At 41.2% G+C, this 230,686-nt stretch carries 193 protein-coding genes, 4 tRNA genes, 2 rRNA genes, 2 pseudogenes and 1 riboswitch (2 of these 202 running past the window's edge); of the genes and pseudogenes, 125 read left to right on the forward strand and 76 right to left on the reverse strand.

Annotated elements, in window-relative coordinates:
- From PESP_RS00650 to PESP_RS00665, 3 genes are all read left to right on the forward strand, one after another.
- Nucleotides 1-1,972 (forward strand): 23S ribosomal RNA (locus PESP_RS00650); it begins 915 nt to the left of the window's first position.
- A gap of 143 nt (nucleotides 1,973-2,115) precedes the next feature.
- Nucleotides 2,116-2,230: ribosomal RNA gene (rrf, locus tag PESP_RS00655) — 5S ribosomal RNA — on the forward strand.
- A gap of 693 nt (nucleotides 2,231-2,923) precedes the next feature.
- Nucleotides 2,924-3,580: an NAD(P)H-dependent oxidoreductase gene (locus tag PESP_RS00665; RefSeq protein WP_089346323.1), complete on the forward strand. Its 657-nt coding sequence runs from the start codon at nucleotides 2,924-2,926 to the stop codon at nucleotides 3,578-3,580.
- Nucleotides 3,581-3,629: 49 nt separating this feature from the next.
- On the opposite strand, the gene PESP_RS00670 is transcribed toward PESP_RS00665, so the two are convergent.
- From PESP_RS00670 to uvrD, 3 genes are read right to left on the reverse strand one after another with little or no spacing between them, the layout of a single operon-like run.
- Entirely contained in the window at nucleotides 3,630-4,490 is an 861-nt protein-coding gene (locus tag PESP_RS00670) for a chemotaxis protein (protein WP_089346324.1), read from the reverse strand.
- Nucleotides 4,491-4,548: 58 nt separating this feature from the next.
- Nucleotides 4,549-6,612: a tRNA(Met) cytidine acetyltransferase TmcA domain-containing protein gene (locus PESP_RS00675; RefSeq protein WP_089346325.1), complete on the reverse strand. Its 2,064-nt coding sequence runs from the start codon at nucleotides 6,610-6,612 to the stop codon at nucleotides 4,549-4,551.
- Entirely contained in the window at nucleotides 6,590-8,755 is a 2,166-nt protein-coding gene (gene uvrD, locus PESP_RS00680; protein WP_089346326.1) for a DNA helicase II, read from the reverse strand. Before uvrD ends, PESP_RS00675 begins: the two co-directional genes overlap by 23 nt.
- A gap of 312 nt (nucleotides 8,756-9,067) precedes the next feature.
- Between uvrD and PESP_RS00685 the strand changes: the two genes are divergently transcribed.
- The 6 genes from PESP_RS00685 (at nucleotide 9,068) to PESP_RS00710 (ending at nucleotide 13,481) form a co-directional block, all read left to right on the forward strand.
- Complete coding sequence (locus PESP_RS00685) at nucleotides 9,068-9,292, forward strand: hypothetical protein (RefSeq protein ID WP_024031970.1); 225 nt, start codon at nucleotides 9,068-9,070, stop codon at nucleotides 9,290-9,292.
- Nucleotides 9,293-9,403: 111 nt separating this feature from the next.
- Nucleotides 9,404-9,772: a YacL family protein gene (locus tag PESP_RS00690; RefSeq protein WP_089346327.1), complete on the forward strand. Its 369-nt coding sequence runs from the start codon at nucleotides 9,404-9,406 to the stop codon at nucleotides 9,770-9,772.
- 52 nt (nucleotides 9,773-9,824) lie between these two features.
- Nucleotides 9,825-10,280, forward strand: coding sequence for a dUTP diphosphatase (dut, locus tag PESP_RS00695; RefSeq protein ID WP_089346328.1), 456 nt, complete (start codon nucleotides 9,825-9,827; stop codon nucleotides 10,278-10,280).
- Between the two features lie 64 nt (nucleotides 10,281-10,344).
- On the forward strand, nucleotides 10,345-12,195 hold the full coding sequence (locus PESP_RS00700; RefSeq protein WP_089346329.1) for an NUDIX hydrolase: 1,851 nt from the start codon (nucleotides 10,345-10,347) through the stop codon (nucleotides 12,193-12,195).
- Nucleotides 12,192-12,917 (forward strand): hypothetical protein, encoded by a 726-nt coding sequence (locus PESP_RS00705; protein WP_089346330.1) that lies wholly within the window; start codon nucleotides 12,192-12,194, stop codon nucleotides 12,915-12,917. Before PESP_RS00700 ends, PESP_RS00705 begins: the two co-directional genes overlap by 4 nt.
- Nucleotides 12,918-13,481: a dCTP deaminase gene (locus PESP_RS00710; protein ID WP_089346331.1), complete on the forward strand. Its 564-nt coding sequence runs from the start codon at nucleotides 12,918-12,920 to the stop codon at nucleotides 13,479-13,481.
- On the opposite strand, the gene yrfG is transcribed toward PESP_RS00710, so the two are convergent.
- The gene (gene yrfG, locus PESP_RS00715; RefSeq protein ID WP_089346332.1) at nucleotides 13,478-14,125 is read right to left on the reverse strand and encodes a GMP/IMP nucleotidase; all 648 of its coding nucleotides are present in this window, start codon (nucleotides 14,123-14,125) and stop codon (nucleotides 13,478-13,480) included. The genes PESP_RS00710 and yrfG overlap by 4 nt on opposite strands.
- 62 nt (nucleotides 14,126-14,187) lie before the next feature.
- On the opposite strand from yrfG, the gene nudE reads away from it, so the two are divergent.
- The 8 genes and pseudogenes from nudE to PESP_RS00755 all read left to right on the forward strand — a co-directional run bounded on the left by nudE (nucleotide 14,188) and on the right by PESP_RS00755 (nucleotide 18,607).
- Entirely contained in the window at nucleotides 14,188-14,760 is a 573-nt protein-coding gene (nudE, locus tag PESP_RS00720) for an ADP compounds hydrolase NudE (protein ID WP_058549551.1), read from the forward strand.
- The gene (gene cysQ / locus PESP_RS00725) at nucleotides 14,753-15,544 is read left to right on the forward strand and encodes a 3'(2'),5'-bisphosphate nucleotidase CysQ (RefSeq protein ID WP_089346333.1); all 792 of its coding nucleotides are present in this window, start codon (nucleotides 14,753-14,755) and stop codon (nucleotides 15,542-15,544) included. The genes nudE and cysQ (PESP_RS00725) overlap by 8 nt, the downstream gene beginning before the upstream one ends.
- Before the next feature lie 148 nt (nucleotides 15,545-15,692).
- Nucleotides 15,693-15,769 (forward strand) — tRNA-Met (locus tag PESP_RS00730).
- 83 nt (nucleotides 15,770-15,852) lie between these two features.
- Nucleotides 15,853-15,929 (forward strand) — tRNA-Met (locus PESP_RS00735).
- Between the two features lie 182 nt (nucleotides 15,930-16,111).
- A tRNA-Met gene (locus PESP_RS00740) sits at nucleotides 16,112-16,188 on the forward strand.
- Between the two features lie 371 nt (nucleotides 16,189-16,559).
- Nucleotides 16,560-17,174 (forward strand): trimeric intracellular cation channel family protein, encoded by a 615-nt coding sequence (locus tag PESP_RS00745; protein WP_089346334.1) that lies wholly within the window; start codon nucleotides 16,560-16,562, stop codon nucleotides 17,172-17,174.
- A 34-nt stretch (nucleotides 17,175-17,208) separates the two neighbouring features.
- Nucleotides 17,209-17,856 (forward strand): annotated as a pseudogene (locus PESP_RS00750) (magnesium chelatase domain-containing protein); the annotation flags it as partial.
- A gap of 52 nt (nucleotides 17,857-17,908) precedes the next feature.
- Complete coding sequence (locus PESP_RS00755) at nucleotides 17,909-18,607, forward strand: endonuclease (RefSeq protein ID WP_089346335.1); 699 nt, start codon at nucleotides 17,909-17,911, stop codon at nucleotides 18,605-18,607.
- A 264-nt stretch (nucleotides 18,608-18,871) separates the two neighbouring features.
- Here the strand turns inward: PESP_RS00755 and PESP_RS00760 are convergent, their stop codons facing one another.
- Entirely contained in the window at nucleotides 18,872-19,750 is an 879-nt protein-coding gene (locus PESP_RS00760) for a hypothetical protein (protein WP_089346336.1), read from the reverse strand.
- A 105-nt stretch (nucleotides 19,751-19,855) separates the two neighbouring features.
- A complete protein-coding gene (locus PESP_RS00765) occupies nucleotides 19,856-20,422 on the reverse strand; it encodes a recombinase family protein (RefSeq protein WP_089346337.1) in 567 nt (188 codons plus the stop codon).
- A 292-nt stretch (nucleotides 20,423-20,714) separates the two neighbouring features.
- On the opposite strand from PESP_RS00765, the gene PESP_RS00770 reads away from it, so the two are divergent.
- Entirely contained in the window at nucleotides 20,715-21,080 is a 366-nt protein-coding gene (locus tag PESP_RS00770; RefSeq protein WP_089346338.1) for a hypothetical protein, read from the forward strand.
- A 174-nt stretch (nucleotides 21,081-21,254) separates the two neighbouring features.
- Here PESP_RS00770 and PESP_RS00775 read toward each other — a convergent pair whose 3' ends face one another.
- Together PESP_RS00775 and PESP_RS00780 are read right to left on the reverse strand one after the other, a co-directional pair.
- Nucleotides 21,255-21,668, reverse strand: a complete 414-nt coding sequence (locus PESP_RS00775) for a peptidoglycan-binding domain-containing protein (protein ID WP_089346339.1) — start codon at nucleotides 21,666-21,668, stop codon at nucleotides 21,255-21,257.
- Nucleotides 21,669-21,810: 142 nt separating this feature from the next.
- Nucleotides 21,811-23,343 carry a recombinase family protein gene (locus tag PESP_RS00780; RefSeq protein ID WP_125939500.1) on the reverse strand — a complete coding sequence of 511 codons (1,533 nt, stop codon included), beginning with the start codon at nucleotides 23,341-23,343 and terminating at the stop codon, nucleotides 21,811-21,813.
- Between the two features lie 41 nt (nucleotides 23,344-23,384).
- Here PESP_RS00780 and PESP_RS00785 point away from each other — a divergent pair.
- A pseudogene (locus PESP_RS00785) lies at nucleotides 23,385-24,260 on the forward strand (YifB family Mg chelatase-like AAA ATPase); the annotation flags it as partial.
- 48 nt (nucleotides 24,261-24,308) lie between these two features.
- Here PESP_RS00785 and PESP_RS00790 read toward each other — a convergent pair.
- Together PESP_RS00790 and PESP_RS00795 are read right to left on the reverse strand one after the other, a co-directional pair.
- Nucleotides 24,309-25,013: a response regulator transcription factor gene (locus PESP_RS00790; protein WP_089346341.1), complete on the reverse strand. Its 705-nt coding sequence runs from the start codon at nucleotides 25,011-25,013 to the stop codon at nucleotides 24,309-24,311.
- A gap of 181 nt (nucleotides 25,014-25,194) precedes the next feature.
- Complete coding sequence (locus PESP_RS00795) at nucleotides 25,195-27,690, reverse strand: alpha/beta hydrolase family protein (RefSeq protein WP_089346342.1); 2,496 nt, start codon at nucleotides 27,688-27,690, stop codon at nucleotides 25,195-25,197.
- A gap of 240 nt (nucleotides 27,691-27,930) precedes the next feature.
- Here PESP_RS00795 and PESP_RS00800 point away from each other — a divergent pair, with 240 nt between their 5' ends.
- Nucleotides 27,931-29,007: a CNNM domain-containing protein gene (locus PESP_RS00800; RefSeq protein ID WP_089346343.1), complete on the forward strand. Its 1,077-nt coding sequence runs from the start codon at nucleotides 27,931-27,933 to the stop codon at nucleotides 29,005-29,007.
- A 41-nt stretch (nucleotides 29,008-29,048) separates the two neighbouring features.
- Here PESP_RS00800 and PESP_RS00805 read toward each other — a convergent pair whose 3' ends face one another.
- Nucleotides 29,049-30,266 (reverse strand): EAL domain-containing response regulator, encoded by a 1,218-nt coding sequence (locus PESP_RS00805; RefSeq protein ID WP_089346344.1) that lies wholly within the window; start codon nucleotides 30,264-30,266, stop codon nucleotides 29,049-29,051.
- A gap of 183 nt (nucleotides 30,267-30,449) precedes the next feature.
- Here PESP_RS00805 and PESP_RS00810 point away from each other — a divergent pair, with 183 nt between their 5' ends.
- Nucleotides 30,450-31,466 carry a metalloprotease gene (locus PESP_RS00810; protein WP_089346345.1) on the forward strand — a complete coding sequence of 339 codons (1,017 nt, stop codon included), beginning with the start codon at nucleotides 30,450-30,452 and terminating at the stop codon, nucleotides 31,464-31,466.
- A 43-nt stretch (nucleotides 31,467-31,509) separates the two neighbouring features.
- On the opposite strand, the gene PESP_RS00815 is transcribed toward PESP_RS00810, so the two are convergent.
- Complete coding sequence (locus PESP_RS00815) at nucleotides 31,510-32,820, reverse strand: short-chain fatty acid transporter (protein WP_089346346.1); 1,311 nt, start codon at nucleotides 32,818-32,820, stop codon at nucleotides 31,510-31,512.
- 226 nt (nucleotides 32,821-33,046) lie between these two features.
- Here PESP_RS00815 and PESP_RS00820 point away from each other — a divergent pair, with 226 nt between their 5' ends.
- A complete protein-coding gene (locus PESP_RS00820) occupies nucleotides 33,047-34,114 on the forward strand; it encodes a potassium channel family protein (RefSeq protein ID WP_089346347.1) in 1,068 nt (355 codons plus the stop codon).
- Nucleotides 34,114-34,311 carry a PLDc N-terminal domain-containing protein gene (locus tag PESP_RS00825; protein WP_089346348.1) on the forward strand — a complete coding sequence of 66 codons (198 nt, stop codon included), beginning with the start codon at nucleotides 34,114-34,116 and terminating at the stop codon, nucleotides 34,309-34,311. Before PESP_RS00820 ends, PESP_RS00825 begins: the two co-directional genes overlap by 1 nt.
- Nucleotide 34,312: 1 nt before the next feature.
- On the opposite strand, the gene PESP_RS00830 is transcribed toward PESP_RS00825, so the two are convergent.
- Nucleotides 34,313-35,344 carry a cytosolic protein gene (locus tag PESP_RS00830; protein WP_089346349.1) on the reverse strand — a complete coding sequence of 344 codons (1,032 nt, stop codon included), beginning with the start codon at nucleotides 35,342-35,344 and terminating at the stop codon, nucleotides 34,313-34,315.
- A gap of 89 nt (nucleotides 35,345-35,433) precedes the next feature.
- Nucleotides 35,434-35,892 (reverse strand): EVE domain-containing protein, encoded by a 459-nt coding sequence (locus tag PESP_RS00835; protein WP_089346350.1) that lies wholly within the window; start codon nucleotides 35,890-35,892, stop codon nucleotides 35,434-35,436.
- 79 nt (nucleotides 35,893-35,971) lie between these two features.
- Here PESP_RS00835 and tesB point away from each other — a divergent pair, with 79 nt between their 5' ends.
- Nucleotides 35,972-36,829 (forward strand): acyl-CoA thioesterase II, encoded by an 858-nt coding sequence (gene tesB / locus PESP_RS00840; RefSeq protein WP_089346351.1) that lies wholly within the window; start codon nucleotides 35,972-35,974, stop codon nucleotides 36,827-36,829.
- A gap of 127 nt (nucleotides 36,830-36,956) precedes the next feature.
- Here the strand turns inward: tesB and plsB are convergent, their stop codons facing one another.
- On the reverse strand, nucleotides 36,957-39,395 hold the full coding sequence (gene plsB, locus PESP_RS00845) for a glycerol-3-phosphate 1-O-acyltransferase PlsB (RefSeq protein ID WP_089346352.1): 2,439 nt from the start codon (nucleotides 39,393-39,395) through the stop codon (nucleotides 36,957-36,959).
- A 415-nt stretch (nucleotides 39,396-39,810) separates the two neighbouring features.
- On the opposite strand from plsB, the gene rpsJ reads away from it, so the two are divergent.
- The 11 genes from rpsJ to rpsQ are packed head-to-tail and all read left to right on the forward strand — an operon-like array spanning nucleotide 39,811 to nucleotide 44,776.
- A complete protein-coding gene (rpsJ, locus tag PESP_RS00850) occupies nucleotides 39,811-40,122 on the forward strand; it encodes a 30S ribosomal protein S10 (protein WP_002957900.1) in 312 nt (103 codons plus the stop codon).
- Nucleotides 40,123-40,149: 27 nt separating this feature from the next.
- Nucleotides 40,150-40,785, forward strand: a complete 636-nt coding sequence (gene rplC / locus PESP_RS00855; protein WP_089346353.1) for a 50S ribosomal protein L3 — start codon at nucleotides 40,150-40,152, stop codon at nucleotides 40,783-40,785.
- Between the two features lie 17 nt (nucleotides 40,786-40,802).
- Nucleotides 40,803-41,408 (forward strand): 50S ribosomal protein L4, encoded by a 606-nt coding sequence (gene rplD, locus PESP_RS00860; protein WP_004588686.1) that lies wholly within the window; start codon nucleotides 40,803-40,805, stop codon nucleotides 41,406-41,408.
- Entirely contained in the window at nucleotides 41,405-41,707 is a 303-nt protein-coding gene (rplW, locus tag PESP_RS00865) for a 50S ribosomal protein L23 (RefSeq protein WP_004588687.1), read from the forward strand. The genes rplD and rplW overlap by 4 nt, the downstream gene beginning before the upstream one ends.
- A 17-nt stretch (nucleotides 41,708-41,724) precedes the next feature.
- Nucleotides 41,725-42,549, forward strand: a complete 825-nt coding sequence (rplB, locus tag PESP_RS00870) for a 50S ribosomal protein L2 (RefSeq protein WP_089346354.1) — start codon at nucleotides 41,725-41,727, stop codon at nucleotides 42,547-42,549.
- 15 nt (nucleotides 42,550-42,564) lie between these two features.
- On the forward strand, nucleotides 42,565-42,843 hold the full coding sequence (rpsS, locus tag PESP_RS00875; protein ID WP_004588689.1) for a 30S ribosomal protein S19: 279 nt from the start codon (nucleotides 42,565-42,567) through the stop codon (nucleotides 42,841-42,843).
- A 13-nt stretch (nucleotides 42,844-42,856) separates the two neighbouring features.
- A complete protein-coding gene (gene rplV, locus PESP_RS00880) occupies nucleotides 42,857-43,189 on the forward strand; it encodes a 50S ribosomal protein L22 (protein ID WP_087532558.1) in 333 nt (110 codons plus the stop codon).
- A gap of 11 nt (nucleotides 43,190-43,200) precedes the next feature.
- Nucleotides 43,201-43,902, forward strand: coding sequence for a 30S ribosomal protein S3 (gene rpsC / locus PESP_RS00885; RefSeq protein ID WP_004588691.1), 702 nt, complete (start codon nucleotides 43,201-43,203; stop codon nucleotides 43,900-43,902).
- 12 nt (nucleotides 43,903-43,914) lie between these two features.
- Nucleotides 43,915-44,328 (forward strand): 50S ribosomal protein L16, encoded by a 414-nt coding sequence (rplP, locus tag PESP_RS00890; RefSeq protein WP_002957890.1) that lies wholly within the window; start codon nucleotides 43,915-43,917, stop codon nucleotides 44,326-44,328.
- On the forward strand, nucleotides 44,328-44,519 hold the full coding sequence (gene rpmC, locus PESP_RS00895) for a 50S ribosomal protein L29 (protein WP_004588692.1): 192 nt from the start codon (nucleotides 44,328-44,330) through the stop codon (nucleotides 44,517-44,519). Before rplP ends, rpmC begins: the two co-directional genes overlap by 1 nt.
- Complete coding sequence (gene rpsQ, locus PESP_RS00900) at nucleotides 44,519-44,776, forward strand: 30S ribosomal protein S17 (protein WP_006791355.1); 258 nt, start codon at nucleotides 44,519-44,521, stop codon at nucleotides 44,774-44,776. Before rpmC ends, rpsQ begins: the two co-directional genes overlap by 1 nt.
- Nucleotides 44,777-45,017: 241 nt before the next feature.
- On the opposite strand, the gene PESP_RS00905 is transcribed toward rpsQ, so the two are convergent.
- Nucleotides 45,018-45,470, reverse strand: a complete 453-nt coding sequence (locus tag PESP_RS00905; RefSeq protein ID WP_089346355.1) for a hypothetical protein — start codon at nucleotides 45,468-45,470, stop codon at nucleotides 45,018-45,020.
- Between the two features lie 194 nt (nucleotides 45,471-45,664).
- Here PESP_RS00905 and PESP_RS00910 point away from each other — a divergent pair, with 194 nt between their 5' ends.
- Together PESP_RS00910 and PESP_RS00915 are read left to right on the forward strand one after the other, a co-directional pair.
- Complete coding sequence (locus PESP_RS00910; RefSeq protein ID WP_174694365.1) at nucleotides 45,665-45,820, forward strand: hypothetical protein; 156 nt, start codon at nucleotides 45,665-45,667, stop codon at nucleotides 45,818-45,820.
- Nucleotides 45,821-45,922: 102 nt separating this feature from the next.
- A complete protein-coding gene (locus PESP_RS00915; protein ID WP_089346356.1) occupies nucleotides 45,923-46,540 on the forward strand; it encodes a hypothetical protein in 618 nt (205 codons plus the stop codon).
- An 8-nt stretch (nucleotides 46,541-46,548) separates the two neighbouring features.
- Here PESP_RS00915 and PESP_RS00920 read toward each other — a convergent pair whose 3' ends face one another.
- The gene (locus PESP_RS00920) at nucleotides 46,549-48,180 is read right to left on the reverse strand and encodes an endonuclease (RefSeq protein WP_089346357.1); all 1,632 of its coding nucleotides are present in this window, start codon (nucleotides 48,178-48,180) and stop codon (nucleotides 46,549-46,551) included.
- 305 nt (nucleotides 48,181-48,485) lie between these two features.
- On the opposite strand from PESP_RS00920, the gene PESP_RS00925 reads away from it, so the two are divergent.
- From PESP_RS00925 to PESP_RS00940, 4 genes are all read left to right on the forward strand, one after another.
- On the forward strand, nucleotides 48,486-50,297 hold the full coding sequence (locus PESP_RS00925) for an assimilatory sulfite reductase (NADPH) flavoprotein subunit (RefSeq protein ID WP_089346358.1): 1,812 nt from the start codon (nucleotides 48,486-48,488) through the stop codon (nucleotides 50,295-50,297).
- A gap of 60 nt (nucleotides 50,298-50,357) precedes the next feature.
- Nucleotides 50,358-52,055 carry an assimilatory sulfite reductase (NADPH) hemoprotein subunit gene (gene cysI / locus PESP_RS00930; RefSeq protein WP_089346359.1) on the forward strand — a complete coding sequence of 566 codons (1,698 nt, stop codon included), beginning with the start codon at nucleotides 50,358-50,360 and terminating at the stop codon, nucleotides 52,053-52,055.
- Nucleotides 52,056-52,097: 42 nt separating this feature from the next.
- Nucleotides 52,098-52,838 (forward strand): phosphoadenylyl-sulfate reductase, encoded by a 741-nt coding sequence (locus PESP_RS00935; RefSeq protein ID WP_089346360.1) that lies wholly within the window; start codon nucleotides 52,098-52,100, stop codon nucleotides 52,836-52,838.
- Nucleotides 52,839-52,964: 126 nt separating this feature from the next.
- A complete protein-coding gene (locus PESP_RS00940) occupies nucleotides 52,965-53,507 on the forward strand; it encodes a DUF4124 domain-containing protein (RefSeq protein WP_089346361.1) in 543 nt (180 codons plus the stop codon).
- Between the two features lie 210 nt (nucleotides 53,508-53,717).
- Here PESP_RS00940 and acnA read toward each other — a convergent pair whose 3' ends face one another.
- The 3 genes from acnA to PESP_RS00955 all read right to left on the reverse strand — a co-directional run bounded on the left by acnA (nucleotide 53,718) and on the right by PESP_RS00955 (nucleotide 57,597).
- Complete coding sequence (gene acnA, locus PESP_RS00945; RefSeq protein ID WP_089346362.1) at nucleotides 53,718-56,459, reverse strand: aconitate hydratase AcnA; 2,742 nt, start codon at nucleotides 56,457-56,459, stop codon at nucleotides 53,718-53,720.
- Between the two features lie 219 nt (nucleotides 56,460-56,678).
- On the reverse strand, nucleotides 56,679-57,107 hold the full coding sequence (locus tag PESP_RS00950) for a hypothetical protein (protein WP_089346363.1): 429 nt from the start codon (nucleotides 57,105-57,107) through the stop codon (nucleotides 56,679-56,681).
- A 106-nt stretch (nucleotides 57,108-57,213) separates the two neighbouring features.
- Complete coding sequence (locus tag PESP_RS00955) at nucleotides 57,214-57,597, reverse strand: RNA-binding S4 domain-containing protein (RefSeq protein ID WP_089349062.1); 384 nt, start codon at nucleotides 57,595-57,597, stop codon at nucleotides 57,214-57,216.
- A gap of 269 nt (nucleotides 57,598-57,866) precedes the next feature.
- On the opposite strand from PESP_RS00955, the gene PESP_RS00960 reads away from it, so the two are divergent.
- Together PESP_RS00960 and PESP_RS00965 are read left to right on the forward strand one after the other, a co-directional pair.
- Nucleotides 57,867-58,154, forward strand: coding sequence for a hypothetical protein (locus PESP_RS00960; protein WP_089346364.1), 288 nt, complete (start codon nucleotides 57,867-57,869; stop codon nucleotides 58,152-58,154).
- Nucleotides 58,155-58,210: 56 nt separating this feature from the next.
- Complete coding sequence (locus tag PESP_RS00965; protein WP_089346365.1) at nucleotides 58,211-58,876, forward strand: hypothetical protein; 666 nt, start codon at nucleotides 58,211-58,213, stop codon at nucleotides 58,874-58,876.
- 1 nt (nucleotide 58,877) lies between these two features.
- On the opposite strand, the gene PESP_RS00970 is transcribed toward PESP_RS00965, so the two are convergent.
- The 5 genes from PESP_RS00970 to glnA form a co-directional block, all read right to left on the reverse strand.
- Nucleotides 58,878-59,336 carry a cyclic nucleotide-binding domain-containing protein gene (locus PESP_RS00970; RefSeq protein ID WP_089346366.1) on the reverse strand — a complete coding sequence of 153 codons (459 nt, stop codon included), beginning with the start codon at nucleotides 59,334-59,336 and terminating at the stop codon, nucleotides 58,878-58,880.
- A 28-nt stretch (nucleotides 59,337-59,364) separates the two neighbouring features.
- Nucleotides 59,365-60,750, reverse strand: coding sequence for a nitrogen regulation protein NR(I) (glnG, locus tag PESP_RS00975; RefSeq protein ID WP_089346367.1), 1,386 nt, complete (start codon nucleotides 60,748-60,750; stop codon nucleotides 59,365-59,367).
- Nucleotides 60,751-60,765: 15 nt separating this feature from the next.
- Nucleotides 60,766-61,836, reverse strand: coding sequence for a nitrogen regulation protein NR(II) (gene glnL, locus PESP_RS00980; RefSeq protein ID WP_089346368.1), 1,071 nt, complete (start codon nucleotides 61,834-61,836; stop codon nucleotides 60,766-60,768).
- A 94-nt stretch (nucleotides 61,837-61,930) separates the two neighbouring features.
- Nucleotides 61,931-62,437: a DUF4124 domain-containing protein gene (locus PESP_RS00985; RefSeq protein WP_089349063.1), complete on the reverse strand. Its 507-nt coding sequence runs from the start codon at nucleotides 62,435-62,437 to the stop codon at nucleotides 61,931-61,933.
- Between the two features lie 132 nt (nucleotides 62,438-62,569).
- Entirely contained in the window at nucleotides 62,570-63,976 is a 1,407-nt protein-coding gene (gene glnA, locus PESP_RS00990; protein WP_089346369.1) for a glutamate--ammonia ligase, read from the reverse strand.
- A 506-nt stretch (nucleotides 63,977-64,482) separates the two neighbouring features.
- On the opposite strand from glnA, the gene typA reads away from it, so the two are divergent.
- Complete coding sequence (typA, locus tag PESP_RS00995) at nucleotides 64,483-66,306, forward strand: translational GTPase TypA (RefSeq protein ID WP_089346370.1); 1,824 nt, start codon at nucleotides 64,483-64,485, stop codon at nucleotides 66,304-66,306.
- Between the two features lie 307 nt (nucleotides 66,307-66,613).
- Here the strand turns inward: typA and PESP_RS01000 are convergent, their stop codons facing one another.
- From PESP_RS01000 to PESP_RS01010, 3 genes are all read right to left on the reverse strand, one after another.
- Nucleotides 66,614-67,345: a CBM9 family sugar-binding protein gene (locus PESP_RS01000; protein WP_089346371.1), complete on the reverse strand. Its 732-nt coding sequence runs from the start codon at nucleotides 67,343-67,345 to the stop codon at nucleotides 66,614-66,616.
- A 67-nt stretch (nucleotides 67,346-67,412) separates the two neighbouring features.
- Entirely contained in the window at nucleotides 67,413-68,504 is a 1,092-nt protein-coding gene (locus PESP_RS01005) for an MBL fold metallo-hydrolase (protein WP_089346372.1), read from the reverse strand.
- A gap of 131 nt (nucleotides 68,505-68,635) precedes the next feature.
- Entirely contained in the window at nucleotides 68,636-69,292 is a 657-nt protein-coding gene (locus tag PESP_RS01010; RefSeq protein ID WP_089346373.1) for a DUF2959 domain-containing protein, read from the reverse strand.
- Between the two features lie 85 nt (nucleotides 69,293-69,377).
- Between PESP_RS01010 and PESP_RS01015 the strand changes: the two genes are divergently transcribed.
- A complete protein-coding gene (locus PESP_RS01015; RefSeq protein ID WP_089346374.1) occupies nucleotides 69,378-70,280 on the forward strand; it encodes a virulence factor BrkB family protein in 903 nt (300 codons plus the stop codon).
- A complete protein-coding gene (gene dtd / locus PESP_RS01020) occupies nucleotides 70,281-70,718 on the forward strand; it encodes a D-aminoacyl-tRNA deacylase (RefSeq protein ID WP_089346375.1) in 438 nt (145 codons plus the stop codon).
- On the opposite strand, the gene PESP_RS01025 is transcribed toward dtd, so the two are convergent.
- The gene (locus tag PESP_RS01025) at nucleotides 70,715-71,428 is read right to left on the reverse strand and encodes a spermidine synthase (RefSeq protein ID WP_089349064.1); all 714 of its coding nucleotides are present in this window, start codon (nucleotides 71,426-71,428) and stop codon (nucleotides 70,715-70,717) included. The genes dtd and PESP_RS01025 overlap by 4 nt on opposite strands.
- 310 nt (nucleotides 71,429-71,738) lie before the next feature.
- Between PESP_RS01025 and PESP_RS01030 the strand changes: the two genes are divergently transcribed.
- Entirely contained in the window at nucleotides 71,739-72,632 is an 894-nt protein-coding gene (locus tag PESP_RS01030; protein ID WP_089346376.1) for a bifunctional GNAT family N-acetyltransferase/hotdog fold thioesterase, read from the forward strand.
- A gap of 65 nt (nucleotides 72,633-72,697) precedes the next feature.
- Here PESP_RS01030 and PESP_RS01035 read toward each other — a convergent pair whose 3' ends face one another.
- From PESP_RS01035 to dapA, 5 genes are all read right to left on the reverse strand, one after another.
- Complete coding sequence (locus tag PESP_RS01035; protein ID WP_089346377.1) at nucleotides 72,698-73,732, reverse strand: phospholipase A; 1,035 nt, start codon at nucleotides 73,730-73,732, stop codon at nucleotides 72,698-72,700.
- 210 nt (nucleotides 73,733-73,942) lie between these two features.
- Nucleotides 73,943-75,064, reverse strand: a complete 1,122-nt coding sequence (locus tag PESP_RS01040; protein WP_089346378.1) for a succinylglutamate desuccinylase/aspartoacylase family protein — start codon at nucleotides 75,062-75,064, stop codon at nucleotides 73,943-73,945.
- Nucleotides 75,065-75,069: 5 nt separating this feature from the next.
- Nucleotides 75,070-76,275, reverse strand: coding sequence for a PLP-dependent decarboxylase (locus PESP_RS01045; RefSeq protein ID WP_089346379.1), 1,206 nt, complete (start codon nucleotides 76,273-76,275; stop codon nucleotides 75,070-75,072).
- Entirely contained in the window at nucleotides 76,275-77,015 is a 741-nt protein-coding gene (locus PESP_RS01050; RefSeq protein ID WP_089346380.1) for a 2,3,4,5-tetrahydropyridine-2,6-dicarboxylate N-succinyltransferase, read from the reverse strand. Before PESP_RS01050 ends, PESP_RS01045 begins: the two co-directional genes overlap by 1 nt.
- 15 nt (nucleotides 77,016-77,030) lie before the next feature.
- Nucleotides 77,031-77,915: a 4-hydroxy-tetrahydrodipicolinate synthase gene (gene dapA, locus PESP_RS01055; protein ID WP_089346381.1), complete on the reverse strand. Its 885-nt coding sequence runs from the start codon at nucleotides 77,913-77,915 to the stop codon at nucleotides 77,031-77,033.
- Nucleotides 77,916-78,043: 128 nt separating this feature from the next.
- Nucleotides 78,044-78,240: riboswitch (Lysine riboswitch) on the reverse strand.
- A 191-nt stretch (nucleotides 78,241-78,431) separates the two neighbouring features.
- Here dapA and PESP_RS01060 point away from each other — a divergent pair.
- The 3 genes from PESP_RS01060 (at nucleotide 78,432) to PESP_RS01070 (ending at nucleotide 81,935) form a co-directional block, all read left to right on the forward strand.
- Nucleotides 78,432-79,136: a DNA-3-methyladenine glycosylase I gene (locus PESP_RS01060; protein WP_089346382.1), complete on the forward strand. Its 705-nt coding sequence runs from the start codon at nucleotides 78,432-78,434 to the stop codon at nucleotides 79,134-79,136.
- Nucleotides 79,137-79,138: 2 nt separating this feature from the next.
- Nucleotides 79,139-80,545, forward strand: coding sequence for a protein adenylyltransferase SelO (locus tag PESP_RS01065; protein ID WP_089346383.1), 1,407 nt, complete (start codon nucleotides 79,139-79,141; stop codon nucleotides 80,543-80,545).
- Between the two features lie 334 nt (nucleotides 80,546-80,879).
- Nucleotides 80,880-81,935 carry an OmpA family protein gene (locus PESP_RS01070; protein WP_089346384.1) on the forward strand — a complete coding sequence of 352 codons (1,056 nt, stop codon included), beginning with the start codon at nucleotides 80,880-80,882 and terminating at the stop codon, nucleotides 81,933-81,935.
- 47 nt (nucleotides 81,936-81,982) lie between these two features.
- Here PESP_RS01070 and PESP_RS01075 read toward each other — a convergent pair whose 3' ends face one another.
- Nucleotides 81,983-83,308: an IS4 family transposase gene (locus PESP_RS01075; RefSeq protein WP_089346385.1), complete on the reverse strand. Its 1,326-nt coding sequence runs from the start codon at nucleotides 83,306-83,308 to the stop codon at nucleotides 81,983-81,985.
- Nucleotides 83,309-83,684: 376 nt separating this feature from the next.
- Between PESP_RS01075 and acnB the strand changes: the two genes are divergently transcribed.
- The 4 genes from acnB (at nucleotide 83,685) to PESP_RS01095 (ending at nucleotide 92,792) form a co-directional block, all read left to right on the forward strand.
- Nucleotides 83,685-86,282, forward strand: a complete 2,598-nt coding sequence (gene acnB, locus PESP_RS01080; protein WP_089346386.1) for a bifunctional aconitate hydratase 2/2-methylisocitrate dehydratase — start codon at nucleotides 83,685-83,687, stop codon at nucleotides 86,280-86,282.
- Between the two features lie 233 nt (nucleotides 86,283-86,515).
- The gene (locus PESP_RS01085; protein ID WP_089346387.1) at nucleotides 86,516-90,694 is read left to right on the forward strand and encodes a PKD domain-containing protein; all 4,179 of its coding nucleotides are present in this window, start codon (nucleotides 86,516-86,518) and stop codon (nucleotides 90,692-90,694) included.
- 220 nt (nucleotides 90,695-90,914) lie between these two features.
- Complete coding sequence (locus PESP_RS01090; protein WP_089346388.1) at nucleotides 90,915-91,547, forward strand: 2OG-Fe dioxygenase family protein; 633 nt, start codon at nucleotides 90,915-90,917, stop codon at nucleotides 91,545-91,547.
- Between the two features lie 9 nt (nucleotides 91,548-91,556).
- Nucleotides 91,557-92,792: a cysteine desulfurase-like protein gene (locus PESP_RS01095; RefSeq protein WP_089346389.1), complete on the forward strand. Its 1,236-nt coding sequence runs from the start codon at nucleotides 91,557-91,559 to the stop codon at nucleotides 92,790-92,792.
- 74 nt (nucleotides 92,793-92,866) lie between these two features.
- On the opposite strand, the gene PESP_RS01100 is transcribed toward PESP_RS01095, so the two are convergent.
- Nucleotides 92,867-93,571 carry a 2OG-Fe(II) oxygenase gene (locus PESP_RS01100; RefSeq protein WP_089346390.1) on the reverse strand — a complete coding sequence of 235 codons (705 nt, stop codon included), beginning with the start codon at nucleotides 93,569-93,571 and terminating at the stop codon, nucleotides 92,867-92,869.
- Nucleotides 93,572-93,606: 35 nt separating this feature from the next.
- Here PESP_RS01100 and PESP_RS01105 point away from each other — a divergent pair, with 35 nt between their 5' ends.
- From PESP_RS01105 to PESP_RS01135, 7 genes are all read left to right on the forward strand, one after another.
- The gene (locus PESP_RS01105) at nucleotides 93,607-93,996 is read left to right on the forward strand and encodes an acyl-CoA thioesterase (protein ID WP_089346391.1); all 390 of its coding nucleotides are present in this window, start codon (nucleotides 93,607-93,609) and stop codon (nucleotides 93,994-93,996) included.
- A 195-nt stretch (nucleotides 93,997-94,191) separates the two neighbouring features.
- A complete protein-coding gene (locus PESP_RS01110; RefSeq protein WP_089346392.1) occupies nucleotides 94,192-95,166 on the forward strand; it encodes an aldose epimerase family protein in 975 nt (324 codons plus the stop codon).
- A gap of 186 nt (nucleotides 95,167-95,352) precedes the next feature.
- Complete coding sequence (locus PESP_RS01115; RefSeq protein ID WP_089346393.1) at nucleotides 95,353-98,097, forward strand: TonB-dependent receptor; 2,745 nt, start codon at nucleotides 95,353-95,355, stop codon at nucleotides 98,095-98,097.
- A 194-nt stretch (nucleotides 98,098-98,291) separates the two neighbouring features.
- Complete coding sequence (locus PESP_RS01120; protein WP_089346394.1) at nucleotides 98,292-99,818, forward strand: tryptophan halogenase family protein; 1,527 nt, start codon at nucleotides 98,292-98,294, stop codon at nucleotides 99,816-99,818.
- A 12-nt stretch (nucleotides 99,819-99,830) separates the two neighbouring features.
- A complete protein-coding gene (locus tag PESP_RS01125) occupies nucleotides 99,831-100,592 on the forward strand; it encodes a SapC family protein (protein ID WP_089346395.1) in 762 nt (253 codons plus the stop codon).
- Between the two features lie 81 nt (nucleotides 100,593-100,673).
- Entirely contained in the window at nucleotides 100,674-102,152 is a 1,479-nt protein-coding gene (locus tag PESP_RS01130; protein ID WP_089346396.1) for an SLC5 family protein, read from the forward strand.
- A 470-nt stretch (nucleotides 102,153-102,622) separates the two neighbouring features.
- Nucleotides 102,623-104,755 carry an alpha-galactosidase gene (locus tag PESP_RS01135; RefSeq protein ID WP_089346397.1) on the forward strand — a complete coding sequence of 711 codons (2,133 nt, stop codon included), beginning with the start codon at nucleotides 102,623-102,625 and terminating at the stop codon, nucleotides 104,753-104,755.
- A gap of 62 nt (nucleotides 104,756-104,817) precedes the next feature.
- On the opposite strand, the gene PESP_RS01140 is transcribed toward PESP_RS01135, so the two are convergent.
- The gene (locus PESP_RS01140; RefSeq protein ID WP_089346398.1) at nucleotides 104,818-105,519 is read right to left on the reverse strand and encodes a FadR/GntR family transcriptional regulator; all 702 of its coding nucleotides are present in this window, start codon (nucleotides 105,517-105,519) and stop codon (nucleotides 104,818-104,820) included.
- Nucleotides 105,520-105,693: 174 nt separating this feature from the next.
- Between PESP_RS01140 and PESP_RS01145 the strand changes: the two genes are divergently transcribed.
- On the forward strand, nucleotides 105,694-106,452 hold the full coding sequence (locus PESP_RS01145; RefSeq protein WP_089346399.1) for an SDR family NAD(P)-dependent oxidoreductase: 759 nt from the start codon (nucleotides 105,694-105,696) through the stop codon (nucleotides 106,450-106,452).
- Between the two features lies 1 nt (nucleotide 106,453).
- Nucleotides 106,454-107,398: a 2-dehydro-3-deoxygalactonokinase gene (locus tag PESP_RS01150; protein ID WP_089349065.1), complete on the forward strand. Its 945-nt coding sequence runs from the start codon at nucleotides 106,454-106,456 to the stop codon at nucleotides 107,396-107,398.
- A gap of 235 nt (nucleotides 107,399-107,633) precedes the next feature.
- Here PESP_RS01150 and glpD read toward each other — a convergent pair whose 3' ends face one another.
- The 7 genes from glpD to galE form a co-directional block, all read right to left on the reverse strand.
- Nucleotides 107,634-109,139, reverse strand: coding sequence for a glycerol-3-phosphate dehydrogenase (gene glpD, locus PESP_RS01155; protein WP_089346400.1), 1,506 nt, complete (start codon nucleotides 109,137-109,139; stop codon nucleotides 107,634-107,636).
- 180 nt (nucleotides 109,140-109,319) lie between these two features.
- Nucleotides 109,320-110,840, reverse strand: coding sequence for a glycerol kinase GlpK (gene glpK, locus PESP_RS01160; protein WP_089346401.1), 1,521 nt, complete (start codon nucleotides 110,838-110,840; stop codon nucleotides 109,320-109,322).
- Nucleotides 110,841-111,048: 208 nt separating this feature from the next.
- Nucleotides 111,049-112,377: an alpha/beta hydrolase family protein gene (locus PESP_RS01165; RefSeq protein ID WP_089346402.1), complete on the reverse strand. Its 1,329-nt coding sequence runs from the start codon at nucleotides 112,375-112,377 to the stop codon at nucleotides 111,049-111,051.
- Between the two features lie 30 nt (nucleotides 112,378-112,407).
- Nucleotides 112,408-113,409, reverse strand: coding sequence for a Gfo/Idh/MocA family protein (locus PESP_RS01170; RefSeq protein ID WP_089346403.1), 1,002 nt, complete (start codon nucleotides 113,407-113,409; stop codon nucleotides 112,408-112,410).
- 19 nt (nucleotides 113,410-113,428) lie between these two features.
- Nucleotides 113,429-114,577, reverse strand: a complete 1,149-nt coding sequence (gene galK / locus PESP_RS01175) for a galactokinase (protein ID WP_089346404.1) — start codon at nucleotides 114,575-114,577, stop codon at nucleotides 113,429-113,431.
- A complete protein-coding gene (locus tag PESP_RS01180) occupies nucleotides 114,567-115,631 on the reverse strand; it encodes a UDP-glucose--hexose-1-phosphate uridylyltransferase (protein ID WP_089346405.1) in 1,065 nt (354 codons plus the stop codon). The genes galK and PESP_RS01180 overlap by 11 nt, the downstream gene beginning before the upstream one ends.
- A 1-nt stretch (nucleotide 115,632) precedes the next feature.
- Nucleotides 115,633-116,646, reverse strand: a complete 1,014-nt coding sequence (galE, locus tag PESP_RS01185; protein ID WP_089346406.1) for a UDP-glucose 4-epimerase GalE — start codon at nucleotides 116,644-116,646, stop codon at nucleotides 115,633-115,635.
- Nucleotides 116,647-116,989: 343 nt separating this feature from the next.
- Between galE and PESP_RS01190 the strand changes: the two genes are divergently transcribed.
- Nucleotides 116,990-117,820, forward strand: a complete 831-nt coding sequence (locus tag PESP_RS01190; protein ID WP_089346407.1) for an SDR family NAD(P)-dependent oxidoreductase — start codon at nucleotides 116,990-116,992, stop codon at nucleotides 117,818-117,820.
- Nucleotides 117,820-118,173 (forward strand): putative quinol monooxygenase, encoded by a 354-nt coding sequence (locus PESP_RS01195; RefSeq protein ID WP_089346408.1) that lies wholly within the window; start codon nucleotides 117,820-117,822, stop codon nucleotides 118,171-118,173. Before PESP_RS01190 ends, PESP_RS01195 begins: the two co-directional genes overlap by 1 nt.
- Nucleotides 118,174-118,250: 77 nt before the next feature.
- Here PESP_RS01195 and PESP_RS01200 read toward each other — a convergent pair whose 3' ends face one another.
- The gene (locus tag PESP_RS01200) at nucleotides 118,251-118,493 is read right to left on the reverse strand and encodes an HP1242/YdcH family protein (RefSeq protein ID WP_089346409.1); all 243 of its coding nucleotides are present in this window, start codon (nucleotides 118,491-118,493) and stop codon (nucleotides 118,251-118,253) included.
- 146 nt (nucleotides 118,494-118,639) lie between these two features.
- Nucleotides 118,640-119,533, reverse strand: a complete 894-nt coding sequence (locus tag PESP_RS01205) for a LysR family transcriptional regulator (RefSeq protein WP_089346410.1) — start codon at nucleotides 119,531-119,533, stop codon at nucleotides 118,640-118,642.
- 125 nt (nucleotides 119,534-119,658) lie between these two features.
- Here PESP_RS01205 and PESP_RS01210 point away from each other — a divergent pair, with 125 nt between their 5' ends.
- From PESP_RS01210 to speD, 10 genes are all read left to right on the forward strand, one after another.
- Nucleotides 119,659-120,648, forward strand: coding sequence for a zinc-dependent alcohol dehydrogenase family protein (locus PESP_RS01210; RefSeq protein ID WP_089346411.1), 990 nt, complete (start codon nucleotides 119,659-119,661; stop codon nucleotides 120,646-120,648).
- Between the two features lie 202 nt (nucleotides 120,649-120,850).
- Nucleotides 120,851-123,127 carry a putative bifunctional diguanylate cyclase/phosphodiesterase gene (locus PESP_RS01215; RefSeq protein ID WP_089346412.1) on the forward strand — a complete coding sequence of 759 codons (2,277 nt, stop codon included), beginning with the start codon at nucleotides 120,851-120,853 and terminating at the stop codon, nucleotides 123,125-123,127.
- 126 nt (nucleotides 123,128-123,253) lie between these two features.
- The gene (locus tag PESP_RS01220; protein ID WP_089346413.1) at nucleotides 123,254-123,835 is read left to right on the forward strand and encodes an anthranilate synthase component II; all 582 of its coding nucleotides are present in this window, start codon (nucleotides 123,254-123,256) and stop codon (nucleotides 123,833-123,835) included.
- A 46-nt stretch (nucleotides 123,836-123,881) separates the two neighbouring features.
- Entirely contained in the window at nucleotides 123,882-125,042 is a 1,161-nt protein-coding gene (locus tag PESP_RS01225) for an HDOD domain-containing protein (RefSeq protein WP_089346414.1), read from the forward strand.
- Between the two features lie 444 nt (nucleotides 125,043-125,486).
- A complete protein-coding gene (locus PESP_RS01230) occupies nucleotides 125,487-126,692 on the forward strand; it encodes an aspartate aminotransferase family protein (protein WP_089346415.1) in 1,206 nt (401 codons plus the stop codon).
- An 84-nt stretch (nucleotides 126,693-126,776) separates the two neighbouring features.
- Nucleotides 126,777-127,793, forward strand: a complete 1,017-nt coding sequence (gene astA, locus PESP_RS01235) for an arginine N-succinyltransferase (protein ID WP_089346416.1) — start codon at nucleotides 126,777-126,779, stop codon at nucleotides 127,791-127,793.
- Between the two features lie 16 nt (nucleotides 127,794-127,809).
- Entirely contained in the window at nucleotides 127,810-129,279 is a 1,470-nt protein-coding gene (astD, locus tag PESP_RS01240) for a succinylglutamate-semialdehyde dehydrogenase (protein ID WP_089346417.1), read from the forward strand.
- A 140-nt stretch (nucleotides 129,280-129,419) separates the two neighbouring features.
- Complete coding sequence (locus PESP_RS01245) at nucleotides 129,420-129,767, forward strand: DUF3802 family protein (RefSeq protein WP_089346418.1); 348 nt, start codon at nucleotides 129,420-129,422, stop codon at nucleotides 129,765-129,767.
- Between the two features lie 150 nt (nucleotides 129,768-129,917).
- Nucleotides 129,918-130,331 (forward strand): OsmC family protein, encoded by a 414-nt coding sequence (locus PESP_RS01250; protein ID WP_089346419.1) that lies wholly within the window; start codon nucleotides 129,918-129,920, stop codon nucleotides 130,329-130,331.
- An 88-nt stretch (nucleotides 130,332-130,419) separates the two neighbouring features.
- A complete protein-coding gene (speD, locus tag PESP_RS01255; RefSeq protein WP_089346420.1) occupies nucleotides 130,420-131,232 on the forward strand; it encodes an adenosylmethionine decarboxylase in 813 nt (270 codons plus the stop codon).
- A 76-nt stretch (nucleotides 131,233-131,308) separates the two neighbouring features.
- Here speD and PESP_RS01260 read toward each other — a convergent pair whose 3' ends face one another.
- Complete coding sequence (locus PESP_RS01260; protein ID WP_089346421.1) at nucleotides 131,309-132,580, reverse strand: aromatic amino acid transport family protein; 1,272 nt, start codon at nucleotides 132,578-132,580, stop codon at nucleotides 131,309-131,311.
- A 425-nt stretch (nucleotides 132,581-133,005) separates the two neighbouring features.
- On the opposite strand from PESP_RS01260, the gene PESP_RS01265 reads away from it, so the two are divergent.
- Together PESP_RS01265 and PESP_RS01270 are read left to right on the forward strand one after the other, a co-directional pair.
- Nucleotides 133,006-133,803, forward strand: coding sequence for an alpha/beta fold hydrolase (locus tag PESP_RS01265; protein WP_089349066.1), 798 nt, complete (start codon nucleotides 133,006-133,008; stop codon nucleotides 133,801-133,803).
- A gap of 375 nt (nucleotides 133,804-134,178) precedes the next feature.
- Nucleotides 134,179-134,871: an abortive infection system antitoxin AbiGi family protein gene (locus PESP_RS01270; RefSeq protein ID WP_214631490.1), complete on the forward strand. Its 693-nt coding sequence runs from the start codon at nucleotides 134,179-134,181 to the stop codon at nucleotides 134,869-134,871.
- Nucleotides 134,872-134,999: 128 nt separating this feature from the next.
- On the opposite strand, the gene cysQ (PESP_RS01275) is transcribed toward PESP_RS01270, so the two are convergent.
- From cysQ (PESP_RS01275) to cysG, 6 genes are read right to left on the reverse strand one after another with little or no spacing between them, the layout of a single operon-like run.
- A complete protein-coding gene (gene cysQ, locus PESP_RS01275; RefSeq protein WP_089346423.1) occupies nucleotides 135,000-135,770 on the reverse strand; it encodes a 3'(2'),5'-bisphosphate nucleotidase CysQ in 771 nt (256 codons plus the stop codon).
- A 5-nt stretch (nucleotides 135,771-135,775) separates the two neighbouring features.
- The gene (gene cysC, locus PESP_RS01280; protein ID WP_089346424.1) at nucleotides 135,776-136,372 is read right to left on the reverse strand and encodes an adenylyl-sulfate kinase; all 597 of its coding nucleotides are present in this window, start codon (nucleotides 136,370-136,372) and stop codon (nucleotides 135,776-135,778) included.
- A gap of 29 nt (nucleotides 136,373-136,401) precedes the next feature.
- Nucleotides 136,402-138,126 carry an SLC13 family permease gene (locus PESP_RS01285; protein WP_089346425.1) on the reverse strand — a complete coding sequence of 575 codons (1,725 nt, stop codon included), beginning with the start codon at nucleotides 138,124-138,126 and terminating at the stop codon, nucleotides 136,402-136,404.
- Between the two features lie 31 nt (nucleotides 138,127-138,157).
- Nucleotides 138,158-139,582: a sulfate adenylyltransferase subunit CysN gene (gene cysN / locus PESP_RS01290; protein ID WP_089346426.1), complete on the reverse strand. Its 1,425-nt coding sequence runs from the start codon at nucleotides 139,580-139,582 to the stop codon at nucleotides 138,158-138,160.
- On the reverse strand, nucleotides 139,582-140,481 hold the full coding sequence (gene cysD / locus PESP_RS01295; protein ID WP_089346427.1) for a sulfate adenylyltransferase subunit CysD: 900 nt from the start codon (nucleotides 140,479-140,481) through the stop codon (nucleotides 139,582-139,584). The genes cysN and cysD overlap by 1 nt, the downstream gene beginning before the upstream one ends.
- A 48-nt stretch (nucleotides 140,482-140,529) precedes the next feature.
- Nucleotides 140,530-141,957, reverse strand: coding sequence for a siroheme synthase CysG (cysG, locus tag PESP_RS01300; RefSeq protein ID WP_089346428.1), 1,428 nt, complete (start codon nucleotides 141,955-141,957; stop codon nucleotides 140,530-140,532).
- A 281-nt stretch (nucleotides 141,958-142,238) separates the two neighbouring features.
- Between cysG and deoC the strand changes: the two genes are divergently transcribed.
- The 20 genes from deoC (at nucleotide 142,239) to PESP_RS01400 (ending at nucleotide 168,122) form a co-directional block, all read left to right on the forward strand.
- Nucleotides 142,239-142,982, forward strand: a complete 744-nt coding sequence (gene deoC, locus PESP_RS01305; RefSeq protein WP_089346429.1) for a deoxyribose-phosphate aldolase — start codon at nucleotides 142,239-142,241, stop codon at nucleotides 142,980-142,982.
- Nucleotides 142,983-142,995: 13 nt separating this feature from the next.
- Nucleotides 142,996-143,844 (forward strand): SPFH domain-containing protein, encoded by an 849-nt coding sequence (locus PESP_RS01310; RefSeq protein ID WP_164504399.1) that lies wholly within the window; start codon nucleotides 142,996-142,998, stop codon nucleotides 143,842-143,844.
- Between the two features lie 106 nt (nucleotides 143,845-143,950).
- Nucleotides 143,951-144,027, forward strand: a tRNA-Trp gene (locus PESP_RS01315).
- 132 nt (nucleotides 144,028-144,159) lie between these two features.
- Complete coding sequence (secE, locus tag PESP_RS01320) at nucleotides 144,160-144,537, forward strand: preprotein translocase subunit SecE (protein ID WP_004588203.1); 378 nt, start codon at nucleotides 144,160-144,162, stop codon at nucleotides 144,535-144,537.
- 4 nt (nucleotides 144,538-144,541) lie between these two features.
- Entirely contained in the window at nucleotides 144,542-145,099 is a 558-nt protein-coding gene (gene nusG, locus PESP_RS01325; protein ID WP_024032045.1) for a transcription termination/antitermination protein NusG, read from the forward strand.
- 213 nt (nucleotides 145,100-145,312) lie between these two features.
- Nucleotides 145,313-145,741, forward strand: a complete 429-nt coding sequence (gene rplK / locus PESP_RS01330) for a 50S ribosomal protein L11 (protein WP_004588205.1) — start codon at nucleotides 145,313-145,315, stop codon at nucleotides 145,739-145,741.
- Between the two features lie 3 nt (nucleotides 145,742-145,744).
- Nucleotides 145,745-146,449 carry a 50S ribosomal protein L1 gene (rplA, locus tag PESP_RS01335; protein ID WP_089346430.1) on the forward strand — a complete coding sequence of 235 codons (705 nt, stop codon included), beginning with the start codon at nucleotides 145,745-145,747 and terminating at the stop codon, nucleotides 146,447-146,449.
- 323 nt (nucleotides 146,450-146,772) lie between these two features.
- On the forward strand, nucleotides 146,773-147,267 hold the full coding sequence (gene rplJ, locus PESP_RS01340) for a 50S ribosomal protein L10 (protein WP_089346431.1): 495 nt from the start codon (nucleotides 146,773-146,775) through the stop codon (nucleotides 147,265-147,267).
- A 76-nt stretch (nucleotides 147,268-147,343) separates the two neighbouring features.
- Nucleotides 147,344-147,706 carry a 50S ribosomal protein L7/L12 gene (rplL, locus tag PESP_RS01345; RefSeq protein ID WP_089346432.1) on the forward strand — a complete coding sequence of 121 codons (363 nt, stop codon included), beginning with the start codon at nucleotides 147,344-147,346 and terminating at the stop codon, nucleotides 147,704-147,706.
- 272 nt (nucleotides 147,707-147,978) lie between these two features.
- Nucleotides 147,979-152,004 carry a DNA-directed RNA polymerase subunit beta gene (gene rpoB, locus PESP_RS01350; protein ID WP_089346433.1) on the forward strand — a complete coding sequence of 1,342 codons (4,026 nt, stop codon included), beginning with the start codon at nucleotides 147,979-147,981 and terminating at the stop codon, nucleotides 152,002-152,004.
- Between the two features lie 104 nt (nucleotides 152,005-152,108).
- Nucleotides 152,109-156,281: a DNA-directed RNA polymerase subunit beta' gene (rpoC, locus tag PESP_RS01355; RefSeq protein ID WP_089346434.1), complete on the forward strand. Its 4,173-nt coding sequence runs from the start codon at nucleotides 152,109-152,111 to the stop codon at nucleotides 156,279-156,281.
- Nucleotides 156,282-156,474: 193 nt separating this feature from the next.
- Nucleotides 156,475-156,849, forward strand: a complete 375-nt coding sequence (rpsL, locus tag PESP_RS01360) for a 30S ribosomal protein S12 (protein WP_002958885.1) — start codon at nucleotides 156,475-156,477, stop codon at nucleotides 156,847-156,849.
- Between the two features lie 97 nt (nucleotides 156,850-156,946).
- Nucleotides 156,947-157,417, forward strand: coding sequence for a 30S ribosomal protein S7 (rpsG, locus tag PESP_RS01365; protein ID WP_010392135.1), 471 nt, complete (start codon nucleotides 156,947-156,949; stop codon nucleotides 157,415-157,417).
- Between the two features lie 27 nt (nucleotides 157,418-157,444).
- Nucleotides 157,445-159,559 (forward strand): elongation factor G, encoded by a 2,115-nt coding sequence (gene fusA / locus PESP_RS01370; protein WP_089346435.1) that lies wholly within the window; start codon nucleotides 157,445-157,447, stop codon nucleotides 159,557-159,559.
- A 62-nt stretch (nucleotides 159,560-159,621) separates the two neighbouring features.
- Nucleotides 159,622-160,806, forward strand: coding sequence for an elongation factor Tu (gene tuf / locus PESP_RS01375; protein ID WP_004589660.1), 1,185 nt, complete (start codon nucleotides 159,622-159,624; stop codon nucleotides 160,804-160,806).
- A 323-nt stretch (nucleotides 160,807-161,129) separates the two neighbouring features.
- Nucleotides 161,130-161,930: a VOC family protein gene (locus PESP_RS01380; RefSeq protein WP_089346436.1), complete on the forward strand. Its 801-nt coding sequence runs from the start codon at nucleotides 161,130-161,132 to the stop codon at nucleotides 161,928-161,930.
- A gap of 120 nt (nucleotides 161,931-162,050) precedes the next feature.
- Nucleotides 162,051-162,416 carry a hypothetical protein gene (locus PESP_RS01385; RefSeq protein ID WP_089349068.1) on the forward strand — a complete coding sequence of 122 codons (366 nt, stop codon included), beginning with the start codon at nucleotides 162,051-162,053 and terminating at the stop codon, nucleotides 162,414-162,416.
- On the forward strand, nucleotides 162,413-164,746 hold the full coding sequence (locus PESP_RS01390) for a fatty acid cis/trans isomerase (protein WP_089346437.1): 2,334 nt from the start codon (nucleotides 162,413-162,415) through the stop codon (nucleotides 164,744-164,746). The genes PESP_RS01385 and PESP_RS01390 overlap by 4 nt, the downstream gene beginning before the upstream one ends.
- A gap of 158 nt (nucleotides 164,747-164,904) precedes the next feature.
- Complete coding sequence (locus PESP_RS01395; protein WP_089346438.1) at nucleotides 164,905-166,632, forward strand: response regulator; 1,728 nt, start codon at nucleotides 164,905-164,907, stop codon at nucleotides 166,630-166,632.
- A 77-nt stretch (nucleotides 166,633-166,709) separates the two neighbouring features.
- Complete coding sequence (locus PESP_RS01400; protein ID WP_089346439.1) at nucleotides 166,710-168,122, forward strand: ATP-binding cassette domain-containing protein; 1,413 nt, start codon at nucleotides 166,710-166,712, stop codon at nucleotides 168,120-168,122.
- Nucleotides 168,123-168,172: 50 nt separating this feature from the next.
- Here the strand turns inward: PESP_RS01400 and PESP_RS01405 are convergent, their stop codons facing one another.
- Complete coding sequence (locus PESP_RS01405) at nucleotides 168,173-169,051, reverse strand: TraB/GumN family protein (RefSeq protein ID WP_089346440.1); 879 nt, start codon at nucleotides 169,049-169,051, stop codon at nucleotides 168,173-168,175.
- Between the two features lie 638 nt (nucleotides 169,052-169,689).
- Between PESP_RS01405 and ilvG the strand changes: the two genes are divergently transcribed.
- From ilvG to PESP_RS01445, 8 genes are all read left to right on the forward strand, one after another.
- Nucleotides 169,690-171,339: an acetolactate synthase 2 catalytic subunit gene (ilvG, locus tag PESP_RS01410; protein WP_089346441.1), complete on the forward strand. Its 1,650-nt coding sequence runs from the start codon at nucleotides 169,690-169,692 to the stop codon at nucleotides 171,337-171,339.
- Nucleotides 171,336-171,578 carry an acetolactate synthase 2 small subunit gene (gene ilvM / locus PESP_RS01415; RefSeq protein ID WP_006793049.1) on the forward strand — a complete coding sequence of 81 codons (243 nt, stop codon included), beginning with the start codon at nucleotides 171,336-171,338 and terminating at the stop codon, nucleotides 171,576-171,578. The genes ilvG and ilvM overlap by 4 nt, the downstream gene beginning before the upstream one ends.
- 99 nt (nucleotides 171,579-171,677) lie before the next feature.
- Nucleotides 171,678-173,534 carry a dihydroxy-acid dehydratase gene (gene ilvD / locus PESP_RS01420; protein ID WP_089346442.1) on the forward strand — a complete coding sequence of 619 codons (1,857 nt, stop codon included), beginning with the start codon at nucleotides 171,678-171,680 and terminating at the stop codon, nucleotides 173,532-173,534.
- 2 nt (nucleotides 173,535-173,536) lie between these two features.
- On the forward strand, nucleotides 173,537-175,090 hold the full coding sequence (gene ilvA, locus PESP_RS01425) for a threonine ammonia-lyase, biosynthetic (protein WP_089346443.1): 1,554 nt from the start codon (nucleotides 173,537-173,539) through the stop codon (nucleotides 175,088-175,090).
- A 90-nt stretch (nucleotides 175,091-175,180) separates the two neighbouring features.
- Nucleotides 175,181-176,218, forward strand: a complete 1,038-nt coding sequence (locus PESP_RS01430) for an ABC transporter substrate-binding protein (protein WP_089346444.1) — start codon at nucleotides 175,181-175,183, stop codon at nucleotides 176,216-176,218.
- 62 nt (nucleotides 176,219-176,280) lie between these two features.
- The gene (locus tag PESP_RS01435; RefSeq protein ID WP_089346445.1) at nucleotides 176,281-177,456 is read left to right on the forward strand and encodes a methyltransferase; all 1,176 of its coding nucleotides are present in this window, start codon (nucleotides 176,281-176,283) and stop codon (nucleotides 177,454-177,456) included.
- Between the two features lie 62 nt (nucleotides 177,457-177,518).
- Nucleotides 177,519-178,178 carry a carbonate dehydratase gene (gene can / locus PESP_RS01440; protein WP_089346446.1) on the forward strand — a complete coding sequence of 220 codons (660 nt, stop codon included), beginning with the start codon at nucleotides 177,519-177,521 and terminating at the stop codon, nucleotides 178,176-178,178.
- Between the two features lie 7 nt (nucleotides 178,179-178,185).
- On the forward strand, nucleotides 178,186-178,833 hold the full coding sequence (locus tag PESP_RS01445) for a Rossmann-fold NAD(P)-binding domain-containing protein (protein WP_089346447.1): 648 nt from the start codon (nucleotides 178,186-178,188) through the stop codon (nucleotides 178,831-178,833).
- Between the two features lie 50 nt (nucleotides 178,834-178,883).
- On the opposite strand, the gene ubiK is transcribed toward PESP_RS01445, so the two are convergent.
- Entirely contained in the window at nucleotides 178,884-179,147 is a 264-nt protein-coding gene (gene ubiK / locus PESP_RS01450; protein WP_089346448.1) for a ubiquinone biosynthesis accessory factor UbiK, read from the reverse strand.
- A 161-nt stretch (nucleotides 179,148-179,308) separates the two neighbouring features.
- Between ubiK and rep the strand changes: the two genes are divergently transcribed.
- On the forward strand, nucleotides 179,309-181,327 hold the full coding sequence (gene rep / locus PESP_RS01455) for a DNA helicase Rep (RefSeq protein WP_089346449.1): 2,019 nt from the start codon (nucleotides 179,309-179,311) through the stop codon (nucleotides 181,325-181,327).
- Between the two features lie 20 nt (nucleotides 181,328-181,347).
- On the opposite strand, the gene PESP_RS01460 is transcribed toward rep, so the two are convergent.
- The 3 genes from PESP_RS01460 to elbB all read right to left on the reverse strand — a co-directional run bounded on the left by PESP_RS01460 (nucleotide 181,348) and on the right by elbB (nucleotide 185,348).
- On the reverse strand, nucleotides 181,348-183,912 hold the full coding sequence (locus PESP_RS01460) for a bifunctional diguanylate cyclase/phosphodiesterase (protein ID WP_089346450.1): 2,565 nt from the start codon (nucleotides 183,910-183,912) through the stop codon (nucleotides 181,348-181,350).
- A gap of 187 nt (nucleotides 183,913-184,099) precedes the next feature.
- The gene (locus PESP_RS01465; protein WP_089346451.1) at nucleotides 184,100-184,495 is read right to left on the reverse strand and encodes a c-type cytochrome; all 396 of its coding nucleotides are present in this window, start codon (nucleotides 184,493-184,495) and stop codon (nucleotides 184,100-184,102) included.
- A 205-nt stretch (nucleotides 184,496-184,700) separates the two neighbouring features.
- Nucleotides 184,701-185,348 (reverse strand): isoprenoid biosynthesis glyoxalase ElbB, encoded by a 648-nt coding sequence (gene elbB / locus PESP_RS01470; protein ID WP_089346452.1) that lies wholly within the window; start codon nucleotides 185,346-185,348, stop codon nucleotides 184,701-184,703.
- Nucleotides 185,349-185,872: 524 nt separating this feature from the next.
- Here elbB and polA point away from each other — a divergent pair.
- The 3 genes from polA to PESP_RS01485 all read left to right on the forward strand — a co-directional run bounded on the left by polA (nucleotide 185,873) and on the right by PESP_RS01485 (nucleotide 190,129).
- A complete protein-coding gene (gene polA, locus PESP_RS01475) occupies nucleotides 185,873-188,602 on the forward strand; it encodes a DNA polymerase I (protein WP_089346453.1) in 2,730 nt (909 codons plus the stop codon).
- A gap of 424 nt (nucleotides 188,603-189,026) precedes the next feature.
- On the forward strand, nucleotides 189,027-189,614 hold the full coding sequence (locus PESP_RS01480; protein ID WP_089346454.1) for a YceI family protein: 588 nt from the start codon (nucleotides 189,027-189,029) through the stop codon (nucleotides 189,612-189,614).
- The gene (locus tag PESP_RS01485; protein WP_089346455.1) at nucleotides 189,611-190,129 is read left to right on the forward strand and encodes a DUF1285 domain-containing protein; all 519 of its coding nucleotides are present in this window, start codon (nucleotides 189,611-189,613) and stop codon (nucleotides 190,127-190,129) included. Before PESP_RS01480 ends, PESP_RS01485 begins: the two co-directional genes overlap by 4 nt.
- Before the next feature lie 10 nt (nucleotides 190,130-190,139).
- Here PESP_RS01485 and yihA read toward each other — a convergent pair whose 3' ends face one another.
- Nucleotides 190,140-190,793, reverse strand: coding sequence for a ribosome biogenesis GTP-binding protein YihA/YsxC (yihA, locus tag PESP_RS01490; protein WP_089346456.1), 654 nt, complete (start codon nucleotides 190,791-190,793; stop codon nucleotides 190,140-190,142).
- A 280-nt stretch (nucleotides 190,794-191,073) separates the two neighbouring features.
- On the opposite strand from yihA, the gene PESP_RS01495 reads away from it, so the two are divergent.
- The 3 genes from PESP_RS01495 to PESP_RS01505 all read left to right on the forward strand — a co-directional run bounded on the left by PESP_RS01495 (nucleotide 191,074) and on the right by PESP_RS01505 (nucleotide 193,574).
- Nucleotides 191,074-191,706 (forward strand): c-type cytochrome, encoded by a 633-nt coding sequence (locus PESP_RS01495; protein WP_089346457.1) that lies wholly within the window; start codon nucleotides 191,074-191,076, stop codon nucleotides 191,704-191,706.
- 740 nt (nucleotides 191,707-192,446) lie between these two features.
- Nucleotides 192,447-193,046, forward strand: a complete 600-nt coding sequence (yihI, locus tag PESP_RS01500) for a Der GTPase-activating protein YihI (protein WP_089346458.1) — start codon at nucleotides 192,447-192,449, stop codon at nucleotides 193,044-193,046.
- Nucleotides 193,047-193,058: 12 nt separating this feature from the next.
- Entirely contained in the window at nucleotides 193,059-193,574 is a 516-nt protein-coding gene (locus PESP_RS01505) for a DUF2489 domain-containing protein (RefSeq protein WP_089346459.1), read from the forward strand.
- Nucleotides 193,575-193,643: 69 nt separating this feature from the next.
- On the opposite strand, the gene hemN is transcribed toward PESP_RS01505, so the two are convergent.
- A complete protein-coding gene (gene hemN, locus PESP_RS01510; protein WP_089346460.1) occupies nucleotides 193,644-195,017 on the reverse strand; it encodes an oxygen-independent coproporphyrinogen III oxidase in 1,374 nt (457 codons plus the stop codon).
- A 105-nt stretch (nucleotides 195,018-195,122) separates the two neighbouring features.
- Nucleotides 195,123-195,656: a ribosome biogenesis factor YjgA gene (gene yjgA, locus PESP_RS01515; protein WP_089346461.1), complete on the reverse strand. Its 534-nt coding sequence runs from the start codon at nucleotides 195,654-195,656 to the stop codon at nucleotides 195,123-195,125.
- Nucleotides 195,657-195,800: 144 nt separating this feature from the next.
- Here yjgA and pmbA point away from each other — a divergent pair, with 144 nt between their 5' ends.
- The 3 genes from pmbA to PESP_RS01530 all read left to right on the forward strand — a co-directional run bounded on the left by pmbA (nucleotide 195,801) and on the right by PESP_RS01530 (nucleotide 200,040).
- On the forward strand, nucleotides 195,801-197,150 hold the full coding sequence (gene pmbA, locus PESP_RS01520) for a metalloprotease PmbA (protein WP_089346462.1): 1,350 nt from the start codon (nucleotides 195,801-195,803) through the stop codon (nucleotides 197,148-197,150).
- 82 nt (nucleotides 197,151-197,232) lie between these two features.
- Complete coding sequence (locus PESP_RS01525; RefSeq protein WP_089346463.1) at nucleotides 197,233-197,715, forward strand: DciA family protein; 483 nt, start codon at nucleotides 197,233-197,235, stop codon at nucleotides 197,713-197,715.
- Nucleotides 197,716-197,964: 249 nt separating this feature from the next.
- Nucleotides 197,965-200,040, forward strand: a complete 2,076-nt coding sequence (locus PESP_RS01530; protein WP_089346464.1) for a M13 family metallopeptidase — start codon at nucleotides 197,965-197,967, stop codon at nucleotides 200,038-200,040.
- A gap of 100 nt (nucleotides 200,041-200,140) precedes the next feature.
- On the opposite strand, the gene PESP_RS01535 is transcribed toward PESP_RS01530, so the two are convergent.
- The 4 genes from PESP_RS01535 to PESP_RS01550 form a co-directional block, all read right to left on the reverse strand.
- Nucleotides 200,141-201,208 (reverse strand): phosphotransferase enzyme family protein, encoded by a 1,068-nt coding sequence (locus PESP_RS01535; protein ID WP_089346465.1) that lies wholly within the window; start codon nucleotides 201,206-201,208, stop codon nucleotides 200,141-200,143.
- A gap of 5 nt (nucleotides 201,209-201,213) precedes the next feature.
- Entirely contained in the window at nucleotides 201,214-201,612 is a 399-nt protein-coding gene (mutT, locus tag PESP_RS01540; protein WP_089346466.1) for an 8-oxo-dGTP diphosphatase MutT, read from the reverse strand.
- Between the two features lie 60 nt (nucleotides 201,613-201,672).
- Nucleotides 201,673-204,381 carry a preprotein translocase subunit SecA gene (gene secA / locus PESP_RS01545; protein ID WP_089346467.1) on the reverse strand — a complete coding sequence of 903 codons (2,709 nt, stop codon included), beginning with the start codon at nucleotides 204,379-204,381 and terminating at the stop codon, nucleotides 201,673-201,675.
- Nucleotides 204,382-204,964: 583 nt separating this feature from the next.
- Entirely contained in the window at nucleotides 204,965-206,992 is a 2,028-nt protein-coding gene (locus tag PESP_RS01550) for a methyl-accepting chemotaxis protein (RefSeq protein ID WP_089346468.1), read from the reverse strand.
- Nucleotides 206,993-207,109: 117 nt separating this feature from the next.
- On the opposite strand from PESP_RS01550, the gene PESP_RS01555 reads away from it, so the two are divergent.
- On the forward strand, nucleotides 207,110-207,880 hold the full coding sequence (locus PESP_RS01555; protein ID WP_089349069.1) for a Rossmann-fold NAD(P)-binding domain-containing protein: 771 nt from the start codon (nucleotides 207,110-207,112) through the stop codon (nucleotides 207,878-207,880).
- On the opposite strand, the gene hutH is transcribed toward PESP_RS01555, so the two are convergent.
- From hutH to hutC, 3 genes are all read right to left on the reverse strand, one after another.
- Nucleotides 207,877-209,412 (reverse strand): histidine ammonia-lyase, encoded by a 1,536-nt coding sequence (gene hutH, locus PESP_RS01560; RefSeq protein ID WP_089346469.1) that lies wholly within the window; start codon nucleotides 209,410-209,412, stop codon nucleotides 207,877-207,879. The genes PESP_RS01555 and hutH overlap by 4 nt on opposite strands.
- 2 nt (nucleotides 209,413-209,414) lie before the next feature.
- Complete coding sequence (gene hutU, locus PESP_RS01565) at nucleotides 209,415-211,088, reverse strand: urocanate hydratase (protein ID WP_089346470.1); 1,674 nt, start codon at nucleotides 211,086-211,088, stop codon at nucleotides 209,415-209,417.
- Between the two features lie 112 nt (nucleotides 211,089-211,200).
- Nucleotides 211,201-211,908, reverse strand: a complete 708-nt coding sequence (gene hutC / locus PESP_RS01570) for a histidine utilization transcriptional repressor HutC (protein WP_089346471.1) — start codon at nucleotides 211,906-211,908, stop codon at nucleotides 211,201-211,203.
- A gap of 111 nt (nucleotides 211,909-212,019) precedes the next feature.
- Here hutC and hutI point away from each other — a divergent pair, with 111 nt between their 5' ends.
- A complete protein-coding gene (gene hutI, locus PESP_RS01575) occupies nucleotides 212,020-213,267 on the forward strand; it encodes an imidazolonepropionase (RefSeq protein ID WP_089346472.1) in 1,248 nt (415 codons plus the stop codon).
- Nucleotides 213,268-213,390: 123 nt separating this feature from the next.
- Complete coding sequence (locus tag PESP_RS01580; protein WP_089349070.1) at nucleotides 213,391-215,055, forward strand: bifunctional diguanylate cyclase/phosphodiesterase; 1,665 nt, start codon at nucleotides 213,391-213,393, stop codon at nucleotides 215,053-215,055.
- Here the strand turns inward: PESP_RS01580 and PESP_RS01585 are convergent, their stop codons facing one another.
- On the reverse strand, nucleotides 215,056-216,102 hold the full coding sequence (locus PESP_RS01585) for a formimidoylglutamase (protein ID WP_089346473.1): 1,047 nt from the start codon (nucleotides 216,100-216,102) through the stop codon (nucleotides 215,056-215,058).
- Nucleotides 216,103-216,181: 79 nt separating this feature from the next.
- Nucleotides 216,182-216,679, reverse strand: a complete 498-nt coding sequence (gene rraA / locus PESP_RS01590) for a ribonuclease E activity regulator RraA (protein WP_004589330.1) — start codon at nucleotides 216,677-216,679, stop codon at nucleotides 216,182-216,184.
- A gap of 202 nt (nucleotides 216,680-216,881) precedes the next feature.
- Between rraA and PESP_RS01595 the strand changes: the two genes are divergently transcribed.
- From PESP_RS01595 to PESP_RS01605, 3 genes are all read left to right on the forward strand, one after another.
- Nucleotides 216,882-217,421: a phosphatase PAP2 family protein gene (locus PESP_RS01595; RefSeq protein WP_089346474.1), complete on the forward strand. Its 540-nt coding sequence runs from the start codon at nucleotides 216,882-216,884 to the stop codon at nucleotides 217,419-217,421.
- Complete coding sequence (locus PESP_RS01600; RefSeq protein WP_089346475.1) at nucleotides 217,418-218,455, forward strand: MJ1255/VC2487 family glycosyltransferase; 1,038 nt, start codon at nucleotides 217,418-217,420, stop codon at nucleotides 218,453-218,455. Before PESP_RS01595 ends, PESP_RS01600 begins: the two co-directional genes overlap by 4 nt.
- An 86-nt stretch (nucleotides 218,456-218,541) precedes the next feature.
- Complete coding sequence (locus tag PESP_RS01605) at nucleotides 218,542-220,422, forward strand: methyl-accepting chemotaxis protein (RefSeq protein ID WP_089346476.1); 1,881 nt, start codon at nucleotides 218,542-218,544, stop codon at nucleotides 220,420-220,422.
- Between the two features lie 26 nt (nucleotides 220,423-220,448).
- Here PESP_RS01605 and PESP_RS01610 read toward each other — a convergent pair whose 3' ends face one another.
- From PESP_RS01610 to priA, 5 genes are all read right to left on the reverse strand, one after another.
- On the reverse strand, nucleotides 220,449-220,823 hold the full coding sequence (locus PESP_RS01610) for a gamma-butyrobetaine hydroxylase family protein (RefSeq protein ID WP_089346477.1): 375 nt from the start codon (nucleotides 220,821-220,823) through the stop codon (nucleotides 220,449-220,451).
- A 62-nt stretch (nucleotides 220,824-220,885) separates the two neighbouring features.
- Complete coding sequence (gene hslU / locus PESP_RS01615; protein WP_089346478.1) at nucleotides 220,886-222,214, reverse strand: ATP-dependent protease ATPase subunit HslU; 1,329 nt, start codon at nucleotides 222,212-222,214, stop codon at nucleotides 220,886-220,888.
- A gap of 11 nt (nucleotides 222,215-222,225) precedes the next feature.
- A complete protein-coding gene (gene hslV, locus PESP_RS01620; RefSeq protein WP_089346479.1) occupies nucleotides 222,226-222,744 on the reverse strand; it encodes an ATP-dependent protease subunit HslV in 519 nt (172 codons plus the stop codon).
- Nucleotides 222,745-222,823: 79 nt separating this feature from the next.
- Entirely contained in the window at nucleotides 222,824-223,351 is a 528-nt protein-coding gene (locus PESP_RS01625) for an SPOR domain-containing protein (RefSeq protein WP_089346480.1), read from the reverse strand.
- 11 nt (nucleotides 223,352-223,362) lie between these two features.
- Nucleotides 223,363-225,549: a primosomal protein N' gene (gene priA / locus PESP_RS01630; RefSeq protein ID WP_089346481.1), complete on the reverse strand. Its 2,187-nt coding sequence runs from the start codon at nucleotides 225,547-225,549 to the stop codon at nucleotides 223,363-223,365.
- Nucleotides 225,550-225,779: 230 nt separating this feature from the next.
- On the opposite strand from priA, the gene rpmE reads away from it, so the two are divergent.
- A complete protein-coding gene (gene rpmE, locus PESP_RS01635; protein ID WP_008115018.1) occupies nucleotides 225,780-225,995 on the forward strand; it encodes a 50S ribosomal protein L31 in 216 nt (71 codons plus the stop codon).
- 521 nt (nucleotides 225,996-226,516) lie between these two features.
- Complete coding sequence (locus tag PESP_RS01640) at nucleotides 226,517-227,758, forward strand: malic enzyme-like NAD(P)-binding protein (protein ID WP_089346482.1); 1,242 nt, start codon at nucleotides 226,517-226,519, stop codon at nucleotides 227,756-227,758.
- 80 nt (nucleotides 227,759-227,838) lie between these two features.
- Here PESP_RS01640 and metJ read toward each other — a convergent pair whose 3' ends face one another.
- Nucleotides 227,839-228,159 carry a met regulon transcriptional regulator MetJ gene (metJ, locus tag PESP_RS01645; protein ID WP_002958371.1) on the reverse strand — a complete coding sequence of 107 codons (321 nt, stop codon included), beginning with the start codon at nucleotides 228,157-228,159 and terminating at the stop codon, nucleotides 227,839-227,841.
- Between the two features lie 199 nt (nucleotides 228,160-228,358).
- Here metJ and metB point away from each other — a divergent pair, with 199 nt between their 5' ends.
- On the forward strand, nucleotides 228,359-229,609 hold the full coding sequence (metB, locus tag PESP_RS01650; RefSeq protein WP_089346483.1) for a cystathionine gamma-synthase: 1,251 nt from the start codon (nucleotides 228,359-228,361) through the stop codon (nucleotides 229,607-229,609).
- A gap of 5 nt (nucleotides 229,610-229,614) precedes the next feature.
- Nucleotides 229,615-230,686: the 5' end (the start) of a bifunctional aspartate kinase/homoserine dehydrogenase II gene (gene metL, locus PESP_RS01655; protein ID WP_089349071.1), read on the forward strand. It continues 1,274 nt past the right edge of the window; 1,072 of the gene's 2,346 nt are visible here — the first part of the coding sequence; the start codon lies at nucleotides 229,615-229,617; the stop codon falls past the right edge of the window.

Genomic DNA, 230,686 nt, shown 5'->3' on the forward strand with positions numbered 1-230,686 from the left:
AATATCCGGGAGACACACGGCGGGTGCTAACGTCCGTCGTGAAGAGGGAAACAACCCAGACCGCCAGCTAAGGTCCCAAAGTCATAGTTAAGTGGGAAACGATGTGGAAAGGCCCAGACAGCCAGGAGGTTGGCTTAGAAGCAGCCATCCTTTAAAGAAAGCGTAATAGCTCACTGGTCGAGTCGGTCTGCGCGGAAGATGTAACGGGGCTAAACTATGCACCGAAGCTGCGGATTCATCTTAGGATGAGTGGTAGGGGAGCGTTCTGTAAGCGGTTGAAGGTGTACCGGGAGGTATGCTGGACGTATCAGAAGTGCGAATGCTGACATGAGTAACGATAATGCGGGTGAAAAACCCGCACGCCGGAAGACCAAGGGTTCCTATCCCATGTTAATCAGGGTAGGGTAAGTCGACCCCTAAGGCGAGGCCGAAAGGCGTAGTCGATGGGAAACGGATTAATATTTCCGTACTTGGTATAATTGCGATGGGGGGACGGAGAAGGCTAAGCAAGCATGGCGATGGTTGTCCATGTGAAAGTGAGTAGGCTAGCGACTTAGGTAAATCCGGGTTGCTGTTAGGCTGAGACACGAGACGAGCACCCAAGGGTGTGAAGTTGCTGATGCCATACTTCCAGGAAAAGCCTCTAAGCTTCAGATTATACCGAATCGTACCCCAAACCGACACAGGTGGTCAGGTAGAGAATACTAAGGCGCTTGAGAGAACTCGGGTGAAGGAACTAGGCAAAATCGTACCGTAACTTCGGGAGAAGGTACGCTCCTATCTGTGATGAGACTTGCTCTCTAAGCGGACGGGAGCCGCAGTGACCAGGTGGCTGGGACTGTTTATTAAAAACACAGCACTGTGCAAAATCGCAAGATGACGTATACGGTGTGACACCTGCCCGGTGCCGGAAGGTTAATTGATGGGGTTATCCTTAGGGAGAAGCTCTTGATCGAAGCCCCGGTAAACGGCGGCCGTAACTATAACGGTCCTAAGGTAGCGAAATTCCTTGTCGGGTAAGTTCCGACCTGCACGAATGGTGTAACCATGGCCACGCTGTCTCCACCCGAGACTCAGTGAAATTGAAATCGCAGTGAAGATGCTGTGTACCCGCGGCTAGACGGAAAGACCCCGTGAACCTTTACTACAGCTTGGCACTGAACATTGAACCTACATGTGTAGGATAGGTGGGAGACTTTGAAGCAGCGACGCTAGTTGTTGTGGAGTCGTCCTTGAAATACCACCCTTGTAGTTTTGATGTTCTAACGTTGGCCCCTGAATCGGGGTTACGGACAGTGCCTGGTGGGTAGTTTGACTGGGGCGGTCTCCTCCCAAAGAGTAACGGAGGAGCACGAAGGTTGGCTAAGTACGGTCGGACATCGTACGGTTAGTGTAATGGTAGAAGCCAGCTTAACTGCGAGACAGACACGTCGAGCAGGTACGAAAGTAGGTCATAGTGATCCGGTGGTTCTGAATGGAAGGGCCATCGCTCAACGGATAAAAGGTACTCCGGGGATAACAGGCTGATACCGCCCAAGAGTTCATATCGACGGCGGTGTTTGGCACCTCGATGTCGGCTCATCACATCCTGGGGCTGAAGTCGGTCCCAAGGGTATGGCTGTTCGCCATTTAAAGTGGTACGCGAGCTGGGTTTAGAACGTCGTGAGACAGTTCGGTCCCTATCTGCCGTGGGCGTTTGAGAATTGAGAGGGGTTGCTCCTAGTACGAGAGGACCGGAGTGAACGAACCGCTGGTGTTCGGGTTGTCATGCCAATGGCATTGCCCGGTAGCTACGTTCGGAACTGATAAGCGCTGAAAGCATCTAAGCGCGAAGCAGGCCTCGAGATGATTTCTCACTAGACTTTTAAAGTCTCTGAAGGGCCGTTGAAGACTACAACGTTGATAGGCAAGATGTGGAAGTGGTGTGAGCCATTAAGCTAACTTGTACTAATTACCCGTGAGGCTTAACCATACAACGCCAAACGCGTTTTGTGACAGAAACAAGCGACAGAAGTTAATAGCTAGAGTAGATATTACTTAGAAAGACTTAAAAAATATTATCAGATATTTTCCAGATTTAGTTGGTACGTGAAAACGGACTGACGCCCTAATTTGCTTGGTAACCATAGCGTTTTGGACCCACCTGACCCCATGCCGAACTCAGTAGTGAAACGAAACAGCGCCGATGATAGTGTAGCATTTGCTATGTGAAAGTAGGACATTGCCAGGCTCCAAATAAGAGAAACCCGTTACAGCAATGTGACGGGTTTTTTGCTGTCTGGGATTTAATAAACAGCCAAGACCCCGTGCCAAACTCAGTAGCGAAACAAAACAGCTCGAAGGCGAGCCCCGACCAATGATAGTGTAGCATTTGCTATGTGAAAGTAGGACATTGCCAGGCTCCAAATACGAGAAAGCCGCTTCAGAAATGAAGCGGCTTTTTTACGTCTTAAGAAAAGTAAAATTCAGCATTTTCTTCTCTAAAGCGCAGCGTCTCCTAAGCGAAGCGCCTCTTTGTGAACAGTGTTTTAGCTATCAAATGCATTGGCGGATGATAGTGAAGCATTTCACTGTGACCCTCCACCGCTGTGGGCACTACGACAGCACACCGACTCAAAATATAAAAAAACAAAACCAGTAGTAACTTATAAATCAATATTAAATAAGTTCGATTTAATGGCTTTGGTTGAAAAGCGCACCGACCCCGACGCTAAAAAATCACACTAAGATCACTCATTATCGCAGTCGGCCATTAAAGTGCTAATCGCTGCAGTCTGATCAATTATTTGAGAGAAATGGCTTTACCTATTATCAAATTTTTTTAGAAAGTCTTTTAAGGATTTTGCTGATTATCAATTGATAATAAAAGCTATACACTTGCTCCATCTTGTATTTACATACTTACATTACGACGGAGAAGAGCATGTCTCATCAAATCATTAAAGACTTACATAATCGTTATACTGCTAAGAAATATGATTCAGCAAAACGTATTTCATCAGAGGATCTGGAAGTAATTAAAGAAGCTATTCGTCTGTCTGCTTCTTCTATTAACTCTCAGCCTTGGAAGTTTGTTCTAGTAGAAAGTGAAGAAGGTAAGCAACGTTTACACGATACATTTGCAAACAAGCATCAGTTTAACCAGTTACACGCTAAAGAGGCATCTCATACGCTTTTACTTGCCTATGACCCACAATACACTAAAGACAAGTTCTCTAAGCGTGTAGATGTAGAAGTAAGCTCGGGCCACCTGCCAGCAGAAATGCGCGATAACTTTATGGGCGCATATGCATTTGCAGAAATGAACACAGATGAAAATGGCTATAACGGTAGCTGGACCAAGGCGCAGGTTTATTTAGCGCTTGGTAACATTATGCATACTCTAGCGCGCTTAAATATTGCCTCTACACCTATGGAAGGTGTTGATCCTGAACTGATTGGTGAAAAGTTTAGCGAAGAGCTTGATGGCCACATTTGTGAAGTGGCACTTGCTATGGGTTACCCAGTTGCTGAAGAAGATTGGAACTATGGTAAACCTAAAGCACGTTTAGCAGTTGAAGATATTATTGCTACTGTATAATGAGTTACTATGAATTAATTAGCCGAGCTTGTGCTCGGCTTTTTTGTTTTTAAAATAGGCCATATGCTTGGGTTTCTTCGCTGCTGTGATCGCTGCTGTGATCGCTTAAGTGGTCGGGTCTAAAAATTGCACTTGGATCAATTAGCACACTGTGTTTTTCAGCTAGTTTTATTAGCCCGCGCATCATTCCCTTTGTTTGCGGGTCTATATCAAAACCTACCTCAGTTAACTTATCGAGTGGTTTAATGTCTTCTTTTTTATAATCTATGTTGTCTTCAACTTTATCAACCAGCAGTCCAACATGTGGGTTTAAACCATCTTTGGTAGTAAAAACAATGATAGGCTTATAGTCGAGTGTGATTTGCTCTTTTGCTGATTCAAACAAGCGTAGTAATTGCATTAGGCTATTGCGCTTAATACTCGCTAAATATTTTATCGCTTGCTTATGTTCTTGGTTATTATGAGCATTAACTGCTTGGTTGCTTACATTTATAAGCTCTTTAGTAGGGCTATCAAACTTATCTATAATGTTTTTTAAATCGGCATTATCAGTTTTAAATTCTTTATAAAACACGGTAAAGCTATGTAGCTGAGCTTCGTCGTTGTTTATGGTGCCACTTTCTATATTGATGTTTTTTTCTAAATTGTTAAACCAACCGTTTAGTGTGTCTTGCGACTTTCTTAGTTCCGCAAGAGCTAACTTATTACTTTGCTCAGTAGAGCTGCCATTTAAAATAACACCTAAATCAAATACTGGCGTGGGGGTTTCCATGTAATCTTTTACACCAATAAAGCTCTTATTGTTATTGGGTAGTGTGGTGAGATTATTATCAAAGCGTTCAGTGAGTAATATATCGAGAATTTTAAGTGAAATTGTTTTACATCCCACCTGAAAGTTAATGAATTCCATACCTTTATCTTTAATTGCCCTGTTATGCCTTAAGGATAGAACAAATTAAATAAATAGCTTAAAGAGTGTGCTCTTTTTTAATAAGCGATTTAACTGCTTGTTTGAACTGCTGCTCTAAAGCTTTTTTTCCACCAAGATCATATTCAGCTATTAGCTGCTCTGTATTATGATTTTGCAAAACCATTTGTATTAATAGATGCTTATCTTTTTTTACTAGGTTATTTAAGTATGAAGGTGAGTGATTAAGCAAATACCAAATTTTTGGTGCTGCGCTAAAGCGACTTAAGTTATTGAGTAAACTTATTGGCTGAATATGTGGCGTTACTTCATCAGTGCAATGATCAATTAGCTCTGCTACTAACTCAACATTAAGCAGCCTAAAGTAGGTTAATAACCCATAAAATAAATCATGTTTAAATTGTTGCTTTAAGCTTTGTAAATTAGCTGATTGCCCTGATAAATATTTAACAACTAAAGCGGAGTGCTCTGCTGTGCTTTTATCTCGCTGATAACCAAGTTTAACTACACCAAACCCTTGTGATTGCCAAAAGCGTAAAAGCGTTGCGGTAGCGCCAAAACTTGCCCCTAAATATCGACATGTTGGCGTTAACTGTAACTGGCAATAATTCAGTAACGCTTTTCCTGTGCCTTGGTTATGTAAGTTAGGAGCAACGGCTATGCGTATAACCCGAGCACTTGGCTTTGTTAAGTAACAGGTTTTACTCGTTAATTGCCCGAGCGTTTGCGCCATTAAGTGGCCTTGTGGGCGGCGGTCACCACTAATTATTTTTTCGGCTAATTCAGCGTCTAGGCCGCCTTCTATGGCAACTAAACATACGGCAACAACACAAGAATTGCAGGTACTTATAAATAACTTTTGTGAAGGGGCATCAAGTAATTGGCGTAAATCATTAACGCTGCTTTGGTAGTGAGCCAGCGCAAGCAGTGCCACAGTTTGCTGAAGTAGTGTTTCATCGTTAATTAGTTGCTGTTGAGTAACTTCTAAGTGCTCAATACATGCATTTACATTAGCTAATTCATTATATTGAGCATCAAGAGCTAAAAGAGTACGAATGTGTTGCTCAAGCGGGTCGCCTTTAGCAAAGCGTAATGGCTCATTAAGTGTAATAACTTTTGCTGCTTTGTAAGTGGCTTTAATATGTTTAGTAAAGCGAATAGTGTAGCCTCTACCATTCCCTTCGTAGCCTACCAACGTGCTTGCAAATACAATACGGGGATAGTGCTCGAGCATTTTTAATAATAGCGGTACAGGAATAGCTGCAGCCTCATCTACAAGTAATAAATCACATTGTGGAAGCTGGCTAATAAGCGCATCGGGCGCCATATATTGTAGATTAGCTAATTGTTTTTGTTTACTGTTGTATTCAACTTGTAATGTTTTAGCTAAATGTTTAAAGGTGCTATGGGTTGCGCTAAATTGGGTGGTACACACGATAATATTTTTATTTGGCAGTGCGGCAGCTGCAAGCCCAAGCGCAGCAGATTTACCACGCCCTCTATCAGCGTTTATTAATAAAGGCCGGTTGGCACGTCCAGTTGCTACTTTAGTTATTTGCTCAACACAATGTTGCTGAGGTAAATAATCAATATTGTTAGTAATACCGCTTTTTAGTTCACTTTGCTTAAATGCAGTTTGCTGATCAAAATGCAGTGCAGGAAGAGTATGAATTAGCTGAGCAAAGCGTAAATTAAAATAGCTTTGCTGATTACTGTGCCCGTGAGATTGCACGCTTTTAAGAGCAGGATCTTGCCATGTAGTTAAGCTTGCTAGCGTTGGTAGTAATAAAAATAAAACGCCACCTGCTTTTACTGTACCGGCAAGTGCCGCAAGCTTATCAGGGTAAATACCACTAAAACCATCGTAAACAGCATGCGGGAATTCTTGACCTAATAACTGATGGGTATGTTCGGGCCAGCTTGCGCTTATAAGCTCAGAGCTTTTGGAAAGTACTTTAACACTATATGAGCTTGTTAAAGTACTTAGTAATTCATAACACCAGTTAGAGTCGCCAGTAATAAGGACTAACTGGCGATGCTTTGCGCCAGTTAGTTGTTGTGTTAATTGCTCAACACTGTGCTTATACAGCTTGAAGTCGTGCATACGCGGTTACTAGCCATTTACTGCCAAGGTCATCAAAGTTTACCTGCACTCGTGATTGCGCGCCGCTACCTTCGTAATTAAGTACAGTCCCTATACCAAACTTAGCGTGTAGTACGCGCTGGCCTAAGTTAAAGCCACTTTCTTCAAATACAGCATGGCTGACTGATGCACTAAAACGCCCCGCAGCAGGCGGGCGCGACACTTGCGTTTTAATACGAATTTCTTCAACGCAGTCTTCTGGTATTTCACGTAAAAAGCGTGAAGGGCTGTGGTATTTTTCTTGCCCGTATAAACGACGGCTTTCGGCGTGGCTAATATATAATTTATCCATTGCGCGGGTCATGCCTACGTAACAAAGGCGGCGCTCTTCTTCTAAGCGGCCAGACTCTTCATTACTTTGCTGCGAAGGGAACATGCCCTCTTCAACACCCACCATAAACACAAGTGGAAACTCTAAGCCTTTGGCTGAGTGAAGCGTCATCATTTGCACCGCGTCTTCGTGCTCATCGGCTTGGCCTTCACCAGATTCAAGCGATGTATAAGCTAAAAACCCTTGTAGTGGCGAACTAAACTCTTCTTCCTCAGGGAGCTCGTACTGATCGCAGGCACTGATAAGCTCTTCTAAGTTTTCTACGCGGGCACGGCCTTTTTCGCCTTTTTCAGCTTGGTACATAGCCATAAGGCCAGAGGTTTGAATAGCGTATTTAGCTTGCTCGTGCAATGTAAGGTCGCTAATTTTGTCTTCTATGTGCTCAACCAGCTCTACAAATTTAGATACTGCACCTGCGGCGCGGCCAGATAAGTGTTGTTGTTCAACAATAGCTTTAGCTGCGTACCAAAGCGGGAGTGACTCAGCACGTGCGCAGTCGCGTATATGACTTAATGTTTTATCACCAATACCACGGGCAGGGGTGTTAATAACACGCTCAAATGCAGCGTCGTCTTGGCGATTACCTACTAAGCGTAAGTACGATAGTGCATCTTTAATTTCTTGACGCTCGAAGAATCGCATACCACCGTAAATACGGTACTTTAAGCCTTCTTGTAGCATGGCTTCTTCGAGTACACGAGATTGCGCGTTGCTACGGTATAAAATGGCGGCGTCTTGCAACGCATTACCGGCATTTAACCAGCTACGTAATTTACTGCTTACAAAGCGGGCTTCGTCTAATTCGTTAAACGCAGCATAAATAGAAATAGGTTCGCCTTCATTACCATCGGTCCATAAGCTTTTACCCATGCGCTCTGAGTTGTTTTTTATAAGCGCATTAGATGCTTTTAGAATAGTCGCGGTTGAGCGGTAGTTTTGCTCAAGGCGAATAGTTTCGGCGTCAAAGTCAGTTAAAAAGCGTTTTATATTTTCTATTTTAGCGCCGCGCCAGCCATAAATACTTTGGTCGTCGTCGCCCACAATCATAATGCTTTGTGTATCGCCTGCGAGCAGCTTTAACCATGCGTATTGAATGGTATTGGTATCTTGAAACTCGTCTACCAGCATGTGCGCAAAGCGCTGTTGGTAATGGCGAAGCAGTGTAGGGTTATTTTTGAGCACCTCATAGCTACGCAATAGTATTTCAGCAAAATCGACTAAACCCGCGCGGTCACACGCTTCTTGATACGCGGCATATACACGCAGCATCATTTGTTCGTTTATATCGTAGGCTTGAATATCTTTAGGGCGAAGTGCTTCGTCTTTTTTAGCGCTTATGTACCAGCCAAATTGTTTAGCTGGCCACTTTTTATCATCAATATTCATTGATTTTAATAAGCGCTTGATCATTCTTAGCTGATCGTCAGAATCTAATATTTGAAAGGCTTCTGGCAGGTTGGCTTCTCGGTGATGAGCGCGCAAAATACGGTGCGATAAGCCATGGAAAGTACCAATCCACATACCACCGACCGGTGCTTTTAAGGTCTCTTCTACTCGCGTGCGCATTTCTTTAGCTGCTTTATTGGTAAAAGTAACCGCAAAAATACTATAAGCAGAGGCCTGCTCAACCTGCATTAACCACGCAATACGATGAACCAGCACTCGTGTTTTACCAGACCCAGCACCTGCTAATACCAGCATGTTTTGTAGTGGGGCTGCAACGGCATCGCGTTGTTTGTCATTTAAGCCATCGAGTAATTCAGAAACGTCCATCGTTACGCCTTTTCAATCAATAATGAGAGCAGTATAACAGGTGTTTTTGTTAGGCTAAATAAAATACTGTTTTTATGAACAGCTATTCTAAAAATAACCCCTTAAACCAATTAGCTGGCTAGTTTTTAGCGTCTATAAATAACTAAATTTAAAAATAAAAATAATCAAATTGACCTATATTTAGTAAAAAATACTAAAGCATTTATTTAGTGTTAATTTAACTACCTGATTTTTAAGCTTTAATAAATTGGCATAAAGTGTGATAGTAAGTAAATAACTAAAATTTAAAATTAATTAACTACAGAGGTGAGTATGTCAGGACAAGGTTCAGGCGGTAATGTTATTGCAGCACTATGTAATATATTTTTTCCCGGTTTAGGTCAATTAGTACAAGGGCGTATTTTAGCTGCTTTACTATTTGCTATTTTCTTTTTTGGTGGTGCCGCACTGTGGTTTTTAGTTGTGCCAGGGATTATTGCCGCCATAGTATACGTTTGGGCAATAATTGACGCCGCGAGATACCGCTCCAGAGATTAGTGATTATAAAATAAGTAATAGCGCCCATTGGCGCTATTTTGCTTTTTAGAGTCGGCGTTTAAGCTAATTTACGGGTATAATCGCGCTATTAGTGTTTAATAAGTAACAGTTATGGAATATCAATTTATACGTGACCCTATTAGTGGGCTGCGCATTAAAATAAGCAGCGAACACGCAATAATTGGCCGTTGGCTAAATGAAGAGATTGGCAAAGACAAAGTGGCTATGGTGCAAGCACTTATTACCTCGGTAAAAACAAGCTACGAGCCAGTTACTCTAAAAGGCCAAGAAATAGATTTAATACTCTCTAAAGATGAAGCCTTATTTGAAGCGCATGCGCTGCATCAAGACAGCGAAGATTTAGTTGCCTACCAAGATGATGATTTAATGCTTGAAGAAAATGGTCTAGTGAGTGGTTGTGGCTTTGAAGATTTTGTTGACCTGATCAACTCATGGCATGAGTTTTCGGCTGGTCGTTAAGTTATATTATCTGTATTATTTTTATAAATTTATTTAGAGTAGAAAGTTTAAAATGAAAAAAGTTGAATTAAAAATTGTAAATCCTAAAGTTGGTACTGAAATTCCTATGCCTGAGTATGCTACAGATGGCTCAGCAGCGATTGATCTTAGAGCTTGTATCGATGATGCGTTACGACTTTCACCAGGCGAAACTAAACTAATACCTACTGGTATTGCTTTAAATATGCAGGACACTGGAATGGCTGCGACTATTTTACCACGCTCTGGTTTGGGTCATAAACATGGGATTGTACTGGGTAATTTAGTCGGATTAATTGACTCAGACTATCAAGGTGAGTTATTCATTTCAGTATGGAATAGGGGTAATGATGAATTTGCAATAAACTCTGGTGATAGAATTGCTCAATTGATGTTTATACCAGTACTTAAAGCTGATTTTGTACTTGTCGATGAGTTTGAAGCAACTGAGCGTGGAACTGGCGGCTTTGGCCATACTGGCGTGAAGTAGCTTTCTTAGATAGATGGCGTGTATATCCACGCCACATAGCAACTTAGTTAAAAGGATTTACTAAATGATGCAACATATTATTGCAGTAATTTCAGCAGTCTTAATTTGGTTAGTGTTTTATATTTTCAATAAAGATATTGCTATTGGAGCTTTAGGAAGTATTGCAGGTTTTATAATTGTTGAGCTTTATCTTTTTATGCGAAAAAATGACATCGATCTTACATTTCTTGGCCTGAGAAGGTTACTTTATGTATTTAAGAAGAGAAAAATAATAAAAAAATCTATTAATTACGACTCTTTGGCTGATTATACCTTTTGGTTAAAAGAGGAGTTTGTTTTTCCGCTATCCTCCTTTAATAAAAAAATAGATAAAACTGTAATTCAAAAGCTTTCAAGTTTCGAAGCCGCAATATTTATTTTACTTGTTAATGATAACCACAATTGTATAGATTGCAGCTACCTTACTTCAGAAGATTTTAAGGAGCTTTTTACTAAAGCTCTAAAAGAGCCCTTTTATAAAAGGTTAATTCTCAAAGAATCTCTGTCGCAAATTATTAAGCCAGCTGATTTAGAAAAACTACTTATCAAGTTTGAAGAGCAATTAGCTGTAGATTGCGATTTAAGTAATGAAAATATTGATAATGATCTTTTTAAAGAAAAAGTTAAAGAGTTGTGCGCCATGGGTGGAGAAATGACAATATCAATTTTCTCAACCACCTCTCAACTATCCCACGATATATTAAAAGATTTAAAAGCCTATCAAACAAGTTCCACTAAAGTTGATATAGATTTCTATCTTTGCAGTCCAAATGTTAAAACAGACTCAGCAATTTTGGAATTAATGAAGGAGTACGAAGTCCCTGTTGGTGCTTTACCATTTCAATTTGTAAAGGTTCGCAATAAAAAAGCACATGTAGAAATGGATATTACCCGTCGTGTATTTAGAGTGTTGCGTTCTTTTCAAGACATTAAGGATAATCAAGAGAGTTACTGTAAAACGTCGGTTTATTTATATAAAAAAAGCTACCCCGGGTGCAAAATTCGCCTAATAGAAAACAAGTTTGTTGAATTACAACCTGGTCCATTAAAGTTTGCTAATAATTTATATCGATTTCGTATCGCGAGCACTGATTCAGAAATAATACATACTCTTAGTAATGCTGTTAAAAACTTTAAAGGTGGTAATGAAGTTCAATGTATTGAATTATTAAACCAGCCAATAGAGCAGGCTGAAAAGCAGGCATTATTAGAATTAGCAGAATGGCTAATATCAAGGGGCATAAAAACAGATGATTTATTTAATTATGCAACAGATGTTCATGCATCTAGTGGTGATCAAGAAACTCGTACTAGGCTAAAATTTTTACAAAACAGAATAGGAACTGCTTATAAGGCTATATCTAATTTGAGTGATTCTATAAATGAAGAACTTTATGCAGAAGAAAACTTTGAACAATTGACGGGTACAGGTATTAGGGAAGTTAAAATAAACAATAAAATTAAACATATAACAGTCGCTGCTATTTTTACTAATAATAATAAAATTCTCCTAATTGAAAAAGCCAAAGAATTTTACCAAGGAAAGTATAGTCTTGTTGCAGGGCATGTTGAGTATCAAGATAATACGCTTGCTGATGCTGTTGAGAGAGAGGTCAATGAAGAGATAGGGTTGGGCATAAGTAGCTTAAGTTATATTTTTCATATTGATGACTTAACAGACAAATGTGGTCACGGTGGTGATCTACATGATTGGCATGTTTTTAATTCTTATGAAATCATAGATGAGAATAGTTTAAAACTTGGTGCCGAAGTTAAAAGTATTAAATGGGTTTCTTTGAATGAACTTCAAAAAATGAAAGAAGAATTAACTGACGGTGCTTGCAAGATTTTTAATGCCATGGGTTGGTTGAAATGAAAACTGTTGTTATAAGACTAACTGGCGGTGGTGCTATTTCTGAAGCTAGTACCGAAATTGATGTGCCATGGTGGGGGTATAGAAATATGCATATCACTCCTGATGTGTTCAAAGATTTACCAGTGATTATTGCAAACAACCCATCAACAAAGTTCATATTTGTTTGCGGTGGCATAGGAGCTTTTCTTTTTACTGATTTAGTTAAAAACCTAGCTATGGATAGTTATGTAGATGAAGTTGGGAAAGGCATAATTTCGATATTAAATGGTATCGCAATATCATATTTAAACTCATTTTCTATAAACGTTTATCCAAATGAAGTACCTGTCAATGAAATAGAAAAATACTTGTTTACAACGGATGCTAGATGCTTTTTTATTAAGCCTGATTCAGGTTGTGTTAGCAGTGATTCACTTGCTGCAGAAGCCGCTTTTTTAACTAAAGCAGACCTTCTGTTATATGTAAAAAAAGGTGCCCCTCAATATCATGTTGGTTTCGATAAACCAACAATCATAAATCGCTGGTCATTAGATGATATAGAGCTTAAATCTCTTACTTTATATGAAGATCAAAATAAGCATTATGTGCTTGATTATCAGGCATGCTCCATACTCAAATCCAATTCTAACGAAACTTATATTATTCCTCCTGAAATTATTAAAGAGATCAATACGAGCTTTTTTCCTGGTAGTAACTCAGAATTAGTAACAAGGGTCTATTAAATGGTATTAAGTTCCGAAAGCATAAAAAAAGAACTAATTGAAGGTAAGCTTGTCATTGAGGGTTTTAAAGAAAGCTCATTCAGACCTGCAAGCTATTTACTTAGGCTAAGTGACCACATACTTTTAATGGAACAGCACGATAGAGAAATTGATACTAAATCTACAGATACGAAATCTTTTTTTAAAGCGATACAAATTCCAATTGAAGGGTATGTATTAAAACCAGGTGATTTTATATTGGGGGCTTCTGTTGAGTCTTTGAGTTTACCTAGTTTTTTGTGCGGAGAGCTAAGTCAGCTATCCTGCTACGCTAGAGTGGGGCTGAACATTAACTTTAGCGCTAATTATGTTGCACCTACATTTGGTCACAATAACCCATCATCTATTACCTTCGAGATAAAAAATGAATCTTGTAACGATATTCGCATATATCCCAGAGTGAATTTTTGTCACATACGTTTTATACAAACTGATTTGGATGTTAAAAGTTCATATAATGGAATATATAGTGGCCATAAAGAAGCTAAGGCAGCTGACTTTAGTACAAAGCCAGCGAAGGGTTAAATAAGCTTACGGTAGTCGGTAACGTTTAAGTAATCGGCTATTACATTATGTGGTTGCTTACTGTCTGGGTTAGCAACCGCAAGTAAATGCTCGATGCCGTATTCTCTAGCGGCATTTAACACCGGCACACTGTCATCAACAAACAGGGTACGTTGTTTATTAAAGCCTAAGTCTTTTTGTACTTGATGCCACAAACTTTGCTGCTCTTTACTCACTCCGTATTGGTGAGTCGACACCACACCATCTAAATAATTGTCTATGGCGGTGTGTTCAAATTTGAGCATGACGTTTTCAGGGTGGGCGTTAGTTAACAATATTAGCTCTTTACCCGCTTTTTTCAGCTCAGTTAAAAAGTGAGGTACATCTTCACGCACTTGTATTAAATGCTGTGTTTGGCGCTTTAATTCCATAATGGGCAAATTAAGTTGCTCTTCCCAATAGTCTAAGCAATACCATTGTATTTGCCCGCTTACCGCTTGATAGCGTTTGTGCATATCGGCTTTCGCTTCATCAAGGGTTATATTGCGAGTGAGTGCAAGTTGCTCAGGAACAACATTAAGCCAAAAATGACTATCGAAATGTAAATCGAGTAATGTTCCGTCCATATCGAGTAAAACGGTATCGATTTTTGACCAATTTAGCATGGGCTTTTCCTTGTGAAAAGTTTATGATTAAGCACAACTGCCATGATAGCAAAATAACGCCAATGACACAGAAAAAGCACCCAACTCCACCGCAAATTATCAGCAATGATGTCGTCGCTAAAAGCCGCCTATTCACTGTTGAATCGTTAGAACTTAAATTCTCTAATAACGAAGAGCGCCAGTACGAGCGTATTCGCGGCGGTGGCCGAGGTGCAGTGATGATTGTGCCTATTACTGCCGATAACGAAATGCTACTAGTGCGAGAGTATTGCGCTGGTACAAACGACTATCAGTTAGGGTTTCCGAAGGGGTTAATAGATCCGGGCGAAACCCCACAGCAAGCAGCAAATCGAGAGCTTAAAGAAGAAGTGGGCTTTGGCGCTGAGTTTTTTGAGCCGCTTAAAGTGGTGTCTATGGCGCCAAGTTATTTTAATGCCACTATGCATATTTTGTTTGCCAAGCAGCTATATCCGCAAACGTTGCCTGGTGATGAGCCAGAGCCGTTAGTGGTTGTTAAGTGGCCATTAACTGATTGGCAGTCATTATTAGAGCAAGAAGATTTTACCGAAGCTCGCAGTGTTGCCGCTTTGCTATTATTAAATAAATACCTAGCGTCTGGAGCTGCGAATGAATAAATTATTAGAGCCATGTATAGCGCTTGCACAAAGTGCAGGTGATGTAATTATGGCTATTTATAAAAAAGATGATATTGGCCAACAAGAAAAGTCTGACAGTACCCCAGTTACAAAAGCTGACCTGGCTTCTAATGATGTTTTGGTAGCTGGCCTGCAGGCACTTGCACCCGACATTCCAATTATGTCAGAAGAAACGCCTATTCCGGCCCTAGCTGACAGACAAAACTGGCAGCGGTATTGGTTACTTGATCCTATGGATGGCACTGGCGAGTTTATTTTAGAAAGTGGTGACTTTGCCGTAAATATTGCGCTTATTGAAAACAACCACCCTGTGCTGGGGGTTATTCATTGGCCAGCCAAAGGTATTACTTACTTTGCTACTGCAAATAACGGTGCGTTTAAGCGTGAAAATGGCAGCGATACTAAAATGTCGGTAGCAACACCCGATAACTTAACGCTTGCCGTAAGCCGCAGACAAAAAATTGAGGCTGTGAGTCAGTATTTAAATACTCAGTTTGCCACCATCGCCGTTGGCTCGTGTTCGTTAAAAGCGTGTATTGTTGCAGAGGGCAAAGCCGATTGCTTTTTAAGAATTGGTCCAACAGGTGAGTGGGATACTGGGGCTTCTCAAGTAATTGTAGAGGAAGCGGGCGGTTGTATAACCGATGCTGAGTTTAACCCTCTTACTTACAACCAGCGCGAGAGCACAGAAAATCCAGACTTTATTGTTATGGGACACCCTGACTGGGAGTTTCAAAAAATGATAAGCCCGCATCAAAGGTAGCTATTTAAAGAGTGGTTTGGTTGGTTTTTGTTCGGTTGAACGCAATTAACTAGTTAAAGCCTTGCAATATAAGTTTATTCCTATATTATAGCGCTCTCTTCGAAACAGGCTCGTGATTAACACGAAACTATTTCAAAGAAATTACAGGCGCGGGATGGAGCAGCCTGGTAGCTCGTCGGGCTCATAACCCGAAGGTCGTCGGTTCAAATCCGGCTCCCGCAACCAATTTCCTATAGAGGATTGAGGTTACTGTAAAACTCTAACTTAAGAGATTAAATTAAGTAGTCGATAGACTTAAAATATACAGGCGCGGGATGGAGCAGCCTGGTAGCTCGTCGGGCTCATAACCCGAAGGTCGTCGGTTCAAATCCGGCTCCCGCAACCAATTTCTTCTAGAGGATTGAGGTTACTGTAGAATGTTAGTTAAGGAAAAGCTTGTCGGTCTCAGCTCTTCATTAGCCAGCAAAGGTCGTCGGTTCAAATCCGGCTCCCGCAACCAATTTCCTTTAGGGAGTTGGCAGCCACGTTGTAATGTAAGCAACGCTAAATAAGTATACATATTTCAGGCGCGGGATGGAGCAGCCTGGTAGCTCGTCGGGCTCATAACCCGAAGGTCGTCGGTTCAAATCCGGCTCCCGCAACCACTGAAATAAAATGTTAGAATGAATCGACACTCTATATGAGTGTTTTTTTATGTCTAAAATTCAGCGCAATGGATAGCTCGTCGGTCTCAGCTTTCCATTAGCCAGCAAAGGTCGTCTTCACTGCGTTAGGCATTCACCTTTCATAAGCTCAGGCTCCCGCAACCACTGAAATAATAAGTTTTATTAAATCGACACGCCTAAAGCGTTTTTTTATGCCTAAAATTTATGTTTATTTCCTCATTAAACACTCTCAGGTTTATACCCCCAAGCAATATTCTATAAATGTTATAAACTTCTCTAAAAAAGCGTTATTACTTAAAACTTTATATTGTTTGTGTTAAAACAACACAAATATTTTTAGGCTGTTACACATGACTGAACTGTACCATTGGTTTGATTTAATAGGCATTGCTGTGTTTGCTATTACGGGCACTTTAGTTGCGCACGAAAAGAAAATGGATGGCTTTGGTGTTGTGGTATTGGCAACTGTCACAGCGATTGGTGGTGGGACAGTTCGCGATGTTATTTTGGATGTTCCCGTGTTTTGGCTTCATGACCAAAGTTACTTTTATGCCATTTTAGCCGCAGTCTTGATCACTACTCGACTTATTAATAAGCAAAAATCGATTCCGCATTACACTTTGCAAATTGCTGATGCGTTCGGCTTAGCTTTTTTTGCCGTTATGGGTACTCAAAAAGCATTGCTGGCGGGTATGCCGCATATGACTGCGATTATAATGGGGGTTATCACGGGGTGCTTTGGCGGTATGATCCGCGATGTGCTTGCGCGCGAAATTCCTATGCTGTTAAAAGGCGAGCTATATGCTATTACCTGTATAGCGGGCGGTATTGTTTATACGCTTGGAATTTATTTTGAAATAGCAACCGAACTTGCCATGGTTTTAGCGATGTTAACCACTTTATTGCTACGTATTGCCGCTATTAAATGGCAAATTACAGTACACGTTTTTAATTATTCTGACTAAACTGGTGTAATCACACCATTTTCTAGGATAAGGAATGTCGTTAGCTCGCATATATTCTCGTGCTCAAGTGGGCATAAATGCTCCAGAAGTGATTGTAGAAGTTCACCTAGGGAATGGTTTACCAGCTTTTCATATTGTAGGGCTCCCTGAGGCCTCAGTTAAAGAATCTAAAGACAGAGTGCGCAGTGCACTTGAGAACTCTCAATTTGGTTTTCCCGATCAACGCATAACCGTAAATTTAGCCCCTGCCGATTTACCTAAAGATGGTGGCCGGTTTGATTTAGCCATTGCGGTAGGTATTTTAGTGGCCTCTGGCCAGGTTGTTTGCCCTGATATTCATAAGTACGAATTTTACGGTGAGCTTGCACTTAATGGTGAGGTACGTGGCGTTAACGCTATTTTGCCCTCGGTACTTGCTGCAAAAGAGCAAGACCGCTGTTGTTTTTTACCTTTTGCGAACGACAGCCTAGCGAGTTTAGTAAATGGTGTTAAACGCAAAGCGGTTAATTCATTACAAGAAGTGTGGGGTGATTTACTCAATCAGCAGCCTTTACCTTTAAATATTGAATACCCAGATTGCGCGCAGTCTCCTGACTTTTTACTCGATTTAAGTGATGTTAAAGGCCAGCCTGGCGCCAAGCGGGTATTAGAAATTGCCGCCGCTGGAGGCCATAATTTACTTAACTGCATGTCCTAATAGACCCATAAATTAATGTAACCCTCAGAGGCCTCTAATGAAGCTTATTTGTCTTTTATTCTTTACAGCTTTCGCGTGTTTAACTCATGCGGGTGGTATCCCAAGCTCATGGTCTAAAGCTAAGCAAATAGTCAGAGATAAGGTGTATTTTGACCATAAGATAACTAAGTATTGTGGCTGTTCTTATGAGCCTAAAGGAGTTAGTGGGGGAGTTATTGATACTACCTCATGTGGTTACAATGGTTCTGGAATGAAGTATCAAAATGCTATAAATGTTCTTGATTGGGAGCATGTTGTGCCTGCCTCTTTGACACCAGCTAAGGAAATGAATTGTTGGGTTAATGGTAGTCGTAGTATATGCGAAAGGACTTCTAAAGAGGCTAAGGCTATCATTTTTGACCTTCATAACCTCGTGCCTTCAATAGGGCAAACTAATCGAATCAGGTCTAACTCAAGGTATGGGATTATCGAAGGGGAAGAGCAAAGGCTGGGTTTATGTGATTTTGAATGGTCTAAAGGTATTACTGAACCGTCGGAACGAATTCGAGGTGAATTGGCTAGAGTGTGGTTGTATATGAGTTATAGACACAACGTCGTTATGCCTGAAGGTGAGCGCCTAATGTTTCTTAGGTGGTCTCTTAGTGACCCACCTGATGAGTGGGAATATACTAGGAATGCTAGGATTAAGGAGCTTCAAGGTAACTCTAATATATTCATCGATATGTTTAAATATTAGTTTAGTTGAGCAGTAAATCGTGACGAGTGGCGTTAATAACCTAGCGAGCATTCATTAGATAAGTGATTACTTAGTGTTTGTTCGTGTTAGCTGTTAACACCTGAAGAGGCATCTTATACAACACTATACGAGTTTATACCGTAAGCTTATCGAGCATAAGTTTGAATATAATCATGTTTACTGCATGGTCTAAAAACCCCTACAGACCTTATATATAAAGACCTGCAGAGGAGTTCTTATGTATAACTATAGGATAGGGCTGAGCTAGAACGCAGCGATTTCCTTCTCTAGTTGCTTTCTAGTTTCTTTCGCCATTTTGACTCGCTCATGAGGTAATGTGAAGTCATACTCAATCATTGAGTTGTCACATTGAGTGCCATGCTGAGCCAGTTCTTTAAGAGCTAACGTACCACCAACCTTAAAAAATGTGTCATAGACTCCATTGGCTAGGCGTTCTATGGTTTGTGGCGGGTGATTTGCAATTGTTTGAGTTACAGGGTATCCAAGCCTCTTTAACTCTTTAGAAAGTGTCGTTGATATATTTACCCCACTAGATGTGAACTCTGTTAAAGCTCCTCCTTTTTTTTGAGGTATTAAGCAAAACTCAGCAGCTAGTAAAGGTAAGTCGTAACGCTCACGACATATGTCTTTAAAGTTACTGTCAGTTATGTTTTCACCTTTAAGTACGGACTGTTTAGAGGTAAATGGGAAGGGAAGGTTTGAATGCTCTCTGTTGAGTTTTGCAGGTGCAATCATTAGATTAGAGTAAGTGAGTTTACCTACAAGTTCTCCTTCCCCTTTGATTGGGTCGATATGGCATAGGTGGTAATCGTAGGTTTTAGTAACCTCTTGACCATCACTTTTAAATCCGCATGCTTGACGGTAGAATTTCCATAGGTGGAGTAGTGCTCTTAGCTCATTTGTATCACTAGGTATTGAGTTAGTGCATTGGCGCTGGAAGGCTCTTCGTAGCCACTGACCAAAAGAGCTGCTAAAGAATTTATAGTCTATAGTCTTGGAATGGCAGTCTTGGCATATCTTTATGGTAGAGCGGCGTTGCTTACCTGTAATTGGGTTGGTTGTGAGGGCTTTTACCCTGCGTTTACCGCACTCTTTACAAGTAACAACCTGTTGTTTTGACATTAATATGATTCCTTAATTGTCTTTATGTTTGATGCACAAATGAATTAGCGAACGATTCAAACTTACGTATCGCTGTGCTGACATGGTGGTTTTTGAGGAAATGAGCTATTTGCTATTCTTAGACTCTTTTATAATGCGACTTACTGAGCTTACTGCAATATTGTGCTTTGAGGCTGTTTTACGTACTGAAAGGCCGTTGTTGATGTCTCTCATTATCTCTTGTCTATCTATGCTCGCGCTACGACCTTTATAAAGACCTTTCTGCTTTGCTGCTTCAATACCTTCACGCTGTCGCTCTAATATGAGTTCACGTTCAAATTGAGCGACTGCACCCAGCATGGTAAGCATTAAGTTATTTATTGAGTTCTCACCATCAGCGGAAAAGGTTAAGTTTTCCTTTATAAACCTGATGCTTACACCTTTTTCTTTTAGGTTTTCAACAATCTCTAAGAGGTCTTTCGTGTTGCGAGCTAGTCTATCCATAGAGTGAACAACAACTACGTCACCCTCACGAACATGCTCTAGCATAGCGTTAAGTTGAGGGCGCTCAGTGCTCTTTGCTGAGGCTTTCTCAATAAATTCCTTGTCATAGCTTACATTCACAAGTTGTCTGTCAGTGGATTGCTGAGAGGACGAGACACGAATATATGCGACTGTTTGATGCTTACTCATTATGAGTGTGTTCCTTTATAAGTCTAAGACCCATAAATGATATCGTACCGATAATTATAAATCAACTTTAATGAGAACGGTTTTATGCTCTTTTGAGTGTATTCATTTAGTATACCTTTATAGGTACGTTATATAAGTGAGTTGGGGAGTTAAGCAGTAGCGGATTGAGCGAAAAAGCTGAGATATATAAAATTAGTCTAACTTTGTTATTAAACTCACTACTTCAACATTCATTTACAAATCAATAGGTTATATGTATATTGCTGTGGATTGTATTTAAGGAATTATAGTTATGACTAAATCAGAAAAAGCGCAAAAGATTAAATCTTACCTTTGTAGTGGTGACGATAAGTGGCTCTCATATGATTCAACCTTAAAGGGTTGTATCGGTTTTAAAGTTGATGGGTTAGCAAGGGTAATTAAAATCTCCTCATATTCTTCTGTAACTAGCGGGTACGAAGAGATAGCTAGAGAGGTTAAGAATGCAGGCTTAGACCATGGGCGATGCTTGGAAATCGTTGAGAATTACCTCAGAGTAGCACGAGAGCGTCAGGAGTCGTTTGACCAATTTAGGAGGGAGCTTGGTGAGGTTATTGAAGAGAAAATTCAGCAGCGTGTTGATGAGGCTTTACAAGGGCAGCGAGAGAGCGGTTGTTGAATATCAATATAAAAATACTTAGCGATTTAGTCTAAAAATCAAACTTTTCAAAACAACGTTTTGTTCAAAAAGCATGGTACGACGCAATCGCTAAGCCTATCTAGTACCCCGACACCTCCCCCCTTTGTGGTTGAGTTAGTTTAATAAATTCCGCTTTACTTAACCTACCCAATACTAATTATTTGCTTTAACTAGTTTCATCAATAAGCGATGTGTCGCAAACCCATCGATGAATAGGTTGTTATCGGCTTGAAACTTTTTAATAGCTGAAATTGTATCTCTCCCAAGAATACCATCGACTTTCCCAGCCTTATAACCCAGCGCATTTAGTTGAACTTGAATACCGTAAACTAGACCATCTATTTCTTTATTTTTTTCAGCTGGCAAATAATGTGTAGTTTTGCTTTTTGATGAATAAACTTTGCTTTGAGGTTTGTAGCTTGATGCCTTAGAAGTCCCGTGGCAATGATACCCAGCCTTTTTACTGTTATGACAACCAGATGCGTTTGTTCTCCCACTAGTCGCGTGTGCAGATTGAACTGAAAGGTAGCTGAAACTTATTAGTAGTAAGATAGTCCATTTCTTCATGTGAATTCCTTGTAATTTAAAATTAAATCCTGTGGTGCATTATACTAATCTAGGCTGCGGTTAACATCGACTTATAAGGTTAATACTAGGTTGCTTATCAGCGGATTGCCATAGATAAAAACTCTCGTAAATGCATAGGTGACTAAGTATCTACCTTAAAACTCACCCCATTACCTGAAGTCCATACCTCAGTAACCTCATCATATCTTAAATGAATATCATCACCATCTCTCACTAAGATATCAATAGACTTCTTCTGAGGGGATAGAACTATAGTCTTTAGTTGTCTCTTTAGGTGCTGGTGGAGCTTTAGTCGTTCAGATTGCTCGTTTATGTTCCCTGTGAGTTCAGTAAGGTCTAAAGGCTCATCATTTACAGCCTTAGCTGCTTGTATGTTGGCTAGTTCTCGACTTACCTCACTAATGCGACTTTCTTTATTACGAATAGCCTTACTAATGTATGTGCTAAAACCATTCTCATCGATGTCTTGAAGTAGTTCATCTATTTGCTTTTGTAGTGTTATTAATTCACCTTCTAGACTCATGGTCTTAGCGGTGTCCTCAGGCTTTTTGGCATAAGGTGTAAGCAGGTTTTGTAGTGCTATTAGGATAACCCATTGGGTGTAGTAATAACGGTGACTGGTGTACTTACAGCCCCCACCATATCTCGCGAGGCTACACACTAAGTAGTAACCACCTTTGGGTGAACTCCCTTTATTAACAAATTGAACAGATGAGCCACACTCGCATGATATAAAACCCGAGAAGATGTTCCTTGTTAAACCCTTTTTAATTGAACCTGTGCTACCTATTTTTCTGCTTTTAATGCCTGCTTGGGATTTATACCATAAGTTCTCATCTATTATGGCAGGGTAATAGTCTTTGATGACCTCTCCTGTAGGTTCACGTTTACCTAAAGAGTTGTTTATGTGGGGGTGGTATTCACCAAGGGCAGTACGACCATTGAGTATTTTAGTCAGATAAGATGGGTGCCATTTGCTTGCTCTAGAGCCAATAGGAAGAATGCCCTCATCATTTAACTTTCTGACAATAGCAGCTTTTCCGTAACCCTCAGCTGACAGTAGGAATATATACTTAACTACAACAGCTTTTTCCATTGAGATTAGTATATCTTTTTTATCATCACTGTAATGTAACCAAGCGGGTAGAGGTGACCCCATTAACTCTGAGGCAGCTCTTTTCTGTTTCTTGTGCCACGCATCGCCTACACGTTTACTCTTTGTAGCAGACTCCTCATGAGCGCGACTCATGGATACAAGCGATATCATAAGGGCTTGCATATTCATCTCACCCTTTTTATACACTTGTCTATCCATTAGCGTGACGACAGTTATACCGAGGTCAACAATAGTCATAAGGAGCATAAGTGAGGTTTCAACAGGTTGGCGACTCATGCGGTCAAAGCTTTCAATGAGTAAGTAGCTACCTTGCTCTATAGCACCCTCTTTTACTGCCTCTATAAACTTACCTAGCTCGCCATCTGAGGAGTTCTTACCTTTATAGCCACTAACACCTAAGTCTCTAAATGAGAGACTCTGAAGGGCTAATCCATTAATATTAGCGTACTCTTCTGCGTTTTCTAGTTGGCGTTTAAGACTTCTTCCTTCGATTTGTCCTTTGGTACTGAAGCGAATGTAACTGTATGCTTTATTCATAAATCTTGATTTTCTGCAGTTGAATACTGATGGGTCTATTAGGATATTATAAACTTTTTTTAGGGCCACCTGGAACGGGTAAATCAATGCTTGCTCAGCGAATGGCCACTATTATGCCAACCATGTCGGACGATGAAGCAATATCAACCGCTGCTCTTTACTCTATTATTGGTCAATCTATCGATTTAAATAATTGGCGTCAACGGCCGTTTCGTAATCCACATCATACCTGTTCTGCGGTTGCTTTAGTGGGTGGCTCTTCAAACCCTAAACCGGGTGAGATTTCTTTGGCGCACAACGGTGTTCTGTTTCTTGATGAACTACCAGAGTTTGAACGTAAGGTATTAGATTCATTAAGAGAGCCAATGGAAACAGGCTCTGTGGTTATTTCCCGTGCGGCTAGGCAAATGGAGTTTCCGGCACAGTTTCAACTAATAGCAGCTCTGAATCCGAGTCCTACGGGGTGCCACAATGATAAGCGAGCAACGCCTGACCAAGTAATGCGGTATTTATCGCGAGTATCTGGGCCTTTTATTGACCGTATAGATTTACAAATAGAACTACCACGCCTTACAAGTGTAGAGTTACAAAGTACTCAACCAGAAGAAAGCAGTGCTCAAGTGAGATCCCGAGTAGAGGCAGCGTACAATCTTCAGCTTAAACGCCAAGGTAAAGTCAATGCGCGTTTAAATAATAAAGAAATGAATATGCATTGCACCCTTGCTCCTGCTGAGTTGCAGTTTTTGGCCAGAGCAAGTGAGAAGCTCTCGTTATCGCCGCGCTCGTACCACAGGGTTATTAAAGTTGCGCGCACTATCAGCGATTTAAAAGGGGCAGAGCACATTAGCTTAGAAGAGCTAAAAGAGGCGCTAAATTACCGCGCTTTTGAGCGGCTATTAGCGCAGTTAGCTAAGTAACTGCGTGAGAAATATTTAGTATAAAGCTTTAGGTTACAGTCTAACTTTCTAGATAGAGAGCATGTAACCTTTACCGCGTACGGTAACAATACGTTTTTGATCTTTTTCATCGTATAGCTTTTTACGCAACCGACCAATTAAAACATCAACAGTGCGATCGTTTGGGCTCCAGTCGGGCTGGCCTATTTCTTCTGATATTTTTTCACGCGAGGTGGCTTTGCCTGCATTGCTAATTAAGCAAATCAGTACTTTATGCTCGGCTTCGGTTAAACGTGACTCAACACCTGCTGAGGTAATAAGTGTGCGGTTATCAGGGTGTAACTTAAAGTCGGCGTATTCTATAAACTCTTCACTTTCGTCATCATCTTGGGTTACGGCTATGCGTTTGTAAAGCGCGCGCATACGTAGTTCAAGTTCGAGTAGGTCGACGGGTTTACAAATGTAGTCATCAGCACCTTGCGCTAGGCCAGCAATACGATCTGCTTGAGAATCGCGGCTTGATAAAACTATGACACCAATATCAGTAAGGGTATTGAGCTCTTTGGCAAGCTGTAGGCCATCACGTTTAGGTAATACAATATCAATAATGGCAAGCGAAATAGCACTGCGCAGGTTAGCCCGTTGCCTAACAATGTTAAGGGCATCGGCACCTGTTGAATCAATGTCTATCGAAAACTCGGTATCTGTAAAGTGATTTTGGATGCGTTTAACGAGTAGCTCGTCGTCTTCAACCAATAAAACGTTAATTGCCATAGGACTTATTTTTGTATATTTATAGCTCTGTATGGTAGCACCATTAACTAAATGCTGAGAAGAGGGGTTTATAAGTTTTAGGTAACTTAATATTTCAATTTCATGAAGGTTTTAGCATGAGGATTAAATTAGCACCTTTAAACTAATTATAAGGTGCTAATTATTTGAAATAACTTATAAATTAGTCTTGAGAGTACATAGAATCCCACCACTGTGGCTCATTTTTTAATTGTTTATCAAAATAAGCGAGCATGGTGTTCCACCAGTCAAAGCGTTTGTCACGAGCAAATATTTGATGGTTTGCGCCTTTGTATTCAATAAGCTCTACGTCTTTGTTTAGTAGTTTTAAAGCTGTATACATGGTTAAGCTTTCACCAACAGGTACGTTTGTGTCGCTATCGCCATGTAAAAGTAGCAATGGCGTTGTTACCTTATCAGCATGAAATACAGGGCTATGATCGCTGTAAAGTTTAGCGTTATTCCATGGGAAGCTATTTTTAGAGGCTTCGCCTGAGTATAAGTAACCCCACCAACCTTCGCCCCAATATGAGGTTAAGTTAGAAATACCCGCATGCGCAATTGATGCACTGAACATGTCGGTTTTTGTTGCCAGCAGCATGGTCATAAAGCCACCATAAGAGGCGCCTAAATTACCTACTTTTTTGCTATCAACAAAATCGTACTTTTTCAAAAAGGCTTGGGTGCCTTGCATTATATCGCTGGCAGTATAATCGCCCCATGCATTAACGTGTTGTGCAGAGAACTTTTGCCCAAAGCCTGTAGCGCCAGTTGGTTGTACAACATACACAACATAACCATTTGCAGCCCATAAATTAAATGGGTAACGACCGGTAAAACCACGTGTAACTGGCGATGTACCGCCATAATAATAAACTAGTGCGGGATGTTTTTTAGTTTTATCTAGGTTGCTCGGAATATAAACACGGCCGCTTATTTCTACGCCATCTTGATTTGTAAGATTAAACTCCTCAAGTGTAGGGATTTGCGTATTAGCGTAAGCAAGTGGCTTTGAATCCCAAAGAAGCTCTGCTTTGTTTTTACTTACATTTAGCTGTTTTAACTGTTGTGGGGTTGAGGCGGTTGTACCACTGAGTAAAACCTGGGTATTTCTATCATGCGAATAGCTAAATTGCTCAACAATATCTAGGCCTGTATTGAGCTTTTTAAAGCGTTGCTTGCTTAAATCAAATAAATACAGAGGTTGAGTATCTTGCTCGGTAACTTTTATAAGTGCATCGCCATTATCAAGCACGTTAAGTTGGCCTATTGACGGGTCAAACTGCTTACTGAGCGCTTTAACGTTTTTACCGTTGTCGGATAATAAATACAACTGGCCGTCGTAGTTATTGGCAAGCATGTCCTTAGGTAGTGCTCGGCCTGCGCCATTTTTGAAGTCGGGGCCTGCAACAACGTAGACATCTTTATTAGTGTATTTTGCGTGATTAAAGGTTTTAAATTTACCAAAAGAGGTAAGCTTGTTTGAGTTTAAATCAAGCTCAACAAGCTCTGTTTCTGGGTGAGTTGATGCTTGCATTGCCATTATTTGGCGGCTCATTAGTAGCTTGCCACGGCTACTGTTAGTATCTTCAAAGCTATGCGAGATTGGGCCTTGGCTTAGCGCTTTAGTTAAACCACTTTTGGTATCTAACATATATAACTGGCTTACATTACGTGCATACGACCACCTGTCTTGCAGGCCTTTATAATGCTTAGTTAAGCTGTTGTGATCGTCAGGCGATTTTGACCAGCTAAAAATAAGGCTGCTATTGTTATAAAAGTTAAAGTTACTAGTACCTTCAAGCTCAGAGGCAAGGGTTTTAATGGTTAAGTTTTTTCGGTTTAATTGCTTAAGCTCGTTACCTAACATGTATACCAAAAATTGGTTGTCGGGGCTCCAAATTAGGTTGCTAGGTTGCTGCCCTTCAAATCTGTAAAGCGTTTGTTTATCGTTATTTTTAAGCTCAGTCACTACATTGGCTTGGTTAGCTGTTTTGCTTGAATAAGTACGTGTACTAGTGATGTATTGTTTAGCATCGGGTGCAAGTGAAAGGGCGCTTAGTGTTGGCGCATCAAACAGCTGTTTTGCTGTTAAGCGCTGCGTAGCTGAGGTATTAATTGTAATTTTGTCAGTATCAGCTTTAGGCTCAAAATCTAGCGTGACTTGTTTCCAGTTCGCTACTTGTTGAACCACAATAATTACATTATGGGAGCCATTAGCTAGGGCTAGTTTATAAGTGTGCTCGTCGCCTGTTTGCAACTCTGAGTTTATAAAAAGCTGAGCGTTTTCTACCCCTTTTATGCTTAGCGTACCCTTGCTAAAACGGGTTACATCAATATTAAACCTAAGTGCTTGTAAGCCCCCTAAAGTAAGTGCATTAATTTTATTAAATGGCTGCCAACTTTGCTTTTTACCAAATACTGACACGCTATTGGCACTGCTTTGCAGTTGGGGCAGCACGTTATTTATAATGGCCTGGCCGTGCGGCGTTTGAAAAGGCTTTACTTGCATGTTTTCACCAAGCGGACCAATAAATTCTATATTTGATTTATCAAGTGGGGCAGCAATGGCTGTAAAACTCAAACCACTTAGCGTAAGTATGGTGGCAGCGTGTTTTAATAATTTATTTTGTGTTGACCGAGGTGAGCTAAATCTCATGTTTGTGCCTATTATTGATAGGGTCTGTGACCTTTCAGGATTAAGATTTGTTGTATCTAGGGCCTTTTAAATTGCACCACGCAGCTTTTAACCTACGCGAGCTAGATAGCAACGCCCGTGCTCAGCACCGAGTCTTTATCCATATATACAGGCAATAAAAAAGTACATTGCCCCTAGTTATTTGGCCAAATATAGCATGTATTGTTACCATGCCCATATTTTCAACTCATTGGAGAAAAAGTGACGTTACTGATTGTGTACATGGTTGCTGCCATTGTTATTTCTTTTTTGTGTTCAGTTATGGAGGCGGTGCTGTTAAGTATTTCGCCAAGTTACGTGGCACTGTTACGTAAAAACCAGCCAGAACTTGCTAAACAGCTAGAAAAGCTTAAAAACAATGTAGATCAACCGCTTGCTGCCATATTAACCCTTAACACTGTGGCTCATACTGCGGGTGCTGCTGGGGTAGGAGCGCAAGCTGCAGTGGTATTTTCAGATGCGGCAGTAGGGATTGCATCAGCAGTAATGACATTGTTGGTACTGGTACTTTCAGAAATTATTCCTAAAACCTTAGGTGCTAACTATTGGCGTGCCTTAACGCCTAGCGTGACTTATTCATTACGTTTTTTAGTTATATCGTTAAAGCCGTTTGTATGGTTGGCGCAAAAGCTTACTAATTTAATGGGCGCAAAACATGACGAGGCTTTTTATATTCGCCAAGAAATAGAAGCCATGGCCGATATAGGCACTGAGTCGGGAGCTATTCATCAAGATGAGTCTGAAATTATTCGTAATTTACTGCATTTTAGGCATGCTAAATTATGCGATTTAATGACCCCGCGTACCGTGTTGTATAAAGTGCATAAAGGTTTAACCGTAGATCAGTACATGAGTGAGCATGGGTCGTCTTCGTTTTCGCGAGTGCTTGTATTTGATAAAGACGCCGATGATATTATTGGCTTTGTACATAAAAACGATATTATGTTGGCTTATCACCGCCTTGGCACCGACTATAAAATTAGCAAATTAGTAAAGCCTATTCACACGGTACCAGAAGGGCATAACGTATCTTCTTTATTACAAACCTTGCTTAAGCAATGCACTCACATATGTTTAATTGTGGATGAGTACGGTGATGTGCAAGGCATAGTAACCTTAGAAGACATGATAGAAGCATTAATGGGCTTAGAAATAGTGGATGAGCGCGACCAATCTACAAATATGCAAATGCTCGCAAAGCAACGCTGGCGCCAACGTTTAGCTAATAGCGAGCATATTGTCAGCGAAGACGATGAGCACACCCAAGATAAAAGCTAAGCTTAGCGCTTTTAATCATTTAGGCATTTTTAGCGCTTATTTTAGCGCTTAATAGTGCCACCAGTGGTATTAACCCAATTATGTGCCCAGTCTATAAACTCGTTTTTAGCTTTTGGGCAGGTGAACAAAAAGCCTTGCATGGCTAAATTAGTGCGGTAATTTTTTAAATACAATGATTCTTCAGCACGTTCTACACCTTCGGCAACTAGGGCTAGCTGCTCTTGCGAAGCAATATCAACGAGCGAGCTCACCACAACTTGTGAGAATTGGTCTGTTTCAATATTGCTAATAAGCGTTCTGTCTATTTTTATTTCGGTAAAAGGAAGGCGCTTCAGCTGGTTCATATTAGTAAAGCCCACACCAAAGTCATCGAGTGAAATACCAAAGCCATGCATTCTCAATCTGTTTAGCGTTTCTAGCTGAGAAAGACTAGACAGTGCGTGTTGCTCTGTTATTTCTAAAATAATATCGCTAGGCGAAAGCTCATTTAATTGCAAAATAAGCATAAGCTTATTGGGGCAGCTTAAGTCATCTAATTGTGTGGGTGATAAGTTAAACGCGAGCTTTAATTTTGGATCAATACTTTCTCGCATGGCTTTTAAATCGCTGGTGGCTTGCTCAAATAATGTAAAGGTAAGCTGATTTATTAATCCTAAATGCTCAGATAAAGTAATAAAACGGTTTGGGGCAATAACCTCATTTGTATCCGTTTTTATTATACGAGCAAGCACTTCAATGCTTTCTATTTCGCTGGTTTGCGAATTTATTTTTGGCTGATAGTAAGGGATAACTTCATTTTTTTTAATCGCTTCACGTAGCTCTGCTTCAGCAATTGGGGTATGCGAGTTGTCGTGATGCACAGCTAAATGCTCAGCTTTTTGTAAAACCGTTTTAACTTGGTTTAGTTGTACAGGTTTGGCTAAGTTAGCAACTAAATGAATATTACTATGGCGGGCTAAATTAGCGGCTAAATTAATAACTTTATGATCCATCTCAGAAATTATTACCACCGCACCTTTAAAGTTAAGCTCGCCGAGCTTTCTTATAAATTCCATGCCGTCCATTTCAGGCATATTAAGGTCGGTAAAAATAATATCGTAAAAATTTATGTCAGCGGTAACCTTAGTTAATGCCTGTTGTGCACTTAAGCACTTGGTAATATTTTGTGATACGGCAAGCTCATTTAAAATAGCTTCCATGACTATTAAAATAGCTTTTGAGTCATCCACAACTAAAATATTTGGTTCCGAAATTGACATGCTCTATCCTTGTAACTGCTTAGTATATTAGTACTGTAAAAATAGCTTCTAATCATTCTTTTGTCAGCTTTGTTTTTTATTATTTTTTTATACCTACAACGCTTTTGTTATATGACTTTTGCGTAATTCGTGTTTTTTAAATTCAACGGTATACTAGCGCCATTGTTTTAATTGGTTTTAGTCATGATAAAAATCGAACTTATGCTCGCCGAGCAGCCATTAACGTTAATGGTAAGTGGGCAAAAAATAGTACAAATATTCCATAATCAACAAGCAATAACATTTGAAAATCCAAAGGATAACTATGTTGAATTTGCTTTAAACAACCAGCGAATAGGTATAGATAGCTCGCAGATTCAGGAGCAATCACTTTCGTTGTTTGTTGATGATGTATTTGCTACTCAACTCGCTTTACCTGCACCGGTAAATAACACACCCAAAAAAGGCTTTTTAGGGTTAGCTGCACTGGGTTTTAAGTTATTTAAAAGTGCAAAAGTAATAAAGGTGGCGCTGGCAGGTGCATCGGTTGCTGGCTATGCGTGGCTATTTAGCATTGAATTTGCTCTGATGCTTATTGCGTGTTTAGTAGTGCATGAATATGGGCACGTAAGAGCCATGAAATACTTTGGCATAAAAACCAAAGGTATTTACCTTATTCCCTTTGTAGGCGGGCTTGCTGTAAGCGACGATAAAATAACAACGCGCTGGCAAGATGTGGTTATATCACTAATGGGCCCTGCATTTGGCTTATTCACCTCTGTGCTGGGGGTGGTTTTGTATTACGCCACTGAAATGGACATATTTGCAGGTGTTGCGGTATTAAGCGCACTACTTAATTTATTTAACCTACTGCCCATTTTACCGCTTGATGGCGGGCATGTATTAAAAAGTATTAGCTTTTCAATGCGCTCTTGGGTCGGTTTGAGTGTGTGTTTACTAGGTGTGTTATTTGGCTTATGGCTGAGCTACACATTTGGTTTGATGTTACTGGTATTCTTTTTATTTGTGGGCGCACTGGAAATTGTATTTGAATGGCGTGGCCGACATTACTCGCATTTATTGCCGCTTGATAAATACGGCCAAGGCTTTTCAGCCGCTATGTACGCTATTGTAGTTGCAGGCCACGTGGCTGTGATGATGCACTTTGCAGACTCTGACAATCCAATACTTAGTTTGCCGATGACGATTTTATCGAGCTAATGATTGTGCGCGCAGTTAATTTTTAACTGCGCGCAAAGCTTCATTAATAAAAGCTCAATACCAGCGATATAAATACACCCGTTACAAATAACTGCACTACACAAAAACCCATGATATCTTTTGCTTTTAAACCTGCTATTGCCAATACAGGTAGCGCCCAAAAGGGTTGAATTAAATTGGTCCACGCATCGCCCCACGCAACAGCCATAGCAACGCGAGATATATCGGCGCCCAGCTCTTGCGCTGCGGGTATAACAATAGGTGCTTGTACTGCCCATTGCCCGCCGCCAGAAGGTACAAACATATTAACGAGTCCCGCACTTATAAAGCTAAAAAATGGCAGGCTATCGGCATCTGCTACGGCAATAAAACCACGCGATATTTGCTGCGCTAAACCGCTATCGACCATAACGGCCATAATACCTGCATAAAACGGAAATTGAATAACAATGCCTGCGCCGCTAGGAATTGCTTGGTGCAAGCTATTAAGTAAGTTATGCGGTGTTTGGTGTAAGGTAATGGCTAAAAACAAAAACACCGCAATAACGCTATTAAGGTTTAGGCTACCGCCTGCAAATATAAAGTAATACGCCAAATAAAAAAGGCCGAGCAAGCCAATTGCAATGCCAAGCAGTTTACTGTGTTCTAAATGTTGAGCCGGGCGGGTTATGTTTTCATTATGAGTGGGGGATTCTTTTATTAGCGCTGGGTCTACATACACGCTGTTTTTATCACTGGGTAGCATATAGCGGTTAACCAGCGGCATAATAATAAATAAGCCAATTAATATTGCTATGTTAAAACCAGCAAACAGGGTTTGCTCGGTACTAATAATACCAATGCTACTTTGTGAAAAGTGCCCCTCGGTAGCAATGGTGAGCGGAATAGAGCCCGCTAACCCGCCATGCCATACTACAAAACCCGAGTAGGCACTGGCTACTAACAATCTGTAATCAACCTGTGTTTGCTTAGCAATGGCTTTAGCAAATAAAGCGCCAATCACTAAGCCAAACCCCCAATTTAACCAGCTTGCTAATAACGAAATAAACGTGACTAAAATAATGGCTTTTGGCGCAGTATTGGCAAGCGTAGCTAGTTTTTCTAATAGTTTATTTATAGGCGGTGTACTTGCCAGCATATAGCCGGTAATAAGCACTAACAGCATTTGCATGGCAAAGCTCAGTAGGTTCCAAAAACCACTCCCCCATGCGTTAATAACTTCAATACTGGTTGAGGTGGTAAATAGGCTAGCGCCTAGTAAGGTAATAATGCTAAGCAATATTACAAATATAAAGGGGTCGGGTAAGTAGCGCTCTACTAATTTAGTAAATGGTGTGGCAATTTTATTTAGCATAATGTGTCTGTGTGTTTTTTATTCTTAATATAATTAATCATGCTCTTAGCTGATTAGCAAACCCGCATTTAGTCTTATATTGGTTGGGGCGGTTTATCTATAAAGTTGAGCGAATTTTAACCCTAGAAGGCTAACCGGTCCTACTTAAAAGCTTAAACGTTGCTTAAAAGCATGGCTTACAGTAACGTACTGTTTATAGATAATTTACTAACAAAGATTTTGTATTATGCCGGTAATATTTAAAAGGCTAGCGCTACTTGTTCGAGCTCATATTGATCAGTTGAGTTGGCAGGCAGTAGCACTTGCAATAATTGCGCACATGTTACTTACATGGGGGTTGCTATTTATTGCAAATGAGCAAGCGCTTACATCGTTTACTACCTTTTTTTACTACTACACAGTAACAACTTCAACCGTGGGTTATGGCGACTTTAGCCCAACTAGTGAGCTTGGACGCTGGGTTGTGGCATTAATACAAATTCCGTTTGGTTTAGCTTTATTTGGCGTTCTGTTAGGAAAAACAGGGCAAACAGTAACTTACTTAATTAGGCGCGCTATGACTGGTGATAAAAACTTTGCTCACAGTAACAACCACATCATTATTTTTGGTTGGCACGATACTCGTACAAAAAAAATGATTGATTATATTCTTGCCGATACCAAGCGCACCGACCGCCGTATTTTATTGGCGGTTACTGAGCAAATGGAGCACCCGTTTTTAACTAACGAAAACGTCGATTTTGCCCGCCTTACCAGCTTTACTGACCTAGATGAGTTAGAGCGTGTTGCAATAAACCGTGCAGATAAAGTAATTATTGATGGACAAGACGACGACCAAACATTTACAACGGCGCTGCGTATTAGCCGTTTAGTTAAAAAAGAGTGCCATATAAGCGCTCACTTTTTAGATGAAACCAAAGTAGATATGCTGCTTGAGCATTGCCAAAATGTAGAGTGTAGCAGTGCTAAATCGGCAGAGATATTAGTACGTTCAATGCAAGACCCAGGCTCAAGCAGAGTACAAGAAGAACTGCTTTCTACCCTACATGGCGATACTCAGTTTAGCCTAGCGATACCTGATGGTTGTAGAGATATGGAATTTGGCACTTTATTTCATCATTTTAAGCATGACTACGATGCAATTTTATTAGGCGTAGCGCATAACTTAAGTGCACAAAATATGGATTTAAACCCGCCGCTTGATTACAAAGTAAGTGAAGGCGATATACTGCACTATATTGCCCTTGAGCGTGTTTTAACCAGCGAAGTGGATTGGCAGAGCTTAGCTAAATAATGAACGAAGTTGTATTTTTACTTATAGTTTTAAGCGCTTATATTTTACCTGTTGTTATTGTGGTAAATAGTAAGCGCACCCAAGGCCACGAAAAAAACGGCTGGTTAATTGGCGTTATTGTATTTTCGTGGTTGGGGCTGGTTATGTATTTTACTATTGTGCCCAAGCACGGCCACAAAAAGAAAAAACGTAAGTAGCTTACTCTAGCTGCTTAAGCTTATGCTCAACAAGTGGGTCATCTGGTACTATTTGTTGGGCAACTTCTAATAATTGAATTGCATCATTAGGGTGTTCATCTTGGTGTTTAAGCGCTACATCAATGAGTGGCTGAATATCTATTTTTGCTTGGTGCTCCTGCACATGCTCTTCTTTTTCATCCGCTAAAATTTTATGAGCTGTGCTCAATAGCGCCAGCCGATGCGCGGAGTAAGCATTCGCTTTATTTAAACTTTGGTAATACTCTTCTTTTAAACGCAGGGTTTTAGTTTGCAGGCGAAACTGCGCAATATCAATTTGCTGGTGGCGGATAAAATCAACGGCCACTTGTTTGTAAAATCCAAACTTAGTTAGGTAGCTGGCATGAGTGCCGTGGCCCATACCAAATACGCGCAAATGGGTAAGCTGTGGGTAACGCTTAGCATGTAAGCGGTCTATTTTATTGGTTGGGTCATAAATTATGTAACCCTTAGCATGGCCTAAATCAAGATCGTTATACTCACTTTGCCAATCAAATTGTTGGGCCAGTTCTGTGCTTGAGCGATTATCCCACGGCACTATTTTAGTGTTTTTGCTACTCACTGGGTGAAAAAACAAAACCTGATCGAGCTTTAATAATTTAGCAAATGCACCCACAGCAAAACCACCGCGGCTTAAGCCATACCCTAAGCGGCATTTAAATGGTTCAAGTAACGTTGCTAGCTGCTCTAAAAAGAAAATTAAATTACGGCTTCTAAACCAATTACTTTTTCCTAAATGCTGAAATGAAATTACATTAACGTTTTGTTTTTGCGCTAAATGGAAGCCCCAGGGGGCAAAGTCATCGGTTAGATCTTGTTCTTGAACATTGGTACCTGCGGGGGAAAAAGTAAAAAGCAGGGGTTTATTTAAATCAACAAATTCGTATTTTACATACACATCGCCGAGTAAGTCGCCACCACACATAGGTAGCTTAGTTTGTTGTTCATCACGACAAAGCGTTAACCATTCATCTAACCAATACAGTAATTTCATTAATCCCCCAATTATATCTCGGCGGGGATCGTATCAAACCCGGCTAAAAGAGGTCAAACATGGCCTAGTTGCTACTTAGGAAAATGTACTTAATTGCTCATTGCTATTATTTCATCCCAATCATTTTTAGTTACCGGCATAACTGAAAGGCGACCTGCTTTTTTAAGTGCGAGTTCGGTAATCGCATTATTAGCTTTTATACTTTTTAAGCTCACTAGTTGTTTTAAATGGCGTAAATAAGTTACCTCTACTACAAACCAGCGTGGTTTATCATTAGTGGCTTTGGCATCGTAATAATCGCTACTTAACTCAAATTGGGTTGGGTCTGGGTAGGCTTCTTTTGTAACTGTGGCTATGCCTACAACACCAACGTGCTTGCAGCTTGAATGGTAAACCATTACTTGGTCACCTAGCTTTATATCATCACGAATAAAATTGCGAGCTTGGTAGTTACGTACCCCTTCCCAGAGTGTGGTTTGCTGTGGCGCATTTTTTAAATCATCAATCGAAAAAGCGTCGGGCTCAGTTTTAAATAACCAATAATTCATGGTGTTACTCATTTAGTTAGATTTACATACATGTATTGTATAGTATCATTAACTTATCTGGGGATTGAGAGTACAGCAAATGAGCCAAGTATTAGATGATTTACTATCGTTATTGTCACTTGAAGAAATTGAACAAGGTTTATATCGCGGCCAAAGCCAAGATTTAGGGTTTAGGGCGGTGTTTGGTGGTCAAGTTATGGGGCAGGCGTTATCTGCTGCAAAAGAAACGCTACCAAAAGGACGTGTTGTTCATTCATTGCATTCTTACTTTTTACGCCCTGGCGACGCTGCAAAACCGATAGTTTACGATGTAGAAACTATACGCGATGGTAAAAGCTTTAGTACCCGACGCGTAAGTGCTATTCAGTACGGTAAACCTATTTTTTATATGACCGCATCTTTTCAGGGTGAAGAAGAGGGCTTATCGCATCAGGCAACTATGCCAAATGTGCCGCCACCTGAGGAACTGCGCTCGTCACTTGAGTTTTACCAAGAAAACGCTCATCACATACCCGAGGCTATTCGTAATAAATTTATTCGCGAAATGCCGATTGAAATGCGCCCGGTTACGTTTCATAACCCGTTTAAACCAGAGGTTATTGAACCAGTAAAACATATTTGGATCAAAGCTAACGGTGAAATGCCAGATGATCAGCGCATTCATAATTACCTATTAGCGTATGCCTCTGACTTTGAGTTTTTGCCAACCGCATTACAGCCTCACGGCGTATCGTTTATGCAGCCAAATATGCAAGTAGCAACGATTGACCATGCTATGTGGTTTCATCGCCCATTTAGAATGAATGATTGGATTTTATATACCATTGATAGCCCAAGTGCTAGCTCAGGCCGAGGTTTGGTGAGAGGCCAGTTTTTTGACCGAGAAGGCAATTTAGTTGCATCAACTATTCAAGAAGGGGTTATGCGCCAGCGTTAAGTAAATAACTCTATTTACTATTATATAAAGTATTTCGTAAGCGCTTGGGTTAAATAGCTAAGCTTACAAAAAAGCCTCAATATTTTGAATATTGAGGCTTTTTAATGGTATTTAATTAATGTTTAGCTTAGTTACATTGATCTTGCACTATGTCGCTAACCGACTGCCATATACGAGCAGGTAATAAGGTTTTTAAGTGCATGTATATTTCGCACAGCTGCGTACTGCCGTGAATACCATTTTCACCATTGGTAATTAACAGTTCACCACGTAAATTATCAATAAAGCTTACCAAAACCTTTTTATCAAAAAACTCAGGTGTTTTAATGCCATGCAAAGTACCTAAGCGGTTTGCCAGTACTTGGCTTTCTCGCTCAAGCTCAGCCTTTTCAATACCGTTACTGGTTTGAATAAAGCCCACAACAATGGCATAACGTTGCAAAGTAAAGCTCAGTGCTCTACCTAGCATTTCAAGTTTAGCTAAAGAGTCGTTAGTGTTCGTAACATGAATAGTATCGCCATCAAGCTCTATTAAGTTTTGATCGCTAAAGTTGGCCAAAATACGCGTAATGTAGTTTTCATCAAGAGGCTGTAAATACCACTCTTTGGCAAATAAAGGGTAAAAAGCCGACACTAACTTTTGGCATTGCTCAACGGTACTACTATGTTGTTTAAATAAGTGTAAAGCTATTAAGCTTGGTACAGAAAACAAGTGCAAAATATTGTTGCGGTAGTAGTTAAATAAGGTTTTTTCTTTCTCGTTAATAGCAATAATTTCACCGAACTCATCGCTAATTACATCAAACTTATTGAGTTTTATAGCGTGCGTTAATAGCTGCTCAGGTGTTTCATCTGGGGCGGTTACTTTATCGCTGTAGCTCGCATCACGCTGTAAGCGTAAGTAGAAATCAAGTTGCGCTAAAAGTTTAGGTTTACTTAACGCGTGCTTGTCATTAACAAGCAAAATCATAGCTAGTAAATTTACTGCATTAAGTGCTGCTGCATTATTAATTTTAACCATTACTTGATCGGCAAGGGCGGCTACTTGTGGGCCTAACCATTGTGGCTTTTGCACATCAGTTGGGTGTACAGCATCGCGCCAATCTGGCTGATTGTCGTTGAGGTATTGGTTTATCGATATTGGGTCACCAAAATTTAAGTAACCACGGCCGTAGTTTTTAAGGTTTTTAATGGCTTTAAAAATACCAAAAATAGACTCACCTTTTTTATCTTTACCGGCAAGTTCTTTTAAGTAGGTATTAATTTCCATCACATGCTCGTAACCAATATATACCGGCACTATAGATACAGGGCGGTCTATACCTCGTAGCATGGCTTGTAAAGTCATGGCGAGCATACCGGTTTTTGGTGGTAGTAATCGGCCTGTGCGACTGCGTCCACCTTCGGTATAAAACTTAACTGAGTAACCTTTAATAAATAACTGGCTTAAGTACTCTTTAAATACCGCTGAATATAGCTTATTACCGGCAAACGAGCGGCGTATAAAAAACGCACCTGAGCGGCGAAAAATTCCACCGGCCGGGAAAAAGTTAAGGTTAATACCTGCGGCAATATGCGGCGGCACCAAGCCTTGGTGGTAAATTGCATAGGTAAGGAGTAAGTAATCCATGTGGCTTCGGTGGCACGGCATATAAATAATTTCGTGGCCTTTATTAGTTAGCTCATGAATTTGCTCGGTGTACTTTATATCTATACCGTTGTAGAGCTTAGTCCACAACCACGTTAAAATTCTGTCACCTACGCGGATCATGGCCTCTGAATAATTAGCGGCAATTTCATCAAGTAACTTAAGTGCGTTTTGGCGTGCTTCTGTTTGGCTTATGCCTTTAGATTTAGCTTCATCTTGAATGGCTTTTTTGATTGTTGGTGAAGCCAGTAATGAGTTAAATAACTGCTCACGAGATGGCATTTTAGGGCCAGTAGCCGCAAGTTTTTGGCGCTTAAAGTGTACACGAGCAACACGTAATAGCTTTTGTGGTAATTCGTTTACGTCGGCTTTTTCGTTCACGATGAGTGATAAATCGAGTGGTTGGCTAAAGCGAATAAAGTTGTCGCGGCCAGAAAACAACACCACAAAAAACTTTCTAAACCAGCTAGGGGTAAGAGAGTGTGTTATTAAAGTTCGAATACCTGGTTTTTCTTTACCTGGGTCGCGCCCCCATAAAATAGTAACCGGCACTACTTGCACATTTTTTTGGCCGCTATTTAATAAATGTTCAACAATTTGCTTACCCTGCGACAAGGCTGCAGTAGGTTTTGCAGTATCGCCAAATAATGGCGGTGGGTTTTTAATACCAATAAAGCGTTCTAGTTCTTGGTTACCTAAAACCTGATACTCGCTTGGGTTTGGTAAACCATGCTTTTTACACACATTAGTGAGTGCCGCTAAATCAAAACGCGAATTTAAACGTACTATATAAAAAGTTGGATGTTCAGGGTTAAGGTCATATTGTTCTATTGGGCTTTGTGGAAGTACCTTACTTCTTACTAATACACGACTTACGCAGCTAGTAAGAAAATTCAAACAATAATTTAATAAACGCATCGACTCACCATATTGAGAGTATTAAAAGCAAAATTAGCGCATAGGATACCATAATATCTGTAAAATCCTGTAATTTGCGCAACCGATTAAATACTAAGCGTATGACTTTAGTTGGGCTTTGCAGTTCAATTATAGCTATAAATAAAGTATTGCCTGTTATTTAGGCATTGCCCAGCACTTAATTATTTTGCAATTAGTTGTTGCATTTATCACCAACATCACTATAATACGCAGGCTTTCAAAATTCCCCCGGGAACTTGAAAGGATAAATTAAGCTTGGATTTCAAGCTAATAAACAGGAGTTCCGATTTGGAACTCATCGTAGATATAAATCAACAACCGGCATCTTAATTATTAAGATTGTTTCGGTCGTTTTTTTATGCTCTTTAAATGCTCTTTATATTGAGGTTTAAGAATGTCAAATCAACGCATTCGTATTCGCCTAAAAGCTTTTGACCACCGTTTGATTGACCAATCAACGGCGGAAATCGTGGAAACTGCGAAACGCACTGGCGCACAAGTACGTGGTCCAATTCCACTACCTACACGCTTTGAACGTTTTACTGTACTTACATCACCGCACGTTAATAAAGACGCGCGTGATCAGTACGAGATCCGCACCCATAAACGTCTGATCGACATCGTAGAACCAACTGACAAGACTGTAGACGCTCTAATGCGTTTAGACCTTGCTGCTGGTGTTGATGTTCAAATCAGCCTGGGTTAATCGAAAGATTAGAGAGGTTATAGGAAAATGGCATTAGGTCTAGTCGGTCGTAAAGTGGGTATGACACGTATCTTCACTGAAGATGGTGTATCTATCCCTGTGACAGTTATTGAAGCGACTCCTAACCGCATTGCTCAGATCAAATCTGACGCAACAGACGGTTATAACGCGCTTCAAGTAACCGCAGGCACTAAAAAAGCAAGCCGTGTAAACAAAGCAGCAGCGGGTCATTTCGCTAAAGCTGGTGTTGAAGCGGGTCGCGGTCTGTGGGAATTCCGCCTAAATGGTGGTGAAGGCGATTTTGAAGTAGGCGCAGAGCTTACTGTTGAATTATTCAACGAAATCAACAAAGTTGACGTAACCGGTACTTCTAAAGGTAAAGGTTTCCAAGGTGGTGTTAAGCGCTGGAATTTCAGCATGCAAGACGCTACACATGGTAACTCTCTATCTCACCGTGCTCCTGGTTCAATCGGTCAAAACCAATCACCTGGTAAGGTGTTTAAAGGTAAGAAAATGGCCGGTCAAATGGGTAATGAGCAAGTAACAACTCAGAACCTTGAACTAGTTCGCGTTGACGCTGAGCGTAATTTGCTTTTAGTTAAAGGTGCAGTACCTGGCGCTATCGGCGGTGACGTTATCGTTAAACCAGCTGTTAAAGCATAAGTCCTGGAGATTTAGTGATGGAATTAGCAATTAAAGACGCTTCTGGCGCTCTTGAAGTTTCTGAAGCTACTTTTGGACGTGAGTTTAACGAAGCATTAGTACATCAAGTAGTTGTTGCATACGCAGCAGGTGCTCGTCAAGGTACTCGTGCTCAGAAGACACGTTCTGAAGTAAGCGGTGGTGGTAAAAAACCATGGGCTCAAAAAGGTACTGGCCGTGCACGTGCTGGTACAATCCGTAGTCCAATTTGGCGTTCAGGTGGCGTTAGCTTCGCAGCTAAACCACAAGACCACAGCCAAAAAGTAAACCGTAAAATGTACCGCGGTGCGATCAAAAGCATCTTATCTGAATTAGTTCGTCAAGAGCGTTTAATCGTTGTTGAAAGCTTTGGTTTAGAAGCACCAAAAACTAAAGAACTAGTTTCTAAGCTTAAAGAACTTGAGCTTAAAGATGTTCTTATCGTGACTGAAGAAGTAGATGAAAATCTTTTCTTATCGGCACGTAACCTGTACAAGGTTGACACACGTGATGTAGCTGGTATCGACCCTGTAAGCTTAATTGCTTTCGATAAGGTACTAATTACAGCTGCTGCTGTTAAGCAACTTGAGGAGGCGCTAGCATGATCCGTGAAGAACGTCTTTTAAAAGTGATCCTTGCTCCACACATCTCTGAAAAAAGCACAATTGCTGCTGAAGAAAACAACACGATTGTTTTTAAAGTAACAAATGACGCAACTAAAGCTGAAATTAAAGCGGCAGTTGAGAAGCTTTTTGAAGTAGAAGTAACTGGTGTTCGCACACTTAACGTTAAGGGTAAAACAAAACGTACTGGCATGCGTTTCGGTCGTCGTAGCGACTGGAAGAAAGCTTACGTTACTCTTAAAGAAGGTAGCGAGCTGGACTTTGTCGGCGGCGCCGAGTAATAAGGGGAGTTAGAATTATGGCACTTCAAAAGTGTAAGCCAACTTCTGCGGGTCGTCGTCACCTAGTTAAAGTGGTTAACCCAGATTTACATAAGGGTAAACCTTACGCTCCACTTTTAGAGAAAAACTCTAAATCTGGTGGTCGTAATAACAACGGTCGTATTACGGTTCGTCACATTGGTGGTGGTCATAAGCATCATTACCGTGTAATCGATTTTAAACGTACTAAAGATGGCATTCCAGCCACTGTTGAGCGTTTAGAATATGATCCAAATCGTAGCGCAAACATCGCTCTTGTATTATATGCAGACGGTGAGCGTCGTTACATTATCGCACCTAAAGGCTTAAAAGCTGGTGATGCAATCCAGTCTGGTGTTGATGCACCAATCAAACCTGGTAATGCATTACCTATGCGCAATATGCCTGTAGGTTCGACTGTTCACAACGTAGAATTAAAACCAGGTAAAGGTGCTCAAATCGCACGTTCTGCTGGTGCATACGTTCAAATCCTTGCTCGTGATGGTCAATATGTAACATTACGTCTTCGTTCAGGCGAAGTTCGTAAAGTACAATCTGATTGTCGTGCGACGCTAGGTGAAGTAGGCAATGCTGAGCATATGCTTCGTTCACTTGGTAAAGCAGGTGCAAATCGCTGGCGTGGTATTCGTCCGACAGTTCGTGGTGTTGCCATGAACCCGGTTGATCACCCACACGGTGGTGGTGAAGGTCGTACATCTGGTGGTCGTCATCCTGTGTCTCCATGGGGTAAACCGACTAAAGGTGCGAAGACGCGTAAGAACAAGCGTACGGATAAATTTATAGTACGTCGTCGTACTAAGTAATATTGAGGAATAGCCATGCCACGCTCTCTCAAGAAGGGTCCTTTTATAGACCTACACTTGCTGAAGAAGGTAGAGAAAGCTTTGGAAAGCGGTGAAAAGAAGCCAATTAAAACTTGGAGCCGTCGTTCAATGATCATACCTAACATGATCGGATTGACCATTGCTGTCCATAATGGTCGCCAGCACGTGCCAGTTTTCGTTTCTGACGAAATGATTGGTCACAAACTAGGTGAATTTGCACCAACTCGCACTTACCGTGGCCATGCTGCGGATAAGAAAGCGAAGAAACGATAAGAGGGGAAGATAAATGCAAGCATTAGCTAAACATAAATTCGCCTCTGGTTCGGCGCAAAAAGCTCGTCTAGTTGCAGACCAAATTCGTGGACTACCTGTAGACCGCGCATTAGAAATCCTGGCGTACAGCCCTAAAAAAGCGGCTGTATTAGTTAAGAAAGTACTTGAGTCTGCTATTGCTAACGCAGAGCATAACGAAGGTGCTGACATTGATGAGCTTCGCGTAAGCACGATTTTTGTGGACGATGGTCCAACAATGAAACGTATTATGCCACGTGCTAAAGGACGCGCAGACCGCATCCTTAAGCGTACAAGCCACATCACTGTTGTGGTTTCAGATAGCTAGGAGTATAAGTAATGGGACAAAAAGTTCATCCTACTGGTATTCGCCTAGGTATATCTAAACCTTGGGTTTCTACCTGGTACGCGAGTTCAAAAGATTTCTCTGATCAGCTTTTTGGCGATCACAAAGTACGTACTTTCCTTACAAAGGAATTAAAAGCGGCTTCTGTGTCTAAAATCGTTATTGAGCGCCCAGCTAAATCTATCCGTGTAACAATTCATACGGCTCGTCCGGGTGTTGTTATCGGTAAAAAAGGCGAAGACGTAGAAAAATTACGTCAAGCGGTAACTAAGATTGCTGGTGTACCTGCTCAGATTAATATTTCTGAAGTACGTAAACCAGAACTTGATGCACAACTAGTAGCAGACGGCATTGCCTCTCAACTAGAGCGTCGTGTTATGTTCCGTCGCGCTATGAAGCGTTCGGTACAAAATGCAATGCGCATCGGTTCTAAAGGGATCAAAGTTGAAGTTAGCGGTCGTCTTGGCGGCGCAGAAATCGCACGTTCAGAATGGTATCGTGAAGGTCGTGTACCTCTACATACTCTTCGTGCTGATATCGACTACGCAACTTCTGAAGCCTTAACCACTTATGGTATCATTGGTGTTAAAGTTTGGATCTTCAAAGGCGAAGTTATTGGTGGTTTACCACTAGTACAAGAGCAAGAGAAGCCAGCTAAACGCGCACCAAAGAAAGCCAAGAAAAGTGCTAAGTAGAGGTAGCGAGTAATGTTACAGCCAAAACGTACAAAATTCCGTAAAATGCACAAAGGCCGCAACCGCGGTTTAGCGCAAAACGGTAACAAAGTAAGCTTCGGTACTTTCGGTTTGAAAGCTACTGGTCGTGGCCGCATGACTGCTCGTCAAATCGAAGCAGCTCGTCGTGCTATGACGCGTCACGTGAAACGTCAAGGTAAAATCTGGATCCGTGTCTTCCCTGACAAGCCGATCACAGAAAAACCTCTTGAAGTTCGTATGGGTAAAGGTAAAGGTTCTGTTGAATATTGGGTTGCTGAAATTCAGCCTGGTAAAGTACTTTACGAAATGGAAGGTGTTTCTGAAGAGCTTGCTCGTGAAGCGTTTGACCTTGCAGCTCGTAAACTGCCATTCAAAACAACTTTCGTAACTCGGACGGTAATGTGATGAAAGCAAGCGAACTAAAAGACAAAAGCGTAGAAGAGCTTAATGCTGAACTTCTAGGACTTCTTCGTGAGCAGTTTAACCTGCGCATGCAAGCAAGCACTGGTCAGTTAGCTCAGACACACACGCTAAGAACAGTACGTCGCGATATCGCGCGTGTAAAAACAATTATTAACCAGAAGGCAGGTCAATAATGAGCGATAAAATTCGTACTCTTCAAGGCCGTGTAGTAAGCGACAAGATGGAAAAATCTTTCACTATCGCTATCGCACGTTACGTGAAGCACCCAATCTATGGGAAATTCATTAAACGTACAACTAAGCTACACGTACATGACGAAAACAACACAGCAAAAGCGGGTGACGTAGTTACTATCCGTGAATGTGCACCAATTTCTAAGAATAAATCTTGGACTTTAGTAGACGTTGTTTCTAGTCCAAAACAAGCTTAATTTTTAATTAAGTTAGTTTTGTAAAAAAAGCCCTGGCATTAGCCGGGGCTTTTTGTTTGCGTTTAAAAAAGCTGTAAGTTTGAAGCTTTCAGTCCTCAGCTGCTCGCAGTGAAGTGAAGCGCCGTAGCTTGGGTTGAGACTTACAAAAACTTAAAAGGAAGAAAGCTGTGAATAAATATAAAAAATAGAACTTTCTTATAAAAGCTACACCCACTGATTTGCATCTACTTTGATTCAACAATTAATCTAAGTAAAAACCAAATTCGTTTCTTATCCTTTGTAAATCACCTTCCACGCTAATTCTCATTTCTTCAAGAGTTAAAGTTTCCTCAACAGCACCTTTAATCGTGAGACCTTTTTCCCTTTTTTTGTATTCAGCAGTTATTTTAGCCAAATTTTTTTGACCTTTATTAGCTATATCAACTACTGAATTTATTCTCTCAAAGTAGCTATCATCAACATCAAGTGTTGATGACTTTACCTTTGCGAAGTGAGCTTCTTGTATTACATCATTCCATAGAGAGTTTATTTGCGCAGATGTAATTCTTATGACCCTTTTGTATTCAATTAGTTGGATTTTTATCGCATGTTGGCGCATCCGCCAGGCAATTCCCGCACTAATAATGGAAACAATCATACTGATTATAGGAATGGCTGACGGTAGTAAATTTGTCAATAAAGAGGGTGTACTCATTAATTATTTCACTTTTAATAAATATATATTTTGAGTTCTAAATTGAGCTTACCACAGTTTAAAATTGATATATTCACAAAAATTTTATCAGCTACTCTCACTAAAATAGTTAATTTTTATCTAGCTATTTTAGTGAGAGTAGCTAGAAGCTAAAAGAGCAGATTGATGGCAAGTGGGAATCTATTTCTTCATTTATGCCACAGATCCCAAACGGTCAAACAGTGTATTTAAGCCGTACTTTTACAGACAAGGTTTGGCTTATTAAAATTACCGGTAAACGATACGAGTCGTTAGAGTTAGGAGAGCAAGCACTGAGTAATACAAGTTGGCAAATACACTTACTTACCTAAAGGCAGTGCACTAGTTTATCGCAATAAAAGTTTCATATTACTTATCTGGTAAATAAAAATAAGCGGGTTAGTATGCTCCAATAAAGGTACATGGAGTGTAGTATGGCTAAGCAGTCAGTTTTAATTATCGGTAATGGCCCTGTAGAAAAAGACTTTAGTGAAACATTAAACAGCTTTGATAGAGTAGTGCGGTTTAATATGTGCGCGAATATGCCTAAGCTTTTAGGCCATAAATGCACAGATTTATGGTTAGTGAGTAAAGGTAAGCAGGGCATAAAGTTTACTGCTGCATTTCCTGCAGTTGATATATATAGAGTGCAAAATGTCATGATCACCGACCCACAACCTAATCGGTTTATGCAATCTTTTTACAGGTTAATTAAACGCAAAGGGAGTATTGATCATGGTGATGAAATTACGCTTAAATACAGCACGTATGCAAATGTAGAGCGAATTACACATAAAGCAAAAGAAGCTTTGCTAAAGCGTTTATATACTTTTGGTAAACCCGTTTTTAGGGCTAAAGCCCCTAGCTCTGGTATGTTAGCGATAGAATACTTTTTACAGCAACAAGCTCAGGTTTATATTGTCGGTTTTGGGTTTAAAGGCTGGAAACGTCACCCGTGGAATTTAGAAAAACGGTATGTAGAGTCACTTATTAAGCAGCATAAAATACAGTTACTAAAAGCCCCAGCATGCGCTGGGGCTAAAGTATTATAAGCGGTTTGCTACCAAATCATCTCTACAAATTCAGGGTGGTCAATATATGGGTTACGATTCCCTTGAAACTCATAAGCGGCTTGGTTGCGGTCAAGCTCCATTTGGCTAACAGGGTCGCCGTTATGCCAGTTAAGTAGCATAGCTACAACCCAGCTCTCAAACACTTGATTGCTTGATCCATTAAGGACTGCATTACTTGCAGTTGTGTTATTTTGCCACGAGCCTATTACGTTTTCGTAGCGAGTTGCCATGTAAAAGTACGCGCGTGCAAAGTCACCTTTAAACTCATTAATTGGCTCAAAAACAGTGCCTGAGTAGTTTAATGCGCTTGTTGCTGTGCCTACTTTGCTTCCGTTAGTTGATGTAAATGATGCACTGGCTACTTCACCAAATGGGTAGTTACTGCGTTTTGAATTTACATAGCCATCGGTAGCGTAGATGTGGTGAACGTCTGAGTTCATAGGCTCGTTTGTACCACCAAACCAACTTTTTGGAAATGAATGTTCGCGATTGTAGCAATCAGCTTCGCTGTTATAAGTACCACACTGATCGCTTACCGCGGTATATGTGTAGCTATCGCTACCATTTGGCTTTTCGCTGTACATATCGAGTATGCTGTTATCGTTTTCATAGTAGTTATCGCGAGCTGATGAATCGTAAAAATTCCAAATTGCCGAGTACCCTTGCGAACTGTGGTTTTTAATAATGTTATAAAGCTCAGTTTTTAACGCATAGCCAGATAAACCCTGGGTGGTCACATAGTAACCTGTTGGTGTCGGGTTAGTACCGCCACCGGTATCACCACCAGAACCATCGCCTAGCTCAAACGTGGTGCTATCAGTACTGTTAAAGCTTGCACCGCTTGCAAGCTCTGTAGAGCCATAAGTTAGGCTATAGCTACCATTGCCAACATTACAGCACATACCATCGCCGTAGCTGTCACTTACAACAAGTGTATATGCGCCATCAGTTAAGCATAGTTGTTCATTGTATTGCGTGTTTGATGCATAACCACTGCCGTTTGCAACACTGCTGCCTTGGCTGTTATTAACCGCCCAGCTGGTTTCGTTCCCGTAGTTATCGGTATTCAGTGTTAAAGTAAGGCTATTGTCGTTACAGGTAGTTGAAGCGCCGCCATCGGTATTAGGTAAAAAGTTATCTACGTAAACGGTTTCATTGCCATCAAAGCCGCTCATATCGTAAAAACGTAAACCCACATTAATTGTTTTGTTACTGCTTGGCGTATAGCTGTGGCTAATAGTTTGCCATTGATTAGTTTGTGCTTGGTTTGAGTAGCCTTGATAGCCGTCTACATACAAGCGTGCTCGTATATTTCCTTCGGTGTGATAAACATCCACAGCAAAGTCATACGTTTTACCTGCCTCTACGCTAACTTGCTGTAGTAAATCTGTATTGCTTTGCGAGCCTGTAGTTACATTAACAGCTGCTGCGCTACTTCCGCTTTTAACTGTACTGGTTGAGCGCGCTAAGCTAATGCCGCTATCAATCGTAGTCCAAGAATCTGGGCTATTACCAGACCACTGCTCAAAGCCGCCATTAGTTACATTTGCAAGTGTAGGTACTGTTGTAAATAACAGAGCTGCACTAAGTATTTTAATTTTATATGTCCCGTGTGACATGGTTGTTCCTTTTTAGTACATTGAGTGAATAACATACACTATCTGTGCAAGGTTACAAATTTGTTAAATATAAAATTAATAAAATGACAATAATTAGGCTTTAAGCTGTTTTTGAAGGTCTTTATATAAATTAATAACTAAATGGAATAACAAAGCAGATTCTATTCTTTTTTTATCACTGCATAGCCCGTTATCCTGCACACTAATAAAACCTCAGCAGAGTTACTCTCGGTGAGGTAAAACTCATTTTGAACAGCGCATAATATGGGCTGTATGTAATTTTCAGGGTTATGGGGAACAGATTCATGTTGTTAGGTCAACTTAACGCAGCGGCAAGCCCGCTATCGCAAGAGCAAGTACAAAAGCTGCAAGGCTTAGTGGCAGAACTTAATCCAATTCAGCAAGCATGGGTAAGTGGCTACTTAGCTGCGAATGCTAATTCTGCTGCTCTTGGTGGGCAAGCGCCAACGACAGCTGCAAGCGATGCTGCACCGCTTACTATTTTATATGGTTCGCAAACCGGTAATGCTAAAGGTGTAGCCACTAAGCTTAAAGAGCAAGCTGAATCGCGCGGTTTGGCTGTAAAACTTGTGAGCATGTCTGACTATAAACCTACGGCCCTGAAAAAAGAAAAGTTTTTAACTGTTGTGGTATCAACTTATGGCGAAGGTGAGCCACCAGAAGATGCAGAAACCCTATATGAATTTTTAACTACTAAAAAAGCACCTAAGCTTGATGGTGTTAAAGTTGCTGTACTGGGCTTGGGTGATTCTAGCTATGAGTTTTTCTGCCAAACAGCAAAAGACTTTGAAGAGCGCCTAAACAAACTAGGAGCCGAAACTATTTTCCAACGTGCTGACCTAGATGTTGATTACGATGACGAAGCGGCTACGTGGATCACTGGTGCGCTAGATGCGTTTGAACCTGATTTAAAAGCACAGCAAGACGCAGCAGGCGGGCAAGTTGTTGCTATGCCATTTGGTGCACCCACAGCAGCGGCTAGCCAGTACACTAAGCAAAACCCATTTGAGGCAGAGCTTGTAACAGTACAAAAAATTACAGGGCGCGACTCTACTAAAGATGTACGCCACGTAGAAATTTCTCTTGAAGGCTCAGACATTACATATACACCGGGCGATTCATTAGGTGTTTACTTTTTAAATGACGAAGTGCGTGTAGATGAGCTACTAGCACACACACAAATCGATTCAAGCAGTACAGTAAAAGTAGGTGACGAATCACTATCAATTCGTGAAGCGTTAATCGAAAAACTTGAGCTTACGCAATCATACCCAGGTTTTGTAGAAAAGTACGCAACCGCTACAGGCACCCCAGAGCTGCTTAAACTTGTTGAAGATAAAGCCGCTATGCGTGAGTACATTGAGCCTCGCCAAATTTTTGATGTGGTTGCACAAAACCCAGCAAAACTCGAAGCGCAAACATTAGTAGATTGCCTACGTAAACTACAGGCGCGTTTATACTCTATAGCCTCTAGCCAAAGCGAAGTGGAAGAAGAAGTACATTTAACAATTGGCTTAGTTGAATTTGAAGCGTTTGGCAGCGAACACTTAGGTGGTTGTTCTGGTTATTTAGCTCGTCGTGCTGAAGAAGGCTGTAAAGTAAAAGTATTTAGTGAGCACAACGATAACTTCCGTTTACCAACAGACGACAATACACCAGTGATTATGGTTGGCCCTGGTACTGGTATTGCGCCGTTCCGCGCCTTTTTACAAGAGCGTGACTCGCGTGAAGCACAAGGTAAAAACTGGCTGTTTTTTGGTAATCCACACTTTACTCAAGACTTCTTATATCAAGTAGAAATGCAAGGGTATTTAAAGTCGGGATTACTGAGCAAAATAGACGTTGCATTTAGCCGCGATCAAGCCGAAAAAGTATACGTACAAGATAAGCTACGCAAAAACTCAAAAGAGATATTTGAGTGGCTAGAAGCCGGTGCTCATTTTTATGTATGTGGCGATGCAAACCGCATGGCAAAAGATGTACACAATGCATTAGTTGATATCATCAGCGAAAACACCGGTAAAAGCTATGAAGACGCAGAGCAGTATTTAAAAGACCTACGTAGCGCAAACCGCTATCAGAAAGACGTGTACTAATCACGTTTCTTATTTTACTAACAGCTAGCAGCCGTCACTGTAACAAATTTAGGATTTAAAATGAGCGAACAAGATAAAAACGTAAAACTTTCTGATAACGAGCGTTTGAAAAGAGAAAGTAACTTTTTACGTGGCACCATAGAACAAGACTTAAAAGATGAAATTACCGGTGGCTTTACAGCCGATAACTTTCAGCTAATTCGTTTTCACGGTATGTACCAGCAAGATGACCGTGATATACGTCCTGAGCGTGCAAAGCAAAAATTAGAGCCATTACACAATGTAATGCTACGTGCCCGTATGCCAGGCGGTATTATTAAGCCTGAGCAATGGCTAGCAATTGATAAATTTGCCGATGAAAAAACAAGCTATGGCAGCATTCGTTTAACTACGCGTCAAACGTTTCAATTTCATGGTGTATTAAAGCCAAATATTAAAGGCATGCACCAAATGCTTAACAGCGTAGGGATTGACTCTATTGCTACAGCAGGTGATGTAAATCGTAACGTACTGTGTACTACCAACCCTGTTGAGTCTGAGCTACACCAAGAAGCTTACGAGTGGGCTGCAAAAATTTCTGAGCATTTACTACCTAAAACGAAAGCGTACGCTGAAATTTGGTTAAATGGCGAAAAGGCAGAAACAACAGAAGAGCCAATTTTAGGTTCTAACTATTTACCGCGTAAGTTTAAAACCACGGTTACCATTCCGCCTAACAACGAAGTAGATGTACACGCAAACGACTTAAATTTTGTAGCTATTGCAGAAAATGGCAAGCTTGTTGGTTTTAACGTACTTGTTGGTGGTGGCCTAGCTATGACCCACGGCGATACGGCGACGTATCCGCGTAAGGCCGATGACTTTGGTTTTATTAGCCTAGAAGACACGCTAAAAATTGCAGAGCACGTTGTATCTGTACAGCGCGATTGGGGTAACCGTTCAAACCGTAAAAATGCAAAAACTAAATACACACTAGACCGCGTGGGTACTGATGTATTTAAAGCAGAAGTAGAAAAACGCGCAGGCGTTAACTTTGCGCCAAGCCGCCCGTACGAGTTTACTCATCGAGGGGATCGTATTGGTTGGGTAGAGGGCATTGATGGTAAGCACCACTTAACGCTATTTATTCAAAGTGGCCGTATTTTAGATTACCCAGATAAGCCACTTAAAACAGGTTGTCGTAAAATTGCCGAGGTTCACCAAGGTGACATGCGCATGACGGCAAACCAAAACTTAATTATTGCCGGTGTACCTGCCGATCAAAAGGCGGTTATTGAAGAAATTGCTCGCAACCACGGTTTAATTGACGACAAAGACACAGAGCAGCGCAAAAACTCAATGGCTTGTGTGGCACTACCAACATGTCCGCTGGCTATGGCTGAAGCTGAGCGTTACTTACCAAGCTTAATTGAAAAAACCGAAGCGCTACTTGCTAAGCATGGCATACCTGATGACAGCATTATTATGCGCGTTGTAGGCTGCCCTAATGGCTGTGGTCGCGCAATGCTTGCAGAAGCCGGTTTAGTCGGTAAAGGCCCTGGTAAATACAACGTTTACTTAGGTGGTAACTTAGAAGGTACGCGCATTCCTAAATTGTACCTAGAAAACGTAGGTGAAGATGTTTACCTAGACGCGTTCGATAAGCTAATTGGCCAGTGGGCAAGTGAGCGAAACGACGGTGAATGTTTTGGTGACTTTGTTATTCGCAAAGGCATTGTTACTGAAGTAAAAGTATCAGTAACCGATTTTCACGCTTAATTAAATACCCGTGCTAAGCGCGGGTGAGGTTTAAAATTGACCATGAGTGAATTTAAAAACATATTACAGCTTGATAAACAAAGCCAAGCGGCTTTGCTTAGCGATGCAAACGGCATACTTGCACCTATGAGTGCTAAGCAGCGTGTTGCATGGGCGTTAGAAAACTTACCCGACACCGCTTTTTTATCATCAAGCTTTGGTATTCAAGCAGCGGTTATGCTGCATTTAGTGACATCTCAGCGTCCTGATATTCCAGTTGTATTAACCGACACCGGTTATTTATTTCCAGAAACCTATCAGTTTATTGAGCAAATGACAGAGCGGCTTTCACTAAACTTACAGGTATATAAAGCAAACCTTAGCCCTGCATGGCAGGAGGCTAAATACGGTAAGTTATGGGAACAAGGCGAAGATGGAATTAAGCAATATAATCAGCTTAATAAAGTAGAGCCAATGACTCGTGCTTTAAAAGAAATTGAAGCAGGTACATGGTTTAGTGGCTTACGTCGCGATCAATCTTCTACCCGCGCAGATAAGCAGTTTGTAGAAATAAGCCGTGGTACGGTAAAAGTGTACCCGATTATTGAGTGGTCAAACCGTGATGTATATCAATACCTTACTAAGCATGACTTACCTTACCACCCGTTATGGGAGCAAGGCTATGTGTCGATGGGTGATGTGCATACTACGCGTAAGTTAGAGCCAGGTATGAGCGAAGAAGAAACTCGCTTTTTTGGTTTAAATCGCGAATGCGGATTACATATTGACGGTGATGGCATTTAAAATTAATGCCAATACATGTACATTTTAAACGCAACTTAGGTTGCGTTTTTATTGCAAAAAAATTGCCTGATTAAGTATTTTTTATTAGACTTGCGTTTCAAGGATTCATTTTTAAGCAGGAACGCTATGAAATACTTCACCTACTTGGCAATATCGGTCATGATCATTGCTGTTATCTCTTTGTTTTATATTAAAAAGCCTGATGGTCAAACATGGCTCTCGGCCTCATCAATTAGTAACGAATCTCAGCAAATTAAAGAAAAAATGGTCGCGCTTTCTACAAATACACTCGACCAAGCAGTACAAGGCGCTAAGCAAGCAGGCAATCAAATTGTTAGCAGTGTCAGTAACAATTCCCACGTTGTAAAATCAAGCGGAAAAATTTATAAGTGGCAGGATGAAGATGGCCAATGGCATTTTTCAGATACGCCTAATGCCGATGGTAAAAGTATTGAGGTGACGTTAGATGCGCGCGATGTAACTGTAGTTGCCGCAGAAGACACATCAATTTTAAGTAGCAATACTAATACTGCTAAAAAAACCATTCAACCAGCAACACCTACCGTTTATAACGCAGAGTCTATTCAAAAATTATTCGAAGATGCCGAAAAAGCTAAGCAAAAACTAGAGCAGCGCAGTAAAGAAATGCAAAATATAAGCGGCTACTAGGGCTGTTTAGCGGTTAACGTTTTGGAATTTAGCGTTGTTTAATAAGCTCTCGTTAATCGCAGTTTGGGCATATCTAGTGGCTTAATAACCGCTTTTCGCTATTTTAATGGCTTAAAAACGTATAAAAAATAACAGCGAGCTAAAGATTTGGTTTTACGCATAAAAAAAGCCTAGCAAACACGCTAGGCTTTTAAAATTTAAAGCACCTGCTTAGTCAAGCATATTACGCAGTACGTATTGTAAAATACCGCCGTGTTTGTAGTAATCCCACTCTTTAGGTGTGTCAATTCGTACATCGGCACTAAAGCTTACTTTTTTACCTTCAGCATTTGTGGCAATAATACTTACTTCGTTGGTTTTGTCGTACAAGCCTTCAATATCAAACTGCTCTTGCCCGGTTAAACCTAACGATTCATGGCTTTCACCTTCTTTAAATTGCAGTGGTAGAACACCCATGCCAATCAAGTTAGAGCGGTGAATACGTTCGTAGCTTTGTGCAACAACGGCTTTAACTCCCAAAAGGAGCGAGCCTTTTGCAGCCCAGTCACGAGAAGAACCAGTACCGTATTCTTTACCAGCTAAAATAACCAACGGGGTATTATTTTTCTCATACTCCATGGCAGCATCGTAAATACTTGCTAATTTATCGTCTGGTTGAGTACGGGTAACGCCACCCTCTGTACCTGGTGCTAGTAGGTTTTTAAGCCTTACATTGGCAAATGTGCCGCGCATCATTACTTCATGGTTACCACGGCGTGAGCCGTACGAATTAAACTGTGCTTTTTCAACGCCGTTTTCTTGCAGGTAAATACCCGCTGGGGCATCGGCTTTAATCGCGCCTGCTGGCGAAATGTGGTCGGTTGTAACCGAGTCGCCAAGTTTTGCTAAACAGCGTGCGCCCTCAATTGTAGGAATGCCCGGAGGCTCTACACTCATACCATCAAAAAATGGTGCTTTTTTAATATAGGTAGATTCATCATTCCAATCGTATAGCTTGCCATCAGGAATTTGAATTTTTTGCCAACGGCTATCGCCTTCATATACATTGGCATAGCTTTTTTCGAACATTTCTCTGGTTACCGTTTTTTGTACTAGTTCGCTGACCTCGCTTACACTTGGCCAAATATTTTTAAGGTAAATGTCGTTACCGTTTTCATCTTGTGCCAAAGGCTCGTTATAAACATCTATATCGGTGCGACCGGCAATGGCATAGGCAACTACAAGAGGAGGAGAGGCTAAAAAGTTCATTTTAACATCTTGATGTATACGCCCTTCAAAGTTACGGTTACCCGATAAAATTGAGCTTACAACAAGCTTATGCTTTTGAATAGCATCAGATATTTCTGTCGCTAGTGGGCCCGAGTTACCAATACAGGTTGTACAACCATAACCTACCAAGTTAAAGCCCAGTGCTTCTAGGTCATCCATTAAGTCTGCTTTTTCAAGGTAGTCAGTCACTACCTGAGAGCCCGGCGCAAGTGATGTTTTAACCCAAGGTTTTACATTAATACCGAGTTGTTTAGCTTTTTTAGCAACCAAGCCAGCGGCTAAAATTACGCTTGGGTTTGAAGTGTTTGTACAGCTAGTAATTGCGGCAATAACACAGGCACCATCGTTAAGTTCAAACTCTTGGCCTTTAAACTTCACTTTAGCTGCGCCCATAAATTGCGCTTCGTCTACTGGCTCATCAGGGTTAGTGGTAGGGCCTTCACTTTCAATGCGAGCTTGCTCCTCATCGCTTTTATCACGACGCGCCATACGCTCATCCTGAAAACCTCGTAAGTGCTGTGTAATTACATCACCGGCTTTATCTAGGGTAATTCTGTCTTGTGGACGCTTAGGGCCAGCAAGGCTTGGTACAACGTCATCTAGTTTAAGCTCAAGCGTGTCGGTGTAATGTGCTTCATCGCCTTCATTGCGCCATAAACCTTGATGCTTTGCATAGTCTTCAATAAGTTTAAGTTGATCTTCGTCGCGGTTTGTTAAACGCAGGTAATTAATGGTTTCATCATCAATTGGGAAAATACCGCAGGTTGCACCGTATTCTGGTGCCATGTTGGCAATAGTCGCTCTGTCGGCTAGCGGTAAATCGGCTAAGCCATCACCATAAAATTCTACAAACTTACCTACAACGCCATGGTTACGTAGCATTTCGGTAACGGTAAGCACTAAGTCAGTTGCGGTGGTACCTTCTGGAAGGCGGCCATTAAGCTTAAAGCCAACAACTTGTGGGATCAGTAAACTAATAGGCTGACCAAGCATGGCGGCTTCAGCTTCAATACCGCCAACACCCCAGCCAAGTACACCTAAGCCATTAATCATGGTCGTGTGCGAATCTGTACCTACTAGCGTATCTGGGTAGGCGATTGATTTGCCATTTTTACTATCGTTAAATACAACACGCGCTAAAAACTCTAAATTTACTTGATGCACAATACCAGTTGCTGGTGGCACAACTTTTAGGTTATCAAAAGCTGTTTGCCCCCAACGTAAAAATTCGTAGCGTTCTTTATTTCGCTCGTATTCTAGCTTGGCATTTAAATCAAATGCGCCATCATCACCGTAGCCATCAACTTGTACCGAATGGTCTATTACGAGTTCGGCCGGTGACAGTGGGTTTATTTTTGCAGGATCTCCGCCGAGCTTTTCCATTGCATCACGCATGGCGGCTAAATCAACAATGGCAGGTACGCCGGTAAAATCTTGCATTACTACACGTGCTGGCGTAAATGCAACTTCGGCAGAAGGTTTAGCTTTAGGGTCCCAGTCGAGCAGGGCCTGAATATCTTGTTCTTTAATATTTACGCCATCTTCGTTGCGCAATAGGTTTTCTAGTAATATTTTCAGAGAAAAGGGCAATCGCTTTGCTTGGTCGCCTAATCCTTTAAGTGAGTGAATATGGTACTGTTCGCCATTAATCGTTAGTTGTTGTTGGGTGTCGAAACTATTCATTTTTTGCCCCTTCGATAGTTAGGATTATGTCCTTGAAAAAATAACGTCTATATTTGCCTATGGATTGCAAAGTACATACCAGTGATAACAAAATCGGTAAATAACACTAAAAAGCTAGTTAAGCTGTGTGTGTTTTTTAGACAGTTATAAGTATAGAGGTGCTACCTAAAATTGTTTTTTCAAGTAGCCAAATAAATAGATTTAAATTGCAGGATAAGATTAATGCAGCCAGCCATGTTCTTTACTTTTAATACTTAAATATAAAAGTAAAAAGGCAATAATAATTACTAAAATAGGCATAAATACGGCGCTTACCCCTAGCATTTTAATACTGTTAATAACAATAAAGTTATAAAACTGCTGAATAAATATAGCCACTAACGAGAGCGCAAAAGTAGGTATTGCAAGTGCTTTTTTAGCGAGTAAAAGTGCACAGCCAATGGCGCCAGCAAACACCGCAACAGCAAATGCAATCGTTGACCATAAAGGGATATTAGAATACGCAGCTTGTTGATCTAAAGGTAGTTTACTTATCATTTCGGGGGTCATCATCATTTGCATTGCAAATGCCATAACACCTAATAAATTCCATACAAGTGCTGCCCACAGGGCAGGTTTAAACCAATTAGGAGGGGTTGATGTTGTCATAATATTACCTTGTTATTGTTATAATTTACGAGGTAATTAAAGAGCAAAAAGGCTAACTGTTCAAGCTAGCCTAATAATATATTAAAGATGAAAAAGTATTTATAAATTAACCAAATGAAATAGGGCGGCGTCCTGTTTTTTCATCAACCTTTGGTTTTTTGGTGCGTTTTCTTTTGTTTTTTGCCGGTTGTAACGCTTCAGCTTTGCTGGCTTTTTCTGGCTGTGGTTGAGCCGTTGGAGCAGGTCGCTCTGCTGGTGTAGCATCTTCACTTAAAGTAAGTTGAAACAGCTCATCGTCAAACTCAAGTACATCACCACTGTATAATTTTTTCCGTTTTATTGTACATATTTCATGGTTAACACCTACATAGCCTTGCGCTATTAGGTTTTTAGCTTGCCCGCCACCTTCAACTAAATCGAGTACTTTTAGTAATTTACAAAGCTCAATAGGCTCTTCTTCTAATTCAATCTCTATGTATTCTTCTGACATGATTATCTCTGTTGGTGGCGCATAAGCAGCTAGTATAAAGGCTTGCATGAGTTTTTGCACCTAAGCAAAGTAGGCTGATTGACAAATAATACCTACAAATATAAAACTTTATTTTTGCTTTAAAAAAACTGCAGCATTTAAGGCGTATGCTTTTTCAAAAATATGGTGTGCTATTTGCTATTGCTTTGGCAAATAAAAAATCGTACCTAAAACATGGTAACTCTTTAATCGTTTTAATTGTTTAGGTCTGCATATAATTGGAGTAGTAAATGGGCGTAAGATTAGCAATGAAAAAAGAGCTAATGGGCTTAGAAGATTCAGATATGTTGACAGCAGATGATGTAAGAACTCACCTTGCTAATTCAGTAAAAAAGCAAAAAGAGAAAGATGAACGTGGTTTTTCAGTTATTTCTAAGTTTAACGACACTCATAGCCGTTTAGTTAGTGGCGATACAATGCGTAAAACAAAGCTGGAATTTGAACGCCATCGTTTATTTAATGAAGTACTTTATACCCGACAAAGCGTTGATGCATGGTTAGATAGTCAAACAAATTAAATTGCTATCAATAGTTACTCCTACTAGACTTTTTTTTGTAATCAAAGGGAGTAACTATGAAAAATGGAATTTTAATTTGTGTGTTGGTACTTTTATTAGCTGCGTGCCAACAACCAACTGTTTATGTTTTTAGCGAAAACTTACAAGAGGAGCAGCGCAAACAGCTAGACGCTGCACTAAATACACAAAACCTTCCCTATGAATACGTAGAGCTAGCGATCCCATCGGGTTTTGGTGAAGCCACATTGCTTTTATCAAGTGATAAAATTTACCAAAAAGAGACAGAGCAGCTAGCTACTATTATGCAGGGGCTAGGTTACGAGCCACAAGTTAACTATACAACACGATCAAATCATTTTTATGGCGATGGCAATATAGGCTTTTATTTAAAAAATGCAGATAGCAATAGCCAATTTGTTATGCCTAAGCAGCTAAGAACAACCCAATGCAGCGACGATAAATACAATGATTTAGTGGTCAAATTTGTAAATGAGCATGTTGATTTTACGCTACCCAGTGGTGCAGTAGTGAGACTGAAGTGGGAGTATTTATATGGCTATGTTGTTATTTATTATAAATCCTACTCGCAAACATACAGCCACTCACAGCCATTGGTAAATACACCCTTTGGGGCTAAACCATCCGATACTTACACATTTACGGCACACGTAAATAATCCCGGTTGGCTTGATTGCTCATTGCAGATTGTTTATGTGGATTGATTTAACCGTGGGTTTCTATGTGCTCACTAAGTTTAGCAATGCGTAAGCTCATGCCTTCTATAATTCGGTCTTTAATTTTTTCGCAAATAACATTGGGTAAACGTGTAAGCGCCTCTGGTGTAATAGCAAGTACTATAGTGTCGGCTTTAGCGCGAGCGCTGGTACTACGCTCGCGGTTATTAATAAATGCGCCTTCGCCAATAAACTCACCGGGTTCTATGGTGCCAAGCTCAAGTAAGTGATTGTGCTTAAAAACAAGTAGCGCGCCGCTTAATACAATATAAAGGCGCTTGTCGTTATCGTATTGTTTAAATAAAAATTGATGTTGGTTTACTAAATATAGCAACCCAAACGACTCAAGCAGTACCTGGCGTTCAGCTAAGGTGAACTCCTTAAAAAAGTGTAACCTGTTAACTATTTCCATTTGCTTAAATAATGGAATGTGCTCGATTAATTTCATTTAAAAGCCAGTGAATAACGACCAAGTGTTAACTAATATTGCGCTCTTTTAGTTTACGGGTCAACGTGTTGCGCCCCCAGCCAATTTTTATTGCAGCTTCTTGTTTATGGCCTGAGCAATTAGCTAATGCAGTTTTAATTAGGCGTGTTTCAAGCTGGGCTTGAATATCGGGCCAAATATTTTCTTTGCCTTGTTTAAGCTCGTGATTAAGCCATTGTTGAAATGAATCTAACCAATCACCTTCTTGCTGAATGGGGGTTGCATCAATAATTTCAGGCGGTAAGTCTTGCTCGCTTACAAGCTCTCCTGGCGCCATTACGGTTAACCAGCGGCAGGTGTTTTCAAGCTGGCGCACATTACCAGGCCAGCCAAATAGGCGTAACTGGTCAGTTGCTTTAGGGCTAAGTACTTTGCTTTCTACCTGCAGGTCTTTGGCACTTTTATGTAGAAAATGCTGTGCTAGGCGTTCAATGTCTTCAGTGCGTTCGCGAAGGGCAGGTAGGCGCAAGCGCACCACATTTAAACGGTGAAATAAATCATCCCTAAATTTACCCTGCTTTACTAAGTCTTCGAGGTTTTGGTGTGTGGCAGCAATAATACGTACATCTACTTTTATACTTTGGTGCCCGCCTACGCGGTAAAATTCGCCATCGGCCAGTACGCGTAATAAACGTGTTTGCACATCCAGCGGCATGTCACCAATTTCATCTAAAAATAGGGTACCGCCATTTGCTTGCTCAAAACGACCTTTACGTACGCTATCGGCACCAGTAAATGCGCCTTTTTCATGGCCAAATAATTCAGACTCAACCAGCTCTTTAGGAATTGCGGCCATATTAAGGGCAATAAATTGGTTTTCTTTACGTGGGCTGTGATTATGTAAAGCACTTGCAACGAGCTCTTTACCGGTCCCTGATTCACCATTAATAAGTACACTCATACTTGATGCCGAAAGCTTACCTATGGCTCTAAATACTTCCTGCATGGCAGGGGCTTCGCCAATAATATGGGCGCTTTTAGGCGGTACTTGTTTACGTTTGGTTTTTTTAGTTGAGTTTGCTCTGCAGGCACTTTCGATAAGGGCAACGGCTTCGTTTAAATCAAACGGCTTGGCTAAGTACTCAAATGCGCCTTTTTGAAATGCGTTAACCGCTGAATCTAAATCTGAGTGGGCAGTCATTATAATGACCGGCAGCCCCGGATTTTGCTCAGCTATGAGTTCAAGCAATGCCATACCGTCCATGCCTGGCATTCGTACATCAGACACCAACACGGTTGGCTGGCTAAATTTTAGTGCGCTTAGAACATCTTGCGCATTAGCAAAGCTTTCTGCTTCAAACCCTGCGCGTGTGAGCGCTTTTTCCAATACAAAGCGAATTGATGCGTCATCATCTACAAGCCAAACTGTTTTCATGCCAACTCCAAAACATTAATCTGCAAAAGGCAGATAGATATTAAATTCAGTATGGCCAGGCCAGCTATCGCAGTCTATATAACCGTCGTGCTGATCTATAAGCGTTTGTGCAATTGAAAGTCCAAGCCCTGAGCCACCTTCTTTATTGGTGATCATTGGGTAGAACAGTGTTTCGCGAACGCTTGGGTCTATGCCTGGTCCATTATCAGAAACCTGGATCAACAAGGCTTTTTTAGGGGCTTTACCTGGGCGACGATATTGATGGTTTATACGGGTTTTTATTTTTATTTCACCGCCATCAACTAGCGCCTGTTGAGCATTACGTACTATGTTAAGTACAACTTGCTGAACTTTGCCTTGGTCAATAAATACATCTGGAATACTTGGGTCGTAATCTTTAACAAGGCGTATGTTTTTGCAATTATCTAATGTGCTTAACTTAACTACCGACTCAAGCGTTTGGTGTATATTGCCATACGACTTTTGCGGAAGCTGATTAGGGCCTAGTAGCCTATCAACTAACTCTCGTAGCCTGTCTGCTTGCTCAATGATTAGCTCAGCGCATTGATCCCTTTCTTGTTGATCTACCTCATACTGCAATAACTGCGCCGCTCCGCGGATTCCGCCTAAAGGATTTTTAATTTCGTGGGCAAGGCCTCTAATTAAATTTCGTGCGGCTTGATATTGGTGCATTTGATTAGACGCTTTATCGTGCTTAATTTCTTCATCGGTTTTGCGGCACTCTAATAAAATATAACGCTCGTTTTCAAATTTTATTTGTCTTGAAGTAACCGCTATTTTTGCATGGCGAGAATCGATGAACACCACGTCAGCTCTATGCTGGCTGCAATCTACGCCATCTACAAGCGAGTACTGAGCAATGCGCTCTAAATCAACAGAGTGGTAGTTAAATAAGCTATTAAAGGGTTGTCCAATAATACGTTTTTTGCCTAAACCGAGTAGCTCACTGGTGCTGGTATTTGCGTAAACAAGCGTAAAGCTTTGATCGAGTAACATGACCGATGTTGTTTGATTTTGCCATATGGCATTAAGAAGTTCAGGGCTGAAATTTTGATTGTTTGGCATGTATGCACCACTTTAGTGCGTTAATATTTGCAAGCAAGTTTTAATCAGTAAATACTGCTGCGCTAATTTTATTATCTGAGACATTGCGCTTAGTTTATTCCTTCCTTTGCATTATAAAGGTGCTAGGTTGGCTTATGGCAATAGCTTGATTTTGTTTATTATAAAGTTTGAGATACAAAGTATGAGCGCCACTTTCTACATCTCTTATGGCAAAAGTCGATAAATCATCAGCAGGGCCATAAGGTTTTCCATCTATAAACAGTTGTATCGTAAAACCTACTTCAAAGCGAGGGGTGATCCTACTGGTTACGTACACAGAACCGGTATTCTCGCGAATGATTTGGTTATGGGTAGGTGACGAAATCATAATTTGAAACGTATTGGGGTGTGTTGGCGGTGGTGAATCAGGGGTGTGGCTGCCGGCTTCAGACATGGTTAGATCTTGGCTGCTTAGCTTTATTTCTGTCGCGCCATTATGTGGCGTATCTGAGAACACTAATACACCATTTTTGTCTTTCCAAGCATAAATTTTTTTATTGCCTGCGTAACTATAAATGCTTAATCCTAAAGCAATAAATAGTATAAAAATCCTGTAATTCACTTTGCTGCCCTGCATGTTTAACAATTACATAACTTTAGTGGAGATTACCCTAATTTACCATAAAAAAAAGCCCGCTTAGCGGGCTTGAGAACACACATTTATTATCTTATCGATAATTTGTTCTACAGCAAATTAAACGCTGTAGTACATTTCAAACTCAACTGGGTGAGTTGTCATGTTAAGCTTTTCTACTTCTTGAGATTTAAGTGCAATGTATGCATCGATTAAATCGTCAGTAAATACGCCACCTTGTGTTAAGAACTCACGGTCTGCGCTAAGTGCAGATAGTGCTTCGTCTAGTGAAGATGCAACTTGTGGAATTTCTGCTGCTTCTTCTGCCGGTAGGTCGTATAAATCTTTATCCATTGCATCGCCAGGGTGGATCTTGTTTTTAATACCGTCAAGGCCAGCCATAAGCATTGCTGAGAAAGCAAGGTATGGGTTAGCTGTTGGATCCGGGAAGCGTACTTCGATACGACGACCTTTTTCTGATGGTACAACTGGGATACGAATTGATGCAGAGCGGTTACGCGCAGAGTATGCAAGCATTACTGGCGCTTCAAAACCTGGTACTAAACGTTTGTACGAGTTAGTAGATGCGTTTGCAAAAGCGTTAATTGCTTTAGCGTGCTTAATAATACCGCCAATGTAGTAAAGCGCTTCTTCAGAAAGACCGCCGTACTTGTCACCAGCAAATAAGTTAACACCGTCTTTAGCTAAAGACTGGTGACAGTGCATGCCAGAGCCGTTATCGCCAACGATTGGCTTAGGCATAAACGTTGCTGTTTTTCCGTAAAGGTGAGCCATGTTATGAATAACATATTTCATCTCTTGGATTTCATCTGCTTTTAATACCATTGTATTAAAGCGAGTAGCGATTTCGTTTTGACCCGCTGTTGCTACTTCGTGGTGATGCGCTTCTACTACTTGACCTAGTTCTTCAAGCACTAAACACGTAGCTGAACGCCAATCTTGCGAAGAATCAACTGGTGAACATGGGAAGTAACCGCCTTTAACACCTGGGCGATGACCTGTGTTGCCACCTTCGTAATCTTTATCTGAGTTCCATGCAGCTTCTACAGAATCAATTTTGTACATAGAACCTGACATATCTGACTTGTATTTAACGTCGTCAAATAGGAAGAATTCTGGCTCTGGGCCAAATAAAACTGTATCGGCTATACCGGTAGATTTCATGTAATCTTCAGCGCGTTTAGCAACTGAACGAGGGTCACGCTCGTAACCTTGAAGTGTAGAAGGCTCTACAACGTCACAACGTACAATTAGTGTGGCTTCTTCTGTGAAAGGGTCAAGTTTAACTGACTCAGCCACTGGCATAAGTACCATGTCTGATTCGTTAATGCCTTTCCAACCTGCAATTGAAGAGCCGTCGAACATTTTACCGTCTTCAAAAAAATCTTCATCAACTTGGTGATGAGGAATAGAAACATGTTGCTCTTTACCTCGTGTATCAGTAAAGCGTAAATCAATGAACTTAACGTCATTTTCTTTAATAAAATCTAAAACCGATTGTGACATGTGTCCTCCAACTGTTGGGTTTTATTATTGCTGCATTAAATGCTTTGGTTTTTAGTAAGCTGATTTTATGCCATTATTTTAACTTGTTGTTTATAAAGTTAAAAAATGTATATGCACAAAATTGGCAAAGCGCTTGGCACTATTTTGGTGCGTAAAATATCCATGCTGGTGCAAAGTTTACATGGCTTATTTTGTGCGTATTTTAATCGCTAAAATTAGCATAACTTAAATGCTAAATTGTGCCAAAGATATCAAGGAATTAACTAAAAGAGGGGTTTTTAATCAAATAACTGAAATTTATTTCATATAAATGTCATATAAAAAACAGATACTTAGTAAAAGTATTAAGAAAGTTTTCAAAATTGTATTGGATAAACTTTCATCCATGTCATTAATGAGGGATAATATGCGCCCTTTTAAATCCTATGCTTGGACATCTCGTGAAAACGCAGATGAGTGCGTAGATCTTGCAGGATCAATGAGAATAAACTTCTCTGAGTAAAAATATGAGCATCGAACAGTTAAGAAATATAGCGATTATCGCGCACGTTGACCACGGTAAAACAACTCTGGTTGACAAACTACTTGAGCAATCAGGTACATTAGAAACACGCGGCGGTAACGAAGAGCGTGTGATGGACTCAAACGACATTGAGAAAGAACGTGGTATTACCATTTTAGCTAAAAACACAGCTATCTCTTGGAAAGACTACCATATCAATATCGTAGATACCCCGGGACACGCCGATTTCGGTGGTGAAGTTGAACGCGTACTTTCGATGGCTGACTCAGTATTACTACTTGTTGATGCTCAAGAAGGTCCAATGCCGCAAACGCGTTTCGTTACGCAAAAAGCATTCGCGCAAGGCTTAAAGCCAATCGTAGTTATCAATAAAATTGATAAGCCAGGTGCACGTCCTGATTGGGTAATGGATCAAATCTTTGATTTATTCGACAACCTAGGTGCAACTGACGAACAGTTAGACTTTAAAGTAATCTACGCTTCAGCTATCAACGGTTGGGCTACATTAGATTTAGACGAGCCGTCTGACAACATGGAACCTATGTTCCAAATGATCGTTGACGAAGTATCACCACCGGATGCAGATCCTGAAGGTGACTTCCAAATGCAAATCTCTCAGCTTGATTACAACTCTTATAAAGGTGTAATCGGTATCGGTCGTATCAAACGCGGTTCTGTTGCGCCTAACCAACAAGTTACTATCATTAGTGCAGATGGCACTAGCCGTAACGGTAAAATTGGTGCAGTACAAAGCTACCTAGGTCTTGAGCGTATCGAAACAGAACGTGGTTATGCTGGTAACATTGTAACTGTAACAGGTCTTGGTGAGCTTAAGATTTCAGATACTGTTTGTTGTCCTAACAACGTTGAAGCATTACCACCACTAAGTGTTGATGAGCCAACAGTAACGATGACGTTCTCTGTAAATAACTCTCCTTTCTGTGGTAAAGAAGGTAAGTTTGTAACGTCACGTAACATCCGTGAGCGTTTAGACAAAGAATTAGTACACAACGTTGCACTTCGTGTTGCAGATACTGATAACCCAGATAGCTTCCGCGTATCGGGTCGTGGTGAATTACACCTTGGTATCTTAATCGAAAACATGCGTCGTGAAGGTTACGAGCTAGCTGTATCTCGTCCAGAAGTAATCTTACGCACTGTTGATGGCGTATTAGAAGAACCGTACGAAACACTAACAATTGACTGTGAAGAAGAGCACCAAGGTTCTATCATGGAGCAAATTGGTCTTCGTAAAGGTGAACTTACTGATATGGCACCAGATGGTAAAGGCCGTATGCGTTTAGACTTTATGATCCCAAGCCGTGGCTTAATCGGTTTCCAAACTGAGTTCATGACACTTACTTCAGGTTCTGGTTTACTTTACCACTCGTTCGATCACTACGGTCCGCACAAAGGTGGCGAGCTAGGTGTTCGTAAGAACGGTGTAATGATTGCAAATGCAACAGGTAAAGCACTTACTAACGCATTATTCAACTTACAAGAGCGTGGTAAATTATTCATCGGTCACGGTGTTGAAGTTTACGAAGGTATGGTTATCGGTATTCATAGCCGCGATAACGACCTTACAGTTAACGCACTTAAAGGTAAGCAACTTACTAACGTTCGTGCATCTGGTACAGATGAAGCACAAACACTTACGCCACCATTGAACTACACACTTGAGCAAGCGCTTGAGTTCATCGATGATGACGAGTTAGTAGAAGTAACACCTGAGAACATTCGTATTCGTAAGCGTCACTTAACTGAAAGTGAGCGTAAACGTGCGGGTCGTGCTCCTAAATCATAATCTATTAATTTAGAATAATGATTTTAAAAGCCGCTGTATTGCAAAATACAGCGGCTTTTTTGTGGCTTAAAACAAGAGCTGTCAGTTTTACGATTGTGCTCATATCTCTAAAAGAGCAGCGCCTCTTATCCTCTTTGTGAGTAATTTACTTAAAGATTTTTTGCACAAAGAGAAGGGAGTGAGCAGTAAAAGAGTCAGAGCTGGAACAATCGATAATGCAAAACATCTGTAATTGTTGCTAGGGAATTTTTTCGTTGGGTTTCGCTACGCTCAACCCAACCTATGTTATCAATTATTTTATTAATGGTTACTTACTTTTTGGTAGCAAAGTGATTTTTCCAAATACGTCTGCGTCTATAAAGCCACGATTTCTGTCGCCGTTTACTGGCTGGACTTCGTGTGAACCCATAAAGTGTTCGCGCACGTCACTGCCATCGTTATCACAATACGCTAGCATAAAGCCAATAACTTGGTTTTCGCTCAGTGTAATAGGTGTGTTTACAGCGCCTTCTTTGTAATTGTTAGGGTAGAGCTTTATGGCTACTTCCCATGTGATGTTGTAAGGCGCTTTAGTGTTTCGTATCCAGTTACTTACTAAGTGTTCGGTATATAAATGTGCTTTTTTATCAGGGCCGTAATCGGCGGCTTGGTTATCAAGGCCAATATGATAGGCCAAAGCAGTATGGTTAAACTGGTGAATTCCGCCTGAGGCGTCGCTATCTATAAATATTTCTAGTGCATCGTCATCCCAATATTTTTCGGTTGGGTCTGGGTGCGTATCAATTAACACATCATCCACAATGTCGGCTTGAAGGTATAAATAATTTTTATCCCATAATAAACGATAGCGGCCTTTAAAATCGTCCTCTGATGAAGGCAGTGTACCATCCATTAAATGAGGCATATCGTGCCATGTTGCTTTATCCCATGTGCTTTCAGATACGCCATCAACAGTAATAGGTGTAGAGGTATGAACTACATCAATGGCCATTACCGGTGCACTTAATAAAAAACTTATAGCTAACGCTTGTTTTATCATTAATATCTCAGTTTTATTATAAATTTATAGTAACGTGTCACTAATCCTAAAGTAGTTAAGTCATTAGTTACAGTGAAATACTTTCGCCTTCGTTAAGAATATATAGCGGCGTTTTAGCATTCATTTCATCAACCATATGCAATAAGCGCAGTAATGCAGAATGGCTAGTATGGTCGCCCATTTTCCAACTTGAGTTGCCATAGCCCCACGGTATCATTACTTTGCAGTTAAGATCTTGCGAAGCGTTAAGTGCATCCTCTGGTGTTGTGTGCACATAGCGATACCAAGTAGCGCTCTCTTCGCTGTAATAGGAGGCTATGGGCATTAGGCATATATCTATATCGCCATATTTTTGCTGAATATCTGTAAAGTGCTTTGAGTAACCTGTATCGCCTGCAAAAAATAAGGTTTTGCCGTTTTGCTCCAGTAGCCAGCCGTTCCAGAGGTCTTTATCGTTATCTTCATAAATAAAAGGTACCATTACTCGGCTACTAAAGTGATGAGCAGGTAAGGCATGAATAGCTAAATCGCTAATATTTGTTTTTGCGTACCACGCCATTTCACTAATGTTAAACCCGCCAGTAGGGAAATTGTCGGCCATACCCAATGGTGTTAAATAGCGAGGCTTATTACCGAGTTCTTCAATATCTGCTTTATTAAAATGATCGTAATGAATATGCGAGTAAATCACTGTACTTAAGTTTTTAAGCTCGTTTGGTGTTAGCCAATCGCCCGGCTGCCTGTAAAACCCAGAGGCTAGCCTAAAGGCTAAATCAACAGGTGAGTCGAATTGCTCTTTGACAGGGTCAAACAGCACATGCTGTCCGTTAGGCGTGCGAACCATAAACCCAGCGTGACCAAGCCAACGCACAGTAAAGCCTGTATTTAAATTAACAGGCTTTTGATCATCAATAAATTGGCAGTTTTCGCTCTCTTTTTCGCACAGTAATTTAGGGCTTGGTGGGTAGCAGTTGGTTTCGCAGGTGGTTGGGTACGTTTTTTTACCTGGGTAGAGGTTATGGTAGCGCCCTTTACGCTCGCCATCTTGATGTAGCGGGGTAATGGTATTTTCCCCTGCAATCACTTCAATGTTGTTAGCTGTTTGGCAAGCGCTGAGCAGTGTGGATGCAAGTATTAGGGTAATAGCTTTGTGCTTCATTTTTATTGTTCTAGTTATTTTTTTACTAAAGTATAACAACAGCAGCGCATTAGCATATAGTTCAAAGGTAACAAAAAGTTACATTAAAAAAGCCTGCAATTTAGCAGGCTTAGTAAACAGGTTTATAATGATTAGCCAACGCTATTCATTTGCTCAATAAACTTGTTCGAATCGGCAATCGATTTATTCATGTCATTCATGAGTACTTGAATGTCGCGTTTAAGGTTAGTGAATTCACCTTTAATTGCCGCTACCGCTTGTGCGTTTAAGTTATGCTTTAAGTACAGTACGTTATCTTGTAAAGATGATAATACCGGCTCCATTTTGCTCTCGGCGCTGCGCATAGAGCGAAGCAACTGACTAAATTGGCGCTGTGTTGCAGCTAGCTTTTTGCTGCTTTCGCGTTTAAGTGAGGCACTTTTATATTGCTCTAACTCATCGCTCCACTCATCAAAAAGTGCTTCGGCTACGTCTTCTACTTTATTAATGTTGCTTGATACTTCGTTAGCCGCGGCTAAGCTCGACTCGTAATCGTCGTTAAGTTGGTTGTAGGCATCTTGTAACTCGCCCCCATCAAAATTAATTAAGGTTGTTAGGCGCTCAAGTGCTGATTGAAATTCTTCTTGCGACTCTTCTTGTGAGTCTTTGGTTTCTTCTACGCGGTCAATAAGAATGTCGCGCTTGTGTACACCTACTTTTTCCATTGCAGAATAATAAGCAGACTGACAACCCGACAAAGTAAGCGTAATGGCCAGTATTGAGGCGCTAAGTAATGTTTGTTTTTTCATTTGGATCCCTATTTACCAGTAAGTGCTGTAAATTGTGGTGCTGATTGTTATCATAATCAAAACTCGATTAGCACAAGTCAATTGTATGAATGATAAGCTCTCCCTTTATAAACAGCAAGCTATCTCCTTTTTGAAGCAGCAGCCAAGCTGGTGGATGCAATACGTTAACCGTTGTATTGACGATCAAATAACGGTAAATGCAGGCTACCTTGCTTACGTTACTTTGCTTTCGTTAGTGCCGCTAATAGCTGTAGGTGTGGCTATATTTTCTGCCTTTCCTGGGTTTGAGTCGACCCGCATAGCCATAGAAAGCTTTTTGTTTACTAACTTTGTGCCTACCTCGTCAGATGTGATTAAAGAGCATATAAGCTCCTTTGCAGGTAATGCCAACCAAATGACTGCGGTAGGTATTGGCTTTTTAGCAGCTATAGCCTTGCTGCTGATACGAAATGTTGATGCCACGCTTAATCGCATTTGGCGAATTAAGAAAAAACGCCCAATGATGATCTCTTTTGCAGTGTATTGGATGGTATTAAGCCTAGGCCCCGTACTACTTGGCGCAAGTATTGGTGTTACCTCCTATATTGTGTCGTTGGTTTCGTTTGCCGATCAGGGTATTCCTGGGTTTAGCGGCTTTTTGTTAAAGCTGGTGCCTTATGGTTTTTCAATGGTTGGCTTTTTAATGTTATATACCTTAGTGCCTAATACGCCTGTCTCTATTAGGGCTGCGATACCCGGCGCACTTTTTGCGGCTGTTTTATTTGAGCTGACTAAAAAAGGCTTTGCGCTTTATATAAGTCATTTTCCTTCGTACGAAGTGATTTATGGTGCTGTTGCGACCATACCTATTTTATTTGTGTGGGTGTATTTATCGTGGGTGGTGGTGTTATTAGGGGCTGAATTTACCGCCTGTATCAGCCCTAATCATGTGCCGCAAACACCAGAAATAGAGATAGACGATGAGCTAAAAACCGAGGAAACTAATTAAATGCAAGGGTTAATACAGCGTGTAAAACACGCAAAAGTAGAAGTTAATAACCAAGTTATTGGCCAAATAGAGCAGGGTATATTACTGCTTTTAGGTGTAGAAAAACCGGATGATGAGCAAGCAGCCGATAAGCTACTGCATAAGGTAAGTAATTACCGTATTTTTACCGACGAAAACGACAAAATGAACTTAAGCCTAAAAGATATTGGCGGTGAGTTATTAGTGGTGTCGCAATTTACTTTAGCGGCTAATACCAAAAAAGGCATGCGCCCAAGCTTTTCATCAGCAGCAACGCCAAGCCAGGCTAACGAGCTTTACGAGTACTTTGTAACGCAAGCTAAAGCGCTGGGTATTAGCGTGGCAACCGGTGAGTTTGGCGCCGATATGCAAGTGAGCCTGTGTAACGATGGACCTGTTACCTTTAACTTATCGGTTTAATTATCAGATTTAGTAACAATAACGATATGATTAACAAAGCCCGCTACTTTATGCGGGCTTACTTTTACCCCAAATACATTTAGCAATAACTGCTGCAATTGGATTAACTGCGACTCATGCTGCGATAAAAAGTTAATAAATAGCGTGCCACCAGCGTTGAGCGCATCATATATTTTTTGATAAAACGCGTGTTCAAACAAAAATCGTGGCGCGTCTAACTGGCTAAATAAATCAAGAATAATCCAGTCATTGTTATGTGCTTTTTTAAGTACATTTTGCGCGTCATCGCATACCACATTAGCTTGCTTTTCTATGGCAAAAAAATCGCTATAGCAGGCGATAATATCAGCGTTTTTTTCAACTGATGTTATTTGAATATGTGGATAGGTATGTTGTAAGTAATTACGTATGGCACCGCCGCCAAGGCCAAGCTCTAGTACACGCTTTGGCGCTGCTAAGGTTTGCCATTGTTTAGCCAAATAGGTTAAATGTGGAAATAGCAGGCGCTGAGGATTGTTAAGCTCTATTACCGATTGCAAAGTATCGTTAATCAGTAGCCAGCGTAGCTGTCCATACTGGCGAACCTGTATGTGATCGCCTGCGTATTTGTGCCAGTAAACAAGCTCACCAATAGCTTGGCTGCGGCTAATAAAGTGGCCAGTAATTACACCTGTTGAAGGGGCTATAAAGTCGCTCATAACATTTAGCATAAACCACATGGTGCTCTGGGTAAAATATAACTAAAATTGTAGTTAAGCCAAATTATTTAACCTAGTTAACGCTTAAAGTAGTGTTAAAGGTGGATTGAGTGTTCACACTTTAAATGAGTTATTTTACGCTCGCTTACCAAAGTCGTATTGGCAGTGTTTAAAAGATGGAGTATGGTATTTGCCATAATAATCCCAACCAACTTAATCTTTAATTTTTTAGTTTTTAATAACCAGAGTGTGGGTTAAAGAGTTATTCAGTTGGATTACATGCCGTAGCCTTTATTTTTACGGCAAAACAACAGGAGTATATATGTTTCAGGTAACTACACCGCAAAGCAGCGAAGACTGGCAAGCGTATTATCAATTACGCTGGGAAGTATTACGCGCCCCTTGGAATGAGCCGCGTGGCTCTGAACAAGACGATATGGAACAAGATTCTGAGCATCGCTTTATAAAAAATAAAGAAGGCGATGTATTGGGGGTTGCCCGTTTGCACTTTAATAACCATGAACAAGCGCAAGTGCGTTACATGGCCGTGGCTGAAGGTAACAGAAACCAACATATTGGTAGCCGTTTATTGCATGAGCTTGAAAAAATAGCATGGACTCAAAACGCAGGTGAACTGGTATTATTTGCTCGTGAGCGTGCACTTGAGTTTTATAAGCGTCACGGCTACGAGCTAAAAGAAAAAGCACATTTAGCGTATGGCGATGTACAACACTTCAAAATGGTAAAACAAAAACCAAGCGAGCCAGGCTGGTTTCGCCACCCTGATTGGACCCAAGTACTGCAAAATATTTGGCGTGAATCAATCCCAATTAGCGATGCAATGGGCATTAAAGTAGAAAGCTACACAGATTGGCAGTTTACAACGCGTGCTGATTTAGACGCTAATTTAAACCTACACAATACAATGTTTGCAGGTTCTATTTATAGTTTAGCAACCTTAACCGGTTGGGGGGCCACGTATTTAGCGTTAAAAGAGGCAGGGCTTGAAGGCAATATAGTGCTAGCTGATGCCAATATTAAATATTTAAAACCGCTAAATACCGACCCGCGCGGTTGTGTTGATATACATACCTGTAAAGGCAAATTAAGTGATTTAGAAACAAATGGTAAAGCAAGCTATATAGTGCCGGTAACCATTTTTGATGGCGACGATGTAGTGGCTGAATTTGAAGGGGTGTTTGCCGTTAAGAAATAATGGGCAATGCTTCACTAAAAAAGCCAAGCATTGTAATTAATGCTTGGCTTTTTTATGCGCTGATTTTATAACAAATCAGTTAATAATATACCTACACCTATACGCTCAATATCGGCGTTGTAATCAATCAGGCTTTCACCGTAGCCGTTAAAGTACTGAGCGTAACCACGTAAGCGCCCCCAGAGTGGGAATGACCAATCAAGTTGAATAGCACCACGATTATCTGAATTGAAGTTATTACGTGTCATAAAGCTAAACTCATGATCGTGAAAACGGTACGCGCCGCTAAATTCAAAGTAACCCATGTATTTATAAATATCAGGGTTGTCATCGCCATCGGCTTCTAATGGGTCTTCTTTTTCATCTTCAGCAATGCGGTACCAAGGCTTAAAGCTAAACACAAAGCCTTCATTTTCCCAAATGAAATCGGCGTAAATACGGTTCCACGAACGAGAGTTAGGTTGGCTTCGGCCATTAGACTGGTGTGAAATACCCAGTGCAATTGCCATTTCATCGCCCCAAAGTACGTTCTCTTGATCTAGGTAATTTACCCAAAATATTTCTGGCTCGTAATTGGTTTCACGAAACGGAGATGAAATCTCTGAATTATAAATTTGCCAATATGACTGCAGTGTAAAACCAAAAAAGATGGCTTGATCGTCATCAGCAAAATCATCGTAAAGCGGCACTTTAATAGACAGCTGATATTTGGCTTCTAGGTTATCAAGTGGTTCGCCATTTTCTTCATCTGTTAGCTCGTCAAAGCCATCAAATGGGCGATCGTTTGGATGCGATACATACGACAGCGGCAAAATGTAGTTACGTTTATGTGGCGTAATTACGTTGCGATTCTTTTTGCTTACTTCTTCGCGGGCTTTTCGTTTATCAAGTGCGGTTAGTTGTTTGTTTTCCTCAAGCGCTGAACATTTTTTACGAAGATCGTCTAGGGTTTGCTTTCCATCGCCGCCAATGACTTCGTTTAAAATACATTGCTTAACAAGCTCTATATCGTTGTCTTGTTCGTTTTCTTTTACCTCTTCTTGGGCAAAAGAGGGGGTACTAAGTAAAGCCGTGAGTGCAATCCAATAACGCCAGCTCATTGTTTATTCCTTTGAGGGTAGGGTAGATTTATAAATTATAACGTGTTTTTACATATGTAACGGTGAACTTTCACTGAATTTACACTTATTTCATTACTCTACGTTTACACTATTATCACAGATCAAAAAAAAGCGGCATAAAGCCGCTTTTTTAGTAAGTTAAGTAACTTACTCTCACGCAATGAGAAGGGGGAGCTACAACAATATGTGTTATAGCTCAAATACGTTGGTAAAAAACTTATAAAGCTCAGTACCTTGGTTTACGCTTGCCGAGGCAAAATGCAAAATAGCGATAGCATCGCAATCGAGGCTAAGCGTTTGTAATGGTTGCTCACTCAAGTAGCGCTCCATACGCAAAACATGTGCAATAGGCTCGCCTGCTTTAATATGTCCACCTAGTGGGGCTACATATTCAACCATGCCGCCAATAGGGGCGTAGTAAGCAAAGTAGTCATCTAAATGGCATGCGTAGCGGGTTATATTGCTTGGCTTATGTGGTGCGTCTTCTAATACATTTTTGTGATTCAAATAGCTTAATATGCTATTTGCATCGTTAAGTGCTTCTGTTAAATCTATTTTTTCTTGGCTACCTAGCTCAACCGTAAAGGCTTCTACTTGTACGTTAAAGTCCCTGCCTTGTGCGCCAAGTGCATCACTTAGGTGCCACCATGGGCAAAAGCTTGCTTCATCCATGGCGCCATCAAAGTCGCTTGGGATAAGCAGTACATGTTCAATGTTAAAATAACGGGCGCTGTCGGTTGCATACGTTGGGCAATATAAGTGCTTGCTTGAAATAGGCCCTGTGTGTAAATCAAGGACTATGTCGGCTTGGTGCGCAAGCTTTTGTAGATTAAGCGCAATACGTTTACCCGTATTAAGTAAATAAGCTGGGCCGTTAAGTTTGGTGTCTATTTCATCAATCAGGGCTTGTTTAAAGTTATTTTTTAAAGCGGCATCGTCGTACTGGCTATGATCTTTGGCAAACTGGGTCACTAAATTATTGTTGTAGTGATACATGCGGTTCCAGTTAGTGCCAGTAATCGGGTCGAATCGTCCAAGGGTAAATTCCCCTGATTTTTGATTGCAGCCAATAGGGTTAGCATAAGGTACTAAGGTAATGTCGCCTTTTAGATTGAGCTGTTTTAATTGCTCTAACAGCTGAAAAATAACCGCGTTACCTTGTACTTCAGCGCCGTGCATGTTTGCTTGAATATAAACGCTTGGCCCGCTGCCATTGCCTTTTAAGCGGTACACAGGAATAGTGAGTGGTAAGCCGTTTGCCACTTCTCCTACTACAATGTTCTCTTGGCTGATTGGTGTTGTTATGCTCATGTTTATTACCTTAAATAGTGGCTGGCATCTTCGGCTTGGCGTACGCAGGTGAGCTCACCATTTTGTAAAACGTATTCTGCTGCCAGCTCATGGCATAAAAAATACGGCATGCTTTCGGTAAAACCATAGGCGCCACATTGGCTAAATACCAGCCAGTCTTGCTCGTTTAAATCGCTTGGTAGGGTGTGCTCGCCTAAGCAATCAAGGGCCGTACATAACGGGCCATATAGGCTCATTGCCTGTTTTGGTGCAGTTGATTCACGCAATAACGCCGCAGGAAAATCTTGGCTTGTAACAGCAGGGCGTAATAAGTGGTTAATGCCACCGGTTAAAATAACTTGCTGTTGGCCGTAGTTTTGTTTGCACTCGACTACGGGGTTGGCGTAGTGGCCGCATTCGCCTACAGCGTAGCGACCAAGCTCCATCCATAACTCATCTACACCCGCGTCATGTTTTATTTTGGCAAGCGCGGCTATAAGGCCATCCCATTCAAGTGTTGCATCGCTTGATGTATAAGGGATACCTAAACCGCCCCCTAAATCTAAAATTTTCAGGTTTATATTTAAGTTATTAGCAAGGGCTGTAAGCGGTGCAATCATTTGCGACCACAGCTCGCTTAGCTTTTGTGTGCTAAGCATGTTGCCCCACTGAAAAATATGTAGGCCGTCAAAGCTAAGGGCTGAGTAATCGGCGGTATTCAGTGCTTGCCACTCATCGCAGCCAAGCCCAAACGGAGTTAGGCTGTCGCCGCCTAGTGGGTTTTTTTCACCTTCTGGCCAGCGTAGTTGCACACGCAATAAAACTTGCAGCTGCGTATTTTGCAGCTGCGCTTGTTGGTTTAACCAACGTACTTGATTGAGGCTTTCGGCAACAAATATGCGCACACCGCGCTCAATAAAGTGTTTAATTTGTTTAGGGCTCTTTGCAGGCCCTGTGTTGAGCACGCGCTGCGAACTAATACCTTGTGCAAGTACTTGTTCAAGTTCACCTTTACTTGCTACGTCAAAGTTAAAGCCTGCGCTATCTAAGCTTTGAATAACCTTAGAAAGCGGATTCGCTTTTACTGCATACCAAAGTTTTACATCGGTTTGCGCAACTAAACGCGTAAGGTGTGCGTTTAGTTTATCTAAGTCGTAAACAAAAAAAGGGGTATCAAGTTGCTGTGTAAGCGTATTAACAGCGGTTTTGATTGGCGTGCTCAAAAAGCTCATTATCGTAAAACCTCTTCTAGCAATAATGATGCATCGCTTTGTTCGTCGCGGTATTTAACAATTAGCGCGCACGACATGCTTAAGCCTTGCTCACGTGCCCATTCGTTAGACGCCGGGCGAGAGCCAGGTATTACAATTGCGTATTCTGGGATTGGCTCGCCTTTATCAAGCTGACGCTCATTAACGCAGTCGTATACCGGAATGGTTGCAGATAAACGTACGCCAGGTGCCAGCACTGCGCCTTTTTTAATAACTACGCCTTCAACAATCACACAACCTGCGCCAATAAAGGCATCGTCTTCAACTACTACTGGGCTTGCACCAATTGGCTCAAGTACACCGCCAAGTTGAACGGCTGCGCTCAAATGTACGTTTTTACCTACTTGCGCACACGAGCCTACTAATGCGTGGCTATCAACCATAGTGCCTTCGTCGATGTATGCGCCAATGTTTACGTACGCTGGTGGCATAATAATAGTGCCTTTAGCTACGTATGCACCACGGCGAACACTTGAACCGCCTGGTACCATACGCACGCCATCGTCAGTACTAAACTCTTGTGGTGCAAGGTTGTGTTTATCTACAAAACCACCTGCAAACTCAGTGTTAGTGCCATTTTTAAAGGCTTCTAAAATGCCTTGTTTTACTTCTACGTTAGCTTCCCATTGGCCGCTTTCGTTTTGTGATGCTGCGCGTACTGCGCCCGATTCTAAATTATTTAGTAGTTCTAACCAGCTCATTATAAAAACCTGTATTTAATGCCAAGATAAAATGGTGTCGTTTGCAGTGGTAATGCAATCGGTTTGCGTTAACTCAAGGTGTGTTAAAGGTGGGCGCAGCAACGGGCTACTTAAGCGGCCTTGTTGGTGCATTAACACTTTAACGGGAATAGGGTTTGCTACAGTAAAAAGGCTATTAATAGCGCGAGTCCACTGAGCAAATAAATTGGGGTGTTGGCCACTTAGGCTGCGTTTTACAAACTCGTGCGTTTGTTTTGGCCACGCGTTTGCCGCAACCGATACTAAGCCTTTTGCGCCAGCTTGCGCGAAATAGGGCATAAGTGCATCGTCGCCGCTGTATAGTGCTAAATTAGGCGCGGCTTGTCGGTATGCTTCAAATTGGGTGATGTTGCCACTGGCTTCTTTTAACGCCCAAAGCTTTGGATGCGCCTGTAAATTTTCGATGGTTTGCACCGGAATACTTACACCGCTTCTGCCTGGTACGTTGTATAACATACATGGGTGCGCGCTTTCGTTTAATAAGCTTTCGTACCAATGAGTTTGACCTACAGCGCCTGGTTTTGCATAAAGCGGCGAGCCTAGTAAATAACTGTGAATAGGTAATTGGTTACAGTAGCTAACCCATTCTTTTTGTTGGGCTAAATTACTACCGCCCACAGCAACCATAAGCGGCACACTGGGCTTTAATTGGCACACGTGCTCAACAATGGCTTGTTGCTCTTTAAGTGTAAGCGCTAAGCCTTCACCTGTACTACCAAGTAGCAAAATACCGTTTTGCGCAGCTTCTTGTTCACTAACGAGAGTTGTGAGTGTGTCGTAGTCAACATTACCTTGTTGATCAAACGGCGTTACAAGCGCTGTCCACAGTGCGTAGTCGTCTAAATTGAAGTTGTTGATCATCTCTTACGAACCTATAAGGTGTTCGAGATATTAAAGGGGCTTTATGATGTGAGCCTCATTAACGTCGTTCGAACAGTATTCGAAGAGCGAATGGGCTTAAAATAATAGGGCGCACGGCCTTATTATTTAAGACCAGAAGCTCTCCACCAAACTAATAAGCTGCTTTAAAGCTGCTATTGGTGACAGTCGCTAGGATTCAACCTAGTCGCCCGAAGTAATTGCTTCGCAAAAGCGTTTACCTCTCGGCGGTATTCCCCTGGCGTATGCTCACTGGAGTTTGCGCTCCTAACATACGCTACCTGAATAACGCACCTCTTCTAGCCCTTTGTATTTTGTTTTAACGCTAAGGCTTTAACAAAATACAATTTAAATAGGGTAATTGCGGCGATTAAAACATTTTAGCCGTCTAGGTGTCAAGCTGCTAAATATAGATTAGCTCATCGAAAATAGCGGTGGTTACGTATTGGCTGCTTTTCTCGTACACTAACCCTATGAGCAGCGAGGTATTTAATAAGTATGGAAAAATTTAGTGATATTTATAAGCGAGCGGTAGAGCGAAAAGGCTCTGAAAAAATGCTTAAGTTATTACTCGCAAAACCTTTATCTAAAAAAGCGTTAAGCACGTTAAGTGACGACGATTGGCTTGAAGAATTTACCCGAAAAGTTTTTCAAAGTGGCTTTTATTGGTCAGTAATAAACAGCAAATGGCCGGGCTTTAGAGAGGTCTTTTGGGAATTCAGCGTTGATAAGTTATTAATGATGCCGCCCGATATGCTAGAGCAAAAAGCAACGGATGATCGCATTATTCGTAATTATAAAAAAGTGAAAACGATTCCTGAAAATGCCTACATGATCCACGAAATAGCACAGGAACACGGCAGTTTTAGCAAGTTTATTGCTCAGTGGCCAACAGATAATATTATCGGTTTGTGGGCACATTTAAAAAAACACGGCGCTCGTTTAGGTGGAAATACTGGCCCCTATGCCTTAAGAGCGCTAGGTAAGGATACATTTTTACTTTCGCGCGATGTAGAAAGTTACCTAAGAGCGCATAAAATAATTGATGGCGGGCTGCAAACTAAAAAATCACTCACTGCTGCGCAGGCATTTTTTAATGAAATGCAAAAGCAAAGTGGTTTAAGCATGCAAGAGTTAAGTTTAATTGTGGCCTACGGGGTGGGTGACAATCGCGTAGGTATAAGCCAACAAGCAGAGGATTAATGATGAAACTAGTGCCAAGATACACAGACATAGCAGATAACTTCGCAATAGAGGATCAACCCTCAAGTGTTGCTACCCCGCAATTGCTGCTGTGGAACGCATCGTTAGCTAAGCAGTTTAATATAGATATTGAGCCGCAACTGCGTGCTAGTACCTTTGCAGGCAATGAACCACAGCAAATAAAGGCGGTAGCGCTTGGTTATTCTGGGCACCAGTTTGGGCACTTTTCACCACGCTTGGGTGATGGGCGAGCACATTTGCTCGGTGCTATAAGTGACGATAAAAACCAGCTATGGGATATTCAATTAAAAGGCTCAGGCGCTACGCCTTATTCTAGAGGAGGCGATGGGCGGTGTGCACTAGGTCCTGCTATTCGCGAATATATTATGAGCGAAGCAATGCATGGCTTAGGTATTAAAACCACGCGTTGCTTGGCTGTGGTTGGCACCGGCGAAGCTGTATATCGTAATCCGCCGCAACCTGGCGCAATTGTTACTCGCCTAGCAAGTAGTCATATTCGAGTTGGCTCATTTCAATATTTAGCAACCCAAGGGGATACTGAGGGGCTTAAAAAGCTTGCCGATACAGCCATTGAGCGCCATTACCCTGAAATTAACACAACCGGGCCTGAGCGTTACATAGCCTTTTTAGATGCGGTGATAAAAAGCCAATTAGACTTAATAATTAGCTGGATGAGAGTCGGATTTATTCATGGTGTGATGAACACCGACAACACGCTAGTAAGTGGTGAAACCATCGATTATGGCCCGTGTGCGATGATGAATGTATTTGATTTTGATACCGTATTTAGCTCTATTGATAAACAAGGACGTTATGCATTTGGTAATCAACCAAACATAGCGAGCTGGAACTGCGCTCGTTTAGCTGAGAGTTTAATAGCGCTCATTAATGATGACGACGAGCAAGCCGTAAACTTAATGACGCCCATAATCAGCCAGTTCTCAACGCTTTTTAACGAGCAGTACAATCAAATGTGGGCGCAAAAATTAGGTTTAGCGGGTCAGAATGAAGACGATGTGGAACTTGTCAGTAAGTTACTCCTGTTATTTCAAGAGCATAAACTTGACTATACTAATACCTTTGATGCGTTAACCGAATCCCTTAATGGTGATGAGCTACCAGAGGAATTAACGCAGTGGGCAAACGCGTGGCAAAAAAGGTGCGATGAAAATAGCTATAACGTAATGCGAGCTGCCAACCCACGGGCTATACCGCGTAATCACATCGTTGAAGAAATACTTGCGCAATATAATCAACATGGCGAAAGCGAGCTGTTAAGCGACTTCTTAACGGTAATGAGTAATCCATATGATAAAACACCTAACTTAACCCGCTTTCAAGAGGCTGGCTTAAATGACCCGCGCTATCAGACTTTTTGCGGTACTTAAGTATTGTAATAAATTGTAAGTTTTTGATTATAAATGGTCATTTTTATAAATTAGAGTGTACAATGATTGAGCAGTTACAAGCGTGGTGATATTCTTCGCGTTCATAAAAAGTAACTATTTATAAATTAACATAAATTATTAATTGCTGATTAGGTAAAAATTTTTACTTAACCTACAATTGTTGGTTGGAATGCCTGTAGATCGTTGAAAAAATTTATAATCTTTATTTTTCGTTAAGTATCGATTAACAAAAGCTCGGGTAGTGTGTACAAAACTGGTTGAGCTAGTATCGATTAGCTACAATTTTTTAAGTTGTTAAAATGGGAAGAAAACAATGAAATTAAAATCACTTACAATTGCAATTGCGTTAGCTGCAACTAGCGCGTCTACATTCGCTGCCGACAAAGAAGAAGGCTTCTACATTGGCGCATTTGGCGACTACTATGATGCATCATGGGAAAACATGCGTGCTCAAGCTGGCCTTGACGTAAACGAGTCAACTGGCTGGGGTGTTGAAGCAGGTTACCGTTTCAGTGATTACTGGAGTGCACGTCTTGAGTATGCAGACATGGACTTTAACGCATTTGATAAAGCTGCTGGCAACCGTAATAACATTGACGGCGAGCGTTACGGTATTGATGCACTTTACCACCTTGACGGCGGTCCTTTCTACGGTCTATTTGGTATTAAAGAAATGGACGTAGTAGATGACAACACATTCTTAAATGCAGGTGTTGGTTACCAACACTTCATTACTGATGGCTTATTTGTAAATGCTGAAACAGCTGTATACCAAGGTTTAGACCGTGGTTACACAGATGTAGGTGCTAAAATTGGTATTAACTACTTATTTGGCCAAAACTCTATGCCAGCAGAACCAGTACAACCAGCACCTACAGTTGTAGAAGTGCCTGTACAACCTCAAGATAGCGACAACGACAACATCTTAGATGCTGATGATCAATGTCCAAATACTCCAATGGAAGATGCTGTAGACGGTACAGGTTGTACTTTATACGAAGACCGTGAAGTAACAACTAGCTTACTCGTTACTTTCCCGCATGATTCAGCAGAAGTTGGTTCCCAGTACTTTACTGATATCGCTTCAGTATCTGAGTTCTTAAAAGAGCACACAGATACAACTGTACTACTTGAAGGTCATGCTTCAGCGGTAGGTAATGCTAACTACAACAAGATGCTTTCTAAAAAGCGTGCTGATGATGTAGCACAAGAGCTAATTAAAGACGGTATTGATGAAGAGCGTATTACAACAGTTGGTCTTGGTGAAGAGCGTCTTAAAAACACAGCTAACACTAAAGCAGCTCACGCAGAAAACCGTCGTGTAGAAGCGCATGTAAAATCTATTGAGCGTGTAAAAGTTAAGCGTTAATAGTTAATTACTAAATTTAAAAAGCCCAGCCTAGTGCTTAATGCCAGTCAGTTAACAACTGACTGGCGTTTTTTATTGGAATACTTACTGGGCTTTGGTTTCACACACCTTGGATACGCTCTCTCTCGTTTTATCGGTAAAATATGATGTTCAACTTGTGCTTGTAGTTGCTCAATAGATTTTGGGATACGTCCCGCATTCTCTATAAACATCGTGTGAATTAAGTTAATAATACTGATTGCGCACGTCGTAAAACTCAGGTGCTTGGCATAAAGTCCCGGCTTTTTCTGCGCCATTTTTACCATCTGATACCTGAGTAAGTTATAGCTAAGCATTATGCCCCATAGCTCTTGCGCTATCATATCTGGCTTTTTACTGCGTAACGTGAAGTGACTATTTAATAAGGTTTGTTTCATTTCTCGATAGCCAAGTTCTATTTCCCATCGGTCGCTGTATAAGTCAACGATTTCAGCCTTGGGAAAACGCATTGGGTCGCTCAATGACGTCAGAATATTTACTTCTTTCCCTTTAATTGTTTTCGTTACCAGCCTTACTTCAATGTCCATAGGTAAGTCTGCAAACTTTTTTCTCGCTTGCGCTGTTGTTTTTAGTTTGATGAGTTTGTCTTGACGTCCTAAAGAGCGAACGACTTCGTACTGGGTTCCTTTTCTCATGGGTTGGAGCCAATGGCGGTTTTTTCCTGCATGATGCCAGCGATTTAGTAAGCCCAAAGAATAAAAGCCTCTGTCAAATAACGTGAGTGAATTATCGGGTGTTACTTCGATTAAGTCTTCTGCAAGTACCATTTCGCTTGAGCGGCAGCTATCAAAGGCACTCCCCAATAATAAATGGCTAGTCAGCTCCATTAGGCATACCATACGAACTTGAGGAAAGGCCGTATCACCGTGCTGGTTTTTCCAAGCAGAAAATTCTTGATGATTTTCCTGGGTATCAGGTGTGCGCCAAATAACGCCATCAACGCCTAAGAGAGATAACCCGCACCATGTGGGATGGTTAGCATCCTTATTCCACATTTTTTGACTTTGTTCAAAGACTTCTTTCACTGCACCAGCGCCAAGGCGTTGTCTTGCTTGTACGACAGCACTAGGCGCAACAAGCTCTTTTTTACCGGGTAATGCTAAACCCAATTTACTGACAATGCTCCAGAGTGGGTCTTCACGATAAAGTGACATACAAATTACAGTCCAAACAGCCATTTCAACAGGCAGCCTTCTTCGTCTTATAGTCGCGACACCGGCTGTTTCAGCACATTGTTTGATAAAATCAGAGCATAAAAAATCACTCAGTTGACCTAAGCCTTCTGAGTTAGGGGCATAGCCATTGGCAAGAGAAAGTGCGGTAGTGAGTTGCAAAAGAAAAGACTCCTGAATAAATTCAGGAGTCTTTATATACTAGCCAGAAGATCGGTCAATGGATCATTAAATATTTCTTAACTGATCGGCATTAAGCCTAGTGCTGGGTTTTTTTATGCCTGAAATAAACCAATTTAATTTGCAAGACGGGCTTAAACAAGAATGATTATTACTTAACAAGCATTCATGAGAATAGATTTTACGCCAACCACTATTCATAACATTTATAGTCGGTATAATCAGTTGCTTAACTGGATGGATTTTCATCTATAAATAAAAGCTTTATAATCACGCGTTAGAATACTATAAGTATTGGGTAACTTTTTTGCGCATGAGGCGCTACCGAATACTTTCACGTCACCAAGAGGGCAATATTGTGCTACAAGAATATCGTAAACACGTAGAAGAACGTGCCGCGTTAGGTATCGTACCAGCGCCATTAGATGCTCAGCAAACGGCTGATCTTATTGAACTAATTAAAACTCCACCGGCAGGTGAAGAAGAGTTCATCCTAGATTTATTAATCAACCGCGTACCACCAGGTGTTGATGATGCAGCTTACATTAAAGCAGGCTTTTTAGCGGCAGTTGCTAAAAGCGAAGCACAATCTCCATTATTATCTAAAGAAAAAGCAGCAGAATTATTAGGTACAATGTTAGGTGGCTACAATATCGCCCCAATGATTGAGCTACTTGATGACGAAGCGCTTGCACCTATCGCAGTTAAAGGTCTTTCTAACACGCTATTAATGTTTGATGCATTTTATGACGTAGAAGAAAAATCAAAAGCGGGTAATGAGCACGCTAAAAAAATTATTCAGTCTTGGGCAGACGCAGAATGGTTTACTAACAAACCAGCTGTTGCTGAAAAAATTTCAGTAACTGTATTTAAAGTAACTGGCGAAACAAACACCGATGACTTATCTCCTGCACCAGATGCATGGTCACGTCCTGATATCCCACTTCATGCTTTAGCAATGCTAAAAAATGAGCGTGACGGTATTGTTCCTGACAAAGCGGGTGAAGTAGGTCCAATCACTAAACTTGAAGAGTTAAAAACTCAAGGTTTACCACTTGCTTACGTAGGTGATGTTGTTGGTACAGGTTCTTCTCGTAAATCTGCAACTAACTCTGTGCTTTGGTTTATGGGCGACGATATCCCATTTGTACCAAATAAGCGCGTTGGTGGTGTATGTTTAGGTAACAAAATTGCGCCTATCTTCTTCAACACAATGGAAGATTCGGGTGCATTACCAATCGAATTAAATGTTGATGAGTTCAACATGGGTGATCAAATTGATATTTACCCATACGAAGGTGTTGTTAAGCGTCACGGTACTGATGACGTTATCTCTACTTTTGAACTTAAGTCAGACGTAATTTTAGATGAAGTACGTGCCGGTGGCCGTATTCCTCTAATCATTGGTCGTGGTTTAACAGACAAAGCACGTACATCTTTAGGCTTAGGCGCTACTGACGTATTTAAAGTACCAGCAGTAACTGAAGTTTCTGATAAAGGCTTTACACTAGCGCAAAAAATGGTTGGTAAAGCATGTAACGTAGCCGGTATTCGCCCAGGCCAATACTGTGAGCCTAAAATGACCACTGTAGGTTCGCAAGATACTACAGGTCCTATGACTCGTGATGAGCTTAAAGATTTAGCATGTTTAGGTTTCTCTGCAGATTTAACAATGCAGTCTTTCTGTCATACCTCTGCTTACCCTAAACCAATTGATGTAAACACTCACCATACGCTTCCTGATTTCATCATGAACCGTGGCGGTGTTTCACTTCGCCCAGGCGACGGTGTAATTCACTCATGGTTAAACCGTATGTTATTACCAGATACTGTAGGTACTGGTGGTGACTCACATACTCGTTTCCCATTAGGTATTTCGTTCCCAGCGGGTTCAGGTGCAGTAGCATTCGCAGCAGCAACAGGTGTTATGCCTCTCGATATGCCTGAGTCTATTTTGGTTCGCTTTAAAGGTGAAATGCAACCAGGTATCACTTTACGTGACCTAGTACACGCAATCCCTTACTACGGTATTAAGCAAGGCTTATTAACAGTAGAGAAAAAAGGCAAAATCAACGAGTTCTCTGGTCGCGTACTAGAAATTGAAGGTGTTGAGCACTTAACTGTTGAGCAAGCATTTGAATTATCAGATGCATCAGCAGAGCGTTCAGCAGCAGGTTGTACTGTTAAGCTTTCTAAAGAGTCAATCAGCGAATACCTTGAGTCTAACATTGTTATGCTTAAGTGGATGATCTCTGAAGGTTACGGCGATGTACGTACTATCGAGCGTCGTATTACTGCAATGCAAGAATGGTTAGCTAACCCAGAACTTATGGAAGCTGACGCTGACGCAGAATATAAACACGTTGTAGAAATTGACCTAGCAGAGATTAAAGAGCCAATCCTTTGTGCTCCAAATGACCCTGATGATGCACGTTTACTTTCTGATGTTACTGGCGAGAAAATTGATGAAGTATTCATCGGTTCTTGTATGACAAACATTGGTCACTTCCGTGCTGCTGGTAAATTACTCGATGGCTTTACAGGTCGTATCCCAACACAGCTTTGGGTTGCTCCACCAACTAAGATGGATAAAGACCAACTAACTGACGAAGGTTACTACGGTATCTTTGGTCGCATTGGTGCACGTATCGAAACGCCAGGTTGTTCGCTATGTATGGGTAACCAAGCGCGTGTTGCTGATAAAGCAACCGTTGTTTCTACCTCTACACGTAACTTCCCTAACCGTTTAGGTAATGGCGCAAACGTATTCTTAGCATCAGCAGAGCTTGCAGCAATTGCTGCTATTTTAGGTAAATTACCTACGCCAGCTGAGTACCAAGAATACGCTAACAAGATCAATGCAACGGCTGCAGATACATACCGTTACTTGAACTTCCACCGTATGCCTCAGTACACTAAAAAAGCAGACAACGTAATTATTCAGCAAGCTGTATAATTTAAATCTGTTTAAAAAAACCCGCTAAAGCGGGTTTTTTATTGGCTAAAATAAATTTTAATACTTTCAGCAGCTAAGCTTGAAAAATCGATAATTGGCATAATAATCAGTAAATAAAGTTGAAAATTAACAAAAAATGAACAATTATATGTGGCAATAACATTTGTAAATGGTTGAGGGAGCAATCAACAAGTATTTTCTTGCTCCGCATTAAATAACTATCGGAGCACATAATGGAAAATAAAAGTAACTACCGATTAAAACTAATAGCGAGTACTGTGAGTGCGTGTTTTTTAGTATCTGGCTGTAGTTTTGATAAAGATGAGGATAGCGACGAAACTGTAAACTTAGCCCCCTCTGTAGCAATTTCTGGCCAAGGCGAAATACAAGAAAAAACCAGCTTTTCACTTACTGCCAGCGCTTCAGACTCAGACGGGCAAATAGCCAATTATTATTGGCAGCATGACTCCACTTTAAACCTCAGCGCACAAAACCCAAACTCAAATGAAATCACTTATCTCTCACCCGACATTACAGAAGATGTAACCGTTAATTTTACAGTAACAGTAGAAGATGATGATGGAGCAACAACAAGCGCTACTCAGCAAGTATTAATTAAACGTAACTCAACGGCAGTTACGCTTAATGGCTTAATTACCGACAACACAATTAGTTTTGCAAGTGTAGAAATAACCATAGGTGATAAAACTTATTCAGCTACAGCAGATGAAAATGGTGTTTATACAATAGTATTAGATGTTGATGAAGCCTTAGAGCAAACCCTAGTAAAAGTTAAAGCTAAAGGGCGGGATGATTTAAATCCTGGGGTTGAATTTATCTCTCAGCTTAGCTCTGTTAAAAAGTTAGCTACGCAAGCAGGTGATGATGGCATTTTAGACAGTGATGAAAATTTTGGTGTTAACACAACTAATGTGACAACAGCAGAGTACGCACTTATTGTTAGAGATGGTGATGAACCGACAAGTGAAGATGAGCTAGATAATGCACTTTTAAATGTGGATGCTGATGAAAAAGTACAACTTGCAAGCCTGATTAAAATTATTGTAGATAACCCTGATTACGAGCTGCCGGAGGGCGTAGAGAGTACCCTCGATTTAGTAACTAATGAAGAAGCAGCAGAGCAGTTTGAAGAGGATGTTAATGAGCAAGACCCTGACCTAATAGAGCAAACAAAAACCGAAATTAAAGAAGATGAAGATTTAGTAACAGGCTCAAAAGAGTCATTGGTTGGTGAATATATAATTAACTCTCCGCGCTATTATGCAAATCCAGCCAGTCACTTAACTTTAAACGAGAACGGTACTGGTCAATATCATGCAGTTACAGGTAGTTCAGTAACTTGGCAAGAAGTGAGTGGAAAAATAGAAGTAGCCCTGCAGTCCCCTGTACTTATTAATGAATACTTTCAAATTAAAGATGATATAGAAACTATCCATGAGGAGTACCTAAATTCATTTTCGTTACAAGTACTCGGCGAAAACGAAGTTTTTAAAACAATAGATATTAAAAGTGATATTACAGTTTACGAAAACAGCGTTGAGGCACAAAACAAGCAAGAAATACAAACCACCAACCTTATTCTTAAAAGTAAAACCTTAAGTTTGACCGCAGAAGATGTCGTGGGTGAATGGGAAATGGAGCGAACAGAAAGCCGTAACTATGTTAGCCACCTAGAGACGATTGCCTTTTACGAAGATGGTACAGGCGTTGTTTTAAGTGATAATTCAGCACCGTTTGAGTGGGAGCTGACTAATAATAAATTAACAGTAACCTATGATGAAGACGGTAGCATTGGAACAACAAATTTTTGGTTTACTAAAAATTTAAAAGCAGGCTATCAATTAGTTTCATTAGATACTACATCAGCCGACCCAGCTGATAGCCAGTATGGCTTAATGATAAAAAGAGAAACGGTGTCTTTATCCAATGATGACTTAATTGGGCGCTGGCAGGGATTTGTTGGTACGGCACAACTTTATGACATGAACGTGTTTGCCGATGGCACCATAATGTTAGGACTTGGCACAACGTCTTACCAAGGGATTCTTGAGGATGGAAAACTAACTAGACGCCGCTATGAATATAATGGCTACACCGTTAGCAGTTGTGAAGGGTTTGATGAAACCTGTTACTTAAGCGCAGAAGTGACCCATGACATCATTGCAGTAGAGAACAGCCATTACTACTTACTAAGAGAGTTTAAATGGTTTTCTCCGCAAGGGGATATGTATGATATCCAAAAAGGTTTACTCATTTATCAGTACAGTAAAGAGCTAAGCTATTCAGAGTTTACCCCTTATTTACTACAAAGCAGTTTTAACCTTTATAAAAGTGCTGATGAGCAAGTAATAGAAGATCGAATTCGGGTTAATTACGATGACGGCTCATTTACGATAACAATCGATGGTATCGAGTATGAAGCGCAGTTAAATGAAGGTGTAATTGAATACCAAAAAGGTGGACAAACATGGCTATTTGAAATTATTAGTGGTGATGGTGAAACATACACTATTTGTAATTACCAACAAGGTAGTAGCTGTACACAGAGCGATAAAACAGTTTATCAATCTAAAAACCCACGAGTGACTTTAACAGCTCAATCTAATGAATTTGGTCAACTACAGCCAGCAGTGCAAGAGGTGCCTTTTGCTCAGCTGGTTGGTTTTAATATAGCGCCTAATGAAGGCTATGAAGTTGATTCAATAGAAGGTTGCGAAGGTTATATTGAGGGGGAATATTATATTGCCTTTAGTGGACACAGTGACTGCGAAATTAATGCGACCTTTGTAGAAAAACCAGAAACAATATCAGGGCAATTTTTAATTAATAATCCTGATTATTTTACCTCTACCTCTTTCAAATTAGAGCTTAATGAAAATGATGAGGGCAGCTTTACTGGCAGTAACCAAGTAGCAATATCTTGGAGCAAATATTTTGATGAAATTAGAGTTTATTTTTCTGATGAGTATGTATTAAATGAAAGTGTTGCGTATGAAGTTGAAAATGGCACTCAAGTAGAAGTTAGACGTAAAGATGTAATGACCAGTATTGTACTAAAGGAACGTTTCGATTTAGGTAACGGCTGGTACGAAATGACGCAGAGTATAAGTAAGTTTCGTAACGAGGAACTAGTTGAAGAGTGGCACAGTGATAGCCATGTTAAGTTATTTGATTCAGTAGTGCCTCAAATTGATTTAACCTCAAGCGATTTGGTTGGTAGTTGGTCGTTAGATATCCCATCTGAGAGTACAGTTAAGGAATTGCTGCTAAATGATGATGGGACTGGTAGCGTAGTCGATACAATAGATGAAGCGCAATCAGAAAGCTTTACTTGGCAGCAAACCGCAGTGGGGCTTAAAATTACCACTTCTGATAGTGTTGAAGATATCTATATTACTAAGGATATAGACCTCGGCTATCAAGTAATAATGCAAGGCCAGTATGACGATGAAAAGCAAATAAATGTTGCCGTAATGGTAAGGCTAGAAGAGCAAGAAATTACCCCGAGTAACTTTGCTGGGCGTCACTTATTTAAAGAAGGCCATAACTTAGAGACCATTTGGGATGAGCTGCAAATATACGAAGATGGCCAAGTGTTCTTCACCTATTTTACAAGTTCCATTCAAGGTGAGTTTAAAGATGGAAGCTTTAGTCGAAGCAGAAAATATGATCAACTTACAGGCACATACGGCTCCGATTGTGATTTGACTTTAGAAACGTGCTTAATTGATTATACGATGGATTATAGGCTTATTAATCAAAATGATAATTTCCAAGTTGTGGAGCGTGTATCTAGATCATTTGATACTAATTCAGGGGAAGAAAACCTTTCTTACGCATCACTTTACTTTGAAAACTATATTGAAAATACAAGCGCTGATAAGTTTTATGAGCATGAAATTCCTTTTGAAATTTACGAACGCAGTGGTGAGAGCTTCGTAAAGTGGGGTATTTACTATATAGATGGGTACGAGCTTTGGAAAAACGATATTAAAGCTGGATCACTTGAATTAGTTGAAGGTAAGTTTACCTACGAGCAAGACGGCCAAAACAAGGTGATTGAATTTATTTCAAATGATCGCGATGAGATAGTGCTTTGTGAGTATTTGCAAGGTACAACATGTCAAAATCAAGAAGAGATCACTTTCACGATTTTTGAGCCAAGGTATGATGTTACTATTTATTCAGATGGTAATGGTGTAGTAAATAACGGCGTTGAAAACTACACAAGCTTTCATGGTGATACGTTAACATTTAATATTTCTGCAAATGCAGGCTATAAATTAGAGTCTATAAGCGGGTGTGATGGCGTTTTAGAAGGCAATTTATACACGGTTCATTATTTAGCGCAAAGCTGCGATATTAATATCGCATTTGAACTAATAGAGTAAAAGCGTTATATCGTTTTAGGCTAAAATTAGAGCGATAATTGAATTTAATAAATTGGCTACGCAGTGTGGCCAATTTTTTTGAATTAAATTTTCAATAAAGTATGAATTTAGATCTTAAAATTTAACTTTTAATCTTTTATACCTCAATTTATGCTCAGAAAATCCTCTACGCATGCATTAAAATCCCTTTTAATATTCTCATTATTTTAGGCGAGATTTTATGACTGCATTAAACAACCAGAATTTACTGCAACTACGTTTTGTTAACCAAGCAAATATTGATTTGGTTAAGCCTTCTTTTGATAACCTACCTGCAAATCCTTATGCAGATGGCGAATTTCGCAAACGTCGTTACTCAGTAATTAAATTTCAAAATGGTGAGCTAAAACTACGAGCTGCCAAAGCATTTGTTCAAGACGATTCTATTAACACTTTTCAGGGTAACGTAGAGCGTACTTACGAGAACTTAGAGCAAAGCTTACTTGAGTCTCAAGGTATGCAAAGCATTGTAAGTGAGTTTTGTGCTATTACCGGCATTGATGAAGAGCGTGATATTGAAATACACCAATTTAGAATGCTAGCTATTGATAGCGACACGCCAGCGGCGCCAGAAGGTGTGCATCAAGATGGTTTTGATCATGTATGTGTATGTGGTGTTTCGCACGAAAACCTAGAAGGTGGCGAGCTACTTGTGTACGAAAACCAACAAGCTGAGCCATGTTTTAAAATGGAAATTAAAGACGGAATGTTTGCGTTAATAAACGACCGTCAAGTGTGGCACAACGCCACACCAATGAATAAAGTAGATGCCAGCAAACCAGGTTACCTGGATTGCTTTGTACTTACGTCTTAAGGAATGAGCATGAACATAGCGCAATTACGTGAGCAGTTTCCGGCATTAATGCAAAGCGTTGATGGTAAATCACCGATATTTTTAGACGGCCCAGGTGGATCTCAAGTGCCGCAGTCAGTGCTTAATGCAATGTCTGCTTATTTAGGGCACTACAACTCAAACCTAGGTGGCGCGTTTTTTTCAAGTGATAAAACGGTAGAGCTACTAGCAAATGCTCGCCAAGCAGCAGCAGATTTACTTAATGCGCCAAGTGCACACAATATTGTGTTTGGCCCAAACATGACAAGCCTTACCTTTAGTTTTAGCCGTGCTATTTCACGCGATTGGCAGGCAAGTGATGAAATCATTGTAACTAACGCTGATCACTTCTCAAACGTATCATCTTGGCAGCAAGCCGCAGAAGATAAAGGCGTTAAAGTTAATACGGCTTTAATTAACGAAGCTGATTGCAGCTTAGATATGGCTCAATTTGAAAGCTTGCTTAACAGCAATACTAAATTAGTAGCTGTTACTTATGCTTCAAATACCACAGGCTCTATAAACGATATAAAACGTATTATAGAACTTGCTCACGCTGTAGGCGCTTTAGTTTATGTTGATGCCGTACATTACGCGCCGCATGAGCTAGTTGATGTGCAAGCGCTTGATTGCGACTTTTTAGCTTGCTCGGCGTATAAGTTTTTTGGCCCACACTTAGGTATGGTTTACGGTAAAAAGCAGCACCTTGAAGGGTTTACTCCTTACAAAGTTGAACCCGCTAAAGATGTAGCGCCGGGACGTTGGGAAACCGGTACCCAAAGCTTTGAAGCAATGGCAGGTTTTGTTACTGCTGTTGATTACATTGCTGCAATAAGCGAACTGGATGACAGCCACACTCGCCGAGAAAAACTAACTGCTGCTTTTGCTAAAACAAAACAGCATGAAATGGCATTGAGTGAATACTTTTTAACGCGTTTGGTTAATTATCCACGCATTAAGTTATTTGGTATCGATGACCTTGAGCGCTTAAACGAGCGTACGCCTACGTTTGCTTTAACGTTTGAAGGTTTAGAGCCACGTGAAGTGTCTGAATTTTTAGGCAAACAACACATATGCGTGTGGGATGGTAATTTCTACGCGCAAGGTTTATGTAAGCAATTAAACGTGCTTGATAAAGGCGGTGTTGTGCGTATTGGCTGTATGCATTACAACACAACGGCTGAGCTTGATAAATTATTTGATTTGTTTGATGAGTTACTAGGTTAAAGCCTTACCCATTCAGCATTTTAAAAGCCATAAGTAAAAACTTATGGCTTTTTTATTGGTAGAGTACTTAGGATCTAGCCCTTAGGTGTACCGTATATTTTTTCAGCTCGGTTAAATAGCACCCACGAGGTTAAAATATACTTATCGTTAGAAATGGGTTTATTACCTCTGTGGGTATGCGTAAAGTAGCCAGGGGCTATCACCATGGTGCCTTTTTTAGGGGCTATTTTACGGTTTTGATAATAAAACTCTGTTTCGCCGCCTTCTTCCACGTCGTTTAAATAAAACATAAATAACAAAATACGGTGCAATGCTTCATTGTGTTGTAACTGCGGATACACCTCGCTATGCCAATAAGGGTAACCGCCTTTATTTATTTCGTACTTTTGTGCTTGAATATTTCCTAGTCTAAATATTTGCTGCACTAAAACAGGAAGCTGAGGCTTGCCTACTTCGTCAAAGTTATCATGTGTTAAATCTACAACTTCGCCCGTTTTTGGGTGATATACCTTTAGGCCGAAAGCACCAATCAGCATAAAAAAGTGTTCTTCAACATACTTAAAAACATGCTGTGCAGTGGTTTGTTGAATATGCTTTAATTGTTGTTCGTATTCGGGGTAATTGTTTAGTTGCAGGTCGTGGCTGTCTTTCTTTTTTAAGTCCACACCGCCAGAGGTTACTCCTTGTTTTACATGCGGGCTTTTAGAAAAAGTGGTAATAAAATTATCGCAAAAATCATCGCTTAACGCGTTATCAATAACGTGAATAAAGTCCGTCATGGTTTACCTTTTATATAGTTATTATTTGGATTTTTATGTTTATTGAAAAAGTGATGCCGCGCTTTAGCGAAACAGATGCACTCGGACACATTAACAATACCGCACTCCCTGTATGGTTTGAAGCAGCACGTGTCCCAATTTTTAAATTTTTTACTCCCGATCTAAACCCGCACAACTGGAAGTTGATCATTGCTAAAATAGAGGCCTCCTTTGTAGGGGAGCTTTTTTATGCACATGAAGTAACAATAAAAACGGTAGTAGAGCATATAGGCAATAGCTCCTTTACCATTAAGCAAGAGGCATGGCAGCAAGGCAAGTGCTGTGTTATTGGTAAAACAGTGTTAGTGCGCTACAACTTTGCTAACAAAGCAAAGCAAGCTTTAAGCGAGGCAGAAATCACAGCACTGAGTGAGCATATGGCTTAAGTAAAAATCTGAAATCGCACTTAAATTAAAGTAAATATCGCCTTTGTAAATCACAAGAGACAGCTGTAAATTTTTATAGCTGTTTTTTAACGTATTTTGATTGAGTTACGCAGTTCACTTATATACTATTTATATTATATATTGTTGCACCGCAATAACAGGTACTGTTTAGTCGGTAATTTATGGAGAATTCGTGTGGCACCTACTTCTAATAATAAGCCTTTAGAGGTTATAACACTTAGCGACGGTAATAACTTAACTGCAGAAATTTTGCCATTTGGCGCAATTATCAAAAGTATAAAGTTTAATAACCAAGAGATGACGCTCACAGTGAGCGACCCGCAGTATTATTTAGAAAACCCATTTTATTTAGGTGCAACAGTAGGGCGCTATGCAAATCGTATTGAAAACGGACGTTTTGCATTATCAGGCACTGAGTATCAGCTTAAAGCAAATAATGCTCCTAATAGCTTACACGGTGGCGAAACTGGTTTTAATAAAGTGCTATGGCAAGTTATTAAACAAAGCAGCAATGAAGTAGAGCTTTATTATTGCTCAGCCGACGGCGAAGAAAGCTTTCCTGGCCAATTACACGTTTGGCAAACGATAACTACTTGCAACGGTGAGCTTATACTTTCTTATAAAGCCAAAACCGATAAAGAAACCCTCGTTAACTTTACCAACCACAGCTACTTTAACCTTGAGGGCAGCGACACAATTAATAATCACCTGTTGCAAATAAACGCCACAGAGTACCTACCTATCAATAATAACAGTATCCCACTTGCCAGTAGCGAAAACGTTTTAGGTAGCTGCTTTGACTTTACCAAGCCAACGCGCTTAGGTGATGCGCTAAGTGCGGTTCACCCTCAATTAACTGCAGGTAACGGGTTTGACCACTGCTATATTTTTAACGATGACAGCCGCTTAAAAACAATGGCTACATTAACCTCGCCACACACGGGCGTTAATTTAACCCTTAAAAGCACGCAACCAGGTATGCAGTTATATACCGCAAATTTTGTAGGTGCGCCTTTTAAAGCACGCCAAGCATTGTGTTTAGAAGCGCAAAATTGGCCTAATGCAGCAAACAGAAGTGATTTCCCAAAAGCTAATTTATTGCCGAATGAAGAATATAAACAGCAAATAATTTTTGCTTTTTCGCAATAACGTTCTAATTTCGCTGTTAAATTAAAGAAAACAAAAAGAAAAATACACGTAACAAAAAGATAGCCATAATTAAGGAAAAGGTTGCACTTTTGCTCAATTTAAAGTATTTATATTATAAATAGTATTTGAAGCTATACACACCACACAACGACAAAATGACTACACACAATCAGGAGTTTTTAAAAAATGATAATTAACAATAAGTTATCGTTCAACAAGAAAACCGCGCTCAGTATTGCTATTACAGGTATATTGGCAAGCGGCAACGTTGCAGCTCAAGGCGCTGAAGGTGACACACCGACAGTAGATAAAGATGTTGAGGTTATCGCGGTAACGGGTATTCGCAGCAGCTTACGTTCATCAATGTTAGATAAAAAAGCATCTAACGTTGTAACCGACGGGATTAAAGCAGAAGATCTTGGTAAATTTCCTGATTTAAACGTAGCAGAGTCTTTGCAACGTATAACAGGTGTAGCCATTGACCGTAGTGGCGGTGAAGGGCAAGCAGTAACAATTCGTGGTTTTGGCCCACAATTTAATACGGTACTTGTAAATGGTCGTCAAATTGCGACAGACAGCGCAGGCCGTGAATTTAACTTTGATGTATTAGCAGCAGATCAAATCACTGGTGCTGACATTTATAAAAGTAATAGCGCAACACTTCAAGAAGGCGGCATTGGTGGTACGGTAAACGTAACCACAGCTCGTCCTTTTGACTTTGGTGGCTTACACGTTATTGGTTCAGTTAAAGGCATGTACGAAAGCCTTTCTGAAGAAGTATCGCCATCGGCTTCATTTTTAGTAAGCAACACGTTTAACGACGACAAGCTAGGTGTGCTTTTTGCTATTACTAATCAGCAGCGTAAGTTGCAAAACAACCAAATTTTAACGGCAGGTTGGCGCGGTGGCCAAACAATTTCTAACCCACAAGACGGCGTACTGTATGACAATGCATACATTCCTCGTAACTGGGACCAAGTTGTTGATGAGCAAGACCGCGAACGTACTAACGCAAGTTTAGTGCTTCAATATGCACCATCTGACGATATAACAATTACGGTTGATGGTTTAATTTCAAAATTTGAAGTTGATTCATCAGTACGCGATTTAGCATCTTGGTTTGAACCAGACCGCGTAGGTAGCGCAACAATCGACCCAGAAACGGGTACTTTACTTACCTTTACGCAAGAAGTTGGTTTAGGTAATGCCAGTGGTAACCCTGCAACTGACTTTGTATCACACACACGTAACTCGCGTGATGTCACTAACAAAGCATTTGGTGTAAACGTAGATTGGCAAGTAAACGAGTCACTAAAAGCAAAACTTGATGTGTCTCGCTCTACTGCTGAAAACGACCGTGCAGGTAATGACCGCTTCAACGTAGTGGGTATTATTAACAGCTACAGCTTTGATGGTACAGGTAGCATTCCTACCGTTCAGCATGACGGATTTGAAAACGGCTCACTGCCAGATGCAAGTTTAGCGCGTCTTCATTACAACGAAGTAGGTAACCAGTTTACTGACGAAGACGAAATTACAGAAATAAAAGCTGATTTTGAATACGTGCCAGATAAAGGCCCAGTCGATCGCATTAACTTTGGTGCTTATCGTCAAGAGCGTGAAAAATCGAGCTTCCAAATTTTTGGCAGCCAATGTCAATTTTGTGGTTATGGCACGCAAGCGCCACTTGATGAAATTGATTTTGAAGCTTACTCAGCAAATAACTACTTCCCAGGTTTAATTGATACATTTTATAGCTACGACGGCGATAAAATGCTTGATTACCTAGCAGATCAAGGCTTCCCAGTAGAGCCTACATTACAAAATAACCGTTATACAATTAACGAAGACATCACTAGCTTATACATGGACTTTACTATTGGTTTTGACCTAGCTGATATGCCAGTTACGGTTAACATGGGTGCACGTTACTCAGAAACCGATATTAAAGTAGCTGCGGTACAAAGCTTTATTAGCGATGTTGTACCAACATCTGATGCCACGTTATTCTCAAATGTATTTGGTCCTGCTACAGATATTCAAGAAGGTACAAGCTACTCAAACTTACTACCGTCTTTTAACGTTAAGCTTGAACTACAAGACAACATGATTTTACGCTTTGCAGCGTACGACAGCATCACTCGCCCAACTATGTCTCAGCTTTCTCCTGCGACTACATTTAACGAGCCTCGTCGTCAAAACTTAACAGCAAGTGGTGGTAACCCTGCACTTAAGCCGTTCCAATCTGAAAACTGGGATATTTCTTACGAGTGGTACTACAACGATGCTAACTTATTTAGCTTTGCGGTATTTAGTAAAGAAGTTGATGATTTCATCGTAACCCTAACCGGTGATGAAACATACGATATGACCGACCGTACAGGTCCTGACTTTGCATGTACTACATGTACAGATCAAACCGATGCAGAGCTTAATGGTAGCTCAGAAGTTTACTCTGTAAGTCGTCCGCAAAATGGTGAGTCTGCAACAGTAACAGGTTACGAAATTGGTGTAACTCACATGTTTGAAAACGGCTTTGGTTTTATTGCCAATGCTACCGTAGTTGATAGCGACATTAGTGTTGATGGCGATACTACACAAACATTTGCACTTGAAGGCTTAGGCGATTCGCAAAACTTAGTATTGTTTTACGAGCAAGAAAACTGGCAGGCACGTATTGCCTTTAACAACCGTGAAGGCTTTTTACGCTTAGTTGATAACGGCTTTAACGGAGAGCCAGTGAACGTTGAAACATACGGTCAGTGGGATATTAGTGCAAGTTACGACATCAACGAAAACTTCACTATTTTTGCCGAAGGCATCAACATTACTGAAGAAGAGCTAGTACAAACAGGTCGTTTTGCTAACCAAATTTACTCAGTAGAAGATAATGGCTCACGTTACGCGTTTGGTATTCGCGGCACGTTTTAATTGATAGCAGAGGCAGTCACTGCCTCTTAGTTTTCATTGCAGTGCAATATAAGTACTGGTACTAATAAAATGAGTAAGCACGGTGTGCTAAAAACAGACCATTAGTACAAAATGAATACTATTTTTAACAAATGCCCGAAAGGGCATTTGTTGTCTAAAACGTTATCAATAAAGTACTCAAAGAGTAGTCCATTATGAATAAAGCAGTTAAAACAATAGCAGTAATTGGTGGTGGTACAGCAGGATGGCTGAGCGCTGCAATTATAGCTTCATACCACCAAGGTAAAAATGGTGATGGCTTAAAAGTGATGTTGGTTGAATCGTCAGACATTCCAACAATTGGTGTAGGTGAAGGCACCTGGCCAACGATGAAAAACACACTTCAGCAAATTGGTTTGCGTGAAGTAGATGTGTTTAAAGCCTGTAATGCGACCTTTAAACAAGGTGGTAAATTTGTAAACTGGACTCATGGCAATAAAGACTTTTACTACCATCCCTTTACGGTGCCACTTGGCTATGGCCGTATAGATTTAGCCCCTTATTTAAATAATGTTGAAGACTTTGCACAGCAAACCAACTTTCAGCATGATATTTGCGAAGCAAGCCTTGCTCCGCGTGGTATTGCACAAGGTGAATACCAAGGTAATTGTAACTATGCTTATCACTTAGATGCTGGCGCGTTTGCTGAATTATTAAAACAACACTGTAAAAGCAAGCTGGGCATTGAGCATGTTATTGGCACTGTAGAACAAGTAAAGCTTGATGACACCGGCGCCATAGATTCACTTACCTTAAAAGAACAAACCCGCACCATAAATGCCGACTTATACATAGACTGCACTGGTTTTTCATCGCTGTTATTAGGCCAAACCCTGAACGTGCCATTTAAAAAGATGGATCACGTATTATTTAACGACAGCGCTCTTGCCATGCAAGTCCCTTACGATGAAAGCGACGACTCTTTAGCAAGTCATACCATTGCTACCGCGCAAAATGCTGGCTGGATTTGGGATATTGGCTTAACGCACCGCCGTGGTGTTGGGCATGTATATTCAAGTAAATTTTTATCAGATGAAGAGGCTGAGCAAAACCTACGTAACTATTTAGGTGATGCAGCCAAAGGCTTAACCGCCCGAAAAATAAGCTTTGAGTCGGGTTACAGAGAAAAACTTTGGCATAAAAACTGTGTTGCAGTAGGGATGTCGGCAGGTTTTGTAGAGCCGCTTGAGGCAACCGCAATCATGCTTGTTGAAATTTCGTCTCGCTTTGTTGCAGAGCACATGCCAGCCGATACTCAAGTAATGCCTATTGTTGCTAAGCGTTTTAACGAACAAATGGATTACCGCTGGCAACGTATTATCGACTTTTTAAAGCTGCACTACATGCTCACTAAGCGCCCAGAGCCTTATTGGCAAGCACATGTACAGCCTGAGTCTATTCCACAAAGCTTACAAGAAGACTTACTACTTTGGGGCACCCGTGGCCCACTTATTCAGGATTTTCATGGCGCATTAGAGTTATTTCCAGCGGCCAGCTACCAATATGTTTTATACGGTATGGGCTTTAAGCCCGACTTTACTAAGCAAGCGTATTTGTATTCACAAGATGCGCAAGCAAATCAAATAATTGAACGTAACAGCCAGCTTACACAGCAGATGTTGCAAACTTTGCCGCCGCATCGCGCTTACATAGAGCAGTGGTTAGCGGCCAACCCAGTTTAAGGATGTGTAAAAATGGCTATTAATGAACTATCTAATACACAACACCAGGCACTAAAAATAAACACTAATGCGGGCGTAGAATACGCTAAAACGCAGCACTTAATTAATTTAAGAGCAAACGAAGTGGCAAAAGCAGCCTGCGACCTACCTATTTTTTTAGCGCGTAATGCGCAAAATGGCAGTTACACCGTATCGGGCTTAACAAGCTTTAGTGCAGGGCAAAGTCTGCTGGTGGAAAGTAACCAGTGGCAAGCGCTTTACACCCCTATGTGTATGCAAACTCAACCGCTTTATTTAATGACCCGCGAAGCAAACAGCAGCGACTACTTTATTGCTATCGATGAGCAAAGCAAAGCGGTAAATACTGAGAAAGGCGAGCCGCTTTTTGATGCTAAAGGCAAGCCAAGCTTGTATTTAAGCGCACAACAAAAGCTACTCGAAAGCGATTTAAAAAACGATTACCAAACGTATCAATTTACACAAGAAATTGCGCGTTTAGGGCTTATTAAAAACATAGATATTGTTTTGCAGTTTGAGCAAGGCGAAGCGCAAACCATTCAAGGTTTAAGCACCGTTGATGAAGACAAACTACAAACTTTAGACAGCGATACCATTGCCAATTTACATAAACAAGGTTACCTAAGTGTGCTTAACAGTATGCTTATTTCGTTGTTTCAGTTAAATGCATTAGTAAAGCGTCACAATCAGCGTCCTGAACTTATGCCTTTAAAGCAAATTAAGTTAGAACTAAGTCGAGATGCGCACGCACTTTAAGGTGCAATTTTTTATTTAACCCTTACGGGTTAGCAAGTTTATACAGACAGACATTGCGTTTAATACGCTGGAGACACACACATGTCAGACAACATTTTGCAGTTGGTGGTTTTTTTCTTTGTAACCGCCTTAATTGGTGGGCTTACATATTGGAAGTGCCGAGGACAAAATCGCAATAGTGGTGATAATGAAACAAAAGAGTACTTTTTAGCCGGCGGCGGCCTTACTTGGATGTTTGTTGCAGGCTCTATCACCCTTACTAATTTAAGTACCGACCAACTGGTAGGCATGAATGGTAACCAAATGGCTTTGCTCGTTTGGTGGGAATTAGCAGCTATTTTAGGCTTAATTATTTTAGCTAAAGTATTTATTCCTGTTTATTACAAATACAACTGTACAACCACCACCGAACTATTAGAAAAACGCTACAACAATAAGCACATTCGCGCTGTTATTGGTGGCTTATTCTTTTTAGGTAATGCACTTATTTACATGCCAGCAGTAATTTACTCAGGGGCGCTATTTATGCAAACCATGTTTAAAGTAGATATTCCGCTAATGTATATAGCGACCGCATTTGCACTGGTAGGTGCTATTTACGCATTTTTTGGTGGCTTACGTGCTGTTGCAGTATCAGATACTTATAACGGGCTGCTTGTGCTTGGTATGGCAATACTTGTGGTATTTTTGGCGCTTAATGCCATTGATTACGACTTTAGCGGTATTCCACAGGAGCGTTTAACATTAATTGGCGATGCTGATTCACCAATTCCTTGGCCAACTCTCTTAACCGGTATGATCTTTATTCAAATGTATTACTGGGGTACTAACCAAACGATTACTCAACGTGCAATGGCGGCACCCAATGTTAAAGAAGCGCAAAAAGGGATATTTGCAGCAGCGGGTATTCGCTTTTTAATTGTACCTGCAATTGTAGTGCTACCCGGTATTATTTCGTACAAACTGTATGGTGATATTGGTGATGCAGCGTATGGCCGTATTGTAGGTGATGTAATGCCAGCATGGCTAACCGGTGTATTTGCAGCAGCAATGGCCGCAGCCGTACTTTCTACTTATAACAGCTTATTAAATTCAGCAACTGCCTTGTATGTGTGTGATATTCACGAAGCATACTTTAATAAAGAGCCAAGTGTTGTAAAGCTAAGTGGTTACGTTACATTATTACTGACTAGTTTAACGCTTGTATTGGTGCCAATTTACCAGCAAGCAGATAGCATTATTAACTTACTACAGCAGCTAAACGGCTTGCTAAGTATGCCTATATTCTCAATCTTTGTTGTAGGCTTATTATTTAAAAATGTAGATGCGCGCGCAGGTATTGCCGCGGTAATTTTAGGTGTAGTGATGTACGGCATGCTGACCTTTAAAAATTCACCGCTGCATACTGATTTGCACTATATTCACTTAATGCCAATTACACTGATTGTGTGTGTTGCGTTTGCATTAATCGTTAATAAAGTGGTGTTTGGCTTAAATGCTCAATGGGCTGGTAAATCGCCTGCTCTTGACGATGCACCGCAAGCACAAGCACAAAAATAACGTAGCATAAAAGGCTAAGTAGTCTTTTATCAAACAGTTGAAACTTAATAAAATCGGCCTAGGGTAACTTAGGCCGATTTTTATTTATTAGATAACTTAACCTTTTAATAATACCAACCTGCGTAATTAAGTATTATTGCGGATTGGTATAAACCTATTACTGGTAGATATTGGCGAGTAAATTAGCCTTGTTTTCACTGACAAATTACAGGCTAGAAAGCGCTTTTCTAAATAACACTATTATTCAATATGTTATTGAATCTCTTAATTAGAGTTTAGGTTAATTACTGGTATAGCCAGTAATAATATTGATGAAATTAACCGGTAAACACTATCTAAAAGTAATTTGTATGATATATACTATTATTTTAAAATCACTGACTGCAATTTAATGCAGTAAGCTGCGAGTAAACACACATGTAACGTACTCGCATATTAAACTCATCTTCATTAAAGAGGACAGGAGAATCATGGCCGATATTAAACCATTCTTTCGATTAGACAGCGCAAACAGCACCGTTATTTTCGACTGCCAGAGCAAAACACCGGCATTACTTTATTTTGGTAAGCGCCTATCTGAGCAAACAACAGAAACAATGCTAACTCAGCTTGCGACTCGTCAGGAAGTAAAATGTGCCGTGGTTGAAGAAGCACCTATTTCTCTTTCTCCACTTTTAGGTGAAGGCTTTACCGGTGCTCCGGGCTTAGAGCTATCAAACGATTCTATTGCTTGGTCTGTAGGGCCAAAGCTTAAAGAAGTTCGCCAGCCTTCACAGTCAACCCTTGAGTTTGTAAGCGTAGATGAGCTTCGCGGTATTGAAGTTGTGCACAGCATTACGCTTGATAGCGCTACCGATGTACTTAGTGCGCACACGGTTTTAACTAATTTAAGTGACTCGCCTTTAAGCGTTAACTTTTGTGCGGCACCTACATTTCAGTTACCAGATAGCATGAACAAGCTAGTGAGCTTTGAAGGACGTTGGTCAAACGAATTTCAGCGTCAATCGGTTGATTTAGTACTCGGCAGCTTTGTACGCGAAAACCGTAAAGGTAAAACCTCGCACGATGTATTCCCTGGTTTATTAGTACACACTGAAGGTGCAGGTGAGCAGCAGGGCGAGTGTTATGGCTTTCATTTAGGCTGGAGCGGTAACAACAAGCTACGTGCTGAGCTACTACCTGAAGGGCGCCGTTACGTGCAAATGGGTGAGTTATTATTACCTGGCGAGCTAACCCTTGCTAAAGGCCAAACGTATCAAAGCCCAAGTATTTATGGCTCGTTCTCAAGTGATGGTTTTAGTGCGCTTTCTCGCAATTTTCATCGCTTTGTTAAAGCAAATTTACTTACGCAAGCGCAGCGTGAAAAAACACGCCCAGTGCATTACAACACGTGGGAAGGTATTTACTTTGATCACGATGTAGACACACTAAAGCAGTTAGCCGATAAAGTAGCACCTTTAGGTATTGAGCGTTTTGTACTTGATGATGGCTGGTTTAAAGGCCGCCGTGGCGATTACGCAGGCTTAGGAGACTGGGCGGTAGATTACGAAATTTACCCTGATGGCTTATCACCAGTAATTGACCATGTAAATAGCTTAGGCATGGAGTTTGGTATTTGGTTTGAACCAGAAATGGTAAACCCAGATAGCGATTTATACCGTGCTCACCCTGATTGGGTATTAGGCTCAGAAAATAACGAGCAACTAAGCTTTAGAAACCAGCTGGTGCTTGATTTAACGCGCACTGAGGTTGTTGAATACTTATACAAAGCGATTGACGACATTTTAGTTGAATACCCAACTATTAAGTACATAAAATGGGATATGAACCGCGATATTAACCATGCGGGTAACTTTGATGGTAAGCCGGCAGTGCATCAGCAAACACTTGCACTGTACCGTTTAATTGATCGCATTAAAGCGGCGCACCCAGGCCTTGAAATAGAAAGCTGTTCATCAGGTGGTGCACGTGTAGATTACGGCGTACTAGCACATACAGACCGTGTATGGACGTCAGATTCTAACGATGCGCTTGATCGTCTTGAAATTCAGCGCGGTTGTTCGTTCTTCTTCCCATCATCGGTAATGGGTGCACACGTTGGCCCGCGTGACTGTCATATCACTGGTCGCAATGTAAGTATTGAAATGCGTGCTGCGGTATCAATGTTTGGCCACATGGGAATCGAAATGGACCCACGTGAGCTGACAGATCATGAATACAGCGCCCTTAAAGCGGCCATTGCGCTGCATAAAGAGCACCGTGAATTTATTCATGGCGCCGATTTATACCGCCTAGATAGCGATGATTTATCAATTAACTTTGGTTTAATCGACGAGCAAAAATTAAAAGCGTTATTTGCTTATAACAGCGTACGCGAAACACCGCGTACAGCGCCTAACAAACTGCGTTTTGTTGGTTTAGATGCAAATACACAGTACACACTTAATTTAGTGTGGCCTGTTAAATTTGAAGAATACCGTCCTTCATCTATTGCAGCTGTTAATGGGCAAACATTTACCGGTGAAGCGTTAATGGAATTTGGCTTACAAATGCCAATTTCATTCCCGCAAACATCACTTATTTTTGAGCTTAATAAAGCTTAAAATATAATAAGCAGCAAAAAGGGAGCTAATTAGCTCCCTTTTTTAATGATGTTGTTAAGCGATTAATCGAGTTTAGACTCAATTAGCTCTAAGGCTTCTTCTAAAATAGTTTCTACGGCTTGTTTAGCGCGCTCTGGATTACGTGATTTAATCGTATCTAAAATGTCAGCATGCTTAGCTACATCGGCCCCTGGTACACCTTTAATATGATTTGTATAACGAATACTTACACGCAGTGCGGTGCTAATAAACTCTGTTAGCTGCACAAAAAAGCGATTATTACTGGCCACTAATATACTGGTATGAAAGGCAATGTCGGCTTCAAGCGGATCGTCCAAGCCTTGGTCTGCATCGGCCATGCGAGCAAGTGCATTATCTATTTCAGCAAGTTGCTCTGCACTGGCATTTACAGCTGCAAGGGCGGCGGCTTGTGGCTCAAGCGCTACACGTACTTGAGTAAACTCTTTTAATAAAGACAGTGACGGTTTACTGCTTAAAATCCAACGAAGTACGTCGGTATCAAACATATTCCAGCTGCTTTCTGGCAGTACGCGAATACCTTGCTTAGGGCGAGATGAAATAAGCCCCTTAGCAGAAAGCATTTTTACGGCCTCACGTGTTGCACTGCGGCTCACATCGTATTTAACACATAGGTCAGCTTCAGATGGTAAACCTTCGTTTACTGGGTAGACGCCGCGCACAATTGCAAAGCCTAAATCATGGGTTAATTGTTGTGTTAAGTTTTGGCGAGGTTGGCTTTTCATTGAGCGGTATCCGAGTGAGTCATTGCTTTATTATATATCATATATCATATTAATGTACGTAAGGATATGATATAAACTTTGTAAAAGGCAATTATTTTAACACAGCTGTAACACGAATCCCCAAGCAAAAGTGTTTAGTTTAAGTGGCGCAGTCTGTTTTATGGAGAAACGCATTTGAATACCCACGCTCAATATCACAGTATTTCTGGTAAGGTCGTTTTTATTACTGGTGGCGCATCTGGCATTGGCAGAGCAATGGTTAAAGCGTTCGCCGAACAAAATGCAAAAATTGCCTTTATAGATATAAATAACGACGCTGCGCAGTCGCTCATTGCCTCATTACCCAACGCCAAATTATGGTTTAGACAAGTTGATGTAACCGACTCAAATGCTTTGCAGCAATCATTAGTAGATGCATGCGCAGCATTAGGTGCCATTAATATACTGGTAAATAATGTAGCAAACGACCGCCGCCAAGCCAGTGAAGATGTTACCGTACAAGATTGGGATCAATGCCTACAAATTAACTTAAACCCTGCCTTTTTTGCCTCGCAAGTGGCTATGTCATTTATGAAAGACGAAGGGGCTGGCAGCATTATTAACTTTAGCTCTATTAACGCCATTATGGGTCAGCCTCAAATGGCGGGTTATGTCACTGCAAAAGCAGGCCTAATTGGCATGACCAAAGCACTAGCGCGCGATTATGGTGAGTTTGGCATAAGAGTAAATGCGATTTTACCTGGTTGGGTTGCCACCGACCGCCAGCTTGCCAGCTGGTTTACTCAAGAAGAGCAAGTAAAGTGGATGGAAGCCATGGCGCTTAAAAAGCTAGTAACACCAGAAGACGTTGCTAACCTTGCGCTCTTTTTAGCCGCAGATGAAAGCAGTATGATCACCGGCCAAGGCATTAAAATTGATGGTGGGAGGCTTTAAGTTGCAGCACTCTGACTTATTTATTGCCGTAGATTGGGGAACCAGCCATTTACGTGCTTATTTGTGTAGCGTAAGTAAAGATAAGCTACTAACGCTAATAGCGCAGCGCGATGGCCCTGGCGTTATTAGAGATAAGCAAAATTTTGAGCATACACTTATAGGTGTTATAGCTCCATGGACTAGTGAATACGGTGTATTACCTATTTATATGGCAGGGCAAATTACCTCAAGTATAGGTTGGCAAGAAACCCCCTATTTAGCATGCCCTATAAACCCTGAAAACCTGCTCAGTGCAGCTGTTAATTTTGAGTGTTCTGGTAACAAAGTCAGTGCGTTACCGGGTACAAAATGCACATTACAAAATAATTTGTTTGATGTCATGCGCGGCGAAGAGCTACAAATATTAGGGTTTTTAAAACAAAATCCAGCCTATCAGCGCGGCAACGTATTAATTTGTTTACCAGGTACACATACTAAATGGGTGCTGTTAAAAGAGGGCAAAATAATCTGTTTTAAAACGGCGATGACTGGCGAATTATACGATTTACTCTGTCATCAAAGTGTTCTTATTCCTAATGATTGCGAAGCTGGGGAGTTTGATTGGCATGCGTTTGAGCAAGGTTGCGAGCTTACTTTAGGCAGTGATAGTGGAAATTTAGCACACGGTATTTTTAGTGTGCGTACTCGCCAACTTTCAAAAGAGCTAACGCCAGTGCAAGCAAAGGCGTATTTATCGGGCGTGTTAATTGGTAGTGACGTACGTGCCGCGCGCCATGCAAGCGAATGGCAATTGGTGGCTAATTCAAAGGTGGTGGTTATTGGCACACAGCAGCTAAATAAGTGCTTTACCCATGCGCTAAATTGTATAGGCGTAGAATGCCTAGAATTTGATGTTAAAACAGCAACCTTAAGCGGTTTTAACTACTTGTTTAATACAAAAAGGTAATACTAATCCGTAATAATATTTAATCATTTTGCGGGGCTAACGTGTCGCTAGCTTCGTTAAAAAATTCTCATTTAGAACAACTAAATAGCGAATTTTTTGCCTAGTTATCAACGCATTTTTCCATCCTCAAAATAGAACACTTAATTATGCGGATTGGTATAATAACCCCGCAGATACAAAAAACCCTCTACATTATAATTATGTAGAGGGTTTATTGATTTATATGTTTTGCGTTTTATGCTGTTTTAGCAGCTTGGCTTTGCTCAATATAATGATTAAGTGTAGCGACTTGTGCGTCATTAAAACGAAGACCTAACTTACTTCTACGCCATAAAATGTTGTACGCATTACCAGCCCATTCTTGATTAAGTAAATAATCTACTTCAGCAGCAAATAAGCCATGGCCAAAATCTTGCCCTAAATCACCAAGCTGTACAGCATCGCCTAAAATAATTTTTGCGCGAGTACCGTACGTTCGCACAAAGCGTTTTAATGTAAGCGCTGGTAACCAAGGGTAACGGGCTTTAAGCTCGCTGCTAAGTGCTTCTACGCTACTAAAGTCCCCACCAGGTAGTGCACTGTGCTTAGTCCATGCTTCGCTCATTTGCGGGTAAAATTCTTCGAGTTTGTTTACAGCGGCCTCAGCAAGTTTACGGTAAGTGGTAATTTTACCGCCAAACACACTGAGCAGTGGCGTGCTGTCACCTTCGCTCGAAAGCTCTAGTTTGTAATCGCGTGTTACTTTTTGCGCATTAACCGATTCGTCATCAAGTAATGGGCGAACACCTGAGAAGGTATGTACTATATCTTCGCGTTTAATGTGGTTTTTAAAGTAACTGTTAGTAATATCAATTAAGTAATCGATTTCTTCATCACTAATTTTAACGTCTTGCGCTGCACCGTTATGTTCAACATCGGTGGTGCCAACAAGTGAGTAGTCGTCCTCAAATGGAATAACAAATACAATACGTTGGTCTTTATTTTGTAAAATGTACGCTTGTTTTTCATCGTGAATACGCGGCACCACAATGTGGCTGCCTTTAACAAGGCGAATATTTTGTGGTGACTTTTCTATTAGTGCTTCGTCAAATAACTTTGCAACCCAAGGGCCTGCGGCATTAACAATACCTTTGGCTTTAATCGTCTGTTGCGCTTTGCTTTGCTGTTGCTCAAGCGTAACCTGCCATTGGTTATCGATGCGTTTTGCGCTTACACATTTGGTTTGCGTAGCAATGGTAGCGCCTTTATCTTGCGCGGCTAGGGCATTTAAAATAACTAAACGAGAGTCATCAACCCAACCATCAGAGTACTCAAAACCTTTAGTGATCGAAGGCTCTAACACACTATTTTCACCAAACTTAATACCACGAGAACCTGCTAGTGTTTCGCGCTTAGCTAAGTTGTCGTACATAAATAAGCCAATACGAATCATCCACGCAGGGCGCAGGTGTTTTTGATGCGGTAATCTAAAGGTGAGCGGCCACATAATATGCGGTGCATTTTTAAGTAGCACTTCACGCTCGGCAAGTGCTTCTTTTACAAGTCTAAACTCGTAATGCTCAAGGTAGCGCAAACCACCGTGGATCAGCTTAGAACTATTTGAAGACGTTGCACTGGCAAGATCTGATTGTTCGCATAAAAGAACTTTTAATCCTCTGCCTGCTGCATCAGCTGCTATTCCAGTGCCGTTTACACCGCCACCGATGACGAGTAAGTCATATTCGTTATCTGCTAATTCCACCGAGCTAACCTTTTTATTTGTAATATAAATAAGACATATAGCATCATAAAGCTGTGGCCCTTATTTGACAATAGATAACCGCGCTTTTTGCTTGTTAATTTTTAATCCTGATCTTTTTAAAAACACCCTGCGTACAACGCGCTATTTGCCTAAGCTAAAGGTGTTTTATAGGCCGCTAACTTAATTAGCGGCTGGTATTTGCTGTTGTTGGCAATCGTCACTAGATAAACGAACTTGCGCTACACAGTGCTGCCATTTTGCGTATAAATCGTTACGCTCATCGGCGCTCATTGTTGGCTCAAAACGACGGTCACAGGTCCACATTTTTGCCAGCTGCTCAGTCGACTCGTAAATACCTGTTTGTAAGCCTGCTAAGTATGCTACGCCTAAAGAGGTGGTTTCGGTCACTGTTGGGCGCTCTACGGTTGCGCCTAAAATGTTAGATAAAAAGGTAAGCACCCAGTTATTTTTCACCATACCGCCATCTACACGTAACACGCTTGGGCGTAAGCCATCACGTTCCATTGCTTTTTGTAAATCTTTGGTTTGATAACCCACCGATTGAAGCGCTGCTGCAACAATAGTGCTAATGCCAGAGTCGCGCGTTAAACCTAAAATGGCACCACGTGCGTTCGGGTCCCAATATGGTGCGCCTAAACCTGTAAACGAAGGCACTAAAAATACCCCATGATCGAGCGGTACATCTTTTACTAATGATTCGCTCTCGCCGGCATGGCTTAATAGTTTTAAGCCTTCAACAATCCACTGCATAGTGGCGCCTGCCATAAAAATACTGCCTTCAATGGCGTAAGTTGGCTTGCCATTTAGTCTATAAGCAACCGTAGTCAGTAAGCGGTTTTCAGATGTGAGCGCTTTTTCGCCGGTATTAAGCATTAAAAAACAGCCCGTACCGTAAGTGCTTTTTGCCATACCTTGTTCAAAACATGCATGGCCAACAAGGGCTGCTTGTTGATCGCCGGCAATACCACAAACTCGAATAGGTGCGCCAAAAATATCGTCGCTGGTTGAGCCAAATTCGTCGGCTGAGTCCATCACTTTCGGCAGCATAGATTCAGGAATTTCGAATAAATCGAGTAACTCTTGATCCCATTGCTGAGTATGGATATTAAATAACATAGTGCGCGATGCGTTAGTTGCATCGGTACGGTGCTCTTTGCCACCCGTTAGGTGCCAAAGTAAATAGGTATCAACGGTGCCAAAAGCCAGCTCTCCTGCAAGGGCTTGCTCACGTGCGCCTTCTACGTTATCTAAAATCCAGCGCACTTTGGTGGCCGAAAAATACGGGTCTAGTAGTAGGCCTGTTTTGTCACTAATCGTTTGGCAAAGCTCGTCAGTACTTAGGCTTTCGCAGTAATCACTGGTGCGGCGGTCTTGCCAAACAATCGCGTTATAAATTGGCTTGCCTGTTTTTTTATTCCACACTAAAGTGGTTTCGCGCTGGTTGGTGATACCAATGGCAATAATTTCTTCAGGCTTTACGTTTTTATCGGCTAGCACTTTGCGGCTTGTACTTAGCACTGTTTGCCAAATATCGTTAGGGTCGTGTTCTACCCAGCCATTTTGCGGAAAATGCTGCGAAAATTCTTGTTGTGCTGTACCAAAAACGTCTGCATCTTTTGTAAACAAGATGGCCCGAGAGCTTGTGGTTCCTTGATCAATTGAGAGTATGTATTTGGACATGATATTTGTGTTATTTATCTTATCTTATATATGACTAGATTGCCTTTAACTAAGATTAATGGCAACGATTTTTTCTTAAAATAGCCGATTAAAAAATAAACATACTGTTTTTATTTGCTAACTCTTTTAAATAACAGGCGTTTTATTGCGGCATAATTTTAAGTGCGAGTGCGGCTATTTATAAAAATAACCGCTTAAAAACTTAATATTACTTGGTGTAAGGTGTGGCTTGCTGCCAATCCAAACCTGTTGAAAAGCGATTATCAAACCCGTGCCATTGTGGCAGCGGCTTACCATCAACAACCGCTTGATCGCCGTTTTGTGGCAAATCTAAGTATTCACATTGACTGGTAATGCCTTTTACATGGCAGTCCATCATGGCAAGTACAAAGTGTTTGTTAGTCTCGTTTAGGGTGCGCATAGACCACGATGGTTCGTAGTAATGGCCAATATCTAGTTCGCTACTACTTTGTGCAATAGCAGGCGCAGGGTGCGGTGCAATATTATGGCGAGCATTTTTGTAAGTAAGCATGTACTTATCTGAGCTGCCTGTTTGGTTGTAAAGGTTTTTAATACCTTCATAACCGGATATATCATCTAAACTGCCCGCTACATAAAGCGAAGGTACTTTAATGTTTTGCATAGCATCGGCATTAAATAGGTTATGTTGCCCACCCCACGGTGCAAAGGCCACCATGGCTTTAATGCGTGTATCTACTTGTGGGTTTTTATATTGCCCACCAGCACAGCTATTTAGTAATTGCTGAACTTGCTTAATTTTTGCTGGGTCTTTCATGCCCGTAAACATTGCGGTTGTTTGCTCATTAAAATCATAGCAACCACCAATTGTATTTACCGCACCAAAGCCACCCATAGAATAGCCAATAACACCTGCGCTGTTGTTATCTACTTGCTTGCTGGCAAAGTTGTTTTGCTCATTAAAGTAATTAAGTACAAATTGCTGATCGCGAGAGCGGTTTATAAGCGTGCTAAAAAAGCCCGAAAACGGTGCGTTTTTAAAATCAACATCAGCATTAGTTGAGTCGGTATGATCAAGTGCAGCAACTATGTATCCGTGCGACGCTAAATGCTCGCCAAGGTAGTACATAATGGTGCGATAGCCGGTATAACCGTGCGAAAGCACAATAACAGGGTAGTGCTCTTTATTATTAATGGCTACATCGCGCATTGCATCGGCTTGTAAGGTAAATGCTTTACCTGTGCGTGTTACATCGCTGTAGCTAGTTAGTGGTGCCTTTGCCGTGTCTGCTGCCGGATACCACACTTCTACTTTTAAAGGGCGATCTTTTTGAGTTTGTGTTGCTGGGTCAAACTGCGCTGGGTTTACTAAATCAAGCGTTTGTACGCCAACGCTGTAGCTACCTTTAGCAGCAAGCTCAGGGAGCACTTCGCTAGTGATTGGCGGGTAAAGTTGCTCAGGCATGTTTTGAGCTGCAAAAACGGCAATTGCCGATAAGCAGCTCGTTGCTAATATCAAGGCTTTTGAAAGCGCCTTAAATGTGTGTGTGGTTGTCATTGTGTATCCTTGTTGTGTGTATTTTTATTATTAATTTAGATTGTTAGACTCAACGCTATCACTGTATTTAAGCTGCCACTGCGCCCGTAGCTCATCCATTATATTCATAACTCTTAGGCTAGTACTGAGCGGTAATACATCACTTTGTGTTTGCTGCTGTAAAATACACTCACTAACGTGATCAATTTCAAACTTAAAGTTTTCATCGTCATTAAAGCTAAAATCAAAGCGCTGCATTTGTTGCGCGTTTAAATGTAGCTCTAGTGACTGAGCCCCCACAAATTCATCAATACGAATATATCCATACTCACCTAAAATACAGGCTTGAGTAGGGCCATTTTGTTGCAAAGCGCTGCTTAGCTGTGCAAATTGGCCTTGGCCGTAATTTATAAGGGTTACGCTTCGCTCATCTACGCTGGTCGTGCTTTTATGTACTAATGATTTAATTTGCTCAGGGGCTTTATTAAATACCACATCGGCAATTGATATAGGGTAAATGCCTAAATCAAGCAAGGCGCCGCCAGCGGTTGCAGGGTTCATTAATCGGTGTGATGAATCAAACTCACCCGCTAGGCTAAAGTTGGCATTCACACTGTGTACTTTGCCTATTACGCCTTCGCTTAATAGTAGTTGCAGTTTTACTATTGCTGGTAAAAAGCGCATCCATACACCTTCCATTAAAAAGCGGTTTTGCTGCTGCGCTAGTTCTTTAAGTGTAATGAGTTGCTGAGCATTAACAGTAATCGGTTTTTCGCTGAGTACATGCTTATTGTGTGTTAAGCATTGCGCTATGGCTTTAAAGTGTTGCTCGTGGGTATTGGCAATATAAATGGCATCAATATTTGGGCATTGCATAAGGGCTTGGTAGCTCTCATAGCCTTTAATTGAATAGTGTGTGGCAAACTCATTTGCGCGCTGCTCACTCGTCGATGCAGCGCCAATAAGCTGAGCATCAGCGCAATGCGCAATGCTCTTAGCAAAGGTGTGAGCAATATTGCCACACCCAATAATTCCCCAATTAACCTTTGCCATGCTTATTCCTTAATGATGTTTAAAAAGACGTAATTTGTAATCCTGAACCTGCTGAACATACGTAAATGTCGGCATTTAAGTTAAAGCGTTCAAAGTAGTGTTGCTCTACTGCTGCCTTAATTAGTGGCACTTCTGCATCACGACATAAACAAACAATCGCACCGCCAAAGCCGCCACCGGTCATGCGTACTGCACCGCGTTCGCCCATGGCTTCTTTACAAATTTCTACTAGGCCATCGGTTGCTGGTACGGTTACCTCAAAGTAATGTTTAAGCGACTGGTGCGATGCAGCCATTAGCTCACGTAGCGCGTCAATGTCGTTATCTTGCAGCGCTTTAGTTGCTGCAATTACACGGTCGTTTTCGCTAATTACGTGGTGTGCACGTTTGTATTCGTTTTCGCTTAATGCGTCTTTTGTTGCTTCAAGCGTGGCCATGGTTGCTTTACGAAGTGTGGCTACATTCATTTTTGCAGCTGCTTGCTCACAGTCAACACGACGTTGGTTGTATTCGCTATCTACCAATTTACGTGGGTAGTTAGAGTTAACAATAACAATGTTTAAATCATCCGGTACTTTTACAGACTCAGTGGCTAGGTTTTCACAGTCAATTAAAAGAGCATGGCCGTTTTCGCCTTTTGCTGAAATAAGCTGATCCATAATGCCCGATTGGCAATGCATAAAGTCGTTTTCGGCTTCTTGGCCTAGTAATGCAATTTTTTCTTCGCTTAAACCAAGCTGTGCAATATGGTTAAACATACCACCAACAGCAACTTCCAGCGCAGCTGATGACGATAAACCACTGCCTTGCGGTAAGTTACTGTCGATCAGTAAATCGGCGCCGCGTAAAGTGTGGCCCGCACGCTTTAATACAAATGACACGGCACGAATATAGTTACCCCATTGCGATTGCCCTTGGCTGATGTCTTCATCAACGCTAAAGCTGTCTTTTTCGCCTGGGTAATTTAACGAATGCACGGTAATAATGTTGTCGTCGCGCTCTTTAAACATAACTTGAGTACGAAACTCTAACGAGCACGGAAATACAAACCCATCGTTGTAATCGGTAAATTCGCCAATTAGGTTTACACGCCCTGGCGCTGCAGCAATACCTTGAGCAGGCGCACCGTACAGTGATAAAAATTGTTGTTGAAAATCGTTAAGCGTCATCTGTGTGTCCTGCTGTTTTTTTATAGTGTGTGGTACTGGCTGCTTGTAAAATAGAGGCAGCTGTTTCTGCGCTTAAATCGCGCTGGCTTTCACCTAGCATTTCGTAGCCAACCATGTGTTTTTTCACGGTAGCAGAGCGAAGTAGCGGCGGGTAAAAATGAGCATGTAAGCGCCAATGTTGCTCATCTGAGCCACGATTAGCGGGTGCATTGTGCCACCCCATAGAATACGGGAAGCTACAATTAAATACGTTGTCGTATTTAGTGGTTAATACTTTAAGTGCCTGTGCTAAAGAGTCTGTTTGCGCATCGTTTAGCTGGCTAAAGTTTTGAATGTTATCTTTAGTTACGAGTAGTGTTTCAAACGGCCATGCTGCCCAAAATGGCACCACAACAAGCCAGTGCTCGTTTTCAAATACGACGCGGGTTTTATCTGCTTGTTCTTTTTGCACGTAATCGGCAAGCATCGCGCTGCCATGCTTTTTAAAATAGGCAAGCTGCTGCGTATCTTCGGCTTCTATTTCGGTTGATAAGTGCGAATGCGCCCATACTTGGCCGTGCGGATGAGGTTGCGAGCAACCCATTATCTCGCCTTTATTTTCAAATACCTGAACACACTCGTAGTGCTGTGCAAGTTCTGTGTAGTTGTCTTTCCAGGTTTTTACAACTTCGTGCAGGGCGTCGTGCTCAAGCTCAGGTAGTGTTTTGTTATGCTCTGGCGAAAAACAAATCACACGGCATTCGCCGCTTGCTTCGTCGGCAATAAATAAATCGCTGTCTGACTCTAAGCTTTGCGGTTGCTCGTTGGCATTAGGGGTTAGTGCACCAAAGTCATTTCTAAATACATGCGTGTATTTGTAATCTGGGTTGCTGTCGCCATTTGCACGGGTGTTACCTGGGCAAAGTGGGCAGCTTTCATCGTGCTTTGGCAGTACGCTTTCGTTTACTGCTTCTGTTGCGCCTAACCATGGGCGGTTATTACGATGCGGTGATACTAATACCCAACGCCCCGTTAGCGGGTTTTTACGTCTGTGAGTACTTTCTAATAAAGCCATGTTAACTCTCCAACCCACTTGGGTAATTAGTTTGCCAGCGCCATGTATCGTTGGTCATGTCGCTAAGTGTTAGTTCTGCGTGCCAGTTAAGGGTGGTTTGCGCTTTTGTGGCATCGGCATAATTACAGGCAATATCGCCTGCACGGCGCGGTGCACTTTTATAAGGAATATCTTTATTAGCTGATGCGCTAAATGCTTTGATCATATCAAGCACTGAATAACCTTGGCCTGTGCCTAGGTTATAAGCATGAAATGCGGTATCTGTTTTGTGCTGCATAAAGGCCGCTACATGGCCTTTCGCTAAATCTAAAACGTGAATATAGTCGCGCACGCCAGTGCCATCTTCAGTGTCGTAGTCGTCACCAAAAATATTAACCACTTCGCGTTTGCCTACCGCAGTTTGGGCAATAAAGGGCATTAAATTATTTGGAATACCATTTGGGCTTTCGCCTAATAAACCGCTTGGGTGTGCACCTACTGGGTTAAAGTAACGAAGCGCTATACCCATAAATTTGCTATTAGCCTTACATACGTCTTGCATGGCTTGCTCAACCATGACTTTAGTCCAACCATAAGGGTTGGTCGCGCGTATAGGGTGTTTTTCATCTATAGGCAAGTAGTCTGGCTCGCCATACACAGTGGCTGATGAGCTAAATATAATGTGGTTAACGCCTTCGTCTTGCATGTTTTGTAGCATGCTTAATGTACCCGACACATTATTTTGGTAATAACGCAGTGGTTGCTCGGTTGATTCACCTACCGCTTTTAATGCTGCAAAGTGAAATACAGCCTCGGCTTGGGTGTGTTTAAGGGCAAGTTTAAACTGCTGCTCGTCTTGAATGTCGCCTAAAATGAACTCAAACCGAGTACCGGTAATTTTTTCGAGTTGATCAAGCACACGGGGGCTTGCATTAGATAAGTTATCGTAAATAACAGGGGTTATGCCTGCTTCATGAAGTGCAATACATGTGTGGCTACCTATGTAACCCATGCCGCCTGTAACTAAAACTTTCATGTGTTTTCTCGAAATGTGTATTTATATGATAAATACTACTATTAAGGTGGTCTAAAAACAATAGTTATGATTACCCGTAATTTCAAATAAAAGCACAAAAAACACACAATCATAGCGTAGGCTAAAATTATAAATGGTGTGGTTTTGCAATTAGTAACAGTTGCTTAGGTTTATCAATTAATTCTATAAACTGATTCTATTAGCTAGCTAATTATCAGTGTAGCGTGGTGGTGATAGTATAAATTGGTAAATAGCAGTGAGTTTAGTGGGTATAAATGTTTGGCATTTTAGCAGCCCCCGTACTTGCGCTGTAAATAACATTAATAAATTAGGAATGATCAACATGAATAAAACAATTTTATTAACAGGCGCTACCGACGGCATAGGCCTAGAAACTGCAAAAATGCTACTCGCACAAGGTCACACTGTACTATTGCACGGGCGTAATCAAGATAAGCTAAACAATGTACAAGGGGCTTTAAACGAGCAATACCCACAAGCAAATACAGCAACCTATGTAGCCGACTTAAGTGTTATGGCGCAGGTGCAAACATTTGCGCACACAGTATTAGCTGACCTACAGCAAAGCGGCAAAACATTAGATGTACTTATTAACAACGCCGGTGTGTACAAACTTGCTGATATAACTACAGCAGAGGGTCTTGATGCCCGCTTTGCGGTAAATACCTTTGCTCCTTATTTACTTACTAAATTGCTATTGCCTGTTATGAATGCGCAATCGCGTGTTGTAAATGTATCGTCTGCTGCACAATCAAGCGTTAACTTTGAGTCGTTAGTGGGAAAAAAACCACTATCAGATAGTGCAGCCTACGCACAGAGCAAATTGGCTATTACTATGTGGTCGCGCCATTTAGGGCTTGAATTAAAAGGCATGGGGCCATTAGTGGTGTCGGTAAACCCTAAATCGCTACTAGGTAGTAAAATGGTAAAAGATGCTTACGGACTTGATGGCGGCGACTTAAAACTAGGTGCCGATATTTTTTGCCGTGCAGCTTTAAGCGATGAATTTAAAGACGCAACAGGCCTTTACTTTGATAATGATGCAGAGCGCTTTGCACCTCCACACCCTGATGCACTTAACAGCGCTAAAAACCAGCAGCTTATTGATACCCTAGATACTGTATTAGCGCAGCTTAAACTAGGTAATGCATAGTGAGTGAGCAAATAACCTGGACCGTAGAAGGCCAAATTAAAGACGGCAAATACGATCAGTTTTTAGAGGTAATGCAGCAACTTATTGCTTTAGCTAAAAGCGAAGCGGGCACTGTAATGTACGAGTGGACGATAAGTGAAGATAAACGCAATGTACATATTTACGAGCGCTATCAAAACGAGGCCGCGGCTAAATTACACCTACAAGGGTGGGGCGAAAGCGGCCCATTGTTTTTAAGTGTGGTTGATATGCAGCGAGTGACTGTATACAGCCAGCTTAGTGAAGAATTTGCTAAAGCCTTTGCAGGTCCTAGCACTGTATTTATGACACCCATAGGTGGGTTTGTAAATTAGAAAGTAGTAAACGTTTTACCCTTTGTTGATCAACAAAGAGTTCACCTAACGGTGAACTCTTTTTTCGTTTTAGAGGGCTACTCAGCTTTTAGCATGCGCTGGTAAAGCCAGTCTTTTAATTCAGAGCGGTCGTGTTTTAGCTGGTGCATTTGCTCATCACTAATGGGTGCGTCTTTAAGTTCAAGCACTCTAATTTCTTTATCGAGCTTGTCATACTGCTGCGCTTTTTCTGCAAAGTCGGCATCGTCTTGGTTCAGCTTTGCAATGGTATTTAAGTGATCTGGAAAGTCGTTGGTTAATGAGTGGTCTTCGCCTAACATATTCGCTCCTTAGTAGGATATAAATGAGTTGTTTAAGTGAATTACTACCTTTTCATTTATTACTCTGGGGTTTAGACAATCATAAATCAACCATTGCTAACCTAAATTGATATAGCGCAAATAACCGTTTAGTTTTAAACCCAGTGCTATTTTTCCCAATAAGGGGTTTCGCCAAAGTACTCAATAAAGTGATCGATAAACGCACGTACTTTAGGCGCTAAAAGACGATTACTTGGGTACACTGCCCAAATAGCGGTATTAGCAACTAGCGGGTAATCTTTTAAAATTTCGACTAGGCGGCCATCATTTAAATACTCATAGCTGCACCAGTTAGAACTTATAGTTACACCTAGCCCCATAGCACATGCATCTCGTACGGCTTCACCGTTATCAAATCGAAGTGCGCCTTTGGTTTTTATATTTAATGTATCTTGCTCTGCTTTAAACGCCCAGCTTTCTACTCCTGCTAAATTAATGGTTTGATGGTTTACTAAATCTTGCGGTGTTTTAGGTAAACCATTTTTTGCAATGTACTCGGGCGATGCACACACAATACGGCTGTCGGTGGCAAGTTTACGGGCAATTAGGTTTGAATCTTTAAGAGCTGCATCACGAATAGCGATATCAAAGCCGCCTTCTACTAAATCAACGATGGCATCGCTAAAGCGACAATCTATGGTGAGATCAGGGTACTTTTGAGTAAAGCTTTTTAACGCAGGCACTATGTGCATACGCCCAAAAGAGGCGGGTGCAGTAATACGCAATGTGCCCTGCGGCACTAAGCTGCCAGCGCCTACAGAGGCGCGTGCGGTTTCAAGTGTGGCTAATACCTCTTCTGCATGAGGTAAAAATGCTTCACCTTCTTCAGTAAGCGACACCTTACGTGTGGTGCGATGAATAAGCCTAACCCCTAAGCTATCTTCTAATTTACTAATATACGCGCTAGCTACTGCTGGCGATAAATTTAGTTCTCGCCCTGCAAGGCTAATATTATGGGTATTAGCTATGCGTACAAATAAAGCAATGTGGTCGTTATTCATTCGCTATTCTCAATATTATTTTGAAACAGATTGTACATTTAGCTTTATTATCATTTATATCAAGTGAAACTACAATGAAGCCTCATTACAAGATTACACATCAACAAATAACAGAGGCAATACCCATGAAAGCAATGACAATTAATAATTTTGGTGGCACTGAAGAATTTGTAGCAGCAGACGTTGCAAAACCACAAGTAACAGCAGGCAACGTGTTAGTTCGTATTGCTGCAACGAGCGTAAATACAATTGATATGATGATTCGTCAAATGGGTGCTGACCTACCATTTGCTCCAAAGCTACCTGGTATTTTAGGTATGGACTTTGCGGGTACCATTGAAGCAGTTGGTGAAGGCGTAACAGAATTTGCAGTAGGCGACGAAATTTACGGTTGTGCGGGTGGCTTAGGCGACTTACCAGGTGCACTTGCAGAGTTTATGCTTGCAGATAAGCGTTTAATTGCTCACAAACCTAAAAACTTAACAATGAAAGAAGCGGCAGCTATTCCACTTGTAGGTATTACAGCACTTGAAGGTTTAACACGTGCAAATGTAAGCGCAGGCCAAAAAGTATTAGTACACGGCGGAGCAGGTGGTGTAGGCCATTTAGCAGTACAACTTGCTAAGCATTTTGGCGCAGATGTTTACTCAACAGGCGGTAACGCTGAGCAATTAGCCCTTATTGAAAGCTTTGGCGCAACAGGCATTAACTTTAAAGACGAAACCGTAGAGCAATACGTTGAAAAACACACAAGCAACGTTGGTTTTGACATGGTGTTTGACACAGTAGGCGGCGGTAACCTGACTAACTCTTTTGCAGCAGCAAAATTAAATGCTCAGGTATCTACAACGCTTTCTTTATTGGAACTTGATTTAAGCCCAGTACACTTTAAAGGGTTATCGTTAAATGTAATCTTTATGCTTATTCCAATGATTCACGACTTTAACCGTCAAGACCATGGCGACAAACTAGCACAGCTTGCACAAATTGTTGAAGCAGGCGGTATGCGCCCTGTACTTGATGAGCAATCGTTTACACTTGCCGACACAGCTAAAGCACACGACCGTTTAGCTAGCGGCCAAGCAATGGGTAAAGTGGTAATTGACGTAGAGTAATTACGTACCCTATTTAAAAACCTATTTATGAGCCGCTAGCATTAGCGGCTTTTTTATTTGCGCTAATTACATTTCTTAGTTGTTTTACTGCAAAAAAATGAATAATAATCGGGGTGGTTACGCTCTGTATACAAATGTACGTAGTTAAGCACTTTTAATTACGTTTTAGACTAATTATTTAAAAGTTAAGTAGTGAAGCGCCATGAGAATTCTAAATCAAAAATTTGCTAGTAAAGCTAGGCAGTTTTATATAGGTGTTGTGCTAGTGGGTGTGATGCTTTCTGCTGTGGTTTATTATCAGGCAGAAACAATTAAAAGCACGTCTGCTAAGTTAATGGAGCAACAAATACCGGCGCTGCGCGATATTCGCTTAATAGAAACCTACCTCGTAAAACAAGAGCGTTTATTGTATGAATACTATGCAACTAATAATAGTGAATTGTATTTAATCGACTTTTTAGAAAATCATGTACATATACTTACGCTAATAAAAAACCTAGACCGTAGCCATGGCTCCTTAGCGTTAGAGAGCAGCTTGCGTAATGAGTTTTCGGATGGGTTGGATTTAGCTCTTAAACTACACGAAAACTTATCAAGCCCCGTAACAAGCTGGGATTTAGCAAGGCACCAACTCGAAAAGCTAACAGAGCTACAAGCGTTGATGATGGGCAGCCTAGCTAGTGCAGAAGCATACATTTCAAAAGAGGTCGATAACGGCTATAAAAATACCGAAAGTAATCTGCATACTACAGTGCAAATTGTTATTTTGTTTTCGCTTGGTTTGGTATTAGTAAGCGTATATACCGGGCGCTACGCCTCTAAATTTATTAAGTTAAGCGCGGCAAACGAACGGTTAGCGCTGTTTCCTCGACGTAATCCAAATCCAATAATGAGTTTTAATAACCAGTTAGCGCTAAGCTTTTGTAATCCTGCAGCTAATAAAATGCATAAGGCGTATATTTCTGATCAAAATACCACGCCCCTCGCATTACTAAGCCGCAATATACACGAGCAACTTTTAGAGGTTAAAAAAAGCGATAAACACGTAAAGCAGTTTTTTAATCAGTTAGAGCGCCATTACTTAAATTACGAAATTCATTGGTTAGAAGAGATAGATGCTTTTGATGTACACATACGCGATGTAACCGAACAATTTGAGGCAGAGCGCTCACTTGAATATTTAGCATTTCATCATTCATCTTCTAAGCTGCCAAATCAGGTCAGTCTTAAAAAGTACACTAACGAGCTAATGCAGCAAAGCCAAGCGTTTAGCTTAATGCTAATAGAGGTAAACCATTTTAAATTATTACTAGAACAATACGGGTTAACTGGTGCTAATTTATGTATTAATGCGTTTGCTAAGCATTTATCGCACTGCGCGCAAGAGTTTACTCAGCGCCACCGCAGCAAAAATATGCTGACTATTTATCATATTGCTGATGCCAACTTTGCCATTGTATATACCGAGCAAGACTGCAGCGTGGCAATTGATCAGCTCCTTAGTCAAATGCACACACGCTTAAGCCAAATGATAGATACCCCTTACGGCGAAATGCGTATGAACTTTACCAGCGGTGTAACGCAGTACCCAAGTAGCAGTAATAGTTATAACGAATTATTACTGCATGCCAACATAGCTTTAGAAGAAGCCGACAAGCGCAACACTAGCTATGGCTTGTTTGATCAACAAAGTGGTGAAAAACACGCACGCAGAATGCATATAGCGCGAAGCCTCGAAACCGCCATAGAAAAGCAGCAGTTTGTTTTATATTTTCAGCCAAAAATGAAAATAAAATCGCACACCATAGATAGCTGCGAATGCTTAATTAGATGGTTTGATGATGGAGAATTTATATCGCCAGCGCAGTTTATTCCTATTGCCGAGCACAGTGGATTTATATTGCCATTAGGCGAGTGGATACTCGACACCGCCTTTGCGCAAGCTAAAGCATGGCATGAGCAAGGTTTACATATTCGTTTAGCTATTAATATATCGGCGCGTCAATTTACTCAGCAAGACTTTGTAGCGGGAATAAAAGAGCGATTACAGCGCTTTGCTGTACCCGCTGAATTAATAGAGCTCGAAATAACCGAAACAGCCATTATGGACGATGAAGAGTTTGGTATTTCGGTACTGCAAGCGCTTAGTACACTTGGGATTAGTTTATCAATAGATGACTTTGGTACAGGGTATTCATCGCTGGGTTACTTACAGCGCTTTCCGGTTAATAAACTAAAAATAGATCAATCATTTGTGCGCAATATGGCAAGCGATAAACGCGACCAAGCCCTAGTGCTGAGTATTTGCCAATTAGCTAAAAACTTAGGGCTCGACATTATTGCCGAAGGCGTAGAAGAGCACGCACAGCTTGAAAAATTAAAAGAGTATAACTGCGACCAAATACAGGGCTACTTATTAAGCCGACCAATACCGGCCGATGAGTTTGAAGCTTTTTTAGCAAAAGGCGTTAGCTTTTAAGGCGTTTTGCTAATGTATGTTGGGTAATTATTAGTGATAGAATAGCCGCATAAACGCTTCTATCGCTCACTGTACAAGCCATATGTGAGCAAAGAGCAGTACATTATTAATTAAGGTCGTTGTGTAATGCTGTTAATGATCGATAACTACGATTCGTTTACGTATAACCTAGTACAATATTTTCAGCGCTTAGACCAAGAAGTTTTGGTAAAGCGTAATGACGAAATATCTGTTGCACAAATAAAGCAACTAAACCCGCAGCATATTGTTATTTCACCTGGGCCATGTACGCCAAATGAGGCGGGCATATCACTAAGTGTGGTAGAGCAGCTTAAAGGTATTTACCCAATATTAGGCATTTGCCTTGGGCACCAAAGCATAGCGCAAGCATTAGGTGGTAAGGTTATTCGTGCAAAGCAGGTTATGCATGGTAAAACCTCACCTATTGTTCATAATAATAAGGGTGTATTTACCGGTTTAGAAAACCCACTTACGGTGTGTCGTTATCATTCGCTGGTGGTCGAAAAGCACAGCTTACCAAGTGAATTAGCCATTACCGCATGGAGTCAAACCGAACAAGGTGAGTTTGATGAAATTATGGGGTTACTGCACACGGAGCTTGCACTTGAAGGCGTGCAATTTCATCCTGAGGCTATTTTAACAACTCAAGGGCTCGAATTGCTTGCTAACTTTTTATCTCGCTTCTAACCTTACAGTTACCACCGAATGGCAAAACTAACACTGAATGGACTTTATGACTGAACTTGCGTCGCAACAGCGAATAGCCACAATGCTTGACCAGCGTGCTCACGATCTGCTGCTTGGCCATAGTTTTGCACATCAACAAATAGGCTTCATACATACGTTAGACATTGATTATGGCAAACCTATGAAGCAACGTACTTTATTAGAAGTAGAAGTTGCCGCACAGCAAAAACGCCAGCAAAACAGCACCGCGCATCATAAGTACCGTGCACAAGCGAGTAAACAACTTCATAAAGTAATAGAAACAGCCATATTTAAGCAACTAGAAGATATGGATGGGGTAATTCAAAACACCATAGGTATAGAAGATAACGTGGCGACTATGCTAGATATACTCGCGGTTAAGTCGGTGTCTGTTGGGCGCTTAGAGCCATTAATAAATGACTCAAGTTGGCTTGGTCGCGAATTAGTATCATTAGTAAACCTACCTTACTACCGAAAGCAGCGCAGTAAAACCACCTCAGTTAAAGTAGACAGCCCAGCACTTGCACTGCGTTATATTGGCCTTGATAACTTACAGTTGGTAATTCCTACTTTTGCGGTGCGTCATTGGATGCCTCACAGTACAGAGCCATTTCCATTATTAAAGCGCCGCCTGCGCGATGCCGCAATGGCCAATGCAATAGCAGCGCAAAAAATTGCTGAGCTTAACGATGTAAACCCTATTCATGCTTTTACACTTGGAATGCTTATAGATGTAGGACGTATTGCCTTAGTGCGTTTGTACTTAAAAACTTTTGAGCAGGTATGGCAACGAAAAGTGCAAATAGCGCGAGAAGCACAGCAAAAAAATTTACATACGGCCTTAATGGAGCTAAAACCAGATCCTTTATTTTTAACTACCTTGCTAAGCAATAAGTCGCTTGAGTTAAGTGCTAAAGTAATCCGCAAAATGGCTTTTCAGTACTTGCCGTTTGACCATGTTATGGCGCAGCTTGTTCATGGTGTTCACCAAAGTAGCGATGTTTTCCCAATGAGCGAAGTGATGCTCAAAGCCCGATGTTATTCTCAGTATTTAAACCTTAAGCATCATCAGCTTATTGAAGAAGATGAAGTAGAAGCGTGGTTTTCGTATCATCAGTTCACTAAAAATGAACTAAAAACCCTCGAAACAAGCAATTTTACCAATCTGGCTATTCAAATTGACTAAAAATCAGCTTATTGGCTGGGCCTTTAATAGGTAATTTAGTGCTGGTGGCGCTAAATTTTCCTTAACTATTGAATTTTTTGTTAATTTTTTTGCGACTATTCATTCATTAACATCTCCTTTGGCGCACCTTACTTTAAGCACTTATTGTAAGGCGCGGCTCAGTGCACAGGCGCTAAAGCTGCAAAACAAGCTATTTATTATCTATGCAAATAGTTATTCACTATCTATGAAATAATATCCCAAGCCCTTTATTTTAAAGGCCTGCATGAAAGTTTTTAACGAGACACAATCACAAATATCTGAAATAATGAGCGCCTGAAAATTGAACCACAAGGCAGTTTTACGCTCAATCTTTTGCTATTTAGTGCGTAAATATCTTGGTTACATTTATAGCCAAACACCTATTTTGATGTTTTGTGTTGCTCACAATTAAGAGGAAAAAAAATGACAGTAAATCGCGAATTATTTGATCACGTAATGGTTCCTAACTACGCACCTTCAAGTGTAATTCCTGTTCGAGGCGAAGGCTCTCGCGTATGGGATCAACAAGGCAAAGAGTTTGTTGATTTTGCCGGCGGTATTGCTGTTAACTGTCTTGGTCATTGCCACCCTGCATTGGTAGGTGCATTAAAAGAGCAAGGCGAAAAAATTTGGCACCTTTCAAACGTAATGACTAATGAACCTGCGCTTCGTTTAGCTAAAAAAATGGTTGATGCCACCTTTGCTGAAAAAGTGTACTTTGCCAATTCTGGCGCAGAAGCAAACGAAGCCGCACTTAAATTAGCGCGTCGTTTTGCACTTGATAAATTTGGCGCAGAAAAATCGCAAATTATCTCATTTAACAAAGGCTTCCACGGCCGTACTTTCTTTACCGTAACCGTAGGCGGACAAGCTGCATACTCAGATGGTTTTGGTCCTAAGCCTGGCGACATTGTACATTGTGATTACAATGACCTAGCTGCTTTTGAAGCGCTAATTAGCGACAAAACATGTGCAGTAATGATGGAGCCACTACAAGGTGAAGGCGGTATTGTTTCGCCAACTGACGAATTTGCACAAGGCGTGCGCGAGTTATGTACTAAGCACAACGCACTGCTTATTTTTGATGAAGTGCAAACAGGTGTTGGCCGTACTGGCGAGCTATACGCATACCAAGGTTTAAACGTAGTGCCTGATATTTTAACATCGGCTAAAGCATTAGGCGGTGGTTTCCCTATCGGCGCAATGCTTACTACAACTGAGATTGCACAGCATCTTAAAGTAGGTACTCACGGTTCTACATACGGTGGTAACCCACTAGCATGTGCAGTTGCAGAAGCTGCATTTGATACTGTAAATACACCTGAAGTACTTGTTGGCGTAAAAGAAAAAGCAGCGTTATTTAACGAGCTACTTGCAGCGGTAAACGAAAAATACAACGTATTTAGCGAAATCCGCGGCCAAGGTTTATTAATTGGTGCAGTAGTAAACGAGCAATACAAAGGCCGTGCTAAAGAGTTTTTAGTAGCGGGTACTGAGCAAGGCTTAATGTCACTTGTTGCAGGCGCTGATGTTGTTCGTTTTACACCTTCATTAGTTATTACCGAAGCGGACATTCGCGAAGGTATGGCACGTTTTGAAAAAGCAGTAGCAAGCGTAGTAAACGCATAACCGCTTTGCACCAACCTATTAAGGGCAAGCCTGCTTGCCCTGCATATTCTATTTACCGTTATTGATAAGGGAGCAAGCGGACTCATGATGATCCTTCGCCCAATCCAGCAAAATGATTACGCAGCGTTATTAAAAATAGCCCACGAATCGGGCCATGGCTTTACGTCTTTGCCGTTAAACGAAGAGTTACTGCAAAAGAAAATTGACCATTCTGTAAGCTCATTTGCTAAACAAACGTCACAACCTGGTGACGAAGGCTACCTGTTTGTTCTTGAAGATACCGAAACCGGTGAAGTAGTGGGTACTTCAGCTATTGAAGCTGCAGTAGGGCTTGATGATGCGTTTTATCATTACCACTTAAGTAAAGTGATTCATTCATCACGCACGCTAGATGTATACAAAGCGGTTGATATTTTAACCCTATGTAACGACTACACCGGTGCAACAGAACTATGTACCTTATTTTTGAAAGATGGCTACCGTAAAAACTGTAACGGTAAGTTACTTTCAAAAGCGCGCTTTATGTTTATAAAACAGCATGAACAGCGTTTTGCACAAACAGTAATAGCAGAAATGCGTGGCGTGTCTGACGAAAACGGCAGCAGCCCGTTTTGGCAGTGGCTAGAAGAGCACTTTTTCTCAATGGACTTTCCAACAGCTGACTACCTTACAGGTATTGGCCAAAAAGTGTTTATTGCCGAACTTATGCCAAAATACCCAATTTACGTAAACTTGCTAAGCAAAGATGCGCAAGCGGTGATTGGTAAAGTACACGACAACACGCGCCCAGCTATTGAGCTATTAAAAAATGAAGGTTTTACCTTCAATGGTTACGTCGATATTTTTGATGCTGGTCCAACAGTAGAAGCAAAAGTAGATAACATCGCCACTATTCGTAATGCGAAAGACTTTAAAGTAGAAATAGGCGAAGCGTCGGGCGATACCATGGTATTGCTGGCTAATGGTAAGTTAGAAGCTTATCGCGCAACAGTTGCTGCACTGAGCTTTGATGAGCGTGCAAGCAGCCTTATTTTATCGCAAGAAATAGCCGATGCACTACAACTGCAATCTGGCGACACAGTAAGCGCAACCCCAGTTTAATTTAGGAGAAAGTATAATGACTCATCCTGCACAATTTATTAATGGTCAGTGGTCACAAGGCCAAGGCACCGCTTTTAATTCAGTAAACCCTGCTAACAACGATGTTATTTGGCAGGCATCATCAGCAACCGCTGAGCAAGTAGATACGGCTGTAAATTCAGCGCGTGAAGCGTTTTACGCATGGGCAGATAAAAGCTTTAGCGAGCGCTTAGAGATAGTAAAAACCTTTGCTGCAACTCTAAAAGAGCACAGCGAAGAACTTGCCATTGCGATTGCTCAAGAAACAGGTAAGCCACTGTGGGAAACGCGCACAGAAGCAGGCGCTATGGTGGGTAAAATTACCATTTCTGAAAAAGCATTTTTAGAGCGCACTGGCGATGTTGAAAACGCCATGCCACTTGGACGCGCTATGATCCGCCACAAGCCACACGGTGTTGTAGCAGTATTTGGCCCGTATAACTTCCCTGGGCACTTACCTAACGGTCACATTGTACCTGCGCTTTTAGCCGGTAATACAGTGGTATTTAAACCATCAGAGCTAACGCCAATGGTTGCTGAGCTTACGCTTAAACTATGGGAAAAAGCCGGTTTACCAGCAGGTGTAATTAACCTAGTGCAAGGTGAAGTAGAAACAGGCAAAGCCCTTGCTGCTCATAAAGGCATTGATGGCTTATTCTTTACCGGTTCTTCGCGCACGGGTCATATTTTACATGAGCAGTTTGCAGGCCAGCCAGGTAAAATTTTAGCGCTAGAAATGGGTGGTAATAACCCACTTATTATTAAAGATGTAGCAGATACTAAAGCTGCAGTACACGATATTATTCAATCGGCGTTTATCTCAAGCGGCCAACGTTGTACCTGTGCACGTAAAGTATTTTTACCTAAAGGCCAACAGGGCGATGATATTTTAGCGCGCCTTATTACTGCTACTAAAGCGATTAAAGTAGGCAACTACGATGATGCAGACCAGCCATTTATGGGCTCTATGATCTCATCTGCGGCTGCAGCAGGCATGGTTAAAGCACAGAATGAGCTTGTAGAACTTGGTGGTGAAGTACTGGTAGAGCTTGAGCACACAGCAAATACCGGTTTTGTAACGCCAGGTATTATTGAGTGTTCAGCAATTGGCGACTTCCCAGATGAAGAGCATTTTGGCCCGTTATTAAAAGTGTTCCGCTTTGACGACTTTGACCAAGCAATCGATAAAGCAAACGACACAAGCTTTGGTTTATCAGCAGGCTTACTCAGTGACAGCCAAGCCGATTACGATCACTTTTTACGTCGTATTCGTGCTGGTATTGTTAACTGGAACCGCCCAATTACTGGCGCATCAAGCGCAGCCCCATTTGGTGGTATTGGTGCGTCGGGTAATCACAGAGCAAGTGCGTATTACGCAGCCGATTACTGTGCATACCCAGTTGCCTCGGTTGAGCTTGAAAAAGTAGCAATGCCAGCAACACTAAGCCCAGGCTTAAAAATAGATTAATTAGCAAACTATTATTGGTAATTAATTATTAGAAAAGCAGCTTAGGCTGCTTTTTTTGTATTGGTATCGCGCAAAGCTAGTAATTAGTAGCGCTTTCTGCTTAAATCTATGCAATTAGTTATTCAAAGGTGAAAATTACAATGGTTTTAGACAGGCAAGGGTACGATGACTTGATCATGTATCTAACTCAAAATTTAGCCTTATTTGAGAAGCCAGGCGAAATCAAACCCGGTGCGCCAACGGTAATGGAGCTCATAGAAGACGTAATAGCGCAAAACGTTATGCTAATTTGTGAACAACATACAAATTTAAACACCGAACAGCGTAGCCAAATTGTGCGCGAAGTTGACGGTATAGTGTACGACTTGCAAGAAGTGCTTAGCAGCATAACCTCGCAACCTGTAACGGTTGAGCAACACGCTTTTATAGATGAGTTCGCAGGGCTTATTAAAAACCTTTTTGATAACGCGGTATCTCACGCTTCTTAATCCTACGTGTAACTGTGCGCAGTATTAATCATTCGCTGCGCATATTATCCTTCCTCACCTTGTTAATAACGACCTTAAAAATTAATCTCAGCGCTCACGTATCGTTGCAGATTGGTATACAATCAATAAAATTTTTTTAGAGATAAACACATGCAAGCAAATGTAAAATGGGTTGAAGGCGATACCTTTATTGGCCGTTCTAATTCTAATCATAATATCGTTTTTGATGCCGGAAGCGACAGCGCCGCACCTAGCCCAATGGAAATGGTGTTAATGTCGGTTGGGTGTTGTTCGTCGGTTGACGTGGTAAGTATTTTAAAAAAAGCCAAACAAGACTTTTCTGACGTGCAAGTGCAGTTAAGCTCTGAGCGCGCCGAAACAGCGCCTCGTGTATTTACTAAAATTAATTTACACTTTGTTGTTAAAGGCAATAATGTGTCGGAAAAACACCTCGCACGTGCGGTTTCGCTTTCTGCTGAAAAGTATTGTTCAGTTGCTTTAATGCTTGATAAAACAGTAGAAATTACCCACAGCCACGAAGTTGTGCAAGATCAGGTAAAATAACGCTTTTTCCATAAGGAAAATTCGTATAAAATCCGCGAACTTTTCATTCTGCAGGTGCAGATTTCACTAATTTATAGGTTGGTTTATCATGAACAAACCCTTCGATAAACTTAAACTTCATGGCTTTAATAATTTAACCAAAAGTTTAAGCTTTAGTATTTACGACATTTGCTACGCAAAGACCGAGCAACAACGTAAAGAATATATTGAATATATCGACGAGCAGTACAGTGCAGATAGACTAACCGACATACTAGGTGACGTTGTTGATATTATTGGTGCCAACATTTTAAATGTGGCGCGCCAAGACTATGAACCACAAGGCGCAAGTGTGACTATTTTGGTTTCGGAAGAGCCGGTAGAAGAGCAGCAAAATTACGATGCTGACGAAGCACCAGGCCCACTTCCTGATTCAGTGGTTGCGCACCTAGATAAAAGCCACATTTGTGTACATACCTACCCAGAGGCTCACCCTGATGATGGTATTTGTACATTCCGTGCCGATATTGAAGTATCTACCTGTGGCATTATTTCGCCACTTAAAGCGTTAAACTTCTTAATTCATAGCCTTGAGTCAGACGTAGTAACGATTGATTACCGTGTACGTGGTTTTACCCGCGACATAAACGGTGTTAAACACTACATTGACCATGCTATCAACTCTATTCAAAACTTCATGACAGAAGATACTAAAGAAGCGTACCAAATGATGGACGTGAACGTGTATCAAGAAAACCTGTTCCATACCAAAATGATGTTAAAAGAAACCGACTTAAATACCTATTTATTCGGCCTTTCTACTGATGAGTTATCGGATGAAGAAGAAGAAGAGATTCGCTCTAAACTAACCCGCGAAATGCAGGAAATATTCTACGGTCGTAACCTACCAGACGCAGAATAAACAGTTTAAAGTAATTTGATTTTATTAAAAATGGCGCTCAGTGAGCGCCATTTTTTATGGGGTAATATTTTTGCTATTAATTAAGCATACTGTAAATAAGCGCACATACGGCTAAAGAGCCAACAGCAAGAATAAACAAGGTACTTAAGCGATTGCGGTACTTACTCAGTGCAGGCACTTTGTACACGGCAATCATAGGCATAATAAATAAAATCATCGCGATGATAGGGCCAGATAGCTGATCCATCATGTCTAAAATGCTCGGGTTTTTAACCGCACAAAACCAAATAGCAAAAAACATAATGAGTACACCAATTTTGTCGGCTACTTTGGCGCTTAAGCTCGTTTGTTTAGTAACCAAACCGGTAAAGCTTTCGCGAGCGCCTAAAAAGTGCCCTAAAAACGATGAGGTAATAGCTATAAACGCAACCAGTGGTCCAAGAGTGGCGATATACGAATTACTGGTGATGTTAGCAAGGTAGGATAAAATCGATACGTTCGCTGCTTTAGCTGCCGCCATTTGCTCGCCAGTCAGTGATAGTACGCACGAAAATACAAACAGCAGTACAAATACAATAAGTAACAAGCTAGTGCGCTTTAAAATGGCCTCAGCCTTGTTAGTGGCCTGATTGCCATAATGCCCACGCTGTACGTTCACAAAGCTTGAAATAGCCGCCGCATGGCTAAACGAAAACACAATAATAGGAATAGATAACCACAGTGTTTTAGTAAAGCTGCCCGCCTCAGGAAAGCTCATATCTGGCATTTGCCAGCTCGGAATTAAATATATCGATAAGCAAAATAAAATACCGACCAATGGGTAAACCAAAATAGCAAAGGCACGCAGCATTAAACGCTCGCCACCCATCATAAGGCTTATCATACCCGCTACTAATACGCCCGAAAGCAGCACGCGAGAAGGTGACTCAAGCCCCATTTGGTTCACCATAAAGCTATCAACCGTATTGGTTAAACCAACGCCGTAAATAAGCAAAATTGGGAATATAGATAAAAAGTATAATAAAGAGATTAACCTGCCCGCCGTTACACCAAAGTGCTCCTCAACAACATCGGTAAAATCTGAATCTTTATTTTTAGACGAAAGCACAAAGCGGGCTAAGCCACGGTGCGCTAAAAAGGTCATCGGAAACGCTAAACACGCCATAATAATCAGTGGCCAAAAACCACCTATACCAATGTTAATAGGTAAAAATAAAATACCGGCACCTACTGCGGTGCCAAAAAGGCTTAACGTCCACTGCGTATCGTGCAGGTTCCATTTAGAAGTCGGTGTGTGTTCACCTGTTGATGATGCATTTGAAAGCGTTGCATCTTGTGATGGTGTCATGTGTGTGCTCATCCATTATTTAAATAATAATCGCGCGCAAGAATATAGTTTTTAGCTAAAACTTTCATGTTTTGAGGCATTTTGTAGACTAATTAATTAGACGCCGTTGCAGCAAAAGTGTCATGAATACGAAACAGCGCTGTAAAATTAAACAAATACCTCAACCTCCACAATTTGTAGGTTGGGTAAAGCGAAGCGACACCCAACACGCCATAGGGTCGTTTGTGCGGTAAAGCTAGGTAGGCGGCTTCATAACGTGAAAGCAGAGGGGCATTTTTATTGGCTTCAACTAAAAATCAAAGCTTGTTCACAAAATCTGTTAAGTAGAAGCCATTGCTCATAACTTCATAAGAGATTTATTCTAAACTCCGTTATACTTCCTGCAATTAAATATGCCAAACGAAGTAAACAGGCCGCTAACTGCAATGAGCAAAGACATTCTTTTTCATACTATTTTCCCACACGAAACCAGTAAAACATGGGTTGTATTTGTTCATGGTGCAGGTGGTAGTTCGGCAATTTGGTTTCGCCAACTTAAAGCCTATAAAAAAGAATATAATGTATTGTTGCTCGATCTTCGTGGTCACGGTAAATCGAATAACTTAGTGCAAAACTTTGTAGATAATAATTACTCGTTTAATAAGGTCTCTAAAGACATTATCGATGTGCTAGATCATAACAACATTCCCAGTGCACACTTTGTTGGTATTTCATTGGGCACTATTCTTATTCGCAATATTGCTGAAATTGCGCCGCAATATGTTTCTAGCATGGTGCTAGGTGGCGCGGTTACTCGCTTTAATACGCGCAGTAATACGCTGGTTTATTTAGGGAATACTTTTAAACACTTCTTGCCCTATATGTGGCTGTATCGCTTATTTGCTTTTATCATGATGCCGAAAAAACGCCATAAAGAATCTCGACTTTTGTTTGTTCGTGAAGCAAAGCGCTTATGCCAAAAAGAGTTTATAAAGTGGTTTGAATTAGCCATGGACGTAAACCCTTTAATGCAGTACTTCAAAGAAAAAGACATTGATATACCCATCCTTTACATTATGGGTAAAGAAGATCACATGTTCCTTGGCCCTGTTAAAGAAATGGTAAAGCGTCATAAAAATAGCGTACTGCAAACTATTCACCAATGTGGCCATGTTTGTAATGTAGAACGCCCAGACTTATTCAACCAGCACTCGCTTGCTTTTATCGCCCAGCAAAACCGTTAAAAGCTGTAGATACAATAGGGATAGGACTTTCTTTTTTGCTTTCGCCCTAAACTCAAAACAAGGCCTGTCCTGAAAGAATGCCGAAAGAATAAAACTCCATTTTTATATCAAAGTGTAGGTTGGGTAGAGCGAAGCGAAACCCAACACATCATGGCGTTTGCGAGTAGCAAGTCAAGAGGGCTATCTTCATAACGAATAGCCTATCTGGATGTAATATTTATAATTAGCAATAACTTACACGATTTGCTATTAATAGAACTACATAAAATAAATTAAGTGTTCTCTGATAAAATTGACAGCACACTATTTTGCAAGGAGAGCAATTTGCAACCAAAGTCGCATACATTATTTCATTTCACAAAGAACTTAGAATTCTTGAAAGATATATTATTAAATGGATTCTGGCCTCGTTTCTGCCTAGAAGATGTAAAATGGTATAGCTCGAATGATGCTCAAGCTGCTTATCCTATTGTCTGTTTTTGTGATATTCCTCTTTCTAGAGTTGATGAACATGTAGATTTTTATGGTAATTTTGGTCTAGGTGTAACGAAGGAATGGGCAAGATTGAATAGGTTATCACCAGTTATTTATCTAAATGAGGGTAGTGCTCAACAATTAGCCTTAAAAAAATTGTTTGGAGAAAATTTAAAAGATAAGCAGTTTTATTGTGGCGCAGGTGATGACATAAATACTATTATGACACATGTGAAGCCTATAGAAGGTAAAATGTTTATCAATGGGCAATTTATATCCAAAGAGTTCCACCAAGAAAATGAATGGAGATTTGCAGTAAATGGAAAGAGTTCAGAGTTAAAAATCGCCCCTTTTCTTTACGAGCATCAGTTTAAGAATTTAAAAGTATTGGAGGCTGAAAACCTAAAGGCTAAAAATACATACAGCCTAAAAATCACCCCTTCTGATATTAAATATCTTTTTGTTAAGGCTGATGCAGATATTCCTGATTTAATCAACTTCATACAAACTGAACTAGATCATTACACTAGTTCGGAAATAAAGATATTAATGTCCAGAGTTGTGTCGTTAGAGACTATTAGAGGTGATCTTTAGTAGGCTAACAATAATTTGAAGGAGGCTGTGGTTTCCCCCAGTTAGTGCTTACCTCTTCATTTCATTAATGAAGCTAAAGCTATCACTTGTCTTGCTGACAACTGATAGCTAACCACTCAAAGCTACTCTTATCCCTCTAAAGCCGAAACAATAAAATACGGATTCAAGTACTCATCTTTGGTGTTATACAAAAGAGGGCTGCCATCTAGCTTAGTGACTTTAGCACCGGCTATTTCGGCGATTGCATGGCCTGCACCTGTATCCCATTCACACGTTGGGCCTAAGCGCGGGTAAATATCGGCGCTGCCTTCAGCCACTAAACATAGTTTTAGTGAGCTGCCTTTTGAGACCATTTCAACGTCGTCAAAGCGTTTTACAAACTCGGCTAAATCAGGTGACGGGTGCGAGCGGCTACCTACAACACGTATTAATCCTTTGTTAGGCTTGGTGGTTACTTTAAGCTCAATACGCTCATCGCCTTTGTCTTTAAACGCGCCAATGTCGTTACTGGCTAAGTACGATACGCCAAGTGCGGGTGCATCAACTACAGCAAGCACAGGTTTGCCGTTTTCGATTAGGGCTATGTTTACGGTAAACTCGCCGTTCTTTTTAATAAACTCTTTAGTGCCGTCGATGGGATCTACTAACCAGTAGCTTTTCCAGGTTTGGCGAATATCCCAGCTTATATCAGCGCTTTCTTCGCTAAGTATAGGTATGTCGGGATTGAGCTGTTTTAACCCTGCCACAATCACTTTATGAGCTGCTAAGTCGGCGTCGGTTACTGGGCTTTCATCGGCTTTGTATTCAACGTTAAAGTCCTTTTCGTAAATCCCCATTATGGCGTTGCCTGCTTTGCGGGCAAGGATGAGGGTTTCTTCTAGTAGCTCGGTTTGGTTCATTGGGGTTAACCTATAATATGCTTTTGTTTTAGATACGTTATCAGTTGAGTAACCGATTGGTCTAGGGTGTTTTTACTGGTATCTAAAATTATTTCTGGGTTGTTGGGTATTTCGTAGCTTGAGTCGATTCCGGTGAAGTGTTTTATCTCTCCTGCGCGGGCTTTTTTGTATAAGCCTTTAGGGTCGCGGCTTTCACATACATCCAGTGGGGTATCTATAAATACTTCAATAAATTCGCCGTCGTCTACTAAGTTACGCACCATGTCGCGCTCTGCTCTAAATGGTGAGATAAACGCGGTAAGCACTAATAAGCCTGCATCGGTCATTAGTTTGGCTGTTTCGCCAACGCGACGTATGTTTTCAATGCGGTCTTCGTCGCTAAAGCCTAGGTCTTTACATAAGCCGTGGCGTACGTTGTCGCCATCGAGCAGGTAGGTGTGCGCACCTTGTTGGTTAAGCGCCGCTTCTAATGCATTTGCTACAGTGCTTTTGCCAGAGCCTGAAAAACCGGTAAACCATAAAATGGCAGGTTTATGCTTTTTTTGCTCACTACGCTGTGCTTTAGTGGTTGCGTAGTTATGCCAAACAATATTTTCGTCCATTGTGTAATCTCTTTTAAATGCCCTAGGTATTAAAAAGGAAATACCAGCGGGATCAGGGTTAATACCGTGATTGAATAAATAATAGAAAGGGGCAAGCCCATCACTATGTAATCTTTTAAGCGGTAATTACCCGCGCTATAAACCATTAAGTTAGTTTGATACCCAAATGGCGATATAAAACTGGCCGATGCGCCAAAGGCAACCGCCATAATAAACGGTAGTGGGTCTACATTAAAACCAACCGCTAATGAGTAAGCTACTGGGAATGACAGCGCAGCTGCGGCGTTATTTGTTATAAGCTCGGTAAATAATACGGTCATTAAAAATATGGCTATAAACGCGCCATACGGGCCAAAATCCCCTAGTACCATAAACAAAGCACTTGATATTTGCCCAGCAAGCCCGGTCTCTATCATTAATTTTGCAAGCCCTATAGCGCTGCCTACTACCGCGAGTAATTCAATAGGAAAGCGGCGTTTAACTTCGCTTAGTTTAATGGTGCCGCTAAGCATTAAGCCTATTAATAATACCAGTAAGCCTTTAACAAGCGGTACTATACCTACAATACTTAGCCCTAATACAGCGGCAAAACCTGCAAGCACAATATTAGATTGTTTTGGTTTTAAGTGTGTTTGTAAGTCAAACCCCGATATATACACAAATTCGCGATTTAAATTAGGCAAACTATAAAAGTTTTTACCAGGGGCAAGTATTAATGAGTCGCCAGCTTGTAATTGTACTTGCCCAAGGCCGCCTTGTAGGCGGTCGTGGCCGCGGCGAATGGCAATAACCGCAGCATGAAATTGTTCTCTAAAGCGGACTTCTTTTACGGTTTTACCAATAAACTTAGAGGATTGACTTACCACTACTTCCACTAGGTGTTCTATGTCTTTTTCATGGTTGTCGTGCACTACTTTTAAGCCATCAAAACGCTGAAGTAGCGGCACCGACTTAATATCGCCCACAAACAGCAGTACGTCGTTTTGCCTAATAATTTGCTGAGGTGTTACTGCGTATATACGCTCATCGCCGCGGATAATTTCGGCGAGGAATAAATCTTTTAAATCGCGAAGGCCGTTTTCTTCTACGGTGCGGCCAATTAATTTAGAGCCTGACTGTACTTTACCTTCGAGGTAAAAAGGAATCACTTCCTGATCGCTTTTACCGTTGTCGGGCAGGTATTTAAGCATCACTAAAATAGTAATAAGGCCCACACTTAATGCGCCAATGCCTACAAGCGTAAAATCAAAAAAGCCCAGTGGCGCCATGCCGGCATCTACAGCAAAGCCGTTTACAATTAAGTTAGTAGAGGTACCAATAAGCGTAATGGTGCCGCCTAAAATAGCGGTGTACGACAGCGGTAACAATAGCTTTGATGGGGAGTGATTTGGGTTGTCTTTTATGGCGGTAATAAGCGATGCAACAACCGCGGTGTTATTAGTGAACGATGACAAAAAAGCAGTAGATAAGCCAAGTTTTGTAACCGACTTTACTAAGCTTCCCTTAGAGAGTGACTGCGAAAGCTGCTGTATTAAGGTGGTTTTTTCAATCGCAATTGAAACAAGTACCAATAACACTAAGGTAATAAGTGACGGATTAGCATAGTTTACTAACATGCTTTCTAGGTCTATTAGCCCAGTTAAATAGCCAGTACCAATAGCACTTACAAATAACCAAGCTGGATTAATGCGGGTGCCAAAAAGGCACCCGACTAAAGTAAGCATAATGCCTGTTAAAACGAGCTGCTCTACCATGCTTTTAAATTCCTAACAGACATTTTTATACTTACAGTTTTGAAATATCAAGCGCTTGCCAATGCGGGAAGTGCTTGCGTACTAAGCTATTAAATTCAACTTCAAAGTCGCTAAAATCGCTTTGTTGTTTTTCGCTTTTTAGTACTTGCTCAATCATACCTGCTGCAACCGTTAAGTTAGATAAGCGGTCAATCAGGATAAACGAGCCAGTTTCGTGGTTGTTGTGATACTCGTCAGCTAAAATTGTTTCGCTTAGTTCAAGCGTTACAATGGCAATTTCGTTTAGCTGAAGTGAATCGGCTGTGCCGTGCTCTAGGGTATTTACATCAATGGTGTGATCAATCTTTTTAACCACGGCTGATGTGTTTTTGCTGCCTAGTTTAATGTTGTAGCTTTTACCAAGTACCAGTGGCGCTTCGTGCATCCACACAAGTTTTGCTTGAACAAGGTTAGTTACCGAAGCCGTTGAGCTTGCAGGTACTATTACATCGCCGCGGCTAATATCTATTTCGCTATTAAGGGTAACGGTAATTGCTTGGCCAGCCTCAGCGTGATCTAGGTTGCCATTAAAGGTGACAATTTCTTTAATGCTTGATGTTTTACCCGACGGTAATACTTTTACTGCATCGCCTACATGTAACTTACCTGATGCCAACGTGCCCTGAAAACCACGGAAGTTTAAGTTAGGGCGTACCACGTACTGCACTGGTAAGCGTGCTTCAAAACCGGTATCGGTTTCTGCTGCTGGTGAGTCTTCTAAAAGCTCAAGTAATGGCTTATCTGTGTAATAAGGCGTATGAGCAGAGCGCGTTACTACGTTGTCGCCTTTAAGCGCCGACATAGGTACAAACTTAATGTTTGATACGTTAAGTTGCTCAGCAAATTTAAGGTAGTCGGCTTTAATTTTTTCATAAACGGTTTCGTCAAAATCAACGATATCCATTTTATTTACTGCTACCACAAACTGTTCAATGCCTAGCGAGTCACAAATAAAGCTATGGCGCTTAGTTTGTACTTGCACACCGTAGCGAGCATCAACCAAAATAATAGCCACATCACTTGTTGATGCGCCTGTTACCATGTTGCGGGTGTATTGCTCGTGCCCTGGGGTGTCGGCAATAATAAATTTACGCTTAGCCGTTGAAAAATAGCGGTACGCTACGTCAATGGTAATGCCTTGCTCGCGCTCAGCTTGTAAGCCATCTACCAGTAGGGCTAAGTCGAGCTCTTCGCCAGCGTTACCTACTTTTTCGTTATCTTTATGAAGGGCTGCTAGCTGATCTTCATAAATTTGGTGGCTATCGTGCAAAAGGCGGCCAATCAGTGTTGATTTACCGTCATCTACGCTGCCACAGGTAAGCATGCGTAATAAGCTTTTATCTTGTTGGCGTGCTAGGTAGGCGTCTATGCCAATTTCTTTTACTTCGTTAATTGTGTCGTTAGTATTGGTAGACATTAGAAATACCCCTCACGTTTTTTCTTCTCCATTGAGCCTGCTGAGTCGTGATCTATTACACGGCCTTCACGTTCAGATGACGTAGATAACAGCATTTCTTCAATAATTTCAGTTAGGTTGCTAGCAGTAGATTCCACTGCACCCGTAAGTGGGTAACAGCCTAAAGTACGAAAACGTACCGACTTCATTTGTGGTACTTCACCATCAGCAAGTGGCATGCGCTCGTCGTCCACCATAATTAAGGTACCGTCGCGCTCAACCACTGGGCGCTCTTTAGCTAAATAAAGCGGCACCATTTCGATGTTTTCTTGGTAAATGTATTGCCAAATATCAAGCTCAGTCCAGTTAGACAGTGGGAATACACGAATGCTCTCACCAGGGTTAACTTGGCTGTTGTAGGTATTCCAAAGTTCTGGGCGCTGGTTTTTAGGGTCCCAACGGTGGTGTTTGTCGCGGAACGAGTAAACACGTTCTTTTGCGCGAGACTTTTCTTCATCGCGGCGTGCGCCACCAAATGCAGCATCAAAGCCGTATTTATCAAGTGCTTGTTTTAAACCTTGGGTTTTCATTATGTCGGTATGCTTACCTGAGCCGTGCTCAAACGGGCTAATACCCATTGCCATGCCTTCTGGGTTTTTGTGTACCAGTAGGTCAAAGCCGTATTCTTTTGCAAGGCGATCGCGAAACTCAATCATTTCACGAAACTTCCAGTTGGTGTCTACGTGTAATAACGGAAACGGAATTTTTGCAGGGTAAAATGCTTTACGCGCTAAGTGCAAAAGTACCGACGAATCTTTACCAATAGAGTAAAGCATTACTGGGTTCTCAAACTCAGCGGCGACTTCGCGCATGATTTTGATACTTTCAGCTTCAAGTTGCTGAAGGTGAGTTAAAGCCATTGTTAGTCGTCCTACTAAAATGATTAAAAGTTACAAATTTAAATATGTTTAGGTATTTGATACATCGGTTAGCGGCTGTGCAAAGCTACTTGTTTGCTCATTTTGGCCAAACCAAGCTAGCTGTGAGTGCAGGGCGGCTACTTCGCCAATAATAAGTAAGGCTGGTGAAATAACGCTGTTGCGCTCAATTAAATCAGCAAGCTCACCTAATTGCCCCGTAACCACACGCTGATTTTTACGTGTGCCGTTTTCAATAATGGCAACCGGTGTAGTTGCGCTGCGGCCATGCTTTAACAGCTCAGCTTGTATATGGGGCGATTTAATAACGCCCATATAAATAGCTAAGGTTTGATGCGCTTTAGCAAGCGATTGCCAATCAAGCTCTTGGCCATCTTTTTTACAGTGCCCTGTTACAAACTGTATAGCCTGGGCGTGGTCGCGGTGTGTAAGCGGAATACCTGCATACGCGCTACAACCTGCCGCTGCCGTAATACCTGGCACTATTTGATAATTTACGTTGTTGGCAGCCAGCACTTGTACTTCTTCACCGCCGCGGCCGTAAATAAACGGGTCACCGCCTTTAATACGGCACACTTTTTTGCCTTGCTTGGCAAAATCAACCAGCATTTGGTTGGTATCTTCTTGGGCTACACTGTGATCGCCTAAACGTTTGCCTACACATACTAGGTCAGCATCACGGCGTACTAATTCCATAATTTCATCAGACACTAAGTAGTCGTATACAACAACATCGGCTTGCTGCATTAATTGCAGTGCTTTAAGTGTTAAAAGCTCAGGGTCGCCAGGGCCTGCACCGACTACATACACTTCGCCCTCTGGCTCTGCTTTGGCATCGAGCATTTGGCTTAGCTGGGCTTGTGCTGCTTCGGTATTACCTGTTTGTACTTTGCTCACGACTGATGAATCGAACACGCCTTCCCAAAATTGGCGGCGGTCGGCAAAATGTTTAAAACGTTGTTTTACTTTATCTCTAAAGCTGCCAACTAAAGTAGCTAATGGGCCAATATGCTGTGGGATAAGTGTCTCTAGCTTTTCACGTAAACGGCGCGCAAGTACAGGGGCAGTCCCTGCGCTTGATATAGCAATAGTTATCGGGTCGCGGTCAACAATAGAGGGGAATATAAACGTACATTTAGGCTGGTCATCAACCACGTTTACAAACACGTTGCGCGCATTGGCAAGTTCAAACACATTGTTGTTTACGTCATCGCGATCTGTGGCTGCTATAACCAGCATTTTGCCTTCAAGGTGCGACTCGTCAAAGTAAGCGTCAATAAGTGTGACTTCGTTATTGTGCGCATGCTCTTTAAGCTCATCACAAAACCAAGGTGCTACAAGTGTTACATTTGCACGTGCTTTTAAAAACGCGCGACATTTGCGTAATGCGACCTCTCCACCGCCAACAACCAGTACAGGTTTGTTGTCGAGTTTGGTAAAGATAGGTAAATATTGCACGTGGATAACACCCCTAGAAAAAATCTAAAATAAAACGCTATTAAGCTGATGGGCAGAATATAGCGCGTACAAGTAAGTAAAAAATAATTAAAACCAAGTTGATATAACTAAAAGTTATAATAGGTGGTCTTTTTTGGCCTAAGACTTAGTTAATAAGGGTTTGCGAGCAATTACAAGTAAAATAAGGTGCTTATAGTGTTTGGTTATGAGCTATAGCGAGATGGCGTTTATTTGTTACTATGGCTGCAACCTAGATTTATTGCTTAATAAATGGATTATTTATGACAGAACAACACAATAACGCTCATTTAGCTGTATCACTTATGGATTTAACGAGCCTAAACACAGCTGATACCTCAAACGATATTAAGCAGCTTGTAGAGAGTATTAACCCACAATTAGGCACGCCAGCGGCGGTATGTGTTTACAGCGATTTTGTAGACGATGCAAAAATAGCGCTAGCAGCACGAGAGCTCAACCACGTTAAAGTGGCTACGGTTACTAACTTTCCAACCGGCGATGCACCGCTTAGCGACGTAATAAACGAAACGCTTATTGCAATTGAGCGCGGCGCTGACGAAATAGATTTAGTTATACCCTATAAAGCACTTATTGCTGGCGATGAAAACACCGTGCTTGAATATATACAGCAAAGCAAAAAAGCTTGCGGCACACAGGCGAAATTAAAAGTAATTATAGAAAGCGGCGAGCTAAAAACTGAAGCGCTAATTACTAAAGCTACAAACTTGGCCATTCAAGGCGGAGCTGACTTTGTAAAAACCAGCACAGGTAAAGTGGCTGTAAATGCGACGCTTGAAGTCACAAAAGTAATGCTTAGTGCTATTAAGCAATCGGGCAAGGTGGTGGGTTTTAAAGCCGCCGGCGGTGTTAAAACAATAGCCGATGCAAAGGAGTATTTAGCACTTACTCGTTCAATAATGGGCGATGACTACTTACAGGCTGACACCTTTAGGTTTGGCGCATCAAGCTTACTTAGTGATGTGTATAAAGCATTAGAAAAATAATAAAGGAAATACAATGAAACCAAGAAATTCAGGGATGCAAAATCTGATCAATAACCTTGTTAAAGGTACTGTTTTGGTCGGTGTTGTTGGATTTGGCTTAACTGCGTGTACTAACCCAAGTACGCCAGCGGGTGAAGAAGGGTACGTATACGAAAAGCCGCGCGTGTTTGGTGAAGGTGGTTATCAAGGTACCATGAAAGGCCCTGCAAATTATGGTGTGTCGTTACTTCGCAATGAAGTTGTAAACATTGATATGCGGCCTAATACATACACCGAAAAATTTAGAATACTGGCAAACGATGACTTAAATATTCAGTTTGATTTTCATGCAGTGATAGGAATTCAAAGCGGCTCAGTAAAAACGGTAGTAGAAGAGTACGGCGCAGAGAATTGGTATAAACGCTTTGTGCGTGAAACATTTAGAACCTATGTGCGCGACATTGTGCAAAAGTACGACAGTGGTGAGCTTAAAACCAACCGCGAAAAAATAGCGAAAGAGGTAAGCCTTCGTTTACAAAGCTACTTATCAACCACGCCGTTTAAATTAGCAAATGTGGTAGTAGGGGATATTAATTACCCCGCTATAGTGGCAAATGCCGTAGAGAAAAAACTTGCAGCGCAGCAGTTACTAGCAGAAAAAGAAACGCAAAAAGAAATAGCCCGCAAAGATGCTGAAATAAGAGTGGAAGAAGCTAAGGGCATAGCGCAGGCACAAAAAATTATTAACGCTACGCTAACGGCTAATTATTTGCAGCATGAAGCAATAAATGCACAAGCTAAAATGGCTGAGTCGCCAAATCATACAACTGTTTATATTCCGGTTGGAAATAATGGCGTGCCGTTAGTAAAAGGGGCTAATTAAGCCTTTTTATTATTAAGGACTTAATTGTTTATCGAGATTTTGCAATGTGGGTATCTTTTAGGCTTGTGTTAATGATTTGCGTAAGTATAATAGGCATCCACTTTGCAGGGGCGTAGTTCCAATTGGTAGAACAGCGGTCTCCAAAACCGACGGTTGGGAGTTCGAATCTCTCCGCCCCTGCCATTTTTACTCATAAGTTGAGTAAGTCTGGGGTTAAAAATCGGTTTAAATAAGTCTGTTTTTAAGTTTAGATTTTAATGGATTAACCCTGCCATTGTGTAGGGTTGTTGTGTCTGTAGTTAAGGTAATAATATTATGAGCACGAATGTAGAAACACCATCAAGTGCGATGGAGTCGGTAAAGTGGTTAGTAGCAATCGCGCTACTTGCAGGCGCAGTTGTTGGTAATCACATGTTTGCAGATCAATCTGTATTACTACGTGCAATTGGCGTTGTGGTTGCAATAGCAGCAGGTTTAGGTATTGCCTCGCAAACCGCTAAAGGCCGTGACTTTTTAGCTTTTGCTAAAGAAGCACGCATTGAAGTACGCAAAGTAGTTTGGCCAACGCGTCAAGAAACTACCCACACGACATTAATCGTAATGGTTGCAACAGTGATTATGGCGCTTATCCTTTGGGGATTAGATGGCATTTTATTCCGCGCTGTAGGCTTTTTAACTGGATTGGAGATCTGATCCCATGTCGGATGAGAACAAAGAAATTAAATTACGCTGGTACGTTGTACAAGCATTCTCTGGTTACGAAAAGCGTGTAGCGCAAACGTTATCAGAGCACATTAAAATTGAAGGTCTTGAAGAGAGCTTTGGTGAAATATTAGTACCAACGGAAGAAGTTGTTGAGATGCGCGCCGGTCAAAAGCGTAAATCTGAGCGTAAATTTTTCCCAGGTTACGTACTAGTACAAATGGATATGAATGACGCTAGCTGGCACTTAGTAAATAGCACTGAACGTGTTATGGGCTTTATTGGTGGTACATCTGACCGCCCAGCGCCGATTAGCTCTAAAGAAGCAGAACGTATTCTTAACCGTTTACAAGAAAATGCTGAAGCACCTAAACCAGCTACATTATTTGAGCCAGGTGAAGTTGTTCGCGTAACAGACGGTCCATTTGCAGACTTTAGTGGTGTGGTTGAAGAAGTTGACTACGAAAAGAGCCGCGTAAAAGTATCTGTACTTATTTTTGGTCGTTCTACGCCGGTTGAACTTGAATTTGGTCAAGTTGAACAAGATAAGTAATTGATTAAAAAAGCTTCGCCATTATTTATTTAAATTTTGGCACGAAGCTTGAAAAAGGCCGCTGATTAACTTATAATCAGCGGCCTTTTTGTATTAAGGCAAAAATTTATTTTTGCTGGCAAAAAGTACGAAACCAATTTTTAAACTGGGAAGCCGTTAGAGTACGCGTCCTCGCGCGCACAAGGCTAAGACCCACCAAATGAGGTATTTATAATGGCTAAAAAAGTTGAAGCTTTAATCAAGCTACAAGTTGCCGCTGGTATGGCTAATCCTAGTCCTCCAGTAGGTCCTGCACTAGGTCAACACGGTGTAAACATCATGGAATTCTGTAAAGCGTTTAACGCACGTACAGAATCTATCGAAAAAGGCGCTCCAGTTCCTGTAGTGATCTCTGTTTACGGTGACCGTTCATTTACGTTCGATATGAAAACGCCACCTGCTGCTTACTTACTTAAGAAAGCTGCTGGTATCAAATCAGGCTCAGGCCGTCCTAACACTGAAAAAGTAGGCACAGTAACTCGTGCTCAACTTGAAGAGATTGTTGAGACAAAACGAGCTGACCTTACAGCGGCTGATATGGACGCTGCGGTTCGCACTATCGCAGGTTCTGCGCGTGCGATGGGCTTGAACGTAGAGGACTAAGAAATGGCTAAATTAACTAAACGTATGCGTACTATCCGCGAGAAAGTGGAAGTAACTAAAGATTACGAAATCAATGAAGCAGTTGCTCTTTTAAAAGAGTTAGCGACAGCTAAATTCGTAGAAAGTGTTGACGTTGCCGTTAACCTTGGTATCGATGCTCGTAAATCTGACCAAAACGTTCGTGGTGCAACTGTACTACCTAACGGTACTGGTCGTGACGTTCGTGTTGCTGTATTCACTCAAGGCGCTAATGCAGAAGCTGCAAAAGAAGCCGGTGCTGAATTAGTAGGCATGGAAGATCTTGCTGAACTAGTTAAGAAAGGCGAGATGGATTTTGACGTTGTTGTTGCATCACCAGACGCTATGCGTGTTGTTGGTCAACTAGGTCAAATCTTAGGTCCACGTGGTCTTATGCCTAACCCTAAAACTGGTACTGTAACACCTAACGTTGCAGAAGCAGTTAAAAATGCTAAAGCAGGTCAAGTACGTTACCGTAATGACAAAAATGGTATCATCCATACTACTATCGGTAAGGTTGATTTCACTGCTGAGCAACTTCAACAAAACCTTGAAGCTCTAATTGTTGCACTTAAGAAGGCTAAGCCTTCTCAAGCAAAAGGTGTTTACTTGAAAAAAGTAACTATCTCTACAACAATGGGCGCAGGTGTTGCTGTTGACCAAAACACTTTAAGCACAACTGTAGCTTAATAGGTGTTTACATGGCGTGAAATTTGTACTATAATTTTGCGCCATTTTGTTGAATAATTTTATTATTTAACAAGTAAAGAATTCGGGTTGAAGTCCATAATTTCGCTAAACTCTTGAGTGATGCGATAAATTGGGCTTCCGTCCAAGACCGTAGGCGGCTTCGGCCTTAATATTACCTACGTAGACGGTGTGAATCCCCAGATAGATTTTTCCTAATCTCTTCTGGCTCTCGCCGTAAAAAGCATCTCTATCAGTTTTTTGATAGGGAAGAGTAAAACAGGGAAGCCGAGTGTCGGTGACCCATTAAACCAGGAGTAACACCCATGGCTTTAAATCTTCAAGGCAAAAAAGCAATTGTTGCTGAAGTCAACGAAGCAGCCAATGGTGCTCTTTCTGCAGTTGTTGCAGATTCTCGTGGTGTAGCAGTAGGCGCAATTACAGCCCTTCGTAAAGAAGCTCGTGAAGCTGGTGTATGGATGAAAGTTGTTCGTAACACTCTAGCAAAACGTGCTGTTGAAGGTACTGAATTTGAATGCCTATCTGATTCGTTAGTTGGTCCAAGCTTAATCGCTTTCTCATCAGAGCACCCAGGTGCTGCTGCGCGTATCTTCTCAGATTTCGCGAAAAAGAATGAGAAATTCGAAGTTAAAACGGCCGCTTTTGAAGGAAATGTTGTAGATGCAGCAATGCTTGCTACATTACCTACATACGATGAAGCTGTTGCACGCTTAATGAGCGCTATGAAAGAAGCGTCTGCTGGCAAATTGTGTAAAACAATTGAAGCAGTACGTGTACAGAAAGAAGAGCAAGCTGCTTAATTTTAAGCTGTTTAACCTCCCTTTCGGTGTAAAATTTATTTGGACCTAGAGTCCGTTAATTATTAGGAAATTTGTAATGTCTGTAACTAAAGACCAAATCCTTGACGCAATTGCTGAAATGTCAGTAATGGACGTTGTTGCTCTTGTTGAAGCAATGGAAGAAAAATTCGGCGTAACTGCTGCAGCTGCTATGGTAGCAGGTCCTGCTGCTGAAGCTGCTGAAGAGAAAACAGAATTTGACGTAATCCTTACTGGCGCTGGCGCTAACAAGGTTGCGGCAATCAAAGCTGTACGTAGCGCAACTGGCCTTGGCCTTAAAGAAGCGAAAGCTCTTGTTGAAGCTGCTCCTGCACCTATCAAAGAAGGTGTATCTAAAGAAGAAGCTGAAGCACTTGCAAAAGACCTTACTGAAGCTGGTGCTGAAGTTGAGGTTAAGTAATCTAGCTGACGCTAGGTTCGCTGCCTGAGTAATCAGGCAAGGGCTGGTGATTATTTAATCACCGGCCTTTTTGCGCTATAGAGTTATGTATTCCTATAGCTCAAATAAAATCTGATTTTCTCTTTACTTTCAACGCTTTATAGTTTGCTAGTGTTGGTAAGGCGGAGTTGATTAGAACAACAATTAAATGTTGTAAATCTTGGCATAGATGCCAGTTAAGTCTGTTCTTACAAGAACAGGTCGGGTCAAAGATCAGCAAGCTGAGGAACCCCATGGCTTACTCTTATTCTGAAAAGAAACGTATCCGTAAGGATTTTGGTAAACGTCCACAAGTTTTGGATATACCTTTCTTACTGTCGACGCAGTTAGAATCGTTTAAAAAATTCTTAGTCCCAGACGCTGATGGCGATCATGGTTTGGAAGCTGCCTTCCGTTCTGTGTTCCCTATTAAAAGCTACTCGGGAAATTCTGAGCTTCAATACGTAAGTTATCGTATTGGTGAGCCAGTATTCGATGTAAAAGAATGTCAAATTCGCGGTGTGACTTATTCTGCTCCACTTCGCGTGAAACTGCGTCTTGTAGTTATGGACAAAGAAGCTCCAGGCACAGTTAAAGACATTAAAGAGCAAGAAGTTTACATGGGCGAAATTCCGCTCATGACTGATACCGGTACTTTTGTAATCAATGGTACAGAGCGTGTTATCGTTTCTCAGCTACACCGTAGCCCTGGTGTATTCTTTGATAACGACCGCGGTAAAACCCATTCATCGGGTAAAGTGTTATATAACGCTCGCGTTATACCTTACCGTGGTTCATGGTTAGACTTCGAATTTGATGCAAAAGATAACTTATATGTGCGTATTGACCGCCGTCGTAAATTACCGGCGTCTATCATTTTACGTGCACTTGAGTACTCTAGCGAACAAATCCTAGATATGTTCTTCGAAAACACCGCGTTTGAAGTAACTGACGGTAAAGTTCTTATGGAACTTGTGCCTTCACGTTTACGTGGTGAAACTGCCGCTTTTGATATCAAAGGCGAAGACGGTGAAGTACTTGTTGAAGCGGGTCGTCGTATTACGGCACGTCACATCAAGAGCATCGAGAAAAAAGGCATTAGTCAATTAGAAGTACCACATGAGTACATCATTGGTCGTGTTGTAGCTAAAAACTATGTTGATGAGTCAACTGGTGAAGTAATTGCAAACGCTAATGACGAGCTATCACTAGAGTTGATGGCTGAATTGGTTAAAGCAGGTCACACTAAAATTGATACGTTATATATCAATGAAGTGGACAGCGGCGCTTACATGTCAAATACATTAAATATTGACTCGTCTAGCAACCGTTTAGAAGCATTAGTAGAAATTTACCGCATGATGCGCCCAGGCGAGCCACCGACGAAAGACGCGGCTGAAGCCTTATTTGAGAACTTGTTCTTCTCTGAAGAGCGTTATGACTTATCTACTGTAGGTCGTATGAAGTTCAATAGCCGTGTTGGTTACGATACAGACACAGGCCCTGGCACATTAAGCAAAGAAGACATCGTGTCTGTTATGAAAGTATTAATTGCTATTCGTAACGGTCAAGGCGATGTTGATGATATTGACCACTTAGGCAACCGTCGTATACGTAGTGTTGGCGAAATGGCTGAGAACCAATTCCGTGTTGGTCTAGTACGTGTAGAGCGTGCTGTACGTGAGCGTTTAAGCTTAGGTGACCTTGACGCGATAATGCCACAAGATCTTATTAACGCTAAGCCTATTTCGGCAGCGGTTAAAGAGTTCTTCGGCTCGTCTCAGTTATCACAGTTTATGGACCAAAATAACCCGCTATCAGAAGTAACGCATAAGCGTCGTATTTCTGCATTAGGTCCGGGCGGTCTAACTCGTGAGCGTGCAGGCTTTGAAGTACGTGACGTTCACGTAACTCACTACGGTCGCGTATGTCCAATCGAGACTCCTGAGGGTCCAAACATCGGTCTAATTAACTCGTTATCTACGTACGCACGTACAAATGATTACGGTTTCTTAGAAACACCTTACCGTAAAGTGGTAGATGGTGTAGTTACTGATGAAGTTGATTATTTATCAGCCATTGAAGAAGGTCAGTTTGTTATCGCACAAGCGAACTCAAACTTAACTGAAACCAATGAGTTTGTTGATGAACTTATTCCGTGTCGTCACAAAGGTGAATCTACCTTTATGGGTCGCATGGACCAGCAATATATGGATGTATCACCACAACAGGTGATCTCTGTAGCGGCAGCACTTATCCCGTTCCTAGAACACGATGATGCTAACCGTGCATTGATGGGGTCAAACATGCAACGTCAAGCAGTACCAACATTGAAAGCGGATAAGCCGTTAGTAGGTACAGGTATTGAGTTAACACTAGCGAAAGATTCTGGTGTAACGATTGTTGCTAAACGTGGTGGTGAAGTAATGTACGCCGATGCGAGTCGCATCGTTGTAAACGTACATGACGATGAGCGTATTCCTGGTGAAGCGGGCATCGACATTTACAACCTTACTAAATACACACGTTCTAACCAAAATACATGTATTAACCAAAAACCAACTTGTATGGTTGGCGAACCGGTTACTCGTGGTGACGTGTTAGCAGATGGTCCTTCGACTGACTTAGGTGACTTAGCCCTTGGTCAAAACCTTCGCGTGGCATTCATGCCATGGAACGGTTACAACTTCGAGGATTCAATCTTACTATCAGAGCGCGTAGTTGAAGAAGATCGTCTAACGACTATCCACATTCAAGAACTACAGTGTGTTGCCCGTGATACTAAATTAGGTCCTGAAGAGATCACTGCAGATATCCCGAATGTGGGTGAGTCTGCACTAGGCAAGCTTGATGAATCAGGCGTTGTTTATATTGGTGCTGAAGTTAAAGGCGGCGATATCCTAGTAGGTAAAGTGACTCCGAAAGGCGAGACGCAATTAACACCTGAAGAGAAGCTACTGCGTGCTATCTTCGGCGAAAAAGCGTCTGACGTTAAAGACAGCTCTTTACGTGTACCAAACTCTGTAACTGGTACTGTAATTGACGTGCAAGTTTTCACCCGTGATGGTGTTGAAAAAGATAAGCGCGCGTTAGAAGTTGAAGACATGCAGCTTCGCGAAGCGAAGAAAGACTTCAACGAAGAGTTCCGTATTCTAGAAGCGGGTGTATTAGACCGTGCGCGCAAGTTACTTGTAGCTGCAGGCTTCGATGAAGACAACTTAACGTCACTAAATGCTGAAAAGCTACTTACTCAAAGTCTTGCACAAGAAGATAAGCAAGCTGAACTTGAGCAACTAGCTGCACAGTACGATGAGCTTAAAGCTGAATACGATAAGAAGTTTGAAAACAAACGTCGTAAAATTACTCAAGGTGATGACTTAGCACCAGGCGTACTTAAGATTGTTAAAGTATACCTAGCTGTTAAACGTCGTATCCAACCGGGTGATAAAATGGCGGGTCGTCACGGTAACAAAGGTGTTATCTCGACTATCGTACCAGTAGAAGATATGCCATACGATGATAAAGGTCGTACGGTAGATATCGTACTAAATCCACTAGGTGTACCATCACGAATGAACATCGGTCAGATCCTTGAAACACATATGGGTCTAGCTGCACGTGGTATTGGTGAGCGCTTAGAGGAAATGATGAAGGAACAACGTGAGCTGCATGAGCTACGTGAATTCATCAAGCAAGCTTACGAAATCGGTGAATCTCGTCAAGAAGTAGATATTGCTAGCTTCTCTGATGATGAAATTCGTCGTTTAGCTGATAACTTAAAAGGTGGTTTACCAATCGCTACTCCTGCATTTGATGGCGCTAAAGAAGACGAAATCAAAGACATGCTAGAGCTTGGTGGATACCCAAGAAGTGGTCAGGTTACACTCTATGATGGCCGTACTGGCGATCAGTTTGAACGTCAAGTAACCGTTGGTTACATGTACATGCTTAAACTTAACCACTTGGTTGACGATAAGATGCACGCACGTTCTACTGGTTCTTACAGCCTTGTTACTCAGCAGCCGCTGGGTGGTAAAGCACAGTTCGGTGGCCAGCGTTTTGGTGAGATGGAAGTATGGGCACTTGAAGCTTACGGTGCTGCTTACACTCTACAAGAAATGCTAACAGTGAAATCGGATGACGTGAACGGTCGTACTAAGATGTATAAAAACATCGTTGATGGTAACCATAAAATGGAACCAGGTATGCCAGAATCGTTCAACGTATTGTTGAAAGAAATCCGCTCACTGGGTATCAACATCGAGTTGGAAGAAAATTAAGCCAATTAGATGCTGCAGTTAACCCTGCAGCATCTGTTACGGCTGAATAGAATGTAGGGACGAGATTATCCGTCCTCAAGATTAACTCCGACAGGAGAGCTAAGGTGAAAGACTTACTTAAGTTTCTGAAGCAACAAAATAAGACCGAAGAATTCGATGCAATTCGCATTGGTCTTGCTTCACCAGACATGGTTCGTTCATGGTCATACGGTGAAGTAAAGAAACCTGAGACTATTAACTACCGTACTTTCAAGCCTGAGCGCGATGGCTTATTCTGTGCCCGTATTTTCGGCCCAGTGAAAGATTATGAGTGTTTATGTGGTAAATATAAACGCCTTAAACACCGTGGTGTGATCTGTGAGAAGTGTGGCGTTGAAGTTACACTTACTAAAGTGCGTCGTGATCGTATGGGTCATATCGACCTTGCGAGCCCAGTAGCACATATATGGTTTTTAAAATCATTACCGTCACGTATTGGCTTAATGCTTGATATGACGCTTCGTGATATTGAACGTGTTCTTTACTTCGAATCATTCGTAGTAACTGAGCCTGGTATGACAACGCTTGAGCGTGGTCAGCTATTAGGTGAAGAAGAATACCTAGATGCACTAGAAGAGCACGGTGATGAGTTTGAAGCTAAGATGGGTGCAGAAGCAGTATTAGACTTGCTTCGTGAACTTGATCTTGGCCAACTAATTGCTGAGATGCGTGAAGAGTTACCTACAATTAACTCTGAAACTAAGCGTAAAAAGATTACTAAACGTCTTAAGTTAATGGAATCGTTCCACCAATCAGGTAATAACCCTGAGTGGATGATCATGACAGTACTTCCAGTATTGCCACCAGATCTACGTCCATTAGTACCACTAGACGGTGGTCGTTTTGCGACATCTGATCTAAACGACCTTTACCGTCGTGTTATTAACCGTAATAACCGTCTTAAGCGTCTATTAGATTTAGCAGCTCCAGACATTATTGTACGCAACGAAAAACGTATGTTACAAGAAGCGGTTGATGCGCTACTTGATAACGGTCGTCGTGGTCGTGCAATTACAGGTTCTAACAAGCGTCCGCTTAAATCTCTTGCTGATATGATCAAGGGTAAGCAAGGTCGTTTCCGTCAGAACTTACTTGGTAAGCGTGTAGATTACTCTGGTCGTTCTGTAATCACTGTTGGTCCTACACTTAAGCTTCACCAATGTGGTCTTCCTAAGAAGATGGCACTTGAGCTATTCAAACCATTTATCTATGGCAAATTAGAGCGTCGTGGCATGGCTACGACAATCAAAGCTGCTAAGAAAATGGTAGAGCGCGAAGTAGCGGAAGTATGGGATGTACTAGACGAAGTAATTCGTGAACATCCAGTATTACTTAACCGTGCACCTACACTTCACCGTTTAGGTATCCAAGCGTTCGAACCTGTACTAATTGAAGGTAAAGCAATCCATTTACACCCATTAGTATGTGCGGCTTACAACGCCGACTTCGATGGTGACCAAATGGCGGTACACGTACCGTTAACGCTTGAAGCTCAGTTAGAAGCTCGTGCACTAATGATGTCTACTAACAACATTCTATCTCCTGAGAATGGTGAGCCAATCATCGTTCCTTCACAGGATGTTGTATTAGGTCTTTACTACATGACGCGCGATCGCATTAATGCGAAAGGCGAAGGCATTGTATTTAAAGATCCTAAAGAAGCAGAAAAAGCATACCGTAGTGGTAATGCAGAACTTCACGCTCGCGTAAAAGTTCGTATTAGCCAATCAGTTAAAAATGAAGTAGGCGAAGTAGAAGATACTATTACGCTTATCGATACTACTGTTGGTCGTGCAATTCTGTCTCTAATTTTACCTAAAGGCATGCCGTTTGAGTCAATCAACCAAGCATTAGGTAAAAAGCAGATTTCTGGCTTATTAAACGAGTGTTACCGTCGTCTAGGTCTTAAAGACACAGTTGTGTTTGCTGACCAAGTTATGTACACCGGTTTCCACTACGCAATGAAGTCAGGTGTTTCAATTGGTATCGATGACTTAGTTATCCCGCCAGTTAAAGCATCAATAATTGAATCAGCTGAAGCTGAAGTTACTGAAATCAACCAACAATTCCAATCAGGTCTTGTAACGGCTGGCGAAAAGTACAATAAAGTTATCGATATCTGGTCACGTGTAAATGAAAACTTATCACGTGAAATGATGGCCAACTTGTCAAAAGACACGGTTATCAATGCTAAAGGTGAAGAAGAAGAGCAACCGTCATTTAACTCAGTGTTTATGATGGCCGACTCAGGTGCTCGTGGTAGTGCCGCTCAGATCCGTCAGCTAGCAGGTATGCGTGGTCTAATGGCACGTCCAGATGGTTCAATCATCGAGACGCCAATCACGGCTAACTTCCGTGAAGGTCTAAACGTACTTCAGTACTTCATCTCAACGCACGGTGCGCGTAAAGGTCTTGCCGATACAGCACTTAAAACAGCTAACTCAGGTTACCTAACGCGTCGTCTAGTAGACGTTGCACAAGATTTGGTAATCAACGAAGACGACTGTGGCACAGAAGATGGCTTAACAATGAAACCGCTTATTGAAGGTGGTGACGTTGTAGAAGCACTTCGTGAACGTGTACTAGGTCGTGTTGTAGCTGAGCCTGTTGTTATCCCTAATACTAATACTGTATTAGTTGAACGTAACATCATGCTTGATGAAAAACTGTGTGACCTTTTAGAAGAGCACTCAGTAGATGAAGTTCGCGTACGTTCTGTTATCACATGTGATAACGATTTTGGTGTATGTGCTAAGTGTTATGGTCGTGACCTTGCACGTGGTCATATCATCAACGCAGGTGAATCAGTAGGTGTTATCGCGGCACAGTCAATCGGTGAGCCGGGTACACAGCTTACGATGCGTACGTTCCATATCGGTGGTGCGGCATCAAGAGCATCAGCTGAAAACAACGTACAAGTTAAAACTGACGGTACTTTAAAATTACATAACGCTAAGTATGTACTTAATACCGACGGTAAGATTGTAATTACTTCACGTTCAACTGAAATCACTATCATTGATAGCTTCGGTCGTGAAAAAGAGCGTTATAAAGTACCTTACGGTGCGGTATTAACAGTGCAAGACAATGCAGAAGTTCAAGGTAACGATATTGTTGCTACTTGGGACCCGCATAGTCACCCAATCGTTCTTGAGCATAAATCAAAGATCTCGTTCAGCGACATCGATGATTCAAATACAGAAGCACAAACTGACGAACTAACCGGTTTAACCCGCGTAGTTGTTAAAGACCTTGCTAAAGTAAATGCTAAAGAGCCTAAGCTTATCATCGAAAGTGAAGAGCGCGGCTTGCAAGAAACACGTCTGCCTTCATTCACTACGATTGAAGTTACAGATGGCGTTACAGCAAACCCAGGTGACGTACTAGCACGTATTCCGCAAGAAGGTTCGAAAACTCGTGATATCACGGGTGGTCTACCACGCGTAGCCGACTTATTTGAAGCACGTAAGCCAAAAGATCCAGCTATCTTAGCTGAAATCACAGGTACTATTAGCTTCGGTAAAGAGACTAAAGGTAAGAAGCGTTTAGTTATTACTCCAGCTGAAGGCGATCATTACGAAGAAATGATTCCTAAGTGGCGTCAACTTAACGTGTTTGAAGGTGAGCAAGTGTCTAAAGGTGAAGTTATCGCCGATGGTCCTGAATCACCACATGACATCTTACGCCTACGTGGTGTGACTCATGTTGCTAACTACATTGTTAACGAAGTGCAAGAGGTTTACCGTTTGCAGGGCGTTAAGATCAATGATAAGCACATTGAAACTATTATTCGTCAAATGCTACGTAAATGTACCATTCTTGACGGCGGTGATACTGAGTTCTTAGCGGGTGAGCAAATTGAAGTAGCTCGCGTTAATATCGCTAATCGTGACCTTGAAAAACAAGGTAAAATCCCAGCTAAGTTTGAAATACAACTTATGGGTATCACGAAAGCATCACTAGCAACAGAATCTTTCATCTCGGCAGCGTCTTTCCAAGAAACAACACGTGTTCTTACAGATGCAGCTGTGAATGGTAAGAGCGATGAGCTTCGTGGTCTGAAAGAAAACGTAATCGTGGGTCGTTTGATCCCAGCCGGTACTGGCTTTGCGTATCACCAAGACCGTATGGCTCGCCGCAAGCAGGGTGAAGTTGTTGAAGAGCAAACTGTAAGTGCAGAAGAGGCAACTCAAGCATTAACAGACGCTCTGAACGCAGATTTATCTGGAAATCAATAAACTCTTATTAATCAACAGATTAATAAATCGTAAGGCAGTTATCTACTGTCTTACGATGAGTTTAGGTTGACAGGTTAAACTTTGCTCATTAAAATTCCGCCACCCATTTACTTGCATGTATGTTACAAGCTTGTAAAAAGGGCGGATTTTTTTATTTTTTTCAGTAGTAATTTTAATTTCAGGAGCTATTTAAATGGCAACTATTAACCAGCTAGTGCGTAAGCCACGTCGTAGCAAGGTTACTAAAAGTAACTCAGCTGCGCTTAAAGCGTGTCCGCAAAAGCGTGGTGTATGTACTCGCGTATATACAACTACACCTAAGAAACCAAACTCAGCGTTACGTAAAGTAGCTCGTGTACGTTTAACTAACGGTTTCGAAGTAACTTCATACATCGGTGGTGAAGGTCATAACCTTCAAGAGCACAGTGTAATCCTAATCCGTGGTGGTCGTGTTAAAGATTTACCAGGTGTGCGTTTTCACACTGTACGCGGTGCACTTGACTGTGCAGGCGTTAGCGACCGTCGTCAAGCTCGTTCTAAATACGGTGCAAAACGCCCTAAAGGCTAATTGTTTTCCGTTAGTAAGGCCAAGCACTAAATATTATTAATTATTGTTTTGGGTGATTGTTCCAAAAGGACAAACCTGAATAAACCGGAGATACAAAATGCCTAGAAGACGCGTAATAGGTCAACGTAAAATTCTTCCAGATCCTAAGTTCGGATCGGAACTTCTTGCTAAATTCGTTAACATCGTAATGTTAGACGGCAAGAAATCTACTGCTGAAAAAATTGTTTATGGTGCGCTAGACGTGGCTGCTGAGAAATCAGGCAAGTCGCACCTAGAAATCTTTGAAACTGCACTTGATAACATCCGCCCACAGGTAGAGGTTAAATCTCGCCGTGTTGGTGGTTCAACTTATCAAGTACCAGTTGAAGTACGTCCAGTACGTCGCAACGCATTAGGTATGCGTTGGTTAGTAGACGCTGCACGTAAGCGTGGCGAAAAATCTATGGGCTTACGTTTAGCTCAAGAAATCGTTGACGCTGCTGACAACAAAGGCACTGCGGTTAAGAAACGTGAAGACGTTCACCGTATGGCTGAAGCGAATAAAGCATTCGCACATTACCGTTGGTAATCTGTCCTTAACCTTTAAGAGGATCATATGGCACGTACAACTCCACTTGAGCGCTACCGTAATATCGGCATAGTAGCTCACGTAGATGCAGGTAAAACCACCACAACAGAACGTGTTCTGTTCTACACGGGTCTTTCTCATAAGATCGGTGAAGTACATGATGGCGCTGCAACTATGGATTGGATGGAGCAGGAACAAGAGCGTGGTATCACAATCACTTCTGCTGCAACAACGTGTTTCTGGAAAGGGATGGACGCGCAATTTGACGACCATCGTATCAATATTATTGATACTCCAGGACACGTAGATTTCACTATCGAAGTAGAGCGTTCTTTACGCGTATTAGATGGTGCGGTAGTTGTTCTTTGTGCTTCATCAGGTGTACAGCCGCAAACTGAGACAGTTTGGCGTCAAGCGAACAAATACGAAGTTCCAAGAATGATCTTCGTAAATAAAATGGATCGCACGGGCGCTGACTTCTTAACGGTTGTTGGCCAGGTGAAATCTCGTCTTGGAGCAACGCCTGTTCCAATCCAGTTGCCAATTGGCGCTGAAGACGACTTTAAAGGTGTTATTGACCTTATTAAAATGAAAGCCATTAACTGGAACGAAGCGGACCAGGGTATGACTTTCTCTTATGAGGCAATACCGGCAGAACTTCAAGAGCTTGCTGAAGAATGGCACTCTCATTTAGTTGAAAGTGCAGCTGAAGCCTCTGAAGAACTAATGGATAAGTACTTAGAAGGTGAAGAGTTAAGTGAAGCAGAGATTAAATCTGCTTTACGTCAACGCACATTAGCGAACGAAATTGTTCCCATTACGTGTGGTAGTGCATTTAAAAACAAAGGTGTTCAAGCTGTGCTTGATGGCGTTGTTGAGTATATGCCTGCACCAACACAAGTGAAACAAATCCAAGGTATCCTAGAAAATGGAACTGAGGAAGAACGTCCAGCTGATGATAAAGCGCCGTTTGCTGCACTTGCATTTAAGATTGCAACAGACCCGTTTGTTGGCACTTTAACCTTTTTCCGCGTTTACTCTGGTACTGTTAAACAGGGTGACGCGGTTTATAACCCAGTTAAAAGTAAGCGTGAGCGATTTGGTCGTATCGTACAGATGCATTCAAACTCACGTGAAGAGATCAAAGAAGTTTACGCAGGCGATATTGCGGCAGCTATTGGTCTTAAAGACGTAACAACAGGTGAAACACTGTGTGATCCGAATTCTATAATTACGCTTGAGCGTATGGAATTCCCAGAACCAGTTATCTCTGTTGCGGTTGAGCCTCGCACAATCGCTGACCAAGATAAGATGGGTATCGCGTTAGGTAAACTAGCGGCAGAAGATCCTTCTTTTCGTGTACAAACTGACGAAGAATCAGGCCAGACTATAATCTCTGGTATGGGTGAACTTCACCTAGATATCATTGTCGACCGTATGAAACGTGAATTCAGTGTTGAATGTAACGTTGGTAAGCCGCAGGTTGCATACCGAGAAGCTATTCGTTCAACTGTTGAAGTTGAAGGGAAGTTTGTACGTCAATCAGGTGGTCGTGGTCAATATGGTCACGTCTGGGTTAAACTTGAACCGATGGATATTTCGGATGATGAAGCACCAATTTACGAGTTCGTTAACGAAACTGTAGGTGGTTCGGTTCCTAAAGAATTTATCCCTGCGGTAGATAAAGGTCTCCAAGAGCAAATGTCTCAAGGTGTACTGGCTGGCTACCCATTACTTGGCGTTAAAGCGACTTTATATGATGGTTCATTCCATGATGTAGATTCGAATGAAATGGCATTTAAAATAGCAGGTTCAATGGCAATGAAAGCCGGGGCGCTTAAAGCTGACCCTGTTCTTTTAGAACCAATGATGAAGGTTGAAGTAATCACTCCTGACTCAAACATGGGTGATGTAGTTGGCGACTTAAACCGTCGTCGCGGCATAATCGAAGGCATGGAAGATGCAATAGGTGGACTTAAGCAAGTTAATGCGCAAGTTCCTCTTTCTGAAATGTTTGGTTATGCAACTGCTTTACGATCTGCAACACAGGGCCGTGCTTCTTACTCTATGGAGTTTTTGAAGTACGCTGAAGCCTCTAAAAATGTTGCAGATACAATAATTTCAGCTCGCGCTGTTATATGATTTTAGCTTGTCTGGCTCAATAGTGAGTCAGGCTTTAATTTCTTAATTAGGAATTTTTTAAGATGGCAAAAGAAAAGTTTGAACGCGTAAAACCGCACGTAAACGTTGGTACAATCGGCCACGTTGACCACGGTAAAACTACACTAACTGCAGCAATCACTAACGTACTTGCAAAAGTATACGGCGGTGTTGCTAAAGATTTCGCATCAATCGATAACGCTCCAGAAGAGCGCGAGCGTGGTATCACAATCTCAACTTCTCACGTTGAGTACGATACTCCAACTCGTCACTACGCACACGTAGATTGTCCTGGTCACGCCGATTATGTTAAAAACATGATCACTGGTGCTGCTCAAATGGACGGCGCTATCTTAGTAGTAGCTGCGACTGACGGCCCTATGCCACAAACTCGTGAGCACATCCTACTTTCTCGTCAGGTTGGCGTACCTTACATCGTTGTATTCATGAACAAATGTGACATGGTTGACGACGAAGAGCTACTTGAGCTAGTAGAAATGGAAGTTCGTGAACTTCTTTCTGAGTACGACTTCCCAGGTGATGACTTACCACTAATTCAAGGTTCTGCTCTTAAAGCACTTGAAGGCGAAAAGCAGTGGGAAGACAAGATCGTTGAGCTTGCAGAAGCACTAGATTCTTACATTCCAGAGCCAGAGCGTGACATCGATAAGCCATTCATCATGCCTATCGAAGATGTTTTCTCAATCCAAGGCCGTGGTACAGTTGTAACTGGTCGTGTTGAAGCTGGTATCATCAACGTGAATGACGAAGTTGAAATCGTTGGTATCAAAGAGACTACTAAGTCTACTTGTACTGGTGTTGAAATGTTCCGTAAGCTTCTTGACGAAGGTCGTGCTGGTGAGAACATTGGTGCACTTCTACGTGGTACTAAGCGTGAAGACGTTGAACGTGGTCAAGTACTAGCTAAGCCTGGTTCAATCAACCCACACACTACATTCACTTCAGAAGTATACGTACTTTCTAAAGATGAAGGTGGTCGTCATACTCCATTCTTTAAAGGTTACCGTCCACAGTTCTACTTCCGTACAACTGACGTAACTGGTGACGTACAGTTACCAGAAGGCGTAGAAATGGTAATGCCTGGTGATAACGTTAAGATGACAGTAACTCTAATCGCGCCAATCGCGATGGACGAAGGTCTTCGTTTCGCTATCCGTGAAGGTGGCCGTACTGTAGGTGCTGGTGTTGTAGCAACTATCGTAGAGTAATAGTTAACTTTTAAGTTAATTATTAGAAAAAGGTCACTTAGGTGGCCTTTTTTAATGCCTGAAATTTAGCTTACATGAAGGTGGCGCTCTTACCTAAGGTATAGGTGCTTTGTAGCAACGTTCAATGAGCAATAGTTAACGTTTAAGTTAATTAATACTAAAACAACCCGAGCTTAGCCTCGGGTTTTTTAATGCCTGCAATTTATGTCATGTGTGAAGATCTTTAATTATGTAAGGAATGTCTATTCATCGAATAGGTATCGACACTTACAGGGTATTAGCCTAAGCTAAAAATGGCTTAAATTCACAACAGGAAACGGGCAATGAATAATAAAAATAACTATCCACAAGGCGTATTTTGCTGGGCTGAACTGTGTACTTGTAATTGGAAAGAGGGTAAGGCTTTTTATACTTCATTGTTTGGGTGGGGGAGCGATGATCAGCCAATTGGCGATGATGAATATTACACCATGCTACAAAAGCAAGGGGATGATATTGCGGCTATGTATCAAATGCCACAAGCACAAATAAAGGATGAACTCCCTGGTTATTGGCTTACCTATATTGCTGTAGAGGATGTGGATGCATGTGCAATTAAAGCAAAAGAATTAGGCGCACAAATTATAGCGGGTCCGCACAATGTTATGGATGCAGGGCGCATGTTAATGCTTAAAGATACAGCAGGCGCTACCGTTGCGTTGTGGCAAGGTAATGAGCATATTGGTTGTAAGCGACCTGGTGAATTAACAACACCTTACTGGCATGAAATGGCGACTAGAGATGCTACTGCTAGTAGTAACTTTTATTGTGAGCTATTAGGCTGGAAGAGTCAGTTAAAGCCTATGGATGGGATGGACTACACATTATTTTTAATCGATGATAAACCAGTTGCCGGTATGATAGAAATGACTAACGAGTGGCCTGATGATGTTCCCCCTCATTGGATGATTTACTTTGCTGTTGATAGTTGTGACTCCTATGTGGATAAAGCTGTAGATCTTGGGGCACAGGTTTGTGTACCTGTAACTGATATTGAAGATGTAGGGCGTTTTAGTGTTGTATGCGATCCGCAAGGAAGTGTGTTTTCGATAATAGAACCAGCGCTTGATGAGCTTAACGCTTAATTATTGATTAAGTGCAGTGCTGTTTACTTTAACCGCGGCTATACATATTTAGACGCAGTAATTGTGTGCTTTTTTGCTATAATGGCGAGTAATTACACCGTCAGTCAGCAAGAGAGCACAATGGAATTTGAACAAGATAGTAATTTAACTTTACCGTTATTTATTTTAGATGAAACGCTTAGTGAGCGTAACTTAGAGCAGCCCGACCTAGCTATTTCATTAGCACTTGATGACGAACTACTGACGCAAATATGCCAAAATCCATCTCAAGATAGTAGCATTGCTATTAATATCGATGACTATTCGCTGACGCTACACAATAGCCAGCTTGAGGCGCTAGTGGGGCAAGAGCATGATGCCCAAATAACTCTTACTCATGGCCCTTTGCTTAGCGCAGTACTGAATACCCAAAACCATGGAACCTTTGTGTCGCCACAAATGGATATGATGCCTACCTTTGATTTAGGTGATGAGGATGAAGAATGAAAAAAGTTCTCATAAGCGCGTTAGTACTTGTCATACTCAGCGGTTGTGCTTATTTAGGAAATGCGCATTTTAATGACCTATTTGGTGATGAACAAACGCAGCAACGTATAGTGCCTCATGATTCGGGCGCTGGTGCCGAGTTTTTACAAGAAGTAAAACCCGTTCTTGATACACGCTGTGTGGTTTGTCATGGCTGTTACGATGCCCCTTGCCAGCTAAAGTTATCTTCTCCTGAAGGAATTGACCGAGGCTTAAGTAAAGAGTTGGTTTATGACGGTACTAGGCTGTTAGCGACTACCCCAAGCCGTTTATTATTTGATGCAACCACAACTCAGCAATGGCGCGATAAAGGCTTTACACCAGTATTAAATGAGCGTAACCAAAGCCCAGAAGCTAATTTAGCCGGCGGTGTTTTATTTAATTCACTGGTTTTAAAACAAAGCGCCCCTTTACCTGAAAATGAAATTCTTGATGATGAATTTGATTTTTCACTTAGCCGTTCACAAACCTGCGCTACTATGGGTGAGTTTGACCGATTAGCATCAGAGCAGCCACATGGTGGCATGCCTTATGGCTTACCGGGTGTTTCTAGCCAAGAGTTTTACCATTTACAAAAATGGCTTAAAGACGGCGGTAAAATGGCGCATATAAAACCGCCGACTAAAGCTGAGCTAACACAGGTAAAAAATTGGGAAGCTTTTTTAAACCAAGACAGCCTCAAATATCAACTAGCTGCTAGATATATTTATGAGCATTGGTTTTTAGCGCATATTTATTTTACGCCAGATAATCCGCAAAGCTTTTTTAAATTAGTACGCTCAAGCACCCCGCCAGGTGAAGAAATACAGCTTATAAATACGCGTCGTCCGTATGACGATCCTAAAGTGAATCGTGTTTATTATCGTTTATTACAAGATCGTTCAACTGTTTTATCAAAAACACATTTACCGCTTAAGTTGGACGATAGCAAGCTTGCACGCTTATATGAGCAGTTTATTGCGCCTGATTATACGGTAAATAAAATGCCAAGTTATCAAGCAGAAGCAGCTTCAAATCCATTCAAAACGTTTGAAGCAATCCCTATTAACTCTAAATATCAATTTATGCTTGATGAAGCCGAGTTAATTATAATGGGCTTTATTAAAGGCCCTGTGTGTCGAGGTCAAATTGCGCTTAATGTAATTAATGACCATTTTTGGGTTGCCTTTGCGGACCCTGAAAAAGTAGCAACGCCAGCTGTTGAAGACATGCTGTTACAGCATGAAGACGCACTTGAGCTACCGGCAGCCGAAGAGAGTAACGCATTGCCAATCTCTAGCTGGGTTAAATACTCAGTGCGTGAGAAAAAGTATTTACAAGCTAAAGTTGAGCTTGCTAACGATATGTTTAAAAACGGTGAGCATTTAACTACCGACCTATTATGGAAAGGCGAAGGGCACAATAAGAACGCTGCGCTTACTATTTTCCGCCACTTTGATAGTGCCACCGTAGTTAAAGGCTTTATAGGGCAAGAGCCTAAAACAATGTGGGTGCTTGATTACGCTTTATTTGAGCGAATTCACTACTTACTTGTAGCTGGCTTTGATGTATACGGAAATATTGGCCATCAACTGATAACGCGCTTATACATGGACTTTTTACGCTTAGAGGGTGAGCAAAACTTTTTAGCGTTATTACCTGAGTCTAAACGCCATCAAATTAAAAAAAGTTGGTACAGAAAGTCGCCGCCAAGTTTATCTAAGTTCTTTAAAAATAACCGAGATTTTAGTCAGCCAAGTGGTATTGAGTATAAAACTGATGATCCACAACACGAACTATATGGTTTAGTTAAGCAAACCTTAGCACCAGTACTTAGTGACCATTACGATTACACTCAAGTACCAAAACCATTAAATGCGTTAAATGATATGCCTGCTAAAGCAATAAACTTATTGCCGCAGCTGTCATACATTTTAGTGAAACAGGATGATGACTCACATAAGGCTTATACGGTTATTCATCACAATGCACATTACAATATCTCGAGCTTACTAAATGAAGACGGCCAACGCGCTTACGATGAAGATACAGCCACAATAGTGCCTGGCTTTATTGGCGATTACCCAGCTGCTATTTGGTATTTAAATAACTCAAATGAAGTGAGTGAGTTTGCGCAGTTGTTGCCAATGATGCAAATTGAAGCCGATTACAGTGCCCTAAAAGTTAAGTTTGGTATTCGTCGCTCGCACCCTGAGTTTTGGAAATACAGCGATATAATGCACCAAGTTGCTAAAGAGTACCGAGGCGTAGAGTTTGGTATGTTTGATTACAACCGCTTAGAAAACCGCTAAACGATTAGGCATACTTAGCGTAACCAAATTTAGGCTAACGCGCCTTTGTAATACATTTAGCCCAGTAATTTTACTGGGCTTTTTATTTATATAATTACTTAAGCGGATGTTGAGTTTTCTATATATAGGCTACACTTAAAATAAAAAAGCGGCCTTGTATGTTTAAAATAATTGCCAATGTAAGACAACGTTACCGATGGGCGTTAATCGCTATCGCGTTATTAATAAGTGGCTCAGCCTTATTACTACAGTATGGGTTTTCTGTACAAAAATATGACGCTAAAATTATTAATGTAGCCGGTAAGCAGCGCATGCTCTCGCAAAAAATTGCGTGGCACAGTAACTCCCTACTTGCATCAAGAATAGATGTCGCCACTCACACTCAGTCCCTCGAACAATCCCTTAAACAATTTAAAAGCGCGCACCAAATGCTGCTTACTAAGCAGGGCAATGGTTATCGTTATTTAACAAAGGAGTTGGAGGCTTTATATTTTTCAGCCCCCGCTAATTTAGACCAAGAAGTTAATGAGTTTATTGCTCAAGCCAGCTGGCTTTTATATCAACAAGGTGAGGTAAACACCGATGTATTAGCCATAACACACGTTGAAAACCTGCTTACAAAGCTGGACCGCGCAGTCACCTTGTTTGAGCAACACGCAGTAAAAAAAGTGAATAGGGTTTCTAATTTAGAATTACTATGCTGGTTAGTTGCTATGATGCTATTGCTTGTTGAGTTGAGGTTTGTGTTTATGCCTATGGAAAAAGAGGTGGAGCGCACATTATCAGCACTGCAAAAGCAAAAAGATTTTGTAGCCCAAATGAGCCAAAATAAAGAACACTTTATTGCCCGAGCAAGCCACGAGTTTAGAACACCTTTACAAGGATTGATGACCTCAATTGAAGAGTTAAATATTTCACCAGAGCAGCAAAGTATAAAAACGCAGGCTAGCTATTGCACCTTAAGAATTCTTTCTATGCTCGATGAACTTCAAGATTTACAAGCATTGAGTACAGGTAAGTGGTCGCCCATTTTAAAAAATGAAAATTTACTCGAGTCAATCAATAAAGTGGTGATGGCTTATGAGTATGCGGCTCAACAAAAGGGTTTAAAAGTAGTAACCCACTTTAATGATTCACTTAATTGCTTTTGTAAATTAGATCATCAACGCTTGCAGCATGTTTTAACTGAGCTAATTAGTAATGCGATAAAGTTTACAGAAGATGGCGAGATTGTTGTGTCGGCCACTATGGAAGGTTCAAAGCTTCATTTAACAGTGCAAGATAGCGGATGTGGATTTACGAGTGAAATAACAGAGTTAGAATTTGATTCATTTAAACAAACTAATCATTTTCAGGGGTTAAGGACCGGCTTAACACGAGCGCAGTATGTTGTTAAAGCCTTACACGGCGACATTGAATTTAAAAACAACACAGCAAACGGTGCCATTGTTACGCTTAACTTACCGATTGAAATTACTAAGCAAGAGCGAAGTGAGCGAGAATTTGAAAAAAAGCTTTTTTGCTTAGTGGTTGAAGATAACGAACTTAATACCCTATTACTTACCCGTATTTTAACTAATTTAGGTGTGGAGTGTGAATGCGCAATAAATGGGCAAGTTGCATGTGAAATGGTACAAAAAACACATTACGATATTATTTTTATGGACTTAAATATGCCAGTAATGGATGGCTTTGAAGCAACTAAAAAAATACGCACAGAGCTTAATAAAACAATGCCAATTATTGTTGTTACAGCGAATACGTCAGCAGAAGATATGAACTTAGTGTATGAATATGGCGCCAGCGAACATATTCATAAGCCAATTAGTAAGCAAGCTGTAGCCGATGCGCTAGTTAGTGTGTGTATGAGCAGTGAAATAAACTAATACGCTGTAAAATGCGCTTGCGAATATAATTAGCAATACGTTAAGTTGGCAGTCTAGAAAGTGCTTAGGAACGTATTGTGCAAAGTGTTGTATTAGAGAAGTTTAATGGTTATTTACAAGGGCAAGGTAAAAGCCGTTATGAAATTAGCGATTTAAATTGGCAGGTTAATCAAGGGCAGCAGTGGCTATTACTAGGTGCTAATGGTGCAGGTAAATCGGCACTGTGTGCAGCGCTCATTGGTGAGGCTAAATTAAAAAGCGGCAAATATAAAAGCACCTTTAACAATATGCAGTTGGTGTCATCAGATGCGCAAAAGCAGTTAATTAAAGATGAAATAGAGCATGAACAGCCTACATTAGTTAAAGAGCTAATATTTACTACCAACGCCACTTATAACCATGCGCTGCGTATGGAGTTAATAGAGGTACTTAATTTAAGTACTCTTTTAAATAAGCACTTTAGAGATCTTTCTACCGGGGAGACCCGCAAATTACTACTTATTAATGCACTTAGTAGTAATGCCGACTTAGTTGTACTTGATGAGCCCTACGATGGGCTTGATAAGTCATCATGTGAAACGTTAACTAAGGTATTAGCTAAGCTATCCACACACATAAATTTTGTTTTTGTACTAAACCGCTTAGATGAAGTACCTGAATTTATAACGCATTATGGTTATGTAAATGAAGGTAAGTTGCAGCACGCACTGGCAAACCCAGATAACGAGCAGCGTGCTGATTTATTTAAACTGCTGCATCTAACTCATACGTCTTTAGCTATACCTCAGCCCGAAAATACACCTTCTCAAACCGAGTATATAGACTCGCCACTCGTTAAACTTACTAACGCCAACGTAGCGTATGGCGGTGTTAGTATATTTAAAAATTTAACTTGGCAAATCAATCAGTATCAGCACTGGCAATTGAGTGGTAAAAATGGCTCAGGTAAAACGTGTCTACTTAACTTAATTACAGGCGATAACCCCCAATGCTATAACAACGACATACAGGTATTTGGCTTTAAGCGCGGCAGTGGTGAAAGCATTTGGGATATAAAACAGCACATTGGTTTTATATCAAATGCGCTTCATATGGATTACCGAGTAAGTATATCGGCACTTAATACCATTATTTCAGGATTTTATGACAGCATTGGTTTATATCAAAAGCCAACTGATGCACAAATAATGGCTGCTAAGCAGTGGCTTGCATTAATAGGTTTAAGTGAAAAGCAAAACACCTCATTTACTCAGCTTTCGTATGGGGATCAGCGTATGCTATTAATTGTGCGCGCCATGATAAAACACCCCACTTTACTTATATTAGACGAGCCTTGCTTAGGGCTAGATGAGGCAAACAGGCAGCGGGTGCTGCTATTAATTGAGAAAGTGTGCGCCGCTAAAACAAGCACCGTGATTTATGTAAATCATCATGCGGCAGACAAAATTAAAGGAATAGAGAATTACTTAAAAATGGAAGACTTTCATTAAGCATTAAAGCAGAAGGTTAAGCGCAGTACGCCTAACCTTTCTGTTATAATTTAAAGACGAGTAACACTAAAACCTTCATCTCTTAACTGTTTTATTAAACCATGCTGCTCTGGTAAGTGCAGCGCGCCTACAGCAATAAATAGCTTTTCGTTAGTTAAGCGAGGTACTAGCTGCTCTACCCATTTATTATTGCGATTAACTAGCATTACTTGCTCGCTTATTTCACCGTAATTACTATCATCAAAACTCATGTTGTAGTACTCGGTAAGCGTATCCATATCGCCATTTTTCCACGCATTTACTAGCTTAATAAAGTAAGTATTAATGTCGGCCAGTTGTTCGAAGGTTTCTTCAATCATTTCGTTACTTAATAGCGCCATACCATCAAACATTTGTAACTGCTGCTCTAGGGTTTCTAGTTCGCCTATTTTTATATTGTGTTCTTTAGCGTAAGCAAGTACTTGCTTGTCTATGCCGGTTTGATCGGAAAAGCCTGCGTTTTGAAACTCAATTTGCATCATAGTCACCATTACAGCCCAAGGTTTTAGGCCGTTAAACATGGCAATATCAATCGACTTTTTAGAAAAATAATCTTTAAGTTTATTGTAGTTTTGTTTTGATAATTCTGTTTGCAGTGTTTTACCACCTTTTAACATCATAAAAGGCATTGAGCGTTGCTGCATTTGCATGGGCGTTAACTTACTAATATCCACCTCTACAATAACTTCATCACTCTCATCAATCGCTTTAGTAACGTTTGTTGGTAAACCTTTCATGCTGGCGTCACCTACGTGTACGGTGCCAAACAAATACGAGCTAGTGCCGTTTTTCTCTACTTTATATAAAGCCGGTGCCGCAAAGCTATTAAAGCTAAGTACTGAAAACAGCACCATAATAAAAAAGTGACTAATACGAGGTATCGCTTTCATGGTTTGTCCTTAAAATCCCGTTATTGAGTTACATAAATACTAACCTAATTTTTCATTATCGGCAGTGCTAAATTAAGCCTTTTATTTTTGTTACCTAAAATGGCTATAGCAATCCTAATTAGTTACCTAAACCATGCTATGTGAAGTGAGACAAAAATAAATATAATTTATTTTTAGTAATCCTTAAAAATTAATAAAACCCCATATAGTTATTATATGGCTAGCGAATTTACATGATTAAATTTAAAGCATAAAAAATTCTCAATTATGTTTTTTTGTGGATTTTAAAACCATTAAAAATCACTTTTTACACTTTTATTGAATTGAGTTTGGTGTTGACTTAGTAGGCTTAGCGCGGTACAAATAGATATATAGAGCGAACAATATTGTTTCGCAATAATTGAACACAATTTGGTATTAATTACATGCTTGCAAATGCACTTAACCTAGTCCTGATTATTATCGTGGTGATTATTCCCGCGAGGGTTTCGTAGTGCTATAAACTTAAGCATTAAAAAGCCCTCCGCACTTAACCGTTCGGAGGGCTTTTTAGTTTTAAGCACAAAGTTTTAAAGATTTTAGCTATAAGTTTAAGTAAGTATTTAATTGGGTTGTCACTGAGGAATGAGGATTTATTAATGACAGGCGCAGAACTAACAATCGATTTATTAGCCAAACACGGCGTTAAAGAGGTATTTGGCTACCCCGGCGGAGCTATTATGCCAATTTACGATGCGTTGTATGGCGCGCCAGTCAAACATTACCTTACTCGTCATGAGCAAGGTGCTGGCTTTGCCGCTGTAGGTTATGCCCGCAGCACAGGTAAATTAGGCGTATGTTTAGCAACGTCAGGCCCAGGGGCAACTAATTTAATAACAGCACTTGCCGATGCAATGATGGACTCAGTGCCATTGTTAGCAATTACCGGCCAGGTACCTACTGCAGCCATTGGCTCAGATGCATTTCAAGAGGTAGATGTACTTGGTATGTCGCTTTCGTGTACTAAACATAGCTACATGGTAGAGCGCGCCGAAGATTTAGCCGAAATACTGCAAGAGGCTATGCACTTAGCCCAAAGTGGTCGCCCAGGCCCTGTACTTGTCGATATTCCAAAAGACATTCAAATGGCGCAAGTGCCTTTTAAACCATGGCTAGCCGCTGATGAATACTTACCGCAACTTGATTTAAACCAAGTTGCCATTGCAAATCAGTTATTAAGTGAAGCAAAGCAGCCAGTTGCATATGTTGGCGGCGGCGTGCAAGCGGCTGATGCGCAAAATGAGTTAATGCAGTTTTTAAATAAAACGCAGATGCCAGCAGTATCAACACTTAAGGCGTTAGGCAGCGTATTACCAGATTACGAACATTACTTAGGTATGCTGGGCATGCACGGTACCCAAGCCGCTAATATAGCAGTACAAGAGTGCGATGTATTAGTGTGTATAGGCGCTCGCTTTGATGACCGCGTAACAGGTAACTTAGCTAAATTTGCCGCTAAAGCAAAAGTAATCCACTTAGACATAGATGCAGCTGAAGTCGGTAAACGTAAACCTGCTAAGGCCTCATTAATTGCTGATTTAAAAACGTCATTACCGGTGCTTGAATGTGTTGTAACCCCTAAAGCATGGTGCGATACAAATAAGCAGTTAAGCGTAAAACATGCGTGGCGCTATGACTACCCAGGCGAAAAAGTATTTGCCCCGTATTTATTGAACCAATTAAGCCAGCGTATGCCAAAAACAGGCGTAGTATGCTGCGATGTTGGTCAGCACCAAATGTGGGTAGCGCAACACATGAAATTTAGCCACCCGAGCAACCATTTAAGTAGTGGTGGTGCAGGCACAATGGGCTTTGGTTTACCAGCAGCCATAGGTGCACAAGTGGCACGCCCAGACGATTTTGTAATAACGGTGTCGGGTGATGGCTCAATCATGATGAACATTCAAGAGCTTGCGACTATTCGCCGTAACAATTTACCAGTAAAAATACTGATATTAGATAACCAACGCTTAGGTATGGTTCGCCAATGGCAGGAGCTATTTTTTGAAGGACGTTACTCTGAAACAAACCTTTCAGATAACCCTGATTTTGTTCAATTAGCCGCTGTATTTGGTATTCCTGGGCAAACAATTACACAAGCAAACGAAGTTGACGATGCAATAACCGCATTAGTTAATAGCAAAGGCCCGTATATATTACATGCCTGTATAGACGATAAAGAAAACGTATGGCCACTTGTACCACCAGGGGCTGCAAATGACGAAATGATTACGGAGAAAGCACAATGAAACACAGCCTAACTATTGCATTAAAGAGCCAAAGTATAGCGGTCGAGCGTTTTTTACGTGTAGTGCGTCACCGTGGTTTTGATCTTACGCACTTTCAGCTCAATATGGATGATGGCCACTACAATGTTGCAATGACAGTAGATAGCGATAAACCAATCCATCTTTTAACAAGCCAGTTAAATAAGCTGGTGGACGTTAAAGAAATCACTTTACAAAATTTACAGCAACAAGCTGTGTAATTGCTAACAACACAAATTTACGAGTAATTGAACAACAGTTACTCACCAATTTTTAGAATGAGGAATGCCCGCTTACAGAGCGGCAAAACAGAGGTAACTATGGCTAAATTAAGAAGTGCAACAACAACTGAAGGACGTAAACGCGCAGGCGCACGTGCATTATGGCGCGCAACAGGCATGACCGACACAGACTTTGGTAAACCAATTATTGCTGTAGTTAACTCGTTTACGCAATTTGTACCAGGGCATGTTCACCTTAACCAGCTTAGTGAGTTAATGGCTGAAACAATCACGCAAGCGGGCGGTGTGCCAAAAGAATTTAATACCATTGCTATTGATGACGGTATCGCAATGGGCCACGGCGGCATGCTTTACTCACTGCCATCACGCGACCTAATTGCCGACTCGGTTGAGTACATGGTTAACGGCCACTGCGCCGATGCGATGATCTGTATTTCTAACTGTGACAAAATCACCCCAGGGATGATGCTTGCAGCGCTACGCTTAAACATACCGGTTATTTTTGTATCGGGCGGACCAATGGAAGCGGGTAAAACAAAACTTGCCAACATTGATATTAAATTAGATTTAGTAGATGCCATGGTTAAAGGCGCTGATGAAACGGTAAGTGATGCTGATTCAGAGCAAGTAGAGCGCTCTGCATGTCCTACTTGTGGGTCGTGTTCGGGTATGTTTACTGCAAACTCAATGAACTGTTTATTAGAGGCTATTGGCCTTGCACTACCGGGTAATGGTACAACGCTTGCAACCCATAAAGACCGTAAGCAGCTATATGTAGAGGCGGGTGCTCGCATTGTTGATTTATGCCGTGAGTACTACCAAAAAGATAACCAAGACGTGTTACCTCGCGCTATTGCTAACAAAACAGCCTTTATGAACTCTATGGTTGTTGATATTGCCATGGGTGGTTCATCTAACACCGTATTGCATTTATTAGCAGCGGCACAAGAAGCCGGCGTAGACTTTGATATGTCGCACATTGATGAGCTATCTCGTAAAACCCCATTTTTATGTAAAGTAGCCCCAGCTACACCTGAGTACCACATTGAAGATGTGCATCGCGCTGGTGGCATGATGGCAATTGTACGTGAGCTAGGCAAAGCCGGTTTAGTTGATTTATCGGTAAACCACGTTGCGGGTATGACAATGGGTGAGCTTGTTAAAAAGTGGGATGCGACTGATCCAACAAACGAAGCTGCACAAAAGTTTTACCGCGCTGGCCCTGCTGGTATTCGTACTACAAAAGCAATGAGCCAAGAGTGCCGTTGGGATGAAGGCGATAACGACCGAGAGCATGGTTGTATTCGTAGTGTTGAGCACGCATTCAGACAAGATGGCGGCTTAGCTGTGCTTTCAGGTAACTTAGCGGTTGACGGCTGTATTGTTAAAAGCGCAGGCGTAGTTGACGAAATGCTACATTTTGAAGGTACTGCCGTGGTGTACGAATCACAAGATGATTCAGTAGAAGGCATTTTAAACGACGAAGTAAAAGCGGGTGATGTCGTTGTTATTCGTTACGAAGGTCCTAAAGGCGGCCCAGGTATGCAAGAAATGCTGTACCCAACGAGCTACTTAAAATCAAAAGGCTTAGCTGAAAAGTGTGCATTGATCACCGATGGTCGTTTCTCGGGCGGCACCTCAGGTTTATCAATCGGCCACGTATCGCCAGAAGCGGCAAGCGGCGGTGCCATTGCCTATGTTGAAAATGGCGACAAAATTATCATTGATATTGCAACACGTGAAATCACTTTAGCATTAAGCGATGAAGAACTTGAAGCGCGTAAGCAAAAACAACTAGCACGCGGTAAATTAGCGTACAAACCGGTTGATCGTGAGCGTTATGTGTCATCGGCATTAAAAGCGTATGCATTACTTGCAACGAGCGCCGATAAAGGCGCAGTACGTGATTTAGCCAAATTGGAGGAGCTTAGCTAATTATGGTTTCTCAAGAGCTCGATTATTTTCGCGCTATTATCCAGGCAAATATGGAGCCTTTGGCAAAAGTTACTGAGGTCAGTGAAATGCCTGATCTCAGTGCTAAACTTGGGAACCATGTATGGCTTAAGCGTGAGGATCAACAGCCCGTGTATTCGTTTAAGTTACGCGGTGCATACAATAAATTAAATAAGTTACCAAAAGGGTCTGTTGTTATTACGGCGTCGGCTGGTAACCATGCGCAAGGTGTGGCACTTAGTGCTTCACACCTTGGCCATAAAGCCACTATTGTTATGCCAGTTACAACGCCTGAAATAAAAGTAAGCGCAGTACGCGCGCTTGGCGGCGAAGTGGTATTATATGGTCATCATTTTGATGCGGCAAAAGCACACGCTCTAGAGCTTACAGAGCAGCGAAGTGGTGTATTTGTCCCGCCGTTTGACGACCCTGACGTGATTGTTGGGCAAGGCACTGTAGCCCGCGAGTTAATGCAACAACTCAACGAGCTTGATGCGGTATTTATACCTGTTGGAGGTGGTGGCTTACTTGCTGGTATGGCTGTTTATATCAAGTCATTACGCCCTGATATCAAAGTTATTGGCGTAGAAGCTGACGAAAGCGCATGTTTACAAGCAGCACTTAAAGCAGGAGAGCCAGTAGAGCTTGAGCGTGTTGGCAGTTTTGCCGATGGCGTTGCGGTAAAAGTTATCGGCAGTGAAACATTTCGCTTAGCGCAAAAATTTTGTGACGAAGTCGTTACTGTCAGTGGCGATGAAATTTGTGCTGCCATGCAAGATATTTTTGTCTCTACCCGCGCAATTGCAGAGCCATCTGGTGCCCTTGCAACGGCAGGGCTTAAAAAGTGGAGCCAACAATCGGGCTTAAAGGGGCTTCATTTAGCGGCTGTGCTTTCGGGTGCTAATTTAAACTTTGATCGTCTTCGTTATGTCGCAGAGCGCACTGCGCTAGGTGAAAAAAACGAAGCGTTATTAGCGGTTACCATTAAAGAAGAAAAAGGCAGCTTTAAGCAGTTTTGTGCGTCTTTAGGTGGCCGTGCTATTACTGAGTTTAACTACCGCTATGCAGGCCCAGGTGAAGCGCAAATATTTGTAGGCATTGCACTGCGCCAAGGCGAGCAAGAGCTAAATGAGTTAAAGCAAGATTTAACTAAAAACGACTATCACTTTTGTGATTTATCAGACAACGAACTCGCTAAATTGCATGTACGTTATATGGTCGGTGGTAAAGCGCCAGAACAATTACATGAACGATTATTACGTTTTGAGTTTCCTGAATACCCAGGCGCCCTCGCTCGCTTTTTAGATACGCTTGGGAGTAACTGGAACATTACGTTATTTCATTATCGTAATCATGGTGGCTCTATGGGTAATGTATTAGCTGGTTTTGCTATTGAACCAAGCCAGTTTGATATGTTTAACGAGCACTTGAATCGCTTAGGTTATAGTGTACAAGATGAAACACATAACCCGTGTTTTACGCAGTTTTTAACTTCACAACCGCAAAGTTCAAATACCGACGATTTAGCCTCAGCCTAATGACTTTAAGCAAGTGCCCAAGTTGGGTGCTTGCTTTATCTTGTGTTTTACATATAGTTACAAGTAATTACTACTGTTTGGAACAGCCCGTTGCCTATTAAAGGATTAATACTCGTAACTCTACTTTTTTGCAGCCAACTTAAGGCGCAAGAACCAGTCACCTTACAACTTAAATGGACTCATCAATTTCAATTTGCTGGTTATTATATGGCAAAAGAAAAAGGCTACTATAAAGACGCAGGGCTTGATGTAACCATACGCGAAGCAAACCCTAAAATGCCAGATACATTTACGCCCGTAGCGTTAAATGAGGCGCAATTTGGGGTGGCGCATTCAGGTATTTTGCAGCAACGGGTTAATGGTCAGCCATTTGTTGCTATGGCTGCTATTTTACAATTCTCCCCTTACTGTTGGATGGTTAAAGATAGCTCAGATATTTTTCACCCACGAGATTTTACAGCTAAGCGTATAACTGAGGTTAGCCGCAAAGATGGCACCGAACTTCTTATAATGCTCAAGCGAAGCGGTATAGATATAAATACGTTAGAGGTGTTCAGTAGTGAAGAGCCGGCCGTTGAAGCATGGCAACAAAATAAGCTCGATGCTATGCAAGTATATGTAACTAATCAGCCATATTTTATGACACAACAAGGTATATCGCATCGTCTTATTTGCCCGCAGCGCTACGGAATGGATGTGTATGGCGATGTACTATTTACTAGCGAATCTATGCTTAAAAAGCACCCGCAAACGGTCGAAAAATTTTACCAAGCGAGTTTAAAAGGCTGGCGCTACGCAATGATGAATATGGACGAAGCAATTGCCGTTACTCAGCAGCTGTATGCACCTAATAAAAGCTTTCACCAACTTGCTTATGAGGCCGAGGTGCTTAAAGAATATATAATGCCGCCCACCACGCATTTAGGAAATATGTCGATGGCTAAATGGCGTTTAATTGCTGATTATTATGGTATTAAGCAAAGTGACTTTGATGAGCAAAAAGCCGGTTTTATTTACAAATATCAAGAGAGCGAAAGCATACAGCTGTCGTGGATGTTAATAGCGGCCATTATAGTGAGTATTATTTCAATTCCACTGTATTTACGTTTAATACTCGGAAAAAAATAACCGTTTAATGCAGCGCTGCGCAACTGATATAATTAACCGTCTTTTTATTATTTTAAGTTGTTATGAACCTAGCAGAGCAGTTTGCAGCACTCGATGCAGTGTTAATGAATACCCGACAATACTGGCAGTGCACTGCGTTTGATTATGATTCATTGCCTTGGCCCGAGCTGTGTGCTCCATTAAATAGCTTATCTGATGATGCAGTTGCGCAGCTTGATAGCGACCAAAGTAAACTATATGAATTTTTTGCCCCTTATATATCAGGCCTTGAACAGTTACCTGCGCTTTGCCGTTTAGAACAAAGCCAGCAGCAACGCAGCGAATACCCGTTTTGGATAAGTAATGGCATAAAAGGGCGCAAGTTTGAGCAACTGCAAGACTTTGTTTCTGCATTACCAAATACAAAACAGCCTGTTTTAGAGTGGTGCGCTGGCAAAGGTCATTTAGGGCGCATGCTTGCTTTTAATGGCGCGCAAACTGTGCGTAGTGTTGAGTTACAAGCACACCTGTGTGAACAAGGGCAGCACAGTGCTAAGCAGCAAGGCTTGGCTATGCAATTTAGCCAAGCAAATGTACTTGAAGACGATATTAGTCACTTTTTTAATACAGATACCCACGCGGTAGCTTTACATGCGTGTGGCGCTTTGCATCAAACCTTTATGCAGCAAGCGAGTAAAGCGGGAGTTAAGCGTATTAGTTTTTCACCGTGTTGTTATCACTTATTTACCGACAATAACTATAAAGCTATGAGCGATGAAGCACGTAAAAGTGAGCTTTTTTTAACTCACCGAGATTTAAAGCTCGCTCTACAAGAAACCGTTACAGCGCCTTCGCGTGTTGCAAAAGTTCGAAAAACTGAAGTGGAGTGGCGCTTAGGGTTTGATGCGCTTAGAAAGTCGATTACTAACGAGCAGTTTTACGTTAGCGTACCTTCTGTTAATAAGGCGGTATTTTCAGACTCATTTGCACAATTTTGTGCATGGGCAAGTGAGAAAAAATCGATAAACATCCCTAAAAACACAGATTACGATAAGTTTTTAGCTATTGGTAAAACCCGTAAAAAAGTGACAGAGCGAATCGAACTGGTTCGACATGTGTTTAGAAGAGCAATAGAAGTTTGGCTTGTGCTCGATCGTGCTTTATATTTGCAACAGCAAGGTTACACGGTTTCTGTGACAACCTTTTGTGAGAAGCAATTAACCCCTCGCAACATTTTGATTCTTGCTAACACGCAATAAGATAACGCCTTTAGCTATTTTTATTGGGTGTAATTTCCGTCCTTGATTTAAAAAGAGATGCAATGAGAAAGTTAAAGAATTTATTCGAAAATAATAAGCGTTGGGCTGCTCGTACAAGTGAAGCAAATCCTGATTTTTTTAAAATTTTGTCAATGCAGCAAAATCCTGAATATTTATGGATTGGGTGTTCAGACTCCCGGGTGCCTGCAAATCAAATAGTTGATTTATTACCGGGTGAATTATTTGTTCACCGTAACGTAGCTAACGTAGTCGTGCACACGGATCATAATTGTTTATCTGTTATGCAATATGCGGTAGAAGTACTAAAAGTAAAACATATTATGGTGGTAGGGCATTACGGCTGTGGCGGTGTGCAAGCGGTGCTAGATAACGCCAAATTTGGCTTTATTGATAACTGGTTACGCCATGTGGGAGATGTAAAAGAAAAGCACCTTGAGCAATTAAATGCAATGGATGAGCAGCAGCGTTTAAGCCGCTTAATAGAGCTTAATGTGATTGAGCAAGTACGCAATGTATGCAGAACCAACATTGTGCAAGATGCATGGGGCAAAGGCCAAGACTTAACCATTCATGGCTGGGTATATGGCTTAGAAAATGGCCACTTACACGACTTAGAATCGGTGGTTACCTGTGCAGATGAAGAGGGCGACGTTTATAAAAAAGCCGTTGCGCATGTATTAACAAAAGCTGGCTGCGAGTAACCCTTACATGACAAAAACGGCGTTAATTATTGGTGCAACAGGTGTTGTAGGAAAGGAGCTGCTAATGCGCTTACTACATAGCTCTGAGTACAGCCAAGTAATAGCAATTACGCGCCGTAAGTTAACGTTTACACATACTAAGCTAGTTAATCACGTTATTGATTTTGAATATTTAACCAAGCACTGCGAGTTATTTAAAGGTGATGTGCTTTTTTCTTGTTTAGGCACTACAAAAAAACAAGCTGGCTCTGTAAGTGCGCAGCGTAAGGTCGATTTCGATTATCAGTTTATTGCGGCGCAAATGGCGGCAAATAATGGTGTAACTCATTATTGCTTAGTATCATCAAGTGGGGCGAATGCGCATAGTGCTAGTGCGTATTTAAAAATGAAAGGTGAGCTTGAGCAACAAGTAAAACTACTTGGCTTTGTAAAAATAAGTATTTTTCAGCCTTCGCTGTTAATTGGTAAGCGAAATGATACCCGTATAGCAGAGCAAATAGGCGCTGTTATTTTACCACTTTTAACGCGATTGCCTTTTTTAAAGCGTTATAGGCCGATAACCGGCGAGCAAGTAGCTCAAAAAATGCGGGCTGTGAGTTTAAATCAGCAACACACATTGAGTTATTATACGTTAGATGACTTGTTTAACGCTTAACTACTTAGCAAAAAAGCAGCCTAGGCTGCTTTTTTATTTTGTTCGCTCGTTTATTCTGCGTCTGTTTTTGCAGTTAATTGCTGCTCTAGTAACGCAACTTTAGCTTCAAGTTCAGTAAGCTTTTCGCGGGTGCGAATAAGCACTTGGCTTTGCACATCAAATTCTTCACGGCTAACAAAGTCCATTTCAGCAAGCTTGTTTTGTAAAACTTGTTTAGTTTTACCTTCAAGAGTGTCTGCTAGGTTTTTTACACCCTGCGGCATGTTATTAGTGATTTGCTTAGCAATTTCTTCAAGTTTTGCTGGATTGATCATGTATATCCCTTGCTGTTGCCTTAAAATGATAATAACTAATATTACCTTATACCTAAGGCTTTTAATACATGATCACCCCAATGCAATTAATTAATCTAATGGCTATGCCTGCATTAGTGGTTACGGTAAAATTACATGCCTTTTAAATCTCTTTGGTCGTTATGAAACTCAATCCTAAACAAGATGAAGCAGTAAAATACATTAGTGGTCCATGCCTAGTGCTTGCAGGTGCAGGCTCAGGCAAAACGCGTGTAATCACAAATAAAATTGCTTACTTAGTACAAAAATGTGAGTACAAAGCGCGAAATATTGCAGCGGTAACATTTACCAATAAAGCGGCAAAAGAGATGCGCGAACGTGTGCTTCAAACGCTTAATAAGCAAGAGGCAAAAGGATTATGGGTATCGACGTTTCATACCTTAGGCCTTGAAATAATAAAAAAAGAGCTTAAAACACTTGGCTTTAAAGAAGGCTTTTCACTGTTTGACGACCAAGATACAAACCAGCTTTTAGGTGATTTGACTGAAGACGAGCTTAAAAAAGATAAAGACTTACTTAACCTATTAAAAATGCAAATAGGTAGCTGGAAAAACGAACTCATTTTACCAGAACAAGCAATTCGCGAAGCACGCGATGCACAAAAGTCTTTATTTGCGCAGCTTTATGCGCGCTATCAAAATCAATTAAGAGCGTATAACGCCCTCGATTTTGATGATCTTATTATGATCCCCACGCTATTACTTAGTAATAATGCAACCTCGCGAGAGCGGTGGCAGCAGCGTTTTAAATACCTGCTGGTGGATGAGTACCAAGATACCAATACCAGCCAATATCAGCTAGTTAAGCTGTTAGTAGGGGAGCGTGCACGTTTTACTGTGGTAGGCGATGATGACCAATCTATTTATTCATGGCGTGGTGCGCGCCCGCAAAACTTAGTGCTATTAAGTAAAGATTACCCAGGTCTGAGGCTAATAAAGCTTGAGCAAAACTACCGTAGTGCACAACGAATTCTTAAAGCTGCAAACATTTTGATTGCTAATAACCCGCACGATATAGAAAAAAAGCTATTTAGTGAGCTTGGTTATGGCGAGCCAATTAAAGTGATTGGCTGTAGAGATGAAGAGCATGAGTGTGAGCGTGTAGTTGCCGAAATTATTTCGCATAAATTTATGAAGCGTACCAGCTATAAAGATTACGCTATTTTATATCGGGGTAACCATCAGGCGCGTGGTTTTGAAAAGTCGTTAATGAGTAACCGTATCCCGTATAAAATTAGTGGGGGTATGTCGTTTTTCTCTCGCTCAGAAATTAAAGATATTATGGCGTACTTACGCTTATTAGTTAATCAAGACGACGATAACGCTTTTTTACGTATTGTTAATACACCACGCCGTGAAATAGGGACTGTTACGCTTGAAAAACTAGGCACTTTAGCAAATGAAAAACACCAAAGTTTATTTGCCACCTGTTTTGATAACGACTTAGGTTATAGGCTCAAAGGCCGTGGTTTAAACGCGCTATCGGGCTTTGCCCGCTGGGTTGTAGAGCTCTCTGATAATGCAGTGCGCAGTGACACCCTAGAAGCGGTAAAAGATTTAGTACGCAGCATTAATTATGAAGCCTATTTATACGAGTCATCGCCAAGTGCTAAAGCCGCTGAAATGCGAATGAAAAACGTCTCGGAGCTGTATCGTTGGATCACCGATATGCTCACGGGTGATGCTGACAATGAGCCGATGACCTTACCTGAGGTTGTTAGCAAATTAACACTTCGAGATATGCTTGAGCGTAACGAGGAAGAAGATGAAGCCGATGCAGTACAGTTGCTTACTTTGCATGCGTCTAAAGGCTTAGAGTACCCGTATGTGTTTATGGTCGGTATGGAGGAGGGCTTATTGCCTCACCAGGTAAGCATTGATGAAGAAAATGTAGATGAAGAGCGTCGTTTAGCTTACGTAGGTATTACCCGAGCGCAGCAAGAGCTTACGTTAACTTACGCTAAAATACGCCGCCAATTTGGTGAAACATCACAAACTGAGCTAAGCCGCTTTGTGCAAGAACTGCCTCAAGACGATCTTGCATTTGAGAATAAAAAAGCGCCCAACACGCAAGCTGAGCGTATGGAAAAAGGCCAAGCTCGTGTTGCAAACTTAAGAGCAATGCTTAAAAAACCAAGTTAAATAAAGAGCTAAGTAAAGAGTTAAAGTGATTGTGCTGCGTTGTTAGCAGATGTTTCTGGTTGCGATATTACTTGCTGCTTGCCTACAAATAAATTTAGCCCGTATTTATCTAACAAGGTTCTAAAGTTTAAAATTGAAGGGCCTTTAGCAATCACTTTTATATGCTTAAGTTTGGTGATTGCTAACACGCCTTGTAGCTGTAAGTTAAAGCTGTCTTGTTGTAATACGCGCTTGCTAAAGGTTGAGCTCAGTAGGATGTAATCAAAGTCTATTTCGGTTAGTGCGTTTAGTTCACAGCGATCTTTAGCAAAGTTATTTAAACCAATTGAATAGCCTAAGCTTGATAACTTTTTGAGATTCTCGAGTTGGGTTGCGCATGCATAGCGTATCTCTTGATCATCAAACAGTAAGCATATTTGGCTTTGTCCTTGTTGCTTACTGAGTACCTCACTGAATAACTTAAACTCAAGTTCTTCAAGTAATAACCCCGAACAAGGCAGCAATACTTTAGCTAAATTAGCTGTTAAGGCTTGTGCATAGGCTTGCTGTAATAGTTCTAACTCTACCTGTAAGTGTTGTTCTTTGTCGGTTGCAAATTTCTTTAAAATATCAAAGCTGGTGTAACCTAAAACAGGGTGCTCGCCAAAGGCTTCAAACAGCGATTCTGATTGCTGTTGTTCATCCAAATCTATAATATTTGAGCTTCTAAAGCTCATTGGTAGCGAGTCTAAGTGATGCGGTGTAGGAGCTTCATTACTAGTTAGTGCTTGGGTTAACATAGGATGGAATAGCTCGTACCTATCACGCCCTGCATTTTTGGCGTAATACATTGCAGCATCAGCATCGCGAATAATTTCATCGGTATGTTGGTAACTGGTATTAGAGTAAGTAATACCTACACTTGCGCCACTTTGAATACACGTTCCTTTACTGCAAAATGGCTTTTTCATTATATTAATAATACGTGTAGCAACATCTTCAGCTTGCTGTAACTCGGTTAAGTGGGTCAGTAAAATTACAAACTCATCGCCGCCAAGTCGTGCAAGTAAGTCGTGCTCACGTATACAGTGCGAGAATAAATCCCCCACACTTATTAAAAACTGATCGCCGGCTTGATGACCTAATTGGTCGTTTATATCTTTAAATTTATCTAAATCAATGAACAATACAGCAAAATGGTGCTCAGGAAAGCGATGGTAGTGCTGCAATGTTTTTTCAAGCTGGGTTAAAAACAAATTGCGATTAGGTAAGCCGGTGAGTGAGTCGTGGTGGGCATCATGATATAACTGTTGCTCTATTTTTTTTCGCTCATCAATTTGCATTTGCAAATGTAGGTTGGCATGTTGCAGGGCTTTGGTTTTTTCATCAACCCTAAATTCTAATTCTTGGTGGCTTGTTTTAAGTGCTTGAGTAGCTAACTTAGTTTGTAATACGGTGGCAATTTGATGTGATACAAAGGTGATTAACTCGCAATCATCTTTACTAAAAATATGTTTATTATTATAGGCTTGGCATGCAATTAAACCTATAACCCCTTGCGATGTTTTAAGTGGTGCTCCTAGCCAACTGGTTGCCATTTGCTCCTCTGGTACAGGTTGGCTTCGTTGCACTTCGCCGCTCTCAAGTAGCTCTTTTGCTCTACACGGGTGAATAAGCTGGGTTTGCTCACTGCTAATAACCAATTCGCTATACCCTTTGGCAAAGGGCCTAGGCTCGGTATTATCTTTAAATTCATCAACGCAGTATGGAAAATTAATCCAACCCGACTCTTTATCATAAAGGGCAATATATAAATTTTCTGCGTAGGTGATGGTTTTTATTATTTGATGAATTTGTAAGTAAGCGTCATCTAAGTTTTGCGCTTGGGTAGCAAGCTCCGATATTTTAAATAAAATTTGTTGGCGTTGTAGAGCGCGTTTGCGTTGGTCTATTTCAAGGTTTAGCGCATCATTACTTTGAGTAAGTGCACGAGTACGTATTTTTACCTCTGATTCGAGTAACTCTCTTTTTTTAACGCGCTCTATTGCCGTAGCCAAATATAATGACATTACTTCTAATAAGTGTACTTGTTGGCTGCTATAGCCCTGATGTTTATCGTAGCTTTGTGCTGCGAGTACACCAATAATATTTTTTTCTTGGTAAATTGGTACGCCTACCCAATGCTCTGCAGGTGAGCCTAATGCTCTAAATAACCCATTATCTGCTGCAGCTTGCATTTGCTGTTTAGTAAAGCAGGTTGTACGGCCTAATTTATATACATAACCTGTCGCACCTTCATCAAAACTATTATCTTGGTTAAGGGCAACTGATATACCGTCTTTTTCATCACAAAAGTAAGATAACTCAAGGGCATGAGTATGCTGGTTAGCTAACACTACGTAAAAGCTTTTACTCGGTAAGTAGGCTTGTAAAATATCGTGAATAGCGGGGTATAGTAGGGTTAATTCGGCAACAGAACTGGCTTGCTCTGATAATTGGATCAGCGCATTTTGTAAGTGGTGAGATTGCTTATACTTTTCTAATAGCGTTTTGAGACGTTTGTTCTGGTGCGCTAATTTACTCGGTATTGTGAGTTTATCTTCCAATGATCTAAACCAGTTATTTATTATTGTATGTTTATTAAACGTATAATTTCACTTTTAGTTGCAATCGTCAAGTAACTAATGACCTAAAATAGTAACTATAAACGTTATTTTAGGCGTAAAAAAAGGCCTATTATAAAAAGAGGCCTTTTTAGATTAATTCCCTGATAATAGGGTAATTAATTTTAAATTATTTAGATGTCATGAAGTCGATAGCTGCGCTAATTTCATCATCAGAACAATCCATACATGTCCCTTTTGGCGGCATTGCATTAAAACCGTTAATTGCATGCTCAAGTAATATATCTTTACCTTTTGCGATACGCGGTGCCCAATCATCAGCTGACTTAGGTGCACCTAATGCGCCAGTACCATGACACGCAAAACAAGCACCTTGATATACTTGCTCACCAGAGCGAGGACCTGTAGGCACTGCGGCTGCTGCGGCTTTTTCACCTTCAAGGTAAACTGCGCCAACTGGTGCTAAACGTTTTTTAATTGCATCTTCAGTCATAGAGTTATCATATGGCTGTGCGTATGCGGTGGTTGCTAGCACTAGTAATGCTGCAGCTGATAGTTTTTTCATTTTGCCTTGCTCACTTCGATTTGAACGTGATCAATCACGATTATAGATGACGGAAATTAAACCGATTATACCTTTGTGTAACAATTTATAAAACGCTAACAGTCGTTTTTATCAATAAAACTGACTAATTTTTGCGTTAACGCAATAAAATAGAATGTTTGCGGTTAATCAAATATTTATAATCGGTGGCTATAGCTAACAACGCTTAAGTTAATGCAAGTACGTTTTTAACGAGCTTTTCGATCCCTGCATCGGCATCTAAAATTGATTGTGCAAGCATATAAGCGGGTGTTGTTACGAGTTTATTATCTTCATCAATAACAATATCGTCTACTGCGCAGGCGGTATGCGTTGCACCTAAACTTGTTAACGCCGCTGCAGTAGCTTCATCATTACCAATTGTTAATGCTGCTTTTGGATAAATAAATGGAATTAACGCAGGTGCAATGCACATGTACCCAGCTGCTTTTTGCGCATCAGCAAAGCTTTGACATGCGCTTAAAACTAATCCGTTAATTTGCGCCTCTGTGCCATTAATAGCAAAGTCACATAAATTTTTAGCAGCGCCAAAGCCACCCGGTACTATTAACGCATCAAACTCGTTCACGTCCAATTCGCTAAGTGATTTTATATCGCCTCGGGCAATACGCGCGGCTTCTGTGAGTACATTACGGTTACTTGGCATTTCTTCACCAGTAATGTGGTTAATGGTGTGGAGCTGCTCTATATCAGGAGCAAAGCATTGGTAGGCAGCACCATTTTTAGCTATGTGCAATAAAGTTAATACCGCTTCGTTAATTTCACTACCATCGTATACACCACAGCCAGCTAATATCACTGCTATATTTTTCATGCTTTTGTGCTCCTTGAGTATTTTAAATAAGTCGTTTGGATGAAGTCTAACATGGGCTAAAAGACACATTAAAATAAATTTTTAGCTTAAAAAATATCCGCAGTGCAAGTGCTTTTGCGGTTTATGCCATTTGCGATCACCCACATACAAAAAAAATTATAAAGGATCGCTATGATCTTTGATCCATTATGCTAGAATACTCCTCCGGTTATTTAAATGGATACAAATAACCAAAGTGACTAACAGCGGATGTATCAGTTAGAAAACCTTTTTCCACATTGGTTTTAAAATAATAAAAAAAGAACCTCGTATTATCTTTTTTAAACAAAACAAGAAGTTATATATTTTTCTAAGCATTTTAATATGCACTGGAAGAATAGTTCGTGGCTGTTATCTACAAAGTTATCCACAAGTTACTCTGTAATAATGCACTCTACTAACCGTAATTCACAGTCGTTTTATTCACAGCCTTATGGCATGCTTGTATTAATATTACTTTTTTGTATTTAGGATCCAAATTCACCATGGCTCAGATCCCCGAAAACCCACTTATATTAGTTGATGGCTCTTCATATTTATTTCGTGCTTATCATTCACCACCGCATTTAACCAACTCTAAAGGTGAAGCTACCGGTGCTATTTATGGCGTGGTTAACATGCTAAAGAGTTTGATCAAACAATATGATCCGAGCCACATGGTGGTGGTATTTGATGCTAAAGGTAAAACTTTTAGAAACGATATGTACAGCGAGTATAAAGCTAATCGTCCACCAATGCCTGATGATTTACGTACGCAAATAGCGCCATTGCACAGCATTATTAAAGCGATGGGTTTTCCACTTATTAGTATCGAAGGTGTTGAAGCTGATGATGTAATTGGTACCTTTTCGCGTATTGCAACAGAGCAAAAACGCCATGTACTGGTTTCTACTGGCGATAAAGACATGGCGCAGTTAGTCAATGAGCATGTAACGCTTATTAACACCATGACAGACAGTATTTCGGATCCTGAAACCGTTGTTGAAAAGTTTGGTGTAGGCCCTGAGCTAATTATCGATTACTTGGCGCTGATGGGCGATAAAGTCGATAACATACCCGGTGTTGAAGGGTGTGGTCCTAAAACAGCCGTTAAATGGTTACAAAAGTATGGTTCTCTGCAAGGTGTTATTGATAACGCAGGTGATATAAAAGGTAAAATTGGTGAGAAATTAGCAAATGCACTTGCCCATTTGCCATTAAGTTATGAGCTTGCCACTATAAAATGTGATGTAGAGGTTGAGTCTGATCTCGATACCTTTAAGTTACAAGAGCCAAATAAAGACGAGCTAATTGCATTATATGGCGAATGCGAATTCCGCCGCTGGTTAGCTGAACTGTTAGATAATCCAAAAGATGCTGAAAAAGCAGTGCAAACCGAGGTTAATGAACTTCCTAAAGTAGAGGACGCTCACTACGAAACTATTTTAAGCGAGTCACAGCTTGATACGCTTATAGAGCAACTAAATAGCGCTGAGCTATTTGCCTTTGATACCGAAACAACCAGCCTTGATTACATGCAAGCACAGTTAGTAGGTATGAGCTTCGCTGTTAAAGCAGGAGAAGCCGCCTACTTACCGATTGCTCACGACTACCCGGGTGCTCCAGAACAATTAAGCCTTGAAGTAGTGATGCAAAAGTTAGGTCCTATATTAGCCGATGCCAATAAAGCCAAAGTAGGTCAAAACCTTAAATACGATAAAAGTGTACTGGCTAATGCGGGTTTCGAACTTAATGGTATTAAGTTTGACACTATGCTTGAGTCGTACGTATTTAATAGCGTAGGTACACGCCATGACATGGATTCATTAGCGCTTAAATACCTAGGCCATAAAAATATTAGCTTTGAAAATATAGCCGGTAAAGGCAAAAAACAGCTTACATTTAACCAAATTGAGCTTGAGCAAGCAGCGCCTTATGCAGCTGAAGATGCTGATATTACTTTGCGCTTACACCAAGTGCTATGGCCTAAGCTCGAAGCTGACGATAAATTAAAGTCAGTATTTGAAACCATAGAAATGCCATTGGTAAATGTCATTTCGGATATTGAACGCACAGGTGTAGCAATTGATAGCAATATGCTTGCAGCGCATAGCCAACGCTTAGGTGAGCGTTTACTGGAGCTAGAAAAAGAAGCGTTTGAAATAGCGGGCGAACCATTTAACCTAAGTTCTCCAAAACAGCTTCAAGTTCTATTATTTGAAAAGCTTGAGCTGCCAGTTATTAAAAAAACGCCTAAAGGTGCGCCTTCAACGGCTGAAGAAGTACTGCAAGAGCTTGCCCATGATTATCCATTACCAAAAGTAATAATTGAACATCGCGGTTTATCTAAGCTTAAATCAACGTATACCGACAAATTACCGTTAATGGTCAATGAGAAAACGCAACGTGTCCATACGTCTTATCATCAAGCGGTTACAGCAACAGGGCGTTTAAGCTCAACCGATCCTAACTTACAAAATATACCAATTCGCTCAGAAGAAGGGCGCCGCATTCGTGAAGCCTTTATAGCCGCAGAAGGTTATAAAATTGTAGCTGCCGATTATAGCCAAATTGAGCTGCGTATTATGGCGCACTTATCGCAAGATAAAGGCCTACTTAATGCTTTTGCAAATGGCCTTGATGTTCACAGCGCAACGGCTGCTGAGGTGTTTGGTGTTGAGCTTGATGATGTAACCACCGACATGCGCCGCAAAGCTAAAGCGGTAAACTTTGGTTTAATTTATGGTATGTCTGCTTTTGGGTTAGCGCGTCAGCTTGATGTACCACGCCATGAAGCGCAGCATTACATTGATAAGTACTTTGAGCGTTTCCCAGGTGTACTTGAATATATGGAAACCACACGTGAAAAAGCAGCTGAAAATGGCTATGTAGAAACTATTTTTGGCCGCCGTTTACACCTACCAGAAATAAATGCCCGTAATGGCGCACGCCGCAAAGGCGCTGAGCGAGCAGCAATTAATGCTCCTATGCAGGGGACCGCAGCTGACATTATCAAAAAAGCCATGTTAAGTGTGCACAATTGGGTGAGTGAGCAAGCACCAAATACTATTAAGTTACTTATGCAAGTACACGATGAATTAGTATTTGAAATTAAAACAGATTGCGCAGAGGCTTACACAAAACAAATTTGTGAGCTAATGTCGCAAGCGGCTACGCTTGATGTGCCTCTTATTGTAGAAGCCGACGAAGGTGAAAACTGGGAACAAGCGCACTAAAGCGTGAGTAAAGTTAATTGAAAAGCGCCTGTTGGCGCTTTTTTTATATCGCAAACTTACTCTGCCAAATAAAGCTAAAAACAGACTTTAGTTAAGACTAGGTTAAATTAAGCAACTATTTGTATTAAATAGTTATATGTTCGTCAATTCGAGCTATTTTAAGGGAATTTGATTGTATTTTTATGCGCTCTTTTGTTAAAGTGCGCGCGTCCTCATCCTGTAGGACATCCTGTTGATGATGCATCTGAAAAGGTGCAACAAATTGATAGCTTCTCCCCAGTTTGCTATATCGGCCTGCTTGTTTTAAGCAGGCCGTTTTTTATTCCCCCTATTTACTCATCCTTTAATTTGAGGTGGTTTGCCCCGAATTCAGGTGATAGTATCGAAAGCGCTATTATTCTCATTTAAGTTTTAGGAGTGCGTTATGTTTAAAACGTTAGCCATTGCAGGTTTATCGTTATCAAGTGTAGTTATGTCTAATGCCGCTCATGCTGATTGGCAGCTAGTAAATGACAAAAGCCAATTAAGTTTTGTTTCTATAAAAAAGGATGCCATTGCTGAGGCGCATCATTTTACGAATATTGAAGGTAAGCTTTCTGAGCGCGGTACTTTTAGTGTAAATGTAGATTTAACCTCTGCAGAAACGCTAATCCCAATTCGTAATGAACGCTTAACGCAGTTTGTATTTGAAGCGGCTAAATTCCCAAGCGCTATTTTAACGGCTGATTTATCAGCGCAATTAAATACGATTAAACAGCCTGGCCAATATGTATTAAAAGACCTTGAGGCTGAGCTTGATTTTCATGGTAATAAAAAGCCATTAAAAATAAACGTGCTAGTAAGCAGTGCTGAAAATGGCGATTTAAGCGTATCATCATTTTCGCCTGTTATCGTAAACAGCGAAGACTTTGGTGTAACTGAGGGCGTAAAAAAATTACAGCAACTAGCGGGTCTTCCTTCGGTGGCAACCGCAGTACCGGTTACGTTTGCATTAACACTTAAAAAGCAGTGATTTCTTTAGCCCAGCTTAGTAAGCAAATCAGCGAGCCAAGCAAGCCTTTTGATAGTTGGCAGCCTGCACACTGTGGGCAACTGCCAATTGTTATTAATGAGCAAGGGCAATGGCTTTATGATGGCAGTGAGATTACTCGAGCTGCCATGGTAAAGCTATTTGCCAGCGTTTTGTCTAAAGAAAACAACCAGTTTTATTTAAAAACACCTATCGAAAAAATAGCCATAGAGGTGCACGATGCGCCTTTTATTATTGTTAGTTGGCATATTGAAAAAACACAGCAAGGGCAAGTGTTGTGCTGCGTTGATAACTTAGCTAGGCAATGGCTTGTTAGTGGCAAACAGCCTATTTATATAAAAAACTATAAAGGTTCTGCAGTGCCTTATATGCAACTGCCTTATGGTTGCAGTGCGCGAGTTTCAAGAAGTGTGTTTTATCAGTGGGCTGAAATAGCCGACTCAGATGAGCACGGCTATTTTATAGTATCAGCAGGTGAGCGCTTTTATTTATCTTAACTGCGGGCTATTAAGCATCACCGCTTGATGTATCGTGTGGTGGAACTGCCACGATAGGTCCTAAATACCACTCATCTAGTTTTTTAGCGACCTCAGGTAAACCTGTGCCTTTAAGCGATGAAAACGCATGCACAGTAATATCACCCTCTAATTCACTTAATTCGCGACGTACTTGAAGCACTTGCGCTTTTCGTGCACCTTGCTTTAGCTTATCTGCTTTTGTTAAAAGCGCTAAAACAGGAATTTCACTACCAATTGCCCAGTTGATAAGGTCTTTATCTAAGTCTTTTAAAGGGTGGCGAATATCCATTAAAACCACAATACCCTTTAAGCTTTGGCGCTTTTGCAGGTATTCACCTAACGATTTTTGCCATTTCTTTTTCATCTCAATGGGAACTTTAGCAAAGCCGTAACCAGGTAAATCGATAAGACGCATATCATCGACATCGGCAAGCTCAAAAGTATTAATTAATTGAGTACGACCAGGCGTTTTACTTGTACGAGCAAGCTTTTGATCAGTAAGTGCGTTAAGGGCACTTGATTTACCCGCATTAGAACGCCCTGCAAACGCGACTTCAATTCCCGTATCAGCAGGTAATTTAGTGATGTCTGGCGCGCTTGTTACAAAAGACGCAGTATTATATTTGATACGAGATTTGAGCACAGGCTCTCCTAAAAACTTAAAAGTTGATCTTATTGAGCTAAATTCACTCAGGGCGCGTATTTTATACTATAAAGGATGTATTAAAAAGCGTATTTAAACACCTAAAAATAGTACAAACGGCACTATTAAAGCTGCTTAAAGGTTAATCTAGGTCAAAACCCTATAAATTATAAGCTTAATATGAGTAGAAAACGTGCCAGAGAATTTTTTATCGTGTAGAATACATGAATTACAACATCCATATTGTAGATGATACAGGGTCGGAAACAGAGAATTCACCATGAAAAAAATAGCACTATCTTTAACAATATTGCTTGGTGCGTTGTCAGCAAGCAACGCAACAGCATTTGATGGCGATGTAAACGCAGGTAAAGAAAAATCAGCAACGTGTGCGGCTTGTCACGGCCCAGACGGTAATGCACCGGTTAATATTTACCCTAAACTTGCAGGCCAACACCCAGATTATATCCTAAAACAACTTCAGGATTTAAAACTAGGTATGACATCAGGCGGTAAAGAAGGCCGTATGGATCCTGTTATGAGCGCAATGGCTATGCCACTTAGCGAGCAAGACATGAAAGACCTATCTGCGTATTTTTCTTCGTTAAATATGTCTGAAGGGTCAACACCTAAAGATATAGTTGAAGTAGGGCAAATGCTATATAAAGCCGGTGATGCTGAACGTGGTATTCCAGCATGTGCAGCGTGTCATGGTCCTCGTGGTAACGGTACATCACTTGCTAAGTTCCCTAAAATTTCTTTCCAGCACCCAGAGTACATAAAAGCTCAGCTAGAGAAGTTTCGTGATGGTACGCGTAATAACGACCTTAACGGCATGATGCAAGACATTGCTAAAAAACTAACAGATAAAGACATTGAAGTACTTTCTCAGTACTTAGGTGGCTTACACTAAAGTCTTATTTATTTAGTATTCGCTAGTGTAATACTATGTAATATGATTAAAAAGCAGCTTGCGCTGCTTTTTTTGTGTCCAAATTTTAACGATATCACCCTTTAGTTTGTGAGATATTTGCCATATCGATTTGTAGGAAATGACTTATTTTAAAAATCAATTTATCGCTAACTTGTTAATTATATAGGTTTTTAGTGTTTTTGTTTGTGTATACTGTGAGAAAAATAATATAAACCAGTTGTAACTAAAATATTAACGGGTAAATTAACCACTGTCGCAAAACAACAATAACAACATGGATTATGCTAAAGGAAAATGGCGCGACACGACTGAATAGCACAATGATGGTGCTACTAAAGGAAATATCAAAAAAGTGTCAGGATGACCGTAAATAATAAAATCTCATGGAAGTTTAATAATAAAAACAAAATGGAATGTAACAAGGAAGGTTAAAATAATAACAAAACGGACTGATAATAAAAAAAATAATAAAGACTAAAAAAGTCGAAGGGAGAAGTGTCCAGATAATGGCGCTCAGATTAGTAGGCGGTAGAGATGTTTTCTCTACCGCCTTTTTATTTGTCCTGTTACAATACCCACCGTTTAGCAATTAGCTAACGCGCTATTACAATGAGCAACCCAAGCTCTAACGCGCAAACTGAATTCTTCTGGCTCGGCCAGCACTGCGATGCTCATACTATGCGCCTCGCTCAAAACCTCTTAAGTGAGATGATCAAGATATGAGTAGAAAGAAAAAATCACGCAAAATTCCTTCAAACGGCCCGGTTCGTTTAAGCCAAGACAAGCTTAAAGAAATGCGTGCGCTTAAAGAGCAGCGTGTTAAAAAAACTAAAGGTGCTAAAGCGGGATCGCGTAACGCTCCTGAATTGCTAGATACCGACACTAATAAAGTGGGTTCTGCACCGAAAGATAAACGTGTAGGAAGTAAAAAGGCGGTGCCTTTAGTTGCAACAGCTCCTCAACCACAAGTTGAAATGAAACGTAACCTTAAGCCAACTGTTGAGCTTAAAAAAGTAACAGAGCCAGAGCTTACGCCAGAGCAAGAGCTTGAAGCGCTTGAAAACGATGAGCGTTTACTTAAATTAGTTGAGCGCCATGAACAAGGCGAAATGCTTACAGGTAAAGATGCCAAGTACTTTAATAGCCGCATTGCGCGCCACCAAGTACTGTGTAAGTTGTTAGGTATTGAAGATGAGGACGAAGACGAATTTGAAGATGATTTCGAAGACGACTTTACCAGCGAAGGCACCTCAGACTTTGATAAGTACCTCTCTGATGATTTAGCCAATGAATGGCTAGATGACGACGAAGACAAATAGTAAGGGCATGTAATGAGTACAGCGGTGATTGTAGCCTTATTTGTAGGTGCTGCTATTATAGCTGGCTTGGCATTTTATGCGGGTCAGTTGCTTTATAAGCTTAGTGCGCAAAAAAAGCTAATTGCGCAAAAGCAAGCTGAGCAACAGCAAAAATTAAAGCAGTCGCGCCTAAAGCGCAACGCAAAACTTGCCGACAGCATTCATTTAATAGCACGTGCTATGGAGCAAGAGCAGTGTGAGTTTTCTGAAGGCTGCTTACGTATTTGGGTGTTAATGTCGCAGTACGGTTTTGAAGACGAGCGAGATTTAACTCAAGCGTACCCGGGTATTTATAAAATGTATGAAGTCGTTAAAGAAATGCCGACTCACGATGCACGCAAAAAATACTCTAAAAAAGAGATTTTTAAACAAGATACAGCCCGTTGGCGCGCAGAAGAAAACTTCAGTGATGAAATTAAAGCCGATTGCGAAAAAATCATTGTTGAGTTTAAAGCCGCCCCTGGCAGCGAAAATGTCGTGTTTAATTAAGCGCTATTGATAATATAAAAAGCAGACTTAGGTCTGCTTTTTTTGTGCTTGGCGTTAATTTAACGGGTATTAAATTACGCGAGAAAACCGCGTGGCGTTAATTTGCTTTTGTAAATGCGCGTCAAAGCACATACAAATAATACGAATAAATAAATTACCGCGTGGCGTTACGGTTATGAGGTTATTAGCAATACGCACCATGTCATCTTCAATTAGCGGAGCAAGGGCTTGCAGGGCATCAGCAAAGTAATCATTAAATTGAATTTTATGTTTTTGTGCAAAGCTGTTCATATCAAGCTCAAATTGACAAATAAGCGTTTTAATTGCATCAGCACGAATTACATCATCGCGTGTTAAATGCATCCCTTTATTTATGGCACTGCCTGTTTGCGTTTCTATTGCATGGTAATAATGTTTAAGCTCTTTTTGATTTTGTAAAATAGCCGTGCCTATTTGCGAAATAGACGACACACCTAAACCTAATAAGTCGCAATTTCCATGCGTGGTATACCCTTGAAAGTTACGATGTAGCTCAGCCTTATTTTGCGCTATTGCTAACTCATTATCCGCTTTAGCAAAGTGATCCATTCCAATAAACTGATAGCCTGCGTCTAACATTTGCTCAAGCGTGTTTTTAAACATGGTGAGTTTATCGTGCGCATTGGGTAAGTCGGCCTCTTTTATTTTTCGTTGTGCGGCAAAGCGTTCAGGCAAGTGCGCATAATTAAACACCGAGACCCTGTCTGGTCCAAGTGATATTAATTGATCTATTGTGCGTTTAAAGCTCTGTGGCGTTTGCAGTGGTAAACCGTAAATCATATCTGCATTAATTGATTTAAACCCAAGCTCGCGCGCTTGAGCGATGAGTGCTTTAACACTGTGCGCGTGCTGCGGGCGATTTACAGCAAGTTGCACCTCATCATTAAAATCTTGAATACCAAACGATACGCGGTTAAAGCCAAGCACACGTAAATTAATAAGCATGTTGTCGGCAAGGGAGCGTGGGTCTATTTCAATACCTCGCTCGGTATTGCGGTTAAAATTAAAATGTTGTTCTAATAAATCAATAAGGCGTGTCATTTGTTTTACGGTTAAAAAGGTAGGTGTACCGCCGCCTAAATGAAGCTGTTCAACACTGTAGTGTTTAAATAAAGGTGCTTGCGCTGCAATTTCTTTAGCAAGGTAATCTAGGTAAACATCAGCCTTAGACTGATGACGTGTAATGACCTTATTACAACCACAGTAATAACAAAGCTGACTACAAAAAGGGATGTGAATATACAAAGATAGTGAGCGGCTCGATGATGATTTTATTGCGCTAACTAGGTCTTGCTGTTGGTAACCGTCACGTAAAGACAGAGCGGTTGGATAGGAGGTATAACGCGGCCCTGACACATTATATTTGTTAATTAGAGCTTGGTCCCACTTTGGAAGCTTTATCATCACACGCACCTTTATAAAAATAAGGGCTACATGATAAAAAATAACGCTATTACGTATTTTGATCTACAACAAAAAAAGGTGCCGTAGCACCTTTTTAAACGTTAATTAATAAGTAACGTTGTGGGCATCTTTTAAGTACTGAAACAGCTCTTTATAGCCTCTGCCTGGTTTTTCTGCTTTTACTTCTTTAGCGGCATTTCGGACCAGTTGGCGCATTTTTTGGCGCTCAAGCGTAGGGTATTGCTCAATGGTTTCGTTAATTAAGTCATCGCCTTGCTCGATTAAGTCGCTGCGTAATTGCTCAATTTTTTTAATCATAACCTCTGCTTGGTTATTTTTATTAAGCATTACATCAATGATGGCTTTAATTTCTTCAATGTTTTCTACTGTGCGCAGCGTTTTAGCAATGTAATTTAAATGACGACGGTATGCATCGCTTTTGTTGCTAATTTTATCAGCAACAACCATGGCCGCTTTTAAATCGTCATTTAGTGGTAAGCGTTCACGTTGCTTTTTACCCATTTTGGCAATTTCAGAGCCTAACTGATGAAACTCTTGCGCGTCGCGCTTAAGTTCACTTTTTGATACGTAAATAATTTCTTCTTCAATTTCAGCAGGCTTGCCTTTTTTCTTCGCCATGGGGTGCTCTTAAGTAAAAATAACTTTTGCTATTATACGCCATTCTTTTAGTGATTAATATTAGCTGATGTGGTGCAGTGAGTGTGTTAGCATTTAAAGATAAGAAATGCGTGCAATATTGCCTTAAGGCTCAGGACTTAATTTATGAAAAGCCAACAACACGATCCAATTTATTCTCAAATATCTCAAGTTAAAGATGCTGTAGCCGAGGTGCTCGAGCATGCTAAAAAATTGGGGGCCACTGCCGCTGAAGCTGCTATGTCTAGTACATCAGGCTTGTCGGTAAGTACACGTATGGGTGAAGTAGAAACCATTGAGTTTAACCAAGATGGCGGCTTAGGAATTAGCGTTTATGTTGGCAACAATAAAGGCTCGGCATCTACTGCTGATTTAAACCCAAAAATATTACGTACCGTTGTAGAAAAAGCGATAGATATTGCCAAGTTTACATCTGATGACCCATTTAACGGCATTGCAGATAAAGAATTACTTGAGTTTGCACCAAAAGATCTCGATTTATACCACCCGTGGGATGTAAGCCCTGAACAAGGTATTGAGCTTTGTCATGCTGCAGAGCAAGCGGCATTAAATGCCGATGAGCGAATTGTAAATTCAGACGGCGCTAGTTTTTCATCGCACCAAGGTTTACGTGTATATGGTAACAGCCATGGTTTAATTGCTGGTTTTCCTCGTACGCGTCACAGCATTAGTACCATGGTAATTGGTAAAGAAGGCGAGCACATGCAGCGCGACTCGGCGTACACCGTTGCCCGCGATCAAGCTGGTTTAAACGATGCCGCAGCGGTTGGCCTTGAAGCTGCAACCGAAACACTTGCTAAATTAAACAGCCAAAAACTAGGGACTATGAAAGTGCCTGTTATTTTTAGAGCTGATATTGCCAATTCGCTGTTTGGCCATTTAGTGTCGGCTATTGGTGGTGGTGCGCTTTATCGTAAATCAAGCTTTTTACTCGACAGCCTTGGTACACAAGTATTTAGTAACTGTGTAAATATAGCCGAGCGTCCACATATTTTAAAAGGTTTAGCGTCATCGCCTTTTGATAGCGAAGGGGTTAAAACCCTCGACCGTGAAATAATTCAAGGCGGTGAGCTACAAACTTACTTATTAGCAAGTTACGCTGCGCGTAAATTAAATATGGCCCCAACCGGTCATGCGGGGGGTATTCATAACTGGTTAGTTGAGCAAACCCACAGTGATTTAACCGCGTTATTAAAAACCATGGGCACAGGCTTGTTGGTTACTGAGCTTATGGGCCAAGGTGTAAACACTGTAACAGGTGATTACTCGCGTGGAGCGGCTGGTTTTTGGGTAGAAAACGGCGAGATCCAATACCCGGTAAGTGAAATCACTATTGCTGGAAATTTAAAAGACATGTTTAAAGCTATTTCAGCAATTGGCGGCGATATAGAGCGCCGTGGCGGAATTCAAACCGGCTCAGTACTGATAGAGCAAATGCAGATTGCGGGCGCCTAGTATTGTGTTTAAACCTTGCTAAAACTAATCGCTTTGCTTTTAGTTTTAGCGTTATAACGTTGTATTTAATATAAGTTGCACCATGGCTAAAGATAGATACGCACCAAAACCTCTAAACGATATAATGGCGGGATTAAACAACCGCTTATCGGCCTATGCAGGTAAAAGCCAAGCGCTTGATAAACAACAAACGTTACTAAAAGAATTTTTAGGTCCCAAGCTGGGTGAAAAATGCCGAGTGAGTAATTATCGAGACGGCACACTGATGATAGAGGCTGTATCGGCGTCTATCGCACTTAAGCTTAATTACTTAAAAATGGATATGCAGTCGCATTTTAGAGCGGCTGGCATGGCAGAGCTTGGGCAAATTAAAATAGTTGCCAACCCACAAGCAACCACTCGGTTAAGCCCTACGGTAAATAAAAATGCAGCAAGCTCTGAGGCCTCTGGCAATTCAAGAACAATGAGCCAGCAAACATCTGATTACCTCAATGCGATTGCTGCCTCAGCGCCACCTTCGCTTAAAGAGAAGCTAGAACGCTTGGCTCGCCACGGTAAAAAATAATAACTGTTTATAAAATTAAGTCATTGATAGAGGTATTTTGTCGGCTCGTCGCATACAAAATACTTTGTTACATATTCTATTTCATTGTTTTATTAATGCGGTTTATCATACAAATTCGGCGCGTTTCTTTAACCGCCTAGATACCCAGCCCATTGAGTTAAATCGTGCAAAGAGTGCTATTTACTTTCCTCAAGCAGTTATGAGTTTAATGGGGTGGCTATTTAATTCTAACTAACAAACGGAATAACTATGAAAAAAGTAACTATTACCGCTGCAAGTATCGCACTTGCACTTGGCCTGGTAGGTTGCGGTGAAAAACAACAAGAAACTAAAGTAGCCGAAACAGCTGCTGTTACCACCCCTGCAGAAAAACCACTTGAGCTAGGTGTAGATCTTGCCAATATGGATGAGTCGGTACGCGCACAGGACGATTTTTACTACCACGTAAATGGTCAGTGGCTTGCTAAAACAGAGATCCCAGGCGATAAATCTAACTATGGCTCTTTTTCGCAGTTATATGACGAGTCGCAAAAAGCGATGAAGAAAGCGCTTGAAAGTGCGGCTGAAAATACCGCGGCTAAAAAAGGTAGCGACGAGTATAAAATTGGTGCTTTTTATAAGAGCTATATGGATAAAGGCGCGCGTGATGAGTTAGGTATTACACCACTTCAGCCTTCTTTAGATACAATTGATAGCGTTGAATCTAAAGCTAATTTAGCCCCATTAATGGCATCTATTCAGCAACAAGGTGCTAGCTTACCATTTGGTTGGTTTGTAAATAATGACGCTAAAAATTCGAGCGAATATGCCTTGTATTTATCGCAATCAGGCCTAGGTTTACCGGATCGCGATTACTATCTAAAAGATGAAGAAAAATTCACTAAAATTCGTGCAGCTTACGAGCAGTACATGACAGACATTTTAGCTAAATCGGGTGTTAAAAACGCATCCGAAGCCGCTAAAAGCGTTATCGCGTTTGAAAAGTCACTTGCCGATGCGCAGTGGAGTCGTGTACAAAGCCGTGATGCAACTAAATCTTATAATAAAATGAGTGTTGCAGATGCAAGTAAGCTAATGGGTGAGTTTGACCTTGCAGGCTTTTTTGAAAGCGCGGGTGTAAGTACCAGTGATATTATTGTACGCCAGCCAAGCTACTTAGAAGCATTTGCAGATGTATATAAAGATACCGACCTAGCAACCTGGAAAAACTACTTAAAGTTTCATTTTGTAAGTGGCTATGCACAGTTACTTAGTGAAGATTTAGTTGACCTTAAATTTAACTTTTACAGCACAACTTTACGTGGTGTAGAAGAGCAAGCGCCACTTTGGAAAAAAGCCGTAGATGCTTCTAACAGTGTACTGGGTGAAATTTTAGGTAAAGTGTACGTTAAAGATAACTTCCCGCCAGAAGCGAAAGCGCGTATGGAAGAGCTAGTTGATAACGTAATTAAAGGTTACGGCGTTGCTATTGAAAACCTTGAGTGGATGAGCCCAGAAACTAAACTGGCAGCCCAAGAAAAGCTTAACAAGTTTACTCCTAAAATTGGTTACCCAGATAATTGGAAAGACTACTCTGAGCTTACAATTAACCCTGAAGAGTTAGTAGGTAACTACTTACGTTACAGCAAATGGGCTTACAAAGACATGATTGCTAAGTTAGGCAAACCTGTTGACCGTTCTGAGTGGCACATGACACCACAAACGGTAAATGCGTATTACAACCCAGTAAACAACGAAATTGTATTTCCTGCTGCAATTTTGCAACCGCCATTCTTTAACTTAGAAGCGGATGATGCTGTAAACTACGGTGCAATTGGCGCAGTAATTGGCCACGAACTTGGCCACGGTTTTGACGACCAAGGTGCTAAATACGACGGTGACGGTAACTTACGTAACTGGTGGAGCGAGACTGACCTTAAACAGTTTGAAGAGCGCACAGGTGCACTAGTGGCACAATACAACGAGTACAAACCATTTGAAGATGCAGGTGTTAACGGTGAGCTAACGCTTGGCGAAAACATTGGTGATTTAGGCGGTCTTACTGTTGCTTACAAAGCGTATCAATTATCTTTAGGTGATAACAAAGCACCTGTTATTGAAGGCTACACAGGGGATCAACGCTTCTTTATGGGTTGGTCACAAATTTGGCGTCGTAAGTATCGTGATGAAGAGTTACGTAACCGCTTAATGACAGACCCACATTCACCAAGCCACTACCGTGTAATCGGTATCTTGTCGAACATGCCAGAATTTTACGAAGCGTTTGACGTAAAAGAAGGCGACAAAATGTATATCAAACCAGAAGATCGCGTAAAAATTTGGTAATTGATATTTATTTTAGTTAGCTTAACCAAAATTTAGGTTAGTTAATAAAAAACCAGCAAGTGTTTAGCTTGCTGGTTTTTTTATAGCAATAACATTGCTGCTATTGCATGAGGGTTTGATGCATCCAGCTTTCATTACTTAAAATGTTTTTATACAAAGCCAGTTGGTTTTGAGCACGCTCTAAATTATGCTCTTCATGAGAGGTTTTAAAGTACACATCGTTATTTAAGTAATCAGTTAAAAAACGCACGCTAAGCATTAAAGGCATAATTTTAGCACCAAGCAACAAGCTTGATTGCTCTGTATTACTCATAAGAGGCTGAAGGGGAGTTAGGTAGCCCTTAACAAGCGCCTCAAACATCTCTTTACGAATAATCACTTTATCAAGGTTGGTTGAGTCCTCTGCCTCAGCGCAGCAAAATGTACGTACCATGTCACCAAAGTCATACAGTAAAAACCCTGCCATACAGGTATCTAAATCGATAACCGCTTTTGCTTTATGCGTACTACTACAATACAACATATTATTTATTTTAGTGTCGTTATGGCATACGCGAATAGGTAAGTCGGCGGCTAAATCACTGAGTTCTTTAATTAAATGCTGCTGCGATAAGCAGTAGGCTATTTCGCTTTCACAGTGCATGAGCCGCTTATTAGTACTTGTATTTATAGCTGAATTTAATTGCTCAAAGCGCATAGCTAAGTTATGAAAATCTTCAATAACAGTGTAAAGCGCTGATGCGTCAAAATCGTGAAGGGCGCTTGCAAAAGTGCCAAATGCTAAAGCTGCTTGATGTGCTTGCTCTGTGGTTTTAACTACATCTTCACTAAAGCTTTGGCTAATAAAGTTAAGTACTCGGTACTGCTCGTTTTCAATGCTTATTAAGTACTCGTTGCTGCGTGTGCTTATGTGTTTAACAATCTCAAGCGGGTAGCTGTTGCTTTGCTTTTTAGCGTATAAGTGCTGTTCAATTAATTTTGCATTATTAATGAGGTGCGCAGGGTATTTAAATACATGGGTATTAAGCTTTTGTACAATAAATTGCTGCGAGGCATTACTAAGCAGCCACGTCGTATTTATGTGGCCGCTACCTATAACGCTAACCTGAGTAAGCTCAGGGTTTAGCGCTAAAAGCTCACTTAATTTATTTTGAATTAACGTATTCATTTAACCTACGCGTATCGAGCTTGTATTTTTTCAATAATATCAGCGTTAGCTGCAGGGAAGTCATAGTTACTAAGCTCGCTAATAGCAACCCATTCGCTTGGCTGGCCTTCAGCGCCATGCGCTTCACCACTAAAGTTACTAACGACATGTATATCGAGTTTTACACATTTATCGCCGTAGTCATGCTCAATCACCATAAGTTGGCTCGAGCTGTGAATTGTGATCCCCACTTCTTCTATTAGTTCGCGCTTAAGTGCTGCAAAAACGCTTTCGCCGGCCTCTACTTTGCCACCTGGAAATTCCCATAAGCCACCTTGATGTTGCTCATCGGCGCGCTTACAAATAAAAATGGCATTGTTTTTTTTAATAACACCTACAGCTACATTTACTATTTTTATTGTCATGTTTTTACTCCATAAAAAAAGCGACGCTAGCGTCGCTTTTTAATTACTTACATTGCGTGGTTATTTTAATTTACCACAACACTGTTTGAATTTTTGACCTGAACCACAAGGACACGGATCATTACGGCCAACTTTTGGCTCTGTTCTAGCCATTACCGTTGCGCTTTGAGGTGCTTCGCCGCCTACGTGCTCAGCTTCTTCATGTTGGTACTCGCGAGGGGCATTTTCACTCTTACGGTGTTGCTCTTCTACTTTTTCAACATCTTCTTCTGCACGTACTTGTACTTTACTTAAAATGCCAACTACATCAACTTTTAAGTTTTCAAGCATTTCAGAGAACAGCTCGAAAGACTCGCGTTTGTACTCTTGCTTAGGATTCTTTTGCGCGTAACCACGTAAGTGAATACCTTGGCGTAAGTGATCCATTGCAGCAAGGTGATCTTTCCAATGCTGATCAAGGCTTTGTAGCATAATCGCTTTTTCAAACTGGCGTAGTACAGAGTCGCCAACTTGCTCTTCTTTTTGCTTGTAAGCTTGCTCAACCGCTTGCTCAATACGTTCACGAAGTTTTTCTTCGTATAGTTTATTGTCATCAGCTAGCCATTGTGAAATTGGAAGCTCAATTAGGAAGTCTTGTTTCAAGCGCTCTTCAAGGCCTGGCACATCCCACATTTCAGCAAGGCTTTGTGGTGCAATGTATTGGTCAATAACACCCGCAAGCACGTCACCACGGATAGCCGTGATAGTTTCTGAAATATCGCCTTCTTCAAGTAGTTCGTTACGCTGAGAGTAAACAACACGACGTTGATCGTTTGCCACGTCATCGTATTCAAGCAGTTGCTTACGTACATCAAAGTTACGCGCTTCTACTTTACGTTGTGCGTTTTCAATTGCGCGGTTAACCCATGGATGCTCAATGGCTTCGCCGCGTTGCATGCCTAGTTTACGCATCATGTTAGTCATGCGCTCGCCGGCAAATATACGCATTAGCGCATCGTCCATCGATAAGTAAAAACGGCTAGAGCCGGCATCACCTTGACGACCAGAACGACCACGTAATTGGTTATCTATACGGCGCGATTCATGGCGCTCAGTACCAATAATATGTAAGCCGCCAGCATCAATTACTGCATCATGGCGAATTTTCCATGCGGCTTTAATTTCAGCAATTTGCTCATCTGTTGGATTTTCTAGTTTTTCAACTTCGCTGTTCCAATTGCCGCCAAGCACGATATCGGTACCACGACCGGCCATGTTAGTTGCAATAGTAACAGTGCCTGGTAAACCTGCATCCGATACGATGTCAGCTTCTTGCGCGTGAAATTTAGCATTAAGTACATTGTGCTTAATTTTTTCTTTGCGTAAAAACTGTGATAAATACTCAGAGCTTTCAATTGAAATAGTACCTACAAGCACAGGTTGTCCGCGCTCTTGGCAATCTTTAATATCAATTAAAATAGCTTCGTACTTTTCTTCTTGCGTTAGGTAAACTAAATCGGCGCGATCATCACGAATCATCGGCTTATTAGTTGGCATAACTACGGTATCTAGGCCATAAATTGACTGAAACTCAAATGCTTCAGTGTCGGCTGTACCTGTCATACCTGCTAACGTTTCGTATAAACGGAAGTAGTTTTGGAAAGTGATTGAAGCAAGTGTTTGGTTTTCGTTTTGAATTTTTACGCCTTCTTTAGCTTCAACAGCTTGGTGTAAACCTTCAGACCAACGACGACCTTCCATTGAGCGGCCAGTGTGCTCATCGATAATAATGACTTCGTTTTCTTTAACAACGTAATCAACATCTTTTTGATAAAGCTTATGAGCACGCAGTGCTGCATATACATGGCTTAAAAGGGTAATGCTACTTGCAGAGTAAAGCGAGTCGCCTTCTTCAATTAAGTTACGTTCAGTTAATAAGTCTTCAACTTTAATTTGGCCGCGTTCAGTTAAATGAACTTGCTTAGACTTTTCGTCTATTGTGTAATCGCCATCGCCTTCAACACCTTCTTCGTCTTCTTTTTCTTGAAGCTCTAAAAGCGGCACTATTTTGTTGATTTCGATGTATAGCTCAGAGCTATCTTCAGCCGGACCTGAAATAATAAGCGGTGTACGCGCTTCATCGATTAGGATTGAATCCACTTCATCCACTACTGCATAAAACAATGGACGCTGTACGCGCTCATCAATGCTAAATGCCATGTTGTCACGAAGGTAGTCAAAACCAAATTCGTTATTTGTACCGTAGGTAATGTCAGCAGTATAAGCTTGCTTTTTCTGCTGTGGCATCATGCCAGGTACGTTACAGCCCACAGTTAGGCCTAAGAACTCAAATAACTCGCGGTTTGTTTCAGCATCACGTTTAGCAAGGTAGTCGTTCACGGTAATTACGTGTACGCCTTTGCCTGTTAAGCCATTTAAATAGGCTGGAAGTGTTGCTGTTAGTGTTTTACCTTCACCGGTACGCATTTCTGCAATGCGACCTTGATGTAAAACCATACCACCTAATAGCTGTACGTCGAAGTGACGCATGCCATTTACACGCTTTGACGCTTCACGTACCACAGCAAATGCTTCTGGTAAAATGTCGTCAAGGCTTTGTCCGTTATCGTAACGTTCTCTAAACTCAGCTGTCTTAGCTCTTAAATCTTCATCAGAAAGCGCTTCTAATTGCGTTTCTAGCGCGTTGATTAGCGCGACCGTCTTTCTTAGGTTTTTAATAGTGCGGTCATTGCGACTACCAAAAATCTTGGTAAATAAATTAGATATCATGATAAAACCGTTACAATGTATTCTTTGTTAACCGAACGTCGGCTAACCCATTTTTTACAATTGATAATTAATATGTACTTTTACATAACGTGTAGAACATATTAATTAGCAATTTTGTATTAAAGGCCCATAAAGCGCTGTTTAATACGTGTCCTACTATACCAGACTCTGCCAAACAACAAACTATCTCAACTAAAAGATGTGTATTTAAAACAGAAAATTTGATCTGATGCGCAAAAATCTAAATTTAATTGCGCTAAAAATAGCAGCAAGTTGTGAAGATATGGTGTTAAAAAATTTAAAAACAAGAGTGCTAAGGCGAGTGACCTTTGCTGGTTTAAATTCATTCAACTCACAAAGGTCACATATACTAGGCGGGTAAGTTTTAGACTTAATACCAATCCGCAATAATACTTAATCACTTTTAGGGGCTAAACGTGTCGCTATCTGCGTTAAAAAATTCTCATTTAGAATAACTAAATAACGAATTTTTTGCCTAGTTATCAACACGTTTATCTATCCTCAAAATTGCTCACTTAATTAAGCGGATTGGTATAATAACCCGCCTTGCTGCTTTGTTTTTTTAAAGCTTAAACTGATTAACCGTTTTATTAAGTGCGATGGCCAAGTCACTTAAGTCTCGTGCTTCGTCTGCTAATATATGGGCGTGGTCAGCGGTACTGTTTACTAGTCCATTAATTGCTGCAAGGCTTGTGTTTATGTCTTCTGCAACAACGGTTTGTTGTTCAGTTGAAGTCGCAATTTGATGGCTTTGGTCTTGTACTTTAGTAACCGATTGCGCAATGTTTTGCAGTGAGCTAAGTACTTCTTTTGTCTGCGATACTGAGCCTTCGGTTTGTTCTTGGCCTTGTAACATCATAACCGATGCTTGCTGTGCAATTTGTTGCAAACGAGAAATCATATTACGAATATCGTCAGTAGATTCTTGCGTACGACTTGCGAGTGAGCGTACTTCGTCGGCTACTACGGCAAAGCCACGGCCGTGCTCGCCAGCTCGGGCGGCTTCAATCGCTGCATTAAGTGCGAGTAAGTTAGTTTGATCGGCAATTGAGTTAATTACATCAACTAATGCGCCAATATTATTACTTTCTTGCTCAAGGCCTGCGACTACTTTAGATGCTTCACCTATATGCAGTGCCAATTCTGTCATCACCGTTTGCGCTTGAGTAGAGCGGTTAGCTCCCTCAGCGGTAATGGCTTGCACTTCTTCAGCGGCGCTATTGGTGTGCTGTGCATTACGTGAAATTTCAAGTACGGTACTGGCCATTTCGGTAACGGCAGCGCTTACGCTATCTACTTGTTGTTTTTCTTGTTGAATCTCAGTGTTTGTTTGCGCTGATACGTTTCGTAATTGGGCTGCTGCATTGGTTAGTTGCTCGGCTTGTGCTGCAGTTTCTAGCATCATGGCACGGAGCTTATCAATAAAGGTATTCATATGATTTGCGAGCTGGCCCACTTCATCTTGGCTATCAATATTAATTTTTTGTGTTAAGTCGCCTTCGCCAGAGGCGATATCGCGCATAATATGGGTAAGTGTTGTAATAGGCTGTGAGATCATTTGGGTTGCCCACAATATCATCGCTAAAATAATCACTAATATGATAACAACAGCTGTGGTGGTTGTTGTTACTGCCTCATTAACAGGCGCTTCAATCATGCTTGTAGGAATAAGTAAACCTACATACCAATCTAAATAAGGTTGCTCTAGCTGTAAGCGGTGATATACCACGTAAAACTCTTCACCTTTTAACATAACAGTATGGCTACCATCGAGGTTATTACGCATTTGCGCATTGAGCTCTTTAAAGCCTGAGGTGTTGTTAAATTGGGTTTCTAGTCCATCAAGGCCTTCTTTTCCTTTCGGGCCTTCGTCAGTATTAGAAAGTTTATGGCCCGTTGCATTAGAAAAATGCACTACTTTTTGATTGCTATCGAGCAAAAAGCCATAACCTTGGCCATTAAAACGAATGTTTTCGACCATGTCGTTAATTTTATTGAGCTGTAAATCAACGCCGCCCATACCAATAAGTTTACGCTGCGCATTATAAACTGGTTGTTGTACAACGGCAGATGCCACACCTGTGGTTAAATCGACCGAAATAGGGCCAACGTAAAGCTTATTAATTTGCATAGCTTCTTGCCACCAACCACGCTTATATGCGTAATATGGTTGGCCGTTATAATGGCTGGTGCGCTCGTTTTCTTTAAAGTATTCGCCGGTTGTTGCTGAGGCAAAAAACGCCGACAATACGTTTTCGTCATTTGAGCTAATACGCACAAAATCTTGGTTTACTTCGTTGTAACCCGGCGCATTTTTAATTGACTGATCGCGAGTATCCCAATTTTCAAAAAAGTTTACTAAATGTGGGTTGTTCACAAAGGTTGAAACTAACTTACCGTACATTGCAAAGTAGCTTTGCATTGATAGTTGTTCGCTTTGTAGGTAGCTTTGCGCTTCGCGCTCTATGTTTACTCTGGAGAGGTTAGCAATGTGTTTTACAAAAAATGTTGAAGCAATAATTAGCAAAATGGTGATGGTACCACCAATCAATAATAATATTTTCTTCCGTAATGATAAATTATTTAGCATGAGTGTACGTATTATTGTTATTTAGTAAGGTTATATCTAATCATATCTTACGTTAAATCTCTATGAAGTTAGATAAAAACCACTAATTATGCGTTTAAAATGAAGGGTTATGCAAAAATGGAAACAAAAGCTAATAAATTAGTAGTATTAGGAGCTGGCTGGCTTGGTCATACTTTGTGCGTACAGGCTGAGCAAGCTGGCTGGAGTGTTCAAGGCACACACCGAAGTGATGAGCATAGCGATGATTTTCAGCGCCAATTTGTACTTACAAATGGCGAACTTAAACATCAAGTAGATTTACGCGATGCTTACTGGGTATGCGCTATACCTCCACGTAGCCGCCATAGCGAAAGTAATTATTCTGAAACGTTAACTGCAGCACTTAATCTTGCTAAGCAGTTAAATTCAAAAGGCTTTATTTTATGTTCATCTACCGGGGTGTACGACCAAGAACCCGGAATTTACACAGAAAGTAGTGATATTTCGTGCACAAATGAGCGCCAAATAAAACTATTCGATGCTGAAGAGCAGGTATTAGAACAAGATGGTAAAGTGCTGCGTTTAGCGGGTTTAGTTGGGCCAAATCGTGAACCAGGACGATTTGTTGCAGGTAAAGAGTTAAACACATCGAGCCAACAAGTAGTTAATATGGTACACCAACAAGATGTAATAAACGCTATTTTTGCGGTAATGAACAACTTTAATGCAGGGCAAAATATTTACAATGTGGTTAACCCTTCACACCCAACTAAAGCGAATTATTATGCACAAAAGTGTGAAGAGCATGGCGGCGAAATGCCCACTTTTACAAGTGATGATTCGGCTGAGCGCAAGGTGTTGGGCTCAGCCATTGAAGCGTTAGGGTTTAGTTATCAGCACACAATTTAATGTGCTGATGGCAACGGGTTATCAATAACAAAGTCACACAATACACCCTGCGCTAAAAGCCTATTTGCAGATTCAATATCAGGGGCAAAATAGCGGTCTTGGTCGTAGTAGCTAACATGCTCGCGTAGTAATGCTTTGGCTTTTTCTACTTGCTTCGATGCTTTAAGTGGTGCTCTAAACTCAAGCCCTTGGGCAGAGGCTAGCCATTCAATAGCCAATACGCCTTGGGTGTTATTGGCCATTTCATTTAAGCGCCTAGCGGCGAAGGTTGCCATAGAGACATGATCTTCTTGGTTTGCCGAAGTCGGTAAGCTGTCTACAGAAGCTGGATGCGCGAGTGATTTGTTTTCTGATGCAAGTGCGGCGGCGGTTACTTGGGCAATCATAAAGCCAGAATTTACCCCGCCGTTTTCTACTAAAAAGGGTGGCAAGGTTGAAAGGTTTGAATCAATTAGCAAGGCTATGCGTCGCTCGGCCAAGGCGCCAATTTCGGCAATTGCGATTGCTAAATTATCAGCTGCCATGGCCACAGGCTCTGCATGAAAGTTTCCACCTGAAATAATATCGCCGACATCTGCAAACACTAGCGGGTTATCGGTCACCCCGTTTGATTCACATAAAAGGACCTCTGCGGCTTGGCGTATTTGTGTTAAACATGCGCCGAGTACCTGAGGCTGGCAACGTAAGCAGTAAGGGTCTTGTACTTTTTCACAATTTACGTGGGATTGACTAATTTCAGAGTGTTCACTGAGTAGCTCTCTAAATACGTGAGCTGTATCTATTTGCCCGCGCTGACCTCGAATATCATGAATACGGGCGTCAAATGGTGCACGGCTCCCTTTCGCGGCTTCAATACTTATAGCGCCAATAACGCAGCTTTGCGCGTATAAATTCTCGGCTCTAAATAAACCTTGTAATGCAAATGCCGTAGACGCTTGCGTGCCATTTAATAACGCTAAACCTTCTTTTGCAGCAAGTGTAAGGGGTTCAAGCCCTGCTATTTTTAGACCTTGGCTTGCGCTAATAACCTCGCCTTGATAGCGCATTTGGCCTTCGCCTAATAGCACCAAGCACATGTGGGCTAGGGGGGCTAAATCGCCCGATGCGCCAACAGACCCTTTTTTTGGCACGCACGGGTACATTTCACTTTTTAATAGCTGCATAAAAAACTGAATGACTTGCAAGCGAATACCTGAGTAGCCGCGCGAAAGCGAATTTACTTTAAGGGTGATCATCAGCCTTACGGTACTGTCATCCATGTATTCGCCAATACCCGCAGCATGCGAAAGAACAATGCTGCGCTGAAGTAACTCAAGTTCGCTATCGGCTATTTTTGTATTGGCTAATAATCCAAACCCTGTATTAATTCCGTATACGGTGCGATGCTCGTTTATTACATTTTGAACGGTTTGTGCACTGGCTGCTATTTGCGACTCGGCGCTGTTTGCTAAGCTTAAATTAACGGCCGAATCATTAATTTTTCTCAGTGTGTTTAAATCAAGGTGCCCAGGTGTGAGAGTGTGTGAAATCATGACTATTCCTTGTTTAGCATAGGTAAATCTAGGTGTTGTTCTTTGGCACAATTTTTTGCAATGTCGTAACCTGCATCGGCGTGGCGCATTACGCCTGTGGCGGGGTCGTTCCAAAGCACGCGCCCTATTCGCTCTTTTGCTTCGTTACTGCCGTCGGCCACAATCACTACGCCTGAGTGTTGGCTAAATCCCATTCCTACGCCGCCGCCATGATGCAGCGACACCCATGTAGCACCACCTGCGGTGTTTAATAAGGCATTAAGTAAAGGCCAATCTGATACAGCATCTGAGCCATCTAGCATGCTTTCGGTTTCTCTGTTGGGGCTGGCAACAGAACCCGAATCGAGGTGATCACGGCCAATAACAACAGGGGCTTTGAGTTCACCATTTTTAACCATCTCGTTAAAAGCGATGGCAAGGCGGGCTCTATCTTTCAAACCGACCCAACAAATGCGAGCAGGTAACCCTTGAAATTGAATGCGCTCGCGCGCCATATCTAGCCAATTATGCAAATGTTTATCATCGGGAATAAGTGCTTTTACTTTCGCGTCAGTTTTGTAAATATCTTCTGGGTCACCAGAGAGTGCAACCCATCTAAATGGGCCTATACCTTCGCAAAATAAAGGGCGAATATAAGCCGGTACAAAACCAGGGAAGTCAAACGCGTTAGTGACTCCTTCATCAAATGCCATTTGGCGAATATTATTACCGTAATCGGTTGTTGCAGCGCCTGCTTTTTGTAGCGCTAACATGGCTTTTACTTGCACAGCCATTGATTGTTTTGCGGCTTTTACAACTGTTTGTGGCGCTTGCTCTCGCATTTTTGCCGCGTGCTCCATACTCCAGCCTTGCGGCAAGTAGCCATTTAGTGGGTCGTGTGCTGAGGTTTGGTCGGTTACAATATCGGGCGTAATATTGCTGGCAGCAAGCGCTGTAAATACATCGGCTGCATTACCGAGTAAACCCACCGATAACGCTTCCCCTTTTACACAGGCATCGGTAATTAATTGCAGTGCATGTTCAAGGTTTGTGGCTTTTACATCAACGTATCCCGTTTTAATACGAAAATCGATACGGGTTTCGTCGCATTCAACTACTAAGGCGCTAAAGCCTGCCATAGTTGCAGCTAAAGGTTGAGCACCACCCATACCGCCAAGCCCGCCGGTTAATACCCATTTACCTTTTGCATTACCCACAAAGTGTTGTTTTGCCATAGCAACAAAGGTTTCGTAAGTGCCTTGAACTATGCCTTGCGAGCCAATATAAATCCAAGAGCCTGCCGTCATTTGCCCGTACATCATCAACCCTTTTTTATCGAGCTCGTTAAAGTGCTCCCAATTTGCCCAGTGTGGCACTAGGTTTGAATTGGCAATAAGAACGCGCGGTGCATTGCTGTGGGTTTTAAATACGCCTACCGGTTTACCCGATTGTACAAGGAGGGTTTCGTCGCTTTCGAGTCTATCGAGTGTGTCTATAATATTATCAAAACTAGGCCAATCGCGCGCAGCTCGACCAATGCCACCATATACCACAAGTGAATGCGGGTGTTCTGCAACATCGGGGTCTAAGTTATTCATAAGCATGCGTTTAGCAGCTTCTGTTTGCCAACTTTTGGCACTAATTTTATCGCCATGGGGTGCACGTATAACACGCGTTTTGTCTAATCGATTGTCCATGTTTTACTCCTGTTATATATACAAGGTAATCGGCTTTAAAAAAACGCCTTTTAAAGCGTTTTTATATGTAATCTGAATTGTGTTGATATAAGTTTTTATTTTTGAATTCAGGTTATTTTTTAAATGTTAAATGCCCACCTAAGCGGTATTTACTCCCAGGTGATACAAGGCGTGCAAAGCTTACAATGCCTTTTGTAGACCAAGTGCGGCGAATGACCTGTAAGCAAGGCTCTTCGTTGTACAAATTAAGCCACTGACACATTTCATCGTTGGGCATAACTGCCTCTACAGTATGGCGGGCCTGCGTAAGTGGAGCCACGCTCGATAAATACTCGTGCGGAGTAAGTGTTGTAAAGTCTTGCTGTAAGTAACCTTTTGCAAGATCTGGATTTACAAAGCGCTCTTCAACTTGCAGTGGCTTATCATTTTCATTGTGCACAAGCACACTGCGATAAACCACACTGTCTACCTCAACACCCAGTGCAATGGCAATTGGTGCCACAGCATTAATAGATTCAAGCACGTGCACACTGCAGCTGTAATGACCATTTCGCTCTTTTACTTCATCAGCAATATTTTTAATTTCTAATAATGACGATTGCGATTTAAAACTTGCTACAAATGTACCTAGGCCTTGGCTACGGGTTAAAATGCCTGCATCGGTCAACTCGCTTAAAGCGCGTCGTGCTGTCATTCTGCTTACACTAAATTGGCTGCTAAGCTCGTTTTCAGACGGCACTCTTTGATTTTCTTGCCATGCACCGCTTTTAATTTTATCGACAATAAACTGTTTTATTTGAGCAAATTTAGGTGTGGTCATTATGTTGTGTATTGGTATTTAAAAGTCACTGTTTAATAAAGATGGCATAATTATCTTGTATATACAAGGTGTGTTGTTAGACTGTATTTTAAGCAAGTTAGGGAATTAAATATGCAAAATAAAACATCAAACTATGGGTTAGAAGACATAGACTTATTACTTACTGATGCCAATATTGCCAGTATGGACAGTAGTATAGATGCCCCTTATGGCATAATTGAAAATGCAGCCTTGGCCATAAAAAATGGTAAAATTGCGTGGTTAGGTAAGCAATCGGATTTACCAAGTTTTGATGTGTTTGCAACGCCAACGTTAAGCATTAAAGGGCAATGGCTAACACCAGGGCTAATAGATTGTCATACACACTTAGTATTTGCAGGTTCGCGCGCTGAGGAATTTGAGCAGCGTTTACAAGGCGTAAGTTACGAGCAAATTGCAGCGCAGGGCGGTGGGATTGCAAGCACCGTTGCTGCCACGCGCGCGGCTGAGCGTGAACAACTCTTTGTTGATGGTAAAGATAGGTTGAATACTTTGCTTGCTGAAGGTGTCACAACTGTTGAGATAAAATCCGGTTATGGGCTAGATGTTAAAAGCGAGCTGAAAATACTCGAAGTAGCACGCTTATTGGGTGAACATCATCCTATTGATATTAAAACCACCTTTTTAGGGGCGCATGCTTTACCAGCTGAATATAAAGGCCGTGCTGATGAATATATTAATTTAGTTTGCACCGATATGCTTGAGCAAGTGGTTGCAAATAACCTTGCAGATGCTGTTGATGTATTTTGTGAAAATGTGGGGTTTAGCTATCAGCAAACCAAACAAGTGTTTGAAGCCGCTAAAAAACATAACCTACCTATAAAATGCCATGCAGAGCAACTATCTAACCAGCGCGGTGCACAGCTGGTGGCTGAATTTAAAGGTTTGTCGGCTGATCATATTGAATACCTTGATGAGGACGGTGTAAAAGCAATGGCGCAAGCAGGTACAGCGGCTGTGTTACTCCCTGGTGCTTATTATTTTTTAAGAGAAACGCAGTTACCCCCTATTGAGCTGTTACAAAAATACAAGGTGCCCATTGCCATTGCGAGTGATTTTAACCCAGGTACTTCACCTTTATGCTCACTACAGTTAATGATGAATATGGCGTGTACTTTGTTTAGGTTAACTCCAGAGCAAGCGCTTGCAGGTGTAACGCGCAATGCAGCATTAGCACTTGGTTTAAACGACAGGGGTGTGCTAAAAGTAGGCGCAAGGGCAGATATTGCACATTGGCAAATAGGTCACCCATCGCAATTAAGTTACCAATTTGGCGTAAATAAACTGTTAAATCTATGGATTTTGGGTAGAATTAATTAGTTTGTATTATTTTTGTTCATATTAAACATGCTTTTATTGAATTTTTTGTCAGCAACGAGTGGCGCTAACTTGAGTATTTTAACCGATAGTAACTTCCCAATTTTTTTTAGCGGCGCGCTTTTAATGGCGATGGTTGCAACTTTGTTTGCGGTTAAAAATACAAGCCTAAAATTTAGCTACTTGTGTACCGCTGTTGTTGGTTTGGCAATTTTAAGTAGTGGTGCTGCATGGCTGGCTATACTCCTTGCCTTTGGTTTTTGCTTTCATTTATGGCAGGCATTTGAGCGCAATAATTGGAGCATGATCATCACTAGTGCAATAGCTGGATTATTGTTTGTAGTGTTGTTTTCGGCGCACTTATTAATGAACGTTCCGCTTTTTTGGGTTGTGGTGGCTATTTTATTGTTAGCCGTAGTTGGATTAATAAAGGATGAAGAAAGCACAAGCGATGAGGTTGCACTTCACAATAGCGAGCCTGAGCTTTACCAAGATGATTCGCCTTTAGCAGTGTTTGCCGACAAGCAGCAACTTCGTCAAGGCTACTATAATTGGTGCAAAGAAAAACAAATAGAAGCGGCACTTGTTATTGTGCGCTTAGAAGGCTTTGAGCAAGTAAACCAGCATATAGGTAGAGATTTTGGTGATTTACTACTTGCACAATCAGCAAACAGAATCAAAAACTTACTTAGTAGTGACGATGTAATTGACTTAGGATTTAACGAAAAGCTTGCGCATTTAGGAGGGCTTAATTTTGCCTTTATTTGCAGCTTAGCCGTGCATAAACATAGCCACGAACAAGTGATTGAGCAGATCATAGGCGCAACGCTAAAACCTTTTAATGTTGCAAACTGTACGGTAGAGGTAAAAGCCCGCGCAAGTTATGTAAATTGTGACGAGCAAGACGCTAACTTTGATAACTTAATATCATGCGCCTACTTAGCTTTAGATAGTAAACCTAAACAGGCTGTTGTTGTGTACCATCAACAAATGATGATTGAGCAATTAGAGCAGCAGGCGCGTTTAAAAGAGTTAGCAAATATAGATTTTGTAAGTGAGCTGGAGCTTTATTTTCAACCTGTTATACGCAACGACGATGGCCAAATTGAGTTTTTAGAGTTATTACTACGTTGGCAGCATCCTAAGCAGGGAATTTTATCTGCGCATCGTTTTATCGACGACATACATATAGCTGGTTTAGCTTATCCATTAGCTAAGTTTGTTATTGAGCGAGCTGCTGAGCTTGCTATGGCACTACGCATTGAAGGCATTGCAATGCCTTTAAGTATTAATTTATTTGGTCCAGAAATGCTTAACGAAGAATTTGTTGAGTTTGTGGATAGTGTAGTGAATGAGCATAAATTACAGCATGGCGATTTAATCGTTGAATGCCCATTACACATTTTTACTGATCTAGATAATAAAGGCCGTGCAATGATTGCGCGTTTAAACAACATTGGTTTAAAAATATGTGTAGATGGTTTGGGTGATAATCCTATCGTGCTTTCAAAGTTACCTAACCTTTCGGTTGAATACATTAAAGTAGCACCTTCACTCACAGCCGATTTTAGTAACCAAAATAATATACGTAGCTTAGTTGGCGGTATGGTTGAAATGCATAACCAACAAAATACCAAAGTTATTTTTGAAGGGGTGGAAACACTCGACCAACTTAAATTTGTTAAAAGCTTAAAAGCGTATGCTTCGCAAGGGTATTATTTTGGGCACCCGTTAAGCAGTATTGGGTTAATGAGTTGGCTTAAACAGTGGCAAGCTCATCAGCAAGGTTAATTAGTAAGTTTTAGCATGTAAGTAAGCGTTCACAAGTGCGCCTGTAACTTGCCCGCAGCTTTTGATACCTGCGTTTAGCCCCGCAGGGTGATTAACGGGCGCCGCCTCACATAAATGTAAATATCGACTGTTTGCATGTTTAGCGGCCAAATACACATAATGCTCAGCATCACTCACGCTAAACCCACAACAGGTATAGGCGCTAGCAGGTAAAAACGAAATACTATCTAAATCAAGTTCTACACCCAGAGGAGCGCAGTCAAATGTTGCCAGAGCTTGGTGTATTGCATTGGTTAATGAGGTTTCCCTGCGAACCATAATAGCTTGGTAGCTGTGATAACTACATTGGTGTTGTGCTATAAAATCAAAGGTTGCTTGATTATTTTTTTGCTCATGCAGTCCAATAATATGATAGTGCTTAAGTGTTTTATTTTTTAAAGCATAGCTAAAGCCATTGCCACTATGGCGCCCTTCACATTGGCGTAAATCAGCATGAGGGTCAAAGTTTATAGCGTTCACGGCTGCGCTGCTGCAATTACTTAACGCGTTGAGTATACCAAAGCTATTGTTATGCCCACCGCCAATAACAATAGGCTCAAGACCTGCATTAAATATAAGCGTTAAAACAGCCTCTACGCGCTCGTCTATTGCGGCACATAGCTGGCGTAATTGTGTTAAGTCATCAGCGTTTTGATTGTTTAAGCGGTCACTCTGGGCCATTAAATCATCAACAGTAATCTCACCGAGCAAGAGTACGTGGCTTGTAGCACTAAATTGATTAACCGGTTGGTTTAAAAAACATTGTAAAAAAGCGGGCCAAGCTTGGTGTGAGCCGCGATTGCCTAAATTAGCTCGCGGTCCTATGTCTTCACAAATACCTACTAATACGTAGCGAATACCAAATTGAGCAGCATCGTTTAGTGCTTGTTGTACATTTACTTGGGTATCAAGTAGCGCCAAAGACTGCCAAGTCTTTTTTTCGTTATTACGGTGTGAGCAGTAAGGTTTAACTGCTTGTTCATCATAAACTTTTAGGGAGGGATGCACAGTTTATTTATCCGTATTGAGCGGCCTATACTATTTAAGTAGTGAAGTAATTTAGTGCTCTTTCGAGCACTATTTAAAATTACTCTTCAATAACTTCTAATTCAAGCTCTTCTGCTGATAAAACAATACCTGTGCTATCTGCGTAAATAAAATCATCATCAAAAAACGACACACCCGCAAAGTTAACACCAATGCCATCTTCACCGGCGCCTTCGCTGTCGGCAGCAACAGGAATTGAGGCAATTGCTTGAATACCTAAATCAATTTCTTCTAGCTCATCTACATGGCGCACCGCACCAAATACAATAATGCCGTTCCAATTGTTATCTAGAGCAAGCTCAGCGAGCTCAATATCTATAAGTGCACGGCGAGTTGAGCCACCGCCATCTATAAGTAGTACTTGGTCTGTACCATCTTGCGAGAGAATTTCACGGATCAGTTCATTATTTTCAAAACATTTTACTGTTTTAATTCGACCACCAAATGTGTGTCGACCACCAAAGTTGATGAACATAGGTTCAAGCACGTCAACCACATCGGCAAAAAAATCACATAAGTCAGAAGTGCTGTAATCCATTATTTTATCCTCAAAGGGTACATAAGTTACAACCAGTATACCCTGCTTGTATGCAATAACAACGACTTAATCGCAGTAAATTTACCCAAAAAAGCAATGAATTAGAAATGGCAACAATAGTGTCTTAAAAGCGTCACCGAATTGTTATTTTCAACCTCTAAGCTTCAACTATGGTTATATAGTGTGCTGCTGAGGGTAAGTGATGAACGATAACAATGTACTTAAAAAAATGGCTCAAGTGGATGAACAATTATTTTTAACTCTGTTTAATTATAACTCTCCCGCTTGGCTTAAAACAGCCGCACTTGGGCTATCTAAAAGCGGTAATGGCGGCCTTTATTTGCTTATGTGTGGCGCCATTTGGTGGTTAAGTACTAACGAACAATATCAATTACTGCCTATCACGGTGTTGTTAGGCTTTGTTATTGAGCGGCCCATTTACTTTTTAGCAAAACGTAGCTTTGCGCGTATTCGCCCTTGCGATTGTTTAGTGAGTAATGCGTACATTGTGCCGAGCGATAAGTTTAGTCTCCCTTCGGGGCACAGTGCTGCTGCATTTTTAGTGGCGATTATTTTAAGCCACTTTTTTGTGCAATATACATGGTTGTGGTTTAGCTGGGCGTCAGGGGTTGCACTATCACGTGTGATACTGGGAGTTCACTTTCCGGCAGACATTATGATAGGTGCGATTATTGGAAGTTCATGCGGTTTATTGGCGTTAGCCTTGGTGGTGCCTGTATGAAAATATTGTACGGTATTCAAGGTACAGGCAATGGGCATATTACACGCGCACGCGTGATGGCAAGTTGCTTTAAGCAGTTAGGTATAGACGTAGATTATGTTTTTTCAGGACGCCCTGACAAAGACTATTTTGATATGCAAGAATTTGCAGATTATAAAACGTATCGTGGTTTATCGTTTAGCACTAAAAATGGCCAAGTAAAAAGTTATCAAACATTAAAAAACGCCAGAATATGCAAGTTAGTAAAAGATATAAAAGCGTTTGATGTCAAAAAATATGACTTTGTACTTAATGACTTTGAGCCTGTGTCGGCATGGGCTGCAAAGCGTGCAGGTGTTCCTGTGGTAGGCATAAGTCATCAAGCTGCATTTTTATCTGACAGTGTGCCTATGTTTGGACGAGGTTTATTTAGAAAGTCGCTAATAAAGCATTATGCGCCAGCAAGCACCTATTTAGGCGTTCATTGGCAGCCTTTTGCGCATAATATTATTCCGCCATTTATTGCTAATCATGAGCACGGTAACCCTGTTGCCGTTATGAACAAAGTATTAGTCTATTTACCTTTTGAAAATCTCGACAACATCATCGATTACTTAAAAGACTTTCCTGAAAAGGAGTTTTATTGTTATCACCCTCACGCACAAAATAAATCACTTGGACATATTCATTTGCGCGCGCCTTCACGCACTGGATTTTTAAATGATTTGGCAAATACCAGTGGTGTAATAGGGAATGCGGGTTTTGAGTTAGCGAGTGAAGCATTAAAACTAGGAAAAAAACTACTGCTAAAACCGCTGGAAGGGCAGTTTGAGCAAGGGGCAAACGCTCAAACATTACTGGCAATGAAAATGGCACACGTTATGAACTATTTAAATCCGCAAGCATTAGATGATTGGAATAGTGCGCCACAAAATCAACAAATTAACTTTCCTAGTGACCCTGCACCTCTTGTAGAGTGGCTGCTTAATAAGCAGTGGCACGATACGCAGTCATTGCATAAAGGACTGTGGGGAAAGGTGAATTTTAAAGCATAAAGTAAGGTTAAAAAGTAACAAATAATTTCAAAGAAACCACCAAAACAGACTACACTGTAAGTGCATATTTAATATAGGTGTTTTCAATGAATTTTTTACAAAACTTAACCATTAAAAGACGATTGCAATTAAATGCAGTTGTTGTGGGTCTGGCAATGGTCATTTTGTTATGTGTGATAATTTATGAGTCGCGCATAACTCTGAGCCTAAATAAAACGATTCAGCTTGCAGAAGAGCTTAACGTTCACGCCCTAGAACTTAGAAAGCATGAAAAAAACTTTCTATTTTATAAGCAGCAGGAAGCACTTACCTCATTTGACAAAGATTTTAGTCAACTAAATACTAAATTAAAAAAACTGCAGGAAGTAATGCAGCAGCAAGGTATTACTACAACGCAAATAGAGTACTTTAATACATTAATTTCTAACTACAATAATGACTTTACAGAAGTTGTAAGACTGCAAAAGCAGATAGGTTTAAACCCTAAAGACGGTTTATACGGCACGCTCAGAAGTGCAGTGCACGAAGTTGAAGTGCTTTTAAAAGAGCAAGATAACTATGAGCTTTTATCAACTATGCTGCAGCTACGCCGTGCTGAAAAAGATTTTATGTTACGCTTTGATACAAAGTATTTAAGTCGCTTTAATGATCTTATTAGTACGTTTAAGCAAAAAATTACTCAAGCTGATTTGCAAAGCAGTTATAAATCGCAAATAACCCCCTTAATAGATACTTACCAAGTAGCTTTTGAAAACCTTGTAAAAGCACAAACACAGTTAGGTCTCGATCTAAACTCTGGTGCCTTAGGTGTTATGCGTATTAACGTTGAAAAAAGTGACAAAGTTGTAAGTGAAATTGTTGAATCAACCAAGTTACAAGTTGAAAAAAGTGTTGAACAAGCAGAACTTATAGCCATTATAGTTTTTGTTATTTCAGGCATTGTAGTTTTAGCGTTGGTGTACTTAACTAGCCAGTCGATCATTGTGCCTATTGAGAGGGTGTATCATACAATCAACGATATACGCCGTAATAACGATTTAAGCGTGATGATAGAGCAAACAGGTAAAGATGAAGTTACTATCATGACGACTGATTTTAATAGTTTAATTGGTGATTTTAAAAACCTAATAAACGAAGTTAACATGGCGCTCAATACCTTAAATGTTGCAACAGAGCACTTATCTGAAAGCACCTCAGCTACCAGCTCTGGTATGCAAGAGCAGTTACACGAAGCCGACATGGTTGCTACCGCAGCGACCGAAATGCAGGCAACCATTCAAGATATCTCTCACAATACTGAAGCTGCAGCTAAAAAAGCTGAGTCAACAAATCTAAGCGCGCAGCAAGGGCGCAGTGAAGTAGATTCAACGGTTAAACATATTCGCGACTTATCATCTTCGTTGGGCAATGCCTCAAGCGTAGTGTCACAACTTGAAAAAGACGGTGAAACTATTGGCTCTGTACTCGATGTAATTAGAGGAATAGCCGAGCAAACTAACCTACTTGCATTAAATGCCGCAATAGAGGCTGCTCGTGCAGGTGAGCAAGGGCGAGGATTTGCTGTTGTAGCAGATGAAGTTCGCTCACTTGCGCAACGTACTCAAGAGTCCACCAGTGAAATTGAAGGCATTATTAATACCCTTCAGCAACGTACACAAGAAGTTGTAAGTATTATGCACCAGTGTCGCTCGCAAGGTGATGAAAGCGCGTCTCAGGCTATTAAAGCGGGTGATTTACTCGGCGCTATTACTGAAGATGTGCAAACCATCATGGAGATGAGTACGCAAATTGCTGTTGCGATTGACGAGCAAAGTCAGGTTGCATCTGAGGTTAATAAAAACGTTGTACGCATTAGAGACATAGCACAAGATGCCTCTGAGCATGCAGCTAATAATGCTCAAACAAGCGAAGAAGTGTCTGAACAGGCACGGGTTTTATTTGCTGCTATTGATAAGTTTAAAGTGTAATACTGATTTACACGGGCCAATAAGGTTTAAGGAACAAACTTTATTGGCACGCTGTCTTTGTTTTGCTCATGTTCGCTTACTTTTACAAGGTAGTTATCCCACAATGTTTTATGCTGTGCTTGCAGCATTTCAAAGTAGCTCCAGCTAAATAGCCCGCTGTTATGGCCATCATCAAAGTCTAAACGCAGTGCGTAATGTCCCACAGGTACAATTTTTTTAATACCTACATTTTGTTTATTTAGTACCAGTTTCATAGGTTCAGCGCCGTGCCCTTGTACCTCAGCTGAGGGAGAGTGTACGCGTAAAAACTCACAGCTAAATTCAGCCATACTGCCATCATCGAAATAAACATCTAGGTTTTTACTTACGCTATGATAATGCACTTTGGTAACGTGCTTCATTTTATGTACCCCATTAAAAAGCCTCCAATTTGGAGGCTTTTAGTATAGTATTTTTGCCTAGCTTATAAAATAAAGCGGCTTAAGTCTTCATCTTCAACGAGTGCGCCTAGGTGTTTTTCTACGTAGGCTTCGTCAATAGTAAGGGTTGAACCTGCTTGTTCAGATGCATCGTATGAAATTTCTTCCATCAGCTTTTCCATCACAGTATGTAAACGACGAGCACCGATGTTTTCGGTCTTTTCATTTACTTGCCATGCAGCTTTAGCAATACGCTCAATAGCGTCGTCGCTAAATTCAACATTCACTTGCTCTGTTTTAAGTAGTTCACGTTGTTGCTCAGTAAGCGAGGCATGAGGCTCTGTTAAAATGCGTTTAAAATCATTCGCGCTTAGGGCTTCAAGCTCTACACGGATTGGTAAACGGCCTTGCAATTCAGGGATCATATCTGACGGTTTAGCCATTTGGAACGCACCTGATGCGATAAATAGCATGTGGTCAGTTTTTACCATACCGTGCTTAGTATTTACTGTTGAACCTTCAATTAACGGTAGTAAGTCGCGTTGTACGCCTTCACGGCTTACATCAGGACCTGATGAGTCGCCACGCTTACAAATTTTGTCTATTTCATCAATAAACACAATACCGTTTTGCTCTACAGCAAAAATAGCCTGCTCTTTAAGCTCTTCAGGGTTAACTAATTTAGCGGCTTCTTCTTCAGTTAATAGCTTAAAAGCTTCTTTAATTTTTAACTTACGCTTGGTGCGCTTATCGCCGCCCATGTTTTGAAACATGCTTTGTAGCTGGTTGGTCATATCTTCCATACCAGGAGGCGCCATAATTTCTACATTTGGCTGGGCTTGCGCTAAATCAATTTCGATTTCTTTATCATCAAGCTGGCCTTCACGTAGTTTTTTACGGAAGGTTTGGCGAGTAGATGAGTTATCGTCGCGCTGCGTTTCACCGTATTGATCTTTAGCGGGTGGTAAAAGGGCATCTAAAATACGCTCTTCTGCTGCTTCTTCTGCGCGGTGCTTAAACTTTTTAGTTTGTTGCTCGCGAGTCATTTTAATTGATACATCAACTAAGTCGCGAATGATGGTTTCAACTTCTTTACCAACATAACCCACTTCGGTGAATTTAGTTGCTTCTACTTTAATAAACGGTGCATTGGCTAATTTAGCTAATCGGCGTGCAATTTCTGTTTTACCAACACCTGTAGGACCAATCATTAATATGTTTTTAGGAGTTACTTCGCTGCGTAAATCATCATTTAGCTGCATGCGGCGCCAGCGATTACGAAGGGCGATAGCCACGGCTTTTTTTGCATTAGCTTGACCAATAATATGCTGATCTAACTCGTGTACAATTTCTCTTGGGGTCATAGCAGACATAATGGGTCCTATTATAATTCTTCGATTGTTTGGAAGTTGTTGGTAAACACGCAGATATCGCCGGCAATTGTTAGGCTTTTTTCTACAATATCGCGAGCGCTTAAGTCGGTGTTTTCTAATAGTGCAGTTGCTGCTGATTGAGCAAAGTTACCACCACTACCAATTGCGATTAGGTCGTTTTCTGGCTGCACTACATCACCGTTACCAGTAATAATAAGTGAGGCTGTTTCATCGGCAACGGCAAGCAAGGCTTCAAGCTTGCGAAGGGCTCGGTCGCTACGCCAATCTTTAGCCATTTCTACTGCGGCTTTAGTGAGGTTACCTTGGTGCATTTCTAGTTTGCTTTCAAAGCGTTCGAAAAGGGTAAAGGCATCAGCAGTACCGCCAGCAAAGCCAGCAATTACTTTGCCATTATAAAGGCGTCGAACTTTACGGGCATTGCCCTTCATTACGGTATTGCCAAGCGATACTTGGCCGTCGCCACCAATTACTACTTTATTGTCGCGGCGTACACTTACGATAGTGGTCATGTTATTCCTCATCATCAAGCTACAGGGGCAGCTTGTAAAAAACGATTATGATGAGGTTATATGGGTGAATAGACTAATTTCAAGTCCAACCCCAAATTCCGCAGCCAACAACGTGTACACGCTTGAGCTTGTTTTTATCACTTTCGGCTTGGCGTTTGGTTTTATAAGGGCCTAAGCGCACTTTATACCAAATACCGCTGGTGCCTGTGGTTTTTTTAATTTCAGAGATTAGCCCAGCAAACGCTATTTTGGCTTTTAGGGTTTCTGCTTGCTCATGGGTTCTAAACGAGCCACATTGCATAACATAAGGACCTTTTTGCTCAATTTCTCTAACTTCTACTTGGATCTCATGCTCACGTATTTCTTCAATAAACTTTGGTGCACGCGGCTTTGCTATTTCTACTTTTTCAACTTTTTTGGGGTGAGCTTGTTGTTCAACAAGTTCTGGGTCGGCATTACTTTTAATAAACCATAAGCCATAGGCAAATCCGCCTACCAGTAAAAGAGCAATAATAACTAACAGTATAGGGAATGGTTTTTTAGCAGGGACTTGCTTGGTGTTTTTTCTGCCCGCTGGCTTTTTATTAATATAATCGTGCTGTGCCATTTGGCTTTAACCTAAATCATGTCTATAGGGTCAACATCTAAACTCCAGCGAACCTTTTGTGCCAGTTTGCTGGTGCTTAAATAGTCAACCATTTGCGCAAGATACTGATGCAATGCTTTGCGGTCGTGCGCTTGAATATGCAATTGAAACCGATACATACCTGCTACTCTTTCTAGTGGGGCAGGGATCGGACCGAGCAATTGTATACCAGATACCCCGTTAACAGGAACCAAATCCGTCAAAAAATCGACAACTTGCTTAATGCTGTGTCCTTGAGCTCTTACAATGGCCATATTTGTAATTGGCGGTAAATCTGCATCATCTCGCTCACTGAGTGCAAAGCGTGCAAAGTCTTGATAACCGTTGTTTACTAAATCTTGTAACAGAGGGTGCTCAGGGAAATGCGTTTGCAATTGCACTTGCCCAGGTTCGCCTGAGCGGCCCGCGCGCCCAGCTACTTGTGTAACTAACTGTGCCAAATGTTCTGTGGCTCTAAAATCGCAAGAGTATAGTCCGCTATCTACATCTAAAATAAGTACTAGACTTACATCGGCAAAGTGGTGCCCTTTTGCCAGCATTTGTGTGCCTACTAAAATACGTGCGCCACCTTGGTTAATTTCATCTAGGGCTTTTTCTAGGCTACCTTTACGGCGGGTAGAATCACGGTCGATACGTGTGACTGGTGTATCTGGAAATTCGCTAGTTAAAAATTCTTCTATTTGCTCGGTGCCTTTACCATTTGGAAATATTTGTGTGCTACCGCAATCTGGGCATTGGTGTGGTACTTGATGTTGCTCGCCACAGTGATGGCAAATCATTTGTCCAATCGCTTTATGAAACGTAGCACTGGTGCTACAGCGGTTACACTCGCTTAACCAGCCACATTCATGGCAAATAAGGGTGGGAGAAAAACCACGCCGATTTAAAAATACCATCACTTGTTTACCCCGATTTAAATGCTGGCGCATAGTAGCAAGGCTTGCGTGCGCAATACCTGCTTGGTCAGGTTGGCCTTTCATATCGAGTAATTTAAATTGGTTATCGGTGGCTGTTTGGGCGCGCTCTGTAAGGCTCAAAAGCTGATATTTATTATTTATAGCTTTGTGTAGGGTTTCGAGCGCAGGCGTAGCACTGCCTAAAATAAGCGGTATTTTATGCTGAAATGCACGATAAGCAGCTAAATCGCGTGCATGATAGCGTAAGGTGTCTTGTTGTTTAAATGAAGAGTCGTGTTCTTCATCAACCACTAGCATACCGAGCTTTAAAAAGGGCAGAAAAATACTCGAGCGTGTGCCTATCACTATAGCGCAGCTGCCTTTTTCGCAAAAGCGCCAAGTTTGTAAACGCTCGTTATCGGTTAAGGCCGAGTGCCATAACATAATCGGCGTATCGGGAAAGCGTCTTCGAAAGCGATTAACTGTTTGTGGTGTTAAGCCAATTTCGGGAACAAGCACCAGTGCTTGCTCGCCGCGCTTTAGTACTTCTTCTAAGCATTGTAAGTAGACCTCGGTTTTACCGCTGCCGGTAACGCCTTCTAGTAAAAAGCTTTTAAAGCCAACACTTTGATTTATGGTCGTGCACGCTACGGCTTGCTCTTTATTAAGTACAGGTTTGGTGCCCACAGTGGGCGCTACACTTTGCCATTGGTTATCGTGCTCTATAGTTTGCGTTATTAGTTCTTTATCTATAAGGCTATCGATGGTTTTTTTATTAAAGCCGAGTGCTTTTAGCTCGGTTAACGATGATTTACCTGACTGCGCGAGTTGCTTTAACAGATTTAACTGGGTTTTAGCTTTTAATGACGGTAACTTAGCGCCTTTGTCGGTTAGGGTAACCATGTTAATACTGGTTTTATCTGGGTTTTCACCTTGGCGAAGCGCGCTTGGCAACGCAATATGAATAGTCTCACCTAACGGGTAACAGTAATAGCGTGCTGTAAAGCTTAGTAGCTCTAAATGTTGCGCAGACAAAATAGGGGATTGATCAATAACATCAATAATTGTTTTAATTTTGTTTTCGGGTACTTCGGTGCTGTTTTTAACCGCTAATACCACAGCAACTTTTTTTTGATTACCAAAGGGGACTAGTACGCGCATACCTGGCGTTATCGAATCTGATAAAAGCGTAAGTTGTTCATCTATTTTATAATCAAAGGTGCGTGGCAGCGGGACTTTAATGGCAACTTCAACAAAAAGCATAACAACTCAGGTGTATAAGATTAATGGCTTAATGTACTAAAAATGAGGGAAAAAACCTACTAACAAAAGCAATAGGTATAATGATTGCTTACTTTTTAGCAAAAAAGCTAATTAATACTTGTGTGGTGGTGGGTTGTTGGATAAAATCCGCGACCAACAAATTTGTTTTAACGACGTATGGTGCCAGACTTCGGGTTTGGAGAGCGATGCGGCCTTAACTAGAGGTTCCTATGAAAGAAGGTATTCACCCTAAGTACGAAGTAATTTCTGCAACATGTTCATGCGGAAACAAATTCGAAACTCGTTCTACTCTGTGCAAAGACATCCACTTAGACGTATGTTCTGCGTGTCACCCGTTTTACACTGGTAAGCAAAAGATTTTAGACACTGGCGGCCGTGTTGATCGCTTTAACAAGCGCTTCGGTGCACTTAGCAGCAAGAAGTAATTATTGCTGTTTAGTTAAAAAAAGCACCTTAGGGTGCTTTTTTTGTGCCTGTAATTTATTATTTCTGCCTCAAACTCCCTGAATTTCCCTTAAGCTTGTTTGCATAACTATTTCCTGTTCTTATTCTGAATATGCATAAACCTTTGCAGACAAACCCTATAATCTTCTCTATATTTTTTATACGTTAATTTTTAACCAAGTGGTTAAAAGTGCTTATCGTGGTGATATTTGTTTTTAAAGTAGATAAACGCGCCATTTTGGTGCATTTTTTATTTTTAATTACGCGTTATTTTTTAAAAATAACGTTAGGGCTAAATGAACCTCAAAAAGTACTTTTTAGATGAATTTTTATTTATTTAAAGTTGATAACTTTAAGCGAAGTTGCTGATAAATCACTTAAAATTAACGGATATAGCATATAACAGGATAGACCTGATATTGCTTGGAATTTAAAAATAATAAGAGTATCTTAGCCTCATACTCCCTCTCACTTAACTTAAATTGCAGGATACCATCGCGTTATGTCAGATTTTCGTGAACAAGCATTACATTACCACTCACATCCCGTTCCAGGCAAAATCAGCATTGAGCTAACTAAATCTGCCGAAACGGTGCAAGATTTAGCATTAGCATATAGCCCAGGTGTTGCAGAGCCTGTACGTGAAATAGCAGCAGACCCAGCAAATGCATATAAATATACCGGTAAAGGTAATATGGTTGCGGTGATCACAAATGGTACGGCAATTTTAGGGCTCGGTAATTTAGGCCCGCTTGCGTCTAAACCGGTTATGGAAGGTAAAGCGTTATTGTTTAAACGTTTTGCAGGGCTTGATTCTATCGATATTGAAGTTAAGCACCGTACTACAGAAGATTTTATTAATACTGTGGCAAACATTGCCGACACGTTTGGTGGTATCAACCTAGAAGATATTAAAGCACCTGAGTGTTTTGAAATTGAAAAAGCCCTTATTGAGCGTTGTAGCATTCCGGTATTTCATGATGACCAACACGGTACCGCAATTGTAACTGCTGCGGGTATGCTCAATGCGTTAGAAGTACAGGGTAAATCAATTGAAGATGCCATCATTGTATGTTTAGGTGCTGGTGCTGCAGCCGTTGCCTGTATGGAGCTGTTAATTAAGTGTGGCGCACTACGCGAGCATATTTATATGTTGGATCGTAAGGGTGTTATTCATACACGCCGTGATGATTTAAACGAATACAAACAGTTATTTGCTAACAATACCGATAAGCGTACTTTGCAAGATGTAATTGCTGATGCCGATGTGTTTGTGGGTGTATCTGGCCCTAATTTATTGGCGCCAGAAGACTTAAAACTAATGGCCGATAAGCCTGTTGTGTTTGCGTGTTCAAACCCAGATCCTGAAATTGCGCCTGAGCTTGCTCATTCAGCACGTAACGATTTAATTATGGCAACGGGTCGCTCAGACTTCCCTAACCAAGTTAATAATGTTTTATGTTTTCCGTTTATTTTCCGTGGTGCACTTGATGTACGTGCAAGCGCTATTAACGACGAAATGAAAATTGCTGCCGTAGAGGCGATTCGTAGTATTGCTAAAGAACCCGTGCCGGCTGAAGTATTAAAAGCGGCAGGTGTAGATAAACTTGAATTTGGCGCAGACTATATTATTCCTAAGCCTATGGACCCACGCTTATTACCACGTATAGCAAAAGCTGTGGCAGTGGCGGCTGTTGACTCTGGTGTGGCGCAAATTGATTTACCTGAAAATTATATGGCTTAAATAGCCGCAAATAAAAAACCTCAGCTTGGCTGAGGTTTTTTGTTTTAAGCAACTAAAAAGTAGCGAGTGTAAATGCTTGGCTACTCTTCGTTTAAAATAGGGACTTCGAGCCCCATTTCTTGCATTATTTTTTTCACTTCTTCTGGGACTTTTTCTGCGTTATCTTTACGAAGGTCATCATCGTTTGGTAACGGCTGACCGGTAAAAGCATGCAAAAAGGCTTCACATAAAAGCTCGCTATTTGTTGCATGGCGCAGATTGTTAATTTGACGACGGGTGCGTTCGTCAGTTAATACTTTTAATACATTTAACGGGATCGAAACGGTGATCTTTTTAACTTGTTCTGATTTTTTCCCGTGTTCTGCGTATGGGTGAATATACTCACCATTCCATTTAGCCATAAGATGTATAATTGCCTTAGATTAATAATTGCTCACACGGCGATAAAAGCGTGTAAATACGCGTGAAATTCTATCGTTTTAAAAAAGATAGTCAAATAATAGATTTTTAGCCATCTGGAGCTTTAAATGTTTTGACATCTTTATATTGATAATTTACTCTTTTAGACGTCTAAACATCCAAATAAACTAGGTGACGAATATGAGCGAAAAAAACAAAGCGACCATTGCTGTACGAAATGGGGTTGATGCCGATAAACATCACGGTGCAGTAGTACCCCCTATTTATTTATCGACTACGTATTCGTTTGCTGACTTTGATACTAAGCGTGCTTATGATTATGGTCGTAGCGGCAATCCTAACCGCGATATTTTAGCTGAAACCCTTGCTGAACTTGAGGGCGGGGCTCGCGGCATAATAACAGCAACAGGCATGGCTGCAGTACATTTAGCAACTCAGTTACTAAATAACGATGATACGCTCGTTATACCGCACGACTGTTATGGCGGAAGCTATCGTTTATTTACCTCTTTAGAAAAGCGCGGTTTACTTAAGTTAAAGGTACTTGATTTAACCAAGCAAGAAAACCTAGATCAAATAGTCGCAATCAAACCTAAGTTAATTTGGATAGAAACACCGAGTAACCCAGTGCTGCGCTTAACCGACATTAAAGCCGTTACTGATATAGCAAAACAATGTGGCGCGCTTGTAGCTGCAGACAACACGTTTTTATCACCAGCGCTACAAAACCCAATTAAGTTGGGTGTAGATATTGTGGTGCACTCAACCACGAAGTATATAAACGGCCACTCAGATGTTGTCGGTGGCGCGGTAGTTGCTGCTACGCAGGAGCTTGGCGATGAGCTTGCTTGGTGGGCTAACAACATTGGTATTACAGGCGCACCTTTTGATAGTTACTTAACGCTTCGTGGCTTACGTACTTTAAATGTTCGCTTAAAGCAGCATCAAGAAAACGCGCTTGCCATTGCCAAATACCTTGAGAGTTCAGAATTTGTAAGCCAAGTTTACTATCCGGGGCTTGAATCTCACCCTCAACATGCACTTGCTAAAGCGCAACAACTTGGCTTTGGTGGCATGGTGAGTTTTGATATTAAGGGTGATGTGAACGATGCAGCTGCATTTTTGACAAGCCTTAAAGAGTTTAGCTTAGCTGAATCTTTAGGAGGGGTTGAAAGCTTAATTTGTCACCCAGCAACCATGACTCATGCAGGTATGGAACCAAAAGCACGACTTGAGGCTGGCGTGGGCGATACGTTAATTCGTATTTCGGTAGGTATTGAAGATATAGATGATTTACTTGCTGACTTTGAGCGTGTATTTAATTTGGTTAAGCCGGGTCAAAATAAGAATGTTGGTCGTGTAGGCAAAGCTGCTGGCAGTGTTGAAGGTGATGTTAAGCAACAATGTGCTGCACATCCTGCGTTGTGGTAACAAGCATGGTTAATAGTGTACACAAGTTTGGCGGCTCAAGTTTAAGCTCGAGCTCACGCTACCAAAGCGTAGCAAAAATTATTATTGGCCACACACAGCCAGGCGATTGTGTGGTTGTGTCTGCAGCAGGAAAAACCACCGACACCTTGGTTTCTTTATGGCAAAGTTATCAGCAGCAAGATGAGCAAGCTGTTGCCGATATTATTTTGCAATTGAGCAACCATCAAACATCATTAATAGAAGAGTTACTTCAAGCTGATGCAAAGCGTACTGCTTTAAGTGTATTAGCAAAAGAGCTGAGTGAGGTTGCTAGCCTTGCGACGAGCCAGCAATTACAAGAGGCCGCTTTACTAGCTCATGGTGAGTTGTGGTCAGCACGTTTACTTGCTGCTTATTTAACACAGTTGAACATAGCTGCATGTGCCCATGATGCCCGAAGCTTATTTACGTTAACCAGCGGGCAATTACTACATGCACAAAATATTCAGCAATGTCATAACGCAATAGATGCAAACAAAATAAATGTAGTAACTGGTTTTATTGCTGCCAATGCTCAAGGCGATACAGTAACGCTTGGCCGTAATGGTAGTGATTACAGTGCCACTTTACTTGCAAGCTACTGCCAAGCGCAAAATGTGTATATTTGGACTGATACGCCAGGGGTGTTTAGCGCTGATCCGCGTAAGGTAAAAAAAGCAATTAAATACAATAAGGTTTGCCGCGAACAAGCTAACTTATTGGCCCGATTGGGTAACCCGGTACTACATGCTAAAACCTTATCTCCTTTAAAAAATACCGATATAAAATTGGCCGTTCGCAGCAGTTTTGATGTACAAGCTGCACCAACGGATATTGTTAAGCAAGGTGGTGCTAAGCAAAAACGCTTTATTACCACATTACAAAACGTTGACTTGCTGCTTGTTGAAGGGCTAAACGAAGGGGAAGTCGCTCATGTTAGCCAGCTAATTCAACACAGCTTGCATCATTTTGTACAAAATGGTGAGACTTATTTAGTGGTCCCTGCAAGTGCTACGCACCAAGTGGTTAGTTATTTTGCTGGGCGAGCAAATATAAGTG

This window comes from Pseudoalteromonas espejiana DSM 9414 (genome assembly GCF_002221525.1).
GTDB classification, from domain to species: domain Bacteria; phylum Pseudomonadota; class Gammaproteobacteria; order Enterobacterales; family Alteromonadaceae; genus Pseudoalteromonas; species Pseudoalteromonas espejiana.

Bases quoted from the DNA above. Each gene is read 5' to 3' on its own strand.
- PESP_RS00665 (WP_089346323.1), top strand. From the start codon at position 2,924: ATGTCTCATCAAATCATTAAAGACTTACATAATCGTTATACTGCTAAG.
- PESP_RS00670 (WP_089346324.1), bottom strand. From the start codon at position 4,490: ATGGAATTCATTAACTTTCAGGTGGGATGTAAAACAATTTCACTTAAA.
- PESP_RS00675 (WP_089346325.1), bottom strand. From the start codon at position 6,612: ATGCACGACTTCAAGCTGTATAAGCACAGTGTTGAGCAATTAACACAA.
- uvrD (WP_089346326.1), bottom strand. From the start codon at position 8,755: ATGGACGTTTCTGAATTACTCGATGGCTTAAATGACAAACAACGCGAT.
- PESP_RS00685 (WP_024031970.1), top strand. From the start codon at position 9,068: ATGTCAGGACAAGGTTCAGGCGGTAATGTTATTGCAGCACTATGTAAT.
- PESP_RS00690 (WP_089346327.1), top strand. From the start codon at position 9,404: ATGGAATATCAATTTATACGTGACCCTATTAGTGGGCTGCGCATTAAA.
- dut (WP_089346328.1), top strand. From the start codon at position 9,825: ATGAAAAAAGTTGAATTAAAAATTGTAAATCCTAAAGTTGGTACTGAA.
- PESP_RS00700 (WP_089346329.1), top strand. From the start codon at position 10,345: ATGATGCAACATATTATTGCAGTAATTTCAGCAGTCTTAATTTGGTTA.
- PESP_RS00705 (WP_089346330.1), top strand. From the start codon at position 12,192: ATGAAAACTGTTGTTATAAGACTAACTGGCGGTGGTGCTATTTCTGAA.
- PESP_RS00710 (WP_089346331.1), top strand. From the start codon at position 12,918: ATGGTATTAAGTTCCGAAAGCATAAAAAAAGAACTAATTGAAGGTAAG.
- yrfG (WP_089346332.1), bottom strand. From the start codon at position 14,125: ATGCTAAATTGGTCAAAAATCGATACCGTTTTACTCGATATGGACGGA.
- nudE (WP_058549551.1), top strand. From the start codon at position 14,188: ATGACACAGAAAAAGCACCCAACTCCACCGCAAATTATCAGCAATGAT.
- cysQ (WP_089346333.1), top strand. From the start codon at position 14,753: ATGAATAAATTATTAGAGCCATGTATAGCGCTTGCACAAAGTGCAGGT.
- PESP_RS00745 (WP_089346334.1), top strand. From the start codon at position 16,560: ATGACTGAACTGTACCATTGGTTTGATTTAATAGGCATTGCTGTGTTT.
- PESP_RS00755 (WP_089346335.1), top strand. From the start codon at position 17,909: ATGAAGCTTATTTGTCTTTTATTCTTTACAGCTTTCGCGTGTTTAACT.
- PESP_RS00760 (WP_089346336.1), bottom strand. From the start codon at position 19,750: ATGTCAAAACAACAGGTTGTTACTTGTAAAGAGTGCGGTAAACGCAGG.
- PESP_RS00765 (WP_089346337.1), bottom strand. From the start codon at position 20,422: ATGAGTAAGCATCAAACAGTCGCATATATTCGTGTCTCGTCCTCTCAG.
- PESP_RS00770 (WP_089346338.1), top strand. From the start codon at position 20,715: ATGACTAAATCAGAAAAAGCGCAAAAGATTAAATCTTACCTTTGTAGT.
- PESP_RS00775 (WP_089346339.1), bottom strand. From the start codon at position 21,668: ATGAAGAAATGGACTATCTTACTACTAATAAGTTTCAGCTACCTTTCA.
- PESP_RS00780 (WP_125939500.1), bottom strand. From the start codon at position 23,343: ATGAATAAAGCATACAGTTACATTCGCTTCAGTACCAAAGGACAAATC.
- PESP_RS00790 (WP_089346341.1), bottom strand. From the start codon at position 25,013: ATGGCAATTAACGTTTTATTGGTTGAAGACGACGAGCTACTCGTTAAA.
- PESP_RS00795 (WP_089346342.1), bottom strand. From the start codon at position 27,690: ATGAGATTTAGCTCACCTCGGTCAACACAAAATAAATTATTAAAACAC.
- PESP_RS00805 (WP_089346344.1), bottom strand. From the start codon at position 30,266: ATGTCAATTTCGGAACCAAATATTTTAGTTGTGGATGACTCAAAAGCT.
- PESP_RS00810 (WP_089346345.1), top strand. From the start codon at position 30,450: ATGATAAAAATCGAACTTATGCTCGCCGAGCAGCCATTAACGTTAATG.
- PESP_RS00815 (WP_089346346.1), bottom strand. From the start codon at position 32,820: ATGCTAAATAAAATTGCCACACCATTTACTAAATTAGTAGAGCGCTAC.
- PESP_RS00820 (WP_089346347.1), top strand. From the start codon at position 33,047: ATGCCGGTAATATTTAAAAGGCTAGCGCTACTTGTTCGAGCTCATATT.
- PESP_RS00825 (WP_089346348.1), top strand. From the start codon at position 34,114: ATGAACGAAGTTGTATTTTTACTTATAGTTTTAAGCGCTTATATTTTA.
- PESP_RS00830 (WP_089346349.1), bottom strand. From the start codon at position 35,344: ATGAAATTACTGTATTGGTTAGATGAATGGTTAACGCTTTGTCGTGAT.
- PESP_RS00835 (WP_089346350.1), bottom strand. From the start codon at position 35,892: ATGAATTATTGGTTATTTAAAACTGAGCCCGACGCTTTTTCGATTGAT.
- tesB (WP_089346351.1), top strand. From the start codon at position 35,972: ATGAGCCAAGTATTAGATGATTTACTATCGTTATTGTCACTTGAAGAA.
- plsB (WP_089346352.1), bottom strand. From the start codon at position 39,395: ATGCGTTTATTAAATTATTGTTTGAATTTTCTTACTAGCTGCGTAAGT.
- rpsJ (WP_002957900.1), top strand. From the start codon at position 39,811: ATGTCAAATCAACGCATTCGTATTCGCCTAAAAGCTTTTGACCACCGT.
- rplC (WP_089346353.1), top strand. From the start codon at position 40,150: ATGGCATTAGGTCTAGTCGGTCGTAAAGTGGGTATGACACGTATCTTC.
- rplD (WP_004588686.1), top strand. From the start codon at position 40,803: ATGGAATTAGCAATTAAAGACGCTTCTGGCGCTCTTGAAGTTTCTGAA.
- rplW (WP_004588687.1), top strand. From the start codon at position 41,405: ATGATCCGTGAAGAACGTCTTTTAAAAGTGATCCTTGCTCCACACATC.
- rplB (WP_089346354.1), top strand. From the start codon at position 41,725: ATGGCACTTCAAAAGTGTAAGCCAACTTCTGCGGGTCGTCGTCACCTA.
- rpsS (WP_004588689.1), top strand. From the start codon at position 42,565: ATGCCACGCTCTCTCAAGAAGGGTCCTTTTATAGACCTACACTTGCTG.
- rplV (WP_087532558.1), top strand. From the start codon at position 42,857: ATGCAAGCATTAGCTAAACATAAATTCGCCTCTGGTTCGGCGCAAAAA.
- rpsC (WP_004588691.1), top strand. From the start codon at position 43,201: ATGGGACAAAAAGTTCATCCTACTGGTATTCGCCTAGGTATATCTAAA.
- rplP (WP_002957890.1), top strand. From the start codon at position 43,915: ATGTTACAGCCAAAACGTACAAAATTCCGTAAAATGCACAAAGGCCGC.
- rpmC (WP_004588692.1), top strand. From the start codon at position 44,328: ATGAAAGCAAGCGAACTAAAAGACAAAAGCGTAGAAGAGCTTAATGCT.
- rpsQ (WP_006791355.1), top strand. From the start codon at position 44,519: ATGAGCGATAAAATTCGTACTCTTCAAGGCCGTGTAGTAAGCGACAAG.
- PESP_RS00905 (WP_089346355.1), bottom strand. From the start codon at position 45,470: ATGAGTACACCCTCTTTATTGACAAATTTACTACCGTCAGCCATTCCT.
- PESP_RS00910 (WP_174694365.1), top strand. From the start codon at position 45,665: ATGCCACAGATCCCAAACGGTCAAACAGTGTATTTAAGCCGTACTTTT.
- PESP_RS00915 (WP_089346356.1), top strand. From the start codon at position 45,923: ATGGCTAAGCAGTCAGTTTTAATTATCGGTAATGGCCCTGTAGAAAAA.
- PESP_RS00920 (WP_089346357.1), bottom strand. From the start codon at position 48,180: ATGTCACACGGGACATATAAAATTAAAATACTTAGTGCAGCTCTGTTA.
- PESP_RS00925 (WP_089346358.1), top strand. From the start codon at position 48,486: ATGTTGTTAGGTCAACTTAACGCAGCGGCAAGCCCGCTATCGCAAGAG.
- cysI (WP_089346359.1), top strand. From the start codon at position 50,358: ATGAGCGAACAAGATAAAAACGTAAAACTTTCTGATAACGAGCGTTTG.
- PESP_RS00935 (WP_089346360.1), top strand. From the start codon at position 52,098: ATGAGTGAATTTAAAAACATATTACAGCTTGATAAACAAAGCCAAGCG.
- PESP_RS00940 (WP_089346361.1), top strand. From the start codon at position 52,965: ATGAAATACTTCACCTACTTGGCAATATCGGTCATGATCATTGCTGTT.
- acnA (WP_089346362.1), bottom strand. From the start codon at position 56,459: ATGAATAGTTTCGACACCCAACAACAACTAACGATTAATGGCGAACAG.
- PESP_RS00950 (WP_089346363.1), bottom strand. From the start codon at position 57,107: ATGACAACATCAACCCCTCCTAATTGGTTTAAACCTGCCCTGTGGGCA.
- PESP_RS00955 (WP_089349062.1), bottom strand. From the start codon at position 57,597: ATGTCAGAAGAATACATAGAGATTGAATTAGAAGAAGAGCCTATTGAG.
- PESP_RS00960 (WP_089346364.1), top strand. From the start codon at position 57,867: ATGGGCGTAAGATTAGCAATGAAAAAAGAGCTAATGGGCTTAGAAGAT.
- PESP_RS00965 (WP_089346365.1), top strand. From the start codon at position 58,211: ATGAAAAATGGAATTTTAATTTGTGTGTTGGTACTTTTATTAGCTGCG.
- PESP_RS00970 (WP_089346366.1), bottom strand. From the start codon at position 59,336: ATGAAATTAATCGAGCACATTCCATTATTTAAGCAAATGGAAATAGTT.
- glnG (WP_089346367.1), bottom strand. From the start codon at position 60,750: ATGAAAACAGTTTGGCTTGTAGATGATGACGCATCAATTCGCTTTGTA.
- glnL (WP_089346368.1), bottom strand. From the start codon at position 61,836: ATGCCAAACAATCAAAATTTCAGCCCTGAACTTCTTAATGCCATATGG.
- glnA (WP_089346369.1), bottom strand. From the start codon at position 63,976: ATGTCACAATCGGTTTTAGATTTTATTAAAGAAAATGACGTTAAGTTC.
- typA (WP_089346370.1), top strand. From the start codon at position 64,483: ATGAGCATCGAACAGTTAAGAAATATAGCGATTATCGCGCACGTTGAC.
- PESP_RS01000 (WP_089346371.1), bottom strand. From the start codon at position 67,345: ATGATAAAACAAGCGTTAGCTATAAGTTTTTTATTAAGTGCACCGGTA.
- PESP_RS01005 (WP_089346372.1), bottom strand. From the start codon at position 68,504: ATGAAGCACAAAGCTATTACCCTAATACTTGCATCCACACTGCTCAGC.
- PESP_RS01010 (WP_089346373.1), bottom strand. From the start codon at position 69,292: ATGAAAAAACAAACATTACTTAGCGCCTCAATACTGGCCATTACGCTT.
- PESP_RS01015 (WP_089346374.1), top strand. From the start codon at position 69,378: ATGAATGATAAGCTCTCCCTTTATAAACAGCAAGCTATCTCCTTTTTG.
- dtd (WP_089346375.1), top strand. From the start codon at position 70,281: ATGCAAGGGTTAATACAGCGTGTAAAACACGCAAAAGTAGAAGTTAAT.
- PESP_RS01025 (WP_089349064.1), bottom strand. From the start codon at position 71,428: ATGCTAAATGTTATGAGCGACTTTATAGCCCCTTCAACAGGTGTAATT.
- PESP_RS01030 (WP_089346376.1), top strand. From the start codon at position 71,739: ATGTTTCAGGTAACTACACCGCAAAGCAGCGAAGACTGGCAAGCGTAT.
- PESP_RS01035 (WP_089346377.1), bottom strand. From the start codon at position 73,732: ATGAGCTGGCGTTATTGGATTGCACTCACGGCTTTACTTAGTACCCCC.
- PESP_RS01040 (WP_089346378.1), bottom strand. From the start codon at position 75,064: ATGAGCATAACAACACCAATCAGCCAAGAGAACATTGTAGTAGGAGAA.
- PESP_RS01045 (WP_089346379.1), bottom strand. From the start codon at position 76,275: ATGAGCTTTTTGAGCACGCCAATCAAAACCGCTGTTAATACGCTTACA.
- PESP_RS01050 (WP_089346380.1), bottom strand. From the start codon at position 77,015: ATGAGCTGGTTAGAACTACTAAATAATTTAGAATCGGGCGCAGTACGC.
- dapA (WP_089346381.1), bottom strand. From the start codon at position 77,915: ATGATCAACAACTTCAATTTAGACGACTACGCACTGTGGACAGCGCTT.
- PESP_RS01060 (WP_089346382.1), top strand. From the start codon at position 78,432: ATGGAAAAATTTAGTGATATTTATAAGCGAGCGGTAGAGCGAAAAGGC.
- PESP_RS01065 (WP_089346383.1), top strand. From the start codon at position 79,139: ATGAAACTAGTGCCAAGATACACAGACATAGCAGATAACTTCGCAATA.
- PESP_RS01070 (WP_089346384.1), top strand. From the start codon at position 80,880: ATGAAATTAAAATCACTTACAATTGCAATTGCGTTAGCTGCAACTAGC.
- PESP_RS01085 (WP_089346387.1), top strand. From the start codon at position 86,516: ATGGAAAATAAAAGTAACTACCGATTAAAACTAATAGCGAGTACTGTG.
- PESP_RS01090 (WP_089346388.1), top strand. From the start codon at position 90,915: ATGACTGCATTAAACAACCAGAATTTACTGCAACTACGTTTTGTTAAC.
- PESP_RS01095 (WP_089346389.1), top strand. From the start codon at position 91,557: ATGAACATAGCGCAATTACGTGAGCAGTTTCCGGCATTAATGCAAAGC.
- PESP_RS01100 (WP_089346390.1), bottom strand. From the start codon at position 93,571: ATGACGGACTTTATTCACGTTATTGATAACGCGTTAAGCGATGATTTT.
- PESP_RS01105 (WP_089346391.1), top strand. From the start codon at position 93,607: ATGTTTATTGAAAAAGTGATGCCGCGCTTTAGCGAAACAGATGCACTC.
- PESP_RS01115 (WP_089346393.1), top strand. From the start codon at position 95,353: ATGATAATTAACAATAAGTTATCGTTCAACAAGAAAACCGCGCTCAGT.
- PESP_RS01120 (WP_089346394.1), top strand. From the start codon at position 98,292: ATGAATAAAGCAGTTAAAACAATAGCAGTAATTGGTGGTGGTACAGCA.
- PESP_RS01125 (WP_089346395.1), top strand. From the start codon at position 99,831: ATGGCTATTAATGAACTATCTAATACACAACACCAGGCACTAAAAATA.
- PESP_RS01130 (WP_089346396.1), top strand. From the start codon at position 100,674: ATGTCAGACAACATTTTGCAGTTGGTGGTTTTTTTCTTTGTAACCGCC.
- PESP_RS01135 (WP_089346397.1), top strand. From the start codon at position 102,623: ATGGCCGATATTAAACCATTCTTTCGATTAGACAGCGCAAACAGCACC.
- PESP_RS01140 (WP_089346398.1), bottom strand. From the start codon at position 105,519: ATGAAAAGCCAACCTCGCCAAAACTTAACACAACAATTAACCCATGAT.
- glpK (WP_089346401.1), bottom strand. From the start codon at position 110,840: ATGTCCAAATACATACTCTCAATTGATCAAGGAACCACAAGCTCTCGG.
- PESP_RS01165 (WP_089346402.1), bottom strand. From the start codon at position 112,377: ATGACAACCACACACACATTTAAGGCGCTTTCAAAAGCCTTGATATTA.
- PESP_RS01170 (WP_089346403.1), bottom strand. From the start codon at position 113,409: ATGGCAAAGGTTAATTGGGGAATTATTGGGTGTGGCAATATTGCTCAC.
- galK (WP_089346404.1), bottom strand. From the start codon at position 114,577: ATGACGCTTAACGATTTTCAACAACAATTTTTATCACTGTACGGTGCG.
- PESP_RS01180 (WP_089346405.1), bottom strand. From the start codon at position 115,631: ATGGCTTTATTAGAAAGTACTCACAGACGTAAAAACCCGCTAACGGGG.
- galE (WP_089346406.1), bottom strand. From the start codon at position 116,646: ATGAAAGTTTTAGTTACAGGCGGCATGGGTTACATAGGTAGCCACACA.
- PESP_RS01190 (WP_089346407.1), top strand. From the start codon at position 116,990: ATGAATAAAACAATTTTATTAACAGGCGCTACCGACGGCATAGGCCTA.
- PESP_RS01200 (WP_089346409.1), bottom strand. From the start codon at position 118,493: ATGTTAGGCGAAGACCACTCATTAACCAACGACTTTCCAGATCACTTA.
- PESP_RS01205 (WP_089346410.1), bottom strand. From the start codon at position 119,533: ATGAATAACGACCACATTGCTTTATTTGTACGCATAGCTAATACCCAT.
- PESP_RS01210 (WP_089346411.1), top strand. From the start codon at position 119,659: ATGAAAGCAATGACAATTAATAATTTTGGTGGCACTGAAGAATTTGTA.
- PESP_RS01215 (WP_089346412.1), top strand. From the start codon at position 120,851: ATGAGAATTCTAAATCAAAAATTTGCTAGTAAAGCTAGGCAGTTTTAT.
- PESP_RS01220 (WP_089346413.1), top strand. From the start codon at position 123,254: ATGCTGTTAATGATCGATAACTACGATTCGTTTACGTATAACCTAGTA.
- PESP_RS01225 (WP_089346414.1), top strand. From the start codon at position 123,882: ATGACTGAACTTGCGTCGCAACAGCGAATAGCCACAATGCTTGACCAG.
- PESP_RS01230 (WP_089346415.1), top strand. From the start codon at position 125,487: ATGACAGTAAATCGCGAATTATTTGATCACGTAATGGTTCCTAACTAC.
- astA (WP_089346416.1), top strand. From the start codon at position 126,777: ATGATGATCCTTCGCCCAATCCAGCAAAATGATTACGCAGCGTTATTA.
- astD (WP_089346417.1), top strand. From the start codon at position 127,810: ATGACTCATCCTGCACAATTTATTAATGGTCAGTGGTCACAAGGCCAA.
- PESP_RS01245 (WP_089346418.1), top strand. From the start codon at position 129,420: ATGGTTTTAGACAGGCAAGGGTACGATGACTTGATCATGTATCTAACT.
- PESP_RS01250 (WP_089346419.1), top strand. From the start codon at position 129,918: ATGCAAGCAAATGTAAAATGGGTTGAAGGCGATACCTTTATTGGCCGT.
- speD (WP_089346420.1), top strand. From the start codon at position 130,420: ATGAACAAACCCTTCGATAAACTTAAACTTCATGGCTTTAATAATTTA.
- PESP_RS01260 (WP_089346421.1), bottom strand. From the start codon at position 132,580: ATGACACCATCACAAGATGCAACGCTTTCAAATGCATCATCAACAGGT.
- PESP_RS01265 (WP_089349066.1), top strand. From the start codon at position 133,006: ATGAGCAAAGACATTCTTTTTCATACTATTTTCCCACACGAAACCAGT.
- cysQ (WP_089346423.1), bottom strand. From the start codon at position 135,770: ATGAACCAAACCGAGCTACTAGAAGAAACCCTCATCCTTGCCCGCAAA.
- cysC (WP_089346424.1), bottom strand. From the start codon at position 136,372: ATGGACGAAAATATTGTTTGGCATAACTACGCAACCACTAAAGCACAG.
- PESP_RS01285 (WP_089346425.1), bottom strand. From the start codon at position 138,126: ATGGTAGAGCAGCTCGTTTTAACAGGCATTATGCTTACTTTAGTCGGG.
- cysN (WP_089346426.1), bottom strand. From the start codon at position 139,582: ATGTCTACCAATACTAACGACACAATTAACGAAGTAAAAGAAATTGGC.
- cysD (WP_089346427.1), bottom strand. From the start codon at position 140,481: ATGGCTTTAACTCACCTTCAGCAACTTGAAGCTGAAAGTATCAAAATC.
- deoC (WP_089346429.1), top strand. From the start codon at position 142,239: ATGACAGAACAACACAATAACGCTCATTTAGCTGTATCACTTATGGAT.
- PESP_RS01310 (WP_164504399.1), top strand. From the start codon at position 142,996: ATGAAACCAAGAAATTCAGGGATGCAAAATCTGATCAATAACCTTGTT.
- secE (WP_004588203.1), top strand. From the start codon at position 144,160: ATGAGCACGAATGTAGAAACACCATCAAGTGCGATGGAGTCGGTAAAG.
- nusG (WP_024032045.1), top strand. From the start codon at position 144,542: ATGTCGGATGAGAACAAAGAAATTAAATTACGCTGGTACGTTGTACAA.
- rplK (WP_004588205.1), top strand. From the start codon at position 145,313: ATGGCTAAAAAAGTTGAAGCTTTAATCAAGCTACAAGTTGCCGCTGGT.
- rplA (WP_089346430.1), top strand. From the start codon at position 145,745: ATGGCTAAATTAACTAAACGTATGCGTACTATCCGCGAGAAAGTGGAA.
- rplJ (WP_089346431.1), top strand. From the start codon at position 146,773: ATGGCTTTAAATCTTCAAGGCAAAAAAGCAATTGTTGCTGAAGTCAAC.
- rplL (WP_089346432.1), top strand. From the start codon at position 147,344: ATGTCTGTAACTAAAGACCAAATCCTTGACGCAATTGCTGAAATGTCA.
- rpoB (WP_089346433.1), top strand. From the start codon at position 147,979: ATGGCTTACTCTTATTCTGAAAAGAAACGTATCCGTAAGGATTTTGGT.
- rpsL (WP_002958885.1), top strand. From the start codon at position 156,475: ATGGCAACTATTAACCAGCTAGTGCGTAAGCCACGTCGTAGCAAGGTT.
- rpsG (WP_010392135.1), top strand. From the start codon at position 156,947: ATGCCTAGAAGACGCGTAATAGGTCAACGTAAAATTCTTCCAGATCCT.
- fusA (WP_089346435.1), top strand. From the start codon at position 157,445: ATGGCACGTACAACTCCACTTGAGCGCTACCGTAATATCGGCATAGTA.
- tuf (WP_004589660.1), top strand. From the start codon at position 159,622: ATGGCAAAAGAAAAGTTTGAACGCGTAAAACCGCACGTAAACGTTGGT.
- PESP_RS01380 (WP_089346436.1), top strand. From the start codon at position 161,130: ATGAATAATAAAAATAACTATCCACAAGGCGTATTTTGCTGGGCTGAA.
- PESP_RS01385 (WP_089349068.1), top strand. From the start codon at position 162,051: ATGGAATTTGAACAAGATAGTAATTTAACTTTACCGTTATTTATTTTA.
- PESP_RS01390 (WP_089346437.1), top strand. From the start codon at position 162,413: ATGAAAAAAGTTCTCATAAGCGCGTTAGTACTTGTCATACTCAGCGGT.
- PESP_RS01395 (WP_089346438.1), top strand. From the start codon at position 164,905: ATGTTTAAAATAATTGCCAATGTAAGACAACGTTACCGATGGGCGTTA.
- PESP_RS01405 (WP_089346440.1), bottom strand. From the start codon at position 169,051: ATGAAAGCGATACCTCGTATTAGTCACTTTTTTATTATGGTGCTGTTT.
- ilvG (WP_089346441.1), top strand. From the start codon at position 169,690: ATGACAGGCGCAGAACTAACAATCGATTTATTAGCCAAACACGGCGTT.
- ilvM (WP_006793049.1), top strand. From the start codon at position 171,336: ATGAAACACAGCCTAACTATTGCATTAAAGAGCCAAAGTATAGCGGTC.
- ilvD (WP_089346442.1), top strand. From the start codon at position 171,678: ATGGCTAAATTAAGAAGTGCAACAACAACTGAAGGACGTAAACGCGCA.
- ilvA (WP_089346443.1), top strand. From the start codon at position 173,537: ATGGTTTCTCAAGAGCTCGATTATTTTCGCGCTATTATCCAGGCAAAT.
- PESP_RS01435 (WP_089346445.1), top strand. From the start codon at position 176,281: ATGAACCTAGCAGAGCAGTTTGCAGCACTCGATGCAGTGTTAATGAAT.
- can (WP_089346446.1), top strand. From the start codon at position 177,519: ATGAGAAAGTTAAAGAATTTATTCGAAAATAATAAGCGTTGGGCTGCT.
- PESP_RS01445 (WP_089346447.1), top strand. From the start codon at position 178,186: ATGACAAAAACGGCGTTAATTATTGGTGCAACAGGTGTTGTAGGAAAG.
- ubiK (WP_089346448.1), bottom strand. From the start codon at position 179,147: ATGATCAATCCAGCAAAACTTGAAGAAATTGCTAAGCAAATCACTAAT.
- rep (WP_089346449.1), top strand. From the start codon at position 179,309: ATGAAACTCAATCCTAAACAAGATGAAGCAGTAAAATACATTAGTGGT.
- PESP_RS01465 (WP_089346451.1), bottom strand. From the start codon at position 184,495: ATGAAAAAACTATCAGCTGCAGCATTACTAGTGCTAGCAACCACCGCA.
- elbB (WP_089346452.1), bottom strand. From the start codon at position 185,348: ATGAAAAATATAGCAGTGATATTAGCTGGCTGTGGTGTATACGATGGT.
- polA (WP_089346453.1), top strand. From the start codon at position 185,873: ATGGCTCAGATCCCCGAAAACCCACTTATATTAGTTGATGGCTCTTCA.
- PESP_RS01480 (WP_089346454.1), top strand. From the start codon at position 189,027: ATGTTTAAAACGTTAGCCATTGCAGGTTTATCGTTATCAAGTGTAGTT.
- PESP_RS01495 (WP_089346457.1), top strand. From the start codon at position 191,074: ATGAAAAAAATAGCACTATCTTTAACAATATTGCTTGGTGCGTTGTCA.
- yihI (WP_089346458.1), top strand. From the start codon at position 192,447: ATGAGTAGAAAGAAAAAATCACGCAAAATTCCTTCAAACGGCCCGGTT.
- PESP_RS01505 (WP_089346459.1), top strand. From the start codon at position 193,059: ATGAGTACAGCGGTGATTGTAGCCTTATTTGTAGGTGCTGCTATTATA.
- hemN (WP_089346460.1), bottom strand. From the start codon at position 195,017: ATGATAAAGCTTCCAAAGTGGGACCAAGCTCTAATTAACAAATATAAT.
- yjgA (WP_089346461.1), bottom strand. From the start codon at position 195,656: ATGGCGAAGAAAAAAGGCAAGCCTGCTGAAATTGAAGAAGAAATTATT.
- pmbA (WP_089346462.1), top strand. From the start codon at position 195,801: ATGAAAAGCCAACAACACGATCCAATTTATTCTCAAATATCTCAAGTT.
- PESP_RS01525 (WP_089346463.1), top strand. From the start codon at position 197,233: ATGGCTAAAGATAGATACGCACCAAAACCTCTAAACGATATAATGGCG.
- PESP_RS01530 (WP_089346464.1), top strand. From the start codon at position 197,965: ATGAAAAAAGTAACTATTACCGCTGCAAGTATCGCACTTGCACTTGGC.
- PESP_RS01535 (WP_089346465.1), bottom strand. From the start codon at position 201,208: ATGAATACGTTAATTCAAAATAAATTAAGTGAGCTTTTAGCGCTAAAC.
- mutT (WP_089346466.1), bottom strand. From the start codon at position 201,612: ATGACAATAAAAATAGTAAATGTAGCTGTAGGTGTTATTAAAAAAAAC.
- secA (WP_089346467.1), bottom strand. From the start codon at position 204,381: ATGATATCTAATTTATTTACCAAGATTTTTGGTAGTCGCAATGACCGC.
- PESP_RS01550 (WP_089346468.1), bottom strand. From the start codon at position 206,992: ATGCTAAATAATTTATCATTACGGAAGAAAATATTATTATTGATTGGT.
- PESP_RS01555 (WP_089349069.1), top strand. From the start codon at position 207,110: ATGGAAACAAAAGCTAATAAATTAGTAGTATTAGGAGCTGGCTGGCTT.
- hutH (WP_089346469.1), bottom strand. From the start codon at position 209,412: ATGATTTCACACACTCTCACACCTGGGCACCTTGATTTAAACACACTG.
- hutU (WP_089346470.1), bottom strand. From the start codon at position 211,088: ATGGACAATCGATTAGACAAAACGCGTGTTATACGTGCACCCCATGGC.
- hutC (WP_089346471.1), bottom strand. From the start codon at position 211,908: ATGACCACACCTAAATTTGCTCAAATAAAACAGTTTATTGTCGATAAA.
- hutI (WP_089346472.1), top strand. From the start codon at position 212,020: ATGCAAAATAAAACATCAAACTATGGGTTAGAAGACATAGACTTATTA.
- PESP_RS01580 (WP_089349070.1), top strand. From the start codon at position 213,391: ATGGCGATGGTTGCAACTTTGTTTGCGGTTAAAAATACAAGCCTAAAA.
- rraA (WP_004589330.1), bottom strand. From the start codon at position 216,679: ATGGATTACAGCACTTCTGACTTATGTGATTTTTTTGCCGATGTGGTT.
- PESP_RS01595 (WP_089346474.1), top strand. From the start codon at position 216,882: ATGAACGATAACAATGTACTTAAAAAAATGGCTCAAGTGGATGAACAA.
- PESP_RS01600 (WP_089346475.1), top strand. From the start codon at position 217,418: ATGAAAATATTGTACGGTATTCAAGGTACAGGCAATGGGCATATTACA.
- PESP_RS01605 (WP_089346476.1), top strand. From the start codon at position 218,542: ATGAATTTTTTACAAAACTTAACCATTAAAAGACGATTGCAATTAAAT.
- PESP_RS01610 (WP_089346477.1), bottom strand. From the start codon at position 220,823: ATGAAGCACGTTACCAAAGTGCATTATCATAGCGTAAGTAAAAACCTA.
- hslU (WP_089346478.1), bottom strand. From the start codon at position 222,214: ATGTCTGCTATGACCCCAAGAGAAATTGTACACGAGTTAGATCAGCAT.
- hslV (WP_089346479.1), bottom strand. From the start codon at position 222,744: ATGACCACTATCGTAAGTGTACGCCGCGACAATAAAGTAGTAATTGGT.
- PESP_RS01625 (WP_089346480.1), bottom strand. From the start codon at position 223,351: ATGGCACAGCACGATTATATTAATAAAAAGCCAGCGGGCAGAAAAAAC.
- priA (WP_089346481.1), bottom strand. From the start codon at position 225,549: ATGCTTTTTGTTGAAGTTGCCATTAAAGTCCCGCTGCCACGCACCTTT.
- rpmE (WP_008115018.1), top strand. From the start codon at position 225,780: ATGAAAGAAGGTATTCACCCTAAGTACGAAGTAATTTCTGCAACATGT.
- PESP_RS01640 (WP_089346482.1), top strand. From the start codon at position 226,517: ATGTCAGATTTTCGTGAACAAGCATTACATTACCACTCACATCCCGTT.
- metJ (WP_002958371.1), bottom strand. From the start codon at position 228,159: ATGGCTAAATGGAATGGTGAGTATATTCACCCATACGCAGAACACGGG.
- metB (WP_089346483.1), top strand. From the start codon at position 228,359: ATGAGCGAAAAAAACAAAGCGACCATTGCTGTACGAAATGGGGTTGAT.